Source organism: Streptomyces sp. TS71-3 (assembly GCF_018327685.1).
GTDB lineage: Bacteria > Actinomycetota > Actinomycetes > Streptomycetales > Streptomycetaceae > Streptomyces.
Genome location: NZ_BNEL01000001.1, coordinates 2,416,071 through 2,646,756, shown reverse-complemented (window position 1 = coordinate 2,646,756; position 230,686 = coordinate 2,416,071). Strand labels below are relative to the sequence as shown.

General features: G+C 72.9%; 176 protein-coding genes, 2 tRNA genes, 1 other RNA gene and 5 pseudogenes (2 of these 184 only partly in view). 81 read left to right on the top strand and 103 right to left on the bottom strand.

Annotated elements, in window-relative coordinates; genetic code table 11:
- Positions 1-626: the 5' end (the start) of an MFS transporter gene (locus Sm713_RS10770; protein WP_212909396.1), read on the bottom strand. It extends 1,870 nt beyond the left edge of the window; the window shows 626 of its 2,496 coding nt (coding positions 1-626); it begins with the start codon at positions 624-626; its stop codon lies off the left edge, out of view.
- Between the two features lie 811 nt (positions 627-1,437).
- Between Sm713_RS10770 and Sm713_RS10765 the strand changes: the two genes are divergently transcribed.
- The gene (locus tag Sm713_RS10765; protein WP_212909395.1) at positions 1,438-2,424 is read left to right on the top strand and encodes a polysaccharide deacetylase family protein; all 987 of its coding nucleotides are present in this window, start codon (positions 1,438-1,440) and stop codon (positions 2,422-2,424) included.
- Between the two features lie 24 nt (positions 2,425-2,448).
- Here Sm713_RS10765 and Sm713_RS10760 read toward each other — a convergent pair whose 3' ends face one another.
- Positions 2,449-2,823, bottom strand: coding sequence for a DUF805 domain-containing protein (locus Sm713_RS10760; protein ID WP_212909394.1), 375 nt, complete (start codon positions 2,821-2,823; stop codon positions 2,449-2,451).
- Positions 2,824-2,978: 155 nt separating this feature from the next.
- A complete protein-coding gene (locus Sm713_RS10755; protein WP_212909393.1) occupies positions 2,979-3,632 on the bottom strand; it encodes a class I SAM-dependent methyltransferase in 654 nt (217 codons plus the stop codon).
- Positions 3,633-4,307: 675 nt separating this feature from the next.
- On the opposite strand from Sm713_RS10755, the gene Sm713_RS10750 reads away from it, so the two are divergent.
- Complete coding sequence (locus tag Sm713_RS10750; protein WP_212909392.1) at positions 4,308-5,759, top strand: hydrolase; 1,452 nt, start codon at positions 4,308-4,310, stop codon at positions 5,757-5,759.
- Positions 5,760-5,896: 137 nt separating this feature from the next.
- Here the strand turns inward: Sm713_RS10750 and Sm713_RS10745 are convergent, their stop codons facing one another.
- From Sm713_RS10745 to Sm713_RS10735, 3 genes are all read right to left on the bottom strand, one after another.
- The gene (locus Sm713_RS10745; RefSeq protein WP_212909391.1) at positions 5,897-7,018 is read right to left on the bottom strand and encodes an alpha/beta hydrolase; all 1,122 of its coding nucleotides are present in this window, start codon (positions 7,016-7,018) and stop codon (positions 5,897-5,899) included.
- Positions 7,019-7,103: 85 nt separating this feature from the next.
- Positions 7,104-8,363 carry a GTP-binding protein gene (locus Sm713_RS10740; protein ID WP_212909390.1) on the bottom strand — a complete coding sequence of 420 codons (1,260 nt, stop codon included), beginning with the start codon at positions 8,361-8,363 and terminating at the stop codon, positions 7,104-7,106.
- Positions 8,360-11,842 (bottom strand): GH116 family glycosyl-hydrolase, encoded by a 3,483-nt coding sequence (locus tag Sm713_RS10735; protein WP_212909389.1) that lies wholly within the window; start codon positions 11,840-11,842, stop codon positions 8,360-8,362. Before Sm713_RS10735 ends, Sm713_RS10740 begins: the two co-directional genes overlap by 4 nt.
- Before the next feature lie 402 nt (positions 11,843-12,244).
- Here Sm713_RS10735 and Sm713_RS10730 point away from each other — a divergent pair, with 402 nt between their 5' ends.
- The 3 genes from Sm713_RS10730 to tgmC are packed head-to-tail and all read left to right on the top strand — an operon-like array spanning position 12,245 to position 14,552.
- Positions 12,245-12,457, top strand: a complete 213-nt coding sequence (locus tag Sm713_RS10730; RefSeq protein ID WP_249416217.1) for a putative ATP-grasp-modified RiPP — start codon at positions 12,245-12,247, stop codon at positions 12,455-12,457.
- Entirely contained in the window at positions 12,454-13,422 is a 969-nt protein-coding gene (tgmB, locus tag Sm713_RS10725) for an ATP-grasp ribosomal peptide maturase (protein ID WP_212909387.1), read from the top strand. Before Sm713_RS10730 ends, tgmB begins: the two co-directional genes overlap by 4 nt.
- Positions 13,419-14,552 (top strand): ATP-grasp peptide maturase system methyltransferase, encoded by a 1,134-nt coding sequence (tgmC, locus tag Sm713_RS10720; RefSeq protein ID WP_212909386.1) that lies wholly within the window; start codon positions 13,419-13,421, stop codon positions 14,550-14,552. The genes tgmB and tgmC overlap by 4 nt, the downstream gene beginning before the upstream one ends.
- A gap of 59 nt (positions 14,553-14,611) precedes the next feature.
- Here the strand turns inward: tgmC and Sm713_RS10715 are convergent, their stop codons facing one another.
- Positions 14,612-15,589, bottom strand: a complete 978-nt coding sequence (locus Sm713_RS10715; protein ID WP_212909385.1) for a helix-turn-helix transcriptional regulator — start codon at positions 15,587-15,589, stop codon at positions 14,612-14,614.
- Positions 15,590-15,712: 123 nt separating this feature from the next.
- Between Sm713_RS10715 and Sm713_RS10710 the strand changes: the two genes are divergently transcribed.
- Complete coding sequence (locus Sm713_RS10710) at positions 15,713-16,621, top strand: alpha/beta fold hydrolase (RefSeq protein ID WP_308293161.1); 909 nt, start codon at positions 15,713-15,715, stop codon at positions 16,619-16,621.
- Positions 16,622-16,836: 215 nt separating this feature from the next.
- Here the strand turns inward: Sm713_RS10710 and Sm713_RS10705 are convergent, their stop codons facing one another.
- Together Sm713_RS10705 and Sm713_RS10700 are read right to left on the bottom strand one after the other, a co-directional pair.
- Positions 16,837-17,049: a DUF397 domain-containing protein gene (locus tag Sm713_RS10705; RefSeq protein ID WP_212909383.1), complete on the bottom strand. Its 213-nt coding sequence runs from the start codon at positions 17,047-17,049 to the stop codon at positions 16,837-16,839.
- The gene (locus tag Sm713_RS10700; protein ID WP_249416215.1) at positions 17,046-17,867 is read right to left on the bottom strand and encodes a helix-turn-helix transcriptional regulator; all 822 of its coding nucleotides are present in this window, start codon (positions 17,865-17,867) and stop codon (positions 17,046-17,048) included. Before Sm713_RS10700 ends, Sm713_RS10705 begins: the two co-directional genes overlap by 4 nt.
- A gap of 136 nt (positions 17,868-18,003) precedes the next feature.
- Here Sm713_RS10700 and Sm713_RS10695 point away from each other — a divergent pair, with 136 nt between their 5' ends.
- A complete protein-coding gene (locus tag Sm713_RS10695; RefSeq protein ID WP_249416214.1) occupies positions 18,004-18,255 on the top strand; it encodes a hypothetical protein in 252 nt (83 codons plus the stop codon).
- Between the two features lie 6 nt (positions 18,256-18,261).
- On the opposite strand, the gene Sm713_RS10690 is transcribed toward Sm713_RS10695, so the two are convergent.
- The 3 genes from Sm713_RS10690 to Sm713_RS10680 all read right to left on the bottom strand — a co-directional run bounded on the left by Sm713_RS10690 (position 18,262) and on the right by Sm713_RS10680 (position 20,924).
- Positions 18,262-19,224, bottom strand: coding sequence for an ornithine cyclodeaminase family protein (locus Sm713_RS10690; RefSeq protein ID WP_212909380.1), 963 nt, complete (start codon positions 19,222-19,224; stop codon positions 18,262-18,264).
- A gap of 56 nt (positions 19,225-19,280) precedes the next feature.
- Positions 19,281-20,249: a threonine/serine dehydratase gene (locus tag Sm713_RS10685; protein ID WP_212909379.1), complete on the bottom strand. Its 969-nt coding sequence runs from the start codon at positions 20,247-20,249 to the stop codon at positions 19,281-19,283.
- A gap of 240 nt (positions 20,250-20,489) precedes the next feature.
- Positions 20,490-20,924, bottom strand: a complete 435-nt coding sequence (locus Sm713_RS10680) for a hypothetical protein (RefSeq protein WP_212909378.1) — start codon at positions 20,922-20,924, stop codon at positions 20,490-20,492.
- Between the two features lie 364 nt (positions 20,925-21,288).
- Here Sm713_RS10680 and Sm713_RS10675 point away from each other — a divergent pair, with 364 nt between their 5' ends.
- The gene (locus Sm713_RS10675; protein WP_212909377.1) at positions 21,289-21,726 is read left to right on the top strand and encodes an EamA family transporter; all 438 of its coding nucleotides are present in this window, start codon (positions 21,289-21,291) and stop codon (positions 21,724-21,726) included.
- A 109-nt stretch (positions 21,727-21,835) separates the two neighbouring features.
- Here Sm713_RS10675 and Sm713_RS40285 read toward each other — a convergent pair whose 3' ends face one another.
- From Sm713_RS40285 to Sm713_RS10645, 3 genes are all read right to left on the bottom strand, one after another.
- Entirely contained in the window at positions 21,836-27,340 is a 5,505-nt protein-coding gene (locus tag Sm713_RS40285; protein ID WP_249416213.1) for an Ig-like domain-containing protein, read from the bottom strand.
- Positions 27,341-27,662: 322 nt separating this feature from the next.
- The gene (locus tag Sm713_RS10650) at positions 27,663-27,815 is read right to left on the bottom strand and encodes a hypothetical protein (RefSeq protein WP_212909376.1); all 153 of its coding nucleotides are present in this window, start codon (positions 27,813-27,815) and stop codon (positions 27,663-27,665) included.
- A gap of 34 nt (positions 27,816-27,849) precedes the next feature.
- Entirely contained in the window at positions 27,850-28,068 is a 219-nt protein-coding gene (locus tag Sm713_RS10645; protein WP_249416212.1) for a DUF1360 domain-containing protein, read from the bottom strand.
- Positions 28,069-28,470: 402 nt separating this feature from the next.
- On the opposite strand from Sm713_RS10645, the gene Sm713_RS10640 reads away from it, so the two are divergent.
- Positions 28,471-28,794 (top strand): hypothetical protein, encoded by a 324-nt coding sequence (locus Sm713_RS10640; protein WP_212909374.1) that lies wholly within the window; start codon positions 28,471-28,473, stop codon positions 28,792-28,794.
- An 86-nt stretch (positions 28,795-28,880) separates the two neighbouring features.
- The gene (locus tag Sm713_RS10635; protein WP_212909373.1) at positions 28,881-29,510 is read left to right on the top strand and encodes a gamma carbonic anhydrase family protein; all 630 of its coding nucleotides are present in this window, start codon (positions 28,881-28,883) and stop codon (positions 29,508-29,510) included.
- Positions 29,511-29,564: 54 nt separating this feature from the next.
- On the opposite strand, the gene Sm713_RS10630 is transcribed toward Sm713_RS10635, so the two are convergent.
- The 3 genes from Sm713_RS10630 to cseB form a co-directional block, all read right to left on the bottom strand.
- Positions 29,565-30,434, bottom strand: coding sequence for an endonuclease/exonuclease/phosphatase family protein (locus Sm713_RS10630; protein WP_212911932.1), 870 nt, complete (start codon positions 30,432-30,434; stop codon positions 29,565-29,567).
- 631 nt (positions 30,435-31,065) lie between these two features.
- A complete protein-coding gene (locus Sm713_RS10625) occupies positions 31,066-32,466 on the bottom strand; it encodes a HAMP domain-containing sensor histidine kinase (protein ID WP_212911931.1) in 1,401 nt (466 codons plus the stop codon).
- A gap of 133 nt (positions 32,467-32,599) precedes the next feature.
- Positions 32,600-33,355, bottom strand: a complete 756-nt coding sequence (cseB, locus tag Sm713_RS10620) for a two-component system response regulator CseB (RefSeq protein ID WP_212909372.1) — start codon at positions 33,353-33,355, stop codon at positions 32,600-32,602.
- A 756-nt stretch (positions 33,356-34,111) separates the two neighbouring features.
- Here cseB and Sm713_RS10615 point away from each other — a divergent pair.
- The 6 genes from Sm713_RS10615 to Sm713_RS10590 all read left to right on the top strand — a co-directional run bounded on the left by Sm713_RS10615 (position 34,112) and on the right by Sm713_RS10590 (position 43,051).
- On the top strand, positions 34,112-36,316 hold the full coding sequence (locus Sm713_RS10615) for an alpha-amylase family protein (protein ID WP_212909371.1): 2,205 nt from the start codon (positions 34,112-34,114) through the stop codon (positions 36,314-36,316).
- Positions 36,313-38,496 (top strand): hypothetical protein, encoded by a 2,184-nt coding sequence (locus Sm713_RS10610; protein WP_212909370.1) that lies wholly within the window; start codon positions 36,313-36,315, stop codon positions 38,494-38,496. Before Sm713_RS10615 ends, Sm713_RS10610 begins: the two co-directional genes overlap by 4 nt.
- Before the next feature lie 201 nt (positions 38,497-38,697).
- Positions 38,698-39,996 carry an ABC transporter substrate-binding protein gene (locus tag Sm713_RS10605; RefSeq protein WP_212909369.1) on the top strand — a complete coding sequence of 433 codons (1,299 nt, stop codon included), beginning with the start codon at positions 38,698-38,700 and terminating at the stop codon, positions 39,994-39,996.
- A complete protein-coding gene (locus Sm713_RS10600; protein WP_212909368.1) occupies positions 39,993-41,036 on the top strand; it encodes a carbohydrate ABC transporter permease in 1,044 nt (347 codons plus the stop codon). The genes Sm713_RS10605 and Sm713_RS10600 overlap by 4 nt, the downstream gene beginning before the upstream one ends.
- Before the next feature lie 3 nt (positions 41,037-41,039).
- On the top strand, positions 41,040-41,951 hold the full coding sequence (locus Sm713_RS10595) for a carbohydrate ABC transporter permease (RefSeq protein WP_212909367.1): 912 nt from the start codon (positions 41,040-41,042) through the stop codon (positions 41,949-41,951).
- A 215-nt stretch (positions 41,952-42,166) separates the two neighbouring features.
- Positions 42,167-43,051 carry a D-2-hydroxyacid dehydrogenase gene (locus Sm713_RS10590; protein ID WP_212909366.1) on the top strand — a complete coding sequence of 295 codons (885 nt, stop codon included), beginning with the start codon at positions 42,167-42,169 and terminating at the stop codon, positions 43,049-43,051.
- Positions 43,052-43,152: 101 nt separating this feature from the next.
- Here Sm713_RS10590 and Sm713_RS10585 read toward each other — a convergent pair whose 3' ends face one another.
- Positions 43,153-44,259: a chitinase gene (locus Sm713_RS10585; RefSeq protein WP_249416211.1), complete on the bottom strand. Its 1,107-nt coding sequence runs from the start codon at positions 44,257-44,259 to the stop codon at positions 43,153-43,155.
- A gap of 448 nt (positions 44,260-44,707) precedes the next feature.
- Here Sm713_RS10585 and Sm713_RS10580 point away from each other — a divergent pair, with 448 nt between their 5' ends.
- From Sm713_RS10580 to Sm713_RS10570, 3 genes are all read left to right on the top strand, one after another.
- Positions 44,708-45,391, top strand: a complete 684-nt coding sequence (locus Sm713_RS10580) for a GntR family transcriptional regulator (protein WP_212909364.1) — start codon at positions 44,708-44,710, stop codon at positions 45,389-45,391.
- Positions 45,392-45,520: 129 nt separating this feature from the next.
- A complete protein-coding gene (locus tag Sm713_RS10575; protein ID WP_212909363.1) occupies positions 45,521-46,378 on the top strand; it encodes an MIP/aquaporin family protein in 858 nt (285 codons plus the stop codon).
- Between the two features lie 218 nt (positions 46,379-46,596).
- Positions 46,597-48,138 (top strand): Rieske 2Fe-2S domain-containing protein, encoded by a 1,542-nt coding sequence (locus Sm713_RS10570; protein WP_212909362.1) that lies wholly within the window; start codon positions 46,597-46,599, stop codon positions 48,136-48,138.
- A gap of 100 nt (positions 48,139-48,238) precedes the next feature.
- Here the strand turns inward: Sm713_RS10570 and Sm713_RS10565 are convergent, their stop codons facing one another.
- The gene (locus Sm713_RS10565) at positions 48,239-49,132 is read right to left on the bottom strand and encodes an alpha/beta fold hydrolase (RefSeq protein ID WP_212911930.1); all 894 of its coding nucleotides are present in this window, start codon (positions 49,130-49,132) and stop codon (positions 48,239-48,241) included.
- A 510-nt stretch (positions 49,133-49,642) separates the two neighbouring features.
- On the opposite strand from Sm713_RS10565, the gene Sm713_RS10560 reads away from it, so the two are divergent.
- Together Sm713_RS10560 and Sm713_RS10555 are read left to right on the top strand one after the other, a co-directional pair.
- Positions 49,643-50,017, top strand: coding sequence for a peptidase inhibitor family I36 protein (locus Sm713_RS10560; RefSeq protein WP_212909361.1), 375 nt, complete (start codon positions 49,643-49,645; stop codon positions 50,015-50,017).
- Positions 50,014-50,961 (top strand): hypothetical protein, encoded by a 948-nt coding sequence (locus Sm713_RS10555; protein WP_212909360.1) that lies wholly within the window; start codon positions 50,014-50,016, stop codon positions 50,959-50,961. Before Sm713_RS10560 ends, Sm713_RS10555 begins: the two co-directional genes overlap by 4 nt.
- Before the next feature lie 15 nt (positions 50,962-50,976).
- On the opposite strand, the gene Sm713_RS10550 is transcribed toward Sm713_RS10555, so the two are convergent.
- Positions 50,977-51,426: an ATP-binding protein gene (locus Sm713_RS10550; protein WP_212909359.1), complete on the bottom strand. Its 450-nt coding sequence runs from the start codon at positions 51,424-51,426 to the stop codon at positions 50,977-50,979.
- A 171-nt stretch (positions 51,427-51,597) separates the two neighbouring features.
- On the opposite strand from Sm713_RS10550, the gene Sm713_RS10545 reads away from it, so the two are divergent.
- The 4 genes from Sm713_RS10545 (at position 51,598) to Sm713_RS10530 (ending at position 57,396) form a co-directional block, all read left to right on the top strand.
- Positions 51,598-52,524, top strand: coding sequence for a helix-turn-helix transcriptional regulator (locus Sm713_RS10545; protein WP_212909358.1), 927 nt, complete (start codon positions 51,598-51,600; stop codon positions 52,522-52,524).
- A complete protein-coding gene (locus Sm713_RS10540; protein ID WP_212909357.1) occupies positions 52,521-52,772 on the top strand; it encodes a DUF397 domain-containing protein in 252 nt (83 codons plus the stop codon). The genes Sm713_RS10545 and Sm713_RS10540 overlap by 4 nt, the downstream gene beginning before the upstream one ends.
- A 215-nt stretch (positions 52,773-52,987) precedes the next feature.
- A complete protein-coding gene (locus tag Sm713_RS10535) occupies positions 52,988-54,733 on the top strand; it encodes a M4 family metallopeptidase (protein WP_212909356.1) in 1,746 nt (581 codons plus the stop codon).
- Positions 54,734-55,206: 473 nt separating this feature from the next.
- Positions 55,207-57,396: a WD40 repeat domain-containing serine/threonine protein kinase gene (locus Sm713_RS10530; protein WP_212909355.1), complete on the top strand. Its 2,190-nt coding sequence runs from the start codon at positions 55,207-55,209 to the stop codon at positions 57,394-57,396.
- A 94-nt stretch (positions 57,397-57,490) separates the two neighbouring features.
- Here Sm713_RS10530 and Sm713_RS10525 read toward each other — a convergent pair whose 3' ends face one another.
- The 6 genes from Sm713_RS10525 to Sm713_RS10500 all read right to left on the bottom strand — a co-directional run bounded on the left by Sm713_RS10525 (position 57,491) and on the right by Sm713_RS10500 (position 63,740).
- Positions 57,491-58,099 carry an SDR family oxidoreductase gene (locus Sm713_RS10525; protein ID WP_308293160.1) on the bottom strand — a complete coding sequence of 203 codons (609 nt, stop codon included), beginning with the start codon at positions 58,097-58,099 and terminating at the stop codon, positions 57,491-57,493.
- Positions 58,100-58,394: 295 nt separating this feature from the next.
- The gene (locus Sm713_RS10520; protein ID WP_249416210.1) at positions 58,395-59,324 is read right to left on the bottom strand and encodes a LysR family transcriptional regulator; all 930 of its coding nucleotides are present in this window, start codon (positions 59,322-59,324) and stop codon (positions 58,395-58,397) included.
- A 469-nt stretch (positions 59,325-59,793) separates the two neighbouring features.
- Positions 59,794-60,822, bottom strand: a complete 1,029-nt coding sequence (locus Sm713_RS10515) for a 6-phosphofructokinase (protein ID WP_212909354.1) — start codon at positions 60,820-60,822, stop codon at positions 59,794-59,796.
- A 140-nt stretch (positions 60,823-60,962) separates the two neighbouring features.
- Positions 60,963-61,418: a GNAT family N-acetyltransferase gene (locus Sm713_RS10510; protein WP_212909353.1), complete on the bottom strand. Its 456-nt coding sequence runs from the start codon at positions 61,416-61,418 to the stop codon at positions 60,963-60,965.
- Positions 61,419-61,469: 51 nt separating this feature from the next.
- The gene (locus Sm713_RS10505; RefSeq protein WP_212909352.1) at positions 61,470-62,249 is read right to left on the bottom strand and encodes an HAD-IIA family hydrolase; all 780 of its coding nucleotides are present in this window, start codon (positions 62,247-62,249) and stop codon (positions 61,470-61,472) included.
- A gap of 87 nt (positions 62,250-62,336) precedes the next feature.
- On the bottom strand, positions 62,337-63,740 hold the full coding sequence (locus Sm713_RS10500) for an ROK family transcriptional regulator (protein ID WP_374195976.1): 1,404 nt from the start codon (positions 63,738-63,740) through the stop codon (positions 62,337-62,339).
- A 368-nt stretch (positions 63,741-64,108) separates the two neighbouring features.
- Here Sm713_RS10500 and Sm713_RS10495 point away from each other — a divergent pair, with 368 nt between their 5' ends.
- Positions 64,109-65,194 carry a Gfo/Idh/MocA family oxidoreductase gene (locus tag Sm713_RS10495; RefSeq protein WP_212911928.1) on the top strand — a complete coding sequence of 362 codons (1,086 nt, stop codon included), beginning with the start codon at positions 64,109-64,111 and terminating at the stop codon, positions 65,192-65,194.
- Between the two features lie 114 nt (positions 65,195-65,308).
- On the opposite strand, the gene Sm713_RS10490 is transcribed toward Sm713_RS10495, so the two are convergent.
- From Sm713_RS10490 to Sm713_RS10475, 4 genes and pseudogenes are all read right to left on the bottom strand, one after another.
- On the bottom strand, positions 65,309-66,163 hold the full coding sequence (locus Sm713_RS10490; protein ID WP_212909350.1) for a fumarylacetoacetate hydrolase family protein: 855 nt from the start codon (positions 66,161-66,163) through the stop codon (positions 65,309-65,311).
- A gap of 494 nt (positions 66,164-66,657) precedes the next feature.
- A pseudogene (locus Sm713_RS10485) lies at positions 66,658-67,572 on the bottom strand (YidC/Oxa1 family membrane protein insertase); the annotation flags it as partial.
- A gap of 248 nt (positions 67,573-67,820) precedes the next feature.
- Positions 67,821-68,159, bottom strand: a complete 339-nt coding sequence (locus Sm713_RS10480; RefSeq protein ID WP_212909348.1) for a DUF6412 domain-containing protein — start codon at positions 68,157-68,159, stop codon at positions 67,821-67,823.
- Between the two features lie 278 nt (positions 68,160-68,437).
- On the bottom strand, positions 68,438-69,046 hold the full coding sequence (locus Sm713_RS10475) for a helix-turn-helix domain-containing protein (protein WP_212909347.1): 609 nt from the start codon (positions 69,044-69,046) through the stop codon (positions 68,438-68,440).
- A 180-nt stretch (positions 69,047-69,226) separates the two neighbouring features.
- Between Sm713_RS10475 and Sm713_RS10470 the strand changes: the two genes are divergently transcribed.
- The 3 genes from Sm713_RS10470 (at position 69,227) to Sm713_RS10460 (ending at position 72,822) form a co-directional block, all read left to right on the top strand.
- A complete protein-coding gene (locus Sm713_RS10470) occupies positions 69,227-70,774 on the top strand; it encodes an MFS transporter (RefSeq protein ID WP_249416209.1) in 1,548 nt (515 codons plus the stop codon).
- Between the two features lie 407 nt (positions 70,775-71,181).
- The gene (locus Sm713_RS10465) at positions 71,182-72,315 is read left to right on the top strand and encodes a hypothetical protein (protein ID WP_249416208.1); all 1,134 of its coding nucleotides are present in this window, start codon (positions 71,182-71,184) and stop codon (positions 72,313-72,315) included.
- A 180-nt stretch (positions 72,316-72,495) separates the two neighbouring features.
- Entirely contained in the window at positions 72,496-72,822 is a 327-nt protein-coding gene (locus Sm713_RS10460; protein ID WP_212909346.1) for a hypothetical protein, read from the top strand.
- 190 nt (positions 72,823-73,012) lie between these two features.
- On the opposite strand, the gene Sm713_RS10455 is transcribed toward Sm713_RS10460, so the two are convergent.
- Entirely contained in the window at positions 73,013-73,153 is a 141-nt protein-coding gene (locus Sm713_RS10455) for a hypothetical protein (protein WP_212909345.1), read from the bottom strand.
- A 297-nt stretch (positions 73,154-73,450) separates the two neighbouring features.
- On the opposite strand from Sm713_RS10455, the gene Sm713_RS10450 reads away from it, so the two are divergent.
- A complete protein-coding gene (locus Sm713_RS10450; RefSeq protein WP_249416207.1) occupies positions 73,451-75,589 on the top strand; it encodes a SpoIIE family protein phosphatase in 2,139 nt (712 codons plus the stop codon).
- A 454-nt stretch (positions 75,590-76,043) separates the two neighbouring features.
- Here the strand turns inward: Sm713_RS10450 and Sm713_RS10445 are convergent, their stop codons facing one another.
- From Sm713_RS10445 to Sm713_RS10430, 4 genes and pseudogenes are all read right to left on the bottom strand, one after another.
- On the bottom strand, positions 76,044-76,973 hold the full coding sequence (locus Sm713_RS10445) for an endonuclease/exonuclease/phosphatase family protein (protein WP_212909344.1): 930 nt from the start codon (positions 76,971-76,973) through the stop codon (positions 76,044-76,046).
- 40 nt (positions 76,974-77,013) lie between these two features.
- Positions 77,014-77,996 (bottom strand): annotated as a pseudogene (locus tag Sm713_RS10440) (GlxA family transcriptional regulator).
- A gap of 359 nt (positions 77,997-78,355) precedes the next feature.
- Entirely contained in the window at positions 78,356-79,840 is a 1,485-nt protein-coding gene (locus tag Sm713_RS10435) for an MFS transporter (RefSeq protein ID WP_212909343.1), read from the bottom strand.
- A 212-nt stretch (positions 79,841-80,052) separates the two neighbouring features.
- Positions 80,053-81,264 carry a DUF445 domain-containing protein gene (locus Sm713_RS10430; RefSeq protein WP_212911924.1) on the bottom strand — a complete coding sequence of 404 codons (1,212 nt, stop codon included), beginning with the start codon at positions 81,262-81,264 and terminating at the stop codon, positions 80,053-80,055.
- A gap of 471 nt (positions 81,265-81,735) precedes the next feature.
- Between Sm713_RS10430 and Sm713_RS10425 the strand changes: the two genes are divergently transcribed.
- A complete protein-coding gene (locus Sm713_RS10425; RefSeq protein ID WP_212909342.1) occupies positions 81,736-83,088 on the top strand; it encodes an SGNH/GDSL hydrolase family protein in 1,353 nt (450 codons plus the stop codon).
- A 238-nt stretch (positions 83,089-83,326) separates the two neighbouring features.
- On the opposite strand, the gene Sm713_RS10420 is transcribed toward Sm713_RS10425, so the two are convergent.
- The 4 genes from Sm713_RS10420 to Sm713_RS10405 all read right to left on the bottom strand — a co-directional run bounded on the left by Sm713_RS10420 (position 83,327) and on the right by Sm713_RS10405 (position 86,954).
- Complete coding sequence (locus tag Sm713_RS10420) at positions 83,327-84,049, bottom strand: DUF1707 domain-containing protein (RefSeq protein WP_212911923.1); 723 nt, start codon at positions 84,047-84,049, stop codon at positions 83,327-83,329.
- A gap of 129 nt (positions 84,050-84,178) precedes the next feature.
- Positions 84,179-85,198, bottom strand: coding sequence for an ATP-binding cassette domain-containing protein (locus Sm713_RS10415; RefSeq protein WP_212911922.1), 1,020 nt, complete (start codon positions 85,196-85,198; stop codon positions 84,179-84,181).
- Positions 85,199-85,258: 60 nt separating this feature from the next.
- Positions 85,259-86,152, bottom strand: a complete 894-nt coding sequence (locus tag Sm713_RS10410; RefSeq protein ID WP_249416206.1) for an ABC transporter permease — start codon at positions 86,150-86,152, stop codon at positions 85,259-85,261.
- Positions 86,145-86,954, bottom strand: a complete 810-nt coding sequence (locus tag Sm713_RS10405) for an ABC-2 family transporter protein (RefSeq protein WP_212909341.1) — start codon at positions 86,952-86,954, stop codon at positions 86,145-86,147. The genes Sm713_RS10410 and Sm713_RS10405 overlap by 8 nt, the downstream gene beginning before the upstream one ends.
- Before the next feature lie 404 nt (positions 86,955-87,358).
- On the opposite strand from Sm713_RS10405, the gene Sm713_RS10400 reads away from it, so the two are divergent.
- Entirely contained in the window at positions 87,359-90,022 is a 2,664-nt protein-coding gene (locus Sm713_RS10400) for a transglycosylase domain-containing protein (protein ID WP_212909340.1), read from the top strand.
- A 514-nt stretch (positions 90,023-90,536) separates the two neighbouring features.
- Here the strand turns inward: Sm713_RS10400 and Sm713_RS10395 are convergent.
- Both Sm713_RS10395 and Sm713_RS10390 read right to left on the bottom strand, forming a co-directional pair.
- Positions 90,537-90,881 (bottom strand): co-chaperone GroES, encoded by a 345-nt coding sequence (locus tag Sm713_RS10395; RefSeq protein ID WP_212911920.1) that lies wholly within the window; start codon positions 90,879-90,881, stop codon positions 90,537-90,539.
- 114 nt (positions 90,882-90,995) lie between these two features.
- Positions 90,996-91,325, bottom strand: coding sequence for a DUF3618 domain-containing protein (locus Sm713_RS10390; RefSeq protein ID WP_212909339.1), 330 nt, complete (start codon positions 91,323-91,325; stop codon positions 90,996-90,998).
- Between the two features lie 214 nt (positions 91,326-91,539).
- On the opposite strand from Sm713_RS10390, the gene bcp reads away from it, so the two are divergent.
- The 3 genes from bcp to Sm713_RS10375 all read left to right on the top strand — a co-directional run bounded on the left by bcp (position 91,540) and on the right by Sm713_RS10375 (position 93,905).
- On the top strand, positions 91,540-92,007 hold the full coding sequence (gene bcp / locus Sm713_RS10385; protein ID WP_212909338.1) for a thioredoxin-dependent thiol peroxidase: 468 nt from the start codon (positions 91,540-91,542) through the stop codon (positions 92,005-92,007).
- A gap of 222 nt (positions 92,008-92,229) precedes the next feature.
- The gene (locus Sm713_RS10380; protein ID WP_212909337.1) at positions 92,230-93,729 is read left to right on the top strand and encodes an MFS transporter; all 1,500 of its coding nucleotides are present in this window, start codon (positions 92,230-92,232) and stop codon (positions 93,727-93,729) included.
- A 91-nt stretch (positions 93,730-93,820) separates the two neighbouring features.
- Positions 93,821-93,905, top strand: a tRNA-Leu gene (locus tag Sm713_RS10375).
- Between the two features lie 84 nt (positions 93,906-93,989).
- Here the strand turns inward: Sm713_RS10375 and rdgB are convergent.
- The 4 genes from rdgB to Sm713_RS10355 all read right to left on the bottom strand — a co-directional run bounded on the left by rdgB (position 93,990) and on the right by Sm713_RS10355 (position 96,418).
- Entirely contained in the window at positions 93,990-94,592 is a 603-nt protein-coding gene (gene rdgB, locus Sm713_RS10370) for an RdgB/HAM1 family non-canonical purine NTP pyrophosphatase (RefSeq protein WP_212909336.1), read from the bottom strand.
- 113 nt (positions 94,593-94,705) lie between these two features.
- Complete coding sequence (locus tag Sm713_RS10365; protein ID WP_212909335.1) at positions 94,706-95,104, bottom strand: hypothetical protein; 399 nt, start codon at positions 95,102-95,104, stop codon at positions 94,706-94,708.
- Between the two features lie 207 nt (positions 95,105-95,311).
- Positions 95,312-96,034, bottom strand: coding sequence for a ribonuclease PH (gene rph, locus Sm713_RS10360; RefSeq protein ID WP_212909334.1), 723 nt, complete (start codon positions 96,032-96,034; stop codon positions 95,312-95,314).
- A 150-nt stretch (positions 96,035-96,184) separates the two neighbouring features.
- The gene (locus Sm713_RS10355; RefSeq protein WP_212909333.1) at positions 96,185-96,418 is read right to left on the bottom strand and encodes a glucose PTS transporter subunit EIIB; all 234 of its coding nucleotides are present in this window, start codon (positions 96,416-96,418) and stop codon (positions 96,185-96,187) included.
- Positions 96,419-96,668: 250 nt separating this feature from the next.
- On the opposite strand from Sm713_RS10355, the gene Sm713_RS10350 reads away from it, so the two are divergent.
- The gene (locus Sm713_RS10350) at positions 96,669-97,913 is read left to right on the top strand and encodes a PTS transporter subunit EIIC (protein WP_212909332.1); all 1,245 of its coding nucleotides are present in this window, start codon (positions 96,669-96,671) and stop codon (positions 97,911-97,913) included.
- Positions 97,914-97,982: 69 nt separating this feature from the next.
- Here the strand turns inward: Sm713_RS10350 and Sm713_RS10345 are convergent, their stop codons facing one another.
- The gene (locus tag Sm713_RS10345; protein WP_212909331.1) at positions 97,983-98,735 is read right to left on the bottom strand and encodes an MBL fold metallo-hydrolase; all 753 of its coding nucleotides are present in this window, start codon (positions 98,733-98,735) and stop codon (positions 97,983-97,985) included.
- A 297-nt stretch (positions 98,736-99,032) separates the two neighbouring features.
- Here Sm713_RS10345 and Sm713_RS10340 point away from each other — a divergent pair, with 297 nt between their 5' ends.
- Positions 99,033-99,179 (top strand): hypothetical protein, encoded by a 147-nt coding sequence (locus Sm713_RS10340; RefSeq protein ID WP_212909330.1) that lies wholly within the window; start codon positions 99,033-99,035, stop codon positions 99,177-99,179.
- A gap of 174 nt (positions 99,180-99,353) precedes the next feature.
- On the opposite strand, the gene Sm713_RS10335 is transcribed toward Sm713_RS10340, so the two are convergent.
- The 3 genes from Sm713_RS10335 to Sm713_RS41635 all read right to left on the bottom strand — a co-directional run bounded on the left by Sm713_RS10335 (position 99,354) and on the right by Sm713_RS41635 (position 100,911).
- A complete protein-coding gene (locus Sm713_RS10335) occupies positions 99,354-100,304 on the bottom strand; it encodes a PLP-dependent cysteine synthase family protein (protein WP_212909329.1) in 951 nt (316 codons plus the stop codon).
- A gap of 6 nt (positions 100,305-100,310) precedes the next feature.
- Positions 100,311-100,598: a MoaD/ThiS family protein gene (locus Sm713_RS10330; RefSeq protein ID WP_212909328.1), complete on the bottom strand. Its 288-nt coding sequence runs from the start codon at positions 100,596-100,598 to the stop codon at positions 100,311-100,313.
- Positions 100,599-100,740: 142 nt separating this feature from the next.
- The gene (locus Sm713_RS41635; RefSeq protein WP_374195975.1) at positions 100,741-100,911 is read right to left on the bottom strand and encodes a putative leader peptide; all 171 of its coding nucleotides are present in this window, start codon (positions 100,909-100,911) and stop codon (positions 100,741-100,743) included.
- A 222-nt stretch (positions 100,912-101,133) separates the two neighbouring features.
- Here Sm713_RS41635 and Sm713_RS10325 point away from each other — a divergent pair, with 222 nt between their 5' ends.
- Entirely contained in the window at positions 101,134-102,123 is a 990-nt protein-coding gene (locus Sm713_RS10325) for a DUF2382 domain-containing protein (RefSeq protein ID WP_212909327.1), read from the top strand.
- Positions 102,124-102,669: 546 nt separating this feature from the next.
- Here Sm713_RS10325 and Sm713_RS10320 read toward each other — a convergent pair.
- The 4 genes from Sm713_RS10320 to clpS all read right to left on the bottom strand — a co-directional run bounded on the left by Sm713_RS10320 (position 102,670) and on the right by clpS (position 106,174).
- Positions 102,670-103,098, bottom strand: a complete 429-nt coding sequence (locus Sm713_RS10320) for a Mov34/MPN/PAD-1 family protein (protein ID WP_212909326.1) — start codon at positions 103,096-103,098, stop codon at positions 102,670-102,672.
- Positions 103,099-103,153: 55 nt separating this feature from the next.
- Positions 103,154-104,665 carry an amino acid permease gene (locus Sm713_RS10315; RefSeq protein ID WP_212909325.1) on the bottom strand — a complete coding sequence of 504 codons (1,512 nt, stop codon included), beginning with the start codon at positions 104,663-104,665 and terminating at the stop codon, positions 103,154-103,156.
- Positions 104,666-105,238: 573 nt separating this feature from the next.
- Positions 105,239-105,844 (bottom strand): DUF2017 domain-containing protein, encoded by a 606-nt coding sequence (locus tag Sm713_RS10310; RefSeq protein ID WP_212909324.1) that lies wholly within the window; start codon positions 105,842-105,844, stop codon positions 105,239-105,241.
- Between the two features lie 12 nt (positions 105,845-105,856).
- Positions 105,857-106,174, bottom strand: coding sequence for an ATP-dependent Clp protease adapter ClpS (gene clpS, locus Sm713_RS10305; RefSeq protein WP_212909323.1), 318 nt, complete (start codon positions 106,172-106,174; stop codon positions 105,857-105,859).
- Between the two features lie 148 nt (positions 106,175-106,322).
- Here clpS and Sm713_RS10300 point away from each other — a divergent pair, with 148 nt between their 5' ends.
- Together Sm713_RS10300 and Sm713_RS10295 are read left to right on the top strand one after the other, a co-directional pair.
- A complete protein-coding gene (locus tag Sm713_RS10300) occupies positions 106,323-107,651 on the top strand; it encodes a nicotinate phosphoribosyltransferase (protein WP_212909322.1) in 1,329 nt (442 codons plus the stop codon).
- Positions 107,652-108,239: 588 nt separating this feature from the next.
- Positions 108,240-108,824 (top strand): nicotinamidase, encoded by a 585-nt coding sequence (locus tag Sm713_RS10295; protein ID WP_212909321.1) that lies wholly within the window; start codon positions 108,240-108,242, stop codon positions 108,822-108,824.
- A 255-nt stretch (positions 108,825-109,079) separates the two neighbouring features.
- On the opposite strand, the pseudogene Sm713_RS10290 reads toward Sm713_RS10295, so the two are convergent.
- Together Sm713_RS10290 and Sm713_RS10285 are read right to left on the bottom strand one after the other, a co-directional pair.
- A pseudogene (locus tag Sm713_RS10290) lies at positions 109,080-109,349 on the bottom strand (hypothetical protein); the annotation flags it as partial.
- A gap of 400 nt (positions 109,350-109,749) precedes the next feature.
- On the bottom strand, positions 109,750-112,182 hold the full coding sequence (locus Sm713_RS10285; protein WP_212909320.1) for an immune inhibitor A domain-containing protein: 2,433 nt from the start codon (positions 112,180-112,182) through the stop codon (positions 109,750-109,752).
- A 592-nt stretch (positions 112,183-112,774) separates the two neighbouring features.
- Here Sm713_RS10285 and Sm713_RS10280 point away from each other — a divergent pair.
- Entirely contained in the window at positions 112,775-113,158 is a 384-nt protein-coding gene (locus Sm713_RS10280) for a hypothetical protein (RefSeq protein ID WP_212909319.1), read from the top strand.
- Positions 113,159-113,432: 274 nt separating this feature from the next.
- Here the strand turns inward: Sm713_RS10280 and Sm713_RS10275 are convergent, their stop codons facing one another.
- Both Sm713_RS10275 and Sm713_RS10270 read right to left on the bottom strand, forming a co-directional pair.
- Complete coding sequence (locus tag Sm713_RS10275; RefSeq protein WP_212909318.1) at positions 113,433-114,380, bottom strand: RDD family protein; 948 nt, start codon at positions 114,378-114,380, stop codon at positions 113,433-113,435.
- A 902-nt stretch (positions 114,381-115,282) separates the two neighbouring features.
- Positions 115,283-116,980, bottom strand: a complete 1,698-nt coding sequence (locus Sm713_RS10270) for an RDD family protein (protein ID WP_212909317.1) — start codon at positions 116,978-116,980, stop codon at positions 115,283-115,285.
- A 364-nt stretch (positions 116,981-117,344) separates the two neighbouring features.
- Between Sm713_RS10270 and Sm713_RS10265 the strand changes: the two genes are divergently transcribed.
- Positions 117,345-117,827: an SsgA family sporulation/cell division regulator gene (locus Sm713_RS10265; protein ID WP_212909316.1), complete on the top strand. Its 483-nt coding sequence runs from the start codon at positions 117,345-117,347 to the stop codon at positions 117,825-117,827.
- Positions 117,828-117,962: 135 nt separating this feature from the next.
- Here the strand turns inward: Sm713_RS10265 and Sm713_RS10260 are convergent, their stop codons facing one another.
- Positions 117,963-119,333, bottom strand: a complete 1,371-nt coding sequence (locus Sm713_RS10260; RefSeq protein ID WP_212909315.1) for an FAD-binding oxidoreductase — start codon at positions 119,331-119,333, stop codon at positions 117,963-117,965.
- Between the two features lie 446 nt (positions 119,334-119,779).
- Positions 119,780-120,943, bottom strand: a complete 1,164-nt coding sequence (hppD, locus tag Sm713_RS10255; RefSeq protein WP_212909314.1) for a 4-hydroxyphenylpyruvate dioxygenase — start codon at positions 120,941-120,943, stop codon at positions 119,780-119,782.
- 144 nt (positions 120,944-121,087) lie between these two features.
- On the opposite strand from hppD, the gene Sm713_RS10250 reads away from it, so the two are divergent.
- The 5 genes from Sm713_RS10250 to Sm713_RS10230 all read left to right on the top strand — a co-directional run bounded on the left by Sm713_RS10250 (position 121,088) and on the right by Sm713_RS10230 (position 125,744).
- Entirely contained in the window at positions 121,088-121,558 is a 471-nt protein-coding gene (locus Sm713_RS10250) for an Lrp/AsnC family transcriptional regulator (RefSeq protein WP_212909313.1), read from the top strand.
- A gap of 167 nt (positions 121,559-121,725) precedes the next feature.
- Positions 121,726-122,373 (top strand): ABC transporter permease, encoded by a 648-nt coding sequence (locus tag Sm713_RS10245; RefSeq protein ID WP_212909312.1) that lies wholly within the window; start codon positions 121,726-121,728, stop codon positions 122,371-122,373.
- 154 nt (positions 122,374-122,527) lie between these two features.
- On the top strand, positions 122,528-123,754 hold the full coding sequence (locus tag Sm713_RS10240; protein ID WP_249416554.1) for an ABC transporter ATP-binding protein: 1,227 nt from the start codon (positions 122,528-122,530) through the stop codon (positions 123,752-123,754).
- Entirely contained in the window at positions 123,751-124,695 is a 945-nt protein-coding gene (locus Sm713_RS10235; RefSeq protein ID WP_212909310.1) for an ABC transporter permease, read from the top strand. Before Sm713_RS10240 ends, Sm713_RS10235 begins: the two co-directional genes overlap by 4 nt.
- Positions 124,696-124,778: 83 nt before the next feature.
- On the top strand, positions 124,779-125,744 hold the full coding sequence (locus Sm713_RS10230) for a glycine betaine ABC transporter substrate-binding protein (RefSeq protein WP_374196041.1): 966 nt from the start codon (positions 124,779-124,781) through the stop codon (positions 125,742-125,744).
- Positions 125,745-125,961: 217 nt separating this feature from the next.
- On the opposite strand, the gene Sm713_RS10225 is transcribed toward Sm713_RS10230, so the two are convergent.
- From Sm713_RS10225 to Sm713_RS10205, 5 genes are all read right to left on the bottom strand, one after another.
- Positions 125,962-126,753, bottom strand: a complete 792-nt coding sequence (locus tag Sm713_RS10225; protein WP_212911919.1) for a S16 family serine protease — start codon at positions 126,751-126,753, stop codon at positions 125,962-125,964.
- A gap of 203 nt (positions 126,754-126,956) precedes the next feature.
- The gene (locus Sm713_RS10220; RefSeq protein ID WP_212909308.1) at positions 126,957-127,598 is read right to left on the bottom strand and encodes an IclR family transcriptional regulator; all 642 of its coding nucleotides are present in this window, start codon (positions 127,596-127,598) and stop codon (positions 126,957-126,959) included.
- Positions 127,599-128,318: 720 nt separating this feature from the next.
- Positions 128,319-130,079, bottom strand: a complete 1,761-nt coding sequence (locus tag Sm713_RS10215) for a DEAD/DEAH box helicase (protein ID WP_212911918.1) — start codon at positions 130,077-130,079, stop codon at positions 128,319-128,321.
- Between the two features lie 259 nt (positions 130,080-130,338).
- Positions 130,339-132,003 carry an MFS transporter gene (locus Sm713_RS10210; RefSeq protein WP_212909307.1) on the bottom strand — a complete coding sequence of 555 codons (1,665 nt, stop codon included), beginning with the start codon at positions 132,001-132,003 and terminating at the stop codon, positions 130,339-130,341.
- Between the two features lie 350 nt (positions 132,004-132,353).
- Complete coding sequence (locus Sm713_RS10205; protein ID WP_212909306.1) at positions 132,354-135,611, bottom strand: amidohydrolase family protein; 3,258 nt, start codon at positions 135,609-135,611, stop codon at positions 132,354-132,356.
- A 375-nt stretch (positions 135,612-135,986) separates the two neighbouring features.
- Here Sm713_RS10205 and Sm713_RS10200 point away from each other — a divergent pair.
- A tRNA-Cys gene (locus Sm713_RS10200) sits at positions 135,987-136,061 on the top strand.
- 369 nt (positions 136,062-136,430) lie between these two features.
- Here the strand turns inward: Sm713_RS10200 and Sm713_RS10195 are convergent.
- The 3 genes from Sm713_RS10195 to Sm713_RS10185 form a co-directional block, all read right to left on the bottom strand.
- On the bottom strand, positions 136,431-136,961 hold the full coding sequence (locus Sm713_RS10195; protein WP_212909305.1) for a hypothetical protein: 531 nt from the start codon (positions 136,959-136,961) through the stop codon (positions 136,431-136,433).
- Positions 136,962-137,026: 65 nt separating this feature from the next.
- Positions 137,027-137,497 (bottom strand): pyridoxamine 5'-phosphate oxidase family protein, encoded by a 471-nt coding sequence (locus Sm713_RS10190; RefSeq protein ID WP_212909304.1) that lies wholly within the window; start codon positions 137,495-137,497, stop codon positions 137,027-137,029.
- A 142-nt stretch (positions 137,498-137,639) separates the two neighbouring features.
- A complete protein-coding gene (locus tag Sm713_RS10185) occupies positions 137,640-138,122 on the bottom strand; it encodes a hypothetical protein (protein WP_212909303.1) in 483 nt (160 codons plus the stop codon).
- A gap of 858 nt (positions 138,123-138,980) precedes the next feature.
- On the opposite strand from Sm713_RS10185, the gene Sm713_RS40275 reads away from it, so the two are divergent.
- The 4 genes from Sm713_RS40275 to Sm713_RS10165 are packed head-to-tail and all read left to right on the top strand — an operon-like array spanning position 138,981 to position 141,716.
- Positions 138,981-139,550, top strand: a complete 570-nt coding sequence (locus tag Sm713_RS40275; protein ID WP_249416205.1) for an SAV_915 family protein — start codon at positions 138,981-138,983, stop codon at positions 139,548-139,550.
- Between the two features lie 57 nt (positions 139,551-139,607).
- Complete coding sequence (locus tag Sm713_RS10175) at positions 139,608-139,907, top strand: DUF6317 family protein (protein WP_249416204.1); 300 nt, start codon at positions 139,608-139,610, stop codon at positions 139,905-139,907.
- Positions 139,907-141,196, top strand: a complete 1,290-nt coding sequence (locus Sm713_RS10170) for a WXG100 family type VII secretion target (RefSeq protein WP_212909302.1) — start codon at positions 139,907-139,909, stop codon at positions 141,194-141,196. Before Sm713_RS10175 ends, Sm713_RS10170 begins: the two co-directional genes overlap by 1 nt.
- Positions 141,174-141,716, top strand: coding sequence for a hypothetical protein (locus Sm713_RS10165; protein WP_249416203.1), 543 nt, complete (start codon positions 141,174-141,176; stop codon positions 141,714-141,716). The genes Sm713_RS10170 and Sm713_RS10165 overlap by 23 nt, the downstream gene beginning before the upstream one ends.
- A 175-nt stretch (positions 141,717-141,891) precedes the next feature.
- Here the strand turns inward: Sm713_RS10165 and Sm713_RS10160 are convergent, their stop codons facing one another.
- The 9 genes from Sm713_RS10160 to Sm713_RS10120 all read right to left on the bottom strand — a co-directional run bounded on the left by Sm713_RS10160 (position 141,892) and on the right by Sm713_RS10120 (position 154,991).
- A complete protein-coding gene (locus tag Sm713_RS10160; RefSeq protein WP_212909301.1) occupies positions 141,892-144,204 on the bottom strand; it encodes a xanthine dehydrogenase family protein molybdopterin-binding subunit in 2,313 nt (770 codons plus the stop codon).
- The gene (locus Sm713_RS40270; RefSeq protein WP_249416202.1) at positions 144,201-146,924 is read right to left on the bottom strand and encodes a (2Fe-2S)-binding protein; all 2,724 of its coding nucleotides are present in this window, start codon (positions 146,922-146,924) and stop codon (positions 144,201-144,203) included. The genes Sm713_RS10160 and Sm713_RS40270 overlap by 4 nt, the downstream gene beginning before the upstream one ends.
- Positions 146,921-147,820, bottom strand: a complete 900-nt coding sequence (locus tag Sm713_RS10150; protein WP_212909300.1) for a xanthine dehydrogenase family protein subunit M — start codon at positions 147,818-147,820, stop codon at positions 146,921-146,923. The genes Sm713_RS40270 and Sm713_RS10150 overlap by 4 nt, the downstream gene beginning before the upstream one ends.
- A gap of 604 nt (positions 147,821-148,424) precedes the next feature.
- Positions 148,425-150,245 (bottom strand): beta-N-acetylhexosaminidase, encoded by a 1,821-nt coding sequence (locus Sm713_RS10145; protein ID WP_212909299.1) that lies wholly within the window; start codon positions 150,243-150,245, stop codon positions 148,425-148,427.
- Positions 150,246-150,387: 142 nt separating this feature from the next.
- Positions 150,388-151,242 (bottom strand): carbohydrate ABC transporter permease, encoded by an 855-nt coding sequence (locus Sm713_RS10140; RefSeq protein ID WP_249416201.1) that lies wholly within the window; start codon positions 151,240-151,242, stop codon positions 150,388-150,390.
- Positions 151,243-151,244: 2 nt separating this feature from the next.
- Positions 151,245-152,264: a carbohydrate ABC transporter permease gene (locus Sm713_RS10135; RefSeq protein WP_212909298.1), complete on the bottom strand. Its 1,020-nt coding sequence runs from the start codon at positions 152,262-152,264 to the stop codon at positions 151,245-151,247.
- A 26-nt stretch (positions 152,265-152,290) separates the two neighbouring features.
- Entirely contained in the window at positions 152,291-153,577 is a 1,287-nt protein-coding gene (locus tag Sm713_RS10130; protein ID WP_212911913.1) for an extracellular solute-binding protein, read from the bottom strand.
- A gap of 521 nt (positions 153,578-154,098) precedes the next feature.
- Positions 154,099-154,389: a DUF3039 domain-containing protein gene (locus tag Sm713_RS10125; RefSeq protein WP_212909297.1), complete on the bottom strand. Its 291-nt coding sequence runs from the start codon at positions 154,387-154,389 to the stop codon at positions 154,099-154,101.
- Between the two features lie 29 nt (positions 154,390-154,418).
- A complete protein-coding gene (locus Sm713_RS10120) occupies positions 154,419-154,991 on the bottom strand; it encodes a YqgE/AlgH family protein (protein ID WP_212909296.1) in 573 nt (190 codons plus the stop codon).
- A 249-nt stretch (positions 154,992-155,240) separates the two neighbouring features.
- On the opposite strand from Sm713_RS10120, the gene murA reads away from it, so the two are divergent.
- A complete protein-coding gene (gene murA, locus Sm713_RS10115) occupies positions 155,241-156,578 on the top strand; it encodes a UDP-N-acetylglucosamine 1-carboxyvinyltransferase (protein WP_212909295.1) in 1,338 nt (445 codons plus the stop codon).
- A gap of 419 nt (positions 156,579-156,997) precedes the next feature.
- Here the strand turns inward: murA and Sm713_RS10110 are convergent, their stop codons facing one another.
- The 5 genes from Sm713_RS10110 to Sm713_RS10090 all read right to left on the bottom strand — a co-directional run bounded on the left by Sm713_RS10110 (position 156,998) and on the right by Sm713_RS10090 (position 164,709).
- A complete protein-coding gene (locus Sm713_RS10110; RefSeq protein WP_189930775.1) occupies positions 156,998-157,279 on the bottom strand; it encodes an HU family DNA-binding protein in 282 nt (93 codons plus the stop codon).
- Positions 157,280-157,687: 408 nt separating this feature from the next.
- Positions 157,688-159,160: an NAD-dependent malic enzyme gene (locus tag Sm713_RS10105; protein ID WP_212909294.1), complete on the bottom strand. Its 1,473-nt coding sequence runs from the start codon at positions 159,158-159,160 to the stop codon at positions 157,688-157,690.
- A gap of 1,093 nt (positions 159,161-160,253) precedes the next feature.
- Complete coding sequence (locus Sm713_RS10100; RefSeq protein ID WP_249416552.1) at positions 160,254-162,536, bottom strand: UvrD-helicase domain-containing protein; 2,283 nt, start codon at positions 162,534-162,536, stop codon at positions 160,254-160,256.
- Positions 162,537-163,339: 803 nt separating this feature from the next.
- Positions 163,340-164,224, bottom strand: coding sequence for a zf-HC2 domain-containing protein (locus tag Sm713_RS10095; protein WP_212909293.1), 885 nt, complete (start codon positions 164,222-164,224; stop codon positions 163,340-163,342).
- Positions 164,221-164,709: a sigma-70 family RNA polymerase sigma factor gene (locus Sm713_RS10090; RefSeq protein ID WP_249416551.1), complete on the bottom strand. Its 489-nt coding sequence runs from the start codon at positions 164,707-164,709 to the stop codon at positions 164,221-164,223. Before Sm713_RS10090 ends, Sm713_RS10095 begins: the two co-directional genes overlap by 4 nt.
- Positions 164,710-165,294: 585 nt before the next feature.
- Between Sm713_RS10090 and Sm713_RS10085 the strand changes: the two genes are divergently transcribed.
- Positions 165,295-165,915, top strand: coding sequence for a TetR/AcrR family transcriptional regulator (locus tag Sm713_RS10085; RefSeq protein WP_212909292.1), 621 nt, complete (start codon positions 165,295-165,297; stop codon positions 165,913-165,915).
- 82 nt (positions 165,916-165,997) lie between these two features.
- On the opposite strand, the gene Sm713_RS10080 is transcribed toward Sm713_RS10085, so the two are convergent.
- The 7 genes from Sm713_RS10080 to Sm713_RS10050 all read right to left on the bottom strand — a co-directional run bounded on the left by Sm713_RS10080 (position 165,998) and on the right by Sm713_RS10050 (position 174,730).
- Entirely contained in the window at positions 165,998-166,618 is a 621-nt protein-coding gene (locus tag Sm713_RS10080) for an ABATE domain-containing protein (protein WP_212909291.1), read from the bottom strand.
- Positions 166,619-167,220: 602 nt separating this feature from the next.
- Entirely contained in the window at positions 167,221-168,477 is a 1,257-nt protein-coding gene (locus Sm713_RS10075; protein WP_212909290.1) for a uroporphyrinogen-III synthase, read from the bottom strand.
- Positions 168,478-168,630: 153 nt separating this feature from the next.
- Positions 168,631-170,013: an MFS transporter gene (locus tag Sm713_RS10070; RefSeq protein ID WP_212909289.1), complete on the bottom strand. Its 1,383-nt coding sequence runs from the start codon at positions 170,011-170,013 to the stop codon at positions 168,631-168,633.
- Positions 170,014-170,430: 417 nt separating this feature from the next.
- The gene (locus Sm713_RS10065; RefSeq protein ID WP_212909288.1) at positions 170,431-171,555 is read right to left on the bottom strand and encodes an LLM class flavin-dependent oxidoreductase; all 1,125 of its coding nucleotides are present in this window, start codon (positions 171,553-171,555) and stop codon (positions 170,431-170,433) included.
- A 103-nt stretch (positions 171,556-171,658) separates the two neighbouring features.
- The gene (locus tag Sm713_RS10060; RefSeq protein ID WP_212909287.1) at positions 171,659-173,113 is read right to left on the bottom strand and encodes an NtaA/DmoA family FMN-dependent monooxygenase; all 1,455 of its coding nucleotides are present in this window, start codon (positions 173,111-173,113) and stop codon (positions 171,659-171,661) included.
- 19 nt (positions 173,114-173,132) lie between these two features.
- Positions 173,133-174,359 (bottom strand): LLM class flavin-dependent oxidoreductase, encoded by a 1,227-nt coding sequence (locus Sm713_RS10055; RefSeq protein WP_212911910.1) that lies wholly within the window; start codon positions 174,357-174,359, stop codon positions 173,133-173,135.
- A gap of 209 nt (positions 174,360-174,568) precedes the next feature.
- On the bottom strand, positions 174,569-174,730 hold the full coding sequence (locus tag Sm713_RS10050; RefSeq protein WP_212909286.1) for a putative leader peptide: 162 nt from the start codon (positions 174,728-174,730) through the stop codon (positions 174,569-174,571).
- A gap of 326 nt (positions 174,731-175,056) precedes the next feature.
- Here Sm713_RS10050 and hpnR point away from each other — a divergent pair, with 326 nt between their 5' ends.
- From hpnR to Sm713_RS10035, 3 genes are all read left to right on the top strand, one after another.
- Entirely contained in the window at positions 175,057-176,556 is a 1,500-nt protein-coding gene (gene hpnR, locus Sm713_RS10045; RefSeq protein ID WP_212909285.1) for a hopanoid C-3 methylase HpnR, read from the top strand.
- An 83-nt stretch (positions 176,557-176,639) separates the two neighbouring features.
- A complete protein-coding gene (locus tag Sm713_RS10040) occupies positions 176,640-177,947 on the top strand; it encodes an MFS transporter (protein ID WP_249416200.1) in 1,308 nt (435 codons plus the stop codon).
- Between the two features lie 546 nt (positions 177,948-178,493).
- Entirely contained in the window at positions 178,494-179,672 is a 1,179-nt protein-coding gene (locus Sm713_RS10035) for a hypothetical protein (protein ID WP_212909284.1), read from the top strand.
- Between the two features lie 87 nt (positions 179,673-179,759).
- Here Sm713_RS10035 and Sm713_RS10030 read toward each other — a convergent pair whose 3' ends face one another.
- Positions 179,760-180,314: a TetR/AcrR family transcriptional regulator gene (locus tag Sm713_RS10030; protein WP_212909283.1), complete on the bottom strand. Its 555-nt coding sequence runs from the start codon at positions 180,312-180,314 to the stop codon at positions 179,760-179,762.
- 103 nt (positions 180,315-180,417) lie between these two features.
- Between Sm713_RS10030 and Sm713_RS10025 the strand changes: the two genes are divergently transcribed.
- Positions 180,418-181,341, top strand: a complete 924-nt coding sequence (locus tag Sm713_RS10025) for an NmrA family NAD(P)-binding protein (RefSeq protein ID WP_212909282.1) — start codon at positions 180,418-180,420, stop codon at positions 181,339-181,341.
- Positions 181,342-181,360: 19 nt separating this feature from the next.
- Here the strand turns inward: Sm713_RS10025 and Sm713_RS10020 are convergent.
- A pseudogene (locus Sm713_RS10020) lies at positions 181,361-181,570 on the bottom strand (HAD family hydrolase); the annotation flags it as partial.
- Between the two features lie 227 nt (positions 181,571-181,797).
- Here Sm713_RS10020 and Sm713_RS10015 point away from each other — a divergent pair.
- From Sm713_RS10015 to Sm713_RS09970, 10 genes are all read left to right on the top strand, one after another.
- Positions 181,798-182,079: a hypothetical protein gene (locus tag Sm713_RS10015; RefSeq protein ID WP_212909281.1), complete on the top strand. Its 282-nt coding sequence runs from the start codon at positions 181,798-181,800 to the stop codon at positions 182,077-182,079.
- An 18-nt stretch (positions 182,080-182,097) separates the two neighbouring features.
- Positions 182,098-182,343, top strand: a complete 246-nt coding sequence (locus Sm713_RS10010; protein ID WP_212909280.1) for a hypothetical protein — start codon at positions 182,098-182,100, stop codon at positions 182,341-182,343.
- A 473-nt stretch (positions 182,344-182,816) separates the two neighbouring features.
- Positions 182,817-184,112, top strand: a complete 1,296-nt coding sequence (locus Sm713_RS10005; protein ID WP_212909279.1) for an ABC transporter substrate-binding protein — start codon at positions 182,817-182,819, stop codon at positions 184,110-184,112.
- Positions 184,109-185,110 (top strand): carbohydrate ABC transporter permease, encoded by a 1,002-nt coding sequence (locus Sm713_RS10000; protein ID WP_212909278.1) that lies wholly within the window; start codon positions 184,109-184,111, stop codon positions 185,108-185,110. The genes Sm713_RS10005 and Sm713_RS10000 overlap by 4 nt, the downstream gene beginning before the upstream one ends.
- Positions 185,111-185,222: 112 nt before the next feature.
- Positions 185,223-185,987 (top strand): carbohydrate ABC transporter permease, encoded by a 765-nt coding sequence (locus tag Sm713_RS09995; protein WP_212911909.1) that lies wholly within the window; start codon positions 185,223-185,225, stop codon positions 185,985-185,987.
- 76 nt (positions 185,988-186,063) lie between these two features.
- A complete protein-coding gene (yicI, locus tag Sm713_RS09990; RefSeq protein ID WP_212909277.1) occupies positions 186,064-188,319 on the top strand; it encodes an alpha-xylosidase in 2,256 nt (751 codons plus the stop codon).
- Positions 188,320-188,464: 145 nt separating this feature from the next.
- Positions 188,465-189,469: a LacI family DNA-binding transcriptional regulator gene (locus Sm713_RS09985; protein WP_212909276.1), complete on the top strand. Its 1,005-nt coding sequence runs from the start codon at positions 188,465-188,467 to the stop codon at positions 189,467-189,469.
- Positions 189,470-189,746: 277 nt separating this feature from the next.
- Positions 189,747-192,764 carry a glycoside hydrolase family 3 protein gene (locus Sm713_RS09980; RefSeq protein WP_212909275.1) on the top strand — a complete coding sequence of 1,006 codons (3,018 nt, stop codon included), beginning with the start codon at positions 189,747-189,749 and terminating at the stop codon, positions 192,762-192,764.
- Positions 192,765-193,057: 293 nt separating this feature from the next.
- The gene (locus tag Sm713_RS09975; protein WP_212909274.1) at positions 193,058-193,735 is read left to right on the top strand and encodes an SAVMC3_10250 family protein; all 678 of its coding nucleotides are present in this window, start codon (positions 193,058-193,060) and stop codon (positions 193,733-193,735) included.
- Positions 193,736-193,745: 10 nt separating this feature from the next.
- Complete coding sequence (locus tag Sm713_RS09970) at positions 193,746-195,698, top strand: HEAT repeat domain-containing protein (protein ID WP_212909273.1); 1,953 nt, start codon at positions 193,746-193,748, stop codon at positions 195,696-195,698.
- An 83-nt stretch (positions 195,699-195,781) separates the two neighbouring features.
- Here the strand turns inward: Sm713_RS09970 and dacB are convergent, their stop codons facing one another.
- The 6 genes from dacB to ftsE form a co-directional block, all read right to left on the bottom strand.
- Complete coding sequence (dacB, locus tag Sm713_RS09965) at positions 195,782-197,398, bottom strand: D-alanyl-D-alanine carboxypeptidase/D-alanyl-D-alanine-endopeptidase (protein ID WP_249416199.1); 1,617 nt, start codon at positions 197,396-197,398, stop codon at positions 195,782-195,784.
- 301 nt (positions 197,399-197,699) lie between these two features.
- Positions 197,700-198,070, bottom strand: a transfer-messenger RNA (tmRNA) gene (gene ssrA, locus Sm713_RS09960).
- A 158-nt stretch (positions 198,071-198,228) separates the two neighbouring features.
- Positions 198,229-198,720 (bottom strand): SsrA-binding protein SmpB, encoded by a 492-nt coding sequence (gene smpB / locus Sm713_RS09955; RefSeq protein ID WP_212909272.1) that lies wholly within the window; start codon positions 198,718-198,720, stop codon positions 198,229-198,231.
- 18 nt (positions 198,721-198,738) lie between these two features.
- Complete coding sequence (locus tag Sm713_RS09950) at positions 198,739-199,938, bottom strand: S41 family peptidase (RefSeq protein WP_212909271.1); 1,200 nt, start codon at positions 199,936-199,938, stop codon at positions 198,739-198,741.
- Positions 199,939-200,005: 67 nt separating this feature from the next.
- Positions 200,006-200,923: a permease-like cell division protein FtsX gene (gene ftsX, locus Sm713_RS09945; protein WP_212909270.1), complete on the bottom strand. Its 918-nt coding sequence runs from the start codon at positions 200,921-200,923 to the stop codon at positions 200,006-200,008.
- Positions 200,924-201,025: 102 nt separating this feature from the next.
- On the bottom strand, positions 201,026-201,715 hold the full coding sequence (gene ftsE / locus Sm713_RS09940; protein WP_212909269.1) for a cell division ATP-binding protein FtsE: 690 nt from the start codon (positions 201,713-201,715) through the stop codon (positions 201,026-201,028).
- A 486-nt stretch (positions 201,716-202,201) separates the two neighbouring features.
- On the opposite strand from ftsE, the gene Sm713_RS09935 reads away from it, so the two are divergent.
- Positions 202,202-202,384: a hypothetical protein gene (locus tag Sm713_RS09935; protein ID WP_212909268.1), complete on the top strand. Its 183-nt coding sequence runs from the start codon at positions 202,202-202,204 to the stop codon at positions 202,382-202,384.
- A gap of 208 nt (positions 202,385-202,592) precedes the next feature.
- Here Sm713_RS09935 and Sm713_RS09930 read toward each other — a convergent pair whose 3' ends face one another.
- The 4 genes from Sm713_RS09930 to Sm713_RS09915 all read right to left on the bottom strand — a co-directional run bounded on the left by Sm713_RS09930 (position 202,593) and on the right by Sm713_RS09915 (position 208,337).
- Positions 202,593-203,342, bottom strand: coding sequence for a hypothetical protein (locus Sm713_RS09930; protein ID WP_212909267.1), 750 nt, complete (start codon positions 203,340-203,342; stop codon positions 202,593-202,595).
- A gap of 444 nt (positions 203,343-203,786) precedes the next feature.
- Positions 203,787-204,899, bottom strand: coding sequence for a peptide chain release factor 2 (gene prfB, locus Sm713_RS09925; protein ID WP_212909266.1), 1,113 nt, complete (start codon positions 204,897-204,899; stop codon positions 203,787-203,789).
- Positions 204,900-205,086: 187 nt separating this feature from the next.
- The gene (locus tag Sm713_RS09920) at positions 205,087-206,319 is read right to left on the bottom strand and encodes a serine/threonine-protein kinase (RefSeq protein WP_212909265.1); all 1,233 of its coding nucleotides are present in this window, start codon (positions 206,317-206,319) and stop codon (positions 205,087-205,089) included.
- 383 nt (positions 206,320-206,702) lie between these two features.
- A complete protein-coding gene (locus tag Sm713_RS09915; RefSeq protein WP_212909264.1) occupies positions 206,703-208,337 on the bottom strand; it encodes a serine/threonine-protein kinase in 1,635 nt (544 codons plus the stop codon).
- A 688-nt stretch (positions 208,338-209,025) separates the two neighbouring features.
- On the opposite strand from Sm713_RS09915, the gene Sm713_RS09910 reads away from it, so the two are divergent.
- A complete protein-coding gene (locus tag Sm713_RS09910; protein ID WP_212909263.1) occupies positions 209,026-213,519 on the top strand; it encodes an FHA domain-containing protein in 4,494 nt (1,497 codons plus the stop codon).
- Between the two features lie 347 nt (positions 213,520-213,866).
- Here Sm713_RS09910 and Sm713_RS09905 read toward each other — a convergent pair whose 3' ends face one another.
- Complete coding sequence (locus Sm713_RS09905; protein ID WP_212909262.1) at positions 213,867-214,715, bottom strand: hypothetical protein; 849 nt, start codon at positions 214,713-214,715, stop codon at positions 213,867-213,869.
- Positions 214,716-215,638: 923 nt separating this feature from the next.
- Here Sm713_RS09905 and Sm713_RS09900 point away from each other — a divergent pair.
- The 5 genes from Sm713_RS09900 to Sm713_RS09880 all read left to right on the top strand — a co-directional run bounded on the left by Sm713_RS09900 (position 215,639) and on the right by Sm713_RS09880 (position 221,000).
- Positions 215,639-217,051, top strand: a complete 1,413-nt coding sequence (locus Sm713_RS09900; RefSeq protein WP_374196040.1) for an ABC transporter substrate-binding protein — start codon at positions 215,639-215,641, stop codon at positions 217,049-217,051.
- A 6-nt stretch (positions 217,052-217,057) separates the two neighbouring features.
- On the top strand, positions 217,058-218,431 hold the full coding sequence (locus Sm713_RS09895) for a carbohydrate ABC transporter permease (RefSeq protein WP_212909260.1): 1,374 nt from the start codon (positions 217,058-217,060) through the stop codon (positions 218,429-218,431).
- Positions 218,432-218,577: 146 nt separating this feature from the next.
- Entirely contained in the window at positions 218,578-219,420 is an 843-nt protein-coding gene (locus Sm713_RS09890) for a carbohydrate ABC transporter permease (RefSeq protein WP_249416549.1), read from the top strand.
- 189 nt (positions 219,421-219,609) lie between these two features.
- Positions 219,610-220,044, top strand: a complete 435-nt coding sequence (locus Sm713_RS41630) for a hypothetical protein (RefSeq protein ID WP_212909259.1) — start codon at positions 219,610-219,612, stop codon at positions 220,042-220,044.
- Positions 220,041-221,000: a PhzF family phenazine biosynthesis protein gene (locus tag Sm713_RS09880; protein WP_212909258.1), complete on the top strand. Its 960-nt coding sequence runs from the start codon at positions 220,041-220,043 to the stop codon at positions 220,998-221,000. Before Sm713_RS41630 ends, Sm713_RS09880 begins: the two co-directional genes overlap by 4 nt.
- A 161-nt stretch (positions 221,001-221,161) precedes the next feature.
- On the opposite strand, the gene Sm713_RS09875 is transcribed toward Sm713_RS09880, so the two are convergent.
- The gene (locus Sm713_RS09875) at positions 221,162-221,965 is read right to left on the bottom strand and encodes an SDR family NAD(P)-dependent oxidoreductase (protein WP_212909257.1); all 804 of its coding nucleotides are present in this window, start codon (positions 221,963-221,965) and stop codon (positions 221,162-221,164) included.
- Between the two features lie 58 nt (positions 221,966-222,023).
- Here Sm713_RS09875 and Sm713_RS09870 point away from each other — a divergent pair, with 58 nt between their 5' ends.
- The 6 genes and pseudogenes from Sm713_RS09870 to Sm713_RS40250 form a co-directional block, all read left to right on the top strand.
- Positions 222,024-222,518 carry a MarR family winged helix-turn-helix transcriptional regulator gene (locus Sm713_RS09870; protein WP_212909256.1) on the top strand — a complete coding sequence of 165 codons (495 nt, stop codon included), beginning with the start codon at positions 222,024-222,026 and terminating at the stop codon, positions 222,516-222,518.
- A gap of 58 nt (positions 222,519-222,576) precedes the next feature.
- Positions 222,577-222,741 (top strand): annotated as a pseudogene (locus tag Sm713_RS41440) (ubiquinone biosynthesis protein UbiE); the annotation flags it as partial.
- 113 nt (positions 222,742-222,854) lie between these two features.
- Positions 222,855-223,352 carry a methyltransferase domain-containing protein gene (locus Sm713_RS40255; RefSeq protein ID WP_249416198.1) on the top strand — a complete coding sequence of 166 codons (498 nt, stop codon included), beginning with the start codon at positions 222,855-222,857 and terminating at the stop codon, positions 223,350-223,352.
- A gap of 308 nt (positions 223,353-223,660) precedes the next feature.
- Positions 223,661-226,714 carry a CDP-glycerol glycerophosphotransferase family protein gene (locus Sm713_RS09860; protein ID WP_212909255.1) on the top strand — a complete coding sequence of 1,018 codons (3,054 nt, stop codon included), beginning with the start codon at positions 223,661-223,663 and terminating at the stop codon, positions 226,712-226,714.
- Positions 226,715-226,716: 2 nt separating this feature from the next.
- Positions 226,717-229,221, top strand: a complete 2,505-nt coding sequence (locus Sm713_RS09855; RefSeq protein ID WP_212909254.1) for a CDP-glycerol glycerophosphotransferase family protein — start codon at positions 226,717-226,719, stop codon at positions 229,219-229,221.
- Positions 229,218-230,686, top strand: the start of a protein-coding gene (locus tag Sm713_RS40250) for a hypothetical protein (RefSeq protein ID WP_249416197.1). 1,507 nt of this gene lie beyond the right edge of the window; the window shows 1,469 of its 2,976 coding nt (coding positions 1-1,469); the start codon lies at positions 229,218-229,220; its stop codon lies off the right edge, out of view. The genes Sm713_RS09855 and Sm713_RS40250 overlap by 4 nt, the downstream gene beginning before the upstream one ends.

Here is a 230,686-nt window from a genome sequence, read left to right as displayed (position 1 = left end):
GTGTAGCGCCAGTTGAGGTGCTCGGTCAGCACGCCGCCGAGCAGCAGGCCTATGGCACCGCCGGAGCCCGCGATGGCACCGAACACGCCGAACGCCTTGGAGCGCTCCTTGGGGTCGACGAACGTCGTCGTCAGCAGGGACAGCGCGGACGGTGCGAGGACCGCGCCGAACACGCCCTGGAGGGCGCGGGCGACGACCAGCATGGTGAAGCCGTTCGCGGCGCCGCCGAGCGCGGAGGCTCCGGCGAAGCCGATCAGGCCGATGATGAAGGTGCGCCGGCGGCCCAGCAGGTCGGCGAGCCGCCCGCCGAGCAGCAGCAGGCTGCCGAAGGCCAGGGAGTAGGCGGTGATGACCCACTGGCGGCCGTTGTTGTCGAAGTCGAGGGCGTGCTGCGCGGACGGCAGCGCGATGTTCACGATGGTGGCGTCGAGCACCACCATGAGCTGGGCCAGGCCGATGACGCCGAGGGCCCACCAGCGGCCCGACGGGTGCTCGTCGACCGCTCCGCCGTGCCCGGCATCGCCCGCCGGCCCGTCTGGCGCGGCCTCGGTGGCCGGTGCGCCCGGCGGGGCTTCGGCTGCCGGAGCGGCGGCCTCGGCGCGCGCGTGGACGGTGGATGATGACATGACTGGGGGCCTCCAGTGCGGTGGTCTTGCTGTTGTGCCGGTGCGGAGCCCGTCGCGCCGTGATCGGTGGGCCCGGCGGCCGGTACCGCCGGTCGGCGGTCGGAGAACCGATGAGACCGCTGCCGGCGGTCGGGGGCCGGGCGGGCGGTGCTGCCGGAAAGAAGTCTGCCGGACGGGTCCCGGCGGCCGCGGACCCGGTGTGCCGTAAGCGCGGTCTCCGCCGTCTGCGGCGGTCCCGGCCCGGCACCACCCGGCGCGGCGTCCTGCCTCGCTGGGACATGCCCGTCGGGAGGGGCCCCTCCCGCCCCTCGGTGAACATAGGGAACGTTACCGTCTCGTACGGAGAGAGGTTAAGTTCTGCCCAGGGCCGAAAGCAAGCGAATCAGAACGCGTCCGTTCCCTAACAGGGTGCCTCAGCGCGGCGCTCGCGCCCCACCGTGCGGGATCACACCCCTCACGCGCGGGCCACGCCCCCGAGTGGGGTCACCGGTGCTCAGGAGGTCCGGCGCGGGCCGCCGCGACCAGCTCCCTCGATTATGTCGAACGTGGATCCGGGGCGCCGGAAGGGCCCCGGCGCCCCGGCGACACGCGGAGGAAGAGCCCCGGGCTCCCCGCGGACGCGCCCCACCGCCGAGCACACCGCCGACCCCACCACCAAGCCCACCACCAAACCCACCACCGAGCCTCCGCGCCGGAAGTCTGCCAGAATGCGGGCACAGGCGTGGAATATCCCATTCCGGAGGGATCGAGCAGGGTTCGCCCCCGGGCGGCGTTCGCACCTGCACGGCACACACGGAGACGGAAGCCACCCATGACCACCACCCCGTCGCGGAATCCTTCACAGGACCTGTCGCAGAACCCCCCACAGGAGAGGCCGCAGGAGAGGGCGCGTGAGGCGCAGCAGAGCCCGTCGGAGGCCTTCTGGCCGGACGGGGCCCGGCTCGCCGTCACGCTCACGCTCCAGTTCGAGGCGGGCGGCCAGCCGATCGGCGGCGCGCCCGGCCCCATCGCCGATCCGGTCCTGCCCGGCTTTCCGGACCTCGGGCAGAACAGCTACTACGAGTACGGCGCCCGGGAGGGCGTGCCCCGCCTGCTGGACCTCTTCGACAAGCACGGCATCAAGGTGAGCGCCTACATGGTGGGCGAAGCGGTCCGCCGCCACCCGGACGTCGCCCACGAGATCGTGCGCCGCGGGCACGAGGCCGGCGCGCACGGGCTCGCCTGGCAGCGCCAGTACCACATGGCCCGCCCGCAGGAGACGGCGTGGATCGCGGAGAGCGCCGAGATCATCCAGCAGGCCACCGGCACCCGGCCCACCGGCTATACGAATTACTGGTTCCGGCCCGGCGTGAATACGCTGGAAATCCTGTCGGAACTCGGTTTCCGCTACCACATCGACGATCTCTCCGCGGACGAGCCTTTCCTCCAGGCCATCAACGGAAAGCCCTTTGCCACCGTGCCGTACACGGCGCATCTCAACGACATCGTGAGTTTCGACTTCGCCGGATTCGACCCGGCCGCCTACGAGCGCCAGGTCGTCGACGAGTTCGAGCAGCTCTTCGAGGAGGGCGCCCACCGGCGCCGCATGATGGTCCTCGCGCTCCACGACCGGGTGTCCGGCCACGCCTCCCGGGTCCGGGTGCTGGACCGGGTCCTGACCCGGCTGCGCGAACGGGACGACGTGTGGTGGGCCCGCAAGGACCAGATCGCGGACTGGGTCCTCGCGCGCCCCGAGAGCGCCGCGTGGGTCGAACGCGCGCCCGCCCCCGTCAGCGGCCTGCCCGGCCCGAGCGCGTAGCCCGCCACCCGCGCCGCGCCGCGGTCAGGCCGCGTGGGCCGCCGCGCCGTGGACGGCGGAGTGCCGCGGGTCGGGGCCGTGCTTGTTGGCGCCGTGCGTGCCGTCCTGCGCCATGAGGACGATGACGGCGATCCACCCGAGGACGGGGATGAGGTTGAGCAGCTGCCACCAGCCGGAGCGGTCCGTGTCGTGCAGCCGCCGGCAGCCGACGGCGAGGCTCGGGACGATCGCGGCGAGCCCGTAGATCGTGTCGGGAACCCTGGTCTGGAGCGCCGTGTCGACGGCGAAGAGCGCCAGGGAAACGATGACGTCGATGAGTACGAACATCCAGTACTCCACGCGCGAGGCACGGCCGCCGAACACGCCGTACAACTTCCACGCCCGCATATACCAATGCATGGCCAGCCTCCAGTCAACTCGGCCTGAATTCCGCTGAGCTGATGATTCCAGTGCCCCTCTTCCGACCCGGAAAACGCCTTCTTCCGGCCGCGGGGAGAACGGGAATGGCCGGACCCGGAGCTCCACGTGGGCGCGGACGCCGCACGGGCGGCACCTCACACCCGGCCCACCAGCACATACCTCTCGTCGCCCACCGGCCCGCCCCACAGTTCGGGGTCGTCGGTCAGCGGGGTGACCCGTACCTCGGTGGTGAGCGGGGCGACCGCCGCCGTCAGGTCCTCCGCCGTCACGCCGCCGTGCCACGGCAGGTCCTCGGCGCCCGGTACGTACGGCTCCGCGCGCCGGCCCGGTATCCGCCACCTGCCCTCGACGAGGACCAGCACCCCGCCGGGGCGCAGCCGGGCGGTCCACTCGCGCAGGGCGGACAGCGGGTCGGGCAGCGTCCACAGCAGGTGCCGGCCGAGCACGGCGTCGAAGCGCTGGTCCTCGGTGGGCGGCCGTGCCGCGTCGCCCACGAGGAAGCCGGCCGACCGGCCGGCGGCCGCCAGCTTCGCCCGTGCGTGGGCCACCATCCGCGGCGAGAGGTCGACGCCCGTCACCCGGTGGCCCGCCTCGGCGAGCAGCAGGGAGAGCGAACCGGTGCCGCACCCGGCGTCGAGGACGTCCGCGGGCGCCGGCGGGAGCAGCCCGGCCAGCAGCCGCGCCCAGGCGGCACGGGTCCCGGCGGGCCCGAGCCCGTGGTCCGGCTCCTCGTCGAAGCCGGGCGCGGCGGCGTCCCAGTAGGCGGCGATGTCGGCGGAGTTCGTCATGGACCGATCCTGCCAGCCGCCTCTGACAGCGCCCTCGCCGCCCGGGGGCCCGGCGGGCAGGGGTGCGCCGGGGCCACGGAGGGGGCCCCGGCGCGCGGCCGTACGGCTACGGGCCGTGCCGTACGACCCGGACCGGCCGGGTACGGGTGCCCGGACCCGGTCCGTGTCCCGGGAGAGCCGGGGTGCCGTGCACCGCGGCCGCAAGGGGCCCTGGCAGAGGAATCGGCGGCCCCACCAGAACCTCGCCCAGTCTGGGCCGGGGCGGTTGCACGGGCGTTGCACATCCGTTGAACCACAGGTCATGGCGGGGGGACGGGCTCCCGGAGGCGGGCTCCCCGAGGCGGACCGCGGGAGACGGGCTCGGAGGACCGGCTCGGAGGACCGGCTCGGGAGACGGTCCCACGCCGCGCGGGCCCGTGAACCTCCGTCCACCGCGCGCTGAACCGCCCGGGACCGCGTGCTGAACTCCCCCGCTTCCGGCCCACGTGGACGCCCCGGAGCCCCGACGCGTCCTGTTCAACTCCCCGTGCCGCGCGTAGCGTTCAGGTGCTCCAGCTGTTCTACGCGCGGAGAACCACCCAGCGCACCACCAGCCATGCCCGCGCCACCCCCGCACCCCCGCGCTCCACGAACCCCAGCCACCCCGTGAACCCCCACCGGACGGAGGTCCGACGGATGCCCGCAACCGGCATGTCCCGCCGGGGACCCATCGCCGCGCTCGCGCTGCTCGGCCTGCTCACCACGGCGGCCGCCGCCGCCCAGACCACGGCCGCCCACCCGGCCGCCGCGGCCACGCCGCACCGGATCCTCTTCGACAACACCAAGGCGGAGACCGCCGCCAACGCCGACTGGGTGATCAGCACCAGCCAGCCCGACCCGCTCGGCGAGGACTCCAGCCCGTCGTCCGAAGGCGACTGGACCGGCGCGCTCTCCTCCTGGGGTGTCGCCCTCCAGAAGACGGGCGACTACTCGCTGAAGACGCTGTCCTCCGGCAGCACCATCACCTACGGCACGTCCTCGGCCCTCGACCTGAAGAACTTCGACACCTTCGTGCTGCCCGAGCCGAACGTGCTGCTCAGCGCCGCGGAGAAGACCGCCGTGATGAAGTTCGTGCAGAACGGCGGCGGGCTCTTCCTGATCTCCGACCACACCGGCGCCGACCGCAACAACGACGGCGAGGACGCGGTCGAGGTCATCAACGACCTGATGAAGAACAACTCCGTCGACAGCACCGACCCGTTCGGCTTCTCCATCGACACCGTGGACGTCAGCAACGACAACCCGCGGGCGATCTCGGACTCGTCGAACCCCGTGCTGCACGGCTCCTTCGGCACCGTCACGGGCAGCATCATCCGCGACGGCGCCACCGCCACACTCAAGCCGTCGGACAACTCCGCGGTGAAGGGGCTCGTCTACCGCACCGGTTCCTCCGGGAACTCCGGCGCCTTCTTCGCGACCAGCACCTTCGGCAGCGGCCGGGTCGCGTTCTGGGGCGACAGCTCCCCGATCGACGACGGCACCGGGCACTCCGGCGACGACCTCTACGACGGCTGGAACGATCCCGCCGGCAGCGACTCCGAGCTGGCCCTGAACGCCACCGAGTGGCTCGCGGGCGGCTCGGGCAGCTCAGGTGGCGGCGGCGGGGGCGGCGGCGACTGCACCTCGGCGCAGCTGCTCGCCAACCCCGGCTTCGAGTCGGGCGGCACGTCCTGGTCGGCCTCCAGCGGTGTGATCACGAACGGCGGGTCCCTGCCCGCCCGCACCGGCTCCTACAAGGCCAAGCTGAACGGCTACGCCACCAGCCACACCGACACGCTCTCCCAGTCCGTGCGGATCCCGGCGGGCTGCACGGCGACGCTCAGCTTCTACCTGCGCGTCGACACCGACGAGACCACGACGAGCACGGCGTACGACACGCTCAAGGTGCAGGTGCTCAGCTCGTCGGGCAGCACCCTGGCCACCCTCGGCACGTACTCGAACCTGAACGGGTCCGGCGGCTACCAGCAGCGCTCGTTCGACCTGAGCGCGTACGCGGGCCAGACGGTCACCGTCAAGTTCACCGGCACGGAGGGCACCAAGCTCCAGACGACGTTCGCCGTGGACGACACGGCGCTCAACGTGAGCTGAGGGCTGAGCCCCTGGCCGAGCGTGTGGGAACGGCCCCGCCGAGGCGGGGCCGTTCCCATGTCCCAGGCAGCCACTCGTCCACCTGCTGCCGCATCCTCATCCGTTCCCGTGGCGAGCCTGGCGCCCCCGGACCCCTGTCACTTCGCCCCCGGCGGCACCACGCGCGCCGTGGACGTGGCGCCCGGCAGCGGGCGCCCGCCCGTGAGCAGCGGCAGCCCGGCCCGGTCGCCGTACAGCTCGTAGCGGTAGAACGCGGTGGCGTAGGCGACGAGCGCGTCCTGCTGCACGGCCGGGGCCAGCTCCTGGGCGGGGCAGGTGCTGTCGTCCTCGGACAGCGGGAACGGCGGCGTCCACGTGGTGTTGAAGTAGTTGTGGTTGGCGTCGCGCAGCGAGACCGAGTAGTCGGTGGCGGTGTTCTGGCCGGCGACGTCGTCCAGGTACTCCTGGCCCGCCTCGCGCACCGCTCCGTCGCAGCCCCCGGTCACCACCGCGAACGGCAGCGACGTGATGAGCGTGTCGCTGTGGTCGCCCTCCGGGACGTCGAACTTGACCGGCGCCAGCCCCAGCACCGCCCGCACCCGCACCCCGTCCGGCCACTCGCCGCGGTGCTTGTCCGACGCCTGCCACATGACGCCCTTGCCGCCGCGGGAGTGCCCCAGCGTGCCCACCCGCGCCATGTCGACGTGCCCGGCGAACGCCGGCGCGACGGGCGCCCCGGTGGCCGGATCCGTGAACCGTCCCGCGAGCGGCCCGCCGCCCTTGGACGCCAGCTCCTGCCACAGCCGCAGGTGCTCGTTGACGAGCCGTGCCCGGTCGCCGTAGTCGAACGAGGTCTGGTTGATGCCGTCCGCGCTGATCGACGCCACCACGAAACCGCGGGCGGCCAGCGCGGAGCCCAGGTAGTCGTAGCCGCGGTAGCTGGGGAACGGGTGCGAGCCGGCCGGGCACGGCCAGGTGGTGGCGGACTCGGAGTCGCAGCCGAACCAGGACCCGTGCGCCATGACGATCAGCGGGAGCCGGCCGGTGAGCCGGCGCGGGTAGTGCACCACGGCGCGCACCTCGCTGACCGTGCCCGTCTGCGGGTCGGTGAACGCCGTGTCGCCGAGGTCGTAGGCCGTCACCGCGACCTGACCGGCCTGCTGGGGGGCCGCGGCGGGCGGATGCGCCGGCGCGGACGACGACGCCTGCGCCCCGGCGGCCGGCAGTGCGGAGACGAGTAACAGGGCGGAGGCCACCACGAGGGTGAGTCGAGTCTTCATACCCGGGAAGAGTGCCGCGGACGCGGTGCCGTTGCACCGCGGGCGCCCCCGCCCGCCGCGGCGGGCACGGGCCGGTGGTGCCGCCTCACGACCGGGCCGCCTGGCCCGGCACCCGGTGCGTCGGGCGGGGGTAGCCGGGGCGGAAGGACGCGGGTGCGGCGGCGGACGTGGACGTGGCGCCGGTGGCGGTGTCGGCGGCCCGGACCGCGGCGCGCACGGCCGCGTCGAGCTGCTCGGGGGCGCAGGCCACCCGGGCGTTGATACGGGCACGCGCCCGGCTCATGGCACCACCGTCCGCGGCGACGGCGGGACGCCCGCCGCGGGCGGTCAGGCTCGCCCGGGTGAACCGGCCCGCCGCGTCCTCCAGGTGCACCTTGGCGTGGCCGATCAGCCAGTCCCGTTCGGACAGCGCCGTGAGCAGCACCTCGGACCAGCGCGCGGAGGAGAACGCGGGCGTGCCGGTCACCTCGACCGTGTGGTTGAGCCAGGCGAGCAGAGCTTCGGCGGCGGCGTACCGGTCGTAGTCGATGTCCAGGTCGCCGCGGCGGCCGGGCAGTACGGAGCGGTCGACGGGGGCCCCGGCACCGGTGAGCGGGCCGGCGAGGGTGTCGAGTCCGGTGCCGGTCAGGGCCGAGAAGGTGTGCACGGGGGTGTCCGGGTGCAGGGCGGCCAGCGCCTCGCGCACGGCCGCCATGGTCGCGGCCGGGGTGGCGTCGGACTTGTTGACGGCGATCAGGTCGGCCTCCGCGAGCTGGCGGTCGAAGAGGTAGGCGAGGTCCGGGTCCATCGTGGCGGCGAGCCCGGTGAAGCGGGCCGGGTCGACGACGGCCACCAGCGGCGCGAGGCGGATCCGGGGCCCGTACGCGCGCAGCAGCGGGCGTACGACGGTGGCCTGGAGGTCGGTGCAGCTGCCGACCGCCTCGGCGAGCACGACGTCGGCGCCGCGCGCCACCGCCTCGGTGGTGACGGCGGTGAGATCCTCGAAACGGCAGCAGAAGCAGCCGCCGGTGACCTCGGCGACGTCGGCCGCGGACGCCCGCGCGACGGCCGTGTCGACCAGGTCCTCGCCCTGGTCGTTGGTGATCACGGCGACCCGGTGGCCGCGGGCCTGGAGCAGCCGGGCGAGCGCGGTGAGGGTGGTGGTCTTCCCGGCGCCGAGGAAGCCGCTGAGCGCGGCGAACGTGAAGGGTTCCGGGGGGCGGGGGCCTTGCGCGGCGGCCCTCGGGAGCCCCGGTGCGGCGGCCCTCGGGGGCCCTGCTGCGGCGGCCCTTGGGGTCCCTGGGGTCCCTGGGGGCCCTGGGGTCCCCTGTGCGGCGGCCCTCGTATCCTCCCATCCGGCGGTCAACGGAACGTCACCACCAGACGGTCGCCGCGCTCCAGGGTGACCGGAGCGGAGAGCGTGACCAGGGCGCGGGTGCCGGTGACCGTGGTGCGGTGGCCGGGCAGGGAGACGGGGCGCCCGGCGCGGGTGATCCGCTCGACGGAGGTCCGCGGCGGGCGTGCGTCGCCCCCGCCGGCGGATCCCCCGCCGGTACCGCCGCCGCTCGCCGTTCCCCCGCCGCTCGCCGTGCCGCCCCCGCGCAACTCCGTGGCGAACGACGCCAGCCGCAGCCGCCCGTACCGTACCTCGATCTCGCTGGTGGCACCGTGCGCGGCGGTGCGCCGCTGCCGGTACAGGCCCCAGCCCTCCGCCGCCGTGAACGCCGCGGCGAAGTCGTCCGGCGCCAGCTTCGGCGCGAAGCCGAGGTGGCCGCGCGGGCCGTGGTACTCGTAGCCGGTCGCGGCGAGGTAGACGGCGTGGCTCATCATCGCGCGGGCGTAGTGGTCCGAGCACTCGATCTCGTTGTACGGGTTGCGCTTGCCGGCGCCGTACCTGTCGTGCACGGCACGGGTCACCGCCAGCGCCTCGTCCACCATGCCCTCGGCCATCAACTGCGCCGCGAACTGGTACTCGACGCCCGTCCACACCTCGTTGAAGTAGCCGATGAAGGTGGGGTCGCCGCTGCCCGGCGCGGTGTCGGCGCCGCCGAAGGGCCAGGTGCACAGCAGCGTTCCCGCCTCGCCCGCGGTGCTGTAGACCCGTCCGCCCTGGATGCCCGAGGTCTCCTTGTACGCCTGCGCGTCCGGCAGGAAGTTGTTGCGGAACATGCCGGCGAGCGCCGTGCGCGCCTTGGCCTCGGGGAACACCCGCGGCAGCCCGAGCTGGAACGCGTATGTCTGCCCGAACATCTGGTCGAGGTGGCAGCCGCGGCCTACGTTGATCGCGTCCGCGTGGGCCGGGTCGACGTGCTGCTCGAAGTAGCCGTACCTCTCGTTCCAGAGCTTGTCGCCGAGCTGGGCGGTGCCGGAGGCGGCGAGGGTCCGGCAGCGGGTCGCGAACGAGTCGTCGCCCATGTCGTCCGCCATCAGCGCGGCGGCGTGGAGAGCGGCCACGTACAGGCCGCTGATCCAGGGGATCTCGCCGTACCAGGCGGAGTCGAGGGTGTTGTACTGGCGGCCCTCCAGGATGCCGTCCGCCGCCGCGTCTGTCCCGCCCGCGGCTCCGTTCCCGTCTCCGTTCCCGTTCTCGGCTCCGTTCCCGTCTCCGTTGCCCGCGCCGCCCGCGCCGTCCTCGCCGATCAGGAACTCGGTGGCCTTCTTCACGCGGGGCCAGACGCGGGTGAGGAAGGCGTCGTCCGGCGCCATCTGGTGCTCGCGGCAGGCCCGCAGGATGGTGCCGCACTGGCCGTCGTGCGCGACCGCCCGGCCGTACTCGCCGCGGTAGTCGACGGCACCGGTGTCCGCGTGGAAGCCGACACCGAAGTCGACGCGCTCGCGCGTGTCGCGCTCCAGCTCGGGGAAGAGCCGGGCGACGGACTGGGCGTAGTTCCAGACGTGGGTGCAGGTGCCGTCGCAGCAGTACAGGCCCTCGAACGCGTAGAAGCGGCCGTTGTCGAAACGGTGCACGGTACTGGTGGCCAGCGTGGAGGCGGGCGCCAGGGTGCGTTCCAGGAACCAGTGCGGCAGCGTGGAGTCGGTGTACCAGGTGCGGACGAACTCGCGGGTCGCCGCGGACAGTTCGTCGCCGCGGGTGCCGAGCAGCGCGGCGACCGCGCGGGCGTCGGCGAACCGGGTGCCGTAGTGCCTGCGGAGCGTGGCCGCGCCGTCGAGCTGCGCGAAGAGGCCGCGGTTCACCAGGTCGAAGTGCCAGGTCAGCGCGTACCGCACGGTCTCGGACTCGCCCGGCGCGAGCCGCACGGGCACGGTGACCGACCCGGCCAGGCCGCGCGTCATGGCGTCGGCCTCGGCGGGTCCGTCCGCGGCGTCGAACCAGTCGGCGGGCGTGTCCCAGGCGGCCAGCGAGGGGCGGGCGGTGGCCGCCGGGTGGAACGCGGTGAGCGCGAACGTGCCGGCGTCGGTGAGCTGGTCGAGCGGTTTGCCACCGGGTGTGTCGGTGAACCGGATGCGGTCGCAGTTGATGTGCCCCCAGCCGCCGGCCATCCGGTCGACGATCTCGACCGTGGCCTGCTTGCCCGCGTGCGCGCGCACGTCCCAGGTGTGCTCGGTGAGCGTCTCGGCGTTCCGCCCGGTGAACGAGGCGACGGCCTCGCCGTCCACGACGAGGTTGACGCAGGCCCGGCCCGGCTGCGCGCCGCCGCCCACGTTGACGACGACGTAGTCGCGCTCGATCGTGAACGGGCGGCTGGTCAGGGTGCCCTGCTGGTTGTCTGCCTGCGTGCTGTCGCCGGTACGGAAGTTGTGCGACGTGACGAAGCGGGTGCCGGTGATCCCGAGGGCGCCGTCGCGCCGGAAGTAGTCGGGGCACTCGGCCTCGGTGACCGGGCCCGGCCCGAAGGCGGTGCCGGAGACCGTCCAGCCGGTGTAGTCGGTGCGCTCCCAGTCCTCGAAAACGATTTCTGGGCGGGGGTCCTGTTTCGGGTCGCCCGCACGGGCGGTGTGCTGGATGCCGGTGCCGCCCCCGGCCGCGTCGAACCGCCGCGCGCCGAGCACGGTGGGCTGCTCCCTGCGGCTGCGCAGGCACACCGGGTTCTCGGCGAGGCCGAGGAGTTGGACGTCGAGGGTGCGGTCGGAGGTGTTGCGCAGGGTGTACTCGAAGACGGTGGCCGGGAGGGAGGAGTCGTCGGCCGCGGTGGGGACGAACGGGGAGTAGGCGTCGAGGCGGACGGCGACGGGGACGGCGGGGTCCGCGAACTCGGTCGTGCCGATGGGGTACTGGCCGGTGAAGGTGACGTCTCTGAAGCCGTCGCCGTCCAGGGTGCGGGTTCCGGCGCTTCCCGTGCCGGGGTCTCCCATTCCGGCGGCTCCCGGTCCCGCGCTTCTCCTTCCGCCGCTCCAGCGCAGCGCGAACCCGGTGCGCAGCGGCGTGGTCAGCGGCAGGGGGTTCGCGTAGTGCACGCCCTGCCAGTCGGCGCCGCCGTTGGGGAAGCTGTCCGGGTTGAACACCTCCCAGAGCCAGAGCCGGCCGTCCCCGGACAGGTAGACCTGCCCGGCGCCCGCGCCGCCGACCGGCATCCCGATGTTCGCCTGCGCGGCGGCGCTGCCGTAGCGGGTGGCGGCACCTCGCGCCGCGTACGCGGCGAGCCGGCCCTTGGAGAGGCCCTTGTCGGCGGGGACGGCGACCGCGTTCCGCGGGGGCAGGCCGAGGGTGACGGCCGCGGCGGCGCCCAGCGCCAGGAAGGCGCGGCGGGCCAGGGGCACGGGGGTGCCGGGGGCGGCGCCGGGCGCGCCGGGAGTACCGGGAGCGCCGGGAGTACCGGGAGTGCAGCCGCAGGACGTTCCCTCGCAGCAGGTGCGGGTGACCCTTTCCGTGGTGCGGACGGCCATCGGTGGCCCCTCTCCGTTACGGCGGCGGGTGCGGGTGCGGAACATGTATGAAATCGATTTCCTTATTGAAGGAACCGATTGACGGGCCGTCAAGCACAACGGGGAGGGTCGCGACGGTTTTTCGCGACGGTTGTTCTCCGTGCTGGATCGGAGGTGACGAGGAGTGCGGACCGCCCAACAGGAGGCCCGAGAAACTGCGCGACGTCCCCCATCACCGACGGCCCGGGACGAGACCGCAGTCGACAGGACCCGCTACATCCGGATTGGCCTGTTCCAGGCGTCAGGCGGCTTATGCGCAACTTCCGGGCTCGCTACGGTAACTCCACACTGGATGGTGGCCGCTCGACCCGAGGGAGGTTTCCAGTGACGACGCAGAGCCCGACACCGTGGGGACCGACCCGGATGAGACCGTTCCCCGTGACGGCCGTGCTGCCTGCCACCTCGGTCGTGCTCGATCCGGAGAGCCAGACCGGTCGATGGGTCGGACCGGATGACTCCAGCGTGCCGACGCTGGATCGGCACAAGCGTTCCGAGACGTCCAAGGAGACGAGGACCAAGACCTCCCTGGACGGCAACCCGGATCAGGGTGGCGACCAGGAGGGTGACACGGATTGACCACGCCGGCGCCGGTGCTCGTCGTCACCCGGCTGGACGATGCGACCGCTGACGTCGTCATCGAGGAGCTGGGCAGGCGTGGGGTGCCGGTCGTCCGGCTCGACCCGGCCGAATTTCCGGGCTCCGTCACCGTGGCCGCGTGTGTGAATGGCAGCGGGCTTACCGGGGAGGTGCGGACGGCGACCCGAGTGGCAGCACTCGACCGTGTGCGGTCGGTCTACTGGCGTCGGCCGGGACCCTACACCGCCCCTCCGGGGCTTCAGGACCAGGATGCACGCTGGTGCGTTGACCAATCGCGGTACGGGCTGGGTGGTGTTCTGACGACGCTCCCGGGAGCGCACTACGTCAACCATCCGTGGCGCAACCGGGCGGCTGAATACAAGCCGGCCCAGCTTTCCATGGCTGCGCGGTGCGGCTTGCGTGTTCCGCCCACTCTCCTGACGAACGACGTCGCACAGGCACGGCGATTCATCCGCGAGCACGGTCCAGCGGTCTACAAGCCGTTGTACAACACCGAGTACGCGAACCCACGGGGGCACGGCCTGACCATCTGGGTCGAAGACGTCGCGGCGGAGGATCTCGACGACGGGGTGGGCCACACGATGCACCTGTTCCAGCAGCGCGTCGACAAGGTTGCGGACATCCGGCTCACCGCCGTGGGTGAATTGCTCTTCGCCGTGCGGATCGACGGTTCTCCGGGCCTGGACTGGCGCCGGCACTACGACGACCTCGCCTACCGCCTCGTCGATACCCCTCCTGACGTGGCGAGGGGCGTCCAGGGCTATCTGACGGAGTTCGGGCTGACCTGCGGTGCCTTCGACTTCGGGCTCGACGCCACCGGAGCGTGGCATTGGTACGAGTGCAACCCGAATGGACAGTTCGCGTGGTTTCCTGACTCCATCACACGTCAGATCACCGCAGCCATCGCCGACCGACTCCAGGACACCGTCAGGGACCGCCGATGACCGAGAGCAGCTCCTTCCGTCGGAGCCTGGCCGAAGAGCTTGCCGGGCAAGGCCGGCTGACCGATGCGGCCTGGTGGACGGCGTTCGAGGCCGTGCCGCGTGAGCTCTTCCTCGACGGCGCGGTGTTCCGTCCCCGTGGCACTCGGTGGGAGCCCGTACGCCGCGAGCAGCTCGGCGACGAGGAATGGCTCCGGATGGTGTACGCGAACACCACGTGGGTGACTCAGGTCGATGGCCTCAGCGCCGCGTCCGCCCAGGGTCCGACGACCGGGCGCCCCACTTCTTCGAGCACTCTGCCGTCGCTCGTCCTGCGGATGCTCGAACTCGCCGAGATCCGCGAGGGAGACAAGGTACTGGAGATCGGAACGGGCACCGGGTACTCCACCGCGATCATGTGCCGCCGGCTCGGCGAGGAGTCCGTGTATTCCATCGAGTACGACGAAGCGCTCGCTGCGGCGGCCTCGCGGCATCTGCGGGCTGCCGCCGTGAATCCGCATCTCATCGTGGGTGATGGCATGCGCGGACACCAGCCCGGTGCCGACTATGACGCGATCGTCGCCACGTGCGCCGTGCGCACCATCCCGCCGTCGTGGCTGTGGCAGCTACGGGACGGGGGGAGCATCACGACCACCATCAGCGGTTGGATGCTCGCCTCGGGTCTGATCCGGCTCGATGTGGATGAGGAGGGGACGGCCCGCGGACGTTTCACCGGTGACAAGGTGTCCTACATGCTGGCCCGCTCGCACGAACGGCCGCCCCGTCCCGTCTTCTATCCGCACGCCGGTGATACCCGGCCCAGCCTGGTGAGCCCTGAGCTGCTGGATGACTGGACAGCCCACTTCGTGGCGCAACTCGCGGCCCCGTCCGCGGAGTTGGCTCATCTGGAGAACGGCGTCGTCCTGGTCGACGCGGCGACCGGCTCGCAGGCGTGGACCGAGCCCGACGGGGACGGCTGGACCGTTCACCAGGACGGGCCCCTGCGGCTGTGGGACCAGGTCGAGGAAGCGCTTGCGGTATGGCAAGGGGCCGGTTCACCCGACCAGACGGCATTTGGAATGACCGTCACCGAGTGGGACCAGAAGGTGTGGCTCGGTGAGCCAGACGGTGCTTGCTGGCGGCTGCCGACCTGAGGGTGACCGTGAGGTCGCCTACCTGAGGGTGACCGTAAGGGGGCGGCGGTGCTTGCGCTTCAGGGTGTGGTGGTGGGCTGCCTGTCGCTGATCAGCAGGTGGAGGCGGTTCAGGCGGTTCGTGGTCTCCGTGCCCTGTACCGGTTGGAGCATGAGAAGGCGTTGCCGGGACTGCGGGCTGGCCAGGACTACGCAGTCCAGGTCGAGGCGGCCCACCTGGTCGTTGAGCACGGATTTCACCGAGCAGTGCAGCGTCGACACCCTGTGCTGGTCCCACATCTCGGCGAACTCCGCGCTGGCTTCGCGCAGGTCCGAGACGAGTGCCGTGGCTGCCGGGTCGTGGCCGCGCTGGGTCGCCGTGGCTCTGAGGTCGGCCACGTACGACAGGCTGGTCGCCTCTTCCTCCTGCGGTGACGCCGAGCGCAGTACGGAGCGCCAGTGGGGGGAGGTGAACCAGTGCCAGGTCAGGTTTCCCTCGTGGCCGGGTCTGTCCGTGAACGTTCCGAAGAGTGCGATGTTCAGGGGGTTCTGTGCCACGACGGTCGCCAGGTCGTCGGTGATGAGCGCCGGTGTCGTGGTCGCCAGCGCGTCCAGGGTGTACGACAGGCCCGGGTCCACGTAGTCCGGGGCCTCGGCCGGGGTCGGCGGTGCCTGGCCGGCCAGCAGGTACACGTGGCGGCGTTCGTCCGGTGTCAGGCGGAGGGCTGTGACGAGGCCCGCGAGTATCGAGGGCGACGGCTGGGGGCCGCGTGCCTGCTCAAGGCTCTCGTAGTAGGCCGTGGACATGTTCGCCATCGCCGCCACCTCGTCGCGGCGCAGGCCGGGGGTGCGGCGCCGGGCTCCGGGGGTGAGGCCGAGGTCCTCCGGGCGCAGGGTCTCGCGGCGGCGGCGGAGGAACTCCCCCAGCTGGACGCGGTCCGTCGGCTGGGTTCCCGGGGTGGGCCTCCAGTCCGGGGCCGCGTCCGGGGCCGCGTCCGGGGCCGCGTCGGGGGCCGCGTCGGCGGTCGGGGCGTGGGCCGGGCCGGGAGGGTGCTTCACGGGGTGCATTCTCGCACTTTCCTGTGCGGCGCCTGGTGGCGCCCGTTTTATCCACCGCTCGTTCGTACGTGGCTGAGCTATTTCGCGGGTTGTCGCTCGGCCTTACGTTCCCGTTGAGACCAGATGGTCGCTGCGAGAACGAAAGAGGAGAGCATGCACCCCACGACCCCCGTTGTCCTTGTGCACGGTTTCTGGCACGGAAGCTGGTGCTGGAGCCTGGTGAGCGAGGAACTCGCCAGCCGTGGTGTCGCGTCGGTTGCCGTGGATCTTGACGGGCATGGGTTGAAGAGTTGTTCGCCGCGGTCCCGGTGGCAGCGGCCGTTCGACTCCGCTGCGTTCTCCGAGGAGCCGTCGCCGGTGGCCGGGATCACGGCGTCCTCCGCCGCCACGAGCCTGGTCGAGCAGGTGCGGCGGATCGGGGGTGGGCGGCCGTGTCTGGTGGTGGCCCACAGTGCGGGCGGCACCGTGGCGACTGCCGCTGCCGAGCAGGCGCCGGAGTTGTTCGCCGAGCTCATGTACGTGGCGGCGTTCGCTCCGGTCGGGGGGAAGTCGCAGGCGGAGTACACCTTTCTGCCGGAGAACGCGGGAGAGATGGTGGTAGGTGGGCTCTCGGCGGATCCTCTGTCGGTTGGTGCGCTGCGGTACGACGCGGGGGACGGTGATCGTCGGGCTGCTATTCGGGAGGCGTTCTACAACGACGTGGATGACGCGACCGCTGAGGCTGCTATCTCCCTGCTGACCGCAGATGCGCCTGCTCGTGTCGGCTTCGAGCAGATCAGGGTGACCGCCGAGCGGTTCGGGGCGGTCCCGCACAGCTATGTCGTCTGCTCCAGGGACAACGCGATACGGCCTGCGTTGCAGCGCCTCATGATCCGGGACGTCGACGCGGTTTCCGGTGAGCCGACGGAGGTCGTGGAGATCGACTCGTCGCACTCGCCGTTCCTGTCGCAGCCGGGCGTGCTCGCGGAGGTCATTGAGGCGGCACACGCTGGGGTGCATCGGTCTGAAGGGTCGCGGGTGGCGGGGGTCTGACGCGGACTCGGGTGCGGGTCGCATCGCGTCGCGTCGCCCGGTGTCTCGTCGTGGGGCGGGGCCGCGGGGGGATGTACGTGCTCGGTCCGGTGCCGCGCAGTACGTCGCCGAGTAACCCGGCACTTGGCACCGGCCGCTGCGCGCGCACATCCCCCCGCGTCCCCTCACGTTTCGTCGGCGGCTGCGGGCCGGTGGCACTTCACGTGATCAGGCGATCAGGGCCGCGGCTCATCCTGACGGACGGCTGAGACGAACGCCGACCAGGCCGTCGGCGCGAAGAGGAGTACCGGGCCGTTCGGGTTCTTGCTGTCCCGGACCGGGACGGCTGAGGCTTGGCCGTCTGCCACTTCCAGACAGTTGCCCCCGTTATCGCTGCTGTAGCTGGACTTGCGCCATATCACGCCCGGCTGGGTGCTTGAGGGAATCATGGTGTGAGTTCCTTCATCACATCGGTGATCAGGTCGATGGACCGGTCGGGAGACAGCGCAACCGCCCTGAGCAGATCGTAGGCTCGGCCCGCCGCTTTTACGTCCTCCGGATCCGCCAGAATCTGGCCTTGTAGAAAGCCGTCCACGTAGACCACGTCTGGCCCCTCATCCAGGGTGAGGGCGGAGAACGGACCACCGACTCCCGCATGCGCGCCCGCCTCGTAAGGCACCACCTGGATGACGGTGCGGGGTTCGAGGGCGGCGATGATGAGACGTTCCAACTGCCCGCGCATCACTGAAGAGCCGCCCATACGGCGCCGGAGTACGTTCTCGTCCAGGATGGCCCACAATTCAGGGGGCTGGGGACGGGTCAGAATGCGCTGCCGCTCAAGGCGAGCCGCCACCTGGTCGTCCAGTTTGTCGGGGTCAAGCCGCCGGGGCGCGAACACAGCCCGCGCATAGTCCTCCGTCTGAAGCAACCCAGGGATCACCTGGGCCTCGAACGACCGGATCAACGTAGCCGCTTCTTCCAGTTCCACGAAAGGTCGGAACCACGACGGATACGCGTACTTGACCACCAGCGGCCAGAGCCGTTGGAAGTGGTCACCCGTGCCGAACACCTCGTCGCACAGGATCGACAGTTCGCGCGACGGAAGGCGCTTGGCGGCCTCGATCTTGTTCAGGAGTGACGGGGCCATGTGGGCCCGCTTCGCCAGGTCGCGTTGGGTGATGCCTGCCTTCTCGCGGAAGCGGCGTAAGTCCGTTGCGTAGAACGACAGTACGGAGTCCGTGGGGTCTAGCTCGTCCGCGTACGACACTGCCTGGTACCTCCCGTTGACCTTCGCCGATGTCAATCGGCTCCCTCTTTCGACGCTACGTGGCGATGGGCCACTCTGTGTGCACCCAACGTGACGCACTGCCCGTACGGGGGCGGTTGACGAACGGATGTACGGAATGGACGGCATGGTGAGCGACGACGAGCGGCGGCCCGTGCGGGACAAGATCAGGGATGCCGAGGCGACGTGTGTGGCGTTGAGCGCGGCTCTGGAGAAGGTGGGGATCGTGCTTCCGTCGCTGCGGGTCGATACGGCGTCCTACGTGGACGTCCACCCGCAGGCGCGGATCTATCTCGGCGGGTGCAGCACCGACACGGCGCGCAGGCTTGCCGCCGCCCTCGGTCCGGACGGGCGTGCCGAAGTGCCCTGACCGGGGTCAGCCTTCGGCCTCCTCCCGCAGGAGCAGGTTCAGGACCGCCGAGGCGAGTGCGGCGTCCACCGCGCCTACGCCCGTGAGGTCCGCGACCGTGATTGCGGCGGGCGGTCGTGCCAGGGGTGTCTTCAGCAGGAGGCCCGCCGGGGTGTCGCTGTCCGCCGTGGTCGTGGCGGACCGTACTGCGTTGCCGAAGTCGCCGTGGTCCAGGCACTGGGCGTGGTCGTCCGTGGCGATCACGGTCGCACGGCCGAACAAGGGCGCCGGGAGCTCGTTCTTGTGGGGCATGTCCGTGCCGATGCCGGTCACGTGCGTGCCCTCGCGGACGTGGGCGGCGTCCAGGACCGGGGTGGTGGCGGGGGTCGTGGTGACGACGATGTCCGCGCCGGCCGCCTCCTGCGCGGTGGCCGGTTGGGCGGGCAGGCGGTGTTGGGCGACCAGCCAGTCGCAGGCCGCCCGGGTCGTCTCCGGGGTCCTGCCGTGTACCAGTACGCGGCTGAGGGGGCGGAGGCGGGAGAGCCAGAGGGCCTGGAGGCGGGCCTGCTCGCCGGTGCCGAAGACGCCGAGCGTGTCGGCGTCGGGGCGGGCCATCGCGTGGGTGACCAGGGCGCCGCAGGCGGCCGTGCGGACGGCGGTGAGCAGGCCGCGGTCGTCGAGGATGGCCCGGACCTCGCCGGTCCGTGCGCTGACCACGCAGATGAGTCCGTGGCTGGAGGGGAGGCCGAGCGCGGGGTTTCCGTAGAAACTCGTGGCGACCTTGATGGCGAAGTCGGGGGTGCCGGTGATCCGGCCCGCCTTCACATGGCAGTCCCCGTCCGCCTCGGGGAACTCCATGGACAGCGGCGGCGGCACGCTGGTCCTGCCCTCGGCGTGGGCGATCAGCGCGTCGCGGACGGTGTCCAGGACGAGTTGCGGCGTGGTGGCGTCCTGGATCTCTTCCGCGCCGAAGACGGGCAGGGTGGGCATCGGCAACCTCGCATCTACCGGGTCGGGAGGGGCCTGCGGTTGTCGTCCATGAGTCTTCACCCTCCTGCGCGCTTCATGGCGTCGAGGAACGTCTCGACCGCTATGTTGCGGCCGCAGAGGACGACCGCGACCTTCTTACCCCGATACTGCTCCGCCGTCTGCACCAGCCCGGCGACGGCCACGCCGGCCGCTCCCTCGATCATCCACCGTTCGCCCGTGGCCACGAGGCGCATGGCGTGCGCGATCTCGTCCTCGCCGACCGTCACGGTCTCGTCGATCACCTCCTGGCAGATGGGGAAGGTGACGGAGCCCTGTTCCACCGCTCCGGTGGAGCCGTCCGAGAGCGTTTCGTACTCCGGCGTCTCGATGATGCGGCCAGCGTTCAGCGAATCCAGCATGCATGTGGATGCCTTCGGCCAGACGCCGACGACCCGGGTCCGGGGGCTCAGCGCCTTGAGCGCCGTGCCGACTCCGCCGATGAGGCCGCCTCCGCCGACGCAGACGAACACCGCGTCGAGGTCGTTCGCCTGCTCGAAGAGCTCGACGCCCAGGGTGCCCTGCCCCGCGACCGTGTCGAGGTCGTTGTAGGGGGCGACGTACGGCCTGCCCGTCTGCTCGGACTCGCGGCGTGCCGCCTTCTCGGCGTCGAGCGGCGTCCCCTGGATCACCACGAGTTCCGCGCCCAGGGCCTCGATCGCCGCCATCTTCGACGTCGCCGTCGTGTGGCCGACGTACACGGTGACCGCGACTCCGGCCAGCTTGCCGGCGCGGGCCACGCCCTGCCCGTGGTTGCCGGTGGACGCCGTGATCACGCCCGCGCGCCGCGCGGCGGGGCCGAGGGTGCGGATCTTGTTGGCCGAACCGCGCACCTTGAAGGAACCCGTCGGCATCAGGTGCTCGGTCTTCAGCCAGACGTCGCTGCCTGTCTCATGGGAGAGAAGGATGCTGCGTTCGAGTGTGCTCACCGGGACGTTCGGGCGGATTCCCTCGTGGGCTTCGCGTATTCGCTCGAAAAGGCTGACCATGCTCCGACTCCCGCCTGCACGCCGCTACGGACATCCACGGATCCTCCTTGAACGGTAGCAGATATATAGGCTATAGGCTGTACCGTCACGGTCGCGGCTTCTCTCTCGTCTGTGGGGAGGGGCCGGGTCGGTCGGCCTTGCCGTGTGCTCGTGAACGGCGTGATCCCCCCGCCGGTGGGCGAGGGGATCACGGTGTGGTGCGCGGCGCCCACCTGCCAGGTGGGGGCGCCGGGTCATGCGTCAGGCGCAGTTGCCGTTGCCGCCGTCGTAGTAGATGTCGATGGAGCCGCTCCACTGGAGGCACTGACCCGGCCCCGGGGTCGGGTTGTAGACCGGGCCCGCGTAGGTCGTGAAGGAGCCGGGGTCCGAGACGGGGTGGGTGCTCTCGGGCCAGGTGTCCAGGGTGACGTTCATGTACTCGCGGGCGCCGGGGGTGTTGCGGATGGTGACGGCGCAGACCTTGTCCGCGGCGGAGCTCCAGGTCACGTAGGTGACGCCGACGTTGTGGATCGGGGTGGTCGCGATGACGTCGTAGCCGGCGCCGCAGACGCCGTTGTAGGGCGCGGTGGCCTTGGCCGCGGCCGGTGCGGCGGAGGCGGGCGTGGCGAGCAGGGCGGTGCCGGCGAGGACGGCGGCGGCGGTCGCCGCGGTGGTGATGCCGTGACGGAGCTTCATGGTGTTCTCCCGTTGGTGGTTGGCCGCCGGTTCGGCGCCGTGGTGTTCGGTCGTGGGTTTGACCGGCGGTGGCGGGAGTGAGTTGTGTTCCCCTCTGTCACAGGAGTGTCCTGGAACCGTGACGGGAACTTCCGCGGGCCACGGCGTCGCCCCGGGCGGGGGGCCGCCGCCTCGGCTCCAGGGCTCGGCACCGCCCGGCTGGCGTGATCCGGCAACCTGGATTCCACCGAGTGTTTCCATTGGTGTGTCCATTGGCCTTTCCTGGGGGTGCCGTGCACGCTGCCTCGCTCGCGCTGCTGTTGAGCGCCTCCGTCCTGCACGCGGCCTGGAACTTCGCGCCAAGCGGGTCGGCCGTGGCGGGGCGGTGTTCGTCTGGTGCTACTACACGGTCTCCGCTGTGCTCTGCCTGCCCGTCGCGGTCGGGGACCTGTTCGTCGAGGGCGCGCGGCCGCGGTGGTGGTGGATCGTCGCGGCGGTCGGCACCGCGGTGTTCCCAGGCTGCCTGGTGCAGAGCGCGATGCTCACACCGTACGCACTCGCCCGGAAGCGAGAGGTCGCCCGCCTGTGGCGGGGCCACTGGCGGGAGACGCTGGTCGTCGCGGTGCTGTCGCCGCTGGCCTACCTGTTCGTGCTGTTCGCGATGCGGACGACGCCCGTCAGCGTGGTCGCCCCGGTCCGCGAGCTGAGCATCGTCATCGGGGGCCTCCTGGCGTGGCGCGTGCTCGGTGAGCCGAACCCGGTGCGCCGGCTCGTCGGGGCCGGGATCGTGCTGTCCGGGATCGTGGGTATCGCCGTGGGCTGAGACGTGGAGACGGGCGGTGGCGCACGCCCGTGACAAGGAGACGGCCGACCGCGCACGCCCGCGCCGGGCCGCTCTGTGCGGCCCGGCGCGGTCTGTGCGGGGAGGAGGGTCAGGGGACCAGCGGTGTCGTGATCAGAGCGAGGCCCGTCGTCGCCGAGGACGGCGCGAGGCACCCGGAGCCCGCGAAGGACGCCGTGTACGTGTGCGCTGTGGTGACGATGGCCGGGACGGTGAACTGCGGCGGGGCGAGGGTCGCCACGCCGTTCGCGTCGGTGACCGCCGTGCCGAGCACGAACGGACCCGTGGCGGTGTTGGCGATGAACGTCACCGTCTGCCCCGGGATCGGGGCGTTGGTGGCCGAGTTCCTGAGCGTGGCGCTCATGGCCTGGATGACGAACGTGCCGTTGGTGCGCAGCCTGATCAGGGCGGGCGAGGCCGTGATCGTGGTGCTCACCGCGGTGGAGGTGATGACGACGCTGCCCGTCGACGTGGCGAAGCAGGTTGCTCCGTTGTAGGTCGCGGTGATGGTGCCGGACGCCAGGGAGCTCGAGGTGAAGCACGCCTGACCGCTGGCGTTCAGCGCCACCGTCTGGTTCAGACCGCCAGGACCGGTGAACGTCACCGTACCGGTGGGAGTGCCGGTTCCCGGCGGGTTCGCGGTGACCGTGGCGCACACCGTCACCGACTGCCCGCAGGTCGACGGGTTCGGCGTCGCCGTCACCGTCGTCGTGGTGGCCGCCGGGTTGACGGTGACCGTGGCCGTGCCGGTCGAGGAGTTGAAGCAGGCCGCGCCGTTGTACGTCGCGGTGATGGTGCCGGACGACAGCGTGGTCGACGTGAGGCACGCCTGACCACTCGCGTTCACCGCCACCGTCTGGTTCAGCCCACCAGGACCGGTGAACGTCACCGTACCCGTCGGCGTACCCGAACCCGGCGGGTTCGCCGTCACCGTCGCACACACCGTCACCGACTGCCCGCACACCGACGGATTCGGCGTCACCGTGACCGCGGTCGTGGTGTTGGCCGGGTTGACGGTGACGGACACCGTGCCGCTCGACCCGGCGAAGCACGGGCCCTCACCGTTGTACGTCGCGGTGATGGTGCCGGTGACCAGCGTGGTCGACGTGAAGCACGCCTGACCACTCGCGTTCACCGCCACCGTCTGGTTCAACCCACCAGGACCGGTGAACGTCACCGTACCCGTCGGAGTCCCCGAACCCGGCGGGTTCGCCGTCACCGTCGCACACACCGTCACCGACTGCCCGCACACGGATGTGGACGGGGTCGCCGTGACCGTGGTCGTGGTCGCCGCCTCGTTCACGGTGACCGCCACCGAACCGGACGAACCGGAGGTGCAGGCACTGCCGTTGTAGGTGGCGGTGACGGTGCCGGTGGCGAGCGAGTTGGTCGTCACGCAGGCCTGGCCGGAGGCGTTGAGCGCCACCGTCTGGTTGAGGCCGCCGGGGCCGGTGAACGTCACCGTACCGGTGGGTGTCCCCGAACCAGGCGGGTTGGTGACCACCGTCGCGCACAGGGTGACCGACTGCCCGCACACCGACGGGTTCGGCGTCGCCGTCACCGTCGTGGTGCTGGTGGCCGGGTTGACGGTGGCGGTGGCCGTCCCGGTCGACGGCAGGAAGCAGGCGCTCCCGGTGTAGACGGCCGTGATGGTGCCGGACGCCAGGGAGGTCGTCGTGAAGCACGCCTGGCCGCTGGCGTTGAGCGCCACCGTCTGGACGAGACCGCCGGGACCGGTGAAGGTGACCGAGCCGGTCGGCGTGCCGGACCCCGGCGGGTTGGTGGTGACGGTCGCGCAGACCGTGACGGACTGCCCGCACACCGACGGGTTCGGCGTCAGCGTCACCGCCGTGGTGGTGGCGGCGGGGGTGACCGTGACGAGCACGGTGCCCGTCGAGCCCGCGAAGCAGGCGCCCTCGCCGTTGTAGGTGGCTGTGACGGTGCCGCTGGCCAGGGTGGTCGTGGTGACGCAGGCCTGGCCGGCGGCGTCCAGCGCCACCGTCTGGTTCAACCCGCCCGGACCGGTGAACGTCACCGTACCCGTCGGCGTCCCCGAACCAGGCGGGTTGGTGACCACCGTCGCGCACAGGGTGACCGACTGCCCGCACACCGACGGGTTCGGCGTCGCCGTCACCGTCGTGGTGGTCGATGCCTCGTTCACGGTGACGGAGGCGGTGCCGGTGGAGGTGCTGAAGCAGGCCGCGCCGTTGTACGTGGCCGTGATGGTCCCGGTGACCAGCGTGGTCGACGTGAAGCACGCCTGACCACTCGCGTTCACCGCCACCGTCTGGTTCAACCCACCAGGACCGGTGAACGTCACCGTACCCGTCGGCGTCCCCGAACCCGGCGGATTCGCCGTCACCGTCGCACACACCGTCACCGACTGCCCGCACACCGACGGATCCGGCGTCACCGTGACCGTGGTGGTGGTCGCGGCCGGATTGACCGTGACGGAGGCGGTGCCGGTGGAGGTGGCGAAGCAGGCCGCACCGTTGTACGTGGCCGTGATGGTCCCGGTGACCAGCGTGGTCGACGTGAAGCACGCCTGACCACTCGCGTTCACCGCCACCGTCTGGTTCAGCCCACCAGGACCGGTGAACGTCACCGTACCCGTCGGCGTCCCCGAACCCGGCGGGTTGGTGACCACCGTCGCGCAGACGGTGACCGACTGCCCGCACACCGACGGATCCGGCGTCACCGTGACCGTGGTGGTGGTCGCGGCCGGATTGACCGTGACGGAGGTGGTGCCGCTGGAGCCCGCGAAGCAGGGCCCCTCGCCGTTGTAGGTCGCGGTGACGGTGCCGGTGGCCAGGGTGGTCGTGGTGAGGCAGGCCTGGCCGGCGGCGTCCAGCGCCACCGTCTGATTCAGCCCGCCGGGACCGGTGAACGTCACCGTGCCCGTCGGAGTCCCCGAACCCGGCGGGTTCGTCGTCACCGTCGCGCACAGGGTGACCGACTCGCCGCACACCGACGGATCCGGCGTCGCCGTCACCACGGTCGTGGTGGAGGCCTCGTTCACCGTCACATCGACGGTGCCGGTGGACTCGGCGGCGCAGTCGTCGCCGTTGTAGGTGGCGGTGATCGTGCCCGAGGTCAGTGAGGTGCTGGTCAGGCATGCCTGGCCCTCGGCGTCCAGGGCGACCGTCACGTTCAGCCCGCCCGGACCGGTGAAGGTCACCGTGCCCGTCGGCGTGCCGGACCCGGGCGGGTCGATGGTGACCGTGGCGCACACCGTCACCGACTGCCCGCAGACGGACGGGTTCGGCGTGGCGGTCACCACGGTCGTCGTGTCGGCCGGGTTGACCGTGACGTCGGCGGTCCCCGTGGACGGGTTGGCGCAGGTACTGCCGTTGTAGGTCGCCGTGACCGTGCCGGTGGCCAGGGTGGTCGTGGTGAGGCAGGCCTGGCCGGCGGCGTCCAGCGCCACCGTCTGATTCAGCCCGCCGGGACCGGTGAAGGTCACCGTGCCCGTCGGCGTGCCGGAACCCGGCGGGTCGATGGTGACCGTCGCGCAGACCGTGACGGACTCGCCGCACACCGAGGGATCGGGCGTCACCGTCACCGCCGTGGTCGTGTCGGCCGGGTTGACGATCACTGTGGTCATGCCGACGGAGCCCGCGAAGCAGGGCCCCTCGCCGTTGTAGGTGGCAGTCACGGTGCCACTGGCCAACGTGGTCGTGGTGAGGCAGGCCTGGCCGGCGGCGTCCAGCGCCACCGTCTGATTCAACCCGCCGGGACCGGTGAACGTCACCGTGCCGGTGGGAGTGCCGGAACCCGGCGGGTTGGTGGTGACCGTGGCGCAGACGGTGACGGACTCGCCGCACACCGACGGGTCCGGCGTCACCGTCACCACCGTCGTGGTGGAGGCCTCGTTCACCGTCACATCGGCCGTGGCGGTGGACGGGTTGAAACACGCCGCGCCGTTGTACGTGGCCGTGACCGTGCCGGTGGCCAGCGTGGTCGTGGTCACGCAGGCCTGGCCGGTCGGTCCCAGTGCGGCGGTCTGGGTGAAACCGCCGGGGCCCGTGAAGGTCACGGTGCCCGTGGGGATTCCGGTGCCGGGCGGGTCGGCGGTGACGGTCGCGCACAGCGTCACCGACTGGCCGCAGACCGAGGGGTCCGGGGTGACGGCGATGGTGGTCGTGGTGTCCGCCGGGTTGACGGTCACGTCCGTGGTGCCCGTGGAACTCTGCGCGCAGCTGTCGCCGTTGTAGGTGGCGGTGATCGTGCCCGAGGCGAGTGTGGTGGTCGTGATGCAGGCCTGACCGGTGGCGTCCAGGGTGGCCGTCTGGTTCAGCCCGCCGGGTCCGGTGAAGGTGACCGTGCCGGTGGGAGTGCCGGAACCCGGCGGGTTGATGGTCACCGTGGCGCAGACGGTGACGGACTCGCCGCACACCGACGGATCCGGCGTCGCCGACACCACCGTCGTGGTGGCCGCGGGGTCGACGGTGACCGCGAACGTGCCGACCGAGCCGGCGAAGCAGGGGCCCTCGCCGTTGTAGGTGGCGGTGACGGTACCTGTGGCGAGCGTGGTGGTGGTCAGACAGGCCTGGCCCGAGGCGTCCAGCGCCACTGTCTGGTTCAGACCGCCGGGACCGGTGAACGTCACCGTACCCGTCGGCGTCCCCGAACCCGGCGGGTTCGTGGTCACCGTGGCGCAGACAGTGACGGTCTCGCCGCACACGGACGGGTCGGGCGTCGCCGTCACCACCGTCGTGGTCGCGGCCTCGTCCACCGTCGCCTCGAACGTGCCGATGGAGGGCGCGGCGCACACGTCACCGCTGTACGTGGCCGTGATCGTGCCGGTCGCCAGTGTCGTGGTGGTCAGGCACGCCTGACCCGAGGCGTCCAGCGCGACGGTCTGGATCAGCCCGCCGGCACCGGTGAAGATGACCGTGCCCGTCGGGGTGCCCGTGCCCGGGGGGTCGATCGTGACGGTCGCACAGACGGTGACGGACTCGCCGCACACGGACGGATCCGGCGTCGCCGTCACCACGGTGGTGGTCGGGGCCGGGAGGACGGTGACGGCCACCGTCCCCGTTGAACCGGCTGTGCAGTCGTCACCGTTGTAAGTGGCCGTGACGGTCCCGGTGCTCAGTACCGACGTCGTCACGCAGGCCTCGCCGCCGGCATCGAGGGGGACGGTCTCGTTCAGTCCGCCGGGGCCGGTGAAGGTGACCGTACCGGTCGGGACGCCTGTGCCGGGTGGGAGGATCGTGACGGTCGCGCAGACGGTGACGGACTCGCCGCAGATCGACGGGTTCGGGGCCGCCGTCACGACCGTGGCGGTGTCCGCGGCGTTGACGACCTGGTTCACCAGGTTGGACGCCGAGGGGTCGAAGGTGGCGTCGCCGCTGTACGAGGCGATCGCCTGGTGGGTACCGACGGTCAGGTCGTCGATGGTGACCTGGGCCAGGCCCAGGGCGTCCAGCGGGGCCGTCAGCGTGGGCCCGTCGTCACTGATGATCACGCTCACGGTGCCGGTCGGGATGGCCGTCTCCGGTGGGACCGGAGCGACGGCGACGGTGAAGGTGACGGTCTCGCCGCAGACCGAGGGGTTGGGAGACGACGTCAGCGTGGTGGTCGAACTGGCCAAGGTGCAGCCCCCTTTTGAGGTGTACGGGGCCAAAGAAGCCCGGACGCCTTTCCGGTGACGGCCATAAAGGCGCACCTTGGGAAAGGAGCTGTTTCGGCGCATGCCGATACGGCGGCACACTGGGCGCCGAGGGCCTGCTCTTTGGTTCTCCCAGTAGGCGGCCGAGACGCGTTGCTGCGCCATACGGGTGCATCAAAAGGCACCCGTATGGAGCAGCGCACGGGGAGGTCCGGGGAGCAATTCAGATAATCTCCAGCACCCCCGGCGCGAGAGGAACGCCCCGCCGTCCGCCCGCACACGAAAGGGAACCGGAAGCATGTGACTACTGGTTGACCACGAGGACCGTGCCGCCACTCCGCTGTCGCGCGGCCTCGGCCTCCTGCCGGGTGGGGTAGTCGCGCATCACGCCGTTGGGCAGGACCAGTCGGTAGATCGTCGCCCTTCCGCGGGCGCCACCACCGCAGTTGCATCCCATGTGACTCCTCCTTCGAATTGCCGTCGGACTTCCTTCAGTCGAGCCAGGTGGACGCGAGGCCGGCCAGGTAGGACAGCGTCAGGACCATGGCGACCGCCCGGAACGCGGTGGTGTCGCCGGCCAGGTAGGCCGGCGGCACGACCGCCCCGGCGGCCCACGTCCCCGTGCACCAGCCGCAGGTGACCAGGTAGGCCGGCCCGGACTCGTCCCCGAACCGCTCCGCCACCCAGGTGCGCAACCTGGCGGCCAGCACGTCCTTCGTTATGAATCTGGTAATACGACAAACGGCGCCGAGCGCCAGAAGAAACACCACCGGGTCCATGCAATTCATCGTAAAGCGACCGGCCTTCTATGAGGTACTCCCTTGTACAAGGATTTCCACGGCGAAAAGAGCGGAGATGGAAACAGGAAAGAATCGAGAAAAACCAGTTTCGTTGTGATGCCCATGGGTCTGCCTTTGCATGGCCGGCTGCCGGCAGAACCGATAGCGCGGGAATATGCGCCCGCGGGATTGCGCGCCGGGGCGCGGGAACGGCCGGGGGCGGACCGCGCCGGGGGCGTCGGGGCGGGTCGCGCGTCACGGCGGTGACGGCTGTGGCTCATGTTCCGCTCAAGTCGCGGGACTTGGGCGGGCGCCCTGCGGCAGTGTGGCCGCATGGTGGGATGGAAGAAGGACACGCAGGTGGTGCTCGCCCTGCGGGACGCGGACGAGATTCTGACCGCGCTCCAAGCGGCGCTGGAGGATGCCCCGGAGGCGGAACGGCCGGGGCTGGCCCGCGCCCTGGAGGTGGCGGTCGGCGCGGCGGTGACCTCGGAGGCGGAGCTGAGGGTGCGCTGGACCAGGCGCCAACTGGCCGCGGCGGGCTACGAGGGCCCGGCCGACGCGGTGGCCGCCGTCAAGGCGCTGCGGTCGGCGGAGCCGGCGCTCGGCCTGCGGCAGGCCGTGGCCATGGCGCGGGAGGCGGCGGCTCGGGACTGAGGTCTGGGGGCGTCCCCGGGCGGAGTTTGGGGCGTCCCCCTGGCGGAGTTGGGGAGCGTCCCCCCTGGCGGAGTTACGCTCGGAGCATGCTGCTCGAACACCGGGGAAGCAGACCGCTGGTGCCGGCGTCGGCGTACGTCGCGCCGACGGCCGTGCTGTGCGGCGCGGTCCGGCTCGGCGAGCGGGCGCGCGTGCTGCACGGCGCGGTGCTCACCGCCGAGGACGGCGAAGTGCGCACCGGTGAGGACGTGGTGGTGATGGAGCACGCCCTGGTCCGCGGGCGCGCCGGCCACCCCGCGGTGCTCGGCGACGCGGTGCTGATCGGCCCGCACGCGCACGTCAACGGCGCCACGGTGGACGACGAGGTGTTCGTGGCCACCGGCGCCTCCCTCTTCCCGGGCGCCCACGCCGGCGCCGGATGCGAACTGCGCATCAACAGCGTCCTGCACGTCGGCTCCCGCCTGGCGCCGGGCACCGTCCTGCCCATCGGCTGGATCGCCGCCGGCGACCCGGCCGAGCCGTTCTCCCCGGACCGCCACGACGAACTGTGGGAGAGGCAGCGCGAGATGGACTTCCCGGGCACCGTGTACGGCGTCCCGCGCGGTACCACGATGCGGGAGCTGATGGGCCGGCAGGTCGAGTACTACGGGGCTCACCGGGAGGACCGGGTCCTGGACGAACCCGGCGACGGTTCCCCCGGCGGACCCGGCGTCTGACCGCGGGGCCTGACCGCGGGGCCTGACCGCGGCGCCTGACCGCGGCGCCTCCGTTCAGAGGTCGATCCGCGCCGCGACGGGCAGATGGTCGCTGGGCGTGGCGGGCAGCGTCCAGGACGAGACCGGGGTGACGCCCCTGACGAGGATGTTGTCGATCCGGGCGAGCGGGAACGCGGCGGGCCAGGTGAACCCGAAACCGGCACCCCGGGTGTCCTGGGCCGAGTGCAGCAGGCGGGTGACGGGGGCGAGCGCCCGGTCGTGCACGGTGCCGTTGAGGTCGCCCATCAGGATCGTCCTGGGCAGCGGGTCGGCGCGGAGCGCGGCGCCGAGGATCCCGGTGGCCTCGTCGCGCGCCCGCACGGTGAACCCGGCGGACGAGACCCGTACCGACGCGAGGTGGGCGACGAAGACGGCGACGGGACCCCGCGGGATGGCGACGGTGCTGCGCAGGGCGCGCGGCCACGGCATGATCGGCAGCTCCCGGGTTCCGCTCAGCGGGTAGCGGCTCCACAGGCCGACGGTGCCCTCCACGGCGTGGTACGGATAGCCACCGGCCAGGGCCTTCTCGTAGGCGGGGGTCGCCTCGGGGCTCAGCTCCTCCAGGGCCACGAGGTCGGCGTGGGAGGCGGAGAGCGCGGCGGCGGTGGCGCCCGGGTCGGGGTTGTCCTCGTTGACGTTGTGGCTGACGACGGTCAGGTCACCGCCGGTGGCGCGCCCCCCGAGCACCCCGCCGAACGCCGTCCCGCCGAACATCAGCAGCCAGACGACGGCCGGAAGCAGCGCCCCCACGGCCGCCCGCCGGGACCGCCGCACCGCGGCGATCCCCAGCGTCACCGGCACGGCGAGCCCGAGCCACGGCAGCACGGTCTCGATCAGGCTGCCGACGTTGAGCGCCGAGTCGGGCACGTAGGCGTGCAGCGGCATCAGCAGGGCGGACGCCGCGGCGAAGAGGGTGGTGAGGAGGCCGCGGGGGCGGGGGTGGGTGCGGGTGCTGCGGGTGATCCGGCTGCGGATGCTCCGGGTGACCCGGGTGCGGATGCTCCCGGTGCGGATGGTCCCGGTGCGGATGGTCGCCGGGGATGTGGGGGGTGCGGCGGGTGCGGCGGGTTCGCCCTGGACGGCGGGGTCCGGCGTCGGGTGCGGCGAGGGGTCGGGCCCGGGGGTCGCCGCGGACGCCGGCCGCGGCAAGGGCGCAGCGGCCCGCGGCGGGGACGGGGACGGGGACGGGGGCGGGGACGGGGACGGGGACGGGGACGGGGCGAGGGTGCCGGTGCAGGGCGGGGACGGGTCGTGGGTGCCGGTGCAGGGCGGGGACGGGTCGTGGGTGCCGGTGCGCGGCGGGGCAGAGGGCATGGGGCGGCCACCTTCGGGGTCCTGACGTGCGCGGACCGCGCACACGACCCACCGTGCCCGCCCACCGTTTCGGGCCCGTGGGAAGCGTCCCTCCGCGACTGCTCGGTTTCTCGTCGGTTCCGTATCGGCCCTGGCGGGCGGATGGTCGCCGGCGCCTGCGGAGGTCTGGTGTCCGTGCGTTCGGCCGGGGCGAGCGCCCGTCTCAGCCCTGTTCGCCGGACCCCGACGCCGTCGGCAGCCCCTCGGGCCGCGCGGGCGGCAGCCCCAGCACCGCCAGCGCGCCCCCGTCGGGCGCGTTGGTGAACGTGAGGCTCGCGCCGATGACGTGGGCCTGGCCGGCCGCGATGGTCAGGCCGAGGCCGTGGCCCCGGCCGCGTTCGGCGGCGCCGGTGCGGAAGCGCTGGGGGCCGTCCGCGAGGAGGGCGGCCGGGAACCCGGGGCCGTGGTCGCGGACCTCGATCGTGCTGTCGGTGACGGTGACGTCCACGGGGGCGGCACCGTGCCGGTGGGCGTTGGCGACCAGGTTGGCCACGATGCGGTCCAGGCGGCGCGGGTCGGTCTCGGCCACCGGGCTGCCGTCGACCGCCAGGCGGGCGGTCAGCCCCGCCTTGTCCAGGGACTCCGCCACCGCCTCGCCGAGCGCGACGGGGCGGAGCTCGGCGTGTTCCGCGCCGGCGTCCAGGCGGGAGACCTCCAGCAGGTCCTCCACCAGCCCCCGCAGCACCCGCACCCGGTCCCTGACCAGGTCGGTCGCCTCGCTCTCCGGCAGCAGCTCGGCCGCCGTGACCAGGCCCATGAGCGGGGTACGCAGCTCGTGGGCGACGTCCGCGGTGAAGCGCTGTTCGGCGCGGAGCCGGTCCTGGAGGCTGTCCGCCATCGAGTCGACGGTGGCGGCGATCTCGGTGATCTCGTCACCGCCCCAGCCGTCGGCGGTCGTGAGGGGGGTGGCCTCGGCCTGGGTGGCCTTACCGTCCGCCTCCCCGTGGTTGCCCCGGCCGTCCCGGCCGTACCCGGCACCGGTCCGGCCGCCCGCTCCCGTCCTGGCGTCCAGGTCGCCCGCGGCGATCCGGCGCGCGGTGGCCGCGACGCGGCGCAGGCGGCGGTTGGGGAGTTCGGCGGCGAGCGCCGCGAGCGGGACGATGACGGCGAGCACGGCCAGCGACGCCATCCGCATGTGCCGGTCCAGGGCCTTCCGGCTGAGCATGTCGGCGGTCGCGTCGACCTTCACGTCGAAGACCTGGCCGTCGGCCACACGGGCCGCCCGGGTCCATGGAACGGTCGGCGTGCGGTCGTCGTACCAGGCGCCCTCGCCGGACGCCTCGACCTGGCGGCGCAGCGGGTCCGGCAGGCCGCTGAGGGTCGTGAGGTTCGATCTGTCGCCGGTCCGGTGGTAGTCGTCGATAGCGGACTGGAGCTGCACGAACGCTTTCGCCCGGTTCTCGTTCATGGACCGCGCCAGGGTGCTCTCGTGCACCAGCAGGCCGACGGCCAGCGCGACCGCGCATGCCGCCACCGCCACCAGGGCGGCGATCTTCCAGCGGAGCGAGCGCCAGTTGAGCAGGCGGTGCACGGTGGCGAGCGCGTCCGCGTGGGCCTCCCGCATGCCGGGCGGCCGGGTGCCGGGCGGCCGGATGCCGGACGGCCGCGTCACGGGCGCCGCCATGGGGGCGGGGTGGCTGGGGCGCGGCTGCATGGGGCGGGTTTCCGTGGAGTGCGAGTGCGGGGCGGCGGTCATCTCAGCGGCGCAGCTTGTATCCGAAGCCGCGAACCGTCTCGACGCGCTCGGCTCCGATCTTGCGGCGGAGCCGCTGCACGCACAGGTCGACGACGCGGCTGTCGCCGTCCCAGCCGTAGTCCCAGACGTTGCGGAGCAGTGTCTGCCGGTCGAGCACGACGCCGGCGTGCGCCGCGAACTCCAGCAGGAGCCGCAGCTCGGTGGGCGTCAGCGCGATCCTGGTGCCCGCGCGGAACACCTCCAGGCCCGCGGTGTCCACGGTGAGGTCGCCGAAGACGAGACGGTCCCCCGTGGCCTGCGCGGCGCCGGCCGCGGGCGGGTCGGCAGGCGGCTCGGCCTGCTCGCGTTCGGACGCGGCGGCGAAGGTGGCGCGGCGCAGCAGGGAGCGGATGCGGGCCACCAGGACGGCGGTGTCGACCGGCTTGACGACGTAGTCGTCGGCCCCTGCCTCCAGGCCGGACACCACGTCCAGGGCGTCGCCGCGGGCGGACATCATCAGGATGGGCTCAAGGCTGGTCTCGCGGATCCTGCGGCAGAGCCCGATGCCGTCCAGCTCGGGGAGCATCACGTCGAGCAGCAGGAGGTCGGGGCGGATCTCGCGGAAGCGTTCGAGGCCGGTGAGGCCGTCTTCCGCTACGGCGACCCGGTATCCGTAGCGCTCCAGGGACATGGCGAGGGCCTTGCGGATCACCTCGTCGTCCTCGACGAGGAGGAGGCTGACGGGGGCCGGGGGTGCGGGTGGGGCGGGGGCGGGCATCGCTGTCCATCTGTGGGGAGTACGGATTCCACCTTGCGGTGGAGATGTCTCGGTCGGGTGGCGTTCGGGCATCCGTCGGGGCGCGGGTCTGTATCAACGGAGTATCCACTCCGTGCAGGGCGCTGACGCGCCTGCCCCGCGTGTGCGCCCTCCTGCCGGCGATCATCCGACTGTCTCGTCGTGGTTCTATGCGCAGTTCCCCGCGCCCCTTATCAGGCGCTGACGCGCCCACCCCGCGTCTGCCCCCTGCTGCCGGCGATCATCCGACCGTGTCGTCGGGCTTCTCGCGCAGTTCCCCGCGCCCCTTATCAGGCGCTGACGCGCCCACCCCGCGTCTGCCCCCTGCTGCCGGCGATCATCCGACCGTGTCGTCGGGCTTCTCGCGCAGTTCCCCGCGCCCCTTATCAGGCGCTGGCGCGCCCACCCCGCGTCTGCCCCTCCGGGCAGCGATCATCTGACCGTCTCGTCGTGGCTGGTCGCTCCCCCACTGCCTTGAGGGCGTGGGAGGTACCCCCACCCCGCGCCCCTTCCGGGGCGCCGGTGGGTCCAGGCCCGCCCCGGAAGGGGCGCGGGGCTGTATCGATATGCGGCTCCGCCGCGTGGGCGCGAGCAACCCGCCACCGCCAGATGGTCCGGCGACAACCGCAACCACCCCTCCCGGACGGCACCGGCCACCCCAAAAACCGTACCCGCCAGTCTTGTGAACTTGTCTTACAAACGCTCTACTGAGGGGGACGCTGACGAATGGAGGCCCCCTTGCCTGACATCACGGCACAGTCCGCGCCCGGACGGCACCCGGAGCCCACCCCCGAGCGGCACACCGGAACCGGCGGCCGGGGCGCCGGCTGGGTGGAGTCCGCCACCCGTTGGATCCAGCTCACCCTGGCCGAGGACGACCCCGCCCACTTCGACGCCGAGTTCTGGCTGGAGCTGATGCGCGAGAGCCGCGCCAACGCGCTCTGCCTCAGCGCCGGCGGCTACGTCGCCTACTACCCGACCCGCATCCCGCTGCACCACCGAAGCGCCTTCCTCGGCGGCACCGACCCGTTCGGCACCCTCGTCGAGGGTGCCAGGAAGCTGGGCATGCACGTGATGGCCCGGGTCGACCCGCACGCGGTGCACGCGGACGCCGCCGAGGCGCACCCGGAGTGGCTGGCGCTCGGTCAGGACGGCCGGCCGCTGGAGCACTGGTCGCTGCCTGGGGCCTGGCTGACCTGCCCGTTCAGCGACTACCACGGGGAGTTCATCACCGAGGTGGCGCGCGAGATCGCCCGCGAGTACGACATCGACGCCGTCTTCGCCAACCGCTGGGACGGCCACGGCGGCATCTCCTACAGCGCCGCCGCACGGGACTCCTTCCGGGCCGACACCGGCCGCGAACTCCCCCGCGAAGAGGGCCGGTCGGACGACCCCGCGTGGCCCGCCTACGTCGCCTGGCGGCGCGGCAGGCTGGGCGAGCTGGTGGCGCGGTGGGACGCCGCGGTGAAGAGCGAGCGCCCGCACGCCTCGTTCATCCCCAACCTGGGCGCCACCACCGTGCGCGACCTGGACCCGGTGATCGCGCAGCGCTACTCGCCGTTCTTCGTCATCGACCGGCAGGGCCGCTCCGGCACCGAGCCGCTGTGGACGGCGGGCCAGCTCGCGCGGCGCAGCCGGGCCGCGTTCCCGGACCGTCCCGCGCAGCTCATCTCGTCCGTGGGGCCCGAGCACCGGCACCGCTGGAAGGACTCGGTGGCGCCGGCGGCGGAGGTGCGCACCTGGATCGCGGACGGCTTCGTGCACGGCATCAACCCGTGGATGACGAAGTTCAACGCCGCCGTGCCGGACCGCCGCTGGGTGGCCCCGGTGGCCGACCTGTTCCGCCTGCACGCCCGCCTGGAGCCGGTGCTGCGGGACCTGCGGACGGCCGCTGACGTCGCCGTGCTCGACGGCTACCCGTCCCCGCACCGCTCCGGTGCCGAGCGGCTGCGCGACCGGCACGACGACGGCATCCACCACGCGCTCGTGGCGGCCCGTATCCCGTTCGAGCTGATCTCCGACTCCGCGCTGACCGCCGAACGCCTGGCCCGCCACCGGCTGCTGGTGCTCACCGGTGCCGAGCGCCTGGGGCCGCGGGAGGTCGGGATCGTCCGGGACTTCGTGTCCGGGGGCGGTTCGCTGGTGGCGGTGCACCGGGCGGGGCTGCTCGACGAGGACGGTGCCGAGCGCGCCGACTTCGCCCTCGGCGACGTCCTCGGTGTCCGGCTGCGGGAGCCCGCCCGTACCGTGCGCAACAACTACATCGCGCTGACCGGCCCCGAGCATCCCCTGCACGCCGGGCCCGCCGGCGCCGGGCGGATCATCGGCGGCACCAGCGTCCTCGGGATCGAGGCCGCGGACGGTACGGAGGTGCCCTTCCGCTTCGTGCCGGACTTCCCCGACCTGCCGATGGAGGAGGTCTACGCCCGCGCGGAGCCGGACGCGCCCGCGGTGGTGTGCCGGCAGGCGGAGGGCGGCGGGCGCACCGTGTACGCGGCGTTCGACCTGGGCGCCGTCTACTGGGAGGCCCTCCAGCTCGACCACGGGCGGCTGATCGCGGACGCGGTGCGCTGGGCGCTGGGCCCTCAGCCGGCGGTGCGGGTGGACGGCAGCGGGCTGGTGGACGTGGCGGTGCGCCGCGGCCCGCGGGCGCTGAGCGTCGCGCTGGTCAACCTCGACGACCCGTCGGCCCTGCGCGGCACCCGGCACGAGGTGCGGCCCCTGCCCCCGCAGACCGTCTCCGCCGCGCTGCCCCCGGGCGCCCGCGACGTGACGGCCCGCCTGCTCGTGGCCGGCACCGACGTCCCCGTCCGGGTGGCGGACGGCCGCGCCGAGGTCACCGTTGCGGAGGCGGAGCTGCTGGAGGTGGCACTGCTGACCTGGAGCGACGCGCGGTCCTCGGAGGCGGGCGACGCGGCGACCGGCGAGGGGGCGGGGGCGTGAGCGCCCCCGGCAGGGAGGGTGACCCTGACGCGGAAGGCGGCCCCGGCCCGGACCCCGGCACTCCGGCCCCCGACGAGCCCCGCCCCTGGTGGCGCGAGCCCTTCCGGATGTTCCAGACGAACCTGCGCGAGGTCGACGCCGGCCTGGACGTGGCGAAGGTGCTCGACTTCCTCGTCGGGTACGGCGCCGACACCTGGCTGCTCAGCGTCGGCGGCATCGTCTCCAACTACCCGACCGGGCTGCCCTTCCAGACGCGCAACCCGCACCTGGCCGACCGGCCGTCCGGCGACCTGGTGGGCGACGCGGTGGCCGAGGCCGGGCGGCGCGGCATCAGGGTGCTGGGCCGGATGGACTTCTCGAAGGTCGACCACGCCCGCGCCGAGGCGCATCCGGAGTGGTGCTTCGTGGACGCGGCGGGCGAACGGCAGGTGGTGCAGGGCCTGGTCAGCGTCTGCCCCAGCGGCGAGTACTACCAGGAGCGGCTCTTCGACGTGCTCGGGGAGGTGCTGGAACGGTATCCGGCGGTGGCCGGGTTCTTCCTCAACTGGATGTCGTTCAACGAGGTCGACTACAGCAAGCGGTACCGGGGCGTGTGCCACTGCCCGGGGTGCGCCCGGCGCTGGGCCGCGCACTCCGGGGGCGCGCCGCTGCCCACCGGTCCCGAGTCGCCCGGATACGGCGACTGGCAGCGGTTCACCCGGACCGTGCTCGACGACCTCACCGCCCGCATCCGCGCCCACGTCGCCCGGCGGAGCCCGGACGCCGCGCTGATCCTGGGCGACCGGGCCGACATCGTCTTCCACGAGGCCAACAACGCGGTCGGCCGGCCGCTGTGGCACCACCGCACCGCCGAGCACGTGAGCGCGGCCAAGGCCCAGCGGCCCGGTGTGCCGGTGCTGGTGAACTCGGTGGGGTTCCTCGACATGCCGTACCGGTGGGCCGGGGAGGACCCGCACCACTTCGCGCAGTACCTGGTGCAGGCCGTCTCGCGCGGCGCCGTGCCATCCACGTACGTCATGGGCACGCCGGACACCGGGGCCTACGGCTGCCTCGGCTCGGCGGGGCGGATCATCCGCTTCCACCGCGACCACGCCGGCGTCTACCGGGACCTGCGGCCCGAGCCGCGCGTCCTGCTGGTGCGCCCCGATCCCGCGCGCGCCTCCCCCGGCCGGGGCGCGCGCGCCACCGGCGAGTTCCAGGGCGTGTACCTCGCGCTCCAGGAGCGCCACATCCCCTTCGACGTGGTGCCGCAGGAGGCGCTTGGGCGCCTCGCGGACGCGGCGCCGCGCGGCTCCGGGCACCGGGGGACGGCGGCGCTGTCGGAGTACCGCCTGATCGTGCTGCCGGACCTCGGCCCCCCGGACCCGGACGAGGCGGCGGCGCTCGACGCGTACGCGGCGGCGGGCGGCGCGCTCCTCGCCACGGGCGCGACGGGGCTCGGGGCGGGACCCGGCACGGGACTCGGGGCGGGACCCGGCACGGGACCCGGCGGCGAGGGCTTGCTCGCGGCGCTCCCCTACGCCCGGCACACCGCCACCTGGGAGGGCGTGGAGCCCACCAGATCCCTCCACCTGGTGGGCATCGGTACCGGCACCGGCACCGCGGAGCCGCACCTTCCGGTGATCGGGGCGTTCCACGTGGTCGTGCCCCGCCCGGACGCCGGCACCGCGCTGCCCGCGCTCTCCCGCGCCCCGTACGGGCCGCCCGAGAAGTGCCACGGCCACCTCCCGCTGGAGCACCCGGGCCTGGTGACGGCCCGGCACGGCGCGGGGCAGGTCACCGCGCTGCCGTGGCACCCGGGCCTCGGCTACCGGGAGCTGGGCCTGGCCGTGCTGCGGGACCTGATCGCGGATCAGGCGCTGGCGACCGGCGGCTGCGACCTCGCGATCGGCACCGGCCTGCCCCCGCAGGTGGAGATCGTGCTCGGCAGATCCGCGGCGGGCCGGGTCGTGCACCTGCTCAACCGGTCGGGCGACGCGCCGCAGCGCTTCATGGCGCCGCTGCCCGTCGGCCCGTGCACGCTGACGCTGCCATGGCCGGACGCCGGCGCGGCGGTGCACGCGCACTACGCCGACCGCCCGCTGACGGTGGAGCGGGCGCCGGACGGGACGGCCCGCGTCGAACTGCCCCGGCTCGACCTCTTCGAGGTCCTGACCGTCCCCTACGCGACGGATTCCTGACGCCCCGTCGGGTCAGCCGCTCCGTGCCCGTCCCCGGCCGGACCGGCACCCTCCCCCACCCAGCCAAATTGTCAAACAACTAAGCAAGAACTCTTGACGGGCAATCCAACCGGCAGTGCAATGACACGCACCCGAACCCCCACGCCGCCGCTGCGAACGTGCGGGGCCTCCCAGACATCGACGAAGCCGACGGGAGAAGCGATGGATCGCAGGGCTCTGCTCAAAGCCGGTGCGGCCGGCCTGGTCACGGCCACGGCAGCCGCCTGCGGCGTGGGGCGGGACGACAGCGGGACGTGGAACGGCCACACGTCCCTGCGCTACGGGTTCTGGGGCGACAACATCCGCCTGAAGACGTACTCGCGGGGCTTCGACGCGTACGCGCGGGGGCACGGCACCGTCACGGTGGTGCCGGAGTTCGCCGACTACACGGCCTCGCAGGAGCGGATGACCACCATGATCGCCGCGCATGACGTGCCGGACGTGTTCTGGATCGCGTCGCCCCAGGTCCTCACCTACGAGAAGAACGACCTCTTCCACCCGCTGGACGAGATCCCGACCCTGCACCTGGACGACTACTCCAAGGAGCAGCTCGACTCCTTCCGCCTGAACGGCGCCCTCAACACCATCCCGCTCGGCGTCTACGTCTCCGCGATCCGCTACAACGAGGACTTCGCCCGGCAGGACGGGGTCACCTTCCCCGACGGCGAGGGCCCCGGCTGGACCTGGGACAAGCTCGCCGAACTCCTCATCGACTACACCCGCCACAACGGCCACGGCCGCAAGGGCCTGCCGTACCGCTCGGACATCGACCTGGTCTTCGAGTCCTGGCTGCGGCAGCGCGGCGAGCAGCTGTGGACCCGCGACGGGCGCATCGGCTTCACCGAGGACGGTCTCGCGTCGTGGTTCGACTGGTGGGAGCGGCTCCGCAAGGCCGGCGCCACCCTCACCATGAGCGAGCAGGAGGGCATGGCCTTCGACTGGGCGACGGTCGGCGGCAAGGTGCTGGTGAACGTCGGCGACTCCAACCACATCGTGGACGAGGGCAAGATGTTCCCCCAGTACCGCTTCCGGCAGCGCCCCGCGCCCGTCGCGCCGGGCGCCGCGCCGCACCACAAGTTCCAGTACTACCCGCGCCTCACGATCTCCCGCGAGATCGACAGGGCGAGCCTGAAGGCCGCCGGCAGCCTGATCGACTTCAACGTCAACAACGTGGCGATGCCGAGAGCCACCGGCCTGTCCATGGGCGCGCCGCCGAACCGGAGGGTCGTGGAGGCCTACCGGCCGCACGCCACCCGCGACGAGCTGGAGATGCTGAACCTCGTCCGCGGCGACCAGGAGTCCCCCGCGATGGGCACCCGCTACGAGGCGCCCGCCGGCTCCAACACCTGGCGCGACACGATGACCGAGATCGCCGGGAACATCGCCCTCGGCAGCACCTCCACCACCGCCGGCGCGCGCGAGATGATCGACCGGATCCACCAAGACCTGGAGCGCGCATGAGCCTCCCGCGCAGCGCCCCCCGTCCCGCCACCGGCCCGAGCGGCACCTCCGCGCAGGGCACCGGCACCCCCGGCGAACGCGCCCCGGGCGCGCCGGGCGAGGGCCCCTTCGGACTCCGCCGGGGCCGGACGGGCCGGACCGGCACCACCGGCGCCGTCTCCCACCTGCACCGGCAGGGCAGGGCGGCGCACATCTTCCTGATCCCCTGGCAGCTCGGCCTGGTGCTGATCACCTCGGTGCCGCTGCTCGCCTCGCTCTACCTCGCGTTCACCGACTACGACATCCTCGCCTCGCCGCACTTCACCGGCCTGGAGAACTTCCGGCGGATGGCGCACGACGCGCAGTTCTGGGCGTCGGTGCGGGTGACGCTCGTCTACGTCGTCGTGTCGGTCCCGCTGCAACTCGCGTTCGCGCTGTTCCTCGCGCTGGTCCTGGACCGGGGCCTGCGGGCGCTCTCCTTCTACCGCAGCGTCTTCTACCTGCCGTCGCTGCTGGGCGCCAGCGTGGCGGTGGCGATCCTGTGGCGGCAGATCTTCGGCGACACCGGCCTCGTCAACCGGGCCCTGGCGCTCGTGCACATCCACGGCCACAGCTGGCTCCAGGATCCGTCCACCGCGCTGGCCACCCTGATCGTGCTGCACGTCTGGGCGTTCGGCTCCCCCATGGTGATCTTCCTCGCCGGGCTGCGGCAGATACCCGACGACCTCTACGAGGCGTCGCGGGTGGACGGCGCCGGGCGCTTCAGGCAGTTCCGCAGCATCACGATCCCGCTGCTCACGCCCATCATCTTCTTCAACCTGATCCTCCAGACGATCGGCGCCTTCCAGTCCTTCACGCAGGCCGACATCGTCAGCAAGGGCACCGGCGGGCCGTCGAACTCCACGCTCTTCTACACCCTGTACCTCTACAAGCAGGGCTTCGTGAACTTCGACATGGGATACGCCTCGGCGCTCGCGTGGGTGCTGATGGTGGTGATCGCGGTCATCACCGCCGTCCACTTCCTGCTGTCGAAGTACTGGGTCTTCTACGGAGACGAGTGACGTATGACTACCGGGTCCGCCACGGAGGCGATTCAGACGCCGGCGACGGCCAAGTCGCCGCAGACGCACCACGGACGGGTGCCGACCAGCTCCCGGATGCGCTCCGCCTTCACCCACGCCGCGCTCATCGTGTTCGTCCTGCTGATGCTCTATCCACTGCTGTGGATGCTGGTCAGCGCGTTCAAGCCCGGGCACCTGGTGCTCACGGAACCGGGCCTGATCCCGAAGCAGTTCACGTTCCGGAACTTCGTCGAGGGCTGGAACATCCTCAACCAGCCGTTCTCCATCTTCTTCATCAACTCCCTGATCGTCTCCGTCGGGGCGATCGTCGGGAACCTCTTCTCCTGCTCGCTGACCGCCTACGCGCTGGCCCGCATGGAGTTCCGGATGCGGAAGGTGTACCTCGCCATCACGCTGGGCGCGGTGATGCTGCCGATCCACGCGCTGATCATTCCGCAGTACATCGTCTTCTCGAAGCTGCACCTGGTGAACACGTACGTGCCGCTGCTGCTCCCGAAGTTCCTGGGCACCGACGCGTTCTTCGTCTTCCTGATGGTGCAGTTCATCCGGACCGTTCCGCGCGATCTGGACCGGGCGGCGTGGATCGACGGCGCGGGACCGTTCCGCACGTTCTGGAGCGTGATCCTCCCGCTGATGCGGCCCGCGCTGGTGACCACCACCATCTTCACGTTCATCTGGACCTGGAACGACTTCTTCGTCCCCCTGATCTACCTGACCCGCACCGGCGCGTTCACGGTGCCCGTGGCGCTGAACTCGATGGTGTCCGCGGAGAACCAGAGCGGCATCGGCATGCTGTTCGCGATGTCGCTGATCTCGCTCCTGCCGATCCTCGTCTTCTTCGCACTGGCGCAGCGGCACCTGGTCCGCGGCATTGCGACGACGGGGTTGAAATGACGGGCGCGTCAGCGCCCCATAAGGGGCGCGGGGAACTGCGCGACCAGCCACGACGAAAGGGAAAGCAGCCCACGAACCCGAGGGGGCAGGGCCCCGACAGGGGCGCGGGGAACTGCGCGAGCGGCCACGACGAAAGGGAAAGCGGACCACCGGCCCGAGGGGGCATCCCCCTCATCGTGGTGCTCGGCCCCCGGCGCCCCGAAGAACTCCGGCACATGGAGGCGGCAGCCTCCCCCGCCCGAGTCGTCTTCGCACCGGAACCGGACGACGCCCTGCTCACCGCGGCGGACGCCGTCGTGGGCCCGGTCCCGCCGGAGAGACTGCCGACCGCGCGCCGCCTGCGCTGGATCCACAGCGCCGCCGCCGGCGTCGACGGCTACCTCTCCCCGGAGCTGTCCGCCTCCGGCATCCAACTCACGTCGTCCGTGGGCAACGGCGCGATCCCGCTCGCCGAGCACGCCCTGATGCTCATGCTGATGCTCAGCCGCGACGCGCCCCGGTGGGCGCGGGCCCAGGCCGAGCACCGCTGGGAGCGCCGGGTGCACGGCGAGCTGGCCGGGCACACCCTGGGCATCGTGGGCCTCGGGCACAGCGGCGTGGACCTCGCGGCCAAGGCCAAGGCCTGCCACATGCGGGTGGTCGGGGTACGGCGCAGGGCCGGGCTGCCCACACCGGCGGTGGACGAGGTGTACGGGCCCGAGGGGCTGCCGCGGGTACTGGCCGCCGCGGACTTCCTGGTCGTCACCGCACCCCGCACCCCGGCGACCGCCGGGCTGATCGACGCCGCGGCGCTCCGGCTGATGAAGCCCACGGCATTCGTCATCTGCATCTCCCGCGGCGGAATCATCGACGAGGACGCGCTCGTGACGGCCCTGCGCGAGGAACGCCTCGCGGGCGCGGGCCTGGACGCCCACGCGACCGAACCCCTGCCCGCCGACAGCCCGCTGTGGACCCTCCCCAACGTCATCGTCACCCCGCACAACGGCGCCACGACCGAGGCCACGGCCCGGCGCGGAGACGCGATCCTGCTGGAGAACCTGCGACGGTTCGCGCGGGGGGAGCCGCTGGTGAACGTGGTGGACAAGGAGGAGGGGTACTGAGAGGGCCGGGAGCCGTCGCGCGTGGCCCGGCATCGAGTGGGGCGCCGTGCGCGCGGCGGCAATCGGCCGGGCCGCGCGCACGGCGAGTGGTGCGGGGCCGGTCAGCAGTACAGGTTCGCTCCGGGGCTGACCCCGAGGATGGACGTGAACTGCTGGTACCTGTCCACCCGGCTCTGCACCTGTGCGGGGTTCCTGCCGTCGCACTCCAGGGAGCCGTTGATGCTGCGGATCGTCTGGCCGAAGCCGGCCTGGTTGATCATGGCGTTGTGCGGGGTCATGGAGCCGGGGCCGGACTGCGTGTTCCAGTACCAGAGGCCGGTGCGCCAGGCCACGGCCGCGTCGTTCTCCACCAGCCACGGGTTGTGGAGGAGGTCGATGCCGAGCGCGTCGCCGGCGGCCTTGTAGTTGAAGTTCCAGCTGAGCTGGATGGGGCCGCGTCCGTAGTAGGCGGCCTGGCCGGCGGGGCAGCCGTAGGACTGGCTCGCGTCGCAGTAGTGCGGGTAGTTGGCCGTGTTCTGCTCGACCACGTACACCAGCCCGCCCGTCTCATGGCTGACGTTGGCGAGGAAGGCCGCCGCCTCCTGCTTCCTGACCGTGTCGCTGCCCGTCTTCGCGAAGCCCGGATAGGAGCTCAGCGCCGCCACGAGGCCGCTGTACGTGTAGAAGCCGTTCCGGCCCGGGAACATCTGGTTGAACTGCGACTCGGAGACCACGAACCCGGACGGCGTGCCGCCGCCACCGCTGCCCGCGGGCGCGTTCCACTTCTGGTTGGAGCCACCCGTACAGGTCCAGATCTGGAGGCGGGTGGCGTTGGCGCTGGTGTTGTCGCGCACGTCCAGGCACTTGTTCGCGGCGGGGTTGACGATGTCGTGGGCGGAGGTGACCACCCACTGCTGGTTGGCGCTGCCCGAGCAGTCCCAGAGCTGGACCGCGGCCCCGTCGGCCGTGCTGCGGTCCACCACGTCCAGGCACTTGCCGAGCGCGCGCAGGGTGCCGTCGCCCGGGTTGGACCAGCGCTGCGCGGTGGTCCCGTTGCAGTCGTAGAGCTGCACGGCGGCGCCGTTGGTGCTGCTGGCCCCGGCCACGTCGACGCACTTGCCGGCGAGTCCGGTGATCTGGCCGTCGGCGGCCTGGGCGGGCACGGCGACGAACAGCGCGGCGAACACCGCGGCCAGCGCCGCGCACACGGCGAGGCGGACGGCGGCCACGCGTGCGAGCGGGGCCGCGCGTCCGGGGGAGACCGTGCGTCTGAGGGAGACCGTGCGTCTTTGAGACGTCTGTCTGACGGGAGGGGTGGGCATCGCGACGTCACACTCCTGGTGGTGTCGGAAGGCAGGGAGCAGAGGCCTCCGCCTCCGCGGGACGTGCGGCGGACGTACGGCGGTACGGCGATCTGTGCGGCGGTACGGCTATCTGTGCCGCGGTCCGTGCGGCGGTCCGTCGGGATGGCACGGGGGGGCGGAGGGTCCACTGCTCTGGGAGGAAGAGCCACTGCTACGTGCGGAAGAGCCACTGCCGTTTCAGGTCTAGACCATGGCAGGTGGATTCAGGCCCGTCAACGCTCGTATTCGGTCAATGCCACCGTGAACCATGGCCTGTACACCGTTGAACCATGGTCTGCCCAGTGCACTTGTCTGACTATGGCACACTAAGGGCGTGGCAAACGACGCACGCTTCCGGGTCGGCCCGTCCTCGCTGACCGAGGCGCTCTACGAATCGGTACGGCGACGCATCGTCACCGGCGACATCAAGGCCGGCGAGAAGCTCACCGAGGTCCGCATAGCGACGGAGTACGACGTCGCGCGGCCCACCGCGAAGGCGTGCCTGGAGCGCCTGGTCGTCGGCGGCCTGCTGCGCCGTTCCGCCCACAAGACGGCCGTCGTGCCGCAGTTGGACGACGATGAGATCCGCGACCTCTTCTTCAGCCGCGGCACCATCGAGCGCGCCGCGGTCGTCTCGCTCGCCGCCACCCGCACCGTCCCCATCGAGGCCGAGCGCGCGCAGACCGCGATCGAGCTGGCCGCCCGGGACCGCACCTTCGAGGCGCAGGTGGAGGCCGACATCGCCTTCCACTCGGCTCTGGTGGACGGCGTCGGCAGCCAGCGCCTCTCCCGGATGCACCAGATCATCCTGGGCGAGGTCCACCTGACCATGGGCCAGTACCAGGCGCACCGCACCACCGCCCCCGAGACGGTCGCCCAGAAGCACGCGGCGATCCTCGACGCCATCCGCACGGGCGACTCGGCCGCGGCGCAGGCGCGCCTGACCGAGCACCTGGACCATGCCCGGGAACGGCTCCTCACGGCCCGGCTCGCCCCACGGGAGCCGGACACCGTCTGATCCAGCCGGGACACCGGCCCGACGGGCGACCGGAGCGGTTCCTTGCACGCCCGATACCGGGCACTAAGCTACGAATCCGAATCCGAATCCGAACCCGTCATCGGCACCCGGCCGAAGCGAGCCACCCCCATGCCCCGCTCCCCCCACGCGCGCGGCCCGGCGTCCGGTGGCTCCGCGTCCGGCCGCTCCGGCTCCGCCGGCCCCGCGTCCGCCACCCCGGCGGGGCCCATCGCGCCGAAGGTGATCCTCCGGAACAGCCTGCTGGAGTTCCTGCTTGCCCTGGTCCTGCTGTTCACGGTGACCACGATCGTGCGGTGGGTCTCTGGCCCCTCGCCCGTCTCCTCGGCCGTCCCGTCGATCAACCTGCAACTGCTCATCGTCGGCGGCGCGGTCGGCGTGCTGCTCTCCGGGCTGATCGTGAGCCCGGCCGGCAGGGTGTCCGGAGGCCACGTCAACCCCGCGATCACGCTCACGATGTGGCGGTTCGGGGTCTTCCACGGAGTGGCCGTGGTGCCGTACATCGCGGCCCAGCTCGCGGGATCCTTTCTCGGCGTGCTGATCGCCCGTGCCGCGTGGGGCGACGTGGTCGACGGGCCGCCCGTGAACGACGCCGCGCTGCGGCCCGGCCCCGGCTGGTCGGACCTGGCCCTCTTCGGGGCGGAGGGCGCGTCGTTCGGCGTCATCGTGCTGCTCGTGGGGTGGTTCCTGTCGGTGCCGAGGCTCGCCCGCTTCGCGCCCGGCCTGGTGGGGCTGCTCGTCGGCACGGCCATCGCGACGCTCGGGACGATCACCGGGGGCTGCGTCAATCCGGCCCGCCAGTTCGGCCCCGCCCTCGTCTCGGGCCACCTGGACTTCCTCTGGGCCTACCTGCTCGCCCCCATGGCCGGCGCCATCGCGGCGACCGCGCTGCACGGGCTCGTCACCCGGCGCCGGCTCCTCACCCACCGGCTCTGCGGCACCCACCGGGACGGTTCGCACATGTCCTGAGCGTTCACCGCACTTCCTGAGCGTTCGGCACCTGTCCTGAGCGTTCACCGCCTTTCCTCAGCTGCCGGTGTGGCCTGCCCCGACCGGCCGCACCGGCATCCACCCGCCCCCACCCACCGTCACCCTTCCGCCACGCTCCGGATGCGCGCCCGCCCGACCCGGCCCATGGTCGAGACGTATGCGATCTTCCCGCCGTCCGGAAATCGGGGTGCTTTGACGTGCGTGTGACAGGGCTTGGCCATGCTGGGCTGTTCATCGAGACCGCGGCAGGATCGGTACTGTGCGACCCCTGGGTGAACCCCGCCTTCTTCGGGTCGTGGTTCCCGTTCCCGGACAACTCGGATCTCGACTGGCCCCACTACGGCCGCGCCGCCGACTACCTCTACGTGTCCCACCTGCACCGGGACCACTTCGACGCGGAGAACCTGCGGCGCAACGTCAGCAAGGACGTCACCGTACTGCTGCCCGCCTTCGCCACCGACGAGCTGGAGAGCGAGCTGCGCGCGCTCGGCTTCACGGACTTCCTGCGCACCCGCACCGGCGTCCCGGTCGAGCGCGACGGGCTGCGCATCATGATCACCGCGCTGACCGGACCGGGCGACGGCCCCATCGGCGACTCCGCGCTCTCCCTCGACGACGGCCGGATGGTGCTGCTCAACCAGAACGACGCGCACCCGCTCGCGGTCCAGGACATCCGGGAGTTCGGCGAGGTAGACGCGTACTTCCTGCAGTTCTCCGGCGCTATCTGGCACCCGATGGTGTACGACTTCCCGGACGCGGCGAAGAAGGAGTTCGCCGCGCGGAAGCGCCAGGGGCAGTTCGACCGCGCGCTGACCTACATCGACGCGGTGGGCGCCGCGCAGGTGTTCCCGAACGCCGGCCCGGCCTGCTTCCTCGACGACGACCTCTTCGACCTGAACGGCACCGGGCTCGACGGCGAGAGCATCTTCGTCGACCAGCGCGAGTTCCTGGGCAAGCTCGCCGCAGCCCGCCCCGACGTCTCCGCGCACCTGCTGCTGCCGGGCACGGAGGTGGAGCTGACGCGGAACGGCCCGTGCAAGCCGAGCCACCGGTTCAGCCAGCAGGAGATCGACCGCGTCTTCGAGGACAAGCGCGGCTACCTGCGCGACTACGCCGAACGGCAGCGCCCCGCACTCGCCGCCGAGAAGGCCTCCCGCACCCCCGCGCTCGCCCCGGACCGACTGCTCGCCGAGCTGAAGCAGTGGTGGGAGCCGCTGCTCGCCCGCGCCGACCGGATCTGCGAGGGCGTCGGCGGCCCGGCCCGCTTCAACGTCGGCGAGACCTCTCTCGTGATCGACTTCCCGGCCCGCGAGGTCAGGTTCTGGGCGGGCGAACGCTGCCGCTACACGCTCTCCACCGCGGGCGACCTCATCGCCACCAACATCGTCCGCCGCGAGATCGACTGGTCCAACAGCCTGCTGCTGTCCCTGCGCTTCTCGGCCAGCCGCGTCGGGCCCTACAACGAATTCCTCTACGTCTTCTTCAAGTGCCTCTCGCAGGAACGCATCGACTACGTCGAGAACTACTACGAGGCGGGCGACGGGGAAGAGGACGACATCAAGATCGAGGACTGGCAGGTCCAGCGCCGCTGCCCCCACCTGCGCGCCGACCTCAGCCGCTTCGGCCAGCTCGACGGCGACGTCCTCACCTGCACGCTGCACGGCTGGCGCTACGACCTGCCCACGGGCCGCTGCCTGACGGCGGACGGGCACGACATCCGGGCGGCACGGATCGAGTGAGGCGACGGCGGACGGGGGGCCGCCGCGCTCGTACGCCGGGTACGACCCGACGAGCCGACGACCCGACGAGCCGACGAGCCGACGACCTTCTTCGAGTGCCCTATATCCCTCGCCCTGCGAGCGTGTCCAGGATCTCAGCGACCGGGACGGGATCCAGAGGGCCGACATGCGACGCGCCGGGAAAGTCGTGCACGCGGAAGCTGTTGCCGGGCGTGAACGCGTCGGCTTCCGCGATCATTCTGTCCTGGAGTGCGGTGGCGATCGTCCGGTCCTTGCCGAAACGCAGGTAGGTGCGGGGAACGCGTCCCCAGCTGCCGGCCCGGCCGACCGCCCGGCCCGCATAAGCGGCGATGGGCTCGTCGGTCTGCATGCCGGCGAGGATCCGGCGGAATGCGGCGTCGGGGTAGTCCGCGCAGATCATCTCCTTCAGGAGGGCCAGCGCACGGCCGTCACCTGTCCGGAAGTTCAGTCGTAGGACACCGAGCCGGTCCGGGTCACCCACCGTCAGCTCGACCGGGCTGACGGCGTTCGCGTTCTCGGGTGCCGCCGTGCAGGCGTCCGCTGTGGGCAGGACGCGGCTGGGACAGAAGGCCGCCATGTAGCAGATGTGGTGCAGCAGATGCGGTACGGCATCGCCGACACGGCTGACCGATACGCCGCCCAGGCTGTGCCCGACCAGCACCACCGGGCCGTTCCGTGCCGCCCGCCGCACGATGCCCGTGACGCGCGCCTCGTAGTCCTCCAGGCCGAGTCCCTTCAGCGGGGAAGGCTCGACGGCCATCGCTTCGAGGTCCTGCCGCTGATACGACTCCGGCACGAATGCCTCCGCGCCATGCTGCGGCTGGTCCACCATGACGACGCGGTGACCGCGCAGCGTCAGCTCCCGCGCGATCGGCATCCAGAACGCGCCGGCGCTGTGGGTACCGTGCACCAGCACGTAGGTGGTGGGCCCGCGACGCGGGTCCGCAGCGGCCGGCGAGGTTCCGAGCCCCATGGCCAGGGCCATGCCTCCCACCGCGAGTCCCAGCCCACGCAAGGCCGTCCGCCTGGTGGCACCGGTTCGTTCTTCGTTCGTGTCATCCATCATGAGCACGACGCTATGAACGGCCCGCTCGGCCTGCCAGCGGTCCAGCACCACCACAGGGGTGGACCCAGCACCACTTTCCATGCGCCCGTTCCGCTTGGCCGGAAGCCTGGAACTCCCGTGATCACGGACGGGTACACGGCCGGGGAACGTCTCCGGCCGTCCGCCGCCGAACCCCCTCAGCCATCCGCCGCCGCCCCCTCAGCCGTCCCGCCGGCGCCTCACTCCCGGGCGCGTCCGCCCAGGTCACAGCGCGGGACGTCCCAGATCGTGCTCAACTCCTCGGTACCCCCTGGGCAGCACCGGCCGGACGTCGCACTGTGGGCCAGCCGACGGGCGGGAGCAGGATCGGTCCCGCCCCCTCGGCCCCGTCCACTGCCGGACACCCGGACGCCACGTCCAACGAACCGAGGAGAGCCGATGCACTCACTGAGACGGAGCCTCACCGCTCTCGCCACGACCACCGCGCTGGCGGCGATCGCCACAGCAGGTGTCACCGAAACCGCCAGTGCCAGCGCTTGCCCGTCCGGCGCCGTGTGCGCTTACCAGGATCTCGACTGGAGAGGCGTTCCTGGGCCGTTGTACGGAGACAACCAGGATCTGACGCCCTACTACCAGTGGACCACCGCCAACTCGATCTACAACAACGGCACCCGGTGCGACGTCTACATCTACTCCTACCAGTGGTACCGCGGGACCCGTTACGCCCTCAACCGGGGCACGGGCTGGAAGAGCCTCAACGGAAGCGCCATCCAGGAGAGCGCCCTCAGCAACAAGTGGTTCAACTGCTCGTGAATCCCCGAGCCGTCGTCACCCGCTGCCTCGTGGGGGCGTTCGCGCTCGCGGGCCTGGTCGCCTGTGGGACGCCGTCCCCCTCCGACCAGGCCCGCCCCGCGCGCCTCTACCCCTTCCGCAACGCCGCCTACTACACGGCCGGTCAGCAGCGCACCATCGACCAGAAACTCGACCGGGCCACCGCGACGTGCATGCGGACGCGAGGGTTCAGCTACCGGCCCCAGGCGCCCGCGGCGTCCGGGTCCCTGCCCACGTCTCCGTCCTCGTCCTCGTCCCCGTCGCCGTCCCCGTCCCCGTCGCCGTCCGAGCCGGACAACCCCTACTACCTGCTCGACGCGGCAACGGCGCGCACGGACGGGTACGGAATCCTGCCCGTCCGCCAGGCCCCCGACCGCCCGCAGAGCGGCGCCCCCGCGCAGCCGGCTGCTGATGCCCGGTACGACGACGCGCTGGTCGGCAGCCGCAAGCACCAGCGGACGCTCGACCTGCCGGACAGAAGCGAAGTGACCATCTCGGTGGACGGGTGCGTGGCCAAGGCCAGGCAGACGGTCTTCGGCGGCGACTGGGACCGGCTCTCCTACACCGTCCAGGCACTGAGCAACGTCGTCATAGGGCGGACGGGCAAGGACGCCGCGGTCACGGTCGCGACGAGGGCGTGGTCCTCCTGCATGCGCCGAGCCGGCCACCCCGCGCGGAAACTGGCGGACCCGCGCCAGCAGATCTACCTCCGGTTCCGGGACGCCCGCAGCTCGGCCGCGGCACAGGCAGCGACCCGCGCGGAACTCACGACCGCCGAGGCGGACGCGGCCTGCCAGGCCACGGTGCACCTGCGGCCGGTGACGCAGAAGGCGCAGCAGCGAATCGAGCAGCAGGTGCTCACCGAGCGGTACCGGCGCGATCTGGACGAGTTCCGCCGACGCCTACGGGCAGTCGTCGGGCCCTGAGCCGGCACCCCGGGCTCACGCCTTGAGGTCCAGCTCCGCGACGACCGTCTTCCCCGGACCCGGCGCCCGGTCCCGCACCGACCAGCGTGAGGCACACGCCGCCACGAGGAACAGGCCGCGCCCGCCGTGGCCCAGCGGTGCGGGCGCGGCGAGCCCGGCCGGGTCCGGCGGGCGGCACTCGCCTCGGGTGTCCGAGACCTCCACGGTGAGCGTGCCGCCGCGCTCGGCACCCACGGCCCCCGCCTCCGCCGTGAGCGTCACCCGCACCTCGAAGTCCCGCCCCGGCACGCGGCCGTGCGTGGCCGCGTTGGCGGCGAGTTCGGCGACGATCAGGGCAGCGGTGTCGGACGCCTCCGTGCCGTGCGGGATGCCCCAGGTGTGGAGCTGGTGCACGACCAGGTGCCGGGCGAGGCGCGCCCCGAGGGGCGTGGAACTGAACCGCTGCGTGAACTCGCGTGACGTCATGGCAGCAATGTGTTCCGCCGCCGGGGCCCTCCGCTATGTCCGCCCTGCGTACCCCGGGCGTTGTACGCCGATTTTCCCAAAACGGTACGACGGGCCACCCGTTACCTCCCTCGAACCAGTGCTGTTAATAACACCGGACGTCATCCGAAGGGCTACGGGAGGAAGTCGGCGATGACAGACGAGAGGGAAACGACGGAAACGACGGAGACCACGGGAGCCTCGGAAACCTCGGGGACCACGGGCATGGACCTGGAGTCCTCGGACAGTCTGCGGACCTTCGGCGCCGCGGTCCAGGGGTTACGGGAGCACGCGGGCCTCAGCCGCGCGGAGTTCGGCGAGAAGGTCGGCTTCTCCAAGCACACGGTCGCCTCCATCGAGCAGGGGCGGCGGATGCCCGACCCCGACTACGTGGAGGCGGCGGAGATGGCCACCGGCAACACGGGCGCGTTGCGCCGCGCGGCACGCCACATCGCGCGGCGCCGCGGATTGGCCAGTTGGTTCCGGCTGTGGGCGCGGATGGAGGCGGAGGCGATCTGTCTCTACACGTATGAGTGCCGGTCCATCCCTGGGCTGTTGCAGACGGAGGGATACGCACGGGCGCTGTTCCTCAACCACGTTCCACCGCTGGATGCGGAGCTGATCGAGACTCAACTCGCGGCGCGGCTGGAACGGCAACGCCTCCTTCGGGAGCGCCCGAACACGTCCTTCGACTTTATCCTGGAGGAGCACGTATTACTGCGGCGCACTGGCGGCGAGGAAGTGACCTCGGAACTCGCCGACCACCTCATCGACGTCGCCCAGTTCAGGAACTCGGAACTCGCCGACCACCTCATCGACGTCGCCCAGTTCAGGAACGTCGAGATCCAGATCATGCCGGTGGTTCGAGAGGAACACGCAGGTTTGCAGGGCCCCATCCGGCTTCTGGAGACCCCAGAGCACAAGTGGTTCGCCTACCTCGAAGGCCAGGAGAACGGGCAGTTCGTCGCCGACCCGAAAGTCGTCAGCACCCTCCAGAGGCGGTATGCCAGGATGCGTTCGCAGGCCCTCAGCCCCAGCGACTCCCTTGACCTGTTGCAGCGAATGCGAGGATCGGAATGAGTTCGGAAGCACTGGCCTGGTTCAAGAGCAGCTACAGCAGCAGCTCGGGCGACGACTGCGTGGAGGTCGCCCTCACCTGGCACAAGTCGACGTACAGCAGCAGCGGTTCCGGCGACTGCCTCGAAATAGCCAGCTGCCCCACCGCCGTCCACATCCGCGACTCCAAGAACACGCAGGGCCCCAGCCTGGCCCTCGCCCCCACGGCCTGGGAGAACTTCCTCCCGTTCGCCACCCGTAGCGACGGCTGAACTGTCCGGCGGGCCCTCCTACCTGGGGGCCCGCCGTTGCGCAATGGGGCCTTCACAAGAAAGGCCGGAAGTATCTCCCCGCCTCCGCGGCCCCGAAAAGTTCTTTAACTTTCCAAGACTTCGCAGGAAACGTTCACCGTGTCATGATCTCGCCAAGGCCCCCGCCAACCCGTGGGGGTCTTGTCGAGACGTGTCAGGAAGGACGAAACCCCCACATGCGTGCTCCCTTGATATCCAAGCTCGCCATCGCGGTGACCATCGTGACCGCGGCCTCCGCCTCGATCACGGCGACGGCGATGGCGAGCCCGGCTCCCCACAGCACCAGCACCCAGGCCTCGGCCTCCCGCGCGGCGGTCGCCGACGCCGCCAGTGCCGCGGCGTTCGCGCACGCGACCGAGACCGGGCTGTCCAGACACAGCGGCCTCGTCGCCACGGACGTCATGGTCGACCAGAGCGGCAAGCAGCACGTCCGCTTCTCGCAGACGTACCGCGGACTGCCCGTCGCCGGTGCCGACATCGTTGTCCACCTCACCTCGGGGTCGAAGTACCTCGGCGTGACGCGTGCCGCGGACACGACGGTCTCGGTGCCGTCCGTCGCCGCGAAGCTGACAGTGAAGCAGGCGCGGGCCAAGGCCGCCTCGGCCGTGAAGAAGGGGGCCTCCGAGGCCCCCCAGCTCTTCGTGAACGTGCAGGACGGCAAGAGCGTCCTCGCCTACCGGTCCACGGTCACCGCCGGCAGCGACGTGACCGCCTCCCACTCGGTGGTCGTCGACGCGGCCACGGGCAGCGTGCTCAGCAACGTCAGCAACCTGGACGAGTTCATCTCGCCCGCGGTGCAGCAGAAGCTCAAGGAGCGCGGTGAGCGCGCCAACCCGTCCCTGACGGGGCAGACCTCGACGCCGAAGGTCAAGGGCCCGGCCGTCAAGTTCCCCACGCCCGCGGTGGGCAGCGGCGCCTCCATGTACAGCGGCACGGTCACGCTCAACACCACGCAGACCGCGGCGTCCAAGTACACCCTCGTCGACACCACGCGCGGCCAGACGGAGATCAGGAGCGACAAGAACCAGTTCCTGGCGGACCCGTTCGTCGACGCGACCGTGATGAGCGACACGGACAACAAGTGGGGCAACGGCACCACGTCCGACACCAACACCGCCGGCGTGGACGCCACGTACGGGCTGACCAAGACGTTCGACTTCTACAAGAACACGTTCGGCCGCAACGGCATCCGGAATGACGGCGTCGGCCCCCAGGGCGCCGTCCACTACGGGCAGAACTACGGCAACGCCGGCTGGTCCGACGACTGCTGGTGCATGATCTACGGCGACGGCGACGGGCAGACGTTCACCAAGCCCCTCACCCAGCTCGACGTCACCGGCCACGAGCTGACGCACGGCGTGGTGGCGTCCACGGCCAAACTCCAGGGCACGTTCGTCGGCGAGCCCGGCTCCCTCAACGAGTCGCTGGCCGACATCTTCGGCAGCAACGTGGAGTTCACCACGAACAACCCCGCCGACCCGCCGAACTACCTCATGGGCGAGCAGCTCGGCCTCGCACAGGGCTTCCTGCGCCGGCTCGACCACCCGTCGCTGGACAAGCTCGAAGGCGCGGTCGACTACTGGAGCACGAACGCCCCGAACACCGAGGTGCACGCGGGCTCCGGCGTCTCCTCGCACGCGTACTACCTGCTGGCCGAGGGCAGCGGGAGCAAGACCATCAACGGCGTCCAGTACAACTCCGCGACGTTCGACGGCTCCACGGTCACGGGCATCGGGCGGACCAAGGCGACGGCGATCTTCTACCAGGCCCTGACCCGGTACATGGTCTCCACCACCGACTTCCACGACGCCCGCACGGCGACCCTCCAGGCCGCCGCCGACCTCTACGGCCAGGGCGGCACCGAGTACAACACCGTCGACAAGGCGTGGGCGGCGGTGAACGTCACCGCCTCCAACGGCTGAGGCATCGCTGCGGGGCGGTGAGGGCATTGCAGGGGCCCTCACCGCCCCGTTCGCTTGCCCCCGGGGGGCCGGCTGCGCGGGGCGTGGTGTACGCCGGCGTACGCGGGTGTGCGGGCGCGGCGTACGGCTCCGACGTGGGGGTAGAAGACATGGAGAAAGCTCCTCCAGGATGGTGACGAACCGTTCCTTCGGGACGGTTCGGATCCGTACTTCGGAACGGTGCAGATCCGTACTTCGGAACGGTGACGACCCCTTACTCCCCTTACTCCACTTACTCCACTTACTCCACTTACTCCACGACGGTGACGTTCCGTCGGTTTCGTCTCGGTTGCTCTCGCCCATGCGGCGGAGCCCTACACCAACGAGCCCCGCGCCCCTCCGGGGGCGCCCCTCACGGGGCGATTGACCTGGGGCTACCATCGCGCGGCCGGAAAGGTCCGGCGGAGGTCTCACGGGGCGGTGAACGAAAGCACATGGATCCCCTCCAGCCAGGCGATCCCGACCGGATCGGCGGCTACCGGCTGACGGGCCGGCTCGGTGCGGGCGGCATGGGTGTGGTGTATTTCGGCAGGTCGGCGGGCGGGCGGCCCGTCGCCGTGAAGGTGATCAGATCCGAGTACGCCGGGGACCCGCAGTTCCGGGCGCGGTTCGCCCGGGAGATCGAGGCGGCGCGGCGGGTGGGCGGCTTCCACACGGCGCCGGTGGTCGACGCGGACCCGGTGGCCGACCCGCCGTGGATGGTCACCGCGTACGTCGCCGGGCCCTCCCTGGACGACGCCGTCGAGAAGGACGGCCCGCTGTCCCCCGACGCGTTGCGCACCCTGGGCGCCGGGCTCGCCGAGGGCCTGGCCGCGATCCACGCGTGCGGCGTGGTGCACCGCGACCTCAAGCCCGGCAACGTGCTGCTCGCCCACGACGGGCCGCGCATCATCGACTTCGGCATCGCCCGCGCCACCGGAACCGCGACCGGCTCCGGCAGCGGCACCGGCACCGGCACCGGCACCAGCACCAGCACCGGTGACGCGATGACCACGGCGGGCGCCGTCCTCGGCACCTTCCTGTTCATGTCGCCCGAGCAGCTGCACGCGCGGCCCGTGGGAGCCGAGAGCGACGTGTTCTCGCTGGGCGGTGTGCTGGCCTTCGCGGCCAGCGGCACGGCGCCGTTCGAGGCCACGTCGCTGATGAACGTGATGCACCGGATCACCACCGAGGAGCCCGACCTCCGCCGGGTGCCCGCCGCACACGGGCTGCGCCCGCTGGTCGCCGCGTGCCTGGCGAAGGACCCGCGCGACCGGCCGGCCGTGGCCCAGGTGCTGGGGGCCCTCGCGGACGGCGGGGTGAGGCCGGGCAACGGGGTCGGGCCGGAGGGCGGGCCGGCCCCGGGCGGATCGGGCACGGGTGTGGAGCGGGGGCGGGTGCCGGCGGTGGCCGTCGCCACGGCCACCACTACGGCCGTCGACCCGGTGGCCGATCCGGCTGTCGATCCCGCCGCCGATCCGGCCGTCACCCCGGCGCGCGCGGGTGGGCGGGCGGTCCACGCGCAGGCGACGGTTTCCGCGCCGCCCCGGCCCCGGCCCCGGCCTCAGCAGGGCGCGCCGTACGGGCCGCCGGGCGCCGCGGCGCCTCCCCCGCCGGTCGCGGCGGGGACCGGAGCCGGGCCCCGAAGTCCCGCCGTGCTCCGCACGCGTCCCGCGACGACCCGCCGGCGGGCGCTGGTCGCGCTCGGTGCGGTGGCCGCGGCCACCGCGATCGGCGTGCCCCTCGCGCTGAAGACGGCCGCCGGGCAGGACGGCGTCCCGCTGTCCGCGGGCGGCGAGTACGTCCTGAACACGGCGTTCAGCCCGGACGGCAGGCAACTGGCCGGCGGCTGCGAGGCGTCCGTCCAGGTCTGGAACCCGAGCACGGGCGAACGGGTCGTGCGGTTCCGGGAGGCGCAGGCGTCCTCGAACTGCGCCCCGGCGTTCAGCGGGGACAGCCGCGTGCTGGCGGTCGCCGACGTGCACGGCACCGTCCACGTGTGGGGCGATCTCGGGCGGACGTTCGTGGCCGCGCCCAGGAGCGCGAACAGCCTGATCGGCCTCGCGGTCTCCCCGGACGGCGGGAGGGTGTACGGCGTCGGCGACGGCCAGGTGCAGGTGTGGCACACCACGGGCGGGGGCTCCCCGGAGGCCTGGCGCGTCACCTCGCCCGCCGAGGAGGCGACCACGTGCTCGGTCCTCACGCCGGACGGGAGGACCCTCGTGGTCGGCTGCGGCGACGGCACCCTGCGTGCGCTGTCCACGGCGACGGGCCGCACCACCGCCGTCGGCCGGGCCGCCAGCGGTCTGCGGAAGCTGGCGGTCAGCGCGGACGGGTCGGTCCTGGCCGGCATCGGCACACGGGACGAGACCGTCCACCTCTGGAACCTGCCGGCCGTGCGCCGGCGGCCGGTCGGCCTCCGGCACGCGGGCACGCTCCCGCTCGGGCTGGGGTTCGGCGGCGACGGCACCCTCGCCGTCTGCTACGACGACAACTCCATCCGGCTGTGGAACCCGCGCTCGCACCGCGTCACCAGGACGATCGGCGAGGGCGGGAAGAAGAGCGAGCAGGTGGCGCTCAGCCCGGACGGCAGGGTGGTCGTCGGCACGTCCAGGGGCTCGTATCTGTGGAGGTTGCGGGCCTGAGGTTGCCGGCCTGACACGGCCGGGGGCCGGGATCCGGGACTCTGGTCCCGGGTCCCGGATCCCAGGCCCCGGATCCCAGGTCCCTGGCCCCTGGTCAGACGGCGATCCGGCCGCCGTCCACCGGCAGTACCGCGCCGTGCACGAAGCTCGCCCTGTCCGAGGCGAGGAACACGATCGCGTCGGCGATCTCCCGCGGGGCGGCGGGGTGGCCGGCCGGGGTGGTGGCGGCGAGCTGGTCCAGGGCGTCGCCCATGACCGCGGTGCCCTCGGTACGGGTGGGGCCGGGGCTGACCACGTTCACCCGGACGCCCTTCGGCCCGTACTCGGCGGCCCAGGACTTGGTGAGCAGGACCAGCGCGGCCTTGCTCGACCCGTACAGGCCCATCCCGTTGGCGCCGTACTCGGCGACCATCGTGCTGATGTTGACGATCGTGCCGTGGCCGCGCCGCGCCATGTCCGGGGCCAGCTCGGCGACGAGGAAGTACGGCACCTTCACATTGAGCGCGTACACCGCGTCGAAATCGGGCTCGGTGGTCTCCTCGGTCGAGCCGAAGGGGAACATGCCTGCGTTGTTGACCAGCACGTCCACCTCGCCGACCAGGCCCTTGGCGCGTCGCGCCAGGTCACGGGCGGAGGCCTCGTCACGCAGGTCGGCCGCGAGGAAGTCGGCCTGGCCGCCCTGCGCCCTGATCTCCTCGACCACTTCCTTCCCGCGGATCCCGTCGCGGCCCGAGACCACCACGCGCGCCCTGCGCGGCCAGCGCGAGGGCCGTGGCGCGGCCGATGCCGCTGGTGGCGCCGGTCACCAGAGCCGAGGTTCCGGAGAGTTCGGATGTCATGGTTCACCCACATTCGGTTACGTGAATCAGTACTTGCGGCCGGCTCCCGTGCCGGCCGCGTGGGTGTAAGCGGTGAGGGGGTCGCGGGGTTTCCCGTCCGGCGTGACTGGCCTCTTATGGCCGCCATAAGCGGTTCCGGCCTTCCGCCCTCTGGCCAGGTCAGCCCACCGGCACCGGGTCGCGGGGGGTGCGCCGGGGGCCCTGCTCGTCGAGAGCGAGGACGAAGCGGGCGAGGTCGCGGCGGTGGGAGCTGGCCGGCCAGACCGCCCAGGTGCGCCGGACCAGCGGGTGGCCGGCCAGCGGGGACCAGACGACGTTCTCGGGAAGCTGCTGGGACCACTCGGGCGGCGCCAGCGCGAACGCGTCGCCTCCGGTGACCGCCGCGAACTTCACTTCGGCGATCAGCTCCTGGCCCTCGGCGGCGGCCGGGCCCAGGTCCAGGCCGTGGCTGCGCAGGATCGCGGTCAACTCGTCGTACCAGGCGGGGCTGCCGGAGCGGGGGAAGCCGACCCAGTTGAGGCCGGCGAGGGCGTCGAGCGCGACGCCGTCCGGGCCGGCGGTCCGTGCGGCCTGCTCGGCGGCGAGCAGCACCCCGAGGTGCTCCTCGACGACGAGGACGGCGTCCAGGTCCTGGCCCACGGGGTGCTCCCGGACCAGGCCGACGTCGATGTCCCCGCGGCGCAGCGACTCGAACTGCACCGACGTCGACATGTGGCTGACCTGCACCCGGGTGGCCGGGTAGGCGGCGGCGAGTTCGGCGAGGGGGCGGGAGAGCAGGTCGCCGGGGAGTTCCAGGGGGATCCCGAGGCGCAGGACGCCACCGCCCGCCGCGGTGTGCCGGGCGACGGCGGAGAGCGCCTGGTCGTAGCGGGCGAGCACCGCGCGGGCCTCGGCGAGCAGGGTCATTCCGGCGTCGGTGGCCTTCACCCCGGTGCTGCTGCGCACCAGGAGCTGGACGCCCAGCTCCCGTTCCAGGGCGCTCATCGTCTGGGACAGGGCGGGCTGGCTGACGTGCAGCCGCCGTGCCGCCCTGGAAAGCCCGCCCTCTTCGGCGACGACGACGAACGCCCGCATCTCTCTCAGCTCCACGGGTCCATCCCACCACGGGTTCCCGCGGAGGGCTTGGGCCGGAAAAGCGCCCCTGTCGGGGGAGCCTTACAGGCTGGGTACCCCGGTTCCATCATGGGGCGCGGGACTGTGTCCTGGGGGTACCTCCCACGCCCTTGAGGCAGTGGGGGAGGCTCCGCCGCGTGGGCGCGAGCAACTACCCACCCGCCGATGGTCCGGAAACGACAGAACCAGCCCCCTCGGGACGGTGACGACCTGACGGTCTCGTCGTGGCTGGTCGCGCAGTTCCCCGCGCCCCTTGCGGGGCGCGGCCTTACAACTGAGTGCCGCCAGTGCCCTCAAGGGGCGCGGGACCGCGTCCTGGGGGTACCTCCCACGCCCTTGAGGCAGTGGGGGAGGCTCCGCCGCGTGGGCGCGAGCTACGGCGACGACCCAACGGTCACGTCACGGAGAAGGCGCGCCCCGGCAGTCGGCCGACCCGCGGACGCGCCTACGTTCCGAAGAACACGTCGAACTCCTCGTACAGTTCCAGCGGCACCCGTTTGGCCGTGGCCAGTGCCTCCCTGAGCGGTACGCGGACGATGTCCGTGCCGCGCACCGCCGTCATCGTGCCGAAGTCGCCGTCCCACACCGCCGCGACCGCCTGGAGCCCGAAGCGGGTGGCCAGCCAGCGGTCGTTCGCCGTCGGGGTGCCGCCGCGCTGCACGTGGCCGAGCACCGTGGTGCGGGCCTGCTTGCCGGTGCGCCGTTCGATCTCGTCGGCCAGCCAGTCGCCGATGCCGGAGAGCCGGACGTGGCCGTACTCGTCCCGGGATTCGTCCCTGACCACGAGCTGCCCGGCCTCCGGAACCGCGCCCTCCGCGACCACGATGACCGGCGCGCGGCGGAGCTGGAAGCGGCTGAGGACCCAGCCGCACACCTGCTCCACGTCGAAGGCGCGCTCCGGGATCAGGATGGCGCTGGCACCGCCGGCCACGCCCGCGTGCACCGCGATCCACCCGGAGTGCCGGCCCATCACCTCCACCACCAGCGCCCGGCGGTGCGAGGCGGCGGTGGTGTGCAGGCGGTCGATGGCCTCGGTGGCGATGCTGACGGCGGTGTCGAACCCGAACGTGTAGTCGGTGCCGCCGACGTCGTTGTCGATGGTCTTGGGCACCCCCACCAGCCGGACGCCCTCGTCGGCGAGCCGCTGCGCCACCCCGAGGGTGTCCTCGCCGCCGACCACCACCAGCGCGTCGATGCCGCGGACGTCGAGGGTGCGCTTGATCCGCGCGATGCCGTCCTCGGTGCGGAGCGGGTTGGTGCGGGAGGCTCCGAGGATGGTGCCGCCGTGCGTGAGGATGCCCCGCACGCTCGGCACGTCCAGGGGGACGGTGACGTCCTCCAGCGCACCGCGCCAGCCGTCCACGATGCCCACGAACTGCCAGTCGTACTCCTGCACGCCCCTGCGGACGATGCCCCGGATCACCGCGTTGAGCCCAGGGCAGTCGCCGCCCCCGGTGAGCACTCCGACTCGCATGGTGCGTCTCCCTGCGCCTGGTCCTCCCCGTCCAGGTTGGACCCATATGCGGCGGGCCGCACGGCGGGCGCGGCCGGCTCCGCCGCACGGCCGGACCCGGCCGGACTCGACCGGGATCAGCGAACCGGGATCAGCCGGGCTCAGAGCAGGCGGCTCATGTACACGCTGTGAGGGTCGTCCCTGTACTCGCCGAAGGGCGGGCAGTACGCGAAGCCGAACTTCGCGTACAGCGCGCGTGCCGGGGCGAAGAACTCGGCCGACCCGGTCTCCAGGCTCAGCCTGCGGTAGCCCCGCCGGCCGGCCTCCGCGACGATGTGCGCGAGCAGCCAGGAGGCGATGCCGCTGCGCTTGCGCACGGGGTCGGTGCGCATGGACTTCAGCTCGGCGTGGTCGCCGTCGAGCTCCTTGAGCGCGCCGCAGCCCACCAGGGCGCCGCCGTCCCTGACCGACCAGAAGGTGATCTCGGGCCTGCGCAGCCCGTCCAGGTCCAGGGCGTGCTTGCTCTCCAGCGGGCTGAGGGTCTTCATCTCGCTGACGTGCGCCGCCAGGAAGGCCGCGATGTCATCGCCGGAGAGGTCGTCGACGGCTATGTCCATCCTGATCCCCCTACCCTCCCTTTCTCGATGGCCGTCCGTCGTCCGGGGCGCTCAGATCAGCTCGACCAGGTCCGCGATGGAATCGACGACCGTCGAGGGGCGGAACGGGTAGTCGTCGACCTCGCCCGGTGAGGTCAGCCCGCTGAGCACGAGGAAGGTCGTCATGCCGGCCTCCAGACCGGCCAGCACGTCGGTGTCCATCCGGTCGCCGATCATCGCGCTGGTCTCGGAGTGCGCACCGATCGCGTTCAGGCCCGTGCGCATCATCAGCGGGTTGGGCTTGCCCGCGAAGTACGGGTCCTTGCCGGTGGCCTTGGTGATGAGCGCGGCGACCGAACCGGCCGCGGGCAGCGGGCCCTCGGCGGACGGCCCCGTCTCGTCCGGGTTGGTGCAGATGAACCGCGCGCCGTCCTTGATCAGCCGCACCGCCTTCGTCATGGACTCGAAGGAGTACGTGCGCGTCTCGCCCAGGACGACGTAGTCGGGCTCGTGGTCGGTGAGCACGTACCCGATGTCGTGCAGCGCGGTCGTCAGTCCCGACTCGCCGATGACGTAGGCGGTGCCGCCCGGCCGCTGGTCGTCCAGGAACTTCGCCGTGGCCAGGGCGGACGTCCAGATGTTGTCCACCGGCACGTCCAGGCCCATCCGGGAGAGGCGGGCGTGCAGGTCGCGAGGCGTGTAGATGGAGTTGTTGGTGAGCACGAGGAACGGCCGGCCCGAGTCGCGCAGCCGCTTGATGAACGCCTCGGCGCCCGGGATCGGCACCCCTTCGTGGATGAGCACCCCGTCCATGTCGGTGAGCCACGATTCGATGGACTTGCGCTCTGCCATGTGCCGGTCTCCTGCCGTACTGGGGATACCCCGGTGCGGGGTGCCGGACCTCGGTTCCGACGCGGACAGCCTAATCGTGCGGGCGCCCTAGTCGGCGGGGGTGGGGGAGGCCGCGGGCGCGGCGGGTTCGGGCGGCATCGCGGGTTCGGCGGGCGTTGCGGATGCGGCGGGGGTTGCGGCTGCCGCAGGCGTTGCGGATACGGCAGGCGTTGCGGCTGCCGTAGGCATTGCAGATACGGCGGGGATGGACGGGGCGCGGCCGAAGAGGGGTGCGAGGAGGAGTTGGGCGGCGCCCTCGGCCACGGCGCGCGGCCCGCCCGGGGCGAGGGCGACCGGGACGGCCGGGTCGCGCCCGGTGCGGCCGGCGCGCTCGGCGAGCACGGCGGCCACCCCGCGTACGAAGCGTTCGCCGGTGACGGCGCCGGAGTTGATCGTGGCGCCGCCGAGGAGGACCCGGTCGACGTCCAGCAAGGCGGTGAGGTTCGCCGCGCCCTCCCCCAGCACGCGGGCGGCACCGGCGAGGTCGCCGCGGGCCGCGGCGTCCAGGCAGAGGGCTTCCACGCAGCCGTGGTTGCCGCAGGAGCAGAGGGGTCCGTCCAGCAGGATCACCTGGTGCCCGAACTCGCCCGCGCCGGTGCGGGCGCCCCGGCGTACGGCGCCGTCGAGGACGAGCCCGGCGCCCAGGCCGGTGCCCAGGTGCAGGTAGGCGAAGGAGTCGACCCCGGACGGTCCGAGGTCCGTGCTCAGGGAGAGGCCGAGGGCCGCGGCGTTGGTGTCCTTGTCGACGGCGACCGGCAGGCCGAGGCGGCGGGCGAGCACATCGCGGAGCGGGAAGCCGTCCCACTCGGGGAAGCCGGTGACCCGGTGCAGCACCCCGAGCCGGTGATCGAGCGGCCCCGGCGCCGCGACACCCACGCCGAGCACTGCGGGGGCGGCGCCTGGCGGCTGGGCGGTGCCCGGCCGTTGGGCGGCGGCCGGCTGTTGGGCGGCGGCCGACCGTCCGGCGGCTTCCGTCAGCGCCCGGACCTCGCGGACGACCAGGTCCACCACTTCTCCGGCGCCCGCGCCCAGGTCCAGCGGGCCGTGGCGTTCCGCCACGACGGTTCCGGTCAGGTCCGCCAGCACCGCCGTGCACGCGTCACGGTCCAGGTGCAGCCCGACGGCGAACCGGGCGCCGGGCACCAGGCGGAGGGCGGTGGGCGGCTTGCCGCCCGTGGACGCGCGGCGCCCTGCGGGCGCGGCCAGCCCCTCGGTCCGCAGGCGCGCGGTGATCTTACTCACGGCCTGCGGGGTGAGCCCGGTGCGGTCGGCCAGCTCGCGGCGGCTGATGCCGGCGGTGCCGGCGACGCGGAGGAGGTCCAGCACGAGGGCGGTGTTGTGCCCGCGCAAGGCGGGAAGACCGGCCCCGGCCGGCCACCCCGGCACGGCGGCGTGCGCCGGCGCACCACTCTGCTGTCCGTCCACCACGCCCGCCTCTTCCTCTTCGTTCACCCTCGCACGTACCGGCCGGTGGCCGGACCACGACCGAAACACCCCTTCAGGTCGGTGGCGTCTTCCGGTCCCGTCATGGCTGGTCGCCGGTTCCCCGCGCCCCTTCATGACGGGGCTGCGCCCCGATAGGGGCGCGGGGAACTGCGCGAGCAACCACAACGAAGCCGCAACGTCGTCACCGGCCCAAAGGGGCAGTCCCGGTCGTGGTCCGGCCACCGGCCGGTAGCTGGTCGCCACCGACCGGAAGGCACAGCCCGGCCCGCACCCGGCCACCGGCCCGCCGCCGGTTGCTCACCCGGTCCCCCGCGCCCGTCAGGGCGCCCTTGCACTTTAGCAACACTGTTGCCAAAGTGGTCGCCATGACCGCCATGACAGGTACCGGAACCGACACCCCCCTCCGCGTCGCCCTCGTCGGCTACGGACTCGCAGGCTCCGTCTTCCACGCCCCGCTGATCACCGCCGCAGGCGGCCTCGCGCTCGACACGATCGCCACCGGCAGCGAGGAGCGGCGGGAGCAGGCGCGTGCGGAGTTCCCCGACGTCCGGTTCGCCGCGGGCGCGGATGACGTGTGGGCCCGGGCGGGCGAGTTCGACGTGGCCGTGATCGCCTCCCCGAACAGGACCCACGTCCCGTACGCGACGGCCGCGCTCAAGGCGGGCCTGCACGTCGTCGTGGACAAGCCGCTCGCGGCCACCGCCGCCGAGGCCCGTGAGCTGTCCACGCTCGCCGAGCGGCAGGGGCGGCTGCTCTCCGTCTTCCAGAACCGCCGTTGGGACAACGACTTCCTGACGCTCCGCCGGCTCCTCGACGAAGGCACGCTCGGCGACGTCTGGCGCTTCGAGTCGCGCTACGAGCGGTGGCGCCCGCAGCCCAAGGGCGGCTGGCGCGAGTCCGGCGACCCCGAAGAGGTCGGAGGTCTGCTCTACGACCTGGGGAGCCACGTGGTCGACCAGGCGCTCGTCCTGTTCGGCCCCGTCGTCCGGGTGTACGCCGAGTCCGAGACACGCCGCCCGGGTACGGGCGCGGACGACGACACGTTCCTCGCCCTCACGCACGCCGGCGGCGTCCGCTCCCACCTCCATGTCTCCTCGACGGCGGCGCAGCTCGGCCCGCGCTTCAGGGTGCTCGGCTCCCGCGCCGGCTACGTCAAGTACGGGCTCGACCCCCAGGAGGCCGACCTCCGCGCCGGCCGGCGGCCCGCCGGCGAGGCCGACTGGGGCCGGGAGCCGGAGTCCGAGTGGGGCCACGTCACCACCGGCCAGTCCCCCATGACCGGGCACGGCGACCCGTACCCCTCCCTCCCCGGCGACTACCCCGCGTACTACACGCGCCTCGCCGCCGCCCTGCGGACCGGCGGGCCGAACCCGGTCACGGCCGGCGAGGCGGCGGCGACCCTGGAGGTCCTTCAGGCCGCACGCCGATCCGCGGAGACGGGCACGACCGTCACGCTGTGACGACGAGGCCCGGGTGCCCCGCACGTGACGGGGGCATCCGGGCCTTGGGATCTCGGGGCCCTGGGCCGCACGCGGGCCCGCCCGAAGGCCAGGACCGCCCGAGGGCGATCGGGGTTACGCCGCGCCGAACTCCTGCCGCTGGCGGCCGAGTCCCGCGATCTCCAGCTCCACCACGTCGCCGGCCCGCAGGTACGGCTTGGGTTCCGGGCGGCCCATGGCCACGCCCGCGGGGGTTCCGGTGTTGATGACGTCGCCGGGGTAGAGCGTCATGAACTGGCTGACGTACCGGACCACCTCGGCCACCGGGAAGATCTGGTCGGCGGTGCTGCCGTCCTGCTTCAGCTCGCCGTTGACCCAGGTCCTGAGCGAGAGCTTCTGCGGGTCGGGCACCTCGTCCGCGGTCACCAGCCAGGGGCCGAGCGGGTTGAACGTCTCGCAGTTCTTGCCCTTGTCCCAGGTGCCGCCGCGCTCGATCTGGAACTCGCGCTCGGACACGTCGTTGGAGAGCGCGTACCCCGCGACGTGCGCGAGCGCCTCCTCGTGGGACTCCAGGTAGCGGGCCGTGCGGCCGATGACGATCGCGAGCTCCACCTCCCAGTCGGTCTTGGTGGAGCCGCGCGGCACGAGAACGGTGTCGTTCGGGCCCACCACCGTGTCCGCCGCCTTGAAGAAGATGACCGGCTCGGAGGGCGGCTCGGCCCCGGTCTCGCGGGCGTGGTCGTGGTAGTTGAGACCGATGCAGACGACCTTGCCGATCCGCGCCAGCGGCGGGCCGATCCGCCCGGGGGCGTCGAGCACCGGCAGCTCGCCCGACTCGCCCGCGGCCCGGACCCGGATCAGTGCGTCGTCGTCGGCGAGCAGGGCGCCGTCGACGTCCGTGACGAGTCCGGACAGGTCGCGCAGGCTCCCGTCGTCGGCGAGCAGCGCGGGACGCTCCTCGCCGGCCGCACCGACACGCAGCAGCTTCATGGTGGATCTCCCTAGGTGTTGCTGGGCTGTTGCCCCGGCCCGGCCCTGCCGCGGCCGGGCACGACCGGTCGCGGCGGGGCATCGGATGTTTGGTTGATCCTCCAAGCAGAACGTTCCCGCCGCAATACCCCGCCCACGCTCTGGACCACGGACCCCGCCGGATCCGGAGGCCGAGGCGGTGCGGCGGGTTCCGCCCGTCACGCGGGCGAGCTGCCCGAGCCCTCCGCCGGCTTCGCGGCCTCGGCCGGGCCCGGCAGCACGGCGGCCCGGGGGAAGCGGGTGGTCTTGAGGGCACGGGCGAGCCGGCCGGCCGGCGTGGCGCCGGTGGCGGCCCTACTGGACCCGGCCCCGGCGGACTCGGGCTCGGCGGACCCGGCCTTGGCCGCCTTCGCCGCGACAGCCTTCGCCGCCCCGGCCGGTGCGGCCTTCGCGGTGGCGGCTGCCCGGCGGTTGCGGGCGCGGGCCTTCGGACCCTGCGAGGCGCCGTCCGCCGTGGGGGCCGCCGCGGAGTCGGCCGCGGGCGCGTCCTTGTGCAGCATCGCGCGCTCCACGACGCTCCAGGTGGTACTGGTGACCACGTACAGCGCGGCGGCGAGCGGCACGACGGCGACCGTGATCAGGGTGAGGAACGACATCAGTGGCATGGCCTTCGTCACGGCGGCCATCGCGGCCATCGGCTCGCCCTGCCCGTCACGACCGGCCACGTCACGACCGGACCTGCCGGCCTTGGCCGTGCCGTTCTTCGCCATGCCGTTCCTGGCCGAGCCGTTCTCGGCCGTGCGGCTCTTGGCCGAGCTGTTCCTGGCCGTGCCGCCCTTGGTCGCGCCGCCCTTGGCCGTTCCGGACGCGCTCGCGGTGGCCGCCTCGTTCGCGGCCATCGTCCGCTTGGTCTTGCGGTAGTTGAACGTCGCAACCACCGCGACGATGACGAACAGTCCCAGGTACACGAGGCCGCGCGTCCCGAAGAGCCCGCCGTGGGCGAGCGCCCCGGCGAAGCGGCCCCCGAGCGGTGAGCCGAAGAGGGTGTGGCCGAGCAGGGCGTTGGGCTGGCCGCCCATGCGCGCCGAGGAGAAGATCCGGTAGAGCAGGAAGAACGCCGGGACCTGGAGCAGGCTCGGCAGGCAGCCCGACAGCGGCGAGACCTTCTCCTCCTTGTACAGCTCCATCGTCGCCTTCTGGAGCTGCTCGGGGTTCTTGTGGTGCCGGCGGCGCAGCTCCGCGATCCGCGGGGAGAGCCGCGCCTGGGCGCGCTGCCCGCGCGCCGCGGCCCGCGACAGGGGATGGACGAGGAGCCGCACGAGCATGGTGAAGAGCACGATCGCGGCGGCGGTGGCGGAGGTGTGGAACACCGGTTGCAGCGCGTGGCCGAGCTGCATGACCAGGTCGGCGAAGGTCGCGAAAACAGACATGGGAAACCCCTCCTGGGGATCTCGTCGTGCCGGGAAAGAGCGTGCTGAACGCGTCGGCGTGACGGCCCGCGGAGGGGCGGCGGGGGCTGCGGGGCAGCCCGGATCCGCACGGTGGTGCCCGTGGGGACTCTCAAGGGTCGGGCCCGTCCCGTCATCTGGATCGGGAGGCCCGTCGCGGGCGGGCACGGTGCCCGCCCGCGGTCAGGAGGGGCGCCGCTCGGCGACCGCCGTCTGACCCCGTGTAACCCCTACACGGCCGTCGGGGACGGCCGTCCTGGCGCTCGTGGCCTGTTGCGGCCGGGCGCGTCGGGGTCGCGTTGCGGGAGGAACGCGGTGCGCAGCGCGCGTTCGCGCAGGGTCGTACGGACCCTGGTGTGCGGCACGGCGGGGGCACTGCGCGAGATCCGCAGGGAGCAGAAGACGAGTGCGGCGCCGGTCGCGGCGGTGGCGGCGAAGGCGACGACCACCGGGACACCGCCCGCGCCCGCCAGGGCGACGAGGACGGTCTCGGCGAGCAGGAAGAGCAGCAGGACCGCGGGCCGCAGCGTCATCTGGAGCCCTGCCCGGATCGTGGGGATCCGCGTCATGCCTGCCCTCCTCTCACCGCTCGTCGCCGCTCGTCGCCGTTCGTCGTCGTTCGTCGCGGAGGCACGGACGTGTCGTCACGTTGCCATTCGGGTTCGTGTCGTCACGTGCCTGTGTGCTCGACCGTACGCGGGGGACGGCGCGGGTGCCCCGGATCGGAGGTGTGGCTTACGTCACCGGTCCCTCCACCACGGGGAACGCGTCCACGTGCCGTGGTGGAGGGACCGGTGAGGTCCTGGGCCGATGGCGGAGGGGAGTCCGTTCCGCCGGGCGGGCCGGGCTAGGGCGTGCTCGGCACGGCGGCCTCGGCGGCCTGCCCTTCGGCGGCCTCCGCGGCAGCGGCTTCCGCGGCAGCGGCCTCCTCGGCGGCGACGTCGACCGGCTGGAGGAACCTGCGCGGGCGCAGCAGCGCGCGGCTGACCGGATTCGCCGGCTCCTGCTCCAGGCCCGGCCCGGGGCGCATCTCGACGTCCTCGACCGGGACGAATATCCGGCACTCGGGGCACTCCCCGTGGACACCGAGTTCCGTGCCGCACGCGACGTGGTGGAACGTGCGCAGCGGCCTCGTGTCGGGGAACGTCTCCTCGCCCCACACGCCCAGCCCGCGCAGCGTCGGCCAGAGGGCGCAGCCCCGGGGGGTGATGACGTACTCGTAGCGCGGCGGCGAGTCCTGGTAGCGGCGCTTCTCCAGGACGCCCGCGGAGGTCAGCGTCTGCAAGCGGGCGGCGAGCACGGCGCGCGGGATGCCCAGGTGGACGAGGAAGTCGTTGTAGCGCCGCACGCCGTACAGCGCGTCACGCACCAGCAGCAGGGTCCAGCGCTCGCCGACGACCTCCAGCGCGCGGGCCATCGAGCACTCCTGCGCCGCGTAGTCCTTACCAAGAGCCATGGCGCCAGTGTAGCCATCGCCACGAGGTAAGTTCAATGAACGAACTTTAGATGGTACGGTGCTGGCGAGCCCAAGGTTCATTCACTGAATCAAGAAGGGGTCCAGGCCGCCGTTCCCCTGCCGCCCTGCCCGTTCTCGCCCTGCCCGTCATCGCCCCGCCCGAGCGTGGAGGACCTCGCCATGTCCCGTCCCATGTCCCGTCCCCCGTACCCCTCTGACACCGCCGCGACGACCGCGGAAGCCGGCACCACGACGCCGTCGCCGCCTCCGCCCGCCCCTGACGGGGAACCCGCGGGTCCCAGAACGCCGGCGGCCCAGGCCCCGGCCGCGGCCCCGGCGGACGGCGCGGGGTTGCGGCCCGCGGCCACCCTCGCCGTCACCAGCGCCGCGACCGCCGTGGCCCTGATGTCGTACACCGCCCCGATGGTCACGCTCTCGGACACCGCCGCCTCGCTCGGCAGCTCGGTGTCCGTACAGGCCTGGCTGCTGAACGGCGCGCCGCTGGGGCTTGCCGCGCTGCTGCTGGTCGCCGGCAGCCTCGCGGACGACTACGGCCGCCGGAAGGTCTTCCTCTCCGGCACCCTCGCGCTCGGGATCACCACGGCGCTCGGGGCACTGGCCACCGACACGTGGCTGTTCGTGCTGGCCCGCCTCGCCCAGGGAGCGGCGAGCGCCGCGGTGCTGGCCAGCAGCCTCGGCCTGCTCGTGCACGCCTTCCCGACCGCGCACGGCCGGGTGCGGGCGACGGGGGTCTGGGGTGCGTTCGTCAGCGGCGGCATCGCGTTGGGACCGCTGCTCGCCGGCTGGCTCGCGACGTTCGACTGGCGATGGGCGTACGTCGTGCTCGGCATAGCGGGGCTGCTGATCGCGGCCCTCGGCGGGGGCGCGCTGGTGGAGTCGAAGGCGCCGCGCCCTGGCCGGCCGGACCTGGCGGGCGCGGCGGCGCTCAGCGGTGCGCTGGTGGCGCTGCTCGCGGCGCTCACGCTCGGAAGGGACGGCTGGGTGCGCCCCTCCGTGGGCCTGCTGCTGCTCGCGTTCGCCCTGCTGATCTGGGCCTTCGTGGCGGTCGAGCGGCGCACGGCGAGCCCGATGATCGACCTGGGGCTGCTGCGGCGCCCGCTGTTCCTGGCCGCGTCCTCGGGCGGGCTGTTCACCGGCCTCGCGGTGATCGGCCTCTACAGCTTCCTGCCCACCCTGGTGCAGGGCGCGCTGGGCCTGAGCCCGCTGGGCACGGCGTGGCTGTACATGGCGTGGTCGGGCACGTCCTTCGTGGTCGCGCTCCAGGCGCGCCGCCTCGTCCAGTCCCCGCGCCTCGCGGGCCGGATCTCGGCGCGCCACCAGCTCGCGCTCGGCTTCGTGCTGCACGCGGCCGGGGTGCTGACGATGCTGGGCGCGATGGCCTCCGGCCACTGGACGCGGCTGTTGCCGGGCCTGTTCATCACGGGAGTCGGCAGCGGCCTGCTGAATGCCGCGCTGCCGCTGCTCGCCGTCGAGTCGGTGCCCAGGGATCGGGCCGCGATGGGGTCCGGCGCGAACAACACCGCCCGCTACATCGGTTCGTCGGCGGGCGTCGCGCTGACCATCGCGGTCGCCACCACCGCCGGGGGCGGGGGCTCCCGGGGCGGTGCCGCGGCGCTGGCCCACGGTACGGACATCGCCGTGCTGGTGTCGGCGGGGCTGGCGGTGGTCGCGGCGGTGGCGGCGCTGGTGCTGCGCGAGCGCCGCTGAGGTTCTTGGTCGGCCCGGCCGAGGGCGGGCGGCGGGGGGTCCGGGGTACCCCGGCTGTCCGTTCGGGGCGGTGGCGGGCTGCGGCTCTCCCGAGGAGGCGCGACTCGCCGCGCCCCTGATCGGGGCGCAGCCTTGTCCCTCAGGGGCGCGGGGAACTGCGCGAGCAACCACCCACCCACCGGTGGTCCGGCGACGGCCCCGACTGCCCCTTCGGGACGGTGGCGGACTGCACGTCTCGTCGTGGCTGGTCGCGCCCACGCGGCGGAGCCGCAAATCGGCACAGCCCCGCGCCCCTAAGGGCGGGGCTGCGCCCCGATCAAGGGGCGTCGGGGCGGAGGGGCCACGGGCGGGGGACCGGAAGCGACCGGTCCTGCTCCGCCGGAGTGGGGCGGCAGTACGGTTTGCTCATGTGTCCCGACACGCCTGCTGCCGGCAACCCCCGTCACCCCTCGACCGCCGCCGACGCCCCGAACTCCCACGGCGCCGCACCGAGCAACCCCGTCGACCCCGCCGACCAGGTCGACCACATCGCCGAAGCCGAACGCCTGGAGCGCACCGCCGCCCTCTACCCCGAGGACGCCGAGCACCTGCTGCTCCAGGCCGGGGCGCATCTGGAGCTGGCCGGCGCACGCGAGCGCGCCACCTCCCTCTACGACCGCCTGCTCTCCTCCTTCGCGCCGGAGGATCTGGACAACCCCCAGCTGATCAAGGCGCTCAAGGCCGCGAACCTCTGGGAGTACGGCCACGAGGCGGAGGCCCGCGCCATCATCGAGGGCGTCCGCGCCGCCGCCCCCGCCGACCCGGCTCCCTGGGTGATCGTCGCGGAGACCCTTGAGGCGCACGACGAACTCGACGCGGCGCACGAGACGTTCTCGCAGGCGATGGACATCCTGCTGCCCGCCGGCGCGGAGACCCCGGACACCGCCGAGGCCCACCCGCTCCTCTTCGGCCGCCACCGCGTGCGGCGCATGCTCGGCGCGGACCACGACGACCGGGACCGCCTCGCGGACGCCCTGCACGCCGCGCCGGTCTCCCTCGACGAGCTGCACGACCCCAAGCGCGTCTGGTCCCTGGGCTCGGACAACCCCGCCGAGCTGCGCGCCGAGATCTCCCGCCTCCGCGCCGAACTGGGCGCCTACCGCGCGGCCCTGTCCCGCCCGTTCCCGGTGGCGGTGCTGCACTGGCCGGCCGCCGAACTCGCCGAGCTGACCGACGCGTATCCGTCGCTGACCACCGAGTACCCCTCCCACGAGGAGCACCTCGCCACGATAGAGCGGTCCCTGCGGGAGCTCGCCGCGTCCGGCACGGCCAACCTCGGCATCGTCTCCGCCACCGTCCCCTCGTACGAGGCCTTCGCCGCCTCCGAGGCGTCCTCCCCCACCGACGCCACCCTGCTCCCCCAGTACGCCACCACCCTCGCCGCCCGCGGCCGCGCCCTGCCCTGGCCCCCGCCCTCGGCGGATCCCTGCTGGTGTGTCTCCACGCGGCCGTACGCCGACTGCCACGGCACCGGCACCGGCACCGGCACCGGCACCGAGTAGGCCGCCGGCCGTGCGGGGTGCGGGGCCCGGACCGGGGGGCGCGCACCCGGCCTCCCCCGGTCCCACCCGGCCGGTGATCCCAGCCCGAAGACGCCGGCACGCGCGCGGAGTCGGCGGCTGGACGGCTAGCCTCGAAGCCGTCGGCACGGGACCGCCCGGTCCCCCGTATCGGAGGTCCTGATGGCTCTCGGCACCACCCGCCCCGCCCGCGTCCCCAGCGCTCCCGTGGCCGCCGCCGGACTCGTCGGCGGGTACGCCGTGGCGCGGTGGACGAAGCGCCGCGAACTCGGCGGGGCGGTGCTGGCGGTGGCGGGCGCCGCCGCCGGATGGCAGTGGTGGCGGCAGGCCGGGGGGAGGACGGCGGGGGCGCTGGGCGTCGCGTACGTCGGCGCGTTCGCCGGCTCGCACCCGCTGGCCAAGAAGGTCGGCGCCTGGCCCGCCGTCTTCTCGGTGGCCGGCGGGATGGCCCTCGCCTCCTGGGCACTCGCGGACCGGCACTCCGCCTGAGCCATCCCGATTCGGGCCCTGGGCGCCTGGCCCCCGCGAGCGGAGCGCCCGGGCTCCTGACGCTTGACTCCTGGCTCCTGGCTCCTGACCTGGTGCTCGCCCCGCAACCAGGACCCCGTTCCTGCAATGGGCGTAAAATCCCTTTATGGGCGTTATGCGGCGCGCGCGGCCTGATCGTACGCGGTCACGGTCAGCCATCGGTGGCTACCGGATCGGCAGCGATCAGATCGGCAGCGACCGGATGGGCAGCGACCGGATGGGCAGCGACCGGATCGACAACCGAACCGGCAGCGGCCCGATCGACCGGGCGGCACACCGGCAGCAGGCCCACCCGCGGCCTGTGCCGTGCGTCCGGCGGCCCGTCGGCAAGCCGGACGCGACGCGGCCGGCGGAAAAAGCACGGCCGGCCCCGGCAGCGCAGCCGACCGTGGCGGCGCCGCGGACCGCGAGGCGGGCAGGCGCCTCCGCAGGGCACGCCCGTCGACGGCGCCCCCGCAGGGAGCGGGCTGCGCACGACGTACCCGCATGGGGCGCCCGGAGCGCGGCGGTGAACCGCGGCGCGCCGTCGCGGCGGGAGAGCGGCCACCGGGCGTGGCGCCTGGTAGTGGCCGTCGGAAGGTGAGGGGCAGTGCAGAGTCCGGTCGCCATCGCAGGTTCCGGCCTCGAACAGCTCGATCTCGTGCTGACCGAGGCCGTGCGGGAGGCCGGTGCCACCTCAGGCATGCTCTACCTGCTGCCGAGGGGCGAGCAGGTGCTGCGGCTGGCGACGCTGACGGGAGTCCCGCAGCAGATCATGACCCCCTGGATACGGGTGCGGCTCGCCGCACCCCTCCCGGCGAGCGATGCCGTCCGCGAACACCGCCTGGTGTGGCTGAGCAGCCAGGAAGAGGTGGCCCGGCGCTACCCCGGCACCTCCCTCGTGCTGCCCTACCGTTTCGCCATCGCCGCCATGCCGATCACCGAGGGCGGCACCGACTGGGGCTGCCTGGCGCTCGGCTGGTCGGGCTCGCACCTGCCCCAGCTCGCGCCGGACGAGCGCGAAGCCATGGAGAACTGCTGCCGCAGCCTCGGCATGCTGCTGCGCAGCGCCGACGGCATGGGCCGTCCCGTGCTGCCCGGCACCCAGCCGAGGCTGCTGCAACCGCAGCGCGCCCGCACCCCGTCGCGGGAAGCGGCGCTCGCCGCGGCCGACTTCGCCCAGCGGCTGCCGGGCGGCTGCTGCTCGCTCGACGTCCAGGGCCGGGTGAGCTTCGTCTCCGACAACGCGGCCGAGATGCTGGGCGCCGAGGCGTCCGAGCTACAGGGCGCCACCCTCCGCGAGGTGCTGCCCTGGATGGACGACCCCGTCTTCGAGGACCGCTACCGCTCCGCGGTGATCAGCCGCGAGTCCACGTCCTGCAGCGTCCTCAAGCCCCCGGACGACTGGCTCACGTTCTACATCCACGCGGACGGCCACGGCGTGAGCATGCGCATCGTCTCCGCCGCGACGGACGAGGCCCCGGACAGCGCGTCGCTGCTGCGGCCCCCCGCCTCCCCGGGGCGGGCCACGGCGCTGTACTACCTGGTGCACCTGGCCGCCACGCTCACCGAGGCGCTGGGGGTGCAGGACGTGGTCGAGCACGTCACCGACGAGATCATGCCCGTCTTCCGCGCGCAGGCGCTGGCGCTGATGGTCGCCGACGAGGGCCGGCTGCGGATCATCGGCCACCGCGGATACCCGGCCGAGCTGATGCGCGAGTTCGACGCCGCGCCGCTCGACGCGGACACCCCGGCCAGCCACATCCTGACCACCGGCATACCCCGCTTCTTCACCAGCTTCGCCGAGCTCAAGCGCGCCTATCCCAAGGCGGTCCTGCGGGACTACAAGTCGTCCTGGGCGTTCCTGCCACTGATCGCGTCCGGCCGCATCGTCGGCTCGCTGGTGCTCGCCTACGACCGGACGCACACCTTCGCGGAGGACGAGCGCTCCATCCTCACCGCGCTCGCCGGCCTGATCGCGCAGGCCCTGGACCGGGCCCGGCTCTACGACTCCACGCAGGACCTCGCCCGCAGCCTCCAGGCCAGCCTGCTGCCCCAGGCACTGCCGCACGTGCCCGGCCTCAAGGTGGTCGCCCGCTACCTGCCGGCGACCCGCGGCATGGACATCGGCGGCGACTTCTACGACGTGATGCGCGACGGGCCCGCCAGCACGGCGGTGACGATCGGCGACGTCCAGGGGCACAGCGTGTCCGCGGCGGCGCTGATGGGGCAGGTGCGCACCGCGGTGCACGCCACCGCGGGGTCGCCGCCCGGCGAGGTGCTCTCCCGCACCAACCGGCTGCTCACGGACCTCGACCCCGGGCTGTTCACCAGCTGCCTGCACGCCCGGCTGGACCTCGTCCGGCACCGCGCCTGCCTGGCCTCGGCGGGCCATCCCCCGCCGCTGCTGCGGCACGCCGACGGGCACACCGAGGTGATCGACCTGCCGGTCGGACTGCTGCTGGGCATCGACTCCGCGGCGGACTACGCGACGACGGAGGTGGACCTGCCGCCCGGTGCGGTGCTGGTGTTCTACACCGACGGTCTGGTGGAGGCGCCGCGGACCGATCCGGACGAGGCGACCGCGGCGCTCGCCGACGCCGTCGCCCGTGCGGGGAACCAGCCCATGGAGGCGCTCGCCGACACCCTGGTGCAGCATGCGTCGCGGCACACGCCGCGGCTGGACGACCTCGCGGTACTCCTCATCCAGACCTCACACGGCGGCCCGGCCTCGGTACGCCAGGGGTGACGCCCGCCGCGTCCGGGACGCGATGCGGGGCCGCGCCCCGGCCCACCCAGGGGCGCGGGGCTGTGTCGTTGTGCGGCTCCGCCGCGTGGGCGCGAGCAACCACCCACCCACCGGCGGTCCGGACACGACCCCAACTGCCCCTCCAGGCCGGTGGCGACCTGACGTCCCCCACCGCCTGAAGGGCGTGGGAGGTGCCCCCAGTCGTGGCTTGTCGCTCCCCCACTGCCTTGAGAGCGTGGGAGGTACCCCGACCCCGCGCTCCCAGGTTGGCCGGGGCGCAGCCCCGCCTGAAAAGGAGCGCGGGGAACTGCGCGAGCAACCACCCACCCACCGATGGTCCGGACACGACAGAACCAGCCCCGTCAGGTCGGTGACTACCCGACGGTCACGTCGTGGCTTGTCGCACGGTTCCCCGCGCCCCTGAAAACTGGCTGCGCCCCTGCGGGGATACCGCTCAGCCCCACCTGCCGGGACGGCGTGACTGCGGAGTCAGGTCGGCGACGACCCCGTAGTGGTCGCTGACCTGGACGCCGCGTACGGGCTCCACCCCGGCGCGTTCGCACGCCGCCACCCGCAGCGTCGGCCCGTACGATCCGCACCGCACCATGATGTAGTCGATGCGCCGCCCCTCCTCGTCCGGCATGTCGCCGCGCCGGACCAGCGGGTTCCGTGGCGAGAACGTGTGGCCGGAAGAGGGCGTGGCGTCGCGGTGGAGCCTGAGCCAGGCGTCCTGGTAGCGGACGCTCATGCCGTCCAGCGACTGCCGGCCGGACAGGAACCGGATCGACGCCGCGTCCGGCGCCGCGTCGAGATCGCCGGCCAGCACCACGTGCCGGGCGCCCCACACCGTGACCGCCTCCTCCACCAGCCGGGCCGTGGCCACCGCCTGAAGCTCCCGTTCGTGCTCGAAGCCGTACGGGAAACTCGGCTTGTGGTGGACCACGAGCACGTTCCCCAGCGGCTCGGGCATCGGCAGCTCCGCCGCGACGACACCGCACCACGGGGTGCTCGCGGTCCGCTCGGTCACCCGCAGCTCGTCCTGCTCGATCCGGCCGAACGGCCGGCGCGCGGCCAGCACCGCCCCCACCCCCTCGAACGGCTCGGCCGACCAGTGCGGATGCGGCGCCACGTGCCAGCCGTCGGCGCGCAGCCGCGTGGCCTCCTCGCCGGTGATCTCCTGGAGTGCGACGACGTCGGGTGCGAGCTGCTCCAGCAGCGCCCCGAGCGCGGCCCGGCGCAGGCCGCCGTTGGCGTACTGGGGCTCCAGGACGTTCATCGTCAGCACCCGCAGCCGCCCGGCGCCGGCGCGGGGCGGCTCGGGCTCGCCGGCCGCGCCCGTCAGGTCGCCCATCCGCGACGGGATGCTCCCGGGTGACGTGCTCAAGGCAACCGCCTCTCCGCTCGCGCGCCCTCGGCGGCCGCGGTCACCGCCGGGGCTGGTCCTGGGTCGTGCGAGTGCCCCGGAACGTCGTCCGGTACGCACCCGGGGAGACCCCGAGCGCCGCGTGGAAGTGCTGCCGCAGGGACGCCCCGGTGCCGAAGCCCGCCTCCGCCGCGATCCGGTCCACCGTGCGGTCGGTCTCCTCCAGGAGCTGCCGGGCCCGGTCCAGGCGCCGCTGGGTCAGCCACTGGACGGGGGTGAGGCCGGTCTCCTCGCGGAATCTGCGGCTGTAGGTGCGCACGCTCATCGCCTCCCGGACCGCGAGTTCCGCCAGCGTGATCCGCTCGCCCAGCCGCCCCAGCGCCCAGGCGCGCGAGGCGGACGTGGACGTGGAGCGGTCCTGCACCACCGGCCGCCGGATGTACTGCGCCTGGCCGCCCTCCCGGTGCGGCGGCACCACGCAGCGCCGCGCCACCTCTGGGGGTACCTCCCACGCCTTTCAGGCAGTGGGGGAGCGACGGCGGCCCCGTGGTCCCGGCGGATCATGTGCAGGCACAGGTCGATCCCGGCCGCCTCGCCCGCCGAGGTGAGCACCCGGCCCTCGTCGACGTAGAGCACGTCCGGGTCGGTGGCCACGGCCGGGAAGGCCCGCGCGAACTCCTCCGCGGAGCTCCAGTGCGTGGTGGCCCGGCACCCGTCCAGCAGGCCCGCCGCGGCGAGCACGAACGCGCCCGTGCAGATCCACGCGATCCGGCTGCCGGGCGGCACGGCCGCCAGCGCGGCGGCGAGCGGCTCGGGGAGGCCGCCGGCGGCGGTGAGCGACTCGTCGTGCTCGTGGGAGGCGGGCACGATCACGGTGCCTGCGGCGGCCAGCAGGTCGGCGCCGTGCGGCGCGTGGATCGGGAAGTCGGCGTCGGTGCGGACCAGGCCCGGGGTGATCGCGCAGGTCAGCACCTCGTAGAGCGGGTCCCCCGCGGGGATGGAACGTGCCGTTCCGAAGAGCTGGTGAACGAGGCCCAGCTCCATCGGGAGCACGCCGTCGCGAACGAGCACGGCGATCCTGTGGGGCTTGGCCCCGGTTGGCCGCTGGAGCTTCGCCCCGGTGGCCGCTCTCCGTGGTTGCCGGTGCCTTCCATGGCTTGATTCTTGCATATGGGAGTAATCCGGCCACTGGTGGCCCCCACGGGCAGCGGCCCGAACGCGCCAGAACCAGGCCCCTCAGGACAGTGCCGACTCGACGGTTTCGTCGTGGTTGCTCGCGCAGTTCCCCGCGCCCCTGGAATCCGCCCTGAAAAGCGGGGCTACGCCCCGGCCCACCCAGGGGCGCGGGGAACTGCGCAAAACCACCCACTCACCGGTGGCCCGACGGAGCCGTCCCCGCAGCCCTAAGTCGCCGGGGCGCGACCCCGCGACGGGGTCGCCGCCGCCGTGAGCGGGGTGGCGATGGACTCCAGCGAGCGGCGTTCCGCGCGCACCGCGCACGCCGCCGCCACCAGGCCCGCCGCGCACATCAGCGCCGCTCCGATCTGGAACGCCAGTACCGTGTCGCCGACCTTGCCGCTGCCGGTGAGGTCGGCGAAGACCAGGGGGCCCGTGATGCCGCCGGCCGCCGTGCCGATGGCATAGAAGAACGCGATGGCCAGGGCGCGGGTCTCCATCGGGAAGATCTCCGAGACGGTGAGGTACGCGCTGCTCGCGCCGGCCGACGCGAAGAACAGCACCACGCACCAGCACGCCGTGAGCGTGGCCGCGCTCAGCACGCCGCTGTCGAAGAGCGCAGCCGTGCCGAACAGCAGCACCCCGGAGAGCAGGTACGTGGAGGAGATCATGATGCGGCGGCCCACGGTGTCGAAGAGCGGGCCGAGCAGCAGCGGCCCGAGCAGGTTGCCGGCGGCGATCACCGCGAAGTAGTAGCCGGTGTCCCCGCTCGGCACGTCGAAGAACGTGGTGAGGATGGCGCCGAAGCCGAAGGTGATCGCGTTGTAGAGGAACGCCTGGCCGACGAAGAGCGCGAAGCCGAGCGCGCTGCGCTTGCGGTAGGACGAGAACAGGGTGCGGGCGATCTCCAGGAAGCCGATCGTGGTGCGCTGGTGGATGGTGATCTCACTCGCTGCCGGCGGCAGTTCCCGGCCGGTCTCGGCGGCCACCCGCCGTTCCACCGAGTCCACCAGCCGTTCCGCCTCCTGCTCGCGGCCGTGGATGATCAGCCATCGCGGGCTCTCGGGTACGTTCCGCCGCACCAGCAGCACCACCAGGCCGAGCACGACGCCCAGCCCGAAGGTGAGCCGCCAGCCGAGGTCCTTCGCGAAGAGGTCGGTGTCCAGCATCACGATGGACAGCAGCGACCCGCCGATGGCGCCCAGCCAGAAGGTGCCGTTGATGATCAGGTCGACCCGGCCGCGGTAGTCGGACGGGATGAGCTCGTCGATGGCCGAGTTGATGGCCGCGTACTCGCCGCCGATGCCGAGGCCGGTGAGGAAGCGGAAGACGAAGAACCACCAGGACTCGAACGAGACGCCGGTCAGCGCGGTGGCCGCCAGGTACACCACCAGCGTCACCATGAAGAGGCGCTTGCGGCCGAACCGGTCGGTCAGGTGGCCGAAGAACAGCGCGCCCACGCAGGCCCCGGCGACGTACAGCGCGGCCGCGACGCCCGTGATCTGGCCCGAGTCGATGTGCAGGCCGCTGCCGGGTTCGGAGAGCCGGCCGGCGATGTTCCCGACGACGGTGACTTCCAAGCCGTCCAGGATCCACACGGTGCCCAGGCCAATGACGATCATCCAGTGCCAGCGCGACCAGGGCAGGCGGTCCAGCCTGGCGGGTACGGCGGTGGTCACCACGCCGGTTCCTCTGGAGGCTGAATCGGACACGGTTCCCTCCTTCGAACGGTGACCCGCCGGGTGGGCGGGTGCGCGTACGTGAATGTGGGTGCGTGTGCCCGCTCGCCGCCGTTTCTCACGTACCCGTTGGAGTGGGCCGTGTGCCCGTCGCAGTGGCCCGTGTGCCCGTTTCGGTGGGCCGTGCCCCGGCCCGTGCCGCCTGCCTCCCGGTGGCCGCCGCACGGCGCCCGTCCCCCGGTGGCCTACGCCCCCACCGCCCGCGACACCGTGTAGATCGCCAGGCCCGCGAGCGAGCCGACCACCGTGCCGTTGATCCTGATGAACTGGAGGTCGCGGCCGATGTGGGCCTCGATCTTGCGCGTGGTCTGGTCGGGGTCCCAGCCGGCCACCGTGTCCGTGATGAGAGCGGTGATCTCTCTCTGGTAGGTGGAGACCACGTACACCGCCGCGCCCTCCACCCAGCCGTCCACCTTGCCGCGCAGCCGGGCGTCCGCGGTCATCCGGCTGCCCAGCGACAGCAGCGACGCGCGCACCCGCAGCCGCAGCTCGCTGCGCTCGTCCTCGGCCGCCGCGACGATCATGCCGCGTACCGCGCCCCACGCCGAGGCGATCAGGTCCTGCACCTCGGAGCGCGCCAGCACCTCCCCCTTGAGCCGCTCCACCCGAGCCCGGGTCTCCGTGTCGGCCTGAAGGTCGGACGCGAAGTCGCGCAGGAAGCGGTCCAGGGCGCCGCGGGCCGGGTGCTCGGGCATGTCGCGCATCTCGGTGACGAACCGGAGGAGTTCGCGGTAGACCCGCTCGCCGACCCGGCGGTCCACGAACCGCGGCGTCCACCCGGGCGCGCCGCCCTGCACCGCGTCGACCACCGAGTCGCCGTGCAGCACCAGCCAGTCGTGCGCGCGGGTGACGACCAGGTCGACGACGCGGGTGTGGCCGCGGTCCGCCACGATCCGCTCCAGCAGCTTGCCGATGCCGGGGGCGATCTCCTGCGCCTCGGCGCGCCGGGTGATCGCCTCGCCGACCACGGCCTGCACGTCGGAGTCCCGCAGCACGGTCAGGGCGCCGCGCAGCGCGGTGGCCAGCTCGGCGGTGACCCGGTCGGCGTGCTCCGGCCGGGCCAGCCACCCGCCCAGCCGACCGGAGATGCCGACCGCGCGCAGCCTGCTCCTGACCACCTCGGAGGAGAGGAAGTTCTCCCCGACGAACTCCCCCAGCGAGACGCCGAGCTGGTCCTTCTTCGTCGGGATGATGGCGGTGTGCGGGATGGGCAGGCCGAGGGGGTGGCGGAAGAGGGCGGTGACCGCGAACCAGTCGGCGAGCGCGCCGACCATGCCGGCCTCGCAGGCCGCCGCGAGGTACCCGGCCCAGGCGCCGGCACCGCTGTTCTGCGCCCACTTCGCCAGCACGTAGACGACGGCGACGAAGAGCAGCAGCCCGGTGGCCGTCGCCTTCATCCGCCGCACGCCGCGGCGCCGTTCGCGGTCCGCCGTGCTGTAGGCGAACGTGGTCGCGGGGGTGGGGAGGGATGCCCCGCGCGCGCCGTCCGGAGGCCCGTCCTGCGGGCGCCGCTCCGCCGCGCGCCCGTCCGCGCCGGGTCCGTCCGTGCCGGATCCGTCCGCGCCAGGCCCATCCGCCCCGGATCCGTCCGCGCCGGATCCGTCCGCCGGATCCCCGCCGTCCTGCTGTCCGTCCTGCCGATTCATCTGCGCCCCGTCCGGTGAGCTGCGCCGTGGCCGGCGCGGATTCCCACGGGCCTTCGTCCCATTGTCGCGTGGCCCACTCTTTGACGGACTCCTGGAACGCGCCGCGAGTTCCCGCCGTCTTCGTGGTCGGGGGGCCTCCCGTGCCCTTCTGCCCCATGACCCATCATGGGGCGCATGACATCGGAGCCTCGGGCTCCCCTTGCCCGAGGAGAAGCAGACCGCATGACCAAGCGTCACGACGGGGGCCCGGGACCGCTGTCCCCCGCCAGATACGGTGCGCTGCTCGCAGCGCTCGTCGCCGTGATCGTGGTCGTCTCGACCGCCATCTACGTCGGTACGTCCCGCAGCGACGGCAGCGGCCGGGACACCCTGGCGGACTCGCACCCCTCGCGGGGCGGTGCCGCGGCGGCCTCCGTGGACACCTGGGTCTCCGCCTGGTCCACGGCTCCCAGCGGCGCCGAGCCGGGCACCGAGCTGACCGGACTCGCGGGCCGCTCGGTGCGCAACGTCGTGCACACCACCGCGGGCGGCACGCACGCCAGGATCACCCTGTCGAACCTGTACGGGCAGCAGCCCCTCACGATCACGCATGCCTCGCTCGCGGTGGCCGCCGCCCCCGGCACCCCGGCGGCCGCGTTCGGCACGCTGCGCAGGCTGACGTTCGGCGGCGCCTCCTCGGTGGTGATCCCGGCGGGCGAGCAGACGCTCAGCGACCCGGTGCGGCTGCACGTGACGCCCGGCTCCGACCTGCTGGTGAGCACGTACTCGCCGACCGAGTCGGGCCCGGTGACGTACCACGCGCACGCCCGCCAGATCTCGTACGTCGCCGAGGGCGACCGCACCGAGGACACCAGCGGCTCGTCCTACACCCAGCAGGTGCCGTTCTGGCGCTACGTGACGGCGCTGGACGTGCTGAGCGGCGACGCGGACGGCACCGTGGTCGTCGTCGGCGACTCGCTCACCGACGGCATCACCTCCACCACCGGCGCGAACCACCGCTGGACCGACGTCCTCGCCGACCGGCTGCGCACGGAGACGGGCGCGCCCCGGTTCTCCGTCGCCAACGAGGGCATCAGCGGCAACCGGATCCTGACCGACGGCCCCGGGCGGCCGCCCGTGAACCTGAGCGGCCTCGCCCGCTTCCAGCGCGACGCGCTCGGCCGGGCGGGCGTGAAGGCGGTCGTGATCGCCCTGGGCGTCAACGACATCCTGCACGACCAGCCCTACGCGAACGCCGGCCGCATCGTCGACGGCCTGCGCGAGCTGGTGCGGCAGGCGCACGGGCGCGGGCTGCGTGTCGTGGGGGCGACGCTGATGCCGTTCGGGGGGCATGTGGGGTACCAGCGGCGGCTGGAGGGCATCCGGGAGACGGTCAATCAGCAGATCCGCGCGGGCCGGGTGTTCGACCACGTCGTCGACTTCGACGCGGCCCTGCGCGACCCGTACGCGCCGCGCAGGCTCCGCCCCGAGTACGACTCGGGGGACCACCTGCACCCGAGCGACGCGGGTTACCGGAAGATGGCGGAGTCCTTCAACCTCAGCGACCTGAAGAGCGCGGCGGCGGCGTCTCTCTGAGGCCCGCCCCGGCGGGGGCGCGGGCACTTTTTGGGGGCACCCCCTGTCTTTTCGGGGCGAAGCCCCGTCTCTTAGGGGCGCGGGGAACTGCGCGACCAGCCACGACGAGCCATCAGGTCGTCACCGCCCCGAGGGGGCTGGTTCTGCCGTCTCCGACCATCGGCGGTTGGTGGTTGCTCGCTCCCCCACTGCCTTGAAGGCGTGGGAGGTACCCCCACCCCGCGCCCCTATCGGGCGCCTAACGGCGCCCCCGGCGCGACTCGCGCCGCGCCTCCCGCGCGTCCAGGCGGTCACGGCGCCGCTCGTCGTGGTACCGGCGCCGGTCCATCTCCAGAGCCCGCCGCTCTTCCTTGCGCCGCAACTTCTCGGCGCTGCTCACCTTCCGCTCCACGCCCACGCCCCCCAGCAGCGCGAAGCCGGTGATCTTCACGCGGGGCGCCGCGGGATCGCCCTCGTCGGCGCCGCGGTTGCCGAAGCCGCCCATGATGCCGATGCCGGAGACGTCCACGTTGACGTCGGGCGGCACCGTCACCTGCACGCCGCCCATGATCGTGAAGCACCGGATGACCGTCTCGCGGTCCTCGAACGACGCGTCCCGCAGGTCGATCTCGCCGCCGCCCCACATCGCGAACGCCGTGAAGACCTTGGAGATGGTCCACCGGCCCCTGCGCACGAAGCCGCCCCAGAACGCGAACGCCCCCGACGACGTGGGCTCAGCCCCGATCCGGGCGGGCCACTCGGCGCCGGCGGGCGCTGCCGGCCGCTTGGTCGTGGAGACGGGTGCGACGGGGGCGCCGGAGGCGGGCAGGTCGCGGGTGATGGGGGCCAGCTCGCCGTAGGTCCTGGCGCGGTAGGTGGCCTCCAGGCGCTCCTGGAACTCCTCCATGTCCAGCCGGCCCTCGGCCATGGCCTCCCTGAGCTGCTCGGCGACCCGCTCGCGGTCGGCGTCCGAGGCGCGCAGGTCGTGGTGGTCCACCGGGCCCGCCTGACCCGCGCGGTCCACCTGCCCCGCGTGGCCCACCGCCGGGGTGCGGGGCTCGTCGTCCCCGGGCGCTCCCCCGGGCGGCACAGCATCCGTCATACCAGCAGCCTACGAGGTCGGGGGGTGCACGGTCGCCTGCCCGGCATACATCTTTGCGATGACGGCCTCGATGTCCGGCTCCCGCACGGACAGGTCGACGAGCGGGTGGGCGGCGGCGATCATCGCCACCAGCGGGGCGGCCGGGCGGCCCGCGGGGAAGGCCAGCCACTGGCGCGGCCCCTCGGTCCGTACGACGCGCGCCTCGCCGCCGGTGTCGATGGGCGGCATCTCCCGTTCCAGGTCCACGACGAGCGTGCGCTCCCCCGCTCCGATCTCGTGCAGCCCGGTGAGCGGCCCGTCGTACATCAGGCGCCCGTGGTCGATGACCATCACCCGGCGGCAGAGCTGCTCGATGTCCGTGAGGTCGTGGGTGGTGAGCAGCACGGTGGTGCCGCGCTCGTCGTTCAGGCCGCGCAGGAACTCCCGTACCCGGGCCTTCGACACGACGTCCAGGCCGATCGTGGGCTCGTCGAGGTAGAGCACGTCGGGGTCGTGCAGCAGGGCCGCCGCGATGTCGCCGCGCATCCGCTGGCCCAGCGACAGCTGCCGTACGGGCACGTCCAGCAGGTCGGCCAGCTCCAGCAGTTCGACGCAGCGGTCCAGGTTGGCGCGGTACGCCGCGTCGGGGATGCGGTACATGCGGCGCACCAGGCGGTAGGAGTCGATGAGCGGCAGGTCCCACCAGAGCGTGGTGCGCTGCCCGAAGACCACGCCGATCCGGCGGGCCAGCCGGGTGCGCTCGCGTGCCGGGTCGATGCCGGCGACCCGGAGCCGGCCGCCGCTGGGCGTGAGGATGCCGGTCAGCATCTTGATGGTGGTGGACTTGCCTGCGCCGTTCGGCCCGATGTAGCCGACCATCTCGCCGCGGCCGACCGTGAAGGAGAGCGAGTCGACGGCCCGCACCCGCCGCTTCTCGTGGCGCAGCAGGCCCGTCCTGCGGCGCACGTCGAAGACCTTCTCGACGGCTTCGAGGGAGATGAACGCCTCGGCCGCCGCGGCCTGATCGGCGTCCCTGGCCCCCTCGCCCAGCACGGCCTGTTCACGTCGCAGGGCCTGCCCGGCCCTGTCTGGCACTGTGTCGGACACGGTTCAGCTCCCGGTGCTGCGGTACGAGCGGAGGGCCGCGCGCCAGGCCACGCCCGCCAGCGCGCAGCAGGCCAGCGCGACCGGCGGGGGCGCCCAGGCGACCCACTGCGGCAGGTGGACGGGGTAGGGGCGGCCCAGGATGTAGAGGGCGGGCAGCCAGTTGACGAAGGCCAGGGGCACGATGAAGGTCACCCCGCGCACCAGGTCCTTGGCGAACACCGTCGGCGGGTACTGGAGCAGCGTGGTGCCGCCGTACGTGAGGGAGTTCTGCACCTCGGCGGCATCCTGCGCGACGAACTGGAACGCGGCGCCGGCCACGAACACCGCCGAGAAGACGGCCGCCCCGCTGACCAGCATCACCGGCAGCAGCAGCACCTTCTGCGGGGTCCAGGCGATCGGGGCGGCGGCGAGACCGTAGCCGAGCACCAGCGCCCCCTGGGTGACGCGGCCGAGGCGGCGCAGCGCGAACCGGTCCGCGGCGACCTGCGCGAGCACCGGCACCGGGCGCACCAGCAGGACGTCCAGCGTGCCGTCCCGCACCCGCCGGCCCAGCCGCTCCGTCGAGCCCATCACCAGGTCCGCCAGGCCGAACGCGGTGGCCGCGGTGCCGTACAGCAGGGCGACCTCGGGCAGCGCGTACCCGCCGAGGGAGTCCACCTGGGAGAACATCAGCAGGATCGCGGCGAAGTCGAACGCGGTGGCGACGAAGCTGCCGAACAACGTCATCGCGAAGGAGGCGCGGTACGCGAGCGTGGAGCGGATCCACATGGCGGCGATCAGCCCGTAGCAGCGCAGGCCGTGCGCGAGGAGGTCCCGGCGCCGTTCCGGCCGGTCGAGGTGCGGCGGGACAGCGGGCGCGCGGTGCGCGGCGCCCACCGCCGCGGAGCCCTCAGCCACCCTGCACCACCACCCGCCGGGTCGCCGTGGACTGGAGCAGGCGGCCGGCGGCGAGCAGGACGAGAGCCCAGCCGGCCTGGAAGGCGTACGCGCCGAGCAGGGCCCGGCCGGTGCGCTCGCCGAGGAAGACGTCCGCGGGGACCTGGATCAGCGCGGACCACGGCAGCGCCCGCGCCACCTCGCCGAGGGTGCCCGGGAAGACGTTCAGCGGCAGTAGCATCCCGGAGAAGAACATCCCGGCGAGCCACGCCATCTGCGTCACCCCGGCGCCGTCCAGCAGCCAGAACGCGGAGAGCGCGACCAGGAAGCGGATTCCGAAGCTGACGGCGGTACCGAGCGCGACGGCCAGCAGGAAGGCCAGCCAGCGCACCGGGTCGGCGGGCAGCGCGAGGTCGAAGAGCAGCGAGCCCACGGCCATCGGCAGCACCCCCCGCCCCACCAGGTGGAACGCCGCGCGGCCCGTGTCGCCCGCGAACCACCAGACCTGGAGGTCGGCGGGCCGGTAGAGGTCGATGGCGATGTCGCCGGTGCGGATCCGCTCGGTCAGCTCGTCCTCGAAGCCGCCGCCCATCGTCGCCATCACCATGAGCAGCCCCTGGCCCAGCCAGACGTAGGTGAGCGCCTGCCCCTGGTCGTAACCGCCGAGGTGCGGCCTCTGGTGCCAGAGGGCCAGGTAGGTGTAGGCGAGGATCACCCCGAACACGGTGTTGGTGAAGATCCCGGCGGCGGTGGCCGTCCGGTAGGTGGCGTGGCGTCTGAACCCGTTCAGCGCGACCAGCGCGTACAGCCGTCCGCTGCGCACCACCGCGTCCTCTCCCCGTCTTCCCGTCTTCCCGTCTTCCCGTCTTCCCGTCTTCCCGTCTCGATGCAACGGTCCCGGCGGCGTCCTGCACGGCCGCCCCGCCGCTCCGGCCGCCGTCCCGCGGGGCCCGCGTTCCGGCGGGCGCACCCTCCCCGCACCCGGTCCAGCCGCGCCCCGCCGTGTCCGGACAGCCGAACGCAGGAGCTTAGACGCCCCGTCGCGGCGCGGCCACAGATTTTCCGCGTGCGGCGCGCGCCCCGCCGCGGGGCTCCCGGGGAAAAGTGCGAAAGTGTGCAAGTACGTGCATAGGAGGCATAAGGCGCATTGAGCCCATGCATTGAGCCCATAGCGGAGTCAGGGGGAGCCCCAGCCGGGCCCGGGCGCGAATCGGGAGTCCACGAGACATGATCGACGAGCCGCAGCAGCACGACGAGTTCGGCCGGGCCCTCGGGCCCGGGTACGGCCCGGCCATCGGGCCCCGCCCCGCCCGGCCGCTCTCCCCCGGCTGGGCCCTGCACCAGGGGCCGGGTCCGGGCGACGGTGGTGCTGGGGGCCGCGGCGGTCGCGGCGGCCGGAGCGCCCGATCCGCGCACGGCCGCGGCGGGCCCTCCGGCCGGGGCGGGCGAGGCGGACGGCGCGGCTCGACGGGTCCGCGCGGCCACCGCGGCAGGGCGCACCACCATCCCGGCGGGCCCCACCACCCGGGCGACCCCGGGCGCGGCGGCGCCACCGCGGCCCGCCCCGGCCGGGGGGAGAAGCGCAGGAAGCGCCCGAAGCGCAAGGGCCTGCGCCGCCTGCTGCCGACCTGGCGGATGCTGCTGTTCTCCGGGGCCGGCGGGGTCGCGCTGGTGGCGGGCGCCTTCATGGCCGGCTACCTGCTCGTCGACATCCCGGCCGCCAACGCCGCGGCGACGGCGCAGAACAACGTGTACCTCTACGCGGACGGCACCCCGATCGCCCGCGAGGGCGACGTCAACCGCGAGAACGTCCCGCTGGCCGCCGTCCCCAAGCACGTCCGGCGGGCCGTCCTCGCCGCGGAGGACCGGGACTTCTACGCCGAGTCGGCCGTCGACCCGATGGCGATGCTCCGCGCGGGCTGGAACACGGCGACCGGCAAGGGCAGGCAGTCCGGCTCGACCATCACCCAGCAGTACGTCAAGAACTACTACCTGGACCAGCAGCAGACCGTCTCCCGGAAGGTGAAGGAGTTCTTCATCTCCATCAAGCTGGACCGCGAGCACAGCAAGCGGGAGATCCTCCAGGGCTACCTCAACACCAGCTACTTCGGCCGCAACGCCTACGGCATCCAGGCCGCCGCCCAGGCCTACTACGGTCTCGACGTCGGGGACCTGGACATCGCGCAGGGCGCCTACCTCGCCACCCTGCTGAACGCGCCGAGCGCCTACGACGTCGTGGCGCACCCGGAGATGCGGCCGAGGGCCCTCGCGCGCTGGCGGTACGTGCTCGACGGGATGGCCAAGGAGCACTGGCTCACCCCGGCCCAGCGGGCGCGCGCGGTCTTCCCCACGCCCCGCTCGCCGCACACGGGGAGCGGGCTCGGCGGGCAGCGCGGGTACGTGGTCCAGGCCGTGAAGGACTACCTCGTCGGACACCACGTCATGCCGAAGAAGGCGAACGGCTACCGGGTCACCACCACGCTGCGGCGCCGCGACCAGGACGCGTTCGCCGCCGCCGTCGACGACCAGCTGCTCTCCCGGCTCGACAAGGAGTCCCGCGTGGACCGGGCGGTGCGCGCGGGCGGCGCCGCCGTCGACCCGCGCACCGGCAAGGTCATCGCGATGTACGGCGGCGTCGACTACACGAAGCAGTACGTCAACAACGCCACCCGCCGGGACTACCAGGTCGGCTCGGCGTTCAAGCCGTTCGTGCTCGCGGCGGCCATCGAGCACGGCGCGCAGGACCAGCACGGGGAGCCGATCTCCCCGAACTCCATGTACGACGGCCACGACCAGCGCCCCGTGGTGGGCTGGCGGGGCCGCGCGTACGCGCCGGGGAACGAGGACCACACCGACTACGGCCGGATCAGCGTCAGCGAGGCCACCGACAAGTCCGTGAACGCGGTGTACGCGCAGATGGCCGTGGACGTCGGCCCCGAGAGGGTGCGCTCGACCGCGATCGGCCTCGGACTGCCTGCGGACACCCACGACATGCCGAAGGGGCCTGCCATCGCGCTGGGCACCGCCACCGCGAGCGCCCTCGACCTGGCGAGCGCGTACGCCACGCTGGCGGGCCACGGCAGGCACATCCCGTACACGCTGGTGGAGAAGGTCACCAGGGACGGCAGGAACGTGCCGCTTCCCGACCGGACGCCCACCCAGGCGGTGAGCCGGGAGGCCGCGGACACCACCACGTCCGTGCTGCGCGGCGTCGTGGACGGCGGCACCGGCACCGCGGCGCAGGCGGCGGGGCGGCCCGCCGCGGGCAAGACGGGCACCGCGGAGGACGACCAGGCGGCCTGGTTCGCCGGCTACACCCCCGAGCTGGCGACCGTCGTCACGGTAATGGGCCAGGACCCGAAGACCGGCGGGCACATCCCCCTGTACGGGGCGCTGGGCGAGGCGCGCATCAACGGCGGCGGGCTGCCGGCGCGGATCTGGGCGGCGTTCACGGAGACGGCCCTGGACCGGGTGCCGGTGCGGGACTTCGACCTCCAGGTCCAGCAGGGGGCTGCGCCCTCGCCTGAGCCGACGCCGGGGGAGCCGGATCCGTCCGGTGAGGAGCCCGGTGATACCGGGCGGGAACCCGGGGGTGACGGGGGTACCGGGGGCGACGGCGGGACCGGGGACGCCGGGACCGGGGGTACCGGGGAGGACACCGGTGGTGCCGGGCGGGACCCGGGGGGTACCGGGCAGGAGCCCGGGGAGGTTCCCGAAGGTACCGGGGAGGCGCCCGGGGCTACCGGGGGTGACGCCGGCGACGGCGGTGCGCAGGGCCCTCCGGGCGGGGGTGCGGGCGACGGGCCCATGCCGGGGCCTCCCGCGCCCACGGACGCGGGGCGGACGGTGCCGGATCCGCCCCGGCACGAGCGCGGGGCTGCGCCCCGTTAGGAGACCGCCCCCTCAGGGGGCGCTGCCCCCCGTGCCCCTATCCGGACGGGGCTTCGCCCCGATCCCCGTCTGCCCCTTCGGGCCGGTGGCCATCCGACGGCCTCGCCGTAGCTGGTCGCGCAGTTCCCCGCGCCCCTGGCAAGGCCGGGCTCCGCCCCGATCCCCCAACCGCCCCTTCAGGCCGGTGACGATCCAACGGCCTCGCCGTAGCTGGTCGCGCAGTTCCCCGCGCCCCTGGCAAGGCCGGGCTCCGCCCCGATAGGGGTGCGGCAGCCGCGACGCGAGCCGGGGGATCGGGGCGAAGCCCCGTCCTGATAGGGGCGCGGGGAACTGCGCGAGCAACCACCCACCCACCGACGATCCGGACACGACAGAAACCGCCCCACCGGGACGGTCCAAGCGGCGGAGCCGCTTATCGGGGCGAAGCCCCACCCACCGGTGGTCCGGACACAACCGGAACAACCCCATCCGGCCGGTAGCCGCCCGCAGGGCCCCGCGGCGGAGCCGAAAACGGCTACAGGTACAGCCCCGTAGAGTCCTGCGACCCCTCGAAGCGGTCCGCCGCCACCGCGTGGAGGTCTCGTTCGCGCATCAGGACGTAGGAGATACCGCGGACCTCCACCTCGGCAGGGTCCTCCGGGTCGTACAGAACGCGGTCCCCGGGCTCCACCGTCCGCACGTTCTGCCCCACGGCGACCACCTCGGCCCACGCCAGCCGCCGGCCGACCGCTGCGGTCGCGGGGATCAGGATGCCGCCGCCGGAGCGCCGCTCGCCCTCGCTGGTGTCCTGCCGGACCAGCACACGGTCGTGCAGCATCCGGATGGGCAGCTTGTCCGGGTGGTCAGGGGTACGGTCCATCTCGCTGTCCGCGTGCCTCTCGCTGTTCGCGCTCACGTCATGAACCTACCTGGCCGCGGCCCGCCCACCCGCCTCCGGGTGGCCGGCGCCGGAGCCGGCGGGTACGGCAGGAGGTCAGCGCCCGCGCCGCCGGGACCCGGCCACCAGCAGCCCGACCAGCCCGACGACCACCAGCGCCGCCGGCACGATCCGCTCGGGGCGCGGCCGCCCGTCGTCGTCGACGAACTGCCTGCGCACCTCGGTGGCCAGCCGGTTCGCGCGCACGTACGCGCGTCCCAGGGAGCGGTCCACGCCCTCGACGACCTTGGCCCTCGCGTCCGCGGCGATCGTCTTCGGATGCACCCGGACACCGATCTCGTCGAGCGCCTCGGCCAGCCGCTCCCTGCGGTGCCTGATGTCCGCCTCGATCTGCGCAGGGGTCCTGGTATCCGCCGCTTCCGACACCGCGCTGCCTCCGTGGTCCGATCCGGCGCCGGGCGCCGGCTGTGCTGGGTCAGGGCGACAGTCTGTCAGCTCGCCGGGCGCGCGCCCGCACGGCACCCCCTGCGGGCTCGTTAGGCTCGTAACCGTCAGCCGCCCTCCGCATCCGCGGACCACACCTTTCACCCGCCCGGCGCGCGGGCCGCGCCCGTCCGCCGGGGGATCCAGGAGAACGACCATGAGCGAGCGCCTCCAGCCGGGCGACACCGCACCCGCCTTCACCCTCTCCGACGCCGACGGCGCCGAGGTCTCCCTCGCCGACCGCCGGGGCCGCAAGGTCATCGTGTACTTCTACCCGGCCGCCATGACCCCCGGCTGCACCAAGGAGGCCTGCGACTTCACCGACAACCTCGCGCTGCTCGCGGACGCCGGCTACGACGTGCTCGGCATCTCCCCGGACAAGCCGGAGAAGCTGGCCAAGTTCCGGGAGAAGGAGCAGCTGAAGGTCACCCTGCTGGCGGACCCGGACAAGTCCGTCCTCCAGCGGTACGGGGCCTACGGCGAGAAGAACTCCTACGGCAAGACGGTCACGGGCGTGATCCGCTCCACCGTCTTCGTCGACGAGGAGGGCAAGGTCGAGCGGGCCCTGTACAACGTCAGGGCCACCGGGCACGTCGCGAAGCTCATCAAGGACCTCGGCCTCTGAGGCCTCCGACCGGCCCACCGCCCAAAGCCCGCCGCCCGCCGCCCGCCGCCCGCCGCCCGCGACCCGCCGCCCCCCGGCCCGGCCACGTCCGCACGGCTCTGCACACAAGTACTCCATAGTGTGACGAAACTCCCCCGCAATGGGGGATCTCGTTTGCGGTCGCCGTATCGGAGCAAGCGATCCCATGGACGTGTGCCCAGAGGCGAAGGAGGGATCCGCTCCATGGCGGTCGGCGGGCATGACCACGAGGCAGATCCTGCGGCGATCAGGCGACACCCGGCTCTCTTCCGTGCCGTGAGACGCCGCAGGAACCCTCCACTGCGGCGTACGGACATCACCGTCACGGACGAGGCGGCGGTGCGCAGGGCGGTGAAGGCCGCCGCGCTCGGTAACGCCATGGAGTGGTTCGACTTCGGGATCTACAGCTATCTCGCGGTCACCATCGGCCATGTCTTCTTCCCGTCGGGGAACGACACCGTCCAGTTGCTGTCGTCCTTCGCCACCTTCGCGGTCTCCTTCCTGGTGCGGCCGATCGGCGGCATGGTCTTCGGCCCGATGGGTGACAAGATCGGCCGCAAGAGGGTGCTCGCCCTCACGATGATCATGATGGCGATCGGCACCTTCGCGATCGGCCTCGTCCCGTCCTACGCCTCGATCGGCTTCTGGTCGCCGACCCTGCTGATCTTCTTCCGGCTGGTGCAGGGCTTCTCGACGGGCGGCGAGTACGGCGGGGCGTCCACGTTCATCGCCGAGTACGCGCCCGACAAGCGGCGCGGCTGGTACGGCAGCTTCCTGGAGTTCGGCACGCTCTCCGGGTACGTCGGCGCCTCCGGGCTCGTCGTCATCCTGAGCGCGCTCCTCTCCCAGGGCCAGATCGACTCCTGGGCGTGGCGGATCCCGTTCCTCGTCGCGGGGCCGCTCGGCCTGGTCGGCCTCTACCTGCGGCTGCGGCTCGACGAGACGCCCGCCTTCCAGAACCTGGAGGAGCGCTCCACCCACACCGTCGCCGACGCGGCGAACAAGGTCGAGACCACCACGAAGAGCGAGCTGGCGGACATCTTCCGCACCCAGTGGCGCACGCTGATCCTCTGCATCTGCCTGGTGGGCGCGTACAACATCGCCGTCTACCTGCTGCTGACGTACATGCCGACGTACCTGACCGACGAGTTGCACTACGGCACCGTCGACGGCCTGGTGGCGCTGCTGTGCGTCATGGTCGTGATGATCCTGGTCATCAACCAGGTCGGCAGGCTGTCCGACCGGTTCGGCAGGAAGCCGCTGCTGATGGCCGGGATGCTGGGCTTCCTGGTGCTCTCGGCGCCGTCGCTGCTGCTGATCAGGCTGGGCGGCCCGGTGGCGGTACCGGCCGGGCTCCTGCTGCTCGGGCTCTCCCTGGTCTGCCTCCAGGGCACCATGTCGGCGGCGCTGCCCGCGCTCTTCCCGACCCAGGTGCGGTACGGCTCGCTGTCGATCGGCTACAACCTGTCGGTGTCCCTCTTCGGCGGTACGACACCGCTGGTGGTCACGGCGCTGATCAGCTGGGCGGGCACCAACATGATGCCCGCGTACTTCGCCATGGCGGCGGCGCTGGTCGGCGTGGTCTCGGTGGCCATCATGAAGGAGACGGCGCAGCAGCCGCTGGACGGCTCGCCCCCGGCCGTGGGGACGCCGGAGGAGGCGGCGGAGATGGTCGAGTCGCAGGCGCACGAGCCCAAGTTCTGAAGGCGGAAGCCGCTTTCCGGGGGTTTCCGGCGGGATGTGGCCCCATCGTGCGGCGACCATGGCGCCGGGGCCACTACGATATGGACGGCACGCGGCCGTGGTGGAACTGGCAGACACGCTGGGTTTAGGTCCCAGTGGGCTAACACCCCGTGAGGGTTCAAGTCCCTCCGGCCGCACACGGGCCCTGGTTCACCGGAACCAGGGCCACCCTCTTTCTTCCTCGGGAGTCGGCTCCGCCCGGCCCGGACTGGTCCGGCCGCTCAGGCGACCAGCTCCTCCACCGCGGGCACCAGCGCCCGGAAGGCCTTCCCCCGGTGGCTGATCGCGTTCTTCTCCGCGGGGGTCAGCTGCGCGCAGGTCCGGGAGTTTCCCTCCGGCTGGAGGATCGGGTCGTAGCCGAACCCGCCGTCGCCCACGGCCTCGTAACGCAGCGTCCCCCTCAGCTGCCCCTCGACGACCCGCTCGCGCCCGTCCGGCAGCGCCAGCGCCGCCGCGCACGCGAAGTGCGCGCCGCGATGTGCCTCGTCGATGTCGGCGAGCTGGGCCAGCAGCAGTTCCAGATTGGCCTGGTCGTCGCCGTGCCGCCCGGCCCAGCGCGCGGAGAGGATCCCGGGTGCCCCGCCCAGTACGTCCACGCAGAGCCCGGAGTCGTCCGCGACCGCGGGCAGCCCCGTCGCGCGGGCCATGGCGTGCGCCTTGAGGAGCGCGTTCTCGGCGAACGTGACGCCGGTCTCCTTGACGTCGGGCAGCTCCGGATACGCATCCGCGCCGAGCAGCTCGTGGGTGAGCCCCGCGTGGGCGAGGATCGCCCGGAGCTCGATGACCTTGGCGGCGTTGCGGGTGGCGAGAATCAGACGCGTCATGCACCCAGTATCGCGGGCGCCACGGGCCGCCCGGGTGTCAGGGGCCAGGGGTCAGAGGTCAGGGATGAGGGGTCGAGGATGAGGAGTCAGGGATGGGGGGCGAGGATGAGGGGTCAGGGCGTGCAGACCTTGGTCAGCTCGCCCGCCGCGTCCGTGACGGGGGTCATGTCGGGCGTCTCGTCGCCGTTCCTGAGGTCGGTGCGGATGGCGCCCACGGCGTCCTTGAGGTCGTCGACCGCTTTGTCGACGTCGTCGTGGCCGGTCCTGTCGCCGATGTCGCCGAGCTTCTTCTCTATGGCGTCCAGGGCGTCGTCCGCCTTGGCGGGGTCGTCGGAGGCGTTCTCCACGGCCTGCTGGAGGTCGGTGACGCTGTCCGCGATGGAGTCGGCGGTGTGCAGGCAGTCCATGGCCGTGCCGACGGCGTCACATCCCGTCAGGACGGGGGCCGCGAAGGCGACGGCCGCGACGGCGGCGGCGAGGGCGGTGGTGATGCGGCGGCGGCCCGAAGCCATGCGGCGGTCCTCCCAGGAGTCACGGCGGTGCACGCGGAGCGGCCCGCGCGTGTACTCCATAGAACGCCTTCGGGGCACCCCTTGGTTGCTTCTTTACCGTCAGAACCATGGCGGGCACGCACCAGGCGCGCTATCCGGCCACGCCGCAGGCGGCCCCCGGACACCCGGCCGGCCCGCACTCTCACCGGACCGGCCGGCGCCGGGGCCTCACTCCAGCGCGGCCCGCTGCGCCGCCGCCAGCTCGGTGCAGCCCGTGACGGCCAGGTCGAGCAGGGCGTTCAGCTCGTCGCGCGCGAACGGCTCGGCCTCCGCGGTGCCCTGGACCTCCACGAAGCGCCCGTCGCCGGTGCAGACGACGTTCATGTCGGTCTCGGCGCGGACGTCCTCCTCGTAGCAGAGGTCCAGCATCGGCACGCCGCCGACGATCCCGACGGAGACCGCGGCGACGGTGCCGGTCAGCGGGTTGCGCCCGGCCTTCACCAGCTTCTTGCGCTGCGCCCAGTCGATCGCGTCGGCAAGCGCCACGTAGGAGCCGGTGATGGCGGCGGTGCGGGTGCCGCCGTCGGCCTGGAGGACGTCGCAGTCCAGGACGACGGTGTTCTCGCCGAGCGCCTTGTAGTCGACGACGGCGCGCAGGGACCGGCCGATCAGGCGGGAGATCTCGTGCGTGCGGCCGCCGATCCGGCCGCGGACGGACTCGCGGTCCCCGCGGGTGTTGGTGGCGCGGGGCAGCATCGCGTACTCGGCCGTGACCCAGCCCTCGCCGGAGCCCTTGCGCCAGCGCGGCACGCCTTCCGTGACGGAGGCGGTGCACAGGACCTTGGTGTCGCCGAAGGAGACGAGGACGGATCCTTCGGCGTGTTTGCTCCAGCCCCTCTCGATGGTGACCGTGCGGAGGGCGTCTGAGGTGCGGCCGTCGATACGTGACATGGGGTGAGCCTAGTCCCGGCCGGCACCGCCCCCGGACGCCCGCTCACCGGGGGCCCGTTCGCCAAGCCTCCGTTCACCGGGCCTTCGTTCACCGGGCCTTCGTTCACCGGGCGCCGAAGCGGTCGGAATCCGGCCGGAATCCGGCCCAGGTCACATCATGTCCTCGATCTCCGAGGCGATCGGGTCCGCGTCCGTGCCGACGACCACCTGGATGGCGAAGCCCATCGCGACGACTCCGTGCGCGCCCGCGGCCTTGAGCGCGGCCTCGTCGACCTTCGCCGGATCGACCACCTCGGTGCGCAGGCGGGTGATGCAGCCCTCGATCTCCTCGATGTTCTCGATACCGCCGAGTGCGGCGACGATCTTCTCGGCCTTGCTGGGCATGTCCCGGCTCCCTCTCGTGGTCACGGTGGCACGTCGGCGGGCCCGAACGGCCATGGCGCAACTGGTCTACACCAGCATGTCCTTGCACCTCAACCACCGCCCGGAACCTATGGTCCAGGACACAGGAGTCGCGGGTTCCGGACGGCCACGACCCATGCTAGAACAGGTCTACACCAGTGTGGTGTAGACCACTATCGAGACCGCCCGGGCGCATCGCGCCGCGGGCGGCTCCCGTACATGGAGGACGTTGATGACCACCGCCACCGCCGCGGCGGCACCCGCGAAGAAGCGGGGTTCGGGCCTGTTCCAGGGCCTCCAGAAGATCGGCCGCAGCCTCCAGCTCCCGATCGCCGTGCTGCCGGCGGCGGGCATCATGGTCCGCCTCGGGCAGGACGACATCTTCGGCAAGGACGGCCTCGGCTGGGACCGCGTCGCCTCGGTCTTCAGCAACGCGGGCAGCGCCCTGACCGGGGCCCTGCCGATGCTGTTCTGCATCGGCGTGGCGATCGGCTTCGCGAAGAAGTCGGACGGCTCGACCGCGCTGGCCGCGCTCGTCGGCTTCCTCGTCTACAAGCAGGTGCTCCAGGCGTTCCCCGTGACCGAGGCCGTGGTCAAGAGCGGCCCGGACGTGCCGGCCACCTACAACGACCCGGGCGTGCTCGGCGGCATCATCATGGGCCTGCTCGCCGCGGTGCTCTGGCAGCGGTTCCACCGCACCAAGCTGGTGGACTGGCTGGGCTTCTTCAACGGCCGCCGGCTCGTGCCGATCATCATGGCGTTCGTCGGCATCGTGATGGGCGTCTTCTTCGGCCTGATCTGGGAGCCCATCGGCAACGGCATCTCCAGCTTCGGCGAGTGGCTGACGGGGCTCGGCCCGGCCGGCGCGGCGCTGTTCGGCGCGGTGAACCGCGGGCTGATCCCGATCGGCATGCACCAGTTCGTCAACACGGTGGCCTGGTTCCAGCTCGGCGACTTCACCAACTCCGCGGGCCAGGTCGTGCACGGCGACATCACCCGGTTCCTCGCGGGCGACCCCTCGGCCGGCATGTTCCAGTCGGGCTTCTTCCCCATCATGATGTTCGGCCTGCCGGCCGCCGCGCTCGCCATCGCGCACTGCGCACGGCCCGAGCGGCGCAAGGTCGTCATGGGCATGATGGTCTCGCTGGCGCTGACCTCGTTCGTGACCGGTGTCACCGAGCCGATCGAGTTCTCGTTCATGTTCATCGCGCCGGTGCTGTACGTGCTGCACGCCCTGCTGACCGCCTTCTCCATGGCGCTGACCTGGGGTCTCGGCGTGCACGCCGGGTTCAACTTCTCGGCCGGCTTCATCGACTACGTACTCAACTGGCACCTGGCGACGAAGCCGTGGCTGATCATTCCGATCGGTCTCGTGATGGGGGTCGTCTACTACGTGGTCTTCCGGTTCGCGATCATCAGGTTCAACCTGCCGACGCCGGGACGCGAGCCGGAGGAGGAGGACCTCACTCAGGCGTGACCTTCTGTCCGGGGTGAGCCCGGTGCCCCTCAAGGGGCGCCGGGGTGGCCCCTTGCCGAAGGGGAACCCTCAGAGCCAGTACTCGGCGCCCGGCGCCGCCAGCTCCGCCGGGCCGTCGTACTCCGCTCGCGCGTCCGCGAGGTTCCCCCGGGGATCCGTCCACGGGGGAATGTGCGTGAGGACCAGCCGCCGGGCGCGGGCGAGCCGCGCGGCCTCGCCCGCCTCGCGGCCGTTGAGGTGCAGGTCGGGGACGTTCTCCTTGCCGGCCGTGAACGCCGCCTCGCACAGGAAGAGGTCCGTGTCCGCGGCGAGTTCCGTCAGCTCCTCGGCCGGCCCGGTGTCCCCCGAGTAGGTGAGGGAACGGCCGTCGTGCTCCAGCCGGATGCCGTACGCCTCCACGGGGTGGCGCACCTTCTCCGTGCGGACGGTGAAGGGGCCGATGTCGAAGGTGCCGGGCTTGATCGTGTGGAAGTCGAAGACCTCGCTCATCGAGGACGCGGACGGCGTGTCCGCGTAGGCCGTGGTCAGCCGCTGCTCGGTGCCCTCGGGCCCGTAGACGGGGATCGGCGCGCAGCGCCCGCCGTCGTGCCGGTAGTACCGGGCGACGAAGTAGGCGCACATGTCGATGCAGTGGTCGGCGTGCAGATGGCTGAGGAAGACGGCGTCGAGGTCGTAGAGGCCGACGTGGCGCTGCAACTCGCCCAGGGCACCGTTGCCCATGTCGAGGAGCAGCCGGAAGCCGTCGGCCTCCACGAGGTAGCTCGAGCAGGCCGAGTCCACGGACGGGAACGAACCCGAGCAGCCGACGACGGTGAGCTTCATTGCTGCTGGAACCTCCGCGCGGGCTGGCGTTGGACGGGACGGCCGTATCGGCGACGGGACAGACGTGGTCGTGCGGTCCGGGGCACCCTGGGGGTGCCTCCCGCGCCTCCAAGGCAGTGGGGGACCCCAAAGGTCCACCACGACGCTGAAAAGCGTGGGCAATACCCCCAGGCGGAGAGCGTAAGGCGCAAAAGCGCCGGTCGCTCCTCCGTCGTGGGCCGTTGTGGGGGAACTCACCTGCGCTGTCACCGGTTCGGCGGCCTCGACGGGCCCGTCACCCCCGGGTACGGTCGCGTCATGAACGCGTCCTGGTGGCCGGGGGTGGCGGTGGTCGCGCTCCTCGCGCTGCTGGCCACGGTGGTGGACGGGTGGGGGCGGGGACGGCGCGTACGGCGCCCACGGCGCCGGTCACGCCGGAAGGACCACCAGGATCCCCGGGAGTGATCTCACCGGGCACCCCGGTTCCTTTGAGGGGCGCGGGGATGGGGGTACCTCCCACCCCGCGCCCCTCAGGAGGCGCTGCGCGCCCCGCGGCGGGGCCGCACGTCGGCACACCGGCGCGCTACGTCGGCACACCGGCGCGCTAGGGGGAACCGGGGGTGCCCCCAGAAGCAGGCTCTACGCCCAGAGCTGGCCGTGGAGGGTCTCGATCGCCTCTTCCGTGGTGGCCGCGGTGTACACACCCGTCGACAGGTACTTCCAGCCACCGTCGGCGACGACGAAGACGATGTCGGCGGCCCCCTGCGCCCGCAGGACCTTGCGGCCGACCCCGATCGCCGCGTGCAGCGCCGCGCCGGTGGACACACCGGCGAAGATCCCCTCCTCCTGGAGGAGTTCACGCGTACGCGTCACCGCGTCGGCGCTGCCCACCGAGAAGCGGGTGGTGAGCACGGACGCGTCGTAGAGCTCGGGGACGAAGCCCTCGTCCAGGTTCCGCAGGCCGTAGACCAGGTCGTCGTAGCGCGGCTCCGCGGCGACGATCTGGATGTCCGGCTTCTGCTCGCGCAGGTAGCGGCCCGCGCCCATCAGCGTGCCGGTGGTGCCGAGGCCCGCGACGAAGTGGGTGACCGAGGGCAGGTCGGCCAGGATCTCGGGGCCGGTGGTGGCGTAGTGGGCTCCGGCGTTGTCCGGGTTGCCGTACTGGTAGAGCATGATCCAGTCGGGGTGCTCGGCGGCGAGCTCCTTGGCGACGCGGACGGCGGTGTTGGAGCCGCCCGCCGCCGGACTGGAGATGATCTCCGCCCCCCACATGGCGAGCAGGTCGCGGCGCTCCTGCGAGGTGTTCTCCGGCATCACGCACACGATCCGGTAGCCCTTGAGCCGGGCGGCCATGGCCAGTGAGATGCCGGTGTTGCCGGAGGTGGGCTCCAGGATCGTGCAGCCGGGGGTGAGCCGGCCGTCCTTCTCGGCCTGCTCCACCATGTGCAGGGCCGGGCGGTCCTTGATGGAGCCCGTCGGGTTGCGGTCCTCCAGTTTCGCCCAGATCCGTACGTCCTCGGAGGGCGACAGCCGCGGCAGGCGCACCAGCGGGGTGTTGCCGACCGCGGCGAGGGGGGAGTCGTAGCGCATCGGGGATCAGGCCCGGCCGCCGGCCACGGCCGGCAGGATCGTGATGCTGTCGCCGTCCGACACCTTGGTGTCCACGCCGTCCAGGAAGCGGACGTCCTCGTCGTTCAGGTAGACGTTGACGAAGCGGCGGAGCTTGTCGCCGTTGTCCGCGTCGATCAGTCGGGCCTGGATGCCGGTGTGCCGGGACTCCAGGTCGGCGAAGAGCTCGGCGAGGGTCGTCCCCGAGCCCTCTACGGCCTTCTCGCCGTCGGTGTACTGGCGGAGGATGGTCGGGATGCGGACCTCGATGGCCATGGCTTCAGGGCTCCTGTCGGGGTGGAGGTGTCGGTTCGGTGGGCACGCGGCACCACGGTACGGCCGCGGATTCCCTGGCGGTGCGGGGTGGTACGGGTGCTGCGCGGACGGGCTCCGCTGCTCGCGCCGCACAGCGCGGGAGTCAGCCGCAACAGATCGCGCTGGCCATCCGGCAGAGGTCGACGTGCAGCCGCGCCACGAGCATCTCCCCTGGGATGCCACCGGGGCCCTCGGGGCAACGGGCGCAGGAGGCCCTCAACGAACACGGAAGCGCCACCCCCGGCGTCTTGTCGCTCACGTCTTGAGGAACCATGCCGTCATCGTATCGATTCCCTGATGCCGCCCCGAGATGTGGTCTCACATGGTGGATGGAAAACACCTATAATGCGAGATATACCTCTGTGACATTGCACCCGATTTGCACCGCCTACCGCCTTTGACTCCCCATTTATCGGCATTCATGGCAAACATCGAGTTTTACGCCTCGCATGGGGGTGACCCGCGCCTCAGAACCGCTGAGACGAGGGAGCAGACCGTGATCACACGAGAGCAGATACCGAGCGTGCTGGACCACGCCGTGTACGACACGCAGGGGAACAAGATCGGCGACGCCAAGCACATCTTCCTCGACGACGTCAGCGGCCGCCCCGAATGGGCCAGCGTGAAGACCGGCATGTTCGGCGGCCGTGAGTCCTTCGTCCCGATCCGGGACGCCGCGCTGGTCGAGGACCACCTGGAGGTCCCGTTCGACAAGGCGAAGGTCAAGGAGGCCCCCACCGTCGCCATCGACTCCGGCGGGCACCTGTCCGCCGAGGAGGAGCACCGGCTGTACGAGTACTACGAGGTGGAGTGGGACACCGCCTGGCAGACCACCGAGCAGCCGGCCGCGGGCCGCACCGGCACCGGTGAGAGCGGCGCGGCGGAGCGCTCCGGGCCGGCCTTCGCGGAGTCGGGCGCCGAGGAGACCGCCGAGATGCCCGCCGAGGGCGAGGCGTCCGGGATGACCGGTGAGGGCGCGGGGACCTCCCGCGAGGGGATGCCCGCCGAGGGCGGCGCTGGTGTGGGCGCCATGCCCCCGCCCGCCGGGACCGAGGGCGCCATGCCCGCGGCGTCCGGGCAGCCTGCGCCGGAGCGGGGCGGTGACTTCACGGAGGCCATGACCCGTTCCGAGGAGCACCTGCACCTCACCACCGAGCGGCAGGCCGTGGGCCGGGCGCGGCTGCGCAAGTACGTGATCACCGAGGAGGAGGAGCAGCGGATCCCGCTGACCCACGAGGAGGTCAGGATCGAGCGCGAGCCGATCACCGAGGAGAACCGGGACGCGGCGCTGGCCGGGCCGGACATCTCCGAGGGGCAGCACGAGGTGGTGCTGCACGCCGATCGCGTGGTGATCGAGACGGAGACCGTGCCGGTGGAGCGGGTTCGGTTGGGGGTCGAGGAGAAGACGGAGCAGGAGACCGTGCGGGGGGAGGTCCGCAAGGAGCGGATCGACGTGGAGACGCCCGAGGAGGGCCCCTCCTCGTGACACCTCCTCCGGGGGCACCCCGGAATCCCCCCGGGTGCCCCCGGGTCCCCCGGTCCCCTCGGGGCGCTCGGATTCCGGGCGCCCCCGGGGCTTTCGAGGCAGGTGGAACTGTTCGGGTGCGCCCGGTTCCCCCTGAGGGGCGCGGGGAACTGCGCGAGCAGCCACCACCCGCCGGTGGTCCGGACACGACAGAACCAGCCCCCTCGGGACGGTGACGACGCGACGTCCCCCACTGCCTGAAGGGCGTGGGAGGTGCCCCCAGTCGTAGCTGAGCGCGCAGTTCCCCGCGCCCCTGGGGAGGCCGGGGTCTCGCCCAACGTACGTGCCCGCCCGGAAGGGGCGCGGGGAACTGCGCGAGCGACCACCCACCCGCCGGTGGTCAGGAAACGACAGAACCAGCCCCTTCCGGCCTGTGACGACCTGCAAGGTCGCGTCATGGCTGGTCGCGCCCACGCGGCGGAGCCTCCCCCACTGCCTCAAGGGCGTGGGAGGTGCCCCCACGACACAGCCCCGCGCCCCTGAAGGGAACCGGGGGCCCCGAAGCAGCTAGTTCGGGTATTCGTCCACTACGTGGACTTCCTCCTCGGTGACCTCGCCGTTCTCGATGCGGAACGAGCGGAACTGGAAATCGCCGAGGCCGTCCGTGTCGGCGGTGGAGACGAGGACGTAGTGGGCGCCGGGCTCGTTCGCGTAGGAGATGTCCGTGCGTGACGGGTACGCCTCGGTGGCCGTGTGCGAGTGGTAGAAGACCACCGGCTCCTCGTCGCGCTCCGCCATGCCCTTGTACAGCTTCAGCAGGTCGCCCGAGTCGAACTCGTAGAACGTGGGCGACCGCGCGGCGTTCAGCATCGGGATGAACCGCTCGGGCCGGTCCGTGCCCTCCGGGCCCGCGATCGCGCCGCACGCCTCGTCCGGGTGGTCCTTGCGGGCGTGCGCCACGATCTGGTCGTGGAGGGCCTGGGTGATGGTCAGCATGTCGGTCAGCATAAGCAGGGACCAGGGCCGCAGGTGGGTACGGGGGCCTCGCCCGTCAGGCCTCCCCCGCCGGTCGCCCACCGGCCCCGCTCTCCCCCGCCCGCGCGGCCGCGCGCTCCGCCGCGGCCTGGGTGCGGGCGAAGGCCTCGGGGTTGCGCGCCTTCAGCACGAAGTAGCTCACCACCATGATCAACGCCCACAGCGGCGCGCAGTACAGCGAGATCCGGGTGTCCTTGTCGATGCCCATCATCACGATCACCACGCCGATGAAGCCGAGCGCGAACCAGCTGGTGAGCGGCGCGCCGGGCGCGCGGAAGGCCGAGCGCGGCAGCTCGCCGCGGTCCGCCTTCGCGCGGTAGCGGATCTGGCAGACCAGGATCATGATCCAGGCCCACATGCCGGAGATGGTGGCGAACGACACCACGTAGGTGAAGGCCTGGCCCGGCCACATGTAGTTGATCCAGACGCCGACGAGCATCAGCGCCGCCGAGAAGGTGGTGCCGACCAGCGGCGTGCCGCTCCTGGTGAGCCGGGTGAAGACGGCCGGGCCCTGGCCGTTGCGCGCCAGGTCGCGGAGCATCCGGCCGGTGGAGTACATGCCGGAGTTGCAGGACGACAGGGCGGCGGTGAGCACGACGAAGTTGACGATCCCGGCGCCGGCCGCGAGGCCCATCTTCTCGAACGCCGCGACGAACGGCGAGACGCCGGGCTGGAAGCTGCTCCACGGCACCACCGAGAGGATCATGATCAGCGCGCCGACGTAGAAGACCGCGATCCGCCACGGCACGGTGTTGATCGCCTTCGGCAGGGTCTTCTTCGGGTCCTTGGACTCGCCCGCGGTGACGCCGACCAGCTCCACGGCGAGGAACGCGAACATCACGATCTGCAGCGTCATCAGGGTGCCGCCGACGCCCTTGGGGAAGAATCCGCCGTCGCCCCAGAGGTGGGTCACCGACGCGGTGCCGCCGGCGTCGGAGAAGCCGATGGTCAGGATGCCGACGCAGATGAGGATCATGCCGACGATCGCGGTGACCTTGACCATCGAGAACCAGAACTCCAGCTCGCCGAAGACCTTCACCGAGATCAGGTTCACGCCGTAGAGGATGACCGTGAAGACGAGGGCCGAGGCCCACTGCGGGATGTGCCACCAGAACGTCATGTAGGTCGCCGCCGCGGTGACCTCGGTGATGCCGGTGACGACCCAGAAGAGCCAGTACGTCCAGCCCGTCACGTAACCCGAGAGGGGGCCGATGAACTCGCGGGCGTACTCCGAGAAGGAACCCGAGACCGGGCGGTACATCAGGAGCTCCCCGAGCGCCCGCATGATGAAGAAGATCACCAGGCCGGCGACCGCGTACGCGAGGATCAGGCTGGGGCCGGCCTTCGCTATCGCCTTGCCGGCACCGAGGAACAGACCGGTGCCGATGGCTCCGCCGATGGCGATCATCTGGATCTGGCGGGCACCCAGACCGCGCTGGTACCCCTCCTGGCTGCGACCGCCCACGGCCGAGGAGCCGACCGCTCCCGAGCCGTCGCCGTCGTGGTGATCCACCTGGGCCGAGGTCATGGTGGTTGGCCTTTCTCCATGCCGATCCCCGCCTGAACGGCCGCGGATCGGGTCGCGATCCCCCGGATGTGCTGGAGTTGTGCCTGCCGGCTGTACGCCTCCCCGGGGCGCCCCGGAGGGCTCGGTAAGCCCTCTGGCGGTCGTGAAGATGTATCACGGCCTATGAGGTGATCAGATACCTATATGTGACTCAGGTCACTGGAAAAACCGCACGAATGCCACTCGGGTCGGCCGTTCGGGTGACCCTCGGTGCACGATCGTTATCCGGGCGTCAGCCTGTGCTGAACGAACACCCGTGCTGAACGGGCAGGTGCGCGGCTCGCTGGTGGCCGGTGCGCCTTCGGTTCGTTGTGGGGGCGGGGCCGCGGGGGGATATCCGTCCTCGGTCCCGCGTCCTCCGTCGACCGGACGGTTCCCCTGGGCCTGACGCAAAACACTGCGGGCGGACATCCCCCCACGTCCCCCCACGTTTCGTACGCGGCTGCGGGCCGGTGGGCCAACAGGCGCCTGCCCCCCCCTGCGGGCAGTCGCTCCGCGGGGCCGGGGGCACCACCTCCCAGGCCAGCCCTGCGCTCAGGGGGACAGCGTGCCGACCAGGGTCTCCTGGAGGCTGCCGAGCCACAGGTAGGCCATCACCATGGGCTTGCGGGAGTCGGAGTCGGGGAGCCGGTACAGGTCGTCCGCCTCGTCCTCGTCGCGGACCTCCAGCCGCGCCCCGATCGCGAGCCGCAGGTCGTTGAGCGCGCCGAGCCACTGCCGCGACTCCTCGGGCCCGAGCCGCAGCACCGCGCCCTCCTCGCCGACGGGGGACAGCGCGTCGAGCGAGCGGACCACCGCGACGGCGTCGTCCCGCTTGCGGGACCGCAGGTCGTTCTCCGTGAAGCGGCGGAACTCCGCCGAGGAGGAGCGCTGCTCCTCCGCCTCCTTCGCGGTGTCCGGCGGCCCGTCGGGTCCCCCGTACGCATCGGGGAAGAGCCGCTTGAGCACCGGGTCGGAGGGCGGCTCGCTGGGGCCCTCCGCGAAGAGCTCGGCCAGCGGGTCCTCGGACTCCCCCTCGGCCGGGCCGGGGCCGATCAACTCCAGGAGCTGGACGGCCAGCGAGCGGATGATGGAGATCTCGATCTCGTCGAGCGCGACGGCCGCGCCGCCACCCGGGATCGTCTCGAAGTGTCCTGACATGGCAGAGAGCAGCTACTTCCGATCCTGCTGGAGGGTGGCCCACAAACCGTAACCGTGCATCGCCTGCACGTCCCGCTCCATCTCCTCGCGGGTCCCGCTGGAGACCACCGCACGGCCCTTGTTGTGCACGTCCATCATCAGTTTGGTCGCCTTGTCCTTGGAGTAGCCGAAGTAGCTCTGGAAGACGTAGGTGACATAACTCATGAGGTTGACGGGGTCGTTGTGCACGATGGTGATCCAGGGCAGGTCTGGCTCGGGTACGGCGTAGGCCTCCTCGGCCGACTCGGGCTTTTCGATCTCTAGCGGAGCGGGAGCCGTCACAGGCCCCATGCTGCCACCACTGACCGCCCCACGCACAAACCGACCCCGGCGGCCCCGCCCCTGGCCTCCCCCCGACTTCCCCGCCCGTCACCGGGAGGCCCCCAGGCCCGGGGCACCGAAATCGTCAGAGTGACGAGATGAGGGGTACGATTCCGGCATGAACACTGTGGATCTGGGGTTGCCGGTCGACGTGCCTTCGACGGCCCTCTTCACCGACCACTACGAGCTGACCATGCTCCAGGCGGCCCTGGCGGCGGGCAGCGCGCAGCGGCGCTCGGTCTTCGAGGTCTTCACCCGCAGGCTGCCCGAGGGCCGCCGGTACGGCGTGGTGGCGGGCACGGGACGGGTCCTGGACGCCGTGGAGAACTTCCGCTTCGACGAGGCCGTGCTGCGCTTCCTGCGCGAGCGCGGCGTCGTCGACGCCGCCACGCTCGACTGGCTGGCCGGCTACCGCTTCAGCGGGGACATCTGGGGCTACCCCGAGGGCGAGGTGTACTTCCCGGGCTCCCCGATCCTCCGGGTGGAGGGCAGCTTCGCGGAGTGCGTCCTGCTGGAGACGGTGATCCTCTCGATCCTCAACCACGACTCCGCGATAGCGGCGGCCGCCTCCCGGATGGCGTCCGCCGCGGGCGGGCGGCCGCTGATCGAGATGGGCGCGCGCCGCACCCACGAGCTGGGCGCGGTCGCCGCGTCCCGCGCCGCGTACGTCGGCGGCTTCACCAGCACCTCCGACCTCGCCGCCGGCTTCCGCTACGACATCCCGACGGTCGGCACCGCCGCCCACGCGTTCACCCTGCTCCACGACACGGAGACCGACGCGTTCCGCGCACAGGTCGACTCGCTGGGCCGGGACACCACGCTGCTCATCGACACGTACGACGTCAGGGACGCGGTCCGCCACGCGATGGAGGTCGCGGGGCCCGACCTCGGGGCGGTCCGGATCGACTCCGGCGACCTGCTGCTCGTCGCCCACCGGGTGCGCCAGCAGCTCGACGAACTCGGCGCCACCGGCACCAGGATCGTGGTCACCTCCGACCTCGACGAGTACGCCATCGCCTCGCTGGCGGCGGCGCCGGTGGACGCGTACGGGGTCGGCACGCAGCTGGTGACCGGGTCCGGGCACCCGACCTGCTCCATGGTGTACAAGCTCGTGGCCCGTGCGGAGTCGGGGGACGCGGCGGCGCCGCTGGTGCCGGTCGCCAAGAAGGCGCTGGGCGGCAAGACGTCCATCGGGGGGCGCAAGTGGGCGGCGCGGCGGCTGGACGCGGATGGGGTGGCCGAGGCCGAGGTGGTGGGTACGGGGCCCGTGCCCGAGGAACTCGCGGACCGCCAGCTGCTCGTGCATCTCGTGAAGGCCGGGCAGGTCGTCGCGCGCGAGCCCCTGGACGTCGTCCGCGACCGCCATGCCGCTGCCCGCGCCAACCTGCCTCTCTCGGCCACCCAGCTCTCCCGAGGCGAACCGGTCCTCCCCACGGAGTACGCCTGACGGCGAGCGGATCCTTCCGGCGCCCGGCCCCCTCGGGTCCGTGGTCGTCGGCCGGTCCCGTCGTGGCCGCTCGCGCAGTTCCCCGCGTCCCCTTTTTTGGGGCTGCGCCCCGAGAGCGGTCCCGCCCCCTCGGGTTGACTGTCGTCTGCGGGTCTCCCGTGCCTGAGCGCGCAGTTCCCCGCGCCCCTGACGGGGCGCGAAGCGCCCATGAAAGGGGCGCGGGGAACTGCGCGACCAGCCACAGCGGACCCGCGGATGACAACAGACCCAAGGAGACAGGACCCCTCACAGGGCGAAGCCTCAAAAAAAGGGGCGCGGGGAACTGCGCGACCAGCCACCGGAAACCCGCGGCCAACAACAGACCCAAGGGGGCAGGACCCCTCACAGGGCGAAGCCCGAAGCAGGGGCTCGGCCCGGAAAACAGACGCGCGCACCCCCGACATCGGCTCACCGCGGGCGTAGCCCGCCCCGCCCTCTCGCGCAAACCCCCCGCACTCCCTACGCTCGGAACGAGCGGAAGCCCCCGGGGGCCCGAGGAAGCGGACGGGCCCCGCCCCGTCCGCGCCACTCAGCCGAAGGACACCGACCATGCGCCGCGCCCTGATCGTCGTAGACGTGCAGAACGACTTCTGCGAAGGAGGCAACCTCGCCGTATCGGGCGGCGCGGACGTGGCCGCCGCGATCACCGAACTGATCGGCCAGGCGACGGCCGGTTACCGCCACGTGGTGGCCACCCGTGACTGCCACATCGCCCCGGGCGACCACTTCTCCGACCACCCGGACTTCGTCCGCACCTGGCCCGCGCACTGCATCGCGGGCACCGAGGGCGTCGGCTTCCACCCGAACTTCGCCCCCGCGGTGGCCTCCGGCGGCGTCGACGCGGTCTTCGACAAGGGCGCGTACACGGGCGCGTACAGCGGCTTCGAGGGCGTGGACGAGAACGGCACGCCGCTCGGCGACTGGCTGCACAGCCACGGGATCACGGACGTCGACGTGGTCGGCATCGCCACGGACGCCTGCGTGCGCGCCACGGCGCTCGACGCCGCCGACGCGGGCTTCCGCACGCAGGTCCTGCTGGACCTGACGGCCGGCGTCTCCGCCGCGACCACCGAGCGCGCCCTGGAGGAGATGCGCGAGGCCGGCGTGGAGCTCACGGGCAAGCCCGTCGTCTGACCGCCGCCTCGCCGGCCCGGCCCGCCCGCGCACGCCGACAGGCGCACGCTCCCCTCACGCTCCCGTGAGTCCGCCGCTCTCGTGCCCCGTAGCCGTCGTCCACTCCACCGGCACCGTCAGCGGCGCCTCGGTGTAGAGCCGCCGGGCGGTGGCCAGGGCCGAGGCCTGGTCCGGGCCCGCGGCCAGCGGGGAGACGGCGCCGGGCCTGGCCGGAGTGCCGGGAGCCCCCGCGGCGTCCGGAGCGCCTGGTTCCGTCCGGGCGAAGAGCGCCCTGATCGGGTGCCACAGCTCGGTCGGCAGCGGCGGCGCGGCGCGCCATATCAGGCCGTCGGGGTGGTGCAGCACCGCCGTGACCTCGTCGGGGGTCGGCGGATGGGAGTTCCCGCGGAGGTAGACCGAGCGCAGTCCGAAGTTGCGGAGCCTGGTCAGGGCCCGGGAACGGTTGACCGCGTGCACGACCACACGGACCGTGCCGTCGTCCACGCGGGCCGTACGCTCGTCGCCGCACGCCGTGCGCTCCTCCACACGGGCCGTGCGGGCCGTGTTCTCGCCGCCGCCCGCGGTCGCGTCCGCCGGAGCTGCGGCCTCGGCGGCATCCCGCCCGGAGCCGTCACGTTGCGTGACGTTCCTCGGCGGCGCAGCGGCGCCGACCTGGGCGCCCGGCGCACCGGGCGCGTCGCGCTCCGTTTCACGCTGCGCCGCACCACGCGGCGCAGCACCCGCAGCGGCCCCCGGTCGGGGCAGGGTCAGGGCGACCACCACCGTGCCGTCGGGCAGCGTGCAGAAACCTCCTCGGGCCATTCCGGTCACACCCCCGTGAGACGTCGTGTCAATAAGAAACCCGCATGACGCACCTAAACACGACCGGCCGTCGCCCCGCTAGTGGGCAACGGCCGATCGCGCTCTGACCTGCGTAAACAGTCGGTTACTGGCGAGCTGCGGCCACCTTGACGGTGATCGTGGACCCGTTCGCCGGCTCCTTCACGATCTTGATCTGGGTGCCGGTGTCAGGAACGTTCACGCTTCCGGTGGGGTCCGCCTGGGACCAGTAGGAACCGTTGTGATCGTCGAACACGGACACGCCCGGACGCGCCTTGATCCGCAGCGGCACGTCCGCCTTGTGGAGGGTGATCGCATCCGTCGGCCGGGTGCTGAAGGACGCGTCGAACGGCTGGAACTTGTTCCTCAGCAGGGTGCCGTCCGTCCACTTCAGCGGGTCGGGGTGGGCGTCGACCGGAAGGATCAGGCCCTGGCCCGGGTGGACGCTGGTGTTGTTGTCGGCCTGGGAGGTGTCCCAGAGCCAGACCATCAGGCCGTTCTGGTACGGGAAGTGCTCCACCCACTCGGGGCGCTTCGCCGAACCGAAGTTGTACGGGCCGACCTTGAGGGTGGCGTCGTACGAGACGTACTGGCGGTTCTCCGCGATGTAGTACTCGTCGTAGTCCTTGGTGAAGGACGCGCCGATACGGGAGAACCCGGTCGCCGTCCAGCCGCCCGCGTCGCCCTCGGCGTCGTCGGTGAAGACCGGCTTGCCGTCCGCGGTGATGCTGAGGCCGTCCGCCGCGAAGCCCTTCTGCGCGACGCCGCCGTCGGTGGCGTACCGGAAGCGGAGGTCGATCTTCTTGCCCGCGTAGGCGTCCAGCGGGTAGTCCAGCTTCTCGTACGCGCCGGAGGTGCCGGTGAGCGCCGGGCGGTCGCCGCCGTCGCGCGGGATGGCCTTGCCGTCCGCGGTGCCGTCCAGCGGCGTCCAGTTGGCGCCGCCGTCCGTGGAGACCTCCGCGTAGAGGTAGTCGAAGTTCTCCTCGATGTCCCACCAGCCCGACAGGGACAGGTCGGCCTTGGACGCGCCGGTGAGGTCGACGGACCGGGTGAGGGTGTTCTTCAGGTTGTCGCCCATGCCGCTCCACCACTGCTTCTCGCCCTGGGCGGGCGTGACGATGGTGGTGGTCACGGACTTCTTCGGCAGATCGACCACCAGGGCCTGCGGGTTGGCGGTGTTGTACTCCGAGACGCCCAGCTTGTGGGTGGAGGCCGTGGCCGCCGTCGCCTCGTCGTAGTCGAGCCAGCCGAGCTGGAGCTTGTCCCAGGCCGTCATGTCGCCGGGCAGGTCGCCGATGGCGTTCTTGCCGGTGCCGAGCCAGGAGCCAGCCGACATCAGCGACCAGAAGCCGACGGAGTTGTCGTCGGCGCCGGTGGTGTCGTAGAGGTCGGGCAGGCCGAGGTCGTGCGCGTACTCGTGGGCGAAGACGCCGAGCCCGCCGTTCTCCGGCTGCATGGTGTAGTCGCCGACCCAGACGCCGGTGTCACCGATCTCGGTGCCGCCCGCCTTGTTGTCCGCCGGACCCGTGGCGCCGGCCTGGTCGCCGTACGCGTACCAGCGGTGCGCCCACAGGGCGTTCTCGCCCTGGACGCCGCCGCCCGCGGACTCGTCCTCGCCGGCGTGCACGATCTGGAAGTGGTCGATGTAGCCGTCGGGCTCGTTGAAGTTCCCGTCGCCGTCGAAGTCGTAGCGGTCCCAGGTGTCGTACTGCGCGAGGTCCGCCTTGATCTGCTCGTCGGTCTTCCCCTGGGCCTTCTGCTGCTCGGCCCAGGCGTTCAGGCCGTCGCGGACCAGGTCCCAGACGTTCGAGCAGTTGGTGTCGCCGCAGTAGTCGGAGCCGTAACGGGCCTCGTTCCAGGGCACCTTCACCCAGTCGGAGACCTCGCCGTCCACCGAGTAGCGGCCCGAGGACGTCTTCTCGTAGTACGTCTTCAGGGACTGCTTCTGGACGCCCTTGGAGTCCTTGCCGGAGCCGAAGTACAGGTCCTGGAAGTGCTGCTGGTCGTAGTCGGCCTGCCAGGCGGTGCTGTTGTCCTTCTTGCGGTCCGGCTGTGCTATCTCGTTGTGCGCCGGGCCCGGGTCGCCGCCGTACTTCACGACCGGCGCCTCGGGTCCGTCGGCGCCGTCCGGGTCGTACATCGTGGTGTCGTCGACCTTGTCGCCGAAGTCCGCCAGGATGGTGAAGATCTTGTCGGTCTTCTCCCGGCCCAGCTCGACGTACTTCTTGTCGTCGAGCTTGACGACCTTCGAGCCGCCCTGCATCTTGACCGTCTTCTTGCCGGCGAGCACCTGCTTGAGGGCCGTCTCGCGCAGCCGCTCCTGCTTCTTGGTGAACGGGCCGTCGAGGTCGTCGCCGTGGCTCCTGGCGGCCGCCGGGTCATGGCCGGCGGCCACCGCCGGGGCGGCGGGGGCCCGGGTTCCGGCCTGTGCCGTGCCGCCGTACGCCGCGAACGTCGCGGTGGCCATGGCCAGCGCCGCGACCACCGTTCCGGTTCTGAACACCCGTCTTCCGCTGACCGTTCTCGTTCTGCTCTGCATTCTCGGGAACTCCTCCCCCGTGGCCGTGTGGGCGGCCAGGGATCCTCGATCGGGGGTTGTGCGGCTACGCGCCTCTACGCGCGTACAAGTCCCGACATTCGACCGGAGTTGACGGAGAAAAAACAGTCCTTGACGTGAACCGGTCGACTGCATTAAGGCTCTGGTGTTCGGGTGAGGGTGGCGTTCCCCGGTGACCTGGGAGGGCCTTGCGGCGGTTCCCGACGGCGACTCGTGCGGCGCGGTTTCCCGGGCCGTGCCGCGGCCCTCCGGCGGGCGCGCGGTGGCCGTCCGGCGGGCGCGCCGCGGTGTCCACGGGTCGGGCTCGGTGATTCCGTGCGCCCCCCGTGCACCGGCACCATGGGTGAGGTGATGCTTACCAGTGGTGTGGCTCGGGCATCAGCCGAGTAAGAGTCAGTGGACGGTGCGTCGGCGCATGCCCTCATGGTGTCCGCGTCGGACAGCCCTGCGCACCGGCCCGGGCTCGACAGCCGCAAGTCCGTGTGCCCGAAGGTCCGAGCCCGCCCGGACCCGAGCCTTCTGGCCTGTCGTCAGCGCACCCCCCGAACCGCGCTCCCGAGGACGGATCCCCGCCATGCCTCGTCCGACCGTCGCACAGTTCGTCTACGGCTTCTGCACCGTAGTCCTGTCCACGCTCGCCATGCTGCTGCTCTCGAAGACGTCGTCCGGAGCGGGCGTCGCGGTCATCGCCCTCGCCGCGCTCGGCCTCGGCCTGCTGGTGGCGATGACGGTCCCGATGCCGCGCGGCGCCCGGCGGGCGCCCGGATCGCCGGGACCGTCCGACCAGGGGTCCGCCGAGGGCCGCGGATCCGGCGGGCCGCGGGACGCCGAGGAGGCGGACAGCGGGTCCGGCGCGGCGGCACGGGACGCGGAGCCCGGCCCGGCCGCGGCTGAGGCTCCTTCAGGCGTCCGGCACGCCCAGGGGTGGCGGGCGGGCGGCCGGCGAGTGCGGGTCTGACGTTCGGGCGGGCGGTTCCGGTCGGGGCCGTCCGCCTGGCCGGCAGGGGCCGAGGGGTCCGCTCGGCTCCGGGGTCCGCGCCAGGTCGGTTCCGGGCGGCGCGGCTGGCCGGCTCCGGTTCGCGCGCCTGGTCGGTTCCGGGCTGGTCGGCTGGCCGGTTCCGGTTCGCGCGTCTGGTCGGCTCGGGGCTCAGTGCCCTTCCTGCTCGGGGCTGAGTGCCCTTCCGGCTCGGGACGTGGCGCCTTCCGGCACGGGACAGGCCGCTCGGTGGTCGTCAGACGATACTGACGACCACCGTCCTGGCGGCCTTGTCGTGCAGGCCCTGCTTGTAGGGCCGGTCGAAGAACGACCAGCCGCCGGTGATCGCCGTCCAGACGAAGGCACAGCAGAAGGCGAACGGCACCCATAGGACCGCGGCCCGCGCCAGCGAGGTCTGGAAGGTCGGCGTGGAGCCGTCGCTCAGGTTGGCCACCCGCAGCTTCAGCAGCCGCTTCCCGACGGTCTGGCCGCTGCGGTAGATCAGGAGCGTGTCGTACGCGATGTAGAGCACCCCGGTGATCAGGGACTCGCCGAAGGACCTGCCGAACTGCATCCGGCCGTTGATCTGGTACGCGGCCACGCCCAGGGCCAGCGAGACCAGCCACACCACGATCCCCACGATGACGATGTCGATGACCCGGGCCAGTACCCGCCTGCCGCTGGGGGCCAGCGGCGGCATGCCGGCGAGCGGGTCGGGGGAGCCGTAGAGGCCGCCGCCTCCGGAGGGGCCGCCGAACGGATCGCCGCCGGGCGGCGGGCTGTCGTCCCGGCGTCCCCCGGACGGGCCGTAGCCCATCCAGGCCCCGCTGCCCGGCCCTCCGTCGACCCCGCCGGCTCCGGATCGGCCGTGGTGGTCGCCGCGGGCCAGCCACGAGCGGAGGCTTCCGGTGCCGCCCGGACGGCCGAGGTCCCCGTGGCGGCCGGGGCTGCCGTTGGCCACGGTGGGGCGCGTCCTGCGGGCACGCCTGCCTCGGGCGCCGGCGCCCGTGCCCGCGCCTGTGCCTGCGCCCGTGCTGAAGCCGCCCGCGGGCCGTCCGGCGGTTTCCGCGCCGCGGGCGTCCGCGCCGGCGTCCGGTGTCCATGCGCCGCCGGGGGGTGAGGTGCCGCCCTGGGTGGGCCGCCGTGGGGTGAAGGGGTCCTCGTCGGACGGCTCTCCGGGGTCCTGGGGCGGTTCGGTGCTCATGGCCCGAGTCGACCCCGAACCAACGGGGTTCGCACTTGGCGGGCCGCCGTCCGGGTGGTCCGGCCTGCGTCCAGCCCCCTCAGCGTCGTCGCCGCCTGACCGCCACCGGGGGTCTTTGCGCAGTTCCCCGCGCCCCTATCCGGCCTGCGTCCAGCCCCCTCAGCGTCGTCGCCGGCTCACCGCCGCCTGGGGTCTTTGCGCAGTTCCCCGCGCCCCTATCCGGCGTCCGTCCAGCCCCCACACCATCCTCGCCGCCTGACCGCCGCCGGGGGATTTTGCGCAGTTCCCCGCGCCCCTGTCCGGCATCCGTCCAGCCCGCTCAGCGTCGTCGCCGGCTCACCGCCGGCGGGGCTTCTCGCGCCCACGCGGCGGAGCCGCGAATCAGACACAGCCCCGCGCCCCGGTCTCGTTCCGGCCACCGGCCGGCGAAGCTGCGCCCCGAAAGGGGCGCGGGGAACTGCGCGAGCAACCACGACGCACCCGCAGCGAACCACCGGGCCCAACCCCACCCGGCCCGTCCCCGGCCACCGGCCGACCCGCGGGGAACTGCGCGAGCAACCACAGCCCACCCGCAGCGAACCACCGGACTCAACCCCACCCGGCCCGTCCCCGGCCACCGGCCGACCCGCGGGGAACTGCGCGAGCAACCACAGCCCACCCGCAGCGAACCACCGGACTCAACCCCACCCGGCCCGTCCCCGGCCACCGGCCGACCCGCGGGGAACTGCGCGAGCAACCACAGCCCACCCGCAGCGAACCACCGGACTCAACCCCACCCGGCCCGTCCCCGGCCACCGGCCGACCCGCGGGGAACTGCGCGAGCAACCACAGCGCGCCCCCAGCGAACCACCGGGCCCACCCCTACCCGGCCCGTCCCGGCCACCGGCCGGCCCGCCGGCAGGTCAGGCGGATACGAACGTGTGTGCCGCCTTGTCGTGCCAGCACTGGCGCCACGGGCGGTCGAAGAGGCACCACAGGACGCCCAGGACGCCGATCACCAGGAGGCCCGGGACGCTGTAGACCAGCCAGCGGCGGAGTGCCGCGCCGAACGTCGGGGGGCCGTGGGCCTCGATGTCGCGTACCTGGAGGCCGCAGAGTTTCTTGCCCAGGGTGCGGCCCCACTTGGCGGTCGGTACGGCCTCGTAGAGCACGCCGAAGAGCAGGAGGACGGCGAGGATGATGCCCAGTGACATGCCGGTGGTGCCGTCGAGCAGCCAGACGGTGACGGTCTCGCCGGACAGCCTCGCCGCGTTGATCTTGTCCTGGATGTGGTCGACCGCCTTCGTGCCCAGCGGCACCGCGGCGACGGCCGTGGCGGCGCTGATCACGATCATGTCGATCAGCCGTGCGGCGAACCGTTTCCCGAGTGCCGCCGGCCTCGCGGACGCCTGCGCCTGCGCGGCCTCTAGGAACGGGTCGCTGGTCGGCGGCTTCCACGGCACCACGGGCTCGTCGCCGGAGCCGGCCGGAGGCTGCTGAGCCGCCCCGGGCCACGGCTCCGAGGGGCCCGCTCCCGGCTGGTGGGGAAGGTACGGGACGGTGCCGGACATGGCGGGGACGCCGGCCACGGTGGGGCCGCTGGTGCCCGTGGTCTGGGGCCCCTGCGGGCCGCCGAACCGGCCGGGGCCCTGCATACCGGGTCCACCGGGTCCGTGCCGGCCCGGCTGCTGGGTGCCCGCGGGCGGCGCGGAGTCGGGGCCGGGGCGCACGGCGCGGATGGCGACCGTGCCCGTCTCGGCGGGGCCCCGCGGCGGTGCGGGGCGGTCGCCGGAGGCCGGGTCGCGGCCGTCGCCGGGGCGCCGGAACGTCACCGTGCCCTCGGGGCCGCCCGCCCGGTCGCGGTCCTGCTCGTTTGCCCCCTGGCCCGCACCGGGGCTGCCCTGCTGGGCGGACCGGATCTGCATGGTGCCGTCCGGGCGGCCGCCCCCGCCGGTCTCGCCGTGCGGCCCGCCCGCCCCGGCGGTGCCGCCCTGCGCGGGCTCCCCGGAGTGCGGCACGCGGGGGTCGGCGGCGCCGGCCGCGCCCCACGACACCCGGCGGTCCTGCTCGCCGCCGAAGCCGGACTGCCGGGAGGCGTCCGCCTGCCAGGCCGAGGCCGGCTCCGGCCGGGAGCCGTGCACCCCGCCCGGGCCGCCGGACGTGCCCTCGACCGGGGCTCCCCCCGGCTCCCCGGCCGGCCCCGATGCGTCCTCGGCCCCCGGGCGGCCGGGCCCACCGGGGCCCTCCTCCCAGCCCTGCGCTCCCGGGCCGGTCTGCTCGGGGATGCCCTGGTACTGCGCCGCCGCTGGCTCCGGGTGCTCGGGACCGCCGGACTGCTCCGGGATGCCCGGATACTCCTGGTCCCCCGAGGCCTGCTGCGGGATGGCGGACGGCGGCGGCTCCTCGTCGAAGAAGACCGGTCCCGTCTCCTCCACGGACGCCGGCGCGGGACCTGCCCCGGGCGGGCGCGGCAGCGTCTCGCCGGCGGCCGGGGCCGGACGGCTCGTGCCGGGCACCCAGGCGGCACCGTTCCAGTAGCGGACGTATCCGGGAATGGACGGGTCCGGGTAGTAGCCCTCGCGGGGCCTGTCGTCGCCGGGGGCCGGGGTTGGGGCGCTCATGTCCGTCGTCCCGTATCTGCTCGGGGATCTGTTGTGGGGTCCACATCTATCAGACCTGCGCGCGTGCCATGGCCGGTGTGACCGTACGGACCACTTTCCGGGCAACGGCGGCGTGCGTGCCGCCTTGACAGTGGTTCATGCCGTGCCGACGGCCGTCAAGGAGGGCGCGGGGACCGGTCGCTCGCGCGGTGCCGCGCGCCGGACGCGCCCACAAGGCCCTGCACTGAGCAGAAAAATTCTCCGAACCCGCGTAATGCTCACGCCCTTACGCGCTCTGTGAATGTGCGGGCCTGTTTCAGGGGCGCCGTCGCGACAGCGTGGCCGGGGGCCGCCGGCCACACGACGAGGAGAGAAAGGCTGCGACATGCACACGGTGATGGAGCGCCAAATCGAGTTGAACCTGGTCCTTTCGCCCGAAAGCAGCATCCCGGTGCCGGCGCGGTTCAGTTACCGCACCGCGGACCCCTATGCCGTCCACGTCACCTTCCACATCGGTTCGGACCACCCCGTGCGGTGGACGTTCGCGCGGGAGCTGCTGGTCGAGGGGGTGTTCCGGCCGTGCGGGTACGGGGACGTGCGCGTGTGGCCGACGAAGGTGCGGGACCGGCGCGTGGTGCTGATGGCACTCAGCTCGCCGAACGGCGACGCGCTGCTGGAGGCGCCGGCCGACGTGGTGTGCGTCTGGCTCCGGCAGACGCTGGCGGAGGTGCCGCCGGGGGCCGAGTCCGAGCGGCTCGGCATCGACGGCGCCCTCGCCGAACTGCTGGCGCCCACGGCGGCCGACGACGTCCGGGTGACCGACTCGACCGACTCCTGGCCGTCGGACGACACCGGGGACGGTGAGTGAGGGCGGATCTGGGGGGCACCTCGCGCCCGGCACGAGCCGGGCGCCCGAGGCCGCGGTCCGGAAGGGGGTCCGGGAGGGGGTCCGGGAGGCCGGCGGGACCCGGCGCCGTTCGGAACGGCCTGCCGGGGCCGGCGGTCAGAACAGCTTGCCGGGGTTGAGGATGCCGTGCGGGTCGAAGGCCTGCTTGATGGCGCGCTGCATCTCCAGGCCGACCGGACCGATCTCGCGAGCCAGCCACTCCTTCTTCAGCACGCCGACGCCGTGCTCGCCCGTGATGGTGCCGCCGAGTTCCAGGCCGAGGGCCATGATCTCGTCGAAGGACTGGCGCGCCCGGGCGGCCTCGTCGGGGTCGGAGGCGTCGAAGCAGACGGTGGGGTGGGTGTTGCCGTCGCCGGCGTGGGCGATGACGCCGATGGTGAGCTGGTGCTTGTCGGCGATCCGTTCGATGCCCTCGATGAGCGCGCCGAGTTGCGAGCGGGGCACGCAGACGTCGTCGATCATCGTGGTGCCCTTGACCGCTTCCAGGGCGGTGAGCGAGAGGCGCCGGGCCTGGAGCAGCAGCTCGGACTCCGCCAGGTCGTCGGCGGGTACGACCGAGGTGGCTCCGGCGGCCTCGCAGACCGCGCCGAGCGCGGCGAGGTCGGCGGCGGGGTCGGGGGTGTCGAAGGCGGCGAGCAGCAGCGCCTCGGTGCTCTCCGGGAGGCCCATGTTGGCCATGGCGTTGACGGCCCGCAGCGTCGTGCGGTCCATCAGCTCCAGCATCGACGGGGCGTGGCCCTCGGCCATGATCCGGCAGGCGGCCTCGGACGCGTCGGCCGCCGAGGCGAACTCCGCGGCCAGCACGAGCTGGGGGGCCGGCTCCGGCTTGAGGCCGAGCACGGCGCGCACCACGACACCGAGGCTGCCCTCGGAGCCTACGATCAGGCGGGTGAGGTCGTAGCCGGCGACGCCCTTGGCGGTGCGGCGCCCGGTGCTCATCAGCCGCCCGTCGGCGAGCACCACGTCGAGGCCGAGCACGTACTCGGCGGTGACCCCGTACTTGACGCAGCACAGGCCGCCCGAGGCGGTGCCGATGTTGCCGCCGATGGTGCACATCTCCCAGCTCGACGGGTCCGGCGGGTAGTAGAGGCCGTGCTCCCCGACGGCCTTCGACAGCACGGCGTTGATCACGCCCGGCTCGACGACGGCGATCCGGTCGACCGGGTTGATCTCCAGGATGCCGTCCATCTTCACGAAGGACAGCACGATGCAGCCGTCGCTGGCGTTGGCCGCCCCGGAAAGACCGGTCCTCGCGCCCTGCGGCACCACCGGGACGCGCAGCTCGTGCGCGGTGCGCAGGGTGTGCTGGACGTGTTCCACGGTGCGCGGCAGCACGACGACGGCGGGGGCGCCGGCCTCGCAGAAGCTGGCCATGTCGTGGGCGTACGAGGCGGTCACGTCCGGGTCGGTGAGGACGGCTTCCTCGGGGAGGGAGGCACGGAGGCGTTCTACGAGAGTGGGGCTCACGATCACAGCGTCGCATTTCGGCCCTTTGCTGTGAACCCCGCCGGGGGCACGCCGTCCTCGTCCGGTGCGGGTGGGTCGTGGGTTTTGCGCAGTTCCCCGCGCCCCTGGTCCGTCCGGGGCCGGGCCCGGTGGTCCGCTGCGGGTGCCCCGTGGTTCTTCGCGCAGTTCCCCGCGCCCCTTATCCGCTATCCGCTCAGGCCAGACCCGGTGGTCCACTGCGGTGCGCCGTGGTTCTTCGCTCCCCCACTGCCTTGAGGGCGTGGGAGGTGCCCCCATCCCCGCGCCCCTTGACCGGTGGCCGCTTACGTAAGGGCCCGCCCCGGCCCACCCAGGGGCGCGGGGAACTGCGCGAGCAACCACGACCCGCCCGCAGCGAACCACCGGCCCCAGCCCTCACGGACAAGGGGCGCGGGGAACTGCGCAAAAAAACGGCGCACCCACGGCACCTACAGGTTGCCGCGAATCTCCTGCTCCCGCTCGATCGCCTCGAACAGCGCCTTGAAGTTCCCCTTGCCGAAGCCCATCGACCCGTGCCGCTCGATGATCTCGAAGAACACCGTCGGCCGGTCCTGGACGGGCTTGGTGAAGATCTGCAACAGGTACCCGTCCTCGTCGCGGTCCGCGAGGATCCGCAGCTCGCGGAGGGTGTCGATGGGCACCCGCGTCTCCCCGACCCACTCGCCCAACGTGTCGTAGTACGAGTCGGGCGTGTTCAGGAAGGAGACGCCCGCCTCCTTCATCGTGCGCACCGTGCGCACGATGTCGTTGGTGGCGAGCGCGATGTGCTGCACGCCCGCGCCGCCGTAGAACTCCAGGTACTCGTCGATCTGCGACTTCTTCTTGCCGACCGCGGGCTCGTTGATGGGGAACTTCACCTTGAGCGTTCCGTCGGCCACCACCTTCGACATCAGGGCGCTGTACTCGGTGGCGATGTCGTCGCCCACGAACTCCTTCATGTTCGTGAAGCCCATCACCTTGTTGTAGAACTCGACCCACTCGTTCATGCGGCCCAGTTCCACGTTGCCGACGCAGTGGTCGACGGCCTGGAAGGTGCGGTGCGCGGGCGGCGGCACGATCGGGTCGGCCGCGGCGTACCCGGGCAGGTAGGGGCCGGTGTAGCCGGACCGCTCGACGAGCGTGTGCCGGGTGGTGCCGTACGTGGCGATCGCGGCGAGCACGACGGTGCCGTGCTCGTCCTTCACCTCGTACGGCTCGGCGAGGCCGCGGGCGCCGTGCGCGGTGGCGTAGGCGTAGGCGGCGTGCGCGTCGGGCACCTCGATGGCGAGGTCGACGACGCCGTCGCCGTGCTCGGCGACGTGGGAGGCGAGGAACCGGCCCCAGTCGGTGGCCGGCTTCACGACGGACGTGAACACGAACCGCGCGGAGCCGTTCTCCAGGACGTAACTCGCCGTCTCACGGCTGCCGTTCTCGGGGCCCGCGTAGGCGACGAGCCGCATGCCGAAGGCGGAGGAGTAGTAGTGGGCGGCCTGCTTGGCGTTGCCCACGGCGAAGACGACGGCGTCCATGCCCTTCACCGGGAAGGGGTCGGCCTGCCGGGCGGTGTCGGGGGTCTGGGAGGGCGCTGGGGTGTGCGCTGATGTCGTTGCCATGCGGTCAGGTTCTCGCCGCTCCGCAAGGTGTGCAATAGATCACAGATTTGCTGGGCACTATGTACAGCCATACGGCATCATGGCTTGGCGATCTGTACAGGATGACCACACCGATTATCGTCCTGACATCCCCGGGAGGGCCCCTTGACGATCGACCGTCTGGACGGCAGGCTGCTGGTGCTGCTGGCGCAGGAGCCCCGGATCGGGGTCCTGGAGGCGTCCCGGCGGCTCGGCGTGGCCCGCGGCACGGTACAGGCCCGGCTGGACCGGTTGCAGGCGAGCGGCGTGATCCGCGGCTTCGGCCCCCAGGTGGACCCGGCCGCCCTCGGCTACCCGGTCACCGCCTTCGCGACGCTCCAGATCCGCCAGGGCCAGGGCGCCGACGTCCGCGCCCACCTCGCCACCGTTCCGGAGGTGCTGGAGCTGCACACCACCACCGGCAGCGGCGACATGCTCTGCCGCCTCGTGGCCCGCTCCAACGCCGACCTGCAACGCGTGATCGACCGAGTGGTGGGCATCGACGGGATCGTGCGCGCGTCCACCGCGATCGTCATGGAGAACCCGGTACCGTTCCGGATCGTCCCGCTGGTGGAGCAGGCATCCCAGGACCCGTGAGCGGGCACCCGGGCGCCGGGAAACCCCGGGGCCCGCCCGCGCGGCGCACCGGCGGGCCCCTCCCGGCGCCAGAGCACCACCGGTCGCAGGAGTCGTCCGCGCGCCGCCGGACATACGAGAACCATGACACATGGATCCGTGAACAGACCGGGCGGGCAGGTGGTGCAGTGAACTTCTGGGACTATCTGGCGGGCCGCCACCAGCAGTTGCTGGCCGACACCTTCCAGCACGCCTCCGCCGTCTTCCAGTGCATCGTCGTGGCGACCGTCCTCGGCGTGCTGGTCGGCGCCCTCACCTACCGGAGCGACTGGGCGGGAACCCTCGCCATGACCACCGGCTCCACGCTCCTCACCATTCCCTCGCTCGCCATGATCGGTCTGCTGGTCCCGATCGCGGGCCTCGGCGTGGCGCCCACCGTGATCGCGCTGACGCTGTACGGGCTGCTGCCGATCGTCCGCAACTCCGTCGTGGGGCTGCGCGGCGTGGACGCCACCCTGGTGGACGCCGCGAAGGGCATCGGCATGTCGCGCACCGCCCGGCTGCTGCGGGTCGAACTGCCGCTCGCCTGGCCCGCGATACTGACCGGGATCCGGGTCTCCACGCAGCTGCTGATGGGCATCGCCGCCATCGCGGCCTACGCCTCCGGCCCCGGCCTCGGCAACGAGATCTTCCGCGGGATCGCCTCTCTGGGCAGCCGCAACGCGCTCAACCAGGTGCTCGCGGGCACCCTCGGCATCGTCATCCTGGCGCTGCTCTTCGACGCCGCCTACGTCCTGATCGGACGGCTCACCATCCCCAGGGGGATCCGTGTCTGACACCTCGACACCCGGCACGGGCGGCCCCGCCGAGGCGGCCGACGCCGCCGGCGCCGCACGTTCGGAAGGCACCGGCGGCACCGCGCGCGCCGCCGGCACCGCGTCCGGGACCTCCGCCGGAAAGTCCGCGGCGCCCCCGGCCGGCGGCACCACCATCGAGCTGGAGGGCCTCACCAAGCGCTACGCCGGCAGCCAGTCGCCCGCCGTCGACCACGTCACGCTGGACATCAAGGCCGGCGAGACGGTGGTCCTGGTCGGGCCCTCGGGCTGCGGCAAGTCCACCACCCTGAAGATGATCAACCGCCTGATCGAGCCGACGTCCGGGCGCATCAGGATGGGCGGCGAGGACGTCACCCGGATCGACCCGGTGCGGCTGCGCCGCAAGGTCGGCTACGCGATCCAGTCCTCCGGCCTCTTCCCGCACATGACCGTCGCCCAGAACATCGCCCTGGTGCCGAGGATGCTCGGCTGGCCGAAGGCCCGGGTGAAGGAGCGGGTGGCCGAGATGCTGGACCTGGTGGGGCTGGACCCGGGAGAGTTCCAGGGCCGCTATCCGCGCCTGCTCTCCGGCGGCCAGCAGCAGCGCGTCGGCGTCGCCAGGGCGCTCGCCGCGGATCCGCCGGTGCTGCTGATGGACGAGCCGTTCGGCGCGGTCGACCCGATCACCCGCGACCACCTCCAGGACGAGCTGATCCGCCTCCAGCGCGAGCTGCGCAAGACCATCGTCTTCGTCACGCACGACTTCGACGAGGCGATCAAGTTGGGCGACCGGATCGCGGTGCTGCGGGAGCACTCGCACATCGCGCAGTTCGACACCCCGGAGGCGATCCTCACCAACCCGGCCGACGACTTCGTCTCCGGCTTCGTCGGCGCGGGCGCGGCCCTGAAGCGGCTCAACCTCACCCGGGTGCGGGAGGTGGAGATCACCGACTACCCGACGGTGACGCTCGACGACCCGCTCCAGGAGATCTTCGACCGGCTGCGCTCCGGCAGCACGAGCGAGCTGCTGCTCCTGGACCGGCGCCGCCGCCCCTACAAGTGGCTGCGCCGCGGCGACCTGATGCTCGCCAGGAGCTCCCTGGCGCGGGCGGGCACGCCGGTGCTGGACACCGTCACGCGCGACGCCACGCTGCGGGACGCGCTGGAGGCGGTGCTCACCGACGGCGCCGGGCGGGTCGCCGTCACCGGGCGGCACGGCGTCTACACGGGCGTCGTGGACATGGAGACGCTGATGAACTCCGTCCACGAGCTGCTCGCCGCCGACCACCTCGACGCGCTGGACAGCAGGCACGAGCTGGAGGACCGGCGCCGCCGCAGGGCGCGCCTGGAGGAACAGGACCAGGACCAGGACGGCGAGGCGCTCGGGGAGGCACCGGCATGACGACGCCACCCCGCACGGACGACGCGGACGGGACCGGTCAGCCTGATCGGGCGCACGGAACGGAAGGGACGGGCGACGCCTACAGGTCCGGTGGAACCGGCGGAACTGGCGGGACCAGCAGGACCGGTGGGACCGGTGGATCGGACGAGGCCGACGGGACCGGGCGCGACGCCTCGGCCGCCTCCGCGACCGCCCGGGAGCCCGCACGGATCACCTGGCGGAAGCTGGTGCTCGTGCCGTCGGTGCTCGCGGCGGTCCTGCTCGTCACCTGGCTGTGGTTCCGCGGCGCCGACCTGGACACGATCTCCCGCAACTCGCTGGCCGGCGGCAACGTCCGGGTCAGGCTCTGGCAGCACGTCCAACTCAGCGCGCTCTCCACGTTCTTCGTGCTGATCATCGCGATCCCGCTGGGCATCCTCCTCACCCGGAAGCCGCTGCGGGCGGCGGCGCCCGTGGCACTGGCGGTGGCCGCCGTCGGGCAGGCCATGCCCGCGATCGGGCTGCTGGCCCTGCTGGTGATCCGGCTCGGCATCGGCATGCGGGCCGCGCTGATCGGGATCGTCATCTACGCGGTGCTGCCGGTGCTCGCCAACACCATCACCGGCCTGCGCGGCACCGACCCCACGCTGCTGGAGGCGGCCCGCGGCATCGGCATGTCACCGCTCGCGGTGCTCACCCGCATCGAGCTGCCGCTCGCCGTGCCGCTGATCCTGGCCGGGGTGCGCACGGCGCTCGTCCTGAACGTCGGCACGGCCACCCTCGCCACGTTCGGCGGAGGCGGCGGCCTGGGCGACCTGATCAGCACCGGGATGACCGACCAGCGCATGCCGGTGCTCTTCCTCGGCTCGCTGCTGACCGTCGTCCTGGCGCTGCTCGTCGACTGGCTGGCGTCGCTGGTGGAACTGGCGCTGCTGCCCCGGGGATTGGAGACGAGCGCATGAGGAACCACTCCCGTCACGTACGGGGCGCAAGCGCTCTTCCCACACGGGGCGCAACCGCTCCTCCCACACGGGGCGCGAGCGCCCTGCGCAGGACCGCCTTCGCGGCGCTGGCCGCCGGCCTGGCGACCGTCCTGACCGCCTGCGGGCTCACCAGCGGCTCGCCGATGGTCGACACGGTCAGACCGGGCACCATCGGCAAGGGCCGGCCGCTCGCGGGCGCCGACTTCACCGTCGCCTCGAAGGAGTTCACCGAGCAACTGGTCCTCGGCGCGGTGCTGGGCATCGCGCTGGAGGCGGCGGGTGCGAAGGTCGTGGACCGGACCGGCATCCAGGGCTCGTTCGGCGCCCGTGCGGCCGTCCAGCGCGGCGAGGCGGACGTCTCGTTCGAGTACACGGGCACCGGCTGGATCACCTACCTCGGCCACACCAAGCCCGAGCCCGACCCGCGGAAGCAGTGGCAGAAGGTCCACGACGAGGACCTGCGCAACGGCCTCACGTGGCTGGCGCCCGCGGACCTCAACAACACCTACGCCCTGGCGCTCAATCCGGCCAACGCACGCAAGTACGGCGTCCACACCCTGTCGGACGTGGCGAAGCTGGCGAAGAAGGACCCCGGGGCGGTCACCCTCTGCGTGGACGGCGAGTTCGCCGTGCGGGAGGACGGCCTGCCGGGCATGGAGCGCGCCTACGGCATGCACGTGCCGGCCTCGAAGATCCGGAAGATGGACTCCGGCATCGTCTACACGCAGGTCGCGAAGGGTGCCTGCACCTTCGGCGAGATCTTCACGACCGACGGCCGCGTCAAGGCCCTGAACCTCAGCGTGCTCCGGGACGACCGGCACTTCTTCCCGAACTACAACGCCGCGCCGCAGGTCAGCTCGGCGACGCTGAAGAAGTACCCGGCCATACGGAGCATCCTCGACCCGATCACCAGGAAGCTCACCAACGACGTCGCCCAGGACCTCAACGGCAAGGTCGACGTGGACGGCCAGGATCCGCACGAGGTGGCGCTGGACTGGTTGGTGAAGGAGGGGTTCGTGAAGCGGTGAGGGACGGGGGGCCGGAGGTGGTCCGAGGGTGGTCCGAGGGTGGTCCGGGGGTGGTCCGGGGGTGGTCCGGGGGTCTTTCGGAGGTGGTCCGGGGGCTTCCGGAGGTGTTCCTGATGTCTTCAGGGGTGTTCCGGGGGTGTGGGGGTCGGGTTGTCCGGCCGGTCCCCGCGCTCGCGGGCTTCGGAGGTCCCGCAGGTCGCCGGAGGGGGGACGGTCCTCAGCAGCCCGGCACCGATCCGCCGGACCTCAGTGCCCGCAGTGACTGGATGGCGCCCTTGAGGGTGGTGACGGCCACGAGGCGCAGGCCCTTGGGCAGGTCCGTCTGGGCCTCCGAGCACTCCCCCTTGGGCACGAGGAAGACGGTGGCGCCGTCGCGCCGGGCCGCCCGGGTCTTCAGGGCCACCCCGCCGACGGTGCCCACCGAGCCGTCCGAGGCGATCGTGCCGGTGCCGGCGACGACCCGGCCGCCGGTGAGATCGCCGCCGCTGCCGTCGCCGGCCACCTTGTCGATGATGCCGAGCGAGAAGAGCAGCCCGGCGCTCGGTCCGCCCACGTCGGCGAGGCGCAGCTTCACGTGCACGTCGGAGGGCTTCCTGCCGAGGTAGCCGAGCGCCGCCGTGGTGGCGCTGTCCTGCGACTGCTTCATCTCCTCGGTGTTGCGCCGCTCGCTCTCCTGGGTGTTCCCGCCCGGGTAGACGGAGTCGTGGGGCAGGACGGTGCGGTCGGTGCGGAACCACCCGTCGACCACGTCGCCGAGGTAGACGTCCTGGTCGGGCCCGGTGGCCGCGATCGTGGTCATCCTGAGCTGGCCATCGGTGTGCCGCGTGGGCGTGCCGGTGACGCTGACGACCTCGGCACCCCGGTAGGTGCCCAGGACGTTCGCGGTGACTCCGGGCTGTGCCACGGAGAAGGGCAGCGGGGCGAGCGCGGCAGAGGCGATCAGTCCCACCACAGGCACACCACAGACGACGAGGGCCTTGCCCCGGCTCAGACGAAACACACCCCCAATCTAACGGAGCGGGGCGGGCGGCCGAACCGGGCCCTTTCGGCGCGGGCCCGCGACGCGTCGGCGCAGGGTCATCGGTCCCGTCGGTGCGGGGCCAGTGGCCCCTCGGACGAAGTCCATCGGCACCCATCGGCATCGTCGGTGCAGCACCTGCGGCCCCGTCTGTGCGGCGCCTGCGGGCCCGTCTGTGCGGCGCCCGCGGCCCGTCAGCGCAGTGCCTGCGCCACCTCTCGGGCGGCGTCCACCACGCGGGTGCCCACTTCCTCCGGCACGGTGTCCGACAGCATCACCACGCCCACGCTGCCCTCCACCCCGCTCACCCCGAGCAGCGGCGCCGCGGCTCCGCTCGCGCCGGCCTCCAGTTCCCCGTACGTCAGGGTGTACCCCGGGTCCTTGGCCATGGCCTGCCGGGCCGCCAGGATGGCCCGCCCCGCCGCGCCCTGGTCCAGCGCGTGCCGGAAACCCGTCCGGTACGCCACGTGGTAGTCCGTCCACGTCGGCTCGACGACGGCGACGGCCAGCGCCTCGGTGCCGTCGACGAGGGTGAGGTGAGCGGTCGCCCCGACGTCCTCGGCGAGCGAGCGCAGGGCCGGCAGCGCCGCCTCGCGCACCAGCGGGTGCACCTGCCGCCCCAGGCGCAGCACGCCGAGGCCGACCCGGGCCCGGCCGCCCAGGTCGCGGCGGACCAGGGCATGCTGTTCGAGGGTGGCGAGCAGCCGGTAGACGACGGTGCGGTTCACGCCGAGCCGGGTGGAGAGTTCGGTGACGGTCAGGCCGTGGTCGGTGTCGGCGAGCAGCTTGAGGACCCTGAGGCCCCGGTCGAGCGTCTGGGATGTCTCCGCGGTCACGACGCCCCTCCTTCATGGTGAGGGTAGGCGGCCCCTGAGCGGAGTGTGCGCCTCCGGTCCCATCGGCGACGCGCTTCAAGAGGCCGCCGGTACGGTCAGCGACCCCGGGGGCTGTGCCTGGCTCCCGTAAGAGTCGCGCAGGGCTGGCTGCACTCCGCGGCTGCGCTACCACGGGGCGTGTGCGTATCCGGACGGTAGCGAGCGGGTTCGCTCAGCGGAAGACTCCGTCCAGAATCCGGGCAGCATGGTGGGCGTTTCGCCGGGAATCGCCGTGTACGTACGGCGTACAGCAAGTAACCATGCCGCCCCCTTCATGCGGGGCTGCGCCCTGGGCCCCGCGTCTGCCCCGCTGGGGGAGTGGCGATGTGCGGCTTCGTCGTGGCTTTTGCGCAGTTCCCCGCGCCCTTTTCGTGCGGGGCTGCGCCCCGGGCCCCGCGTCTGCCCCGCCGGGGGAGTGGCGATGCGCGGCCTCGTCATGGTTGGTCGCTCCCCCACTGTCCTAAAGGCGTGGGAGGTACCCCCATCCCCGCGCCCTTCAGGCAGTGGGGGACGTCACATCGCCACCGCCTCAACGCGGGAGACGAAGCCGCTCGGGGCGCAGCCCCGGAAATAAGGGGCGCGGGGAACTGCGCAAAACACCACGGCGAACCCGTCAGAATCGCCCACCGCACCAAGCCGGGGAACCGGGGGCCGCCCGCGGCCCCCGAAAGGGGCGGACCCTCACCGCATCCGCGTAGCCCACTCCTGCACCTTGGCTATCCGCTGCCGAATCTGCCCCGCAGTAGCCTCCGCACTGGCCGGCCCCCCACACACCTTCCGCAACTCGGTATGGATCACCCCATGCGGCTTCCCACTCTGGTGGACATACGCACTCACCAGCGTGTTGAGCCGCTTCCGCAGCTCCATCAGCTCCTTGTGGCTGACCACGGGCCGCCGCTCCGCGGGAAGTTCGAGGAGATCGGCCTCCTCGTCCGGCTTCTTCCGGCTGTGCGCGATCTGCCGTGCCTGCCGCTTCTGGAGCAGCATCTGCACCTGGTCCGGCTCCAGCAGCCCGGGGATGCCGAGGTAGTCCTGCTCCTCGTCGCTGCCGGGGTGCGCCTGCATGCCGAACTCGGCGCCGTCGTACAGCACCCGGTCGAAGACCGCGTCGGACTCCAGGGCCTCGAACGGCAGCGCGTCCTGCTCGCCGGTGTCCTCGTCCTCTTCCCTGTTGGCCTCGGCCATCTCCTTCTCGGACTCGGCGTACGGGTCCTCCTCGCCGTCCTTCTTCGGCTTGTCGAGGACGTGGTCCCGCTCGACCTCCATCTCGCCCGCGAAGCCGAGCAGGTCGGGGATGGTCGGCAGGAACACGGACGCGGTCTCGCCGCGCCGCCTGGACCGCACGAAACGGCCCACCGCCTGGGCGAAGAAGAGCGGGGTGGAGATCGTCGTCGCGTACACGCCGACCGCGAGCCGCGGCACGTCGACGCCCTCCGACACCATCCGCACCGCGACCATCCAGCGGGCATCGCCCTCGCTGAACTCGTCGATGCGCCCGGAGGCGCCGCCGTCGTCCGACAGCACCACGGTGGCCTTCTCGCCGGTGACCTCGCGGAGCAGCTTCGCGTACGCGCGTGCCGAGTCCTGGTCGGAGGCGATGACGAGGCCGCCCGCGTCGGGGATGCCCTTGCGGACCTCGCTGAGGCGGCGGTCGGCGGCGCTCAGCACGTTCGGCATCCAGTCGCCTCGCGGGTCGAGCGCCGTGCGCCAGGCCTGCGAGACGGCGTCCTTGGTCATCGGCTCGCCGAGGCGCGCGGCGATCTCGTCGCCGGCCTTGGTGCGCCAGCGCATGTTGCCGCTGTAGCTGAGGAAGATGACCGGCCGCACCACGCCGTCGTGGAGCGCGCTGCCGTATCCGTACGTGTAGTCGGCGGCGGACCGCCGGATCCCGTCGTTGCCCTCCTCGTACGCGACGAAGGGGATGGGGTTCGTGTCGGAGCGGAACGGCGTGCCGGTGAGCGCGAGCCGCCGGGTGGCGGGCTCGAACGCCTCCAGGCACGCCTCGCCCCAGGACTTGGAGTCGCCGGCGTGGTGGATCTCGTCGAGGATGACGAGGGTCTTGCGCTGCTCGACGCGGTTGCGGTGCAGCATGGGCCGCACGCCCACGCCCGCGTAGGTGATGGCGATGCCGTGGTAGTCGCGGCTGAGCGGGCCCGCGCTGTACTCGGGGTCGAGCCGGATGCCGATCCGCGCGGCGGCCTCGGCCCACTGCTTCTTCAGGTGCTCGGTCGGCGCGACCACCGTCACCTGCTGCACGACGTGGTGGTGCAGCAGCCAGGAGGCGAGGGTCAGCGCGAAGGTCGTCTTGCCGGCTCCCGGTGTCGCCACGGCCAGGAAGTCCCGCGGCTGCTCCTGGATGTACCGGTCCATGGCCCCCTGCTGCCAGGCACGCAGCTTGCCCGCCGTGCCCCAGGGCGCGCGGCCCGGAAAGGCGGGAGACAGGTGGTGGGACGAGGAGGACGAGGAGGACGAGGACGGCGATGAGGAAGGGGACGAGTGGGAGGAGGCGCTGGTGGTGGAGGAGCTGGTAGTCACGGTCTCCGGTCCGGATGGCTCGGTCGGCGGGAACGGCAACCGGGCCACCCTATACGGCGGCTTCCGCGCCACCAGGCGGTACGAGGCGGACGGCGGCGGGGTGGGACAGAGGTCACAGTCGGGGCGGGATGCGTCTCAGGGGGCGCCTGGGGCACCCTCCATGGCCTCAGACGCGCCCAGGCTCCCGCTCCCGCTTCCGCAGCCGCGTGGTGACCCACACGCCGGCCAGGGCGACGACCGCCATCGGCAGGAAGACCACGGTGAACGCGGCGGGGTGGGAGGCGGTTGCGGTGGCCGCCGCCGAGCCGGCCGTGTCCGCCGGGGCGACCGATCCACCGCCGAGCGCGGCGAACGCGGCGCCGCCCGCGGCGAGTAGCAGCGCGTTGGAGAGACCGTCGGAGATCTGCAGCGCCGCGGAGTTGGCGCCCGCCTCGTGCGGCGCGGACAGCTTGAGCAGCAGCACGCTGGTGGACGAGATCACCAGGCCCATGCCCAGGCAGCCGACGCCCCAGGCGAGCGCGACGATCCAGACGGGCACGGCCTCGATCAGCGCGGTGGGCACCGCCGCGATGGCGAGCGTGACAAGCAGCATCCCGGCCGCCATCAGCCGCTCCCGGTGCGGCTGGGCGCGGGGCCTGGACTGCACGTAGCTGCCCAGCGACCAGGTGGCGCCGCCCAGCGCCAGCGAGAGCCCGGCGAGCGTCGGCGACAGGCCGCGCTGGGTGACCAGCATCAGCGGCACGAACGACTCCGCCGCGATGAACGATCCGGCCGCGACCCCCCGCAGCAGCACCACGGACGGCAGCCCGCGGACCGCCCGGTACGTGCCGGGCGGCAGCAGCCGCAGCACCGAGGGCACCAGCAGCGCCGCGCCGGCGGCCAGCGGGATCAGGGAGCGCCAGGCCAGGTCCTGGGCGGCGTACTGCACCAGACCCGCGCCGACCGAGACGCCCAGCGCGAGACGGATACGGCGGCGGCCGGCCGCCCGTGCGGCACGCCCGGCGTCCGGGGCCGCGGTCGCTTCGGGGTTCCCTGCGGCGCCGGCTCCGGAGGCAGCCCCGGCCCGGGCCCCAGACGGGATCGGCTCCGGGGCCCCAGACGGGATCGGTTCCGGGGCCCCGGCCGGGATCGACTCCGGCGGCCCCGAGGCACGGCGCCGTATCTGCGGCAGGGCGAGCGCCAGCGGGAAGACGACGAGGACGGGGATGCCGAGGAACACCCAGCGCCAGCCGAGCTGTTCGGTGACCGCGCCCGAGACCAGCGGCCCCACCACGGAGGGGACCACCCACCCGGCCGCGAACCCCGCCATGATCGACGGCCGCAGCCGCTCCGGGTAGGCCCGCCCCACGACCACGTACAGCGCCACGATCACCAGGCCGCCGCCCAGCCCCTGGACGGCCCTGCCCAGGACGAACAGCCACATGGAGCTCGCGGTTCCGGCCACCACGAGTCCCGCGGCGAAGGCCCCGATGCCGGTGCCGAGCGACGCGAGCGGCCCCTGCCGGTCGGCCCACTGCCCGGCCAGGACCATCCCCAGCAGGCTGGTCGTGAAGAACGCGGAGAAGCCGAAGGCGTAGAGCGAGAGGCCGTGCAACTCGCGGGCGGCGACGGGCATGGCGGTGCCGACGGCGGTCGCCTCGAAGGCGATCACCAGGACGACGGAGACGATCCCGAGGCTGAGCGGCAGGTACGGCGGGCTCAGCACGCCGCGTGCGCCGTCGGCTTCGGGCGCGGCCTCCGCCCCGGGGTCGGCCGCCGCTCCCTCCCCGTCCGGCTCATCGGCGGTCTCGGCGGCGCCGGCCGGGGCGTCGCGCGGTTCAAGGGCGCTCATTCCGCCACTGTAAGGGGCATGACTGGCATCGGCTCCTGTCTCAGCGGTCGGAGCCTGCCTGGTCCTTTGGTCGTACACCGGCGAACCGACGGCGCGGAGCGCCCCGAAGGGGCGCGGGGCTGTGTCGATATGCGGCTCCGCCGCGTGGGCGCGGCCAGCCACGACCGGGGGCACCTCCCGCGCCCTTCAGGCAGTGGGGGACGTCAGGTCGCCACCGCCCCAAAACAGCAGATCCTGTCGCATCCGGACCACCGGCCGGTGGTGGCTGGTCGCGCAGTTCCCCGCGCCCCTAAGAAACGGGGCTGCGCCCCTATCAGGGGGGCGCGGGGAACGACCGGCCACCGTCCGGCTCAGTGCGCGAACGCGTGCTCCGTGCAGCACGGCTCGCGCCGCAGCTGCCTGCTGACGTCCAGCCAGTCGACGCCGTCCGCGGAACGCCTGCGCGCCGCGGCCGGAGTGGTGTCGGCGACCAGGTCGTCCGCCCGGTACACGACACCGTCGCGCATCGCCCACACCGTGCGGACCAGGTCGTCGAAGCGGCGGAACGGGTCGCCGTCGACCACCGTGAGGTCCGCGAGCTTGCCGGGCTCCACGGTGCCGAGGTCGTCGCCGGCGCCGAAGAGCCGGGCCGGCACGGACGTCGCCGTGCGCAGCACCTCGGCGACGGACAGCCCGCCGTACCGGTACAGCGCGCGCAGCCCCATGTGGACGTGGAGCCCGATGGGCGTCAGGGGCGCGTCGGTGCCCAGCGCGAGCCTGCCGCCGTCGGCCAGTATCCGCTTGTACACCGCGACCTCCTCCCGCACCGCGAGGATGGCGGCGTCGGACGGCGGCTTCGCGGCGTACTGCTCGATGAGGGCGGCGTCCCAGGGCGCCATCAGCGAGGTGACGCGGGGGTCGCGCGCAAGGTCCGGGTCGGCGCCGATCAGCGAGATCGCCGTGAACGGCGTGATGACGATCGCGAAGTCGCCGCCCCGGTACGTCTCGTGGACGTCCTGGTAGGAGTGGCCCGTCGGCGAGTACGCGCGGCCGTACTCCGAGCGCTGGGTGGCCTGGAGGTGCGTGGTCAGGTCCTGGCCGACGCTCGCGCCCGGCGACAGGAGGTGGCTCCCGGAGGGCACGCCGAGCCGTTCGTGGGCGGTGCGGGCGGCTTCCCGCATCGTCGAGGCGGGGGCGCGCACGTAGGTCTTGACGAAGTCGTAGCCGAGCGCGACGGCGCGGTCCAGGGAGCGCCGGACGCCGTCCGGGGTGCGGTGGGCGCGGCCCATGCTGTAGGCGACCCTGCTGCCGTCGATCAGCTCGCCGGTGGCGAAGAGGCGGGGTCCCGCCTGGCGGCCCGCGGCCACGGACTCCCTGATCCGGGCGCCCTCGTGCGCGAAGCCGCCGAGCGAGGCGTTGCTGGTGATCCCGTAGGCCAGGTTCAGGCTGGTCTGCCTGCCGCCGTAGGTGTACTGCCAGGGGTGGGTGTGCGCGTCCCACAGGCCGGGAAGGACGGTGGTCCCGGAGGCGTCGATCAGCCGCTCCCCCGCGCCGCTCCCGCCCGCCCGGTGCTGCTCGACGGCGACGATGCGGTGGCCGGCGATCACGATGTCGACGTCCGTGAGGACCCGCTCGCCGGTGCCGTCCCAGAGCCGCCCGGCGTGCACCCGGGTGACCTCGCCGCGGGGCGGCACGGCACGGGCGTACCGGAGCGGCACGCCAATAGAGCGCGCTCCGCTTCCGTCGCGGCCGACGAGCCGCAGCCGGCCGGACGTCTCGTAGAGGAGGTGCCGGCTGTCGCCCGACCAGGAGGGGTGGTCGGCGGCCTCGTCGGTGATCCGCACCGGTTCGCCCGTGGGGGCGCCCTGCGGCGAGACGGGCAGCACCCACAGGGCGGAGTCCATGATGAACGCCATGGCGGTGCCGTCCGGGGACCAGACGGGTCCGCAGTTGCCCCGGTCGGACAGCGACGCGTGCGGCATCGGCTGGTGGACCGACGCCTCCTTGGCGGCGACGTCCACCACCCGGATGACGTTGTAGCCCTCCCGGAAGCGCTGGTTGAGGCGGTTGCGGTCGCAGAAGGCGATGAACCGGCCGTCCGGGGACCAGCTCGGCCGCCCCGGGAGGCCGTTGGCGCCCAGCGGCGCGATGACCTGCTCCTCCTTTCCCGCGGCGAGGTCCCTGACGAAGAGGTTGCCGGTGGTGTCGTGGCAGGCCAGCCGGGTGCCGTCCGGGGAGAGGACGGGGTTGAGGCGCCCGCCGCCCGCCAGCAGTTCGTCCTTGCCGTCGCCCAGCCAGTGGCGGCGGACCGCGGTCAGCCCGTCACTGGCGGGTCCTCCGGTGTTCGGATCGCCGTCGTAGGCGTAGACCACGCTGCGGCCGTCCGGGTCCCAGGACGGCATCTGGACGTACGCGGTCGGGATGCCCCGCACCAGCGCGCGTGGCCGCCCGCCGACGGGCATCACCCAGAGGGTGTTCAGGGCGACGAAGGCGACGGACTGCCCGTCGGGGGCCAGCACCGGCAGGTGCACGCCCCGTACCGGGCGGGCGGCCGTGGAGTCGAAGTCGAACCGCTTCCTGCGGTACCGCGGCCGGGTCTGTTCGAGGACGGCGGTGAACGGGATGGTCTCCGCCGCGGCGGCGGGCGCGGACCCGGACCGGGCGCCGGGGGCGGACCCGGCCGGGCGGCGGGCGCGCAGGTGGCCGTCGGCCAGGTAGAGGAGGGTGCCGTCGGCGGTCCAGCACGGCGGCTGGGGCGAGACGTCCTCGCCGTCTGTGAGGGGCGCACCGTCGACCAGCAGCGTGGCGCTGGCGGGGTTCTCGCCCTGGACGGCGCCGGCGACGTGCACGCAGGCGACCCGGCCGTCCGCGCTCACCGCGGGCCCGACGAGGGTGCCGCTGTCCACGGTCCGTTCGACCGTGACCGCTCCCCCGCGCCTGGCGGCGGGCACCGAGGCCAGCGTCCGCCCGCCCTGCGCGTCGGCGCGGACGAAGAACACCTTGTCACCGTCGGGGTGCCAGGCCGGGTCGTAGTCCTCGACCCCGGCGTCGTCGGTGAGCGGGGCCAGCTCGCCGCTGCGGACGTCCACCGTCCAGATGCGGTAACGGGAGCCGGCAGCGGGATCCCCGCCGCGCTCCGAGGCGAACGCGAGCCGCGTCCCGTCCGGGGACCAGGCGACTCCCCTGTCGTCCCAGGGCCCGGAGGTCAGTTGCTTCAGACCGGAACCGTCCGGTCGCATCGTCCAGAGGTGGAACCCGCCGTCCCGGTAGGCGCAGACGGCGACGACCGAGCCGTCGGGCGACCAGGCCACCCGTGCCGGGTCGAGGTCGGCTCCGGTCAGCGCGGTGGCCGTACCACCCTCGCGGGCCACGGCCCACAGCACGCCCTGCACTTCGAGGATCAGCCGGTCGCCGCGCGGCGAGGCGGTCACGGAGGCGTTGGTGCCCTCGGTGAACGTCAGCCTCCGCGTAGGGGCACCCTCGGCGGCCTGCGCACCCTCGGCGACCACGGCCCCCGACCCTCCGGGAGGCCCGGCCCGCCCCGGCACCGGAAGCGCGGCCGCTCCCGCCCCGGCCAGCCCGACTTTGAGAACGCCTCGACGCGGTAAATCACTGGGAAAAGGGGTCATGGACGGGAAGATACGGGGGTTCTGGACCCTGGGGGAGGGGGCGGGGCGGGTGGGGTTGTGTGGGGGGAGCGAGGGTGTGGGAGGAGCGGGAGGTGCGGGAGGGGAGTGCGGGGTGGAGCGAACGGGCGGGTCCGCGCGGTGGATCGGCGACGGCGCGGGCTGGTGACGGCCGCGGTGGCCGTGCCGTCGGGGCGGAAGCCTTCTCCACCAGGCCACTTACCGCTTATGAACGCCGTATGGCAGTCCCGTTGCGGCCCGCGCCCGCGCCTTGAGAGGCCCTTGGGGTGCCCGTACCGTCAGATCCGCTGAAGGGTTCGCCCGCCGGCGGCCGGGTCCCGACACGACGGCCGGCGCGCGGCGGGCGCTTCAACCGATGGCCGTGTGCCCGAGTGGCTCAGGGACTCGTCTGCAAAGCGAGTTACGCGGGTTCGATTCCCGCCACGGCCTCCACCAGGCAGAACGAAGGCGGCACCCCCGGAGGGGTGCCGCCCTTTTGGTTGTCCGTCCGAGTTCCCGAGTCGGTTGACGTCGGGCATGCAGGTCCAAACATGACCATTGAGCGGGCCGACGGGCGTAGCGGCAGCGTTCGACGGCTCCTGAATCACCCGCCAGGCGAACGCATGCCGAGTGGCGGGTGCCCGAAGAACGGCCGACCCGACCGGGACGGGGCGTGGCCGCCGAGCATCGAGTGTCCGGCGGCCGGTTCGAGTCGTAGGTCGGCTCCACGAACAGCTCGGCCATTATCGGACGGTGCCCTCCCGGGTGCGCCCCTTCGCGTCGAAGTGGCTGCCCCGGAATCGGCGGCCTCGCCGAAAAGGCTCACCGACCGGACCGCCACGGCGGCGGCCAACCCAGGCGCGTGCAGACCGCATCGAGATCGGGATCCGTGAGACTTGCGGTGTCGCTGAGGCGCACCTGCCGCGTCCCGAGGATCTCCACCCGATCGAGCGTGCCGACGGGGTCACCGATGTCTTCGCGGACCGCCAGCAGGAAGTCGGCGTAGAGCCGGATCTGGATGTCGCCGGGAGGATGGTGCGGCAGGGCCTGCATCAGCCGCGAGTAGGCGCGCACGGTCCCCGGGGACCCGTACACGATGACCCAGTTGTCGAAGCGCCGCTTGTGCTCCTTCTCCTCCGGGGTCGGCAGCTCATCCGTCGTGAACATGCGGCCCAGCAGCTCGACGACCGGCTCGTACATGCCGTACTTGCGTTCCGAGATCCGCTCCTGCACCTTGTCCAGGCGTTGCACGCGCGCATCAAGGCGCCGCGCGGCCAGCGCGAACACTCCGGCAACGGCCGCGGCGACGACCGAGGAAACAGCCGCGACCACCGCAATGACAACGGCGGACATGGCGTGAGCCTGGCAGGCGCCAGTGCTCTTGCCAACAGGGCCTCTGCCCGCCAAGCGCACACCCGCTACCGCGGATACACCCCGTACGTGCGCCCGATCCCGAGGTAGACCGCCGTGCGCCGCTCGCGGGCCATCACCGTGTCGAACTCGTCCCAGTCGGGATGTTCGCCGCCGCCCGCGGCCCGGTAGACGTCGCGCAGCAGCCCGGGAACGTCCTCCGCGGGGACGCCAGGGTAGGGGTCGTCGGGGCCGACGAGCGTGGCGACGCCCTCGACGGCGAGCCACCGGGGGCCGTCGCGGAAGACCACGACGCCGCGCGGGTCCTGGCGCAGGTGGCGCAGCTTCAGCGAGCCGCCCACCGCGACCAGGCCCACCGCGGGTTCGCCGGTGACGGGGTGCACGACCGGTCCGGCGTTCACCACGGTGGAGTGGGGCATGCCGGAAGCCCGGACCGTCGTGACGACGACGAGCCCCCTCGACGCAGCCACCAGCTCCTCGATCGCGGCAACCACACCGTCGTCCACTCGGCTCTCCATACGGAACCCTCCTCGCGTCGGCACCTCACGCATCATCGTGCCGTGCGGTGCAGGCAGTTGTCCGCTTCCCACGCCAAGCGCCGTCCCTCCGCCGGACGGTCCACCGCGTACGGGGCCGGCTCGTCCCGCGTGCCGTCGCCCCTCACATCGGCCGGCGGCGGAAGGCCGTGGTGACCGCTATGGCGACGGCCAGGAACGCACCGATGCCCACGGCCAGCCAGAGGATCGGGAAGGCGGCGTCGCCCGACCTGGGCGAGGTACCCGGGCCCTCGTGCTTGTACTGGTGACCGGTGTCCTCCGGGGCGGCGGCACCCGTGCCGCTCGGATCCGGGGAGGCGGAGGCCGCGGCGGGGAGGACCGCGGCGGGGAGGACGGAAGGAGAGGCACTGGCTCCAGTGCCTCTCACGGAGGCGTCGACCACGGAGGTGTCCACCACGGAGGTGTTGACCACTGCCGTGTCGACGACGGCGGTGTCGGCCACTCTGGGGTCGACCGCGGCGAGCGTCACGCCGTCACCCGTGCCGGCCTTCCACGTCCGCTCGGCCTTCACCGCCTCCAGACCCCCCGGCTTGCCGCGGACCGATTCGGCGGAAGCGGACGCGATCGTGGCGCCCACCAGCAGCACGCCCAGGAGAGTCGATACGGCAGCCCATCGGGAAGCACGCCGCGTACCGCTGGTGCGCATGGGGATCCTCTCGCCGTGCCGAAGGGGCGGGCCGGTACCGGGGACAGCGCTCCGGCCGCCCGCCGACTCCCGGAGCCGTTCCGGCGTGGGATCTCTACCGACAATGTCCGAAATCAACGCCCTCTCCTGGGCCAACGCGGTGCCGGAAGTGACGCCCGGTACGGCGCCCTGCCGATCGGACGCGCGAGGAGCGCAGAACCGGTACGCCTGAATCTGCTTGTGCATCAGTCCGTCCACCCGCTGCCCTGACTCCATGGAGGACGCCGGCTCGGCGGCCAGGTCCTCGGCGGCATCCCCGTCTCCGTGGCCGACCACGGCCGCCGCATCCGATAAGCCCATGTTCTCCCCGCACGGCGAAGAACCAGTGAGTAACTCTAATTACTCTGGGCCGACCGGCCAGACACGCAGAGCGACGATTGCCCGGATCTCGCCACCGGGCCACCGCGGCCTCCTCTCCCCGCGCAGCGGCACATGCCACTCCCCCGCCTCCTGAGCCGCTCGGATCCGGTCACCCGGCGGTCAAGAGTCGGCCAGGTCGCGACAAAACCGCCGTATGGGTTTCGCATACGCCCCGCCCCTCGCTCTGACATAGGCGGATTTGCGCCGGTGGCCGCTGACTACTGTGGCGGGGCCACCGCGGGGGGATCCATATCGGACGTGTCGCTCGGGCCGGTTGCGAGCTGACTTCGCGTCAGCCGAGCCACGTCGCCGTACCGGAGCGATCGGGAAGCGCGCCCGTGGCGGGAACCCACGGCGGGCCCCGCGGTGGGGAAGCAGAAGCCGAAGGGGGAGGCGGCGGTGGGGGAGCCGGTCCGGTCACGCATCCTGGACTACATCGAGACACGGCCGCCCGTGCCCCCGGGCGCGGACCCCGCCGCGGAGGCGGAGGCGGCGCCCCGCCCCTCGCGCATCCTCGACTACGCCGAGACCCAGCCGCTCCCGCCACTCCCGCCGCCATCGCCGCCCGCGCCGCCGACCGGGGCGAACCCGCCCGCCCCCGAAGCCCCAGCCGCGCCCCCGGCACCGAAGCCCGGCATTCCCGCGTACCACACGCCCGTCTGCGTACCGGCACATCCCCGCTACGTCGACACCACGGACGCGGACGGCCGCCCCGCGCGCGTGCCCTTCATCGCCTGCGAGCTCTTCGAGCATCCGGCGGACGGAACCGTGGCCCTCGCCTTCTCCACGCCCCAGAGGCTGGTGGCCGCGCTCGGCGAGGCCCAGCCGTGGATCGCCGCGTCGATCGGGCCGCTGGCCGAGGGCATGCGCGAGCGCGGCCTCACCGTCCGGCTCGACCCGCGGGTGGCCCCGGGACAGCGGAACTGGCAGCCGGCCGACCTGGCCGCCTACGCGCGGGAGGTGCGCTGATGGCCGCCTACGCGCGGGAGGTGCGCTGATGGCCGCCTACGCGCAGGAGATGCGCTGATGGCCGACTTCAAGGCGGTGCTGGGGGATCTCACCTCGATGTCCGCCACGTTCCACCGCGAGGCGGGCAACTACCGGGGGCTGCACGCCCAGGTCGCCCCGCCCGTGGTGAGCGGCGGCGACGGCGGGCTCGACCACGCCATCAAGGAGGTCGCCGACCTCATCGTCGCCCTGCACACGGGCTTCGCCGACCGGCTGGACGACCACGGGGACCGGGTCGCGTACGCCACGGCCTCGTTCCGGCGGCACGACATCGACGTGCACGGCCTGTTCGAGGACCTGATGGTGGGAGAGGGCTGATGGGCGACAGCTGGGTCGGCGGCGACATCGGCGGGCTGCGGACCATGGCCGAGACGTACAAGAACGCCAAGAAGGCACTCGAAGGCGTGGTCCATCCCCTGGGGCGCGAGGTCGAGTCGCTCGTGGGCGACGCCAGTTGGAAGGGCGAGGCGGCCGAGGACTTCCGCGGCCGCTGGAGCGAGGACGCGCTGACGGCCGGCGCCTTCGCCAACCTGGTGCACGACGCGGGCGACATCCTCGACACGCTGGCGGGCGCGCTCTCCTCGTGCGAGACGGCCCTGAAGAACGCCGAGGACATCGCCGTCCGCAAGGGCGTGCCGATGCTCGCCAAGGGCGTGCCCGGCCAGATGGCCACCGCCGATCCGCCGGGCGCGGACGCCCGGAAGGCGAGCGCCGCCCTGAACGACTACACGACGGCGCGCAAGGAGATCCTGCACACCGCCGAGCACGCCCGGCTCGTCGCCGCCGACAAGCTCCGCGGGCTGTACGCCCAGGCCACCGGCAAGGTCTCTCCCGGCGACAAGCTCACGCTCGCCGACTACCTGCGCGGCCTGTACGCCTACGACGCCGAGGACGCGCGGGCCGGCGGCAAGGAGGCCCGCGAGAAGATCGCGGACGCCAGGGACGAGGAGCAGGCGGCCAAGAAGGCACTCCGCAAGGAGCGCAAGGCGTTCCAGAAGGAGGGCCGCTCGCTCCCCAAGGACCTGCCCGCCAAGAGCGCCTACCGCGACGCCGTCGCGAACGTCGAGTCGCTGGAGCAGGACATCGCCCGCGCCGACCACGGCAGCACCGCGCTCCCCTACGACCGCGTTCTGAACGTCAAGATGGCGGACGCCGCGCACGCGCTGCGGGTCGGCGAGGGCGTGGAGAAGCTGCCGGACTTCCTCAAGGAGGTCCCGGTCCTGGACGTCGCCGCGGCGAGCGCCTGCGGGCTGCTGGAGGCCTCCGACGACCACGACAAGGGCTGGTCCTGGCAGCACTCGGTCGCGGTGGACGGGGGTGCCAACCTCGCGGGGCTGGCCGCGGGTACGGCCATCACGGCGGGCCTTGTCGCGGCAGCACCGTTCGACGTGCCCGCGCTCGCCGTCGCGGGCGTGGGCGGTGCGGTGGTGGTCGGCGCGACGGGCGTCATCGACCACGCCTTCCACGAGCACTGGAGCGAGGACATCCACGACCACGGTGTGGTCGGTGGCGTGCTGCACGGCAGCGGCCACGTCCTCTCGGAGAGCGGTGACGACTTCAAACGACTGGGAAAGGATGTCTGGGGTGGCATCAAGAGCATCTTCTGACGTCCCCGCCTCCGGGTCCCCCACCGGGCGCGACCGCCGGATCCCGAAGCTTCCGGGGCTCGGCACCACCTGGTACGAGCGCGGCGCGCGCTACTGGACGCGCCGGACACTCTCGGCACTCCTGTGGCTCGTCGTGCTGGCCTTCTTCTGCTTCGTGGCGCTCAGCCTGTACCAGAGCTTCCGTGACGAACTGCCGTCCGGTCTGCGCACGGTGTGGGACTGGGCGCAGGTGGCCGCCTCGTGCGTGGCCGTGGTGTGGGGATGGGTGGTGCAGCGCCGGGGCCACCGCAAGGGGCTTGCCGACCCGCCCACACCGGGCCGGGCCCGGAGCACCAGGCGGGCGGCGACCGGACGTTCCACCGGCCTTGCGATGGCGGGACGCCTCCTGGTGGTGATCGCGGCGCCGGTGCTGCCCGCCTTCGCGGCGTTCTGCGTCGGCTGGACCATCGCCGCCTTCACGGTCCGCGAGTACCCCAGCGAGGTCGGCGCGCGCCGCGCGATGGAAGGCGATGGGGGCTGAGCGGCCCCCTCAAGGGCTGATCGGCACGCCCAAAGGGGCGAAACACCCGAGGAGCAAGCCCAGCCCGAGGGACAAGCCCCGCCGAAGAGACGAGCGCCCCAAGGGACGAGCCCAGCCCGAGCATCGAGCCGCACGCACGCGCGTACCGCGGCCTCTCCCGCGCCCCGGCCCGCCCTCAGCCGACCGGGACCACCGCCGCCTGCGGCCGGATCGGCAAGCGGTTGACCGGGCGTCCGGTCGCCGCCCGGACCGCCGAGGCGACCGCCGCGGGGGACGTCACGACCGGCACCGCGCTGACCGCCTTGGCGCCGAAGGGGGCGACCACGTCGCGTTCCTCGACGAGCTTGACGATGCGGATGGCGGGGGCGTCGAGAGCCGTGGGGAGGGCGTAGCCGGTGAGGTCGGGGTGGCGGACGAGGCCGCGGGGGGTGCGGAGGTTCTCGGTGAGGGCCGCGCCGACTCCCTGGGTGACGCCCGCCTCGATACGGGCCGCGAGGCGCGCGGGGTTGAGGATCCGGCCGACGTCCTGGGCGACGGACAGCTCCACGACCCGCACCGAGCCGATCTCTATGTCCACGTCGACGACGGCGCGGATGGCGCAGAAGGCGAGGCCCACGAAGGCGTCGCCCTGGCCCGTCTCGTTCAGCGGCTCTGTCGGGTGCGGGCGGCACTGCGCCGTCGCCCACAGCTCCTTGCCGTCCATGGCCTCCTCGACGGTCGTCGAGAGCACGCCGTCGTACGACGTGATCTTGCCGTCCGCGATCTGGAGCAGCTCGGTGGACATGCCGAACTTGTGCGCGAGGGGCTGCAGGAGCTGGGTGCGGACCATCTTCGCGGCGCGTTCCACCGCGCCGCCGGAGACCCAGGTGTGCCGGCCGCGGCAGCCGGGGCCCGCGGGCGGCTGGTCGGTGTCGACGGGGGCGACGTGCACCTCGTCGAGGCCCAGGGTGTCCTGGACGATCTGCCGGGCCAGGGTGGCGAAGCCCTGGCCGGTCTCGACGGCGGCGCAGATGACGGTGCCGACGCCGTCCTGCACCTTGACCGTGGCCGTGGAGACCTCGTCGGCGCCCTCCGCGCCCAGCATGTGCACCATGCCGAGGCCGTAGCCCACACCGCGCCGCACGGCGCCGGGCTCGCCCGCGCCCTCGGGGCCGCCGGGCAGCAGCCACTCGTCCTCAGGGGAGTCCTTGGGCAGCGGCGGCAGGGGGGCGTCGCGCACGGCGGTGAGCAGCTCGGCGACGGGCGCCGGGCAGGTCACGGTCTGGCCGGTGGGCAGGACGTCGCCGGTGGACATCACATTGCGCATGCGCAGCTCGGCCGGGTCCATGTCGAGCTTCCTGGCGAGCTTGTCCATCTGCGCCTCGTACGCGGCGCACACCTGCATGGCGCCCTCGCCGCGGACGTGCCCGGAGGGCGGGTTGTTGGTGCGCACCGCCCAGCCCTCGATGAACGCGTTCGGGACGACATAGGGGCCGCAGGCGAACGAGACGGCGGCGGCGAGCGCGTCGGAGGAGGTGTCGGCGTAGGCGCCGGCGTCCAGCAGGATCTGCGCCTCGACCTTCACGAGCCGGCCCTCGGCGTCGGCGTGGTGGCGGTAGCGCAGCAGGGTGGGGTGGCGGTGGGAGTGGCCGAGGAAGGACTCCTCGCGGGTCGCGGTGAGCTTCACCGGGCAGCCCGTCTTCAGCGCGAGCAGGCCGAGCGGGAGTTGGAAGCCGGGGTCCTCGCGGTCCGCGGTCGCGCCGGGCACGCCGGTGACGACGACCTTGACGCTGTCGGGGGCCAGGGCGTAGCAGGCGGCGGCGCGGTCGCGGTCGCCGTGCGGGTCGGTGGAGGCGACGTACAGTTCCACGCCGCCGTCGGGCCTGGGCACCGCGAGGCCGGCCTCCGCGCCGATCGGGGCCGGGTCCTGGCGGCCGATGCGGTACAGGCCCTCCACGACCGTCTCGCCGGCCGCCTCGGAGTCGCCGTGGGCCAGCGGGATGTGCCGGATCAGGTTGCCGTCGGGGTGCAGGGGCGCGGCGTCGAAGGCCTGCTCCGGGTCGGTGACCGGGTCGAGCACCTCGTACTCGACGATGACGGCCGCGGCGGCCATCCGCGCGGTGTCGGGGTGGTCGGCGGCGACCGCGGCGATCGGCTCGCCGTGGTGGCGGACCACCTCGGAGGCGAAGACGGGGCGGTCCACGATGCCCCTGCCGTAGGTGGCGGTGCCCGGCACGTCCTCGTGGGTGAGGACGGCGCGGACGCCCGGCATCGCGCGCGCGTGCGTGGTGTCGACGGAGACGATCCGGGCGTGCGGGTGCGGGGAGCGCAGCACGGCCGCCCAGAGCAGTCCCTCGGCCCACAGGTCGGCCGCGTACGGGAAGGTGCCCTCCGTCTTGGCGCGGGCGTCCTCGGCCGTCAGCGAGGCGCCCAGGCCGTGCGGCTCGGGTCCCCGGGCCGGCGTGGTGGTGCCCGCGCTGGTCGAGGTGGCGGCGCTCTCGGTGCTCACGCCCGGCCTCCGTCGTCTTCGTATCCGTCGTCTTCGTAGGGCCCGCCGTCGTAGCCGGCGCTGTCGTACGCGGCCGGGGCGCCCCCGGCGTACGCGGGGTGCGCGCCGCCCGCTCCGGGGCCGGCCTGGTGCGGGATGCGGGGCCCGTCCGCGTCGCCGCCGCCCTCGCCGCCCTGCCCGTCCTGCGCGTCCCGGCCGGCGGACCTGCGCTCGCCGGCGACCTGGCGGACGGCGTCCAGGACGCCGCGGTAGCCGGAGCAGCGGCACAGGTTGCCGCTGAGCGCCTGGCGGGCCGCCAGGTCGGACGGGTCGGGGTTGCCCTCCAGCAGGTCGTGCACGGTCATCGCCATGCCCGGCACGCAGAAGCCGCACTGGACGGCGCCGCAGTCGGCGAGGGCCCGCTGCACGTCGGAGGGCCGGCCGTCCGTGGCGAGGCCCTCGACGGTGCGCACCTCGCTGCCCGCGGTGGTGGCCGCGGGCACCAGGCAGGACGCCACGAGGCGGCCGTCCACCTGGACGTTGCAGGCGCCGCACTCGCCCTGCGAGCAGCCGTCCTTGGCGCCCGCGAGGCCGAGCCGCTCCCGCAGCACGTACAGCAGGGACTCCCCGATCCAGGCGCCGGTGACGGGCCGGTCGGTGCCGTTGACCCGCAGCACGTAGGAGCTCAGGGGGTGCTCGTCGGAGCCGAGGGCGCTCGCCGCGCCCGGGTCGTCGTCGGCGCCGTCCGCCGTGACCGGCAGGCCGGCCGCGGGGGTGGCGTCCTCGGCGTCCGCCGCGTCGGCGTCCTGTCCCACGCCGGACGGGGCGCCCGCAGGGGCGGCCGTCGCGGCGGGGGCCGCGTCGAAGGCGTCCGCGAGGGGGGCCGGTTCGGGGGCCGGCAGGCCCGCGGGCTCTGCGGTGGGCGCGGGAACGGCCGCGGAGGCGGCGGTTCCGGGCGGGGTGGGATCGGTGGCGCCGGGGGCGTCTGCGGGCTCCTGGGCGGGCCGGTCCCCGGTGTGCCCCAGGGGAGCGCCGCCGGAGGCGTCGTCCCAGGGAGGGCTCTGGAGAGCGTTGTCCCAGGGGGTGTCCTGCGGAGCGTGCTCCTGGGGAGCGCCGTCCGGCGGCGGCTCCTGGACGCGGCGGTCCTGGAGCGGTCTTCTGGGGCGCTGGGCGCGGGTGCTCCGGGCGGAGGTCTCGAAGGCGCCCTCTTCGGCGCCCTCCGGGGACTCGGGCGCGCCGGAGCGCAGGGTCGTCTCCCGTGCCGGGGGAGCGACGAAGATGGCGTCGTCGTCGGCGTCCTGGTCGAGCGGTGCCTGACCCGCGTCCGGGGCGGCCGGGTGCCGGCCGGTGACGCCGTCGCCGGGGCCGCCGGGGCCGTGCTCGCCGCCGGGCCCGCGGGCCGTGCCGTCGTCCTGGCCGGGGCCGGCGGGCGCCTCCGGGAAGCCGGTGGCGCCCGGGTGCCCGGCGGGGCCGGCGCCGGGTTGCCGGCCGAGGGCCGGGGTGCCGACGGGTCCCATCGGCCCCATGGGGTCCACGGGTCCGGCCTGGCCGGGGGCCTGCGTGCCGTCCGCCGGGGCGCCGCCGGCGCCCGGGTGCTCGGGGCCGCCCGGCGGGAACGCCTGGGCTCCGTAGGGGTCGTGGCGGCCCTGGTCCGCCGGGCCGCCGTGGGGTCCGGGGGCGTGCTGGTCGTGCCGCCCCGGTGCGTGCGGTTCCTGCGCCGCGCCGTGCTGCGGCTCGTCGGGCCGCGGCTGCCTGAGGGGACGCCGGCTCTGGCGCTGCTGGTCCTGCGCCTGCCGGAGCCCCTGGGGCTGCTGGAATCCGCCCGCCGGGTCGGCGGACGGGTCCACCGCGCCGGGGTGCGTGCCGGTCCCGGGGCCGTGGGCCTGCTCCTGGTGCGCCCGCTGCCCGGCCGCCTCGTCGTGCCACTCCTGGGCGGCCTCCGGGTGCTGGGTGCCCGCCTGCTGGGCGCGGGCGCCCTGGTGGTGCATGCGGTCGGCCGGGGACGCGGCGTCCCACGGCTGCCCCGCGCCCGTCTCGGTCGCCCAGGGGGCCGTGGCTCCGCCGGGCAGCGTCGCCGGGGGCGTGCCCCGGCCCCACTGCGCGGCGAGCGCGGTGGCCGTGAACTCCCCCGACTCGTCGGGCAGCTCGCCCTCGGCGAGGACGGGGATGGACCACTCGCCCGCGGCGTCCGGCGGCACGGGCCCGCCGCCCTGGGCGGGGTCCGCGGGGACGCCGGCGCCGTGCTGTCCGGGCTCGCCGGCGACGTGCCAGGGGCCGCCGGTGCCGGCCGGGCCGGTGGCCGGTGCGGCGCCGCCGGGCGCGTGCCCCGCCATCCCCGGGTGGTAGCCGTAGGGGTCCTGGTACGCCTGTGCCGGATCGTGCTCACCGGGGTGCTGGTGGGCCTCCTGCGCGCCCAGCGTGCCCGGGTCGGGCCAGTGCACCGTCTGCCCCGTGGCGGCGCCCCGAGCGGGCTCCTGCGGCGTCACGTGGGGGCCGGGCATGCCCCACGGGCCCTGCCCCGCGGCGCCGGGGGCCCCGGCGTCCGCAGGCGAGACCGCTATCTGCGGCGGCACGTAGCCGTGGCCGGGGGCGGCGAGCGGGGTGTCCGCGGCGGGGTCGAAGTCGGCCAGGCCCTCGGGGAGCTGCACGAAGGCCGTGGCGTCGGCGTCGTACTCGCCCTGCGGGATGGGCTGCCAGCCGCGGTGCGTGCCGGGTACGTCGTCGTGTTGTTCTTCGCTCATGACAGCGCCCTCCCCAGCGCTCGTCGGGCCAGCGCGGCGACGGTGCGCCGCAGGTGCAGGACGGCGGGCGACAGTTGCTCGGTCGTGCCGTCCTCGGCGGGGACGGGGTCCGGGATGCAGGCCGTGGCGACGTACTCGCCGAACGCGGCCAGCGCCTCCGGCACGACGGTGCGTCCGCCGTCCCAGTCGATCAGGGAGGCGATCCACTGCTCGGCCTCCAGCGGCCGCAGCGGCATCGGCGCGACGGCGCCCACCGCGCACCGCACCCCGCGGCGCGCCGGGTCGAGCACCAGCGCCACGGACGCGAGGGCGCGGCCGGGTCCGGTGCGGCCGGTCGCCTTCAGGAAGACCTGGGGGGCGTGCAGCAGCGGCACGCGCACGTAGCCGATGAGTTCGCCGCCGCGCAGCAGGTCCATGCCGGCGAGCAGGTGCGAGACCGGCATCTCGCGGCGGGCGCCGTCGGGCCCCGCGATGATCAGGGTGGCCTCCAGCGCGGCCAGCACCGGCAGGGTGTCACCGGCCGCGGCGGAGGCGATGTTGCCGCCGAGCGTGCCGGCGTTGCGGATCTGCGGCGGCCCCGCCGCGCGCGCGGCGGCGGCCAGCGCGGGGATGAGGGCCGCGAAGTCGGGGCGTCCGATGCGGGCGTGGGTCAGGCCGGCGCCGAGCAGGGCGTGCCCGTCGAGGTACTGCCAGCCGCGGATCTCGCTGATCCGGCCTAGGCCCACGAGCGCGGCGGGCCGCAGCAGTCCGGCGTTGACCGCGGCCATCAGGTCCGTACCGCCCGCCACGGGCACAGCGGCGGGCATGGCGGATAGCGCTGCCACGGCCTCGTCCAGCGTGACAGGCAGATTCACCGTCGGTGCTGTCTGCGCCACCTGCGGTGCGTGCGTGGTCAAACCGGCTGCCCCTTCCCGCTGTCCCGCCTGATCCACCTGCGCCGTACGGTACGTGCTGTCAGGCCGGACGTGGCAACTCTGGCACATCTTCCCGGGGGCTCGACGCATGGGTCCGCTAGGAGGCGTTCCTCCCGCAAGCGCCGGAGATGGGCCGATTTCCCATATCCTCGGCGGTCACGGCCGGTTGCCGGCCTTCGGCCGGTGCCGGACGCATTCTCTCCCGTGCCTCCCCCGTGCTTCCGCTGTGCCTCCCCCGTGGCGAGCCGGGCCGCACGGGGCTGTACCCGCACGCTTTAAGGGGTCCTTGCACTATGAGCGTCCGATCAGGGCGCGTGGTCTGGTGCTGGGGGCACTCCCCCACTGCCCTGAACGGGCGTGGGAGGCACCCCCACCCACGCCCTTCAGGCTGTGGGGGAGCATCGCAAGGCGCCGGAGAGTCCTCGATGGGGGTCCCCCCGCGCGAGCGAAGCCGAGAGTGGGGGAGGAGCTACCAGGGCTTTTTCGGCAACGCGGCGAGGTGCGGTGCCAGGCCGCGCGACCCGGGCGGGCACAGTGCAAGGACCCCTGAGGGGCGGCGGCGCCGGTCAGGGACGTGGTGACCGGCTCACACGTTCGGGGGTGCCCCCTCGATCGGGCGTCCGAGTCCGCCCTTCATCCCTTCGGGGACCGGGCGCTGCTGCCAGGGCAGGGGGCCCCCGGGCGGGCGGTAGCCGACGCCCAACGCGTCAAGGCGCCGGTAATGCGCCCCCATGCGCCGTTCGAAGTCGGCCACATCGCGTTCCTCGGGCGCGGGCAGCCGGCTCCAGGCGACCTCGGCGAAGGCGGCGAGCCGGGGGAAGGCCTGGTAGTCCACCCGGGCCTGGTTCTCCATGACCTCGGTCCAGACGTTGGCCTGGGCGCCCAGGACGTGCCGGGCCTCGTCGGGGGTGAGCTGGGGCGGCACGGGCTCGAAGCGGTAGACGTCCTTGAGGGTGCGGACGTACCCGATCGGCATCGGCTCGTCGGGGCCCGCGTCCTGCCGGTGGTCCAGGTAGACCTGCTGCTCGGGGCACATGACGACGTCGTGTCCGGCGCGCGCGGCGGCGATCCCGCCGGCGTAGCCGCGCCAGGAGGAGACCGCGGCGCCCGGCTCCAGGCCGAGGCCCGCCGTCGCGTCCGCGGGCGCCCCCGCCTCCCGCCGGGCCCCCTCGCCGCCCACGTCCGGAACCCGCTCCCCGTTGGGAACGCGCTCCCCGTCCGGAGCCTGCTCGTCCCTCCGGCGTGGATCGCGCCCTCCGTCTCCGCCGGTGCCCTGGAGGATCTCGTCCCAGCCGATGAGGCGCCGCCCGCGCTCGGCGAGCCAGCGGTCGAAGTGCCGGATGAACCAGTGCTGGAGCCGGTCCGCGCCGTCGGGGCCGGCGAGCCCCAGCTCCCGCATGCGGGCCTGGGCGGCGGGCGAGGCGCGCCACTGGTCCTTCGGGCACTCGTCGCCGCCCACGTGGACGAACGGCGAGAAGGGTGCCGCCTGTGCGGGGAACAGCTCCAGGACCTCCTCGAAGACGCCCTCGTAGAAGCGCAGCACGTCCTCGGTGGGCGCGAGCACGTTGGGGTTGATGCCCCAGGTGTCCCACACGGTGAGCGCGGCGGTGTCGACGACGTCGGTGTTGCCGAGCCAGGGGTAGGCGGCGATGGCGGCCTGCGAGTGGCCGGGGACGTCGATCTCGGGGACGACGCTGACGTGCCGCTCGGCGGCGTACGCGACGATCTCGCGGATGTCGTCCTGGGTGTAGAAGCCGCCGTGCGGGCGGTCGTCCCAGAGCGGCGAGGAGCGGTGGCCGAATTTCGTGCGCGCCCGCCAGGAGCCGATTTCGGTCAGTTTCGGGTGGCGCTTGATCTCGATGCGCCAGCCCTGGTCGTCGGTGAGGTGGAGGTGCAGGACGTTGAGCTTGTGGGCGGCGAGCAGGTCCACGTAGCGCAGGACGCCGTCCTTCGGGAGGAAGTGCCGGGCCACGTCCAGCATCATGCCGCGCCAGGCGAACCGGGGCGCGTCCTCGATGACGACCATGGGCACCGGCCACCGCCTGCCCGGCTCGACGGGCGCGCGCCGGAAGGCGGACGGACCGAGGAGCTGCCGGAGGGTCTGGGCGCCCCAGAAGACGCCGGCCGGGCCGCCGCCGTCGATCCGGACGGCGTACTCGTCGACGATGATCCGGTACGCCTCCGGCGCGAGGTGCCCGTCGACGCGCAGCACGACGCCGTTGTCGCGGGTGCCGTCGGTCAGGGGCAGTCCGGTGGCGGCGCCGACGGTGGCCCGCAGCCAGCGGGCGGCGGACTCGGTGCCGGGCAGCGCCGTCAGGACCGTCTCGCCGTCGAGCAGGAAGCTGCCCTCGCCCGGGGGCACCCGCCAGGCCCGCCCGGGAGCCGGAATCAGAGTTTCGAACGCCATGCGTTGCTCCTGTGGACGTACGGGTGGAGGGCGGGCCCAGAGGCGGGCGGTGCAGGCTGCCGGGGCCCGTGGTGCGGAACCGGCGGACGTGCGCGTGGGAGGCGTGCGGTGGCCGGAAGCGCGCCGGCTGGTTCTGGTCGTTTCAGTCCTTCACGGCACCGCCCAGGCCGGAGACCAGCCGCCGCTGGACGAGGACGAAGAACACCAGCACCGGGATGGTCATCAGGGTCGAGGCGGCCATGATGCCTCCCCAGTCGTTCTCGTCGGGCTTGAAGAACACCAGCAGCGCCATGGGGAGCGTCGACTGCGAGGTGTCGCTGATGATGAAGGACTTGGCGAACAGGAAGTCGTTCCAGGCGGAGATGAACGAGAACACGCTCGTGGCCACCAGGCCGGGCAGCACCAGCGGAAAGAGAATCTGCCACAGAAAGCGCGCCCGGCTCGCCCCGTCGATGTAGGCGGCCTCTTCCAGGGCGTCGGGGACTGCCTTCACGAATCCCCGCAGCATCCAGATGGCGAAGGGCAGCGAGAACGCGAGGTGCGGCAGGATCAGCGAGCCCAGGGTGTTGAGCTGACCGAAGTCCCGCATCAGGAAGAAGAGCGGAATCGTGAGGGCTTCGACCGGCACCATCTGTGCGATGAGGAACATCACCAGCAGCGTGGTGCGGAAGCGGAAGCGGAAACGGGTCACGGCGGTCGCCGCGAGAAAGGCGATGAGCGCCGAGACCACCACCACGCTGCCCGCCACGATGCAGCTGTTGAGGAAATACCGGCCGAAGTCGTGCTGCTCGAAGACGCGCCGGAAGGAGTCCAGCGACGGCGAGAGCGTCCAGGGCCTCGGATGCGTCGACTCGATCTCACCGGCCGGTTTCAGCGCGGAGAGCACCATCCAGTAGAGCGGGAAGGCCACCACCACGGCCGCGAGGAGCGCCGTAACATCCGCGGCCAGCCGCCGCGGCCTCCGAAGAATCTCCCGGGCACCGCGCATCGCGCTCATGCTCACCACTCCCCCGTTCCCTGCCGTCCCTGACGCCTGAGCAGCCGCAGATAGACCAGCGTCACCGCGAGCAGCATCAGCAGCATGACGACGCCGATGGCGGATCCCAGGCCGTACTGGGACGACGCGAACGCCTTCTGGTAGGCGTAGACGTTGAGCACCAGGTTCTGCCCCGCGATTCCGCCGCCGTTCGTCATCACGTAGATCTGCGTGAACACCTTGAAGTCCCAGATGACGGACTGGATGGTGACCACCGCGAGAATCGGCCGGAGCATGGGCGCGAGCACGGAGCGCCAGATCCGCAGTTGCGAGGCGCCGTCCAGCGCGGCGGCCTCCAGGATCTCCCCGGGCACCGCTTTGATTCCGGCGAAGACGGTCACCATCACGAACGGAAAGGAACACCAGACGACTTCGAGCAGCACGAGCGTGAAAGCGCTGAGGCGCCCGTATGTCCAGGAGTGGTCGCCGAGTCCCAGCACCTTGTTCACCGGGCCGAAATCGGGGTCGAAAAGGAACACCCAGACCGTGGAGCCGGTGATGGCGGGCGTGGCCCAGGCGCCGAGCGCGGCCAGCATCAGCGCGAGCCTGGGCACCGCGCGCACCCGGGTGAGCAGCACCGCGAGCGCGCAGCCCACCAGCAGGGTGCAGACAACGCAGGCGGCGGCGAACACCGCGGTGGCGGCCAGCACCTGCCAGAACTGGCCGTCCCCGAACAGGTCCGCGTAGTTGCCGAAGCCCTTGAAGGACGTCGGCTGCCCGCCGCTGACCTGGGCCTGGGTGTAGTCCAGGAACGAGATCAGGCCGAGTTCGTAGACGGGGTAGACGAGCAGCCCGGCGAGCACGACCAGGGCCGGGGCGAGGTAGAGCCAGGGCACCCACCCGCCCCGCCGTCCGCTCGGGGCGCGCCCGGCGGACGGCCGCCTGCCGGGGCGCGCGCCGGAGCGCCCCGACGAGGCCCCGGGGGCTGCCGGGGCGGGTGGTTCGGGGAGCGCCGGGGTGGCGGCGTCGATCGGCTGTGTCATCGCGTCACCGGACCGTATCGGCGCGGTCAGCCCGCGGCCGACGAGAAGGCGTCGTCCATCTTCCCGGCGGCCTCGCCGGCCGCCGCCGCGACGCTCTTACGGCCGCTGACGATCTGCTGGAACATCGTCGGCAGCACCAGCGAGGCGTCGATCTGCCCCCAGCCGGGCGAGGCGGGCACGAACTTGGCGCCGGCGCCGAGCGTGCGGATGAACGGCGCGACGAACGGCTCCTTCCGGGCGGCCTGGGCGCGCACGTCCGTGTAGGTCGGCAGGAAGCCCATGCCGTCGAAGAGCGCGGACTGCGTCTTCTTGGACGCCAGCGCCTCCATCAGGCCGACGGCCAGGGTGCGGTGCGAGGTGCTCGCGAGCACCCCGATGTTGTTGCCGCCCGCGAAGGCCGGGGCGATGCTCCCCTCCTTCTCGCCGGGCAGCGGCACGACCGCGTACTTCCCCTTGACCTCGCCGTCCTCGACGGCCTGGTGGTTGAAGTCGCCGCCGATGGCCATGGCCGCCTTGCCGGTGGCGAACGCGGTCACCGTGTCGTTGCCGCCCCAGCCCGCGCACTTGGCGGCGGGGCAGTTGCCGTCGCCGAAGAGCGAGGTGTAGGCGCGGATGCCCTTCTGCGCGGCGGCGCTGTCGATGGTGGAGGAGTACGAGGAGCCCTTCTTCTGGGCGAGTTCGCCGCCGGCCGCCCAGATGAACGGCATCGCGCCGTAGGTGTACGCGCCGCCGACGGCGAGCCCGTACAGGTCGGGCCTGCTCTTGTGGACGGCCTTGGCGTCGTCGATCAGCTCCTGCTGGGTCGACGGGGGCGCGAGGTCCAGGCTCTTGAACACGTCGGTGCGGTAGTACAGCGCCCGGACGCCGACGAAGAGCGGCGCCCCGTAGACCTTGCCGTCGACGGTGACGGACTCCTTGGCGGTCGGGTCGGTGTCCCTGGCCTCGCCCCAGGCCGCGAACTCCTTGCTGATGTCGAGGAGTCCGCCGTCGTGCACGTAGCCGGCGGTGTCGGTGTTGCCGTACTCGATGACGTCGGGCGCGCTCTTGGGGTCGTTGAAGGCCGCCTTGATCTTCTCGGCGCGGGTGTCCACGGGGATGTACTCCACGTGCACGTCCGTGCCCTTGTGGGCCTTCTCGAAGGTGTCCACGGCCTGCTGGACGACGCGCTCCTTGGGCCCGTTGTCCACCTCCTGGAAGAGCCAGACGCGCAGCGTGCCGCTCTTGTCGTCGGCGGTCGAGCCGCCCTTCGAGGTGCTGGGGGCGCAGGCGGTGGCGGTGAGCGACGCGAGGACGACCGCGGCGACCAGGGACATCGCTCGGCCGGCCGCTCCGGGTCTGGTGGGCGACGTGCGGGCGGCAGGGCGTGCAGGGAGCTTCATCGAGCGGACCTCCGGGTCGACGGTGATCGACGGCGCTTCAGCCGTTGCAACATGCGCAACGGCTGTTTCGTGCTGCACAACACCACGGAGGCTAGAAGGACATGAACATGCGGACAAGGCTCGTCCAAAGGTCTCTACCAGTCTGTGACCGGCGCCCTTCGGAGGAAGCCGGGAAGCCGGGAGAAGCCAGAAGAGGCCGGAAGAGGCCGGAAGAAGCACGAAGGCGCCGGAAGACGCCAGGAGACGCCAGGAGATGCCAGGAGACGCCGGAAGACGCCGGAAGACGCCGGAAGACGCCGGAAGACGCCGGAAGACGCCAACAGAAAAGGCCCCGAGGCACGCCGAAGCGCGCCGGGGCCTTTCACCAAGGAGAAACAGACGGCGGACCACCGCGGCCGGGCACGCACCCGCCACAAGGAGGTGCGACTACCGCGGGAGGAGCCGGACGACCCGGACTACTTCTTGCCCTTGTCCTTGTCCCTGTCCTTGTCGCCGCCTGCGCCCATGGACTCGTAGATCTCCTTGCACATGGGACAGACCGGGTACTTCTTGGGATCGCGGCCCGGGACCCACACCTTGCCGCAGAGCGCGACGACGGGCGTGCCGTCGAGCGCGCTCGCCATGATCTTGTCCTTCTGGACGTAGTGGGCGAAGCGCTCGTGGTCGCCGTCGCCGTGTGACGTCTGCGGTGTCGGCTCTACGAGGGTCCCCGTGCCTGCCCCACGCTCGGGCTCAAGAGTGCTCATAGGAACCAGGGTACTGAAGGGCAGGGACATCAGTTGAGAGACGGGTCGTCCGGATACGTCGCCACCATCGCCAGCTCGCTGCGCTGGCGGCGCAGGACCTCCCTCCAGAGCCGCTCGGGCGCCGGTGAGGAGACGTCTCCGGGCTCGGACTCGACCACGTACCACGCGCCCTCCGCCAGCTCGTCCTCCAGCTGGCCCGGCCCCCATCCGGCGTAACCGGCGAAGATCCGCAGCGAGCCGAGGGCCGAGGCGAGCAGTTCGGGCGGGGCCTCCAGGTCGACGAGGCCGATGGCGCCGTGCACGCGCCGCCAGCCGAGTGGTACGGCCTCGCCCGTCGCGCCGCCCGGGATCACCGCGACGCCGAGCGCGGAGTCGAGCGAGACGGGACCGCCCTGGAAGACCACGCCGGGCTCACCGGCGAGCTCTCCCCAGCCCTCCAGGATGTCGCCGACATCCACCGGGGTGGGGCGGTTGAGGACCACGCCGAGGGAGCCCTCCTCGTCGTGGTCGAGGAGCAGCACCACCGCGCGGTCGAAGTTCGGGTCCGCCAGGGCGGGGGTGGCCACGAGCAGCCGCCCTGTGAGCGAGGACACCTCGGTCATGCCAGCCATGATCCCGCATCTTCCCCCGATCCGGGCACCCGACGTCGGGACGAGTCCGAATGCGGCCGTGGACCGGCCGGGGCGGCTCCCACGACCCCCGCCGGACGTCACCGAGCGCACCCGCCCACCCACCGTCCGTACGGGTCGCTCACGGTGCCCCCGCCGTCCCGCGGGCAAGCCTGGGGGCCCGGCCCTCGCGGCCACTAGTGTGTGCCTCCTGCCCATTCCTCTCCTGGGAACGCGAGATAGATGACCGTCACCGATGATGTCCTGTTCGTCCACGGCGGCACCCCGCTGGAGGGTGAGATCCGTGTTCGCGGCGCGAAGAACCTCGTGCCCAAGGCCATGGTCGCGGCGCTGCTGGGCAGCGCCCCGAGCCGGCTGGGCAACGTCCCCGACATCCGCGACGTGCGGGTGGTGCGGGGCCTGCTCCAACTGCACGGAGTGACGGTCCGCCCGGGTGACGAACCGGGCGAACTGCTGCTCGACCCCACCCACGTGGAGAGCGCCAACGTCGCGGACATCGACGCGCACGCCGGCTCCTCCCGCATCCCGATCCTGTTCTGCGGCCCGCTGCTGCACCGCCTCGGCCACGCCTTCATCCCCGGCCTCGGGGGCTGCGACATCGGCGGCCGGCCCATCGACTTCCACTTCGACGTGCTGCGGCAGTTCGGCGCGCGGATCGACAAGCGCGCGGACGGGCAGTACCTGGAGGCGCCGCAGCGGCTGCGCGGCACCAAGATCCGCCTGCCGTACCCGTCGGTCGGCGCGACCGAGCAGGTGCTGCTGACCGGCGTGCTGGCCGAGGGTGTGACGGAACTCTCCAACGCCGCGGTCGAGCCGGAGATCGAGGACCTCATCTGCGTCCTGCAGAAGATGGGCGCGATCATCGCGATGGACACCGACAGGACCATCCGCATCACCGGCGTGGACAAGCTCGACGGCTACACCCACCGCGCCCTGCCGGACCGCCTGGAGGCCGCCTCCTGGGCCTCGGCGGCCCTGGCGACCGAGGGGAACATCTACGTACGCGGGGCCCAGCAGCGGTCGATGATGACGTTCCTCAACACCTACCGGAAGGTGGGCGGCGCGTTCGAGATCGACGACAACGGGATCCGCTTCTGGCACCCCGGCGGCACGCTGAAGTCGATCGCGCTGGAGACGGACGTGCACCCCGGCTTCCAGACCGACTGGCAGCAGCCGCTCGTCGTCGCCCTGACCCAGGCCACCGGCCTGTCGATCATCCACGAGACGGTCTACGAGTCCCGGCTCGGCTTCACGTCCGCGCTCAACCAGATGGGCGCGCACATCCAGCTCTACCGCGAGTGCCTGGGCGGCTCGAACTGCCGCTTCGGCCAGCGCAACTTCCTGCACTCGGCGGTCGTCTCCGGCCCCACGAAGCTCCAGGGCGCCGACCTCGTCATCCCCGACCTCCGCGGCGGCTTCTCGTACCTGATCGCCGCCCTGGCCGCCCAGGGCACGTCCCGCGTCCACGGCATCGACCTGATCAACCGCGGCTACGAGAACTTCATGGAGAAGCTCCAGGAACTCGGAGCGAAGGCGGAGATGCCGACGGCGGGCAAGTAAGCCGAGGCCGACGACGAGCGGCACCACATCCAGCCCGGCCTGGGGGTACCTCCCAGGCCCTCAAGGCACTGGGGGCGTTTGAGGCCACCCCACGGAGGCCAGACGAACCCGCACCGGACGCCGAACGAGCCCGGCCGGCGCCTGAGGCCACCCCACGGAAGCCAGACGAAACCAGCACCAAACCCAGCCCGGCCGGCGCTTGAGGCCACCCCACGGAAGCCAGACGAAACCAGCACCAAACCCAGCCCGGCCGGCGCTTGAGGCCACCCCACGGAAGCCAGACGAAACCAGCACCGGACACCGAACGAGCCCGGCCGGCGCCTGAGGCCACCTGACGGCACCACGCACGCCACGCAGGACGCGAAATGGGGCGGCCACCTCCCCCGGAGAGTGACCGCCCCATCGGCGTAACGATGGGCTTACTTACCCTTGGCCGCTTCCTTGAGCTTGGACCCGGCCGAAACCTTGACGCTGAAGCCGGCCGGGATCTCGATCGGCTCACCCGTCTGCGGGTTGCGGGCGGTGCGAGCGGCACGGTGGGTGCGCTCGAAGGTGAGGAAGCCGGGGATGGTGACCTTCTCGTCGCCCTTGGAGACGATCTCGCCGACGGTCTCGGCGAACGCGGCCAGCACGGCGTCGGCGTCCTTGCGGGTCACCTCGGCGCGGTCGGCCAGCGCGGCCACCAGCTCACTGCGGTTCATTTTGTTACTCCCGTGTTCATCTTGCGTTGAGGCGTGCCACGCGGCGGAGCCGCATGTCGGGCACAGCGAAGCCGATGGTGCCAGGGCCCTCGCTCGGCCCCCGGACCAGGGTCCGTCCGTAGCCGGACCCTCGCGTCCAGAAAGGCATCCTGCCCCCACCTGCGGCGGGAACGCCAATCCGGCACCCCTGAGAGTCACACGAAAAGCGCCACAGCCCCGAAACGGTGACGCTCTGCTCGCTCCCCCTGCGGGGTGCCTCCCGGGTACCGAATGCCCTCCCCCGGCTCGTCTACGGACCTGACATGTCCCTCGATACCGGTGAAAATGCGCAGGCCCGGGTGATTGTTGCCCGCAACCATAGAACCCTCCGGCGTCAGCGTGTCTCCGACGCGCCGGTGGTGAGTTCGGTCACTGTGAAGCCCCGGTGGCCGCCGCGGCGTCCGGAGCAGGTGCCGTGGCGGTCGCGCCGGCCGCCTTGGCGGCGCTGCTGACGGCCCCGGCGACGGAGGACGCGACCTTGTCGTTGAAGACGCTGGGGATGATGTAGTTCGGGTTGAGCTCGTCCTCGCTGACCACGTCGGCCAGGGCGGTGGCGGCGGCGAGCATCATCTCCGTGTTGACCGTGGTCGACTGCGCGTCGAGGAGGCCGCGGAAGACGCCGGGGAAGACCAGGACGTTGTTGATCTGGTTGGGGAAGTCGGAGCGGCCGGTGGCGACAACTGCCGCGGTCTGCCGGGCGATTGCCGGGTCGACCTCCGGGTCCGGGTTCGCCAGCGCGAAGACGATCGCGCCGTCCGCCATGGAGGCGACGTCCTCGCCGGCGAGGACGTTCGGCGCGGAGACGCCGATGAACACGTCGGCGCCGCGCACGGCGTCCTTGAGCGTGCCGGTGACGCCCTCGGGGTTGGTGTTGTCGGCGATCCAACGCAGCGCGGCGGCCTGGCCGTAGTCGGTGGCGCCGCCGTTGAGGTCGTCGCGGCCGGCGTGCACGACGCCGTGGATGTCGGCGACGACGGCCTGCTTGACGCCCGCCGCGATCAGGAGCTTCAGGATCGCGGTGCCGGCGGCGCCGGCGCCGGACATCACCACGCGGACGTCGCCGATCGCCTTGCCGACCACCCGCAGGGCGTTGGTGAGCGCGGCGAGCACCACGATGGCCGTGCCGTGCTGGTCGTCGTGGAAGACCGGGATGTCGACGGCCTCGCGCAGCCGTGCCTCGATCTCGAAGCAGCGGGGCGCGGAGATGTCCTCCAGGTTGATCCCGGCGAAGCCGGGGGCGATGGCCTTGACGATGGACACGATCTCGTCGGTGTCCTGGGTGTCCAGGCAGATCGGCCACGCGTCGATGCCGGCGAACCGCTTGAAGAGGGCCGCCTTGCCCTCCATCACCGGAAGCGCCGCCTTGGGGCCGATGTTGCCGAGGCCGAGCACCGCGGAGCCGTCCGTGACCACGGCGACGGAGTTGCGCTTGATGGTGAGCCTGCGGGCGTCCTCGGGGTTCTCCGCGATGGCCATGCAGACGCGCGCCACGCCCGGGGTGTACACCATGGACAGGTCGTCGCGGTTGCGGATCGGGTGCTTGGAGGCCATCTCGATCTTGCCGCCGAGGTGCATCAGGAACGTACGGTCGGAGACCTTGCCCAGGACGACGCCCTCGATGGTGCGCAGCTTGCCCACGATCTCGTCGGCGTGCGCGGTCGAGCTGGCGGCGATGGTGACGTCGATGCGCAGCTTCTCGTGTCCCGACGCCGTGACGTCGAGACCGGTGACCGAGCCGCCTGAGGACTCCACCACCGTGGTGAGCTGGGAGACCGCGGTGCCGCTCGCGGGCACTTCCAGCCGGACCGTCATCGAGTAGGAGACGCTGGGCGCCGTTGCCATGGCCGACTTCCTCTGCTTTCCCTTGTTCGCGTGCGCGCGGCCCGTGAATCGGTTGCCGTGATTCGTGCCGATGTTCGTATCTCTCACGGGAGCGCCATCCGATAGTCGCACCTACCGCCGGGTATGTGGTAACCCGCCTGGGGTGGTGCACGGGGAGTTCCCGCACTGTTCGCCATTGTTCTGGAAACAGGATTCCACCATACGAGAAGCTTCCGGGAGCCGGGCCTCTGCTCCGGCCGGGAGCAGAGGCTCTCCGGTGAAATCCGGTGTGCAGCGCAAGGTATACGGTGCGGGGCCCCGGAGAGAACAGAAAGCCCTTACGGGGGAGCGCGGACGTCGCCCGGGGGGCGACCGGGGACCACGCGAAACGGGAAGAGGCCCACGCCAAACAGGGCGCGGGCCTCTCCACTCACCATGTGCCGTCTGGTGAAGTCTGGTGACACCGACCCGCCATGCTCGCCTCGCGGCAAGTGGTCGCTCGAAGCGACTATGGTTGGGCCCGGGGGCTTGGATCGAGCCGGTGCCACGTCCACGGTAACAAACGATCCCTGCAAGGCAATTCCAGACGCTGCCGCGTCTGTGTGAGCCGAGGTGCGGTACCCCTCACGGTTGGTGTACGGCCACCGCGCCCCGCGCCCCGCGCCCCGCGCCCCGCGAAGAGACTGCACCTTCTGCCCGGCGGCGGGCTCTCCGCTCCGTCGTGGCTGTCGCGCAGTTCCCCGCGCCCCTTTCACACCCAGCCTCTGCCTCGGGCACCTGCCGGGCAGACACTGCCCCTTCCGGCCGGCGGCGGACTCTCGGCCCCGTCGTGGCTGAGCGCGCAGTTCCCCGCGCCCCTGATAGGGCGCGAAGCGCCCATGAAGGGGGCGCGGGGAACTGCGCGAGCAACCACCCACCCACCGACGATCCGGCAACAACCGAAGCCACCCCCTCCAGCCGGGCGACCGGGGCGCAGCCCCGCACCAAAGGGGCGCGGGGAACTGCGCGAGCAACCACCCACCCACCGAGGGTCCGGCAACAACCGAAGCCACCCCTTCAGGCAGGGGATCGGGGCGCAGCCCCGGACAGGAAGGGGCTCCGGCGAACCGCAGGGTCACTCTCGGAGGAGGTCCGGGACTCCTGCCGCGTCAGGGGTGTCGCGGTCCGTGGAGACCACCGTGAGCTGCTGCGTGGCGCGGGTCAGCGCCACGTACAGGACCCGCAGCCCCGCAGGCCCCTCATCCGCGATCTCCGCGGGCGAGACGACCACCGTCGCGTCGTACTCCAGCCCCTTGGCCTCCAGGCTGCCGAGGGCCACCACGCGGTCGCCCAGGCCCTCCAGCCAGCGCGCGGCCTCCTCGCGGCGGTGCATCGCGGCCACCACGCCGACCGTGCCGTCCACCTCCGCCAGCAGCCGGGCGGCCTCCTCGCGCACCGCCCCCGCGAGGCCCCGCGCGCCGCCGGCGGCCACGGCGAACCGGGGCCGCACCCCGGTGGCCCGTACCGCGGTCGGCGCCATGGCGCCCGGCATGGCGAGGGCGAGCACCTGCGCGGCGAGTTCGGCGATCTCGGCGGGGTTGCGGTAGTTGACGGTGAGCGTGAAGCGGCGGCGCGGCCGGCCGCCCAGGGCCTCGTCGCGTGCGGCTGCGGCCTCGTCCGGGTCGGACCACGAGGACTGCGCCGGGTCGCCGACGATCGTCCAGGTGGCGTGCCGGCCGCGGCGGCCGATCATGCGCCACTGCATCGGCGTGACGTCCTGCGCCTCGTCGACGATGACGTGCGCGTACTCGACGCGCTCCCTCGCCAGCCGCTCGGCACGCTCGCGGGTGCTCTCGCCGTTCGACCACCCTGTCGGCATCAGCTCGTCCAGGCCGCTGAGCTGGTCGAGCGGATCCAGCTCGCGGCTGCGCGCGGGGCGGGCCGGGGCGCCGAGGACCGCCTGGAGCTCGTCGAGCAGCGCCACGTCGTGCACGGAGAGGCCGTCGCGGGTCAGCGAGCGGGCCAGCCTGCGGACCTCGCCCTGGTTCAGGACGCGCCGCGAGGCGCGGCCGAGGCGCTTCTCGTCGGCCATCGCCGCCAGCACGCCGCGCGGCGTCAGCTCGGGCCACCAGGCGTCCAGGAAGGCGATGAAGTCGTCCTCCGAGGTGATGTCCTCGTCGAACGACGCGCGCAGTTCGGCCGCGAGCTCCGGGTCGTCGTGCCGGCCCGCGGCGCCGGACTTCGCCCACAGCGCGTCCAGCAGGAGCCTGCGGGCGCGCGGGCGCAGCAGGTTGACGGGGGCGGTGCCGCCGAGGGCCGTGCGGCGGACCTCGGCCAGCTCGTCGGCGTCCAGCTCCACGCGGCGGCCGAAGGCGACCACGCGCAGCCGCGCGGGCGTGCCGCCAGGGTGCAGGTCCAGGGCGCCGCGCGCGGCCTTGCGGAGCACCTTCAGCATGCGCGTGGAGCCCTTGACCCGGGCCACCGCGGGCGTGTCGTAGAGGGTCGCCTCGACGCCGTCGACCAGCGAGCCCACCGCGCGGATCGCGACCTGCCCCTCCTCGCCGAGGGCCGGCAGGACGCCCTCCGTGTAGGCGACGAGCAGCGGGGTCGGGGAGACCACGAGGATGCCGCCGGCGTAGCGCCGGCGGTCCTGGTAGAGCAGGTAGGCGGCCCGGTGCAGGGCGACCGCGGTCTTGCCGGTGCCGGGGCCGCCCTCGACCTGGGTCACCGAGGCGGCGGGGGCGCGGATCACCATGTCCTGCTCGGCCTGGATGGAGGCCACGATGTCGTGCATCGTGTGGCTTCTGGCCCGCCCCAGCGCGGCCATCAGGGCGCCGTCGCCGACCACCGGGAGCTCGTGGCCCCCGGCGTCGTACGCGGTCAGCTCCGGCCGCATCAGGTCGTCCTCCACGCCCAGCACGCGGCGGCCCTTGGAGCGGATCACCCTGCGGCGCACCACGCGGCCCGGGTCGACCGGCGTGGCGCGGTAGAACGGCGCCGCGGCCGGGGCGCGCCAGTCGATGACGAGCGGGCTGTAGTCGGCGTCCAGCACGCCGAGCCGGCCGATGTGCAGGGTCTCGGCGATGTCCGCGCAGGCGCGGGTGCCCGAGGCGCCGGACTCGTCGCGCTGCGTGCGGACCGCGCCGTCGGCCGGCTCCAGGGCCGTGTAGGCGCCGTCCGGGCCCTTCTGGCCGTCCTTGCCCTGGAGCAGGTCGATGCGGCCGAACAGGAAGTCCTCGAACTCGTTGTTCAGCCGGTTCAGGTGGATGCCGGCGCGGAACACCTGTGCGTCCCGCTCGGCGAGCGCACCCGGCGTGCCGACCTTGCCGCGCTCGGCGGCGTCCTTCATCAGGAACTCCGCCTCGTCGATCTTCTCTTCCAGGCGGCGGTAGACCCGGTCGAGGTGCCGCTGCTCCACGGCGACCTCGGCCTCGCGGACGGAGTCGGCGGAGCCGGCCGTGGGGCCGGCTCCGGCCGCGGGAACGGGTGCGGCGGTGGCCGCGGGCGCGGCATCGGACCCGCGCTCGGGTCCCGGACCCGGTCCCTGTGCGGGCACGGGGCGTGCGGGCTGTGCGGCGGATGGATCGACGGCTTCCTGCGCGGCCACCGAAACCCCCTTCTGACGTGCTGGGCAGCCGTCTACCGTACGCGAAACGGGACCGTTGCGCGCGGGGGCCCTGGTCGGGCCGGTTTGCCGGTGCGCGTGTGGGCGTTGTCGTCGGCGTACGGGGGCCGGGGGGGGACGGGGTCGCCCGATGCCCCTTTCGCGCGCTGCCGCGCCCGCCTCGGAGGGGCGGTTTCTGTCATTTTCCGGACCACCTGCCGGTGGCTGGTTGCTCGCGCAGTTCCCCGCGCCCCTATCGGGGCGCAGCCCAGCCCCTGGGCGGGGCTGCGCCCCGGCCCACTCAGGGGCGCGGGGAACTGCGCGACAAGCCACGACTGGGGGCACCTCCCACGCCCTTCAGGCAGTGGGGGACGTCAGGTCGCCACCGGCCCGAAGGGGCAATCTCTGTCGCATCCCGACCACCGGCAGGTGGACGTACGCGGAGACCGCTGTGGTGGGTGGCAACCCGACTGCCTCGTCGTAATCGACCGCAGTCCTCTCGGGGCGCAGCCCCTGCCACTCAGGGGCGCGGGGAACTGCGCGAGCGACCACCCACCCACGGCCTGTCCGGAGACGACGGAATCCGGCCCTCCCGGCCGGTGGCCCCCGCCCGGGGGTCAGGACGGATGCGGTGCCCGGACCGTCACGAGGTGCTTGCCGTCCAGGGTGTGGACCTCGAAGTGGTCGATGCGGTTGAGGTCGAAGGCGGCCGTGCCGCGTACGTAGAGCGGGAGCTTGCCCGCCGGCTCCTTGCTGTCGGGGATGCCGTAGCCGAAGTACGGCACCGTCCAGGAGGTCATGGTCTGGCGGCTGCCGTCCTCGCCGACCGCGTCGAGGGAGCACGTCTGGGGGCCCTTGACGTTCTTCAGCTCCATCACGGTGTCCGTGCCCCACGGGGTCTTCTGGAGGCCCAGCGTGGCGCTGACCTTCGTCGACGCGTCGGTCGCGTGGGCCTTCTCGGGCATGGCCGCCAGCGCGACGCTCTCCGGCTGCCGCGGCTGCCCGGCGTCCTCGCCGCCGCTCAGGCCGAGTGCCGCCAGCGGCCCCGCGATGATCAGCGCCGCCGCGCCCGACACCAGGAACCGGGCCCGCCTGCGCCGGCGCCCGCGCTCTGCGGCGACCTCCCCCATGAGCCGGTCCGCGAGCCGGTGGCTCGGGGCGGCCGGCGGGCGGCGGCGGGCGGCCCCGGCCCGGCGACCGGATGCGGGCTGCTCGGGCCGTGCGGGCTGCTCGGGCCGTGCCGGCTCCTGCACCGGGGCGGGCGGCTCCGCCGGCGCGGGGGCGTCGGGGGCGTCCGGGAGGTCGGCGAGGGCCGCCAGGACCGGGCCCAGGCCGACCAGTTCCTCCAGCTGCTCCGCGCACCGCTCGCAGCCCGCGAGGTGCTCCTCGAAGGCGCTCGCCTCCGCCGGCTCCAGCAGGCCGAGGGCATACGCCCCGACCGTCTCGTGCACGTCGTCGATGGGCGGGGACGCGCCCGGTTCACCGGGTCCGTGTGCGCTCATGACGTCACCCCCCGTTCCTCCAGCGCGAGCTTCAGCGAACGCAGTGCGTAGAACACCCTGGAGCGGACGGTGCCGCCCGGGACGCCCAGCACCTCGGCGGCCTCGTTGACCGTCCGCCCCTTGAAATAGGTCTCGACCAGCACATCGCGGTGTGCCGGGGTGAGGTCCCCGAGCGCGTCCGAGAGTGTCATCAGCCACAGCGCCCTGTCGATCTCGTCGTCCGCGGGGACCACCTCCAGCGGCGTGGGATCGACCTCCTGCGGCCGGGCCTGCCGGCTGCGGTGCCCGTCGATGACGATGCGCCGGGCGACGGTCACCAGCCAGGGCCGGACCGAACCCGTGGCCCGGTGCAGCTGTCCCGCGTTCTTCCAGGCCCGTATCAGCGTCTCCTGGACGACGTCCTCGGCGCGCTGGCGGTCCCCCGCCACCAGCCGCAGCACGTATCCGAACAGCGGGCCCGCGTGCTCCTGGTACAGGGCGCGCATCAGCTCCTCGTCGGGCCCCGCCGCCGGCAGCGGAACGCCGTCGTACTCACCGCGCCCCTGCGGGGCCCGCGGATCCGGCGGGTGGGCGGGAGCGGGCACGCGGGCGCCGCCCCGGCCCTCGGCGCGGCCCGGGGAGGGAACCGCCCCGGGCGCCCGGGCGCCGGGCATGCCGGGCGCCCCGGCCTGGTTCGGCGGGGTCGGTGGGCTGTGCGGGCGTTCGTCGGCCACGACCAGATCCTTGCGCACCCACGCCTCCGATGTCCCGTGGCCCTGCCATCCCACAGCTCATACGCACGGGACCTGGGGTCTGTTCAGCACAGTTCGACACCGGTCGGCACCGATCGCCGCGCTTCGGCTACTTGGAGTGCTAGGGGGTGTTCGGTGGGTGTTTGATCCGGTGCCGTGGGCGACGCGGGGCGCGCGAAACGGGGCTCGGATCGCCTTCCCTGGCTCCGTTGTGTGCTGCAACTCACAACTCCGGGGACGGCCGCGGCAGCGATCCGGCGGACCCTTGCACGCTGTGCGCGACACCGGAGCCGGCCGGTGAGCCGACGGTACGATCAGTGGCGCTCACGGGAAGGTGCCATGGCAGCGGATTCGACCAGCGGTACGGGAGCGGGGCGGACGCGGCGCCGCGGTGCCGCCCTGGAGGACGCGATCCTGCGCGCCGCCGCCGACGAGCTCTCGGAGTCCGGGTACGCCGGGCTCACGATGGACAGGGTCGCCGCCCGCGCCGGCACCAACAAGAACGCCATCTACCGCCGCTGGCCGGGCCGCCTGCCCCTCGGCATCGCCGCCTACCGCCGGCTGGCCACCGCGGTACGGCCGCCCGACACCGGCGAGCTGCGCGAGGACGCCCTGGAGCTGCTGCGCCGGGCGAACCGGCACTGGGGCTCTCCGCTCGGCGGGATCCTGCGCGAGCTGTTCGCCGCGGCCGGCGGGGCGGCGGAACTCGTCGCGCGACTGCCGGACCAGTCACCGGACGCGGCGGCGGCCCCCTGGCTGACCGTGCTGGGACGCGCGGTCGCGCGCGGCGAGGCCTCGCCCGAGGCGCTCCACCCCCGGGTCGCGACGGTCGCCGTGGTCCTGCTGCGCAACGAGTTCGTGGTACGCGGCGTACCGAGCGCCCCCGACGACGTCCTCGTCGAGATCGTCGACGAGGTGTACCTGCCGCTGGTACGCCGCCGCGCCCCGAACGCGGACTGACGCCCGAACCCGACTGGCCGACCGCGACCCGCCGTGCGCGACCCGCACCCGGACTGACCGACCGGCCCAACCGGACGGGGCGCTACACGCGGGCCAGTGCCGCCCGCCGCCGGTGGCGGGCGACCCGCTCCCGGTTGCCGCAGGCCCCGCTGGAGCACCAGCGGCGGCGCCGGCCGCGGGAGGTGTCGAGGTAGATGAGCGGGCAGTTGTCGCCCTCGCACCGCCGCAGGCGGCTGCGGGCCGCCGGGTCGGTGAGCAGGTCGACGGCGTCCCGGGCGAGCAGGGCCAGCAGGGCGTTGCAGCCGGGGTCGGCGTGCAGGGCGCGGACGAGGGTGCCGTCGCCGCTCCGCACGGCCCGGGGCGCGGGCGGTGCCTCGCGCGCCAGCGCGTTGACGCACTCCAGGGCGCCCTGCGCGGGCCGCCCGTCCAACTCGCCCCGCACCAGGCTCCCGATGTGCCCGCGCAGCTCCCGGAAGGCGACCAGCCAGAGCGCGTCGGCGCCCGGCAGCACGGCGCCGCCGGGCACCGCGGCCACCGCCGCGGGCGGGACCAGGCCCTCGCCGGTGCACCAGCTCCGCAGGCGTGGGACGGAGTCCAGACGTTCGGCGGGGTGCGCGGTCGCCAGCAGATCCAGGGAGATCCGCCCGGCGTCGAACCGGAACTCGGGGGTTGCCGTGGCCGTATCAAGCGCGCCCGCTGACATGAGCCTGTCACCGCCTTGTGGGTCAGGGTGTATGGCCTCCCATCTACAGTGCCCGCCCGAGCGCCCGCCCGGAAGGCGGCGTACGGCCTGGAGAGCCACTGGACGCCACCGGCTCCCCTCCCCTTCACACGACGTTCGCGAGTTCCCGCCACACGGCGATCAGTCGGCGCTTCCGTGTGCCACCGTCACGAGACCCCGCCCCCACCGGCCGGCAGCCGCGCACGAGACGGGAGGGGACGTGGGGGGATGTGCGCGCTGGGGGTACCTCCCAGGCCCTCAAGGCACTGGGGGAGGCCGGCGCCGGGCCCACAGATCCCATCCGGACAACAGAGGGGCGCCGGACCGTGGGGGCACCTCCCAGGCCCTTGAGCGCTGGGGGAGTACATCCCCCCGCGGCCCCGCACCCACAACGAAACAGAAGGCGCCCCAGCCACAAAGGCGCTGCACACGCCAACGCACCTCGCCGCGCGAGAACAGATGGCGCCCCGAAAGGGGCGCGGGGCTCTGTCGATGTGCGGCTCCGCCGCGTGGGCGCAACCAGCCACAGCGAACCCGCACACGCCAAAGCACAGAAGCACCCCCCACCCGAGGCGCCCGGCGAACTACGCGTCCGCGTACTTCGCGTCCGTAGCCGGATCCAGCGCCAGCCGATACCCCCGCTTGACCACCGTCTGGATGAGCCGGGGCGCGCCCAGAGCCGCCCGCAGCCGGGTCATCGCCGTTTCCACCGCGTGTTCGTCGCGGCCCGCGCCGGGAAGTGCCCGGAGCAGGTCCGCCCGTCCGACCACCCACCCTGGCCGCCGGGCCAGGGCGCGCAGGAGGGCCATCCCGGCGGGCGGCACGGGGCGCAGGACGCCGTCGACCAGCACCGCGTGGCCGCGGATCTCCAGGCGGTGCCCGGCGACGGGCAGTGCCCGGACCCGGGCCGGGAGTTCCTGGCAGAGGAGCTGGACGAGCGGACCGAGCCGGAAGCGGTCGGGCTGGACGGTGTCCACGCCGTGGGCCTGCAGGGGCGTCGCGGTGACCGGCCCCACGCAGGCGGCCAGCACGTCGTGCCCGAGCGCGTCGAGCACCGCGGGCAGCATGCCCCGGTCCTCCGCGCGCCGCAGCAGCGACGCCGCGGCGGGGGCGCTGGTGAACGTGAGCGCGTCCACCCCGCGGGCGACCGTCGCGTCCAGCAGCCGGTCGACCGGCGCGAGGTCGGCGGGCGGCATCCACCGGTACACCGGCACCCCGACGACCTCCGCTCCCCCGGCCCGCAGCGACTCGACGAAGCCGGGCAGCGGCTCCCCGTGCAGCTGGACGGCGATGCGCCGCCCCTCGACGCCCTGCGCGAGCAGCCGGTCGAGCACCTCGGCCATCGACTCGGACGCCGGCGACCACTCCTCCGTCAGCCCGACGGCCCGTACCGCGCCCTTGACCTTGGGCCCGCGAGCCAGCAGTTCGACACCGCGCAGCCGGTCGAGCAGGCCCTCGCCGAGCCCCCAGCCGTCGGCGGCCTCCACCCAGCCGCGGAAGCCGATGGCGGTCGTCGCGATCACCACGTCCGGCGCGCGGTCGATCAGGTCCTTGGTGGCGGTGAGCAGGTCCGCGTCGTCGGCGAGCGGCACGATCCGCAGCGCGGGGGCGTGCAGCACGGCGGCTCCCCGGCGTTGCAGCAGCGTCCCCAGCTCCTCTGCGCGCCGGGCGGCGGTCACCCCGACGGTGAACCCGGCGAGCGGTTCGCCGGACGCACCCGCCGAACCGGCCGCCGCACCCGCGTGCTCCCGCTCCCGCCCACCGCCACCGCCCGGCCGGTCCTCCCGGTGTCCCCGGTCCTCCGGGTGTTCCCGCCGCTCCCGCTGTCCCTCGTCGTCCATGCCTCTCGTCCCGCGTCCCGTGGCTCTCGTCGACTGCGGCCCGTACCGTGGCCGGCGTCCCGCCGTGCGCGTCGAGCCTGCCAAGGAGCCGTGTCGACCCCGGATCACCATGATGTCCTGCGTGTTACGCCACCGTCGGACACCCTGCGGACACTATGCGGGTATCGGCCGCTCTTCGGGCACCTCGCGGGTGCCCGCCGCGCTCCGCCGCACGTATACGGTCCAGGTGACGCCGTAACACAGTGCGTACCCGGCGAGGAAGGCGAGGAAGGCCGCCGTGCCGGTGCCGGCGGTCTGGAAGGACTGGCGGAAGGCGAGGTTGATGCCGAGCCCGCCGGCCGCGCCGACCGCGCCGATCAGCCCCATGGCCGCCCCGGACAGCCGCCTGCCGTACGCCGCCGCGGCCTCGCCGGTCAGGCCGCGGGCCGTCGCACGCGTCCGGAAGATCGCGGGGATCATCCGGTAGGTGGCGCCGTTGCCCAGTCCGGACAGCGCGAAGAGCACGATGAAGGCCGCGGTGAACAGCGCGAGCGAGGCCCGTACGGAGGCGAGCGCGACGAGCGCGGTGGCGGCGGCCATGGCGACGAAGTTCCACAGCGTGATGCGGGCCCCGCCGTACCGGTCGGCGAGACGGCCGCCCACGGGCCGTACCAGCGAGCCGAGCAGCGGGCCGACGAAGGTGACGGACGCGGCGGCGAGCGGGGTACGGCCGAACTGCGTCTGGAGGACGAGGCCGAAGGCGAAGCTGTAGCCGATGAACGAGCCGAAGGTGCCCACGTACAGCAGCGCCATGATCCAGGTGTGCGGGTCGCGGAGGGCCTCGCGGGCGGCCCCGGTGTCGTTGCGGACCGTCGCGAGGTTGTCCATGTACCTGACCGCGCAGCCCACGGCGACCAGGATGGCCGGCAGGTAGATGCCGATCAGCAGCCGCGGCCCGCCCGCGGCGCCGATCACGGCGAGGCCGGCGAGCTGCACCACGGGCACGCCGAGGTTGCCGCCGCCCGCGTTCAGGCCCAGGGCCCAGCCCTTGCGGCGCAGCGGGAAGAAGGAGTTGATGTTGGTCATGGAGGAGGCGAAGTTGCCGCCGCCGAGCCCGCTGAGCGCCGCGCAGAGCAGGAACGTCCAGTAGGGGGTGCCGGGCCGCATCACCACGAACGCAGCGACGGCCGGTACGAGCAGCAGGGAGGCGGAGAAGACCGTCCAGTTGCGCCCGCCGAACCGCGCCACGGCGAAGGTGTACGGCACCCGGACCGCGGAGCCCACCAGGGTGGCCATGGACGCCAGGAAGAACTTGCCGGCCGGGTCGATGCCGTACTCGGGGCCCATGAAGAGCACCAGTACGGACCAGAGGGTCCACACGGAGAAGCCGATGTGCTCGCAGAGCACGGAGAACCACAGGTTCCGGCGCGCGATCCGCTCCCCCTGCGCCGCCCAGAAGGGCTCGTCCTCCGGATCCCACTCCTCGATCCAGCGGCCTCCGGTACGGCGGGGGGCCGAGCGATCCGAGGTACGGCCACCGGCCGGTGCGTCCAGCATGTTCCGCCTCCACGGTGTCGGATGGTGGTCGGAACGACGCTAGGTACGCCGGATTTCGGCGCGATGCCACGAGGTGACACCAACGGAACGTTGCACTCACGCGGGGCGGTGGCCGAGCGTGAGGGCCGCCCCTGGCCCACCTGGGGGCGCGGGGCTGTGTCGATGTCCGGCTCCGCCGCGTGGGCGCGACCAGCCACGGCGCGACCCGCGGGTCGCCACCGGCAGAAAGGGGCAGCTCCTGCCACCGCCCGGCCACCGGCCGGTGGCCGAACACGACAGAGATTGCCCCTCCCGGACAGTGACGACCTGACGGTTTCGTCGTGGCTTGTCGCGCAGTTCCCCGCGCCCCTTCCGGGGCGCGGGCCCACAGCCGCCGGACCGCGCACGCGGTCACCGCACCGGGGCTCGCCCGCGCCGTCAGGCGCGCCCCCACGCCTCCGCCAGCAGCTCGAACGACCGCACCCGATCCCCGTGGTCATGGGTGATCGTCGTCACGAGGAGCTCGTCGGCGCCGGTGGCCTCCTGGAGGCGGGCGAGGTCGTCGGCGACGTGGCCGGGGGAGCCCACGAACTGGGTCTGGAGGCGGTCGGCGACGAGCGCGCGGTCCTCGTCGGTCCAGACGTGCGCCCTGGCCTCCTCGGGCGTGGGGAAGGCGATGGCCCCCTCGCCGCTGCGGATGCTGCGCACCCAGGGCCCGTAGCCCGCCGCCAGCTCCCGCGCGGTGGCGTCGTCCTCGGCGACGACCACGTCCGCCGAGACGGCCACGTACGGCTCGTCCAGGACGGCGGAGGGCCGGAACGCGGCCCGGTACCCCTCCACCGCCTCCAGCACGGTGGCGGGGCTGACGTGGTAGTTCGCCGCGAACCGCAGCCCGTTGGCGCCGGCCGCCCGCGCGCTCTCGCCGCCGCTGCTGCCCAGGACCCACACCTGGACGTCCGCGCCCTCCCCCGGCACGACGTGCGCCTCGACGCCGTCCGGTGAGCGGTAGCGGCCGGCGAGCAGCGCGAGGACGTCGCCGAGTTGCTCGGTGTAGTCCTGCGCCTCGGCCTTCGGCTGCCGCAGCAGGGTGTGCTGGAGCGCGACCCTGGGCGAGCCGAGCAGGTGCTGGAGGGAGAAGCGGGCGGGGACGCGCAGGCCGTTCGGTGTCCGGCCGTCGACGACGGGGGTGGCGGTGGACGCGGCGGCGCGCTCCCCGGGCGGGCGGCCGCCGGAGCGGCCGAGGCCCAGGTCGAGCCGGCCCGGGTGCAGCGCGTCGATCAGGCCGAACTCCTCGACGGTGGCGAGCGCCGTGCGGTGCCCCATCTGGACCGCGCCGGAGCCGAGCCGGATCGTGGAGGTGGCGGCCGCGGTCAGCGCGAGCACGACGGCGGGCGAGGTGCCGGCCACGCCCGGGTTGAGGTGGTGCTCGGCGAACCAGTAGCGGGCGTAGCCCAGCCGTTCGGCGTGCCGTGCGAGGTCGATGGAGTTGTTCAGGGCCTCGGCGGCGGTGGAGCCCGAGCTGATCGGCACCAGGTCGAGGACCCCGAGGGGTATGGCGGACATCTGCGGTCTCCTCAGCGGTCGGCGGGCGGATCGGGCGGGACAGGCAAGACGGGCGAGACGCCCACGGCCTGGGGCGGCGGGCGCGGCACGGTGGCCCGAAACCTCACGGCGCCGCCCGCCCGGTACCGGCCCCGGCCCCGGCCGCGGGCGGCGCGCCGAGGCCCAGGTGGTCGCGGAGGGTGGCGCCCTCGTACTCCGTCCTGAACACCCCGCGTTCCTGGAGCAGCGGCACGACGGTGTCCGCGAAGGCGTCGAGGCCGCCCGGCGTGATGTGCGGGACGAGGATGAAGCCGTCGGACGCGTCGGACTGGACGAAGTCGTCGATGCTCGCGGCGACGGTGGCCGGGGAGCCCACGAAGGCCTGGCGGCCCCCGGTCTCGATGACGAGGTCGCGGATGGACCACTTGTTGGCGGCGGCCAGCTCCCGCCACTCGCGGGCGGTCCTCAGCGGGTCCCGGTACATCCGGACCTGGGCCCGGCCGCGGGCGACGGTGTGCTCGCCGGGGTCGGGGTCGATCTCGGGCAGCGGGCCTTCGGGGTCGTAGGCGGACAGGTCGCGGTTCCAGACGAACTCCAGGTGCCGGATCGCGGTGGCCCCGCTGACCTGCCGGCGGCGCACCTCGCGGGCCAGCTCGTGGGCCTCCTCGTCGGTGTCGCCGAGCACGAAGGTGGCGGCGGGCAGGACCAGCAGCTGGTCCGGGGTGCGGCCGTACCGGGCGAGGCGGCCCTTGACGTCCCGGTAGAACTCCTGGCCCTCCGCCCGCGTGCTGTACCGGCTGAAGATGGCGTCGGCGCTCGACGCGGCGAACTCGCGGCCCTCGTCGGAGTCGCCGGCCTGGAAGATCACCGGACGGCCCTGGGGACTGCGGGGCACGTTGAACCGCCCCTCGATGTCGAAGTGCGGCCCCTTGTGGACGAACGCGCCGGCGCGCGCGTCGCGCAGGAAGGTGCCGGAGGCCCGGTCGGCGACGATCTCGTCCCCCTGCCAGGAGTCGAAGAGCTCGGTCGCGGTCCGGAGGAACTCCTTGGCGCGCGAGTAGCGCTCCTCCTGCGGCAGGAACCCGCCGCGCCGGAAGTTCTCGCCGGTGAACGCGTCCCAGGAGGTCACGACGTTCCAGGCGGCGCGCCCGCCGGAGAGGTGGTCGAGGCTCGCGAACTGGCGGGCCACCTCGTAGGGCTCGTTGAACGTGGAGTTGATGGTGCCGGTCAGGCCGAGGCGGCCGGTGACGGCGGCGAGCGCGGTGAGGACGGTGAAGGTGTCGGGGCGCCCGACCACGTCCAGGTCATAGATCCTGCCGCCCTGCTCGCGGAGCCTGAGCCCCTCGGCGAGGAAGAGGAAGTCGAACCCGGCGCGCTCCGCGGTGCGGGCGAAGTGCGCGAAGGAGTCGAACGCGATGTGGCTGCCGGCGGCCGGATCGCTCCAGACGGTGGTGTTGTTGACGCCGGGGAAGTGGGCCGCGAGGTGGACCTGCTTGAGGGGCTTGCCCGGCCTGCCGGGCGTGCCCGGGGTGCCCGGACCGTCCGGGCCGCTGGAGCGGGTGTCGTTGCTGGTACTCATGGCGGTGAGTCCCTCCGGCTCAGACGGCGGCGGTGCCGGTCGTGGCGGTGGTGCCGCCGGCGGCACCGGTGGCGTAGCGGTTCTCGGGGCGGGTGAGGCCGAGCAGGCCGCGCAGCGTGTCCGCCTCGTAGCCGGTGCGGAAGGCGCCGCGGCGCTGGAGTTCCGGCACCAGGCCCCGGGTGATCGCGGGCAGGTCGTGGCGGGCGACGGCGGGCCGCAGCCGGAATCCGGTCAGGCCGGCGGCCGCGAGTTCCTGGAGGAGGTCGGCGAGCCCCGCGGGGCTGCCCGCGAAGATCCGCGCGTCGCTGGTGTACGCCTCGCCGCCGAGCGCGTCGAGCCGCGCCCGGCGGGCCTCGGCCTCGGCAGGGTCGTCGTCGAGGAAGACCACCAGATCGCCGAAGAGGTGCAGCGGCTGTCCGGCACGGCCGGCGCGGTCCTGCTCGGCGCGCACCTCGTCGACGATGGCGCGGGCGTGGCCGGCGTCCCGCGGGGTGACGTAGCCGATGTCCGCGGACGTGGCGAGCAGCCGGTACGGGACGCTGCCGTGCGCGAGGGCGCTGACGAGGGGCTGACCCTGTGGCGGCCGGGGCGTGATGGAGGGGCCCTTCACGCTGAAGAAGCGGCCCTCGAAGTCGATGTAGTGCAGCTTGTCGCGGTCGATGAAGCGCCCCGTGGCGACGTCCCTGATCTCCGCGTCGTCCTCCCAGCTGTCCCAGAGCCGCCGGACCACCTCGACGTAGTCGGCGGCCTCCGCGAACAGCTCCCCCGTGAGCCGCTGCCCCTCGGGCGTGCCGCGGTCCTGCGGGCGGCCGGGCGGGAAGGCGCGCCGGCCGAAGTGGGCGGCCACCTGCGGAAGGCGGGTGACCTGCACGCGCAGGCCGGCGCGGCCGTTGCTCACGTAGTCGAGGGTGGCTATGGCCTTGGATAGGTGGAACGGCTCCGTGTGCGTCGCCACCACGTTCGGCACCAGGCCGATGCGCGAGGTCAGCGGCGCCACCCGGGCGGCGATCAGGACGGCGTCGAGCCGGCCGCGCACCTGGTCGGTGCGGCCGTCCGGCTCGCCGGGGCGCGAGGACTGTAGGGCGAGCCCGTCCTCGAACGTCACGAAGTCGAGCAGGCCGCGCTCGGCCTCGGCCACGAGATCGGCCCAGTAGCCGGCGGTGAACAGCTCCCCGGGCCGGGAGACCGGCTCGCGCCAGGCGGCCGGGTGCCAGCCCGCCCCGTCCAGCGCGACGGCGAGGCGCAGGGCGGCGTCGGGGGCGGCGCCGGTGGGGGCCCCGGTGGGGGCCCCGGTGGGGGCGCCGGGGGCGGCACCGGTGGAGGTGCCTGAGGGGTCAGCGGGAGAAGAGGGCAGCGGAGACGGAGAGGACGCGGACACGAGGGTGCCTTCCTGATCGACCGTGCGACAGCGCCGGGCCGCGCCCGCGCTGGGCGCGCCCGAGGGCGGGGAACAGGTCAGGAACGACAGAGCGCGCCGGCGACCCGCTGGAGGTCGATGTGCGGCCGAGTGGTCAGGTGCACCGGGTGGCAGGACGCGATGACCAGGACCGGCAGGAGGACCGCGACAGGCAGGAGGACCGCGACAGGCAGGAGGACCGCCGACCGCGTGCCGGGCATGTCCTTCACCTCCGCCTCTTCCGGTAGGACGTGCGCGCCCAACGCGACGTTCACGCCGGGGCGCGACGTCCACGAGAGCCCGCGCCGGCGCGCACATCCTGCGCGCCCAGACACGTACCCACCTCGTAGCCCCCCGCAACCACGAGGCCGCGGATCCTATTCCGGCCCGCGGCTCCCCGCACGCCTACGGGCGCACCCGGGTGTCCGCGCACCACCCGCCCGAGCGCCCGGCACCGAACGGCCCAGGTGCGGGCGGCGGGGAGCACCGGGGGCGCGGATACTTTTGGCTATATATTTATCCGTACATTGTCGGATATGAGGTATCCATGCGCCTGCTGCTCGTCCACCCCAGCGCCCTGATGTACTCGGAGATCTTCCTGCGGCTGGAACCCCTCGGCCTGGAACGGGTGGCGGGCGCGGCCCGCGCCGCCGGACACGAGGTGCGCGTGATCGACCTCCAGGTGTTCCGGCACCGCGACCTGGTGAAGGAGATGGCCTCGTTCCGGCCGGAGGCGCTCGGCATCTCCCTCAACTACCTGGCCAACATCCCCGAGGCCATCGACATCGCCCGGGAGACCGAGCGGATGCTGCCGGACTGCTTCGTGTTCTTCGGCGGGCACAGCGTCTCGTTCGTCGCGGAGGAGGTGCTGAAGCAGGCGGAGGGCGCGCTCGACGCGGTCGTCAGGGGCGAGGGCGAGACGGCCGTCGTGCCGCTGCTGGAGGCGGTGCGGGACGGCGGGCTGCAGGACGTGCCCGGGATCGTCACGCCCGAGGGCCGCGGCCCGGCCCCGAAGATGCTGCACAGCATCGACGAGCCGCGCCCCGCCCGCGATCTGATGCGCCGCAGGAAGAGCTACTTCATCGGCGAGCTCGACCCGTGCGCCTCCATCGAGTTCACCCGCGGCTGCCCCTGGGACTGCTCGTTCTGCTCGGCCTGGACGTTCTACGGCCGCAGCTACCGCAAGGCGTCGGCCGAGGCCGCGGCCGAGGAGCTGGCGGGCATCCGGGAGCCGAACGTCTTCATCGTGGACGACGTGGCCTTCATCCGGCCGGAGCACGGCAACGCCATCGCCGCCGAGATCGAGCGCCGCCGGGTCCGCAAGCGGTACTACCTGGAGACCCGCAGCGACGTGCTGCTGCGCAACACCGAGGTCTTCGAGCGCTGGACCCGGCTCGGCCTGCGCTACATGTTCCTGGGCATGGAGGCGATCGACGCCGAGGGGCTCGACCTGTACCGCAAGCGGGTCAACCCGGACCAGAACTTCGAGGCGCTTGAGGTGGCCCGGAAGCTCGGCATCAACGTCGCCATCAACCTGATCGTCGATCCCGCATGGGACGAGGCGCGCTTCAAGGTCGTCCGGGACTTCGCCATGTCGGTTCCGGAGATCGTCCACCTGACGGTGATGACGCCCTATCCGGGCACGGAGATCTGGCACACCGAGTCGCGCCGGCTGACCACCCGCGACTACCGGCTCTTCGACATCCAGCACGCGGTGGTACCCACCACGCTGCCCCTGGACGAGTTCTACCGCGAGCTGGTGCGGACCCAGGCCGTCATCAACCGCAAGCACCTGGGACTGTCCACGGCGTTCGGCGCCTTGGGGGTGCTGGCCGGCAACCTGGCCCGCGGCCAGACCAACTTCGCCCGGATGCTGTGGCGCTTCAACCGCGTCTACAACCCCAAGGCCCAGCTCGCGGACCACAGCCTGCCCGTCCACTACGAGCTGCCCCTCCCCCGGCGCCTGGACGTCGACGACCGCCGCCTTCTGTACATCCACGCCCGGCCCGGGGCGCGGGAGAGCGGCGGCGAGCCGGCGCCGCAGTAGCCTTCGGCTCCCCGCAAGGCAGTAGCCCCCGGCGCCCCGAAAAGCGGTGGACCGGGGCGAGGGACCCATAGGACCGTTGCGCCATGCCGGACCAGTCTTCCGCCCGGGCGCACCGGGACGATGCCCCATGGAATGGCCCGAACGAGGAGGCCACGGCACCACCCCCCGACCCGCCGCACCCGAGCGCGCCCGCGCGCTACCGGCGGCTCTTCGCCATTCCCGGCGCCGTCGCCTTCACGATCGGGAATCTGATCGCCCGGCTCCCGATGGGCATGTTCAGCGTGAGCGCGATCACCATGATCGCGGGGCTGCGGGGGTCGTACGCCCTCGCGGGTGCGGTCACGGCGACGGGCCTGGCCGCCACCGCGCTCGTCGGGCCGTGGACGGCGCGGATGGTCGACCGGTACGGGCAGGCGCGGGTCGCGGTGCCGGCGGCCGCGGTCGCCGTGCTCGGCTCGCTGGCGCTGGTGCTGTGCGTGCGCACCGGCGCACCGGACTGGACCCTCTTCGCCTGCTACACGGCCACGGCCACCACGCCCAACACGGGCGGGATGTCCCGGGCCCGGTGGGCCCACCTGCTCGCCGGCGACCAGGCCGCGCTGCACACCGCGAACTCGTTCGAGCAGGTCGCCGACGAGCTGTGCTTCATGCTCGGCCCCGTGCTGGCGGTGTTCCTGTGCACGGAGCTGTTCCCGGAGGCGGGCACGCTGATCGGGGCGGTGCTGCTGCTGACCGGGGTGGTGCTGTTCGCCGCCCAGCGCCGCACCGAGCCGCCGCCCGGCGGCCGGAGCACGGGCCGGGCACCGCTGCGGGCCCCGGGCATCCCCGCGCTGCTGGCCGTCTTCCTCGCCACCGGGGCCGTCTTCGGCTCCCTGGAGGTGGTGACGATCGCGTTCGCGGACGCACAGGGACACCGCGCTGCCGCGGGTTCGGTCCTGGCCTTGCAGGCGGCGGGCTCCGGCGTGGCGGGGCTCGTCTACGGCGCGTGGCGGCTGACGGGCCCGCCGGAGCGCCGGCTGCCCCGGTGCGTGGCCGCGATGACCGTGCTGATGACGATGCCGCTGCTGGCCGCCACGCTCACCGGCTCGCTGCCGGTGCTCGCCGCGACGCTGCTGGTCGCGGGCATGGCGACGGCACCGACGATGGTCACGGGCATGACCCTGGTCCAGCGCCGCACGCCGCCGGGCCGGCTCAACGAGGGCATGACGCTCTCGGTGACCGCACTGCTCGGCGGCGTCGCGGCCGGCTCGGCGACGGGCGGGTGGCTGGTGGAGCACGCGGGGGCCGCGACGGGCTACGTGACACCGGCTTCGGCGGCGGGGACGGCGTTCGTGCTGTCGTGCGTGGCGACGGCGCGGACGCGCCGCGTGGGGGGCGCGGTTGGCGTCTAGGGCTGCCCCGGCCCGGTCAGGGGCGCGGGGTGGGGGTACCTCCCACGCCCTCAAGGCAGTGAGGAAGTGAGCAACCACCCACCCGCCACGGGTCCGGATACGGCAGAACCAGGCCCCTCGGGACGGTGACGACCTGACGGTCACGTCGTGGCTCGTCGCGCAGTTCCCCGCGCCCCTGCGCAGGCCGGGGCAGACCCCCACGTCAGCGGCCCCCACCCCGGAAGGGGCGCGGGGTGGGGGTACCTCCCACGCCCTCAAGGCAGTGGGGGAGCGACCAACCCCCACCCTCCGGTGGCCGGACACGACAGAACCACACCCCCTCGGGCGGTGAGGACGTGACGTCATGTCCTGGCTGACGGCCCCCACGCACGGGTGGGCCGGCGCCGCCCCCACTCCGGATGCACCCCCACCCCACCCGTGCGACCCTTTCATCAGCGCGCGACAGCGCCACCGTGCCGCTCCGCCGCGCGGGCCCGCCTGGCCGAACCGGAACCGCCGGTTTCGCGCGCCCCGCACGGGGCGCGACGCCCGGGACGGAGGGCAGTCATGGACGAGATCCTGGTGAACACGTCGACGGCGGGCCCCCAGTTCCAGCCGGCCGTGGACTCCCTCAGCAGCACCGAGTACATGGCCGTGTGGGCCGACCGGGGGACCGCCGAGATCAGGGGCCAGATCCTGACGGCCGGCGGCGACAAGAGCGGCGAGGAGTTCACGGTGAACTCCCCGGCGCCGGAGCAGGCCAACACCAACCGCCAGCTCCCGATGCTGACCGACACCGGGTTCAACATCGTCACCGCCTGGATCGAGCAGCCCTTCGACGTGCCGCCGCCCCGCCCCCGGGTGAAGATGCAGCGGTACAGGAACGCCGTGAAGGCGGGCCCCGAGATCCAGGTGAACACCACCGACATCGACCCCGGCAACCGCCCCTCCGTCACCCGGATGGTGGACGGCGGAGCCGTCGTCGTCTGGACCGACACCCGGGCCGACCGGCGCATCCGCGCCCAGCGCTTCGACGCGGAGGGCAACAAGGCCGAGCCGGAGTTCACCGTGAACACCACGGAGGGCTTCCACACCAGCCCGGTCGCGTCGATCCTCGCGGACGGCAGCTACGTCGTCGCCTGGACGAAGGACCCCGCCGCGGTCGACGGCGACCGGCTCGTCTTCCGCCTCTTCGACTTCGACGGCACGCCCCGCAGCGGGGAGATCCAGCCGAACATCTCCGGCTTCCGGCCCGGGAACACCGTGACGCTGCTGGACAACGGGCGCTTCGTCATCGCCCACGTCGACCACATCGCGGACAGCGACCTCGGGGTCCCGCAGAGCACCGTCGAGGCGAGCATCTTCGAGCCGGACGGCACCGCGGCCACCAGCCTCACCGCGGGCACCCCGCAGGGCTTCCACCGCTCGTGGCCGGCGCTCGCGCCGCTGCCCGGCGGGCGGTTCCTGCTCGCCTGGGTGGAGAAGAGCGCGACCACCGTCGACACCGTCCCATCGGTGATGGCGAAGGTGTGCTCCGACAGCCAGGGCTCGCTCACCGACAAGGTGCAGGTCAACACGGCGGAGGCCGGCGACCGCTTCCAGGTCTCGGCCGCGACGGCGTTCGGCGGCGACGGCGAGTCCGCCTTCATCACGTGGGCCGACGACAGCCGCGCCACGGGCGACCTCTCGGACTTCGGCGTCCGCGGGCGGGCGTTCCGCATCGATCCTTCGGGGGCGCTGCTGTGAGGGCTGTCACCTGACGCCCGGCGCTCGTCGAACGATCCGGCGGGCACGCCGCCCGGCCTGCCGCCGGCGTAGCCGCTCAGGCTCTGTTCAGCTCTGCGGGCTCAGTCCGGCCACGGCCAGCCGGAACAGCCGGTCCGCCTGGGCGGCGGGGTCGGGGTAGTGCTCCGTGGCCAGGACGATGCCGACGACCAGCGTGATCAGGTCGGCGACGGTGACGCCTGCCGCCAGCGCGCCGTCCTGCACGGCACGGCGCAGCAAAGGGTCCGCCGCCTCTTCCAGCGCCGCCGAGCAGCTGTTCTCGTGCACCGGGCCGTCGTAGGCCAGCGCGGCCGCCAGCCCCCGGGCGGAGACGGAGTAGGCGACGACGTCATCGAGCCATTCCAGGAGCGCGTTCCGGCTGTCGCCCCTGCCGGTCAGGTCATGGGCGCGGACGCACAGGGCCTCGATCCGTTTCCGGGAGACCGCCTCCAGCAGCGCACGGCGCGTGGGGAAGTGCCGGCGCACGGTCGCCGAGCCGACCCCCGCGGTGCGGGCGATCTGTTCCAGGGAGGCGTCGGCTCCATGGGCGGCGACCTCCTCTTCGGCCACGGCGAGGATGCGCGTGTAGTTGCGTCGGGCGTCCGCACGCTGGCGCTCAGGCATGGCGTCACCTCCAGGATTGATAAGTGGCGGGCCCCGCCGTATCGTAGCGGCCCATAAACGGCGGGCCCCGCCGTTTAATTGGCGAGCAACCCGAGGAAGCGCCATGCCCGCAGATTCCGCACCCGTCCTGGTCACCGGCGCCACCGGCAGGCAGGGCGGGGCCACCGCCCGCGCGCTGCTCGCGGCAGGCGTTCCCGTCCGCGCCCTGGTACGGGACCCGGCCACCGACCGGGCCAGGGCCGTCGAGGCACTCGGCACCGAACTGGTCACCGCCGACCTCCACGACCGCGATGCGGTGATCCGGGCCGCCGAGGGTGCCCGCGCCGTCTTCTCCGTGCAGATGCCCGCCATCACGGCAGAAGGCTTCGATTTCGAGGGGGAGGTGGCCCAGGGCGTCAACCTCATCGAGAGCGCGAAGGCCGCCGGAGTGCCGCAGTTCGTGCACACATCCGTCACCGGCGCCGGCCAGCACACCGCGGCTCCCGGCTGGGCCGAAGGCCGGTGGGCGTCGATGGAACCCACCCTGGGCGCCAAGAGCGCGATCCAGGACCGGGCCCGCGCGGCCGGCTTCCCCCACTGGACGCTTCTCAAGCCGGGCTTCTTCATGGAGAACTTCCTCCCGTCCATGGCGTTGCTGTTCCCGCGCGGCACAGAAGGCGGCCTGGTGAGCGTCCTGAACCCCGGGACCCGGCTCTCCCTGGTCGCGGTGGACGACATCGGCACGGCGGCCGCCGCGGCCATCACCGCGCCGGAGCGGTTCGACGGGGTAGAACTTGAGCTGGCGAGCGACTACCTGTCGATGACGGAGATCGCCGAGACCCTGTCCCGCGCCCTGGACACGCATGTCTCCGCACCGGACATGACCGAGGAGGAGGCCCTCGCCGCCGGAATGCCACCGATGGGCGCCGGCCACGAGTGGCTGAACGCAGCCGGCCAGCCGGCCCGCCCGCAGTACGCGCGAGACCTGGGAATCCCGCTCACCAGCTTCGAGGAATGGACCCGGCAGCACATGCACCCCACCGCGTGACACGGCCCCGGGTCTCGGTTCAGCGCAGGTACGTCTGCTGCCATTCGATCGACGTCATGTTCAGCGCGGCCTCGGCGAGGGCCTGGGCAGAGGCCGTCTTGAGCTTCGCAAGGCTGCTGTCGGTCCAGGGCTGGACGTTCGCGTAGCCCTGCTCCCTGTACTCCACGGCCTGAATCAGGCATTCCAGCTTGTCGGCGTCGTGCGCGCAGATCACTTCGAGGGAGTCACCGTTCGACTGCCTGCCGGGACGCCGCCATTCACCTTCGCCAGTCGAAGCCTCCAGGTCAACCACGTGCATCAGCCTCAAAATGGAACCGCTTGCCGCTGGCCAGGCCCGACCTTGTGGAGTGCGTTTGGGTGCCAGCTACCCAGGCTTCCTCACACTGCCCCCATGGGGACGCTACGCTGCACAGACCGCGCTACTGACAATGTGGGCTTTGTGATTTTGGGGTCAAGATGAGCGAACCGTGGACCATCGAACGTATCTGCGACGCACTAGGCAACCCCGCCCTCGCCAAGCGAGCCCTCGCCGAGATCAACAAGGCGCCTGCTCACCAACTTCTCCAAGCGTTCGCGAAGTGGGAACGCATCGCGAAGAACACTGTTGCCGCCTTCGAGCAAGGTAGCGAGATCATCGCCCACGAGTCTCGCGGTGAAGAACCTCCTGGCGAGTGGATCGACGGAACGGAGCGGATCCAGGGACAAGCTGCCCGAATCCGTGCACGCGGGGCTGCTTGACCTGTCACGATCTACGGCGTGTACAAGCTCCGCTACGACGAGCAGACCGCCGCCGTCTGGGACTCCCTCCCAACCGAGGCCAGCGAGGAACTCGTCCTCGCCATGGCAGACGTCTGCCACGACCCCTACGCGACCACCGAGCCGTACAACGGCAACAAGGAACGTCGCACGCTCGCCCTCCGGCACACCGCGGTCGCCCTCATCGTCATCGACGCGCCCCCCGTACAGCGGGTGTACATCCGCAATATCGATTACCTCGGCTGACTGCCTGCACGGTGACGCTCCACCCGGAAGTCCAGGTGGAGCGTTCTACTTTGGCGGCTACCCCGTGGTCACCGTCACCCTCACCTCCCACGGCGGGGGCGGCGGGTCAACGGATCCGCAGAGCTCGGCTCAGTACACGCCGGACCAGTGCTTCCAGCATCAGCGGCACCATCCGCTCCCCACAGTTCCTCAGACACGGCCATCAGCGCGAACTCAGCCTCACTGTGTGAGCAGCTCTAAGGGGCCCAACATCCCCGAACGTTCGGCCCGCCGCACATCCACCCCGATTCCCGCGCCCCCCATTGACGCGCCGTGCGTCCGCCCCTACCTTCCGCGTCGAAGCGATTCGACGATCTGTGTCGAAACGATTCGACAGACACCTCACACCGGCACCAGGCACACCGGCACCGGGCACACCGGCACGAGCACCCAACTGCACCGACCCGACAGCTCACCCCACGGCGGAGGCAAGGATGTTGACGGCACGAAGGCGTGCGGCGGCTGCGGTCGCGACGGCTGTTGCGGGGAGCCTGCTCCTGGCCTCCTGCGGCGGCTCCGGCGGCGGCTCCTCCGATCCGAACACCCTGAAGCTCTGGCACTACGAGGCTCCGAACAGCGCGATGGGCATCGCCTGGAACGAGGCCATCAAGGAGTTCGAGAAGGGCCACCCGGGCGTCATGGTGAAGTTCGAGGAGAAGGGCTTCGAGCAGATCCAGAAGACCGCGCCGATGGTGCTGAACTCCGACGACGCCCCGGACCTGATGGAGTACAACAAGGGCAACGCGACCGCCGGCCTGCTCTCCAGGCAGGGGCTGCTCACCGACCTGACGGACGAGGCCCACAAGCGCGGCTGGGACAAGCAGGTCACGGGCGGCGTGCGCACCACGAGCCAGTACAGCCCCGGCGGCGTGATGGGCTCCGGCAAGTGGTACGGGATACCGAACTACGCCGAGTTCTCGATGGTCTACTACAACAAGGACCTGTTCGCGAAGTACCACGTCAAGGTCCCGAAGACCATCGACGAGATGACCGCCGCGATGGACACCTTCGTCAAGCACGGCGTCACCCCGCTGTCCGACGGCGGCGCCGAGTACGTCGCCCAGCAGTACCTGTACCAGCTCGCGCTCTCCAAGGCCGACCGCTCCTGGGTGGACGCCTACCAGCTCTACAAGGGGAAGACCGACTTCCACGACGCGGCCTGGACGTACGCCGCGGACACCTTCGCCGACTGGGTGAAGAAGGGCTACATCGCCAAGGACTCCAGCAGCGTGAAGGCCGAGGACGCGGGAACGGCGTTCATCTCCGGGAAGTACCCGATGCTGTCGTCGGGGAGCTGGTGGTTCGGGCGGTTCCAGGACGAGGTGAAGTTCGACTGGGGAACGTATCTGTGGCCGGGCTCCAGCTTCGTGCCGGGCTCCGGCGGGAACCTCTGGGTGGTGCCGCAGGGCGCGAAGAACAAGGACCTCGCCTACGAGTTCATCGACATCACGCTGAAGAAGACCGTCCAGAACCTGCTGGGCAACAAGGGCGGCGTGCCGATCGCCGCCGATCCGGGCGCCATCACCGACCCCCAGTCCAAGCAGCTCATCAAGGACTTCGACGCGGTCTCCGGGCGTGACGGCCTCGCGTACTACCCGGACTGGCCCGTGCCCGGCTTCTACGACGTCCTCGTCTCCGAGGTGCAGAAGCTGATCACCGGCACCGGCAAGCCCGCGGACACCCTCACCGCACTCCAGAAGGCCTACGACGACGGCGTCCCGAAGTCGTGAACCGGGCGCCCGGCGCCCCCGCGGCGCCCCCCACCGCCCCGGGCGGGGCGCGGACCGCACGCCCCGCGACCGCGTCCCGCCCGGCCAGCACGCGCCCAAGGCCCCGCAACCCCTACCTGCCCTACCTGCTGCCCGGCTTCGCCGCCTTCCTCGCCGTGATCGTCGTGCCGTTCCTGATGAACACGGGCGTGAGCTTCACCGACTGGCAGGGCGTGGGCTCGCCGAAGTGGGCCGGGCTCGCCAACTACACGCGGCTCGCCTCCGACTCCGCGTTCTGGGAGTCGTTCCGGCACTCGCTGGCGATGGTGGTGGCGATGGCGGTGATCCCCACCGCCCTCGGCCTGGTCCTCGCCGCCGCGCTCTTCGACTTCGTCGCGAAGCACTACGGCAGCAGGGTCGCGGCCGTGCTGCGGGCCTGCTTCTACCTGCCGCAGGTGCTGCCGATCGCGGTGGCCGGCATCGTCTGGAGCTGGATCCTCGCGCCGTCGAACGGCTCCCTGAACGCGCTGCTGAAGGCGGTCGGGCTCGGCTCGCTCCAGCAGGACTGGCTGGGCGACCCCGACATCGCGCTGTACAGCGTGATGGCCGTGATGGTGTGGGTGCAGCTCGGCTTCCCGCTGGTGGTGTTCATGGCCGGGTTGCAGCGCACCGACCCGCAGCTCACGGAGGCCGCGGAGCTGGACGGCGCCGGCTGGTGGCGCAGGTTCTGGCACGTGACGCTGCCGCAGATCCGGCCGGAGATCGCGGTGGTGCTGCTGTGGTGCACCATCGCCGCGCTCAAGGTCTTCGGCGCGGTCTACGTCCTCACCAAGGGCGGCCCGGGCGGCGCCACGGACGTGCCCTCGTACTTCTCCTTCCAGAACTTCTTCGAGAAGACGCAGGTCGGCTACGGCTCCGCCGTGTCCACCGTGCTGACCGTGATCATCCTGGCGCTGGCCCTCGGAGCCCTGCGCCTGCAGAGCCGCGCGGAGGACGACGCGCAGGAGGGACCGAGGTGAGCCCCGTGCAAGGACCGCCGGTACAGGAGGGACCACCGGTACGGGAGGGACCGCGGTGACCGCCCTGCGCCGCTCCCCCGTCCTCGCCGCCCTCGTGATCGGCGCCGTCCTCATGGTGCTGCCGTTCGCGATCGTGGCCCTGAACGCCGTCAAGTCCCCGGCCGAGTACAACGCCCACGGCCCGCTGAGCCTGCCCGGCGGGTTCTACCTGGACGGCATCAGGAGCTTCTGGCAGCGCGTCGACTACGGGCAGAAGCTCGCCAACTCCGTGCTGATCAGCGGCTCGGTGGCGGTCCTCGCGGCCGCCTTGAGCATCCTGAACGCCTACGCGATCGGCATCGGCCGCATCAGGGGCCGCACCTGGGTGCTGGCGTTCTTCGTGCTCGCGAACATGCTGCCGCAGGAGGCGCTGGTCTACCCCGTCTACTACCTGGCCAAGCAGGTCGGCCTGTACGACACCCGGCTGAGCGTGATCATCGTCTTCACGGTGATCCAGGCGGCCTTCGGCACCTACCTGCTCTCGTCCGTGCTGGGCGCCTTCCCCCGCGAGGTCGTCGAGGCGGCCCGTATCGACGGCGCGAGCACGTGGCAGGTGCTGTGGCGGATCGTCGTGCCGGTCTCGCGGCCGACCATCGGGGTGCTGCTGGTCTTCTTCTTCATCTGGACGTGGAACGAGTTCCTGCTGCCGCTGGTGATGCTGATCTCCAACGACAACCAGACCGTGTCCGTGGCGCTCGGCGTCCTCCAGGGCCAGCGGCTGATGGACGCCACCATGACCAACGCCGCGGCGCTGCTCGGCGTGCTGCCCGCGATCGTCTTCTTCCTCGTCTTCCAGCGGACCCTCACCCGCGGCATCGCCGTGGGCGCCGTCAAGTAATCGGCCATCGAGTAATCGGCCGCCAGGCAACCGGCCGCCAGGCAACCGTGGGCGCCATCACCTCAGGAGGAGCCGAATGAAGTTCACCGACGGCTACTGGATGCTGCGCGAAGGCGTCAGCGCCGCCTACCCGGTGGAGGTCCTCGACGTGTCCCCGGGCCCCGGCAGCCTGGAGATCCACGCACCGACGCAGCCCATCCGGCACCGCGGCGACCTGCTGAAGGGACCGGTCATGACCGTCCGCGCGCACGCGCCGATGCCCGACGTCATCGGGGTCACGCTCACCCACTTCGACGGCGAGAAGGAGCGGGACCCGCACTTCACGGTCGCCGAACGCCCGGAGTTCGCCCCCCAGGTGTCGTACGACGACGAGCACGCGCTGCTCACCTCCGGCGCCCTGACCCTCCGGGTGGCCCGCAGCGGGCCCTGGCACCTGGACTTCCTCACCGGCGGCCGGCCGCTGACCGGTAGCGGCGGCAAGGGCATGGGCATCATGCGGGACGCCGGCGGCGGCCACTACCTGCGCGAGCAGCTCGGCCTCGGCGTCGGCACGTCCGTCTTCGGGCTCGGCGAGCGGTTCGGGCCGCTGGTCAGGAACGGCCAGGTGGTGGACATGTGGAACGCCGACGGCGGCACCGCCACCGAGCAGGCGTACAAGAACGTGCCGTTCTACCTCACCGACGCCGGCTACGGCGTCTTCGTGGACCACCCCGGCCGGGTGTCGTTCGAGGTCGGCTCGGAGTCCGTCTCCCGGGTGCAGTTCAGCGTCGAGGGCCAGCGGCTGACGTACTACATGATCTACGGCCCCACGCCGAAGGAGATCCTGCGCAAGTACACGGCGCTCACCGGCCGGCCCGCGCTGCCGCCGGCGTGGTCGTTCGGGCTGTGGCTGTCCACGTCGTTCACCACCTCCTACGACGAGCAGACCGTGTCCTCGTTCATCGACGGCATGCGCGAGCGGGACCTGCCGCTGTCGGTGTTCCACTTCGACTGCTTCTGGATGCGCGAGTTCAACTGGTGCGACTTCGAGTGGGACCCGCGGGTCTTCCCCGACCCGGAGGGCATGCTGGCCCGGCTCAAGGAGCGGGGCCTGCGCATCTGCGTCTGGATCAACCCCTACATCGCGCAGCGCTCGCCGCTGTTCGCGGAGGGCCGCGCGCTCGGGCACCTGCTGAGGAAGCCGGACGGCAGCGTGTGGCAGTGGGACCTGTGGCAGCCCGGCATGGCGCTGGTCGACTTCACCAGCCCCACCGCCCGCGAGTGGTACGCGGCCAAGCTGGAGGCGCTGCTCGGCATGGGCGTCGACTGCTTCAAGACGGACTTCGGCGAGCGCGTCCCCGTCGACGTCGCCTACGCCGACGGCTCCGACCCCGAGCGCATGCACAACTACTACACCTACCTCTACAACCGCACCGTCTTCGACGTGCTGGCCAAGCACCGCGGGGAGGGCGAGGCGGTCGTCTTCGCCCGCTCGGCGACCGCCGGCAGCCAGCAGTTCCCGGTGCACTGGGGCGGCGACTGCGAGTCCACGTACGAGGCGATGGCGGAGTCGCTGCGCGGCGGGCTGAGCCTCGGCATGTCCGGCTTCGGCTACTGGAGCCACGACATCGGCGGCTTCGAGGGCACCCCGGACCCGGCGCTGTTCAAACGGTGGATCGCCTTCGGGCTGCTCTCCTCGCACAGCAGGCTGCACGGCTCGTCGTCGTACCGGGTGCCGTGGCTCTTCGACGAGGAGGCGGTGGACGTGCTGCGGCTGTTCACCAAGCTGAAGATGGGCCTGATGCCGTACCTGTCGGCGGCGGCGCGCACCGCGCACACCGAGGGCCTGCCGATGATGCGGGCGATGGTCCTGGAGTTCCCGGACGACCCGGCCTGCGCCCACCTGGAACGGCAGTACATGCTCGGCCCCGACCTGCTGGTCGCCCCGGTCTTCTCCGACGCGGGCGACGTCGCGTACTACGTGCCCGAGGGCACCTGGACGCACTTCCTCACCGGCGAGAGCGTCACCGGACCGCGCTGGGTGCGCGAGCGGCACGGCTTCCTCAGCGTCCCGCTGCTGGTGCGGCCCGGTGCGGTGATCCCGGTCGGCGCGGTGGACGACCGGCCCGACTACGCCTACGCCGACGGGGTCACCCTGCGCGTCTTCGCGCCCGAGCCCGGCTCGCAGGTCACGGTGCCGGTGGGCGAGACGACGTTCACGGTGGCCCGCGAGGGCGACACGCTGCGCGCCTCGGCGGGCGACCCGTCCGCGCCGTGGTCCGTCGAGTGCGGGGGGCGCACGGCGCGCGCCGAGGCGGGCAGCGGGTTCCTCACGCTGGAGCTGGACGTGTGACGCGCGGGGGCGGAACGCGTGATGCACAGGAGCGGGACGCGTGACGAGCCGGAGCTGGACGCGCACGGTTCTGGAGCCGGACGCGTAACGGAGGTGGGCGACCGGCCGGTGGCGGCCGGTCGCACGGCGGCCGAAGGGGGCCACCTTGGTCAAGATCACAGATGTGGCACGGCACGCCGGGGTGTCCCCCAGCACGGTCAGCTACGCGCTGAGCGGCAAGCGGTCCATCTCCGCGGAGACCCGGCGCCGCGTCGAGGCCAGCATCCGCGAGCTCGGCTACCGGCCGCACGCCGGCGCGCGGGCGCTGGCCAGCAGCCGTTCCAACGTGCTGGCGCTGGTGGTGCCGCTGCGCAGCGGCATGCACGTGCCGGTGGTGATGCAGTTCGCGGTGTCGGTGGTGACCACGGCACGGCGGCACGACCACGACGTGCTGCTGCTCACCCAGGAGGAGGGCGAGGAGGGGCTGCGGCGGGTCGCGGACACCGCCCTCGTCGACGCGCTGATCGTGATGGACGTCCAGATGCACGACGCGCGCCTGCCGCTGCTGCGCGCCCTGGACCGCCCCTCGGTGCTGATCGGCTTCCCGGCCGAGCCCGCCGGTCTCACCTGCATCGACCTGGACTTCCGGGCGGCGGGCGAGGCGTGCGTGGAGCAACTGGCGCTGCTCGGGCACCGGTGCGTCGCGCTGATCGGCTCGCCGCCGGAGGTCTACCTGCGGCAGACCGGCTTCGCGCAGCGCGTCGCCGAGGGGTTCACGGCCGCCGCGGACCGGCACGGGCTGAGGTCGTCCGTGCATCCGTGCGAGGCGTCGCCGGGGGCGGCGCGGGCGGTGGCGGAGCGGTTGCTGCGCGAGCAGCCGGCGCTCACCGGGGTGGTCGTGCACAACGAGCCGCTCCTTGAGCCGTTGCTCGACGCGTTCGAGCAGCTCGGGCTGCGGGTGCCGGGTGATCTGTCGATCACGGCGATCTGTCCGGAGGAGGTGGCGCTCTCCGCGCGGGTGCCGGTGACTTCCGTCGCGATTCCCACGGGGGAGGTGGGGGCGCGGGCGGTGGAGCTGCTGATGCGGAAGCTGGGGGGTTCTCCGGTGCCGGAGGAGACGTTGCTGGCGCCGCGGTTGGTGGTGCGGGGCAGCACGGCTCCGCGCGGTTGATGTGGGGGGCACGCCCCCCGGGGCCCCGGTTTTCGCCCTCCGGGCTCGTCCTCAATCGCCGGACGGGCTTGATTTGGCTGAGCTTTCGCCTCAGCCGCGCCACCCGGCCGCAAGGCCGCAAGGCCACCGAGCCACCGAGCCACCGAGGGGACGGTGCCACGGACCGGCCGCACGCATCACCTACGTCACGAAGGACGACGCACCACGCACCACGTACGTACGAGAACGACGAGACACACCGTCATCGAATCGCTTCGACCACGTGGAGGCACCGCACATGACTACGAGAAGGACCGCACCGAGAAGAACCGCACGCAACGGTGGCCGTCGCGGCCGCCGGCTGCCGTGGACGCGGCTGGCCGTGCCGGCGCTGGCGCTCGCTCTGGTGGCCGGGCTCGGGGCCACCGGTACCGTCGCGAGTGCCGCCGGGGCGGGCGGGTACCCGTTCCGGAACCCGGCCCTCCCCCTCCCGCAGCGGGTGGACGACCTGCTGGGGCGGCTCACGCTCGACGAGCGGATCTCCCTGCTGCACCAGTACGAACCGGCCGTCCCCCGGCTCGGCGTCGGCGCCTTCCGGACCGGTACCGAGGCGCTGCACGGGGTGGCGTGGCTCGGTGAGACCACGGTGTTCCCGCAGGCGCTGGGGCTGGCGTCCACCTGGGATCCGGGGCTGATCCGGCAGGTGGGCTCGGCGGTGGGCGACGAGGACCGGGGGTTCCAGCAGGAGCGGCCCGCCGGGTGGGGCCTGAACGTGTGGGCGCCGGTGGTGAATCTGCTGCGCGACCCGCGGTGGGGCCGGAACGAGGAGGGCTACTCGGAGGACCCGTACCTCACCGGCGCCATGGCCACCGCCTACGGCACCGGCCTGACCGGCGGCGACCCTGACCATCTGAAGACCGCGCCCACCCTCAAGCACTTCCTCGGCAACAACAACGAGGTGCACCGCGACACCACCTCGTCCGAGCTGCGGCCCCGGGTCCTCAACGAGTACGACGAGCGGGCCTTCGAGCCGGCCCTCACGGCGGGCGCGGCGACCGGGGTGATGTCCTCGTACAACCTGGTGAACGGCCGCCCGTCGACGGTCAGCCCGCTGCTCGACGGCGCCCGGAGCTGGAGCGGCCACGACCTGCTGAACGTCACCGACGCCGGCGCCCCCAACAACCTGCTCGCCACCGGCAGCCAGAAGTACTACGGCACCCTCGCCGAGGGCGACGCGGCGGCGCTGAAGGCGGGCGTGGACAGCTTCACGTCCGACGACGCGAACCCGGAGCCGACCACGACGGCCGTCAGGACCGCCCTGGACGAGGGGCTGCTGAGCGAGGCCGACGTCGACGACGCGGCACGGCACGTCCTGTCGGTGCGCTTCCGGCTCGGCGAGTTCGACCCGGACGGCGGCCCGTACGGGTCGATCGGCACGTCCGTGATCAACAGCCCGGCGCACCGGGCGCTGGCCCGCAAGGCGGCGGCCGAGTCGATGGTGCTGCTGAAGAACGCGAAGGGCGCGCTGCCGCTGACCGCGGGCGGCGACAAGGACGTCGCCGTGGTGGGGCCGCTGTCCGACACGCTCTACTCCGACTGGTACTCCGGCACCCTGCCGTACCGGGTCACCCCGAAGGACGGCATCGCCGCCCGGATCGGTGCGGCCGGGTCCGTCACCGGCAGCGAGGCCGTGGACCGGATCGCGCTGAAGGACACCGCGACCGGCAAGTACGTCACCGCGGGCACCGGCGCGTCGGGCGCGCCGCTCAGGGAGGCGGGCACGGCGGCGTCGGACGACGCGCAGTTCGACGTCTTCGACTGGGGCGCGGGCGTGGTGACGCTGCGCGCGGCGGCCAACGGCAGGTACGTCGGCTACAACGGCTCCGGCTTCCCGAACGACCAGGAGCAGCCGAACGGCTGGTACGTGCAGCAGCAGTTCAAGCTGGAGCAGCAGGACGACGGCGGGTACCTGCTGCGGTACGCCGGATACGAGACCAGCGAGTCCTGGTGGACCCAGGGCACCTACCTGGGCCCGACCGCCGACGGCACGCTCGGCCTGGTCACCGAGGACAAGGCCGCCCACTTCGCCAAGGACGTGGTCAGCAGCGGCACCGAGCAGGCCGTGGCCGCCGTGAAGGGCAAGGACGCCGCGGTCGTGGTGGTCGGCTCGATGCCCGCGATCAACGGCCGGGAGGCCCACGACCGCCCCGACATGGCGCTGGCCCCCGCCCAGGAGGCGCTCGTGAGGGCGGTCAGGGCGGCCAACCCGCACACGGTCGTGGTCGTGGAGAACAGCTACCCGACCACCCTCGGCGACCTGGCGAAGGACGTCCCCGCGCTGCTGTGGACCACGCACGCCGGCCAGGAGACCGGCAACGCGCTGGCCGACGTGCTCTTCGGCGCCGTCGACCCGGCGGGCCGCCTCACCCAGACCTGGTACCGCTCCGAGTCCGACCTGCCCGACATACTGGACTACGACATCATCAAGCAGGACCGCACCTACCAGTACTTCCGGGGCGAGCCGCTCTACCCGTTCGGCTACGGCCTGTCGTACACGTCGTTCCGCTACGGCCCCCTCACGCCCGTGCCCGGCGGCTACCGCGTCGCCGTCACCAACACCGGCGAGCGGGCCGGCGACGAGGTGGTGCAGCTCTACACCCACCAGCGGGACTCCCGTGACAAGCAGCCGCTGAAGCAGCTCAAGGCGTTCCAGCGGGTGTCGCTGAAACCGGGTGAGACCAGGCAGGTCACGCTGAAGCTGGGCCGCTCCGACCTCGCCCACTGGGACGTCACCCGCTCGAAGTGGGTGGTGGAGAGCGGCACGTACGACGTCCTGGCGGGCGCCTCGTCCACGGACATCCGCAGCCGCACCGCGCTGGCCGTGCACGGCGAGACCATCCCGCCCCGGGACCTCGCCCGGCCGACCCGCGCCGAGAACTTCGACGACTACGCCGGCACCCGGCTGGTCGACGAGACGAAGACGGAGGGCACGGCGGTGCAGGGCGACACCACGGGAAGCTGGCTGGAGTTCGGTGACACGCGCCTGGGCGCCGGCCCCGGACGCCTCACCGCACGGGTCGCGTGCGCGGCGGACTGCGCGGGAACGCTGGAGGTCAGGCTCGGCTCGCCGGCCGGCCCCCTGCTGGGCACGGCCCGCGCGGCGGGCACGGCGTCCCCGTACGCCTACGAGACGGTGACAGCCGACCTGAAGGCCCCGCCGGGCCTGGCGCCGGGGGCCGGCGGTGGCCGGGACGTCTACCTGGTGCTCGGCAAGGGCCTGCGCGTGGCGGACTTCACGGTGCGCCCGGCCCGCTGAGGACACGGCGACACCTCCGGGCCCCCGGGGTCCTGGGGGTACGTCAGCCGCCGTGACACGGCCCGGCCGGGTGTGAGGTGCGCCCGGCCGGGCCTCCCGTGGCCTTCGCCGCGCCTGGTGCCGGGGTGACGGGGTGCCGGTAGGCTGAACGGCCGGTTCGCAGGCGGCATTCGATACGCGTGATCCCGCACCGCATCTCGCATGGGAGTGCGTACGGGAATGCACGCAGATATGCGATCGGGAATGCCATCGGAAATGCGCAGGGGATTCCGTATGGGGGATGGGGAACGCGGGTGCGGTACTACACCTACATATCCGACGCCAAGGTGAATCTGCTGTTCGAGCAGATTCCCCAGAAGATGCTGTCGCGCTTGGCGGCGGACTTCGCCATCGACCTGAAGGTCATCAGCCTGGCCGTCCACTCCGCGCCGCCGGAGGCCACCGGCATCAGCAGACTGCAGCTCGTGGAACGGCACATCGAGCAGGAACACGAGGTCGGTTCCGTCCACGAGCCGGCCCCCTGGTTCCGGGGGGAACTCGGCCTGCGGTCGGGCATCCACCGCGACGGGCTCATGCTGCTCACCGGGATCGAGCAGGACACGCTGATCGCTCTGATCGGCTCGGCGCACCACCTCGTCGGCGGCCGCGAGGCGCAGGCGGCGACGGAGCGGATCAGCCACCCGCATTCGCAACTCCCCGCGCTCTTCGGGCTCCTGGAACGGGACGACACCGAGCCGGAGCACTCCCGGACGCTGATCCGCCGGTCGGTCAGCCGGCGCGGGCAGGAGAGCATCGAAGAAGCCGTCGCGCTCCGCCAGGTGGTCCGTTTCGCCGAAGGGTTCCGCGGCCCCCGCCAGGCGAGCGAGTTCCTCGCCCGCCAGCTGATGCACGGCACGACCACGGATCCGGCGGGACGCGAGCTGAACGTCCTGATCGGCACGCCGCTGTACGTCGCGCTGTCCGACGGGTGAGGGCGAGGCCGTGAAGGACGGACGAGTGGGCGAGCCGGGCGGCGAGCGGGCCGAGCGCCCCGCGTCGCCGGTGGCGGAGAACGGCGACCGCTGTGCGGCGATCGCCACCGGGGCGCTCCGGCTGCGCCGCGATGTGGCGGGCCTGTGCCGGGTCGTCGAGGAGGAAGACCTCATGTCCGCGCGCCATGCGGCGGACTTCCTCGGTGACATCGGCGATCCGGCCGCGCTGGACACGCTGTCGCGCTGCCTGGACGGCCCGGCCGGGGCCAGGGAACTGGCGTTGCCCGCCGCCCGCGCCCTGGCGCAGATGCATGATCCGCGGGGGGTGCCCGCGCTCATCCGCCTGCTCCTGGACATCGGGGGCGACGCACGGGACGAGGTGGTGTCGGCCCTGGCGGAGACGGGGGACGCCACCGCGGTCCCCCACCTGCTGAACATCGCGGGCGAGCAGCACTGGCCGGGAGGCAGGCCCTCCGGCGGCCGGGCGCTGCGGGCGCTGGCCCGCTTCGACCCCGACGTCGTGCTCCCCGCGCTCCTCGCCAGGATGTGGGAGTACATGGCCGACAGGCGGCGTGCCGCCATCGCCGCCGAGGTGCTCGGCCACCTCGGCTCGCCCCGGGCGATCCCCGCCCTGGCCCACCTCGCCACGCAGCAGGCACTCGGCCCGGAGGTCCGGCGGCACGCCGCCGTCGCCCTCACGCGCCTGCGGAACCTGGGCGGTGTCGACGAGCGGGAGGTCCTCGCCTTCCGGAACATCGAGACGGGCTTGAACGATCCGGACCCCTGGACGGCGCGGGCGATCGCCGAGTTCTGCGCCGTCAGCGAGCTCGGCCGGAAATGGCTGATGAGGGCCTTGGAGTACGGCAGCGGCCAGGCCCAGGAGGCCGCCTGCCACGGCCTGGGAGCGACCGGCGACCCCCGACACGTCGAGCCGCTGGCCGCCGCGCTCGGCCGGAACCCGGCGGTCGCGGTGCGCAGAGCCGCCGCCGCGGCGCTGGGGGCCGTCGGCGGACCGGAAGCGGCGGCGGCCCTGCTCACGGCCCTCGGCGACGCGCCCGCCCACGACGCCGTGGCGAAGGCGCTGGCCGACTCCGGTGCGGCGCCCGTGCCCGACCTGCTGGAGCTGCTGGCCGGCGGGACCGCGGACCAGCAACGCGGCGCGGCCCTCACCCTGAGCCTGATCGGCACCGGCGAGGCCGGGCCCGCGTTGGCCGCGGCACTCCCCTCGACGCCCACGGGAGTGCGCGCCGCCGTCGTGCGGGCCCTGGGCCGGCTCCGGTACGGGCCCGCGCTTCCCGCGCTCCTGGAGATCGCCGCCGACCCCGAGGAGCCGGGACGGCTACGGGCCCAGGCCGTCCGCGCGCTCGGCGGGTACGGCGCCCCCGAGGCCGAACCCGTGCTGCTGGGCGCGGTGCGCGACGCGTCGGAGGACGTACGGCGGGGCGCCGCGGAGGCCCTGGGCGCCTTCCCGGGCGAGGCGGGGGCCGCCGCACTGGTCGAGGTTTTCGATCGGGGTGACACGCGAGAGGTCCGGCGCGCCGCTCTGGAATCGCTGATCCGGATGGGAGCGCCCGGGCGCCCGGCGCTGTTCCCGCTGCTCGGCAGCGTGGACGTCGAGGCGAGCGGGTGGGCCGCCGGGGCACTGGCGACCTGCGCGCTGCCGACCGACATCCCGGCTCTGGCTCAGCTGGCCCGAGCCTACGAGCCGGAGGTCTCGCTGCCGGCGGTCGAGGCCCTGGCCGGGCTGCGGGAGCCCGGTGCGGTCGAGGCCCTCATCCGCGTACTCGACGGCCCCCACCGCCGCTGGCTCGGCGAGCCCTCGCACGCGGCCGCGCTCCGGGCCCTGGCGGCCATCGACGACGAGCGGGCGGTCGCGGCGGTCGTGGAACACGCGCGAACGGCACGCTGCCATCGGCCGGCACGCGAGGCGGTCAACGCCATCGCGGCCAGGATGCGGGGATGAGGGCCCACCCCGGTGCCGTCCAGGCGCGCGGGGTGGGGCCCTCAAGGCAAACGGGGCGCCGGGGCACCCCCGGACGGAACCGTTCAGCAGAGCCGGGGCTTCTGCCAGGCGCATTCCAGGCCGGACCCGTCCGGATGCCCCGCGCCACCGTGGCCGTGCCGGAGTGAACGCGGCGCCACGGGAACCGCGTTCCCCGCGCTGGAGGACGCCAGCGTCACGACCACCGCGTCCTCGATGTCGTCGACATCCTCCGCGAGGTAGTTGTTCAGCAGGACGCTGTACACCAGCTCACGCCCACCCGCGTCCGTCACGTACCCCGTCAGCGTGTCGGCCCCGGTCAACGATCCTGTCTTGCCGCGCGCGTTGAGCGCGGCAGGCGTGCCGCACATCCGGGAGCGGAGGGTGCCGCCGACGAACCGGTCCGGGTCGCAGGCCACCGGCAGCGCCCGGTACCAGTCGGCGAACCACGGCTCGGCCCGCACCGCGCTCAGCAGCTCGGCGAAGACGTTCGCGGGCACGACGTCCATCCGGGACAGACCGGAGCCGTCGACCTGCCGGAACTGCCCGGTGTCGATGCCGAGCCCCTTCACGTAGCCGTTGATCGCGGCGAGCCCGTCGGCCCAGGTGCCGCGGCCGGCGGCCTTGACGCCCATGGCCTTGGTGAGGATCTCGGCGTGCATGTTGTTGGACAGCTTCAGGAACGGGATCAGCAGGTCCTTGAGCGGCATGGAGTCATGGGTGGCGAGCGGCTCGGCGCCGTCCGGGGTGGCCCCGCCGAGGCTGGTCGGGCCGGTGACGCGGATGCCGTGCCGGGCCAGCGCGTCCCGGAAGACGGCGGCGGCGTAGCCCGTGGGGTTCCAGACGCTCACCCACTCCATGTCGGGGTCGGCGCCGACCGGCACCGTGCCGGCGACGGTGATGTCGTTGGTGCCGTGCGCGCGGTCGACGGTGACGCCGCCGCCGTCGCCCGCGGGCGCGGTGGTGGCCGTGACGTGCAGGTGGACGTAGTGGTTCGGCGGGGTCAGGGTCACCTTCGCCGGGTCGCCGGGCGCGGCCCCCGGGGCGATGTTCGCGATCACCGTGCCCGTGTCGTAGTCGGTGTTCGGGGCGAGGCTGAGCGCGGAGATCTGCGCGGAGTAGTAGGACGCCTCGTCGTCGGCGGCCCAGGAGCGGCCGAGGCGCTGGTCGTCGAAGCGGGTGTCGTCGGCGACCAGCTTCCCGGTGACCCGCCGGATCCCGGTGTCGGCGAGCCGGGCGGCGAGCGCGTCGTAGTCGCCGGCGAGGATGGTGGGGTCGCCGGTGCCGCGCAGGTACAGGTCGCCGGCGAGCACGGACCCGTGCCGGCTGCCGCCGGTGAGGACGTCGGTGGGGAACCGGTAGCCGGGGCCGAGCAGCGCCATGGCGGCGGCCGAGGTGAGCAGCTTGGTGTTGGAGGCGGGCATCAGCCGGTCGCCCGCGGCGTGCTGGTAGATGACGTCACCGCTCTTCGCGTCGGCGACCACCACGCTCTCCGCGCCGCCCGCCATCCGGGCGTCGGCGAGGATGCCGTCCAGCGCCTCGGGCAGCCCGCTGCCGTCACCGGCGGCCCCGGCGGAGGGCACCGCCCATACCAGCGCGCCCAGCGTGAGGGCGGCGGCGAGCGCTCGGATCCAGGGCCCGCGGCGCCCCGGGCGCATACGTCGTGTCAATGATCTGCTCATGACACGTGATTCTGACGGCAGTTCGGCCATACCGCCTACGCCCAAGCCGAAACGCCGCAGGCGCCCTCAGAACACCCCTAGCAACAGCAACCCCGCGGGACACCCCGGCAACAGCACGCCCGGCAGCGTCAACCCCGGCAGGCCACCCCGACAACAGCACCTCCGCCGAGCCACCCCGGCACGGGCACCCCGGCAGGGGGGCGTGGGTGGGCGAAGCCCCCCACACAGCGCGGCGAAGCCGCGCAAAACACGACGAGGCGAGGCGGCCCGCGCTGTCCGCGGGCACACCTCGCCCCTCGCCGAGTGGAGATGGCGGGAATCGAACCCGCGTCCAACGGTGCGGAATCAGGGCTTCTCCGAGTGCAGTCCGCATCTGATTTTCTCAGCCCCGGAGATCACGCGGACAAGTCTCCGACGGGCTCAGTCACTGTTTGATTTCCCTGTGGGCCCCGTGACCGGGTCTACAGGTTTAGTTCCCTAGCTGATGCCAGGATCCGGGTCGGGAACACCCCCGGGCTGACACTTCGCAAGTCGCTACTTAGGCAGCGAGGGCGAAGGAATCGCGCTTGGTATTGGCGATTATTGTTTTCGGCCTGTGGTTTACGAGATCATGGCCGCTTCCTCGACTCGCTTCCCCTGCTTCGACAACCGCTGTCGAAACCGATCATCCCCATGTTGATTTTTCAATCTCGTGCCCCTGCGTGAGGGGCTCATGCCATCGTACGGGATCAACGGCGGAGGGTGCCAGCGTATTCCCCCGGGCAGGGCAGGGCAGGGCAGGGCACGGCACGGCCGGGCAACGGGCCTGGGCACCCTCCGCCACCGCCCGCTCACCGAGCGGCCGGCGCACGCCCCCGCCGCCGTGCCGCGGAGATCGCCCGGTCCGCTTCCCTGCGGTCCTGCTTCTCGCGGAGGGTCTGCCGCTTGTCGTACTCCTTCTTGCCCTTGGCAAGCGCGATCTCGACCTTCGCGCGGCCGTCCCTGAAGTACAGCGCCAGCGGCACGACCGTGTGCCCGGTCTCCTGGGACTTGGAGTCCAGCTTCTCGATCTCCGCCCGGTGCAGCAGCAGCTTCCGCTTGCGGCGTGCGCTGTGGTTCGTCCAGGTGCCCTGGCTGTACTCGGGTACGTGCACGTTGTGCAGCCATGCCTCGCCGCCGTCGAGCTGGACGAATCCGTCGACGAGGGAGGCACGGCCCTGGCGCAGCGACTTCACCTCGGTACCCGTGAGGACCAGACCGGCCTCGTAGGTGTCGAGGATGTGGTAGTCGTGCCGCGCCTTCTTGTTCTGCGCGATCAGCTTGCGCCCTTTTTCCTTAGCCATAGTGTGGCCATTTTCGCACTAGGAGGGGTCCCCCAGGCCACCCAATACCGTCTCCGCCTGCTTCTGGACGTCGGTGTCGGCGGCCTCCAGGTCGGGGGTGATGCCGCGGCCGTCCAGACTGTGCCCGGCCGGCGTGCGGTAATGGCCCACGGTCAGCTCGGCGACCGAGCCGTCGGGCAGGCGGCTGGGCATCTGCACGGAGCCCTTGCCGAAGGTCCGGGTGCCGACCACGACGGCCCGGCCCCGGTCCTGGAGCGCGCCGGTGAGCAGCTCGGCCGCGCTCATCGTGCCTCCGTCGACCATCGCGACCACGGGGTGGCGGGTGTCGCCGCCGCGGGCCGCGTGCAGGGCGTGCTGCTCGCCCTGGATGTCGTAGGTGGCGACCAGGCCGCCGTCCAGGAACGCGGACGCCGCCTCGGTGGCCTCGGCGACCAGCCCGCCGGAGTTGCCGCGCAGGTCGAGGAGGATGCCGGCGCCCTCGGGTACGTGGCGCACCGCGTCGCGCACCTGCGCGCCGGTGCCCTTGGTGAAGGAGGTGATCTTGATCAGTACGGCGTCCGCCGACCGGCCGGCCAGCCGCCGCACCGTCACGGAGTCCGTGGACAGCAGGGCTCTGTGCAGCGTCTCGTGCCAGTCGTACGGGCCGCGCCGCAGGCCGACGTCGACGGAGCTGCCGACGGCGGGGGCGTCGTCGCCCTGCGCGTCACCGCGGAGCAGCGCGACCACCTCGGTGACCGGGAGCCCGTCGGTGCGCCGGCCGTCGATGCTGATCAGCCGGTCGCCCTTGCGGATGCCGGCGCGCTCGGCGGGGCCGCCGGACTGGACCTGGGCCACCTCGATGTGGCCGTCGCCGCCGCCCCGCGCCCAGAGGCCGACGCCGGTGTACTCGCCGTCCAGGGCCTGCTCGAACTCGGCGTACTCGGACCCGGAGTAGACGGCACCCCAGCGGTCGCCGCTGCGGCTGACGGCGCGCCGGGCCGCCTCCGTGGGGGACTTGCCGTCCGCCATGGCGCGTGCCGCGGCCTCGGCGACCTCCCGCTGGCCGGGAGCCTTCGCCGAGCCCGCGGGAGAGGTCGTGGGCTTGCCCTCGTCGTGGTCGCGCGCGTCGCTCCATGCTCCCGTCGCCGCGCCGGCTGCCAATACGCCCGCGAAGACCAGAGTCAGGACCGCCGGTCGCCTGCCGCGGCGGGGTCTGTCGAATAGGTCGGGGTCGGACATGACGGCGAGTCTAGGACAAGGCAAGCCTTCGCACCGGAGGTTGACGAGGCCGGCAAGGGGGTGTTCGTCACACCTTCAGGTACTTGCGCAGTGCGAAGAACGCCGCGAGAGCCGGCATGAGCAGGCCGATCGCCAGCACGAGGGGCAGCTTGGCGAGGACCGCGTCCCAGCCGATGAAGTTGATGAGGTTCAGCTTCTCGGACAGCGCGAGCCCGTGGTCGATGATGAAGTACCGGCCGACGAGCAGCATCACGCAGGCGACGCCTCCGCCGATCAGCCCGGCGACCGCGGCCTCCATGATGAACGGCGCCTGGATGTAGAAACTGGACGCGCCGACCAGCCGCATGATCCCGGTCTCGCGCCGCCTGCTGAACGCGGAGACGCGCACGGTGTTGACGATCAGCATCAGGGCGACCACCAGCATCAGCGCCATCACCGCGAGCGCCGCCCAGTTCATGCCGTTGAGCAGGCCGAAGAGGTTCTCCAGGATGCCCTTCTGGTCCTGGACGGACTGCACCCCGTCGCGGCCGTTGAACGCGGTGGCGATGACCTGGTACTTCTGCGGGTCCTTCAGCTTGATGCGGTAGCTCTCCTGCATCTGGTCGGGCGTGAGCGACCGGGCCAGCGGGGAGTCGCCGAACTGCTGCTTGTAGTGCTTGTACGCCTCGTCGCTCGACTCGTAGATGACCTTGTCGACGACCTGCATCTTGCCCAGGTCGGACGTGATCTGCTTCTTCTCGTCGGTGGTGACGGCGCCCTTGGCGCAGTTGGGGTCCGACTCGGCGTCGCTCTTGTTGCAGAGGAAGATCGAGACGTTGACCTTGTCGTACCAGTAGCCCTTCATCGTGCTGACCTGGTCGCGCATCAGCAGCGACCCGCCGAAGAGGGCGAGGGACAGGGCCACGGAGACGACGACCGCGAAGGTCATCGTGAGATTGCGGCGGAGACCGACGCCGATCTCCGACATGACGAACTGGGCGCGCATGGCGTTTCTCTAGGCCTTTCCGTGGATCACTGCCGAGGCGGTCGCCACGCTGTCCCTGGGGGCACGGGGGCGGGCTCGGATCTGCTCGGGCATGGCGGGTCCTCAGTGCTGGTAGCCGTAGACGCCGCGCGCCTGGTCGCGGACGAGGAAACCCTGCTCCAGCTCGATGACGCGCTTGCGCATCTGGTCCACGATGTTCTGGTCGTGGGTCGCCATCACGACGGTGGTGCCGGTCCGGTTGATCCGGTCCAGCAGCTTCATGATGCCGACGGAGGTCTGCGGGTCGAGGTTGCCGGTGGGCTCGTCGGCGATCAGCAGCTTGGGGCGGTTGACGAAGGCACGCGCGATCGCCACCCGCTGCTGCTCACCGCCGGACAGCTCGCCCGGCATCCGGTCCTCCTTGCCGCCGAGGCCGACGAGGTCGAGCACCTGGGGCACGGACTTGCGGATCTCGCCGCGCGACTTGCCGATGACCTCCTGCGCGAACGCGACGTTCTCGCCGACCGTCTTGTTCGGCAGCAGCCGGAAGTCCTGGAAGACGGTGCCCAGCTGGCGGCGCATCTGCGGCACCTTCCAGTTGGACAGCCGCGCGAGGTCCTTGCCCAGCACGTGCACCTGGCCGTGGCTGGTGCGCTCCTCGCGCAGGACCAGCCGCAGGAAGGTGGACTTCCCGGAGCCGGAGGACCCCACGAGGAACACGAACTCGCCGCGCTCGACCTCCAGGGAGACATCCCTGAGTGCGGGGCGGTTCTGCTTGGGGTAGACCTTGGTGACGTTGTCGAATCGGATCACGGATGCACCACGGGTTCGCCGGGGGTAGGTGAGCGTGACCATACGCGAAGCGGGTGGCCGCGCGCAGTCAGCGGCATGGGTTGCGCATGTATTGCCGCATTTGCCAGAGGGTGAACGGTCCGTATTGTGCGCATCCGGCGGCATCGGCACGCACGAGGGGCTCCTGTGGACTTTCTGTGAGGACGATCATCGCCGTTCACCCGGAAGCTCCCGCGGAGGGGTTCCATGAGAGGCTTCTGCGGCGGTTTGGGAGGGGTCAGCTGAACGCGAACGGTCCGTGACCTGGTGGCGCCCGTCCGCAGCAGGCAGGATGCTGGGTGTCCGGCCCCGGACCGATCGGTGAACCGGGCGGGATGGGGGGCGGAACGCGGGGACCGCGCCGAAATCCCGGGAAGCTGTCACAGTGGAGGGGAACGGTTGCGTGACTCTGAGCGTTATCCGTAATGACGCTGTTGCGGCCCCCGCCGCGCGGGAGGAGGAGAGCGCATGACCTACGACCGACTGGTGTGCGCGAACTGCGCTGCCCCGGTGAGCGAGGGCCGTTGCCCCGTCTGCAGGGCGAGCCGCGAGAGGCTCCAGCACGAGAACCCCTGGAGCAGCCTGAGCCCGACCGCCCTGATCGCTCTTCTGGCGGTGCTGATCGCCGCCGTCGCGCTCGTGGCGCGCTAGCCGGCGGTCGACCGGGGCGGAAGCCCGGGTGAGGATCCGGGCGGTGCTCCGTTGGAATCCGCACCTGGTTCCGCACGCTGCGTAACCGCGCGAATGCCTTGAGTAACGTGGATGGACCCGAACAGACCCCGAACGGACCCAGACTGAACAGACACCGAAAGGGCCCGGAGCGCGCGCTCCGGGCCCTTTCGGTGTCGTGCGTGTGGTGTTACGCGACGGTACGGCCGCTCACGAAGCGCGGCAGCAGGCGGAAGCCGATACCGCCCGCGATCATGGTGGCGGCACCGATGATCAGGAACGTGGTCTCGGCGGCACCCGTCTCGGCCAGCTGGTCCTTGCCGTTGCCCTGAGCGGCGGGCTGCGAACCGGTGTCCGTCAGGCCCTCCTTGCCCTGGCCCTGCTCGACCGGCTGGGAGCCGTTGGTGTCCGGGCCGGTGTTGTCGTTGCCACCGGTGCCCTGGTCGCCACCGGTGCCGTTGCCACCGCCGGTGCCGTTGTCGCCGCCCGTGCTGGAGTCGCCGCCGGTCGCGGTGTCGCCGCCACCGGTCGTGGTGTCGCCACCGGTCGTGGTGTCGCCGCCCGTGGTGGTGTCCCCACCGGTCGCGTCACCGCCCGTGGTGGTGTCGCCGCCCGTGGTGTCGTCACCGCCGGTCGTGTCGCCACCGATCGCGGTGTCGCCACCGGTCGTGTCGCCGCCCGTGGTGTCGTCTCCACCGGTCGAGTCGCCGCCGGTGGTCTCGCCACCGATCGCGACACCGCCGCTGATGCCGTTGCCGCCGTTGTCGCCACCGCCGGTCGAGTCATCGCCACCGCTGACGTTGACCCCCGCGTTCAGGCCGAGCACACCGACGTTCACATCAAGCGCCGAAGCGGCACCCGCGGCGGTCAGCGAAGCGCCCGCGGCGATCACCGCACCGGCCGCCACCCGCGCAACGCGGACTCGCGTCTTCTTCGTCATCTGCCTGCTACCCCCAGTAGCTTCATCGTCATGGTGCAGCGCCCCGGGCTGGGACCACTCGGAGTAGCACTCACGCCCCCCGTCCACGCGCGCCCCAGGGATACGCATGCCAGCGTGCAGCCTTCCCAGTTTTCATGGTCCCGTCAAGGCCGTTGCGCGAACGATGTCCGGATTGGCGGGAGTTGGGGACTGCAAGGTCATGTGAATGTGACGTAAAAGGGGAGCCGCACATTCAAAAACGGCGCGATGGGACGGTAAGTCGCCTGGTCGGGGCGGCGGTTACCTTGTCGACAAAGGGGCATTCCCGCCGGGGTTTCCCGGAATGGATCCGGGGGTTCCCAGAGCGGTTTGCGAAGTCGGATTCCGACGTTGGATTCCGGGCGTGTTCTCCCCTGCTCAGCGCTCCTGTTGCCCAGCGCTCCTGTTACTCAGCGCTCCTGCTGGTCAGCGCTCCTGCTCCTGCTGCTTGCGCCAGCGGATTCCCGCCTCCAGGAAACCGTCGATCTCACCGTCCAGCACGGCCTGCGGATTGCCGACCTCGTGCTCCGTCCGCAGGTCCTTGACCATCTGGTAGGGGTGCAGGACGTAGGAGCGCATCTGGTTGCCCCAGGAGTTGCCGCCGTCGCCCTTGAGGGCGTCCATCTTCGCCTGCTCCTCCTGGCGGCGGCGTTCGAGCAGCTTCGCCTGGAGGACGTTCATCGCGGTCGCCTTGTTCTGGATCTGCGAGCGCTCGTTCTGGCAGGAGACGACGATGCCGGTGGGCAGGTGGGTAATGCGGACCGCGGAGTCCGTGGTGTTCACGCCCTGGCCGCCGGGGCCCGAGGAGCGGTAGACGTCGATGCGCAGCTCCGACTCGTCGATCTCGACGTGGTCGGACTGCTCGACGACGGGGAGCACCTCGACGCCCGCGAAGGACGTCTGGCGGCGGCCCTGGTTGTCGAACGGCGAGATCCGCACCAGGCGGTGCGTGCCCTGCTCGACGGAGAGGGTGCCGTAGGCGTACGGGGTGTGCACGGAGAACGTGGTCGACTTGATGCCGGCCTCCTCCGCGTACGAGGTCTCGTAGACCTCGGTCTTGTAGCCGTGCCGCTCGGCCCAGCGGAGGTACATGCGCTGGAGCTGCTCGGCGAAGTCGGCGGCGTCGACACCGCCCGCCTCCGCGCGGATGTTCACGACGGCCTCGCGGGAGTCGTACTCGCCGGAGAGGAGGGTGCGGACCTCCATCTCGTCGAGGGCCTTGCGGACGTCGGCGAGCTCGGTCTCGGCCTCGGCCAGGGTGTCCGGATCGTCCTCGGCCTGGGCCAGCTCGAAGAGCACGCCCAGGTCGTCGATCCGCCCGCGGAGGGTCTCCGCCTTGCGGACCTCGGCCTGGAGGTGGCTCAACTTGCTGGTGACCTTCTGCGCTTCGTCCGGGTCGTCCCAGAGGGACGGCGCGGCTGCCTGCTCCTCGAGCACGGCGATGTCAGCCCTCAGCCGGTCGAGGTCCAGAACGGCCTCGATGGACTCCATCGTGGAGGAGAGGGACTTCAGCTCTTCGGATACGTCGACAACTGCCACGACTCCAGCCTAACGGCTGGGGCAAGTGACGAAATCCCGCGTGGCGGCGACGGGCACGGGAGGTTACGGAGGGTGGAGGTCCCGTTGCGGGAAACGCCCCGGAGCCACACCGATCGGTTGCCGGAGTGACCGCGGGTCCCCCATCCCGGAAAACGCCCCCGTCCCCCGGCGCGGCGGGCGCGCCGGGTCAGGGTGCGGCCGGGGAGGTGCTGGAGTGGGAGGGGGGCGTGTCGGCGCCGCCGGACGTGGCGACGTACGTGGCCGCGGCGGCCGCGGCGAGGAGGGCCGCTCCCACGCCCAGGAACACCCTGCGGCGCCCCGCGGCGGTCCGGTGACGGGCGGAGCCGGGGCGGGGGGCGCCGCTGGCCCGAGGCACCCGGGCGGTGCCGCGGGCGCCGCCGGCGAGCTCGTCGGCCTCGGGCACCCGCATGCTCGTGTGCGTGTCGCGGTTGGAGTCGGGAGCGGCGCCCGGCACCAGCGACACGGCCCCGCGCCGCACCACGGGCTGGCGCACCTGGGCCGCGGCGCCCTCCGGGGCCTGGCGCGCCTCCTCGGCGGGCTCGGACTCGGGCTCGTCGACCTCCAGCGCGGGGATCCCGGCCAGCGACGGGAGCTGCTCCCGCAGGCGCGCGCCCAGCTCGGAGGCGCGCAGCCGCGAGGCGGGGCCCTTCGCGAGGCACTGGACGATCAGCTGCCACAGCTCCTCGGGGATGCCCGGCAGCGGCACCACGGTCTCCGTGACGTGCCGGCGCAGCACCGCCCCCGGGTGGCCCCCGCCGAACGGCGTGAAGCCCGCGAGCATCTCGTACAGCACCGTCGCCAGCGCGTAGATGTCCACCGCGGCGCGCGGCGGCAGGCCCTCGACTATCTCGGGGGCGAGGTAGTCGGGAGTACCGATGATCTTCGTGGCACGCGGTCTGCGCGGCGAGTCGATCAGCTTGGCGACGCCGAAGTCGGTGAGCAGCGCGGGGTGCGCCCCGCCGGGGCCGAGCGGGCCCTGCATGTCCAGCAGGACGTTCTCCGGCTTCACGTCGCGGTGGACGACGCCCGCGGCGTGCGCGGCGGCCAGCGCGTCGGCGACGTCCGCGGCGATGGCGACCGCGGCCTCGGGGGCGAGGCGGCGCTCGCGCTCCAGGCGGGTACGGAGGTCGGTGCCGCGCACCAGGTCCATCACGAGGGCGAGGTCGTTGCCGTCGACGACGAGGTCGCGCACCCCGACGACGTTCCGGTGCTCCAGGCCGAGCAGCGCGGTGCGCTCCTGGACGAAGCGGCCCACGAGCTCCTGGTCGCAGGCCAGGTCCTCACGCAGCAGTTTGATGGCGACGGGGCCCTCCGGCCCCTCGCCCAGCCACACCGTGCCGGCGCTGCCCCGTCCCAGGATCTGGTTCGCGGTGTACCGGCTGCCGATCTTCCGTGCCAAGACTGCTCCTACGGACGCGTGTTGGCGACAAAGCTACGCGTCCTGAGCGGCAAGCTTCATGTCCGCGGCGGAAATTACCCCATGGGTGTCGACAAATCACCAGAGTGGCATCCGATGCGGTTGGTCCGCGGTGCGGTGGGATGACGGTGGGTGGGGTGCCCTTGACCCGGTGTGGTGGTCCTGACCCGGTGTGGTGATCCTGGGACCGATGTGGTGACCGTGGTGCGGTGTGCTGACGGCGTTTCGGCGCGCCGGCTTCCGCGCGGACAGGGCGGCGGCACGCCCGGGGTGGGCGTGCCGCCGCTCGCTGCCAGTGCCTGACGTCGGCCGTTGCCGTTGCCGTTGCCGTTGCCGTTACGGCTTTACCTCTGTGTCGGGAGGCGCTAGTTGCCGCCGCCGCCCGCGTTGCCCAGCTTGTCGAACCAGCCCGAGACCGCGTGGAACCACGAGCCGATCTCCTCGAAGTAGCCCTTGCCGGTGCCGATCCAGTCCTGAAGGGGGCTCAGCTCCCAGACCAGCCAGCCGGCCACGAAGAGGATGACGATCGTGAACAGGCAGCCCTTGAGGCAGCCGAGACCCGGGATCCGCATCTTGTTCGGGTTGTGCCGGCGCGGCTCCCGCGGCTGGTGCGGGGCCGGCGGCGGGCTGTAGCGCTGCGGCGGGGCGCTGTAGCGCTGCGGCGGGGGCGGCGCGTACCGCTGGGGCTGCTGCTGCGCGTACTGCTGCGGCTGGCGGCCCTGCTGGGGCCGGGAGACCTGCCGCTGCGGGCGGCGCCGCAGCGGGTCCTGGTTCGGGTCCACGTACTGGACCTGCGTCTGCTCGTTGCGGTCGCGGGCCGCGCGGAGCTGGCTCTCCCACGGGTGCGGGTCGTCGGGGTTCGGCTGGTTCGCCCCGGGCGGGCCCGGCGGGACGGGGGGCATGACCGAGGTGGGGCCGGGCGCACCGGTGTTCGGCAGCACGGAGGTGGGGTCCGCGTCGCCGGGCAGCGTGGGCGCCTCGGAGGAGGGCGTGTGGGGCAGCACGCTGGTCGCGGCGTTCGGGTCGTAGCCGGCGTTCCGGCCCGCCTGGCCGGGGCCGCCGGCGGCCGTCCCCGGCACCATGGTGGGCTCCGGGTCGGGGCCGAGCAGCGCCAGGACGCCCGCGGCCGCGGCGATCTGCGCGGGGTTGGAGTGCACCCCGATGCCGTCGGCGACGGTGCGCAGGGCGATCGCCAGGTTCACGGCACTGGGGCGCCGGTCCGGGTTCTTGCTCAGGCAGCGCTCGATGACCGTCCACAGCGGGTCGGGAACGGTGGAGGGGCGGCGCGGCTCCTCGCTCAGGTGCTGGTGCAGCACCTCCAGGGCGGTCTGCCCCGAGAACGGCGGACGGCCCGTGATCAGCTCGTACATCAGGATGCCTGCGCCGTAGATGTCCACGGCGGACGTCTGCGGGCGGCCCTCGGCCGACTCGGGAGCGACGTACGCGGGCGTGCCGACGAACTCCTGGGTGCGGGTCAGGCCGGGCGAGTCCGCGAGCCGGGCGATGCCGAAGTCCGTGAGCATGGGGTGCATGGCGCCGCCCTCCTGCTTCAGGAGGACGTTCGCGGGCTTCAGGTCGCGGTGCACCACCCCGTCGGCGTGGCTGGCCGCCAGCGCGTCGGCGATCTGGGCGGTCAGCAGCGCGGCGGCCACCGGCGAGAAGGGGCCCTGGTCACGCAGGTAGCGGTGCAGGTCGGGGCCCTCGATCAGGTCCATCACCAGGGCGAGCAGCTCGCCCTCGACGACCAGGTCGCGGGTGCGCACGATGTTCGGGTGCGTGAGCCGGAGGAGGACCGAGCGCTCTCTCAGGAAGCGCATCACGATGTCCGCGTCGCTGGCGAGCTCCTCCTTGAGCACCTTGATCGCGACGGTCTCGCCGGGCGCGCCCTGTACCGCTGCCTCGGCCCCCGCGGTCTCCCTCTGGCGGCCCCGCCAGACGGTTCCCGTGGCGCCGCGTCCGAGCGGCTCCTCCAGGAGGTACTTGCTGCCTACCGGCCGCACGTCATGCGCTCCCTGCTTGCTCGGAGACGGGTGGTCGTGCCCTGCTCGGTGCTCCTGGGTGAGCCGGGCGGTCTGTCCGGGTGCCGGCCCCGTGGGGTCCGGCGTGCCGGGTCGGGTGCGATCCGGCGTGCCGGTGCGATCCGGCGGTGGCCCCGTGGGAGGCGGCCCGGGTCGGCCGGGGCCGGCACGCCCCGCTTCCCGGGGCCCGCCGGTCCGCACCACGTCCGGGCTGCCGCCCGGCGGAGGGTCCGACCCACCACTGTAGTGCTGCTCCCCTGCGGATCGGCCTGTCGAGTTCCCCTGTCCGGACGGCGACCCTGGTCGGTTTTCGGTAAGAGACGGGGCGGTTTTCGGTCGCCCCGAGTGAACTTCCTGAGGTTCTCCGGAGGCGGTGCACGGCTTTCCCGGACGTCGGAAACGGGTTCGACGGGAAGACGCGAGCCCGGCGCCGCCGGTTGCCGCCGGTGGTGACGTGCGCGATCCGTGATTCGCGCCACCCGTCGTTCACCGGGCACTTTTCAGGTCAGAGTCGGCCATTCAAGATCACTGCCGGTCGGGCGTCGGGCGTGTTGTCGGTGGCAGGTGCGAGGATGCCCCCTGTACTGGCCACGTGCCCGTGTGTGGTGGGGGGAACGTCACAAGCGGAGTTCCCCCGCCGGGCGCCCCCGCAGAAGGGACCGCTGACGCGATGCAGATCCGGCTGACCGTCCTCGGGCCGCTCCGCGACTCCCCCGCGGGCGCCCCGGCAGCGAGCGACGTGCTGGTCACCGCGCCGGCCGGCACCGCCCTGGGCGCGGTCGCCTCCAGCCTCGCCGCGGCCGTCGGCGCGGACCGCTCCGAGGACCCGGTCGTGCTCTACGCGGGCGAGGAGCGCCTCGACCCCCGCCGCTGCACCCTGGGCGAACCCCCGCTGCTGGACGGCACGGTGCTCGCCGTCGGCGCCCCCGCGGACGGCACGGCAGCGGGGCACGGCGCCGCCGGGGCCGTCGCCCAGCTCCACGTGGTCGCGGGACCCGACGCCGGCGGCGTCCACTTCCTGCACGGCGGCCAGATCCGCCTCGGCCGCTCCGCCGAAGCCGACGTCCCCCTCGACGACCCGGACGTCTCCCGGCTGCACTGCGCGGTGACGGTCACCCCCGGCGGCGACGTCACCCTCGCGGACCTTGGCTCCACGAACGGCACGACGATCGACGGCGCCCCCGTCTCCGGCCACCCCGTCCGCTTCCCGCCCGGCGCCCTGCTGCGCCTCGGCGAGTCCGCCCTGCGCCTGTCCTCCGCCACGGCCGCGCCCGCGCCCGCGCTGCCGACGGCGCCGGACGGCGAGGGGCACGTGCGCGTGCGGACGGATGCCGGGCCTCTGGACGGCCGGCCCGGGGGCGCTCCGGAGGGCGGCGGGCACGGGGCGGCGGGGTCCGGTGCCGGGTCGGGATCCGGTGCCGGGGCGCGGTCCGGGGGCTCCGCGGCTTACGGAAGCTCTCACGGAGGCTCTGCGGACGGGGGCGGGCGGGCCCGGGAGGGTGCCGCAGGTGCCTCCGGCGGGGTCGCGGGGGTCGCCGGCGGTGGGTTCGGTGCAGGCGGGGGCGGGGGGTCCCGCGGGGACTTCGGCGACGGCTTCCAGGGGGACTCGGGCGACGGTTTCAACGGGGGTGGGCGTTCCGCGGGCGGGGTCCTGGCCGGCGGCGCGGGGCACCGGTACGGCGGTCCGGGCGGGAGCGCGGGGTATGCCGGCGGGGCTCGCGGTGCGGACGGCGCGTTCGGGGGCGGATCCGGTGGGGGCGCGTACGGCGGATCGGGCGGCGAGTCCGGTCGGGGCTCGGGCGGCGGCCCCGCGGAGGGCACGCATCACGGCTACGGCTCGGCCGGCTGGGGCGCGGCGGGCGGCCCGGCGGGCGCGGGCGGGGCGGGCCGCGGCTCGGCGTACGGCCACGAGCGCGGCCACGGCGGCGAAGGCGGCCGGGGGCCCGGCGGGACCGGGCAGGGCAGGCGCGGGCCTGCGGAGCCGACGGGACAGGCCGCGGGCGGCTGGGCGGGCGCTCCCGGGGCGGCAGGCGGCTCAGCGGGGCAGTGGGGCCAGGCGCGCTCGGGAGATGGGGCGGCCCCGCAGGGCTCGGGCGGCTCCCGGGGCCTGGTCGGGGGCGGCGGGCGCCGCGACGACGGCTGGGGCGCGGACTCGTGGGCGGACACCCGCGAGAGGGACGCCCCGCACACGGCCGGATGGCCCGGAGAAGGCACCGGCGGCGCCTACGAGGAAGCAGGAGCGCCCGGGGGACCGCACGACCCCGGCGCCACCGGCGAAGGCCCCGGCGCACCCGGCCGGGGGCCGGGCCCGGCGTACGACACGGAAGCGGCAGATCAGGGCGCGGGCGGCACCCGCAGGCGCGGTGGCCTCTCCGCCTGGGCCCGGCGGCTCGCGGGCGGCAGGACGGGCGAGGCGTACGGGGAGCAGGGGGCCGCGGGAGCGGAGACGTCCGGGTCGGGGCTCCGGCACGGCTACGGCACCTACGGCGGACTGCCCGCGGGAGCGCCGGGCACGGCGGCACCGGCAGGCGGCGCGGACGCGGACGCCCACGCCCCCGCCGTCCAGGGGGCTGACGAGACCTGGCCCGACCCGGCGGCGCTGCTGCTCACGGCCCTGGGCCCGGGAGCGCGGCTCTGGGAGCGCGGGCCCCGGCACCCCGACGCGCTCACGGTGCGCCTCGGCACCGCCGACCGGCCCGCGCGGGGCGGCGGCGTGCTGCCCGCGGTGCCCGTCACCACAGGGCTGCGCGAGGTCGGCTCGCTGGGCCTCGCCGGGCCGCGCCGGCGGCTGTCGGGGCTGGTCAGGTCGGTGCTCGCGCAGCTCGCCGGGATGCACTCCCCGGACACCCTGGAGATCGTCCTCATCAGCACGGACCGCAGGCGCTCGACCGAGGAGCGGATCGCGGAGTGGGCGTGGCTCGGCTGGCTGCCCCACCTGCGCCCGGGCCGCGGCCAGGAATGCCGCCTGCTGGTCGCCTACGACCGCGACCAGGCCGCCGCGCGCGCGGACGAACTCCTGCGCCGTCTGGCGGAACACGAGGACCACCTCGCCCCGCCCGCCGCGGACGGCACGGGCCCCGGCTTTCCGGAGGCCGCCGGCTCCCCGGTGAGTGCGGCATCCGCCGCGGGCGCGCGGCAGCCCGGCGGCACCGGCGGCCACGGCTTCGGCGCGGGACCCGGCGGGCCCGGCCCGGGGGACCTGACCGGCGGCCACGGAGACCTCCACGGCGACCTGACCGGCGGTCCCGGCGGCCTCGGGCACGGTGGCGCCCACCCGGCCGCGGTCCGTCCCGGCCCGGCGCCGGTGGCCCATGTCCCCGCCGCCCGCGGCATGGACGACGCCGTACCGGCGCCCGGGGCGCAGTACGCGGCACACCCTCACACGGCTTCAGCGTCCGCCCCCCAGCCCGCGCCTGAGCACGCGTCCGGCCCGTACACCGTCGTCGTGGTGGACGGCGACCCCGGCACCCCCGAGGTGCGGGAGGCCGTGATCCGGATGGTGGAGGCCGGAGCCGGCGCCGGTGTCCACGTGCTCTGCCTGGCCGAGACGGGTGCCGTGTCCGCCGCGACCCCGGTCGCCGCGGCGTACGAGGCGGCCTGCGAGGCGGCGCCCGCGTTCCGCTCGTGCGGGGCGGTGGCGCTGCTCAGCGGTGACGTGGCCACGGAACTGCGGCTGCTGCGCGCGGTGCGGGGCAGGCTCGCGGGGCGCGGGGTCGTGGCCGCGCTGGACGCGGTGTCGGGCCCCTGGGCCGAGCGGTTCGCGAGGGCGCTCGCACCGCTGCGCCCGGAGGGCGGGCCAGGCGGTACGCAGGCGCGCGCGTCGGCGCCGCTCCCACAGGCGGCCCGGCTCCTGGACGAACTGGGGCTGGCCCGCGCCACCCCCGCCTCGCTGCTGGCACGGTGGGCGGCGGCGGCCGAGGACCGGCAGGCGGCCGGCGGCCGTGCCACCGCCGTACTCGGTGCTGGACCGCGCGGCCCGCTGGCCGTGGACCTGGTGGCCGAGGGCCCCCATCTGCTGGTCGAGGGGCCGGCGGGCAGCGGCAGGACGGAGCTACTGCGTGCGGTCGCCGCCTCGCTGGCCGCGGCGGAGCGGCCCGACCGGCTGGGCCTCGTCCTCATCGACGGCTGCGACGACCTGTGCGCCGCCGGTGCCGGACCCGGTTCGGGCCCGCTGCGCGGCCCGCGCCCCGGCGCCGGTGAGGGTTTGCGGATATGCCTGGACCTCCCGCACGCCGTCTCGCATCTCGCGGTCCACGACCCCGTGCGGATGCGGGAGTTCGCCCAGTCGCTGACCGCGGAGCTGAAGCGCCGCGCCGAGCTGCTGGGGCGGCTGGACTTCGCGGAGTGGCACTCCCGGGGCCTGGCCCCGGGGCGCGTGCCCGCCCGGGGCGCCCGGGAGAGTGCCGGCGCACGGGTCTCCGAGGAAGGCGCGTCCTCGGCTCGGGCGCAGGAGGCCGGCTCCTCGGGCCGGTTGGCGCAGCACGGTGTGGCGGCGGCGCGGGTCCTCCGCGAGGACGCCGCCGTGGCCGGCGGTGAGCAGGGCCCGGGGGCGGAAGGGCGTGCCGTGGAGGTGGAGGCGCCGAGCGCGACGCTGCACCTGCGCACGGGTGCGGTGCGGCCCGGGCCGGCACCGGGTCCGGGAGTGCTGCCGTTGCCGGGCTCCGAGCTGCCCAGGCTGGTCGTCCTCGTCGACGACCTGGACGCACTACTGGCACCGCCACTCGGTTCGCCGGGCCGGCCCGCGGCGGGTTCGGTGGTCCGAGCACTGGACGCCGTGGTCCGCGAGGGGGCGCGGCTCGGCGTGCACCTGGTCGCGGCCGGGCTGCCCGGCGGCCGGATGGCCGAGTCGGAGCCGGGGCGGGCTGCGACGCTCAGGGTGGCGTTGCAGCCGGCCTCCGGCGGCGCGGACGACCCCGTACCGGGCCGCGGCGTGCTGCGCGGCCCGGCCGGTCGGAACACCGCGTTCCAGGGCGGCCGGGTCACGGGCCGCATCCCCCGCACGGGGACGCTGCGGCCGACCGTGGTGCCCCTGGAGTGGGAGCGGATGGGCGATCCGCCGGCCCGCCGCAGCGTTCGGGAACTGGGGAACGGGCCTACGGATCTGGCGTTGCTGGCGAGTGCCCTTGAGCGGGCTGCACGGGCCGATGGGCGGGGTGGGGTCTGACGCTCGGCTCGGTTGCGACGGCCAGCCACGACGCGACCCTGCGGGTCGCTCCCGCCGCGATGGGGTGCTTCTGCCGTATCACGACCACCTGCCGGCGGGGGTGTTCGCGCAGTTCCCCGCGCCCCTGACAGGCACGACCCCGCGGGTCGCCAACGCCCACAACCGGGCGCCTCCGTCGCATCCCGACCATCCGCCCGTGGGACTGTTCGCACAGTTCCCCGCGCCCCTGACAGGCACGACCCCAGCTCGGAGCCGGCCCCCAACAAGAACACACCCTCCACGACACGGCCCTGCGGCTTTCTCGCCCAGCGCGGTGAGCCCCCGCACCTTGGGGTGCGGGGGCATTGTCAGGACGCGTCGCCGCGGGCGGCTTCACCGGGGTCGCCGGGCGGCGGGGCTGCCTTGTCGTCGGGTTGGCCTTCATCGGGGGTTTTCGGGTGCCGGTCGTCGATGACGATGCGAGGGACGGCCCCGGCGTCGCGGCCGTGTTCTGCGTGAACGCGTTTCAGGGCGTCTCCGATGCGCGTGTAGGTCTGGCCCGCAAGGTTGCGGGTGGGGCGGGAGATCCCGGCCTGCCGCTGAACGCTCCATAGGGCGTCGATGATGGCGATGACGGTGCGGCCGGAGATGTCCACTTCCATGGTGCCGTCGCTGTGTTCTTCGATGTCGGCCGGGAGCCGGAAGTGTTCGCCGTCGATGGCCCGTTCCACGATGAAGGCCCACGTGTCCCGGTGGCAGATGAGTTCGGCGTAGGCGATTCCGGCTGCGAGGTTGAGCAGTTCCTCGAGGTCGTGGCCGCCATGGTTGCTGTCCTCACCTGTGGGTGCCGGCGGTGAGGGTGGCGTGCCGCCGGATTCGCCGTCGCTCGCGGCGGCCTGTTCTGCGACGCGTGCTTCGGCGGCTTCCCTGCGCGCTGCTTCGGTCTCGGCGCGGATGGCCTGTACTTCGCGGCGGGCGGCTGCGATGTCGTTCTGCGCCGCGCGCAGCGCTTCTCGGAGCTCACGGTTTTCGGATTGCAGGTCGCTGAATGCAGTAGTGGACGCGGCAGAGAGCTCGCGCCGTTGCCGTTCGGTGTCCTGCCGGAGCTCGGAGACCTCCCGCTTGAGGTCCACCCCCAGCGTCTCAACAGTCCCTCCGAGCGTCTTGATGGCCTGCTGAATCGTATTGAGCATCTGGGTGTAGTCCCTGCGCCCCATTCACCCTCCCGTCGTCACCGTTCTGTGACCGGGGGATAACTCCCCCTGTGACCGTCAGATCACGCGGCGTGTTTCGGCCCTCTTCAGCGCTGGTGAACAGGTGGTGCGCACATCGCAGGCGCTGTCATGCCGCGTCGCTGCGCCCGGCTTCGCCCGGCTCTCCGACGGGCGGCGTGGCTCGGTCGTCGGCTCGTGGCCGCCGTTCCGGAATGAGGTGGTTGTACTGGTGGTCGTTCCAGCAGTCGTCGCACAGCCACACGTCAGGGCCGGCTTCGTGGAGATCGTCAAGAGTTTCGGTTCGTCCGCAGTCTGCGTCGCATGCACGTTCGCCGTGTGCCATGTATTCGACGGTCCGCGCCGGGCCGGGGGCGCGTGGAGGTGTCTTGGCGGTCGCATAGTGGCGTTTCCCCAGCTCAACGACTCGCGAGGCGCACGTGACGCGGTACGCACCGAGGCCCACGGGCGACCGGGATTCCACAGGGTTCCCGTCGCCGGCCGCTCCACAACAACCTCATCGCCGGGCACTCCGAACCCCACATGCGGCTCGGCCTGCGGGGCACGATCCTTCCCCGCGATGGCTCCACGCCCGACCACGCCCGCCTGCTGGGCGAGACGTACAACGACCCTGCCTCTGTCGGAGTGCGTCCCCGCGGACGGGACCCGTCTCCCGGACAGGCCGTCGGCGCGTGCGATCCGTGGATCGCGGGCCCCGCAGGGACGCCCGGTGGGGTGCCGGGAACCCGACGGCCTACGGGAAAACCCCGGCTCACCAGAGATCACGACCCCGTCACGATCAGTGAGTCGGGCACGTTGGCGCCCTTGCCGCTGTCTGTCGCACGGCAGTAGACCAGTGCGCACGGAACAGCGAACAGCGCATCGTGCCAGCGTGCGATGCGACGTGCACCATGAAGAACGGGGACGTGATGCGCAGGACTCTTCGTCAGTCGGGCAACGTGGCCGAGCGGGTGTCCAGAGGCGGTAGAGGCGCCCGGGGGGCGGCCGCCGTGGTCGTGGGGGCGCTCGTGCTCACCCTTGGCGCCTGCGGGGGCGGCGACGGGGGTGGGGACTCCGGCAAGGACGACGGCGGTGGTGGCGCCGCCAAGACGGCGAACACCGTCAAGCTGCCCAAGCTGAACGGCACGAGCCTGGAGGTCTCGGCCGTGTGGTCGGGGGTGGAGGCCGCGAACTTCAAGAAGGTGCTCTCCGAGTTCGAGAAGCGCACCGGCGCCACCGTGAAGTACGTGCCGGCCCAGGACCCCATCATCAACTTCCTCGGATCGAAGATCGCGGGTGGTTCGCCGCCGGACGTGGCGATGCTGCCGCAGGTCGGCGCGATCCAGCAGGCCGTGGAGAAGAAGTGGGCGAAGCCGCTCGGTCCCGAGGCCGTGGCCGAGCTCAAGAAGAACTACTCGCCCGGCTGGCAGGACATCGGCAAGGTCGGGGGCAAGCAGTACGGCGTGTACTTCAAGGCCGCCAACAAGTCCCTCGTCTGGTACAACACCAAGGTCTTCGAGAACGCCGGCGCCAAGGAGCCGAAGACCTGGAAGGACCTGCTGGCCACCGCGCAGACCATCTACGACTCGGGCGTCACGCCGATGTCGATCGGCGCCGCGGACGGCTGGGTGCTCACCGACTGGTTCGAGAACATCTACCTCTCGCAGGCCGGCCCCGAGAAGTACGACCAGCTCGCGCAGCACAAGATCAAGTGGACGGACCCGTCCGTCAAGCAGGCCCTGACCACGCTCGCGCAGATGTGGAGCAAGCAGGACTACATCGCGGGCGGTGCCAACGGCGCGTTGCAGACGGAGTTCCCGAAGTCGGTCGAGCAGACCTTCCAGGGCGGCGACCAGCCGAAGGCGGGCATGGTCTTCGAGGCGGACTTCGCCGGCGCCAACGTCCAGGAGGCCAAGGCGAAGATCGGCACGGACGCGAAGATCTTCCCGTTCCCCGCGGTCGGCCGGCAGGCCCCCGTGGTCAGCGGCGGTGACGCGGCCGTGGTGCTGAAGGACTCCAAGGGCGCCCAGGCGCTCGCGACGTTCCTCGCCTCGCCGGACGCGGCGACCATCTGGGCCCAGGCGGGCGGCTTCCTCTCGCCGGACAAGAGCGTGGACCTGGCGGCGTACCCGAACGAGGAGCAGCGCTCGATGGCGAAGGCGCTGATCGACGCCGGTGACGACTTCCGCTACGACATGTCCGACCAGGCGCCCCAGTCGTTCGGCGGCACGCCCGGCAAGGGCGAGTGGAAGGACCTCCAGGACTTCCTGAAGAACCCGAAGGACGTCGCGGGCACGCAGGCCAAGCTGGAGGCCGACGCCGCCAAGGCATTCGGGGACTGACGGGTCATGAAGACGGCTGCCGTGGGAGGCGCCGACAAGGGCGCGGCGCCTCCCGCGAACAAGACAACGGACAGGACGGACAGGAGACGAGGGCGTGTCGGGGGCACCCGGCTGTCGGTGGCGGTGCTCTTCCTGCTGCCGGCGCTGGTGCTGCTGGGCGCGCTCGTGGTCTACCCGATCGGATACTCGCTGGTCCGCAGTTTCCTGGGCCAGTCGGGGACGTCGTTCGTGTGGTTCGACAACTACAAGGAGCTGTTCACCGACGACGGCATCCTCACCGCGATCAAGAACACCGCGATCTGGGTGGCGGTGGCGCCCCTGGTGGCGACCGCGCTCGGGCTGGTCTTCGCGGTGCTGACGGAACGGGTGCGCTGGGGCACGGCGTTCAAGCTGATCGTCTTCATGCCCATGGCGATCTCGATGCTGGCCGCGGGGATCATCTTCCGGCTGGTGTACGAGCAGGACCCGGAGCTGGGTGCCGCCAACGCGGTGTGGGTGGGCGTGCACGACACGTTCGCCAAGTCGTCGGCGTTCCCGAAGGCGCACCCGGGGCAGCAGTCGCCGCTGCGGCCCGCGGGCGGCGGCGCGTTCATCAGCAAGGACCCGGTGCACACCGGGCAGCGGGTGGCGCTGCCGCTGGTCGGCGTGGCTCCCGAGAGCATGCCCGGCGACGCGGCGCACGCCAAGGCGGCCCCGGCGGCACCCGGCAAGATCACCGGGACGACCTGGCAGGACTTCACCCGCGGCAAGGGCGTGGGCACGCGGGGCGGCGTGGACGCGGCCGAGCTGGGCTACCCCGGGATGACGATCGAGGCGGTCAAGGGCGGCAAGGTCGTGGAGTCCGTGAAGGCGGCGGACGACGGGACGTTCACACTGTCGGCGAAGGCGGACGGGGCGCGACTCAGGCTGCCCGCGTCGAACTTCCGCGAGCCGTACAACGGCCTCGAATGGCTCGGCCCGGCGCTCGCGACGCCCGCGATCATCGGGTCGTACGTGTGGATGTGGGCCGGTTTCGCGATGGTGCTGATCGCGGCGGGCCTCGCCGGGATGCCCAGGGAGCTGCTGGAGGCCGCGCGGGTCGACGGCGCGAACGAGTGGCAGGTCTTCCGGCGGGTGACGGTGCCGCTGCTGGCGCCGGTGCTCGCGGTGGTGCTGGTCACGTTGATGATCAACGTCCTGAAGATCTTCGACCTGGTCTTCATCATCGCGCCCGGCTCGTCCCAGGACGACGCGAACGTGCTCGCCCTCCAGCTCTACCGCTCGGCCTTCGCGGACGACCGTCCGGGCGTCGCCAGCGCCATCGCGATCCTCCTGCTGTTGCTGGTGGTGCCGGTGATGCTGTTCAACATTCGCAGGCTCAGGCGGGAGGTGCGGCGGTGAGCACGTCGAGTGAGGCCGCGGGGGGCGCGGTCGCGGGCGGGCCGGTGTCCACCTCGCGCGCGCGGGGCGCCTCGAAGGGTGCGGCCGGCACCGGCAGGTCCGGTGCGGCCGGTCCGGCGAGGGGTCCGGCGGGGGCGAGACGGTCGCTGGGCGCGCGGGTCTCGGAGCGCCTCAGCGGGGGCGTGGTCCAGGTCTTCCTGATCGTCGTCGGCCTGTTCTGGCTGATGCCGACGATCGGGCTGCTGCTGTCCTCCCTGCGCAACCCGGTGGACATGGCGCAGAGCGGCTGGTGGACGGTCTTCAGCGCGCCGTCGAAGCTCACCTTCGACAGCTACCGGAACCTGCTGGAGAACTCCGTCATCACCGACTCCCTGGTGAACTCCCTCCTCATCACCGTGCCGGCGACCCTGCTGGTCGTGGTGATCGGATCCCTGGCGGGCTACGCGTTCGCCTGGATGGACTTCCCGGGGCGCGACTGGTGGTTCGTCGCGGTGGTCGGCCTGCTGGTGGTGCCGGTGCAGGTGGCGCTGCTGCCGATCGCCAAGCTGTTCGGCGCGATCGGCATCTTCGGGTCGCTGGTCGGCGTGATCCTCTTCCATGTCGGCTTCGGACTGCCGTTCGCGGTCTTCCTGCTGCGGAACTTCTTCGCGGAGATCCCGAAGGAGCTGCTGGAGGCGGCCCGGCTGGACGGCGCGGGTGAGATCCGGCTGTTCTTCCGGGTCGTGATGCCGCTCGGCGGCCCGGCGATCGCGTCGCTGGGCATCTTCCAGTTCCTGTGGGTCTGGAACGACATGCTGGTCGCGCTGATCTTCTCCAACTCGGACAGCCAGCCGATCACGGTGGCCCTCCAGACGCAGGTCCGCCAGTTCGGCAACAACGTGGACGTCCTGGCACCGGGCGCGTTCATCTCGATGGTCATCCCGCTGGCGGTGTTCTTCGCGTTCCAGCGGCAGTTCGTGTCCGGCGTGATGGCGGGTGCGGTGAAGTAGCCCCGCGGCGGGCCCGGTTCCCGGCCCCACGCGGACCCGGCGGGGTGGATCGGTGACGGTCCGCCCCGCTTGGGGTTTCCGTGCCGGAGACCCGCTTGGGGTTTCCGTGCCGGAGACGTCCACGGGCACATCCGCTCGGCGGCCGCTTGGGGACTGCCGTGACTGCGGCAGGCGCAGCGGCTCACGGTCGTGGAGCACCTTGGGGCGGGTGCCGGGGACGACGGTCAGGAGGTCGTCGAAGCGTGCCGGCGGCTCCTGCTCGACGGCGGTGTTCTGATCGGCTCGGAAGGCATCCAGGGAGAAAGAGGCGGCGGCGCGGGACGTGGAGACGAACTCGCTGCGGGGAACGAAGCGACGGCGACCAGGGCGACCAATCGGGATGAGCTCGCCGATACGGTGCCCATCGCGGATGACGGTGAAGGCCTGACCGCCCTCCAGGGCTTCCAGGATCTCCGTGGACCTTGTGCGCAGATCACTCTGGGTGATTTCCGGCCGGACAACCATGCAACCCACGGTAGCGGCTTGTCCTTTGCCGCTCCGGTCGCGGCAGGCCACCTGCCCCGGGGATCCGGCCCGCGGGCCGGGGAACAACCGGCCCGCGAGGCCGCGTTGCCGTCCACATGACGACGACCCGGACCACCGCCACCCCTGCCGCGAGCGCCCCCGAAGCGGGCGCCCTGCCGTCCGATGTCCTGCGGTACACCGCCTTCTCCGACGACCCGGCCGGGGGCAACCCCGCGGGCGTCGTGCTCGACGCGAGCGGTCTCGACGACGCCGCGATGCTCGCCGTGGCCGCGGAGGTCGGCTACTCGGAGACGGCGTTCCTGACGGCGGCGCCGCAGGAGCCGGGGGCGGCGCCGGCGGAGGGCGCGTCTCAGGCGGAGGACGGCGGGGGCGCGCGGGCGTTCACCGTGCGGTACTTCAGCCCGAAGGCCGAGGTGTCGTTCTGCGGTCACGCCACCGTCGCGTCGGCCGTCGCGCTCGCCGAGCGGATCGGCCCGGGCGAGGTGCTCTTCAGGACCCAGGCGGGCCCCGTACCGGTGTCCGTCACGGCCGGCTCCGCGGGTACCGCCCCGTTCGCCACGCTGACCAGCGTCGAGCCGCACGTCACCGACGCCGCGGACGACGACGTCGCCGAGGCCCTGGCCGCCCTGGACTGGCGCCGCGACGAGCTGGACGCCGCCCTGCCCCCGCGCATCGCGTACGCGGGCGCCCGCCACCTCGTCCTGGCCGCCGCGAGCCGCGCCCGCCTCGCCGACCTCGCCTACGGCTTCGACCGCCTCGCGGCCCTGATGCACCGCCTTGACCTGACGACCGTGCAGCTCGTCTGGCGCGAGTCGGAGACGGTCTTCCACGTCCGGGACCCGTTCCCGGTGGGCGGCGTGGTGGAGGACCCGGCCACGGGCGCGGCCGCCGCGGCCTTCGGCGCCTACCTGCGCGACCTCGGCCTTGTCGGCCCGGACGCCCGCCTCACCCTCCACCAGGGCCACGACCTCGGCCGCCCGTCCACGCTGACGGTGGAGCTGCGCGCCGGGGACCCCCGAGTGCGGGTGAGCGGCACGGCGGTGGCGATCGGCTGAGGGGCAGCCCTTGCGGGGCCCGCCGCGGTCACGGGCCGCGGCGGGCCCCTCGGCGGCCACGAACTCTCGTACGCCATGACCAGCACATGGTCGGCGGCCTCGACGAGGCAAGCGAGCAGGCCGGCGCGGCCGGCCCGGGCCTCGGTGAGACGGCCGGCGCCTCACACCCCCACCGTGCCGTCGGCCCGGTAGACCGGCACCGCGAACCGCGTGGACATCTCGTCGAACGTGCGCTGCTGGGCGGCCTGCTGCTCGGCGAAGCCGGGGGACGCGGTCGGCCCGAAGCCGACCGCCGCGTGCGAGCCGTCCAGCAAGGGGAAGACGGCGTCGCAGAACTCGTCCGGGTCGGCGCCGTGCGCCTGGCCGGGACCGGCGAGGCCGGTGGCCACGGCCGGCGGGATCAGCTCCACCACCCGGCACGAGGTGGCCTTGAGCGCGTGGCGCTGGTTGACGGTGTAGCTGTGCAGGGCTGCCTTGGCGGCGCTGTAGACGGGGGCGAAGGGCTGGGGGAAGAACGCTCCGCCCGAGGTGACGTTGACCAGCACGCTGGGGCGGCCGTGGGCGAGCATCAGCGGGGTGAGCAGCCGCCCGAGGTGGACCGGCGCGGCCAGCAGGACGTCGATCTCGTTCTGCGCCTCGGCCCAGCCGGAGCGGTCCGAGGCGATGCCCACCCGCCGCTGGATCCCGGCGTTGTTGATCAGCACGTCCAGCTCGGGCATGACCTGCCGGACGTGGTCGGCGAGGCGCCGGCGGCTCCGCGGGGCTCCGATGTCGTTGGCGAAGCTCTCGATGCCGGGCACGCGGCCCGCCACCGACGCGAGCCGCTCGGGGTCGCGTCCGGTGATCATGACGCGGTGCCCGGCCGCGTGGTAGCGCCGGGCCAGGCCGAGGCCGATGCCCGAGCTGCCGCCGGTGATCAGAACGGATGACCCTCCTGACGTTGCCGCCACGCTTGATGTTGTCATGTAAACAAGGCTGCCACCCGAATGTTTACATGGCAACTCGTTGCGTAGGCTGGGAGCCATGACCCGCCCCCTCGACCCGGCCGAGACAGCGCACTGGACCGCCTGGAAGCGCGCTCACGAGACCGTGCTTGAGGCCATCGGGGAGGAGATCCGCCAGGCCGCGGGCATCTCGGTGGCCGACTTCTCCATCCTGTCCCGCGTCATCGAGAACGGCGGGGGACGCATGCCCCAGCACGAACTGGGCGCCATGCTCGGCTGGAAGCGCGCCCGCCTCTCCCGCCAGCTGACCCGCATGGCCGAACGGGGCCTCCTGCGACGCGAACCAGGGACCGGCCGGCAGCAGCTCATCGCCGTCACGCCCCAGGGCGACTCCGCCTTGGCCGCCGCACGCCCGGCGCACGCCCGAGCGGTCCGCCGCACGCTGCTGCGGCTCACCGCCGCGTCCGGCGGCAGCGGATTCTGGGAGACGGTCCACGAGATCGCCGCCGGCACCCGGGAGACCGCACAGCCGCCACAGGCCCGAGCCAGCGCCCCGGACACTCAGGACGATTGACTCCGGGGACTCACCGCCAGGACCCCGCCGGCCTGCCGGGGTTGATTGACTGCCTGCCATGTCATCACCAGTGTTCGAGACCGCCACCCCCGACCCGTTCGCCTACCTCGACCGGGTCGCCGCGACCGACCTCGGCCGCTCCTACAAGCGGCGCATGCTCGACGAACTCGACGTTCGCCCGGGCCAGACCGTGCTCGACCTCGGCTGCGGCCCCGGCACCGATCTCGCTTCGCTCGCCGAGACCGTCACGGCGACAGGCAGGGTGATCGGGTTCGACCACGACCAGGCGCGGTCGACGCCGCCAGGGAGCGCACCGCCGACCGGCACCGAGTCGAGGTGGGGCTCGGCGACGTCCACGACCTGCCGCTGGCGGACGGCACCGCGGACCGCGCCCGCACCGACCGGGTACTGCAACACGTCGCCGATCCCGCCCGAGCGCTCCGGGAGATCCACCGCGCGCTACGACCCGGCGGGCGACTCGTCATCGGCGAGCCGGACTGGGACACCCTGGCCGTCGACCACCCGGACAGCGACCTCTCGCGCGCCTACACCCGGTACGTCACGGACGAGGTCATCCGCAACGCCCGCATCGGCAGGCAGCTCCCACGCCTGGCGACGGACGCCGGATTCGCGGTGCCTACGGTCATCCCGATCACCCCCGTGTTCCGGGGCACCCAGGCCGCCGACAAGATCCTCGGACTGGAGCGCACCACGCGGCGCGCCACGGCCGGCGGATACCTCACCGAGGAAGCGGCCGGACGGTGGCTGGACCACCTGCGCACCGGGCCCTTCCTCGCGGCGGTGACGTTCTACGTCATCGTGGCCGAGTCATAGGCGGGTCGTGGCCGAGGCGTAGGCGGGGCGTAGTCGGGGCGTAGTCGGGTCCCAGGCGGGGCGTAGCGGGGCGCAGGCGGGACGCAGGCGGGTCCTGACGGAGTCGTGGCCGGGGCCAACCGAGCCCTGGCCGCCAAGCCCGGCGACCGCGAGCCGCGGGAGCGGTTCGCGGCTTCGCCGCTCCGCCCCGACGCCACCCCCGTCCCCCCGGCTCCGCTCCCCGTCCCCCCCGGCTCCGCTCACCGCGCCTCTTCCACGATCGGCGTAACCCCGGGCCCGACACGTCACATATGGTCACAATATGACGTATGTCCGAGTCCATCCCGCGTTCCGAACCCGTCGTCACGCCCCCGACCAGCGCCGGCCCCGCGCCCCGCTTCAGCGTCATCGTCCCCGCGCACGGCGTCGCGGGCCGCCTGTCGCAGGCCCTGGACTCGGTGCTCCGCCAGTCCCCCGGCGGCACCGGGACACCGTCCTCCCCCGGCGGCGGGACACCGGGGAGCGGCCCGGCCTCGGCCTCCGCCCGCGCCGGAGGTGGCGCCCCGGCAATCGGTGACGGCCCGGCAATCGGTGACGGCCCGGCAATCGAGGTGATCCCGGTCTGCGCCGCCCCGGACTCGCTCGACGCCGGGATCGCCGACCGGTACGCGCACGACGATCCGCGGGTGCGCCCGGTGTGGTCGCCGCCGGAGGCCGGGCTGAGCGGGGCGCGGAACACCGGGATCACCGCCGCCCGCGGCGACTACCTGCTCTTCCTGGACGGTGACGACGCCCTCGCCCCGGGCGCGCTGGACGCCGTCGCGGTACGGCTGCGCGAGGTGGGCGACGTGGACGTGCTCTGCCTCGGGCACGAGCGGGTGCACTGGTGGAAGGGGGCGCTGCCGGCCGAGGACCCGTTCCCGGGGGCGCCGGACGGTGCCTTCGCGCCGGCTCAGGCGGCGGACGCGCCCTGGCTGACCGGTGCCGAGCTGCCCGCGTGGAGCGCCGCGCACCGCCGCGCGTTCGTCACCGCGCACGGCCTCGCCTTCCCCGCCGGGGCCTACACGGACGTCGGATGGGGCGGCCTGGAAATGCTCGCGGCGCAGCGGGTCGCCGTGCTGCCGCGGGTGTGCGTACGGCATCTGGTGCGCCGTCAGGGCAGCCGGCTGCGGGAGCCCGGCGAGCACCACTTCGACCTGCTCGACCACGTGGACCTGGTCCTCACCCGCGCCCGCCAGGGCACCACGACGGGGCCGCACGGGCACGGGGCCGCCCCCGAGAGCCCCGGCCCCGGCGCGAGCAACCGCCCCGCCGAGAGCCCCGAGGCGAGCGACCCGGCTCCCAACCGCCCGAGCACGAGCAGCCGCGCCCCCGAAAGCACCAGCGCGGGCAAGCCCATTCCCTCAAGCCCTGGAAGCCCTGGAAGCCCCGGAAGCCCCGGAAGCCCTGGAAGCCCCGGAAGCATCAGCGCCGGCACCCCCGACCCCAACAGCCCAAGCACAAGCGCCCCCGAAAGCCCCAGCGCGCCCGCCTCCACCCCCGCAAGCCCCCGCGACCCGCACAGCGCCCACGCCCATGCCCACGCCCACGGCGTGCCCCGCCCGCTCCCCGCCGCGCGCCTGCACGCCCTCTTCGCCGCGCTGATGGCCCAGGTCCTGCGGACCGCCGCTGCCGCGCCCGTGCTGCTGCCCGACGGTGCCGGGCAGGTGTTCTTCGACCGGGCCGGCCAGCTGTACCGGCGGCACCGGCCGATCGGCTTCCACCCGCCGATGGGGCCGTTCGGCGTGCAGCACCTGCTGCTGTCCACCGGCGCCTACCGGTCGTTCACGGCGCTGCGCGGGGCGCGCCAGAGTGCCCGGCGCGCCGCCCGGGGCGCCGTGTCCTCCGTGGCCCGGGTGCGCGCCCGCCACCCCCGCCACCTCGCCCTCTACCGTGCCGCCCTGCGCCGCCCGGTCGACGAGAACCTCGCCGTGTACTGCGCCTACTGGGGCCGCGGCTACCTCTGCAACCCGGCGGCCGTGCACGCCGCAGCGCAGCGCCTCGCCCCGGGCATCCGCTCCGTCTTCCTGGTGACCGAGGAGGCGGCGGAGCGGATGCCGGAGGGCGTCGAGTACGCGGTGCTGGGCTCGACAGGCGCCTGGGACCTGCTGGCCCGCGCCAAGTACCTGGTCAACAACGCCAACTTCGCGGGCGCCGTCGTCAAGCGCCCCGGCACCGTCCATCTCCAGACCCAGCACGGCACCCCGCTCAAGAAGATGGGCGTCGAGCAGGCCGAGTACCCGGTCGTCGCCTCGCAGAGCGGCAGCTTCGGGGGGCTGCTCGCCCGGGTGGACCGCTGGGACTTCAACCTCTCCTCGAACCGGCACTCCACCGAGGTCTGGGAACGGGAGTTCCCCGCGGAGTACGAGACGCTGGAGTACGGCTACCCGCGCAACGACGTCTTCCAGAGCGCGACGGCCGCGGACGTCGCCCGGATCCGCCGCCGTCTCGGCGTGCCCGAGGACCGCACGGCGATCCTCTACGCGCCCACGCACCGCGACTACCGGAGCGCCTTCCACGCCCACCTCGACCTGGACGCGTTCTGCGCCGCGGCGGGCGAGGAGTTCGTGGTCCTGCTGCGCGCGCACTACTTCTACGAGGACGGCACCCGCCGCCGGTTCGGCGGCCGGGTCATCGACGTGACCGCGCACCGCAGCGCCGAGGAGGTCTGCCTAGCGGCGGACGCGCTGGTCACGGACTACTCGTCGATCATGTTCGACTACGCCAACCTGGACCGCCCGATCGTGGTCTACGCGGACGACTGGGACGTCTACCGGGAGGCCCGCGGCACGACGTTCGACCTGATGGAGTGCCCACCGGGCCCGGTGGCGACGACCGCGGCCGGGCTGGCGGAGGCCTTCCGGAACGGTTCGTGGGCGGGGCCGCGCTCGGCGGAGCTGCGCGGGCGGTTCCGGGAGCGGTTCTGCGCCTTCGACGACGGCAGGGCCGCGGAGCGCGTGGTCCGCCGGGTGCTGCTGGGCGAGCCGCCCGAGGTACTGCCGCCGATCGTCCCGCTCGCCGAGCGCACCCCGGCGCCCGCGGCCCGGCCGGCCACCCCGTCCGTCCTCCCGCCCGGCGCCGCATCCGGTGCCAGGCCCGGCGCCGCATCCGATGCCGGGCCCAGCACCGCGTCCGATGCCGCGTCCGCCCGCCGCCCCGCGGGCGCCGCCGCCACCCCGCCGGAGAGGCCCGCCCGGGCGCGAGGGGCCTCGCCCGCGGAAGGCCGCGCCCCCGCACCGGAGGCCCCCGCCACCCGGAGCCCGGCGCCCGAGAGCCCCGCCTCCGCCGCCAAGGGCCCCGCCCCCGCGGCCAACGAACCCGCCCCCACCCCGGAGAAGAGCTGACCGTGCCCCGTTTCAGCGTCATCGTCCCCGTCTTCAAGGTCCAGGGGTATCTGCGCGCCTGCCTGGACTCGGTGCTGGGCCAGTCGTTCACGGACGTGGAGGTGATCGCCGTCGACGACCGCTCGCCGGACGGCTGCGGCACCATCCTCGACGAGTACGCCGCCCGCGAGCCGCGTCTCAAGGTGCTGCACCTGCCGGAGAACGTCGGCCTCGGCCGCGCCCGCAACGCCGGCATGCCGCACGCCACCGGCGACTACGTGCTCTTCCTCGACAGCGACGACGCCTACACGCCCGGCCTCCTCGCCGCCGCCGACGACCGGCTCGCCGCCACCGGCGACCCCGACATCCTCTGCTTCGACCACGTCCGCACCCACTGGTGGGGCACCAGCGGGCGCAGCGCCTCCGCGGACCTGCTGGAGCAGGCCGGCACGGACACCCTGCGGATCCGGTCGAACCCGGAGTACCTGAAGCTGTTCCTGGTCGCCTGGAACAAGGCGTACCGCCGCGACTTCTACCTGGCGCACGACTTCGCCTACGCGCCCGGCCTCTACGAGGACGCGCCGGTGACGTACCGGGCGATGGTCACCGCGGAGCGCATCGCCTGCCTGGACCGGGTCGGCGTGGAGTACCGGCAGCGGCGGCAGGGCGCGATCACCCGCACCCCGGGCCGCAAGCACTTCGACATCTTCGCGCAGTACGACCGGCTCTTCGCCGAGGTGGACGCGAGGCCCGAGCTGGCCTGGTCCCGGCCGCTGCTGTTCGAGCGGGCGCTGGACCACATGCTGTTCACGCTGGGCAGGCCGGAGCGGGTCACGGCGGAGGACCGCGAGGAGTTCTGGGCGCAGGCCGCGGACTTCCACCGCCGGACGCGGCCCCCGCGCTTCCCCCTGCCGGGCGGGCTGCGCGGCGCCGAGATGCGGCTGCTGGCGAACGCCCCGTTCTCCGCCTACCGGGCGCTGCACCGCCTGAACGCCGCCCGGGGCGCGGTGCTCCAGGACGGCCCGCGCCGCGTCCGCGAGGCGCTGACCGCGCGCGCCGCCGGCCGCTGGTACGCGCAGCGGCTGCGCCGCCCGCTCGACCCCCGGCTCGCGGTGTACGCGTCGGGCCACCACCAGGGCATGTCGGGCGATCCCGCGGCGATCTACGCGCGCGCCCGTGAGCTCGCCCCGCAGGTACGCGGCGTGTGGGTGGTGCACCCGGAGGCGGCGGAGCGGCTGCCGGCGGACGTGGAGCGGGTCACCGTCGGCTCCCGGCGCTACTACGACGTGATGGCCCGCGCCACGTACTGGGTGAACAACGTCAACTGGCCCGGCAGCCTGGTCAAACGGCCCGGTGCCGTGCACGTCCAGACCCATCTCGGCACCCCGCTCAAGTACATGGCGCTCGACCTGCTGGACCGGCCGGGCGCGCGGTACGGCTTCGACGTGCGCGCGATGCTGCGGCGCGCCGACCGCTGGGACGTCAGCCTGACCGCGGGCCGGTACGCCGAGGAGGTCTGGCAGCGCGCCTACCCCTGCCACTACCGCTCGCTGCGCTCCGGCAGCCCCCGCAACGACGTGCTGGTGCGCGGCGACGACGCCCGCGCCGCCGCCGTCCGCCGGCGCCTCGGGATCCCGGACGGCGCTCAGGTGGTGCTGTACGCGCCGACCCCGCGCGACTACCGGCGCGGCCGGTACGTCGAGCGGCTCGACCTGGAGAGGCTCGCGGCGGCCCTCGGCCCGGAACGGCGTCTGGTGCTCCGGCTCCACCCGTCCCTCGCCGACCATCCGGCGCGCGCCATGGTCCCGCGCGACCTGCAACGCCGCGGGCTCCTCGTGGACGCCACCGAGGAGCCGTCCGTCGAGGACCTGATGCTCGCCTCGGACGCGCTGGTCACCGACTATTCGGCGCTGATGTTCGACTACGTGCTGCTGGACCGCCCGGTGGTCGTGCACGCCGACGACTGGGCCGCCTACCGGGCGGTGCGGGGCGCCTACTTCGACGTCACCGCCGAGCCGCCCGGCCATGTGACGTACACGGTGGAGGAGCTGGCGGAGCTGTTCGCGACGGGCGCGTGGCGCGACGCGGAGTCGGCGCGGCGGCGCGCGGCGTTCCGGGACCGCTTCTGCGAGTACGAGGACGGGCGGGCCGCGGAACGGGTCGTGCGCCAGGTACTGCTCGGGGAGCCCGAGCCCGCCCGCGGCAGGGGGTCGTTCCTGGTGCCGGGGGCGCCGATGACGGTCACGCCGATGGCGGGGGCCTCGGGGGCGGACGTGGATTCGGCGGCTCTGGGGGGCACGGCGGGGGCGGATGCTTCCGGCGGTCGGTCGGCTTCCGGCGGGCAGACGGCTTCCGGCGAACGGACGGCTTCCCGCGGGCAGACGGCTTCCGGCGCGCCGGATCCGGACGGGACGGTCATGCCGGGCGCGCCGGCGGCGGACGGAACGGATGTGTCCGGTGCGCCGGGTGTGGACGGCGCCGGCGCCGCGCCGCTCGGTGACGCGGTCTCCGGGGCGGGCGACCGGTGAGCGGGCAGACGGGTGAGGTCACCCGGAACCGGCCGGGTCCCGCCCGGCCGCCCGCCCCGCCCGCACCGGCCCGGCGCCGCCTGGCCGCGGCGCGCTGGTGGACGGCCGGGGTGGTCACCGTGCCGGTCGCGGCCCTCGCCGTGCTCGGCTACCGCAGGCGCTGGATCTGCGACGACGGCCTGATCTACCTCCGGCCGGTGCGCCAGGTGCTGGCGGGGCACGGGCCGGTGTTCAACGCCGGGGAGCGCGCGGAGAGCTCGACCGGCGCGATCTGGCAGTGGCTGCTGACGCTGGCCACCTGGCTCACCCACGCCGACCCCGCGTTCCTCGCGGTCGCCCTGGGCCTCACCCTGAGCACCGCCGGATACGTGCTGGCGCTGTGCGGAACGTGCCGCGCGTACGCGGCGAGCGCCGCGTACCGGGCCTCCCCGCCACCGGCACCGGACTCCTGGTTCGCGGCGGACGCGGATGCCCGGCGCGCGGGGCCGGGCGCACGGCGCAAGGGGCGGGGCAGGCGGCGCGCGGACCGGCGGCGCGCGGAGTCGGACCGGCGGCGTGAAGGAGACGACCGGCGGCACGCGGAACGGCGTCCGGAGGGCTCCGACTGGCCGCACGAGGGGCCGGACCGGCGACGCGAGGAACGGGACTGGCCGTACGAGGAGCCGGATCAGCGGCGCGAGGAACGGGACTGGCCGTACGAGGAGCCGGGCTGGCCACACGAGGGGCCGGATCAGCGGCTCGAAGAACGGGACTGGCGGCACGGGGAGTCGGACCAGCCGTACGAGGAGCCGGACCGGCAACGCCGAGGACCGGACCGGCGCCGGGAAGCACAGGACGCACGGGACGCACGGGAGCCACGGGAGCCACGGGAGGCAGGTGACCGCCGCCGCAGGGCATCGGAGACCTGGCCCGAGGCGTCGGATCCCCGGCGCATGGTCTCCGCCTCCCGCCGCGCGGGCGGCGCCGCCCCCGGATCGCGCCGCTCCCACCGCCCCGGCACGGAGCGCCCCGCACCCCGCGCCGGGCGTCCCGCACCCGGTGCCCGCCGCGGCGCCCCGCGCGCCCGGCGCCGCAGGAACCGGGACGCGTTCCCCCGCCCCCGTACCCCCGTCCTGCTGCCCGCGGGCGTCCTCGCCCTGCTCGCGGTGCCGCCGGTCTGGTCGTACATGACCTCCGGTCTGGAGAGCGGGCTCGGCACGTTCTGGACGGGACTCTCCTGGTGGCTGCTGGTGCGCACCCGGCGCGGGCAGCGGGCGCGGGCGCAGACGGCGACGGCCTTCGTGTTCGGTCTCGGCTGGCTGGTCAGGCCGGATCTGGCGGTGGTGACGGTCTGTTTCCTCACCGCCCAGTGGTGGGTGCTGCGGCCCACGCCGGCGCGCACGACGCGGCTGCTGAGCGCGGCGGCGCTGCTCCCGGCGGCGTACGAGGTCTTCCGCGCGGGCTACTACGGCGTCCTGCTGCCGCT

What these genes read in the sequence shown, in the direction of transcription:
- Sm713_RS10270 (WP_212909317.1), bottom strand. Translation starts at nt 116,980, where the DNA reads ATGAGCGCCCCAACCCCGGCCCCCGGCGACGACAGGCCCCGCGAGGGC.
- Sm713_RS10680 (WP_212909378.1), bottom strand. Translation starts at nt 20,924, where the DNA reads ATGAAGCTCCGTCACGGCATCACCACCGCGGCGACCGCCGCCGCCGTC.
- Sm713_RS09930 (WP_212909267.1), bottom strand. Translation starts at nt 203,342, where the DNA reads ATGACGAAGAAGACGCGAGTCCGCGTTGCGCGGGTGGCGGCCGGTGCG.
- smpB (WP_212909272.1), bottom strand. Translation starts at nt 198,720, where the DNA reads ATGGCTAAGGAAAAAGGGCGCAAGCTGATCGCGCAGAACAAGAAGGCG.
- Sm713_RS10710 (WP_308293161.1), top strand. Translation starts at nt 15,713, where the DNA reads ATGGTCGCTGCGAGAACGAAAGAGGAGAGCATGCACCCCACGACCCCC.
- Sm713_RS10110 (WP_189930775.1), bottom strand. Translation starts at nt 157,279, where the DNA reads ATGAACCGCAGTGAGCTGGTGGCCGCGCTGGCCGACCGCGCCGAGGTG.
- Sm713_RS10175 (WP_249416204.1), top strand. Translation starts at nt 139,608, where the DNA reads ATGGCCGACTTCAAGGCGGTGCTGGGGGATCTCACCTCGATGTCCGCC.
- Sm713_RS10425 (WP_212909342.1), top strand. Translation starts at nt 81,736, where the DNA reads ATGACCAAGCGTCACGACGGGGGCCCGGGACCGCTGTCCCCCGCCAGA.
- Sm713_RS10015 (WP_212909281.1), top strand. Translation starts at nt 181,798, where the DNA reads ATGAGCGAACCGTGGACCATCGAACGTATCTGCGACGCACTAGGCAAC.
- Sm713_RS09860 (WP_212909255.1), top strand. Translation starts at nt 223,661, where the DNA reads ATGTCCGAGTCCATCCCGCGTTCCGAACCCGTCGTCACGCCCCCGACC.
- Sm713_RS10265 (WP_212909316.1), top strand. Translation starts at nt 117,345, where the DNA reads ATGCACACGGTGATGGAGCGCCAAATCGAGTTGAACCTGGTCCTTTCG.
- Sm713_RS09895 (WP_212909260.1), top strand. Translation starts at nt 217,058, where the DNA reads ATGAAGACGGCTGCCGTGGGAGGCGCCGACAAGGGCGCGGCGCCTCCC.
- Sm713_RS10315 (WP_212909325.1), bottom strand. Translation starts at nt 104,665, where the DNA reads ATGACCTCGGCCCAGGTGGATCACCACGACGGCGACGGCTCGGGAGCG.
- Sm713_RS10590 (WP_212909366.1), top strand. Translation starts at nt 42,167, where the DNA reads ATGGAGGCGGCAGCCTCCCCCGCCCGAGTCGTCTTCGCACCGGAACCG.
- Sm713_RS10730 (WP_249416217.1), top strand. Translation starts at nt 12,245, where the DNA reads ATGAGACCGTTCCCCGTGACGGCCGTGCTGCCTGCCACCTCGGTCGTG.
- Sm713_RS10650 (WP_212909376.1), bottom strand. Translation starts at nt 27,815, where the DNA reads ATGGGATGCAACTGCGGTGGTGGCGCCCGCGGAAGGGCGACGATCTAC.
- Sm713_RS10075 (WP_212909290.1), bottom strand. Translation starts at nt 168,477, where the DNA reads ATGGACGACGAGGGACAGCGGGAGCGGCGGGAACACCCGGAGGACCGG.
- Sm713_RS10140 (WP_249416201.1), bottom strand. Translation starts at nt 151,242, where the DNA reads ATGAGCGCGATGCGCGGTGCCCGGGAGATTCTTCGGAGGCCGCGGCGG.
- Sm713_RS10040 (WP_249416200.1), top strand. Translation starts at nt 176,640, where the DNA reads ATGCCGGACCAGTCTTCCGCCCGGGCGCACCGGGACGATGCCCCATGG.
- Sm713_RS10170 (WP_212909302.1), top strand. Translation starts at nt 139,907, where the DNA reads ATGGGCGACAGCTGGGTCGGCGGCGACATCGGCGGGCTGCGGACCATG.
- Sm713_RS41635 (WP_374195975.1), bottom strand. Translation starts at nt 100,911, where the DNA reads ATGGTTCCTCAAGACGTGAGCGACAAGACGCCGGGGGTGGCGCTTCCG.
- rdgB (WP_212909336.1), bottom strand. Translation starts at nt 94,592, where the DNA reads ATGACGCGTCTGATTCTCGCCACCCGCAACGCCGCCAAGGTCATCGAG.
- Sm713_RS10350 (WP_212909332.1), top strand. Translation starts at nt 96,669, where the DNA reads ATGACCACCGCCACCGCCGCGGCGGCACCCGCGAAGAAGCGGGGTTCG.
- dacB (WP_249416199.1), bottom strand. Translation starts at nt 197,398, where the DNA reads ATGAGCAGATCATTGACACGACGTATGCGCCCGGGGCGCCGCGGGCCC.
- Sm713_RS09880 (WP_212909258.1), top strand. Translation starts at nt 220,041, where the DNA reads ATGACGACGACCCGGACCACCGCCACCCCTGCCGCGAGCGCCCCCGAA.
- Sm713_RS10750 (WP_212909392.1), top strand. Translation starts at nt 4,308, where the DNA reads ATGCCCGCAACCGGCATGTCCCGCCGGGGACCCATCGCCGCGCTCGCG.
- Sm713_RS10560 (WP_212909361.1), top strand. Translation starts at nt 49,643, where the DNA reads ATGCACTCACTGAGACGGAGCCTCACCGCTCTCGCCACGACCACCGCG.
- Sm713_RS10595 (WP_212909367.1), top strand. Translation starts at nt 41,040, where the DNA reads ATGACTACCGGGTCCGCCACGGAGGCGATTCAGACGCCGGCGACGGCC.
- Sm713_RS10760 (WP_212909394.1), bottom strand. Translation starts at nt 2,823, where the DNA reads ATGCATTGGTATATGCGGGCGTGGAAGTTGTACGGCGTGTTCGGCGGC.
- Sm713_RS10030 (WP_212909283.1), bottom strand. Translation starts at nt 180,314, where the DNA reads ATGCCTGAGCGCCAGCGTGCGGACGCCCGACGCAACTACACGCGCATC.
- clpS (WP_212909323.1), bottom strand. Translation starts at nt 106,174, where the DNA reads ATGGGGCCTGTGACGGCTCCCGCTCCGCTAGAGATCGAAAAGCCCGAG.
- Sm713_RS09935 (WP_212909268.1), top strand. Translation starts at nt 202,202, where the DNA reads ATGACCTACGACCGACTGGTGTGCGCGAACTGCGCTGCCCCGGTGAGC.
- Sm713_RS10625 (WP_212911931.1), bottom strand. Translation starts at nt 32,466, where the DNA reads ATGCGGGAGGCCCACGCGGACGCGCTCGCCACCGTGCACCGCCTGCTC.
- Sm713_RS10275 (WP_212909318.1), bottom strand. Translation starts at nt 114,380, where the DNA reads ATGAGCACCGAACCGCCCCAGGACCCCGGAGAGCCGTCCGACGAGGAC.
- Sm713_RS10130 (WP_212911913.1), bottom strand. Translation starts at nt 153,577, where the DNA reads ATGTCCCTGGTCGCCGCGGTCGTCCTCGCGTCGCTCACCGCCACCGCC.
- Sm713_RS10320 (WP_212909326.1), bottom strand. Translation starts at nt 103,098, where the DNA reads ATGCTGACCATCACCCAGGCCCTCCACGACCAGATCGTGGCGCACGCC.
- ftsX (WP_212909270.1), bottom strand. Translation starts at nt 200,923, where the DNA reads ATGCGCGCCCAGTTCGTCATGTCGGAGATCGGCGTCGGTCTCCGCCGC.
- Sm713_RS09875 (WP_212909257.1), bottom strand. Translation starts at nt 221,965, where the DNA reads ATGACAACATCAAGCGTGGCGGCAACGTCAGGAGGGTCATCCGTTCTG.
- Sm713_RS10205 (WP_212909306.1), bottom strand. Translation starts at nt 135,611, where the DNA reads ATGACCCCTTTTCCCAGTGATTTACCGCGTCGAGGCGTTCTCAAAGTC.
- yicI (WP_212909277.1), top strand. Translation starts at nt 186,064, where the DNA reads ATGAAGTTCACCGACGGCTACTGGATGCTGCGCGAAGGCGTCAGCGCC.
- murA (WP_212909295.1), top strand. Translation starts at nt 155,241, where the DNA reads ATGACCGTCACCGATGATGTCCTGTTCGTCCACGGCGGCACCCCGCTG.
- Sm713_RS10285 (WP_212909320.1), bottom strand. Translation starts at nt 112,182, where the DNA reads ATGCAGAGCAGAACGAGAACGGTCAGCGGAAGACGGGTGTTCAGAACC.
- Sm713_RS10475 (WP_212909347.1), bottom strand. Translation starts at nt 69,046, where the DNA reads ATGGCTCTTGGTAAGGACTACGCGGCGCAGGAGTGCTCGATGGCCCGC.
- Sm713_RS10640 (WP_212909374.1), top strand. Translation starts at nt 28,471, where the DNA reads ATGGTGGGATGGAAGAAGGACACGCAGGTGGTGCTCGCCCTGCGGGAC.
- Sm713_RS10465 (WP_249416208.1), top strand. Translation starts at nt 71,182, where the DNA reads ATGTGTCCCGACACGCCTGCTGCCGGCAACCCCCGTCACCCCTCGACC.
- Sm713_RS10280 (WP_212909319.1), top strand. Translation starts at nt 112,775, where the DNA reads ATGCCTCGTCCGACCGTCGCACAGTTCGTCTACGGCTTCTGCACCGTA.
- Sm713_RS10755 (WP_212909393.1), bottom strand. Translation starts at nt 3,632, where the DNA reads ATGACGAACTCCGCCGACATCGCCGCCTACTGGGACGCCGCCGCGCCC.
- Sm713_RS10540 (WP_212909357.1), top strand. Translation starts at nt 52,521, where the DNA reads ATGAGTTCGGAAGCACTGGCCTGGTTCAAGAGCAGCTACAGCAGCAGC.
- Sm713_RS10050 (WP_212909286.1), bottom strand. Translation starts at nt 174,730, where the DNA reads ATGCCCGGCACGCGGTCGGCGGTCCTCCTGCCTGTCGCGGTCCTCCTG.
- Sm713_RS10300 (WP_212909322.1), top strand. Translation starts at nt 106,323, where the DNA reads ATGAACACTGTGGATCTGGGGTTGCCGGTCGACGTGCCTTCGACGGCC.
- Sm713_RS10355 (WP_212909333.1), bottom strand. Translation starts at nt 96,418, where the DNA reads ATGCCCAGCAAGGCCGAGAAGATCGTCGCCGCACTCGGCGGTATCGAG.
- Sm713_RS10085 (WP_212909292.1), top strand. Translation starts at nt 165,295, where the DNA reads ATGGCAGCGGATTCGACCAGCGGTACGGGAGCGGGGCGGACGCGGCGC.
- Sm713_RS10535 (WP_212909356.1), top strand. Translation starts at nt 52,988, where the DNA reads ATGCGTGCTCCCTTGATATCCAAGCTCGCCATCGCGGTGACCATCGTG.
- Sm713_RS09910 (WP_212909263.1), top strand. Translation starts at nt 209,026, where the DNA reads ATGCAGATCCGGCTGACCGTCCTCGGGCCGCTCCGCGACTCCCCCGCG.
- Sm713_RS10630 (WP_212911932.1), bottom strand. Translation starts at nt 30,434, where the DNA reads ATGCCGCTGCACGCCTACGTGCCCGACTCGGCGCTCAACGTCGGCAGC.
- Sm713_RS10025 (WP_212909282.1), top strand. Translation starts at nt 180,418, where the DNA reads ATGCCCGCAGATTCCGCACCCGTCCTGGTCACCGGCGCCACCGGCAGG.
- Sm713_RS10190 (WP_212909304.1), bottom strand. Translation starts at nt 137,497, where the DNA reads ATGGAGAGCCGAGTGGACGACGGTGTGGTTGCCGCGATCGAGGAGCTG.
- Sm713_RS09870 (WP_212909256.1), top strand. Translation starts at nt 222,024, where the DNA reads ATGACCCGCCCCCTCGACCCGGCCGAGACAGCGCACTGGACCGCCTGG.
- Sm713_RS10210 (WP_212909307.1), bottom strand. Translation starts at nt 132,003, where the DNA reads ATGAGCGCCCTTGAACCGCGCGACGCCCCGGCCGGCGCCGCCGAGACC.
- Sm713_RS10065 (WP_212909288.1), bottom strand. Translation starts at nt 171,555, where the DNA reads ATGTCCGCCATACCCCTCGGGGTCCTCGACCTGGTGCCGATCAGCTCG.
- Sm713_RS10430 (WP_212911924.1), bottom strand. Translation starts at nt 81,264, where the DNA reads ATGAAGGCGACGGCCACCGGGCTGCTGCTCTTCGTCGCCGTCGTCTAC.
- Sm713_RS10095 (WP_212909293.1), bottom strand. Translation starts at nt 164,224, where the DNA reads ATGAGCGCACACGGACCCGGTGAACCGGGCGCGTCCCCGCCCATCGAC.
- Sm713_RS10400 (WP_212909340.1), top strand. Translation starts at nt 87,359, where the DNA reads ATGATCGACGAGCCGCAGCAGCACGACGAGTTCGGCCGGGCCCTCGGG.
- Sm713_RS10745 (WP_212909391.1), bottom strand. Translation starts at nt 7,018, where the DNA reads ATGAAGACTCGACTCACCCTCGTGGTGGCCTCCGCCCTGTTACTCGTC.
- Sm713_RS10490 (WP_212909350.1), bottom strand. Translation starts at nt 66,163, where the DNA reads ATGAAGCTGCTGCGTGTCGGTGCGGCCGGCGAGGAGCGTCCCGCGCTG.
- Sm713_RS10600 (WP_212909368.1), top strand. Translation starts at nt 39,993, where the DNA reads ATGAGCCTCCCGCGCAGCGCCCCCCGTCCCGCCACCGGCCCGAGCGGC.
- Sm713_RS10135 (WP_212909298.1), bottom strand. Translation starts at nt 152,264, where the DNA reads ATGACACAGCCGATCGACGCCGCCACCCCGGCGCTCCCCGAACCACCC.
- Sm713_RS10735 (WP_212909389.1), bottom strand. Translation starts at nt 11,842, where the DNA reads ATGGCCGTCCGCACCACGGAAAGGGTCACCCGCACCTGCTGCGAGGGA.
- Sm713_RS10685 (WP_212909379.1), bottom strand. Translation starts at nt 20,249, where the DNA reads ATGGTCAGCCTTTTCGAGCGAATACGCGAAGCCCACGAGGGAATCCGC.
- Sm713_RS10145 (WP_212909299.1), bottom strand. Translation starts at nt 150,245, where the DNA reads ATGGCGTTCGAAACTCTGATTCCGGCTCCCGGGCGGGCCTGGCGGGTG.
- Sm713_RS10060 (WP_212909287.1), bottom strand. Translation starts at nt 173,113, where the DNA reads ATGAGTACCAGCAACGACACCCGCTCCAGCGGCCCGGACGGTCCGGGC.
- Sm713_RS10460 (WP_212909346.1), top strand. Translation starts at nt 72,496, where the DNA reads ATGGCTCTCGGCACCACCCGCCCCGCCCGCGTCCCCAGCGCTCCCGTG.
- hppD (WP_212909314.1), bottom strand. Translation starts at nt 120,943, where the DNA reads ATGGCAACGACATCAGCGCACACCCCAGCGCCCTCCCAGACCCCCGAC.
- Sm713_RS10310 (WP_212909324.1), bottom strand. Translation starts at nt 105,844, where the DNA reads ATGTCAGGACACTTCGAGACGATCCCGGGTGGCGGCGCGGCCGTCGCG.
- rph (WP_212909334.1), bottom strand. Translation starts at nt 96,034, where the DNA reads ATGTCACGTATCGACGGCCGCACCTCAGACGCCCTCCGCACGGTCACC.
- Sm713_RS09995 (WP_212911909.1), top strand. Translation starts at nt 185,223, where the DNA reads ATGGTGCTGCCGTTCGCGATCGTGGCCCTGAACGCCGTCAAGTCCCCG.
- cseB (WP_212909372.1), bottom strand. Translation starts at nt 33,355, where the DNA reads ATGCCCGCCCCCGCCCCACCCGCACCCCCGGCCCCCGTCAGCCTCCTC.
- tgmC (WP_212909386.1), top strand. Translation starts at nt 13,419, where the DNA reads ATGACCGAGAGCAGCTCCTTCCGTCGGAGCCTGGCCGAAGAGCTTGCC.
- Sm713_RS10480 (WP_212909348.1), bottom strand. Translation starts at nt 68,159, where the DNA reads ATGACGCGGATCCCCACGATCCGGGCAGGGCTCCAGATGACGCTGCGG.
- Sm713_RS10510 (WP_212909353.1), bottom strand. Translation starts at nt 61,418, where the DNA reads ATGGACATAGCCGTCGACGACCTCTCCGGCGATGACATCGCGGCCTTC.
- Sm713_RS10495 (WP_212911928.1), top strand. Translation starts at nt 64,109, where the DNA reads ATGACAGGTACCGGAACCGACACCCCCCTCCGCGTCGCCCTCGTCGGC.
- Sm713_RS10515 (WP_212909354.1), bottom strand. Translation starts at nt 60,822, where the DNA reads ATGCGAGTCGGAGTGCTCACCGGGGGCGGCGACTGCCCTGGGCTCAAC.
- Sm713_RS10340 (WP_212909330.1), top strand. Translation starts at nt 99,033, where the DNA reads ATGAACGCGTCCTGGTGGCCGGGGGTGGCGGTGGTCGCGCTCCTCGCG.
- Sm713_RS10120 (WP_212909296.1), bottom strand. Translation starts at nt 154,991, where the DNA reads ATGACCGAGGTGTCCTCGCTCACAGGGCGGCTGCTCGTGGCCACCCCC.
- Sm713_RS10605 (WP_212909369.1), top strand. Translation starts at nt 38,698, where the DNA reads ATGGATCGCAGGGCTCTGCTCAAAGCCGGTGCGGCCGGCCTGGTCACG.
- Sm713_RS10070 (WP_212909289.1), bottom strand. Translation starts at nt 170,013, where the DNA reads ATGCTGGACGCACCGGCCGGTGGCCGTACCTCGGATCGCTCGGCCCCC.
- Sm713_RS10705 (WP_212909383.1), bottom strand. Translation starts at nt 17,049, where the DNA reads ATGATTCCCTCAAGCACCCAGCCGGGCGTGATATGGCGCAAGTCCAGC.
- Sm713_RS40270 (WP_249416202.1), bottom strand. Translation starts at nt 146,924, where the DNA reads ATGAGCGAAGAACAACACGACGACGTACCCGGCACGCACCGCGGCTGG.
- Sm713_RS09980 (WP_212909275.1), top strand. Translation starts at nt 189,747, where the DNA reads ATGACTACGAGAAGGACCGCACCGAGAAGAACCGCACGCAACGGTGGC.
- Sm713_RS10695 (WP_249416214.1), top strand. Translation starts at nt 18,004, where the DNA reads ATGGACGGCATGGTGAGCGACGACGAGCGGCGGCCCGTGCGGGACAAG.
- Sm713_RS09950 (WP_212909271.1), bottom strand. Translation starts at nt 199,938, where the DNA reads ATGTCCGACCCCGACCTATTCGACAGACCCCGCCGCGGCAGGCGACCG.
- Sm713_RS10505 (WP_212909352.1), bottom strand. Translation starts at nt 62,249, where the DNA reads ATGGCAGAGCGCAAGTCCATCGAATCGTGGCTCACCGACATGGACGGG.
- Sm713_RS10530 (WP_212909355.1), top strand. Translation starts at nt 55,207, where the DNA reads ATGGATCCCCTCCAGCCAGGCGATCCCGACCGGATCGGCGGCTACCGG.
- Sm713_RS10565 (WP_212911930.1), bottom strand. Translation starts at nt 49,132, where the DNA reads ATGGGGCTCGGAACCTCGCCGGCCGCTGCGGACCCGCGTCGCGGGCCC.
- Sm713_RS10765 (WP_212909395.1), top strand. Translation starts at nt 1,438, where the DNA reads ATGACCACCACCCCGTCGCGGAATCCTTCACAGGACCTGTCGCAGAAC.
- Sm713_RS10080 (WP_212909291.1), bottom strand. Translation starts at nt 166,618, where the DNA reads ATGTCAGCGGGCGCGCTTGATACGGCCACGGCAACCCCCGAGTTCCGG.
- Sm713_RS10335 (WP_212909329.1), bottom strand. Translation starts at nt 100,304, where the DNA reads ATGCGCTACGACTCCCCCCTCGCCGCGGTCGGCAACACCCCGCTGGTG.
- Sm713_RS10330 (WP_212909328.1), bottom strand. Translation starts at nt 100,598, where the DNA reads ATGGCCATCGAGGTCCGCATCCCGACCATCCTCCGCCAGTACACCGAC.
- hpnR (WP_212909285.1), top strand. Translation starts at nt 175,057, where the DNA reads ATGCGCCTGCTGCTCGTCCACCCCAGCGCCCTGATGTACTCGGAGATC.
- Sm713_RS10470 (WP_249416209.1), top strand. Translation starts at nt 69,227, where the DNA reads ATGTCCCGTCCCATGTCCCGTCCCCCGTACCCCTCTGACACCGCCGCG.
- Sm713_RS10550 (WP_212909359.1), bottom strand. Translation starts at nt 51,426, where the DNA reads ATGACGTCACGCGAGTTCACGCAGCGGTTCAGTTCCACGCCCCTCGGG.
- Sm713_RS10105 (WP_212909294.1), bottom strand. Translation starts at nt 159,160, where the DNA reads ATGGCAACGGCGCCCAGCGTCTCCTACTCGATGACGGTCCGGCTGGAA.
- Sm713_RS10365 (WP_212909335.1), bottom strand. Translation starts at nt 95,104, where the DNA reads ATGGCTTCGGGCCGCCGCCGCATCACCACCGCCCTCGCCGCCGCCGTC.
- Sm713_RS09900 (WP_374196040.1), top strand. Translation starts at nt 215,639, where the DNA reads ATGCGCAGGACTCTTCGTCAGTCGGGCAACGTGGCCGAGCGGGTGTCC.
- Sm713_RS10690 (WP_212909380.1), bottom strand. Translation starts at nt 19,224, where the DNA reads ATGCCCACCCTGCCCGTCTTCGGCGCGGAAGAGATCCAGGACGCCACC.
- Sm713_RS10635 (WP_212909373.1), top strand. Translation starts at nt 28,881, where the DNA reads ATGCTGCTCGAACACCGGGGAAGCAGACCGCTGGTGCCGGCGTCGGCG.
- Sm713_RS10575 (WP_212909363.1), top strand. Translation starts at nt 45,521, where the DNA reads ATGCCCCGCTCCCCCCACGCGCGCGGCCCGGCGTCCGGTGGCTCCGCG.
- Sm713_RS09905 (WP_212909262.1), bottom strand. Translation starts at nt 214,715, where the DNA reads ATGGGGCGCAGGGACTACACCCAGATGCTCAATACGATTCAGCAGGCC.
- bcp (WP_212909338.1), top strand. Translation starts at nt 91,540, where the DNA reads ATGAGCGAGCGCCTCCAGCCGGGCGACACCGCACCCGCCTTCACCCTC.
- Sm713_RS10005 (WP_212909279.1), top strand. Translation starts at nt 182,817, where the DNA reads ATGTTGACGGCACGAAGGCGTGCGGCGGCTGCGGTCGCGACGGCTGTT.
- Sm713_RS10345 (WP_212909331.1), bottom strand. Translation starts at nt 98,735, where the DNA reads ATGAAGCTCACCGTCGTCGGCTGCTCGGGTTCGTTCCCGTCCGTGGAC.
- Sm713_RS10395 (WP_212911920.1), bottom strand. Translation starts at nt 90,881, where the DNA reads ATGGACCGTACCCCTGACCACCCGGACAAGCTGCCCATCCGGATGCTG.
- Sm713_RS10195 (WP_212909305.1), bottom strand. Translation starts at nt 136,961, where the DNA reads ATGTCCGCCGTTGTCATTGCGGTGGTCGCGGCTGTTTCCTCGGTCGTC.
- Sm713_RS10125 (WP_212909297.1), bottom strand. Translation starts at nt 154,389, where the DNA reads ATGAGCACTCTTGAGCCCGAGCGTGGGGCAGGCACGGGGACCCTCGTA.
- Sm713_RS10295 (WP_212909321.1), top strand. Translation starts at nt 108,240, where the DNA reads ATGCGCCGCGCCCTGATCGTCGTAGACGTGCAGAACGACTTCTGCGAA.
- Sm713_RS10545 (WP_212909358.1), top strand. Translation starts at nt 51,598, where the DNA reads ATGACAGACGAGAGGGAAACGACGGAAACGACGGAGACCACGGGAGCC.
- Sm713_RS10035 (WP_212909284.1), top strand. Translation starts at nt 178,494, where the DNA reads ATGGACGAGATCCTGGTGAACACGTCGACGGCGGGCCCCCAGTTCCAG.
- Sm713_RS10380 (WP_212909337.1), top strand. Translation starts at nt 92,230, where the DNA reads ATGGCGGTCGGCGGGCATGACCACGAGGCAGATCCTGCGGCGATCAGG.
- Sm713_RS10235 (WP_212909310.1), top strand. Translation starts at nt 123,751, where the DNA reads ATGACGACGCCACCCCGCACGGACGACGCGGACGGGACCGGTCAGCCT.
- Sm713_RS10090 (WP_249416551.1), bottom strand. Translation starts at nt 164,709, where the DNA reads ATGCGCGCCCTGTACCAGGAGCACGCGGGCCCGCTGTTCGGATACGTG.